Raw genomic sequence first — 224,185 nt, forward strand, 5'->3', positions numbered from 1 at the left:
GTTGCTGCACTTCGCCGAGCTTGCGCCAGTTGAGGTTGGCAATGCTGCGTCGGGCAATGGCCAAGGCGTGTTCGTCACTCTCGGCGTAATGGTCGGCGACGCCGGAAATCTTGCAGTGCACGTCGGCGCCACCCAGATCTTCCGCGCTGACCACTTCGCCGGTCGCGGCTTTCACCAACGGCGGCCCGGCAAGGAAAATCGTCGCCTGCTCGCGAACCATGATCGCTTCGTCGGCCATCGCTGGCACGTAAGCGCCACCGGCGGTGCAGGAGCCCATGACCACGGCGATCTGCGGAATGCCCATGGCACTCATGTTCGCCTGGTTGAAGAAGATCCGCCCGAAATGCTCACGGTCCGGAAACACTTCATCCTGACGCGGCAGATTGGCGCCGCCCGAGTCCACCAGATAGATGCACGGCAGGCGATTTTGCTGGGCGATGGTCTGGGCGCGCAGGTGCTTTTTTACGGTCAGCGGGTAATACGAACCGCCTTTCACGGTGGCATCGTTGGCCACGATCATGCACTCGACGCCTTCGACACGGCCGATCCCGGCAATCACGCCTGCGGCCGGCACGTCTTCGCCATACACTTCGTAAGCCGCCAGTTGGCTGATCTCGAGAAATGGCGAGCCCGGATCGAGCAGGCGATTGATTCGCTCACGGGGCAGCAATTTGCCCCGCGAGGTGTGGCGTTCTTGCGCCTTCGGGCCGCCACCTTGCTGCACTTGCGCGAGCAGGGTGTGCAGGGCGTCGACCTGTTTGAGCATCGCCGCGCTGTTGCTCGCGAATTCCGCCGAACGGGGGTTGAGCTGGGTATGCAGGATAGCCATGGACAGCTCCGTTTAGCGGGTTTCGTTGAACAGTTCGCGACCGATCAGCATGCGACGGATCTCACTGGTGCCAGCGCCGATTTCGTACAGCTTGGCGTCACGCAACAGACGACCGGCCGGGAATTCGTTGATGTAGCCGTTCCCGCCGAGAATCTGGATCGCGTCGAGGGCCATTTGTGTGGCGCGTTCGGCGCTGTAGAGGATCACGCCGGCGGCGTCCTTACGCGTGGTCTCGCCGCGTTCGCAGGCTTGAGCGACGGCATACAGGTAGGCGCGGCTGGCGTTGAGTTGGGTGTACATGTCGGCGACCTTGCCCTGGATCAGCTGGAATTCGCCGATGCTCTGGCCGAACTGCTTGCGGTCGTGAATGTACGGCACGATCAGGTCCATGCACGCTTGCATGATTCCGGTTGGGCCACCGGACAGCACAACGCGTTCGTAGTCGAGGCCGCTCATCAGCACCTTCACGCCGCCGTTGAGCACGCCGAGGATGTTTTCTTCCGGCACTTCGACGTCATCGAAGAACAGCTCGCAGGTGTTGGAACCGCGCATGCCGAGCTTGTCGAACTTGTTGCTGCGACTGAAGCCTTTCCAGTCACGTTCGACGATGAACGCGGTGATGCCGTGCGGACCTTTTTCAAGGTCGGTCTTGGCGTAGATCACGTAGGTGTGGGCGTCGGGGCCGTTGGTGATCCAGGTTTTGCTGCCGTTGAGCACGTAGCGGTCGCCATGCTTATCGGCGCGCAGTTTCATCGACACCACGTCAGAACCGGCATTCGGTTCGCTCATGGCCAGGGCGCCGATATGCTCGCCGCTGATCAGCTTCGGCAGGTATTTGCTTTTTTGTTCGTGATTGCCATTGCGGTTGATCTGGTTGACGCAGAGGTTGGAGTGGGCGCCGTAGGACAACGCGACTGACGCCGAACCACGACTGATTTCTTCCATGGCTACCACGTGGGCCAGGTAACCCAGGCCAGCACCGCCGTATTCTTCTGGCACAGTAATGCCAAGCAACCCCATGTCGCCGAATTTACGCCACAGGTCGGCGGGGAACAGGTTGTCGATGTCGATCTGAGCGGCGCGTGGAGCGATCTCTTTGGCGACGAAGGACTGAACCTGATCGCGCAGCATGTCGATGGTTTCACCGAGGGCAAAATTCAGGGATGGATAGCGCATGGGTCACCTTTTGGCTTTTTTGTAGGGTGGGGAGGGCCGTGTTTTGGTTCTCACCTTTACGTTAACGTAAGCCGGTGACGAATGGCTGTCAATCACCCTTTACGTTAACGTCAGCTTGAGGGACAGTGGGGCCAGTTCAAGATAGAAAAGCGGACCAGCCCCGTGGGAGCGGGCTTGCTCGCGAATGCGTTGTGTCAGTCAATGAAGGTGTCGACTGATCCACCGCGTACGCGAGCAAGCCCCACATTTTGATTGGGGGAAAACCTGAATCGCAGACAGCACAAAGGGGAGCCGAAGCTCCCCTTTAATTTTCGTTGCGCGTGCTCTTTTTTTATTATTGAGGGGCGGCCTGTTTTTGTTTTTGGCAGCCGTGGCCCTTTACCGCTGTTTTTATCGATCCCCATCCGGGATCAAGAGCAAACGTATTTTTTTGAGCGCTGATCTGCTTTTTCGCTGAGCGATCCAACCAGTTCGGGAGCTACCTGAGGGTAGTTTTATTGTTCTCTGCCCGGTTGCGGGTCACTTCGAAAAGCACCCTGAAAAGCACACCTTCTCCAAAAAAATCTGTTAGCTGCGTCTCTGCCGTGTTGTTCTTGTTATGTCAGAGTCGTTTCGTCTTATTTTTATTGGTTTGCTGCTTTTTATTCTTGTTATGCCATAGAGATAGCAGAAGCCGTGCCAACTTTAAAAAATCATTTAAATTCAATAACTTGAGTTTTTATAGGATTTTTCGTTCAGGCTAAATCCGACAATTTGTTTCCGTGTTACTCGCTTGCGCCCCACATTTCAGACCCGGCGGTAACACCCAGACACATCCGCTACTCACTGTGCGCTACGAGCCTTGGCCACGCGCGAACCGGTCGGACGGCCCAACACTGTACAAATCTGCTGGCCGGCCAGAATCAAGGCGTCCAGGTCGATACCCGTGTCGATACCAAGGCCATTCAGCAGGTAAACGACGTCTTCAGTGGCGACGTTACCGCTGGCGCCCTTGGCGTACGGGCAACCGCCGAGGCCGGCGATGGAACTGTCGAACACCGCGATGCCTTCGAGCAGGCTGGCGTAAATGTTGGCCATGGCCTGGCCGTAGGTATCGTGGAAGTGCCCGGCGAGTTTTTCCCGCGGCACATCGGCGGACACCACGTCGAACATCGTGCGCGTCGCGCCCGCCGTACCGGTGCCGATGGTGTCGCCCAGCGAGATTTCGTAGCAGCCCATGGCGTAGAGCTCCCGGGCGACTCGGGCAACTTGCTCGGGTTTGACGTCACCTTCGTAAGGACAGCCCAGCACACAGGACACGTAACCGCGCACGCTGACGCCATGCTGTTTGGCGGCCTCCATGATCGGCGCGAAGCGCTCCAGGCTTTCGCTGATCGAGCAGTTGATGTTGCGCTGGGAGAATGCTTCGGACGCTGCCGCGAACACCGCGACCTCCTTGACCCCGGCGGCGATCGCATCTTCGAACCCTCGCAGGTTGGGCGCGAGGGCGCCGTAGGTCACGCCCGGTTTGCGCTGGATCTGCGCGAAGACGTCGGCTGAACCGGCCATCTGCGGCACCCATTTGGGCGAGACGAAACTGCCGACTTCGATATAGCCGAGGCCGGCAGCAGTCAGTGCGTCGACCAGTTGCACCTTGTCGGCAACGCTGATCGGTTGAGCTTCGTTTTGCAGACCGTCGCGCGGGCCGACTTCGACCAGGCGTACGTGGGAGGGAATGGGCATGGGAATCGGCCTGTGCTGATTGTCTGAATGCTCGGAGAACCCTGTGGGAGCGAGCTTGCTCGCGATGGCGGTGGGTCAGTCACTTCAGTGTTGAATGTAGCGCCCTCATCGCGAGCAAGCTCGCTCCCACAGGGGGATGTGTTGACCTATTGAACCACCGGCTGGCTTTTCATCGTCTGTTCCAGCGCTTGGGTGCAGCGCTCCTGCGCCGTGTCCAGTTCCAGCTTCATCTGTTCGATGTCGAGCATCTGCTGCTCCAGCTGTTCGCGGCGCTCGGCGATTTTGTTGAGCATGGTTTGCAGCTGTTTCTGGTTGCCGCCGGTAGGGTCGTAAAGTTCGATCAGCTCGCGGCACTCGGCCAGGGAAAAACCAATGCGCTTGCCCCTGAGGATCAACTTCAGACTGACCTTGTCCCGGGGCGAATAGATGCGTTCCTGGCCACGGCGCTCGGGGCTGAGCAGGCCTTGCTCTTCATAAAAACGAATGGCCCGCGTGGTGATGTCGAGTTCGCGGGCGAGGTCGGAAATGCTATAGGTCTGGCTGCTCATGGGCGCGCTCGAAAAAGGTCATGGCGCTAAGCTAATGGCAGGTTGACGTTTACGTCAAGCAGCATGCATCTTCAGTGTGCTTGCGGGCCTCATCGCGAGCAAGCTCGCTCCCACAGGGATTTCTGCAATACACAGAATTTGTGTTCACTGAAGATCTACTGTGGGAGCGAGTTTGCTCGCGATGGTGGCGTCGCGGTGCAACGTCCTACACCTTATCGAGCTTCTTCTCATGCGCCGTCACCTGCTGGCACAGTTCGATCATCTGCTCGCGCATCCAGCGGTTGGCCGGGTCCTGGTCAGTGCTTTCGTGCCAATAGAGGTGGGTTTCCACCGGCGGTACATCGTTGACCGGCAGGTTCACCGAGTACAAATCATGACGTCGGGCGAAACGTTCCGGCACGGTCATGACCATGTCGGTCTGCTGCAACACCTGCGACGCCATCAGGTAATGCTGAGAGCGCAGGGCGATCTTGCGCTGGATGCCCATTTTGCCGAGCGCGAGGTCAACATGGCCGAGACCGCTGCGGCGGCTGGAAATATGGATGTGGGTCAGCGACAGGTAATCATCGAGGGTGAATTTCTCTTTGCCCGCCAGCGGATGGCCCTTGCGCATGGCACACACGTAACGATCTTCCATCAACTTGACGTGGCGCACTTGCGGGTCGGTGTTGAGCGGCGCGTCCACCGCGAAGTCGAGACGCCCGGCTGCCAGTTCCTTGGTGGTCTCGCGGCGCTTGGACAGGAAGCTTTCGATGATCACGGTCGGCGCCAGGCGTCGCAGGCGCTGGAACAGCGGCGGCAGGATCACCGCTTCGGTGAGGTCAGTCATGCTGATGCGATAGGTCTTGACCGCCTGCAACGGGTTGAAAATGCGACTTTCCTGCACCGACACCCGTAGCAGGGAGAGGGCATTGCGCACCGGGCCGATGATGTTCTGGGCCATCGGCGTAGGCACCATGCCCTGGGCGGTACGCACGAACAGCGGATCGTTGAAGGTCTCGCGCAGGCGGGCCAGAGCGTTCGAGACCGCAGGCTGAGTAATGCCGACAATCTGCCCGGCGCGGGTCAGATTGGCTTCGGTGTAGATCGCGTCGAAGACGATGAAAAGGTTGAGGTCGACCTTGCTCAGATTCATTGCGCTGCACTCTTATTGTTGGGGCGTTTGGTGAGGCCGGGGGCCTCGGCAATCACCCGATCATATATCGGTGATGAATGTTAATACACGCCGAGAATAGGCTAGGTAAATTTTCGTAGCTGCTCTAGCATCGATTGCATGACCTAAACAACCTCCCCCAAGAAGGTAGCTGCTCATGGATTTCGCTTATTCGCCCAAGGTTCAGGAACTGCGTGAGCGCGTGACCGCGTTCATGGACACCTACGTTTATCCCGCCGAAGCCGTGTTCGAGCGCCAGGTTGCCGAGGGCGACCGCTGGCAGCCGACGGCGATCATGGAAGAACTCAAACTCAAGGCCAAGGCTGAAGGCCTGTGGAATTTGTTTCTGCCTGAGTCCGAACTCGGCGCCGGCCTGACCAACCTCGAATACGCGCCATTGGCAGAAATCATGGGCCGCTCGTTGCTGGGGCCGGAGCCGTTCAACTGCTCGGCGCCCGACACCGGCAACATGGAAGTGCTGGTGCGTTACGCCAACGAAGAACAGAAGCAACGCTGGCTCGAACCGCTGCTGCGCGGCGAAATCCGCTCGGCGTTCGCCATGACCGAGCCGGACGTGGCTTCCTCAGACGCTACCAACATGGCCGCCCGCGCCGTGCGTGACGGCGACGAGTGGGTGATCAACGGCAAGAAATGGTGGACCTCGGGTGCCTGCGATCCGCGTTGCAAGATTCTGATCTTCATGGGCCTGAGCAACCCTGACGCGCCGCGCCACGCCCAGCATTCGATGATTCTGGTGCCGGTGGATGCCCCCGGCGTGAAGATAGTCCGTCCGCTACCGGTGTTCGGTTACGACGACGCGCCACACGGCCACGCCGAAGTGCTGTTCGAAAACGTCCGGGTGCCGTACGAAAATGTTCTGTTGGGTGAAGGACGCGGCTTCGAAATCGCTCAGGGTCGCCTTGGCCCGGGCCGGATTCACCACTGCATGCGTTCGATCGGCATGGCCGAGCGTGCGCTGGAACTGATGTGCAAGCGCGCGGTGAACCGCACTGCGTTCGGCAAACCTTTGGCGCGTCTGGGCGGTAACATCGACAAAATCGCCGACTCGCGGATGGAAATCGACATGGCTCGCCTGCTGACCTTGAAAGCGGCGTACATGATGGACACCGTCGGCAATAAAGTGGCGAAGAGCGAAATCGCGCAGATCAAGGTGGTCGCACCGAACGTGGCATTGCGTGTCATCGACCGGGCGATACAGATCCATGGCGGGGCAGGGGTTTCCAACGATTTCCCGCTGGCCTACATGTATGCGATGCAGCGCACCCTGCGCCTCGCCGATGGTCCTGACGAAGTGCACCGCGCCGCGATCGGCAAGTTCGAAATCGGCAAGTACGTACCAAAAGAAATGATGCGCAGCAGTCACTAAGGCGAATGTGATCCCTCTGTAGGAGCGAGCTTGCTCGCGAAAAACGCCAACACACCGCGTTTATTCATGAACAAAACGCGTAATCGTTAGCGATCTTCGCGAGCAAGCTCGCTCCTACAATGTTTATTCCACTGTTGGCAGCCCGAAAAAGGCCCGTGCACACGCGGTGCTGTGTGCCGCCAGTTCTTCCTCGCTTTCCCCGCGATGCAACGCCACTTCCCGCAACACTTCAGTCAGATAAGCCGGTTCGTTGCGACCATTCTTCGGCTTTGGCCGCAAGCTGCGCGGTAGCAGATACGGCGCATCACTCTCCAGCATCAACCGCCCGCGCTTGATTTCTTTCACCAGCGGATGCAAATGCGTGCCGCGACGCTCGTCGCAGATCCAGCCGGTGATGCCGATGTGCAGGTCCAGGTCGAGGTAGCTGAACAGCGCTTTCTTCTCGCCGGTGAAACAATGCACCACGGCGGCGGGTAATTGATCGCGGTAATCCCGAAGAATTTCCAGCAAGCGCTGACTGGCGTCGCGCTCGTGGAGGAACACCGGCAGTTGCAGTTCGACTGCCATCGCCAGGTGCTCTTCGAGGACTTTTTCCTGTTGCGGACGCGGCGAGAAATCGCGATTGAAATCCAGGCCGCATTCGCCCACGGCCACCACGTTCGGTTCTATAAGCAAACTGCGCAGACGCTGGGCGCTGTCGGCGTTCCAGTCGCTGGCCGAGTGCGGGTGAATACCGGCGGTGGCGAACAGTTGTTGCGCCGTGTCATCCAGGCGCTGGCACAGTTCCAGCGCCTGTTCACTGCCCTCGACACTGGTGCCGGTGAGCACCAATTGGCAGACCCCGGCCGCATACGCGCGGTCGAGTACAGCCTGGTGCTTGTCGGCAAAACCGGGGTTGGTCAGGTTGACGCCGATATCGATGAGTTGCATGGTGCTACCTCGGACCAAAGGCCGGAAAGCATACCAGAGCTCAAGATTTATAAGAAAAGCCAAGAACTACAACGAGTTAACGCTGTCTTTTGATGCCGCGAGGCAAGCCGGGGTGGTCAGCGTGCCATCAGTGTGCCAGTCTTTCGCACTTTGCCAGCGCTCAAGGCGCTCTGTTTCTGTCGTTCGATTTCAAACTTTTGTTGAAATCTGCCCAGTATTCTTTTCGGAGAGTGGATGATACGTCCCTCGATTTTGTTACTGCTGTGTGGTTCGTTGCTGCTGCCGATGCCGGCGGTCGCGCGTCTGGCCGGCCCGCTGCAAGCTATGCCGGCGGCCAAGGTGCGCGATCTGCAGGAAATCCGCAGCAGCCGTGTGCTGAAGGTGCTGGTCAACCAGAGCCGCAACAGCTCCGGCGAAGTCCAGGGCCAGGCCATCGGCGTCGAATACCATCGATTGCGTGCATTCGAGCAATACCTCAACGGCCACGCCCGCGACGGTCAGGAAGTTACTCTCAAGATCATCCCCAAAGCCAAGGATCAACTGCTCGGCGCATTACAGCGCGGGGAGGGTGATCTGGTTGCTCCGGGGGAACTGCTCGATCTGCAGCCGGGTTACGCCGTCAGCACCAGTGAGCCTGTTTCCAGCAGCGTCCCGCTGGTGCTGGTCGGGATCAAAGGCGAGAAACGCTACACCCACCTTGAACAACTTTCCGGTAAAACCCTGGCATTGCCCACCGGCAGCGCCGCCGGGGAAGCGATCAGTCAGATCAATCAAAAACTTGCCCTGCACAAACTGGCGCCGGTGAAAATCGAGTGGGTCGATCCGAGTCTGGCGGTCGAAGACGTGCTGGAGATGGTTCAGGGCGGCATCTTTCACCTGACGATCGTCGAGTTACCGATTGCCGAGCGCTGGGGCAAGATCCTGCCCAGGCTGCGCTTTGATCGGCAGGTGCTGATCAGCGAGCCAGGAGAGGAATTCTGGTTCGTGCGTCGCGATGCGTCGATGCTGCGGGCGAGCATCGATCGTTTCCTGACCGGTTACAAAAAGCCCTCGGACCAGGACGCGGCGTTCCTGAGGATCTATCGGCGCCTGTATCAAGTGCACTATCCGTTGGCCAAGGCCGATCGCCAGCGCCTGGAAAAACTTCGACCGGTGCTGCAGAAGCACGCCGATGCCCAAGGCATGGACTGGCTGAACCTGGCGGCACTGGCGTTCAAGGAATCCGCCCTGCAGCCCAATGCCCGCAGCCGTAGCGGCCCCACCGGCTTGATGCAGATCACCCCGTCCGCCGCCCAGCGTGTGGGGGTCAGTAACATTCAGGACCTCGACGCCAACGTGCAGGCCGGGGCCAAGTACCTGGCGATGATTCGCCGCAAATTTTTTGCCAGTCCCAAACTCAACGAGCGTGAGCGCATGGCGTTCGTGCTGGCGGCCTACAATATCGGGCCGGAGCGGGTTCAGGGCATGCGCGCGGAGGCGCGGCGACGGGGATTGAATCCCAATCAATGGTTCTTCCAGGTCGAGCGCATCGCCATGGAGCAGGTGGGAATGGGGCCTGTCAGCTATGTTAATAGCGTGAACAAGTATTATCTGGCGTTTGACAGGGAGCGGGAGTCGTTGGAGCCGCAGAGTCAGAAAGTTGCCTCGCGGAAATGATCTACTAAGCTGATCGTTATGGCGAAAAAATTGCGCTTTTAACATTGGATTTATTGATTAGTATGACGGCCAACCAACACACAACTCTCAAAATGGATGACACAGCATGAGCACACTGATCAACAAGGTACTGTTTACCCGCGCTGGCTACGGCCTGACTGTTCTGCGGATATTCGTCGGCATCATCTTCGCGGCCCACGGCTCGCAGAAACTCTTCGGGGCGTTCGGTGGTTACGGTCTGGCCGGCACCGCGCAGTATATGGAGAGCATCGGTCTGGCGCCGGGCTACCTGATGGCGACGCTGGCGGGCGGTACTGAGTTCTTCGGCGGTCTTGCCTTGATCATCGGCTTGTTGGTCCGTCCGGCAGCCCTCGGTCTGACCTTCCTCTCGCTGGTGGCGATCTTCTCGGTGCACCTCCCTAACGGTTTGTTCATGGCCAACAACGGTTATGAATTCGCCCTGGCCCTGCTGGGTGGCAGCATCGCCGTGCTGATCGAAGGCGCCGGCAAACTGTCGGCCGACCGCGCCATCGCTGGCTGACCGCTCTGGCTCAACGAAAAGGCCCGCATCGCGCGGGCCTTTTTTGTTGTGCGTCATTCTTGACACTGTCCAGTCAGCTTCTCTAGGATGCTGCTCATGCGCCGATTTAAACAGCTACTTGCGGGGCGCCAGGTGACTCATCGAGTCGCCTGTAGAAGCTTGAAACAGGCTTCGAAATACCGCTAAAGCGCTGGTTCGGTGTTGCCTCTCACCTGCCATGCAGACTTTTGAGGCAGAGACACGACACGATGAATGCACTAAGCCCCGTTGTACGCCCCGCGCCGATCACGGCACACCTCACCCAGCGCAATCCAAAAATCCTGCTTGGCGGCAAACATCAGCCGACGCTCTTGCGTTACCTCGATGGCTGGCCGCGTCGCACTGGTGGGCCCGCCGCGTTCCTGATTCAATTTGTCGAAGACGGTGAGTCTCTGGTTCGATTCTCCAGCGACAGTTTCGACCTGGCAGTGATTCAGTCGCCTAGCGTCGAAGACGCACCCGAAGTGATCAGGCAACTGACCCGCGTTGCCCGACAAGGATTGATCACCCGCCGCTGAGGTTATGGATAGTCGATCGCCACGATGTACACGCACTGCTCGCCGGTCGGAGTCTGGACTCGAACTTCGGCGTCCAGTGCCTTGCCGATCAGGGCGCGTGCCAGCGGTGAGTCGATACTGATAAGGCCCAGTTTCAAGTCCAGTTCATCCGGGCCGACGATGCGGTAGCGCGACTCCTTCCCGTCTTCGTCCTCGATCGTCACCCAGGCGCCGAAGTAAACCTTGTTCGGATCGCTCGGCTTTTCGCTGACAACCTTGAGTGCTTCCAGGCGTTTGGTAAGAAAACGCACGCGACTGTCGATCTCGCGCAGCATCTTTTTGCCGTAGGTGTATTCGGCGTTCTCGGAACGATCACCTTGCGCCGCGGCCTCGCTGACCGATTGTGTGACCTGCGGTCGGCGCACATGCCAGAGATCATGAAACTCCGCCCGCATCCGCGCTTCTCCTTCGGGGGTGATCAGCGCGGTGCCAGCAGTGCGGGGAGGGCGATAACGGCTCATGGCAATTTCTTGTGGTTGAGAAGGTTCGAGTCTATCAACCCTCGCGCAAGACTGTCAGGGGGCTGGCGTTCAAGGCACGGCGGGTGCCGAATACGCCGGCACCGCCGATCAGCGCAGCGCCGATCAATGGCATTACCAATAGCCACGGATGCGGGTGCCAAGGCAGATCGAACGCGTAACGGTACAGCACCAGGCTCACCAGTTCCGAGCCCAGGGCTGCGAGCAACCCGCTGACCGCGCCGAGCAGACCGAACTCGATTCGCCGGGCTTTGACCAGCAGTTGACGCTCGGCCCCCAGCGCTCGCAACAATGCGCCTTGACGAATGCGTTCATCCAGCGTCGCTTGCAGACCCGAGAACAACACCGCCATCCCCGCCGCCAACACGAACAACAACACGTATTCCACCGCCAGGGTGACCTGGGCGAGAATGCTGCGCAGTTGCTCCAGCAAGGCTTCGACTTGCAGGATGGTCACCGCTGGAAAGGCACGGGACAGGTCGACAATCTGCTGATCATGACCGGCCACCAGATAAAAGCTGGTCAGGTAAGTCGCCGGTAAGTCCTTCAATGTTCCCGGTTGGAAAATCATGAAGAAGTTCGGCTGGAAGTTGTCCCAGTTGATCTCCCGCAGGCTGGTGACTTTTGCTTCGCGATTGACGCCGCCGACGGTAAACACCATGTGATCGCCCAGCTTGAGCTTCAGGCTTTCGGCGACTTTGCCTTCTACCGACACGCCGGGAATATCGTCCGCTGGCTGTTCGCTCCACCAATTGCCCGAGGTGAGCTTATTGCCCGCCGGCAGGTCCGCCGCCCAGGTCAGGCTCAGGTCACGCTGGATCGCCCGATCTCCGGCCGAGTCCTTGCTGACGATGTCCTGCACCGGCTCGCCGTTGATGCTTATCAAGCGTCCTGGCACCACTGGGTACAGCGGCGCCGATTGCGCCGACAGTTCGATCAGGCGATCGGTAAAGGCCTGTTTGTCCGCCGGCAAAATGTTCAACGCGAAATAGTTCGGCGCGTTTTTCGGCAACTGATTCTGCCAGGTGTCCAGCAGTTCACCGCGCAACAGGGCGATCAATGCCATGGACAGCAGAATCAAACCGAAGGCCAGCGATTGGCCTGCCGCCGCCAGTGGATGGCGCAGCAATTGACCCAGCCCGAGACGCCACGGCAACGAAGCTCGCGCGAGCATCCGGCGCAGGCTTTTCAGAAGCAGCAACAGTAATCCACCCAGCACCAGCGCCGCAATCACGCCACCGCCGAGCAGGGCGAAAGTCAGCAGCAGATCCAGACTCAGGCGCCACATGATCAAGCCAAGTGCACCCAAGGCTGCGCCGTAGACCATCCAGGTACTGGAAGGAATCGGCAGCATGTCGCGGCGCAATACCCGCAATGGCGGAACCCGGCCTAGCGCCGCGAGGGGCGGCAAGGCAAAACCGGCCAGTGCCACCAGCCCGGTGCCGATCCCGGCGATGGCCGGAAACAGACCGCCCGGTGGAACGTCGGTCGGCAACAAATCATGCAGCAGCGCGAACAGGCCAAGTTGTGCCAGCCAGCCAATCAGCGCGCCGCTGATGCTGGCCAACAGTCCGAGCACCGTCAGCTGCAAACTGAACAGCACCATGGTTTCCCGACGGGACAGTCCCAGGCAGCGCAACAACGCGCTGGCATCGAAGCGGCGGGTGGCGAAACGCGTCGCTGACAGCGCCACCGCCACACCGGACAGCAGAACCGCCACCAGACTCGCCATGTTCAAGTAACGTTCGGCCTTGCCCAGCGCGCCGCCGATCTGCCGGTTGCCATCGCGTGCATCCTGAATGCGCTGGTTGGCGGCAAGGCCAGGTTTGATCAGTTGACGGTAGGTTTCCAGCGCTTCGGCTTTGCCGCGCCAGAGTTCGCGGTAACTGACGCGGCTACCAGGTTGCACCACACCGGTGGCGGCGAGGTCGCTGAGGTTGATCAGCACGCGCGGCGTCAGGCTGTAGAAATTGCCGGCGCGATCCGGTTCGTAGGTCAACACTCGCGCAAGTTTCAGAGTGCGCGTGCCGACGTCGATGCTGTCGCCGATCTTCAGGTCCAGCGCGGTTAGCAGCCGTGCTTCGACCCAGGCCTCACCGGGTTTCGGTCCTCCACCGATCTCTTCCGCAGCAAAGGGGGCGGGCGCGCTTTTGAGTTCGCCGCGCAAGGGATAGACATCGTCGGCGGCTTTGATGCTGGACAGCTGAATGCCGTCGTCGGTGGCGATGACGCTGGAGAACTCCACCACCTGCGCATGTTCAAGGCCCAGCTCCGTACCGCTTTTGATCTGTTCGGGGCGTGCGGGCGAACTGCCTTCAAGCAGCAGATCGGCGCCGAGAAATTCGGTGGCGCGCAGCATCATGGCGCCATTCAGCCGGGCGCCGAAGTAACCGATGGCGGTACTCGCCGCCACCGCCACCAGCAACGCGAAGAACAACACTCGCAGCTCGCCGGCGCGGGCGTCGCGCAGCAGTTGGCGGAGGGCAAGACTGAACAGGCGCAACAGCGGCAGACGTGCCATCAAGGCTCCAGAGGGGCGACCAGCAGGCCGGCTTCAAGTCGGATCAGGCGCCGGCAGCGATGTGCCAGGCGTTCATCGTGGGTCACCAGCACCAGAGTCGTGCCGCGCTCCTTGTTCAGTTCGAACAGCAAGTCGCTAATGCGCTCGCCGGTGTGGCTGTCGAGGTTGCCGGTAGGTTCATCGGCGAACAGCACATCGGGCTCGGCGGCAAACGCACGGGCAATCGCGACGCGCTGCTGTTCGCCACCGGAGAGCTGGCGCGGCGAGTGGGTCAGGCGCTGGCCGAGGCCGACCCTTTGCAGAAATTCAGTGGCGCGCTCGCGGGCGTCTTTGCGGCCATCGAGTTCCAGCGGCAGCATGACGTTCTCCAGGGCGTTGAGACTGTCGAGCAGCTGAAAGGACTGGAACACAAAACCGACGTGTTCGGCACGGATGCGCGCGCGTTGGTCTTCATCGAGATTGCTCAGGCCCTGGCCAGCGAGGGTGACTTCGCCGCTGCTCGGCAGGTCGAGGCCGGCGAGCAGACCGAGGAGGGTGGATTTGCCCGAACCGGAAGCGCCGACGATGGCCAGGCTGTCGCCCTTGTTCAGTTCCAGGCTGAGTTCGTGCAGGATAGTCAGTTCACCTTCCGCGCTGGGAACCACTTTGCTGAGGTTCTTCGCGGTGAGAATGCTTGCGCCCATGGAGAATCCGATGCGTGTGTGGTTTTTGAGTGCTGGCCTGGCCTTGATGTGCATGGCCCAGAACGCAGCGGCGGGTACAGTCCTGATCGTTGGCGATAGTATCAGCGCGGGTTTCGGACTGGATACCCGCGTCGGGTGGGTCTCGTTGCTTGAGCAACGGCTCAAACGCGAAGGTTTCGACGATAAGGTGGTCAATGCGTCCATCAGCGGCGACACCAGTGCCGGAGGCCAGGCGCGCCTGCCTGCGCTGCTTGCAGAGCATAAGCCGGAGCTGGTGATCCTCGAGTTGGGCGGCAACGACGGCCTGCGCGGAATGCTGCCAACGCAATTGCAACAAAACCTTGCAGCAATGATCGACAGCTCCCGCGCCAGTGGGGCGAAGGTGCTGCTGCTCGGCATGCAACTGCCACCCAACTACGGCGCGCGCTACACCAAGGCTTTCGCCGAGGTCTACAGCAACGTCGCCAATGAGAAAAAAATCCCGCTGGTGCCGTTTTTTCTCGACGGCGTGGGCGGTCATCCAGATCTGATGCAGGCCGACGGCTTGCACCCCGCTGCGGGGGCTCAGGACAAGTTGCTGGAAAATGTCTGGCCGACACTGAAACCGCTGCTTTGACGCTTTTCTAGCGGCGGCGTTTCGGCTAAGGTGGCGCCCCCGATTTGGAGCCGCCGATGCCGCGTCCCGCCTGGTCACTTTTTGCCTACCAACTGATCGAGCCTGACGAACAGCTGGATCTGTTCGCCTGTCAGGAAGTGCGGGTACATCTGGTGACCCGTCAACTTGAGCTGGGCGGCTCGGCCGATCGCACCTTGTGCGGCAGCCTGCTTCCGGCGCAGCCGCGCTGGTCGGGCGTCGACCGCCGCGTTTTTCAGGACCAGCGCCTGTGCTCGCTGTGCCGGGCGATTCTGGAATCGCAGAAACGCGGCACTTCGCCGATTTGGCCAGAGCTGCGTTTCGAGCTTTGATAGCCGGGCGTTTTTTTACCCCTGAAAAAGCGCGTCGACCCTCAGGCCTCCATCACGACTAAGCCCGGCAATGCCATACAACCACAAGCCCCGATCAACAAGCCCGCATTCTGATTTCCCGGCCAATGCACGCTCTATCAGTGCGTCTCCCCGAATACCGAAGCGCCAGTGTACAATCGCGTTCTTAAACCCTAGTCGAATATGCGAAGGATTTTCCGGATGTTGCCGCGCTTTCCTGCCGTCACCCGCTGCCTGACGCTTGCCGCCCTTTGTGCGACAGGCCCCGTAGCAGCATTGGAGTTGCCCCTGCCACCGCCCGGTGAAGACATCATCGGTCAGGTTCAGGTCATCAAGGCCAAGTACGAAGACACCTTCGCCGACCTTGGCACCACTTACGATCTGGGTTACACGGAAATGCTCGCGGCCAACCCGGGTGTCGATGCATGGCTGCCGGGCGCCGGCACCGAAGTCGTTCTGCCGACCCGCTTCATCCTGCCGCCAGGACCGCGTGAAGGCATCGTCATCAACCTGGCTGAATACCGCCTCTACTACTTTCCGAAAGGCCGGAATGTGGTTTACACCTTTCCGCTGGGCATAGGCCGTGAGGGTTGGGGTTCACCGATCGCTCACACCACCATCACGGCCAAGACGCCGAACCCGACCTGGACGCCTCCAGCCTCGATCAAGGCCGAGCACCTGGCAGACGGTGACCCGTTGCCAAACGTCGTTCCGGCCGGCCCGGACAACCCGCTGGGGCCGTTCAAATTCAGCCTGGGCACGCCGGGTTATCTGATCCACGGCTCGAACAAGAAGTTCGGCATCGGTATGCGCACGAGCCATGGTTGCTTCCGCATGTTCAACAACAATGTGCTGGAGATGGCTGGCATGGTGCCGGTCGGTACGTCGGTGCGGATCATCAACGACCCGTACAAATTCGGCATAAGCGGCGGCAAGGTCTATCTGGAAGCGCACACACCGCTGGACGACAAAGGCAACCCGTCTGTAGTCGACAAGCACACCGCCGTGATCAACGCGATGCTCAAGCGTGAGGACATCACCAACAACCTGCGCATGAACTGGGATGTAGTCCGTGATGTGGTGGCCGCTGAAGATGGCCTGCCGGTGGAAATCGCCGTGCCGAACACTTCCGCGCCGATGGTCACGAGTGCACCGCTCGACCCGCTGCAGTAAGGCTTGAACGGATCCCGCCGATGCAGGCTGCGTCGGCGGGTTTTTTATGGCCGGTACAAAACGATCGCCCATAAAAAAGCCGACCCAAAAAATGGGTCGGCTTGATAACAATCCCGAAGGATTATTACTTGCGGCTAGCTTTGTCCAGCATGCGCAGAGCACGCTCGTTAGCTTCGTCAGCAGTCTGTTGTGCTTTTTGAGCAGCAGCCAGAGCTTCATCAGCTTTACGGTAAGCTTCGTCTGCACGAGCCTGGGAGCGAGCAGCTGCGTCTTCAGTAGCGGTCAGACGTGCTTCGGTTTCTTTCGATACGCTGCTGCAACCGGTAGCCAGAACTGCGGCCAGAGCCAGAGCAGAGAATTTCAGAACGTTGTTCATCGTGTTCCCCTTCAAGGACTTTCTATTAAGTAGCTGTCTCCTCAGAGTGAGGAAATAGCCGGCGTACATACTACCCATTACTTGTCGTAAGTAAACTGACGTAAAGCAAGAAGCAAAAAAAATTGTAGGCGTTGATTCTTTTTCGAGCAACTTTTACTTGCGATTGATTAAAAAATATCCAGCTGCAAGGCCCGCGCTGAGCGAGTTGGCATGAAAAAGTTCCCGGCGACGCGACTGTTTTCGCGGTCTTGGCTAAACTCTGTCTACATGGATTCGTCTACACTTTTGTTCGGGATTTGCGCGACACCTCTCATATCTTTCTCCTAGTTGAGGTGACTTAAAAGAAGGGCGCTCGTCTTAAGTCTCAACATCCGGCAATGTTCAGGCGATCGACCACCCGAGATCTTCGGTCGAGGCGTCCCTGCGTAACCCCGGAGCAGCACCTGCCCAGCCTGCGTAATGACGAGCGTGCCTTGAGCATTTTCTGCCAATGGCGCCTACTATTTGATACGTGCTCGGTTGCGCGAGATCGGTGCAGCTCTTCTCGGTGTCCATCCAGGCACGGGGTGGCGTAGATGTTCCTTCGCCGGAAAAACATCGGTAAGGTAGGGGTCGGAATCAAAGACCCGCGAGGAGTAGTGATGAGTGAGGCGTTGTCCATCCACCATGACCAGGCTGGTCATCAGTTCGAGACCAATGTGGACGGTCATCGTGCCTACCTGACCTATATGGACCTGGGGAAACAGACCCTGGATATCTATCGCACCTTTGTGCCCAATGCGTTGCGTGGTCGCGGCATTGCGGCAGCCTTGACGGAGAAGGCGCTGGAGTACGCCGAGGAAATGGGCTACACCGTCATTCCTTCGTGTTCCTACGTGGAGCGCTACATGGAGCGTCACCAGCGGCATGCAGCCAAGCTGAGCCAGTAAAACGAACGCATAAAAAAACGCCGGGTTTAGCCCGGCGTTTTTTTGTGCGCTGAAAAGTGATCAGGTGCGATCACGTTTCGGCAGCACGTTCTTGAGCTTGGCATGCATGCTGCGCAAGGTGGTTTCGGTGGCGGACCAATCGATGCAGGCATCGGTGATCGACACGCCGTATTGCAGGTCGGCGAGGTCTTTCGGAATAGCCTGGCAGCCCCAGTTCAGGTGACTTTCGACCATCAGGCCGATGATCGACTGGTTGCCTTCGAGGATCTGGTTGGCGACGTTCTCCATCACCAGCGGTTGCAGTGCCGGGTCCTTGTTGGAATTGGCGTGGCTGCAGTCGACCATGATGTTCGGCTTGATCTTCGCCTTGTTCAGCGCCTGCTCGCACAGTGCAACGCTGACCGAATCGTAGTTCGGTTTGCCGTTGCCGCCGCGCAGCACCACGTGGCCGTAGGCATTGCCCTTGGTGGTCACGATCGACACGCCACCTTCCTGGTTGATTCCCAGGAAACGATGCGGGCTGGAAACCGATTGCAGGGCGTTGATCGCCACCGTCAGGCCGCCGTCGGTGCCGTTCTTGAAGCCAACGGCCGAAGACAGGCCGGACGCCATCTCACGGTGAGTCTGGGATTCAGTGGTGCGAGCGCCAATGGCCGACCAGCTGATCAGGTCTTGCAGGTATTGCGGTGAGATCGGGTCGAGGGCTTCGGTAGCCGTCGGCAGGCCCATCTCGGCCAAGTCCAGCAGCAACTGACGACCGATGTGCAGGCCGTCCTGAATCTTGAAGGAGTCGTCCAGGTACGGGTCGTTGATCAAGCCTTTCCAGCCGACGGTGGTGCGTGGCTTCTCGAAATAAACGCGCATGACCAGATACAGGGTGTCGGACACTTCCGCAGCAAGTACCTTCAGACGCTCGGCGTACTCGTGAGCAGCCTTGATGTCGTGGATCGAGCACGGCCCAATGACGACAAACAGGCGGTGGTCGGTGCCATCAAGAATGTTGCGAATGACTTCGCGACCCTTGGTGACGGTGCGCAGGGCGGCGTCGCTCACAGGGATATCACGCTTGAGCTGATCGGGAGTGATCAGCGTCTCGTTGGAGGCGACGTTTAGGTCGTTGATCGGTAAATCAGCCATCGTTTACTCGTCAGTCACGGGTGCCGGCCGCCAGCGAACCCGCGCGGCGGAGCACAGCAAATTAAGCGCGTCGGGGAGCGGAACCTTAGCGCGTTACACCGTGGCTCGACAATGGGCAGACACCGGTTTAATCCAGCACCGCCTGTGCAAATGCCCTGAGAACCGTGTCGTGAGAAAACTCGTCAGCGTGTTGCTGGACCCATTCGAGGGCCAGCGCCTGGGTTTCCTGCAGATCGTCGTGGGCGTCATGCAAGCGACAGTAACGTTCGATCTGGCACACTTGTTCGCCCATCCGGGCACTGAACATCATCTGCTCGTCAACAAAGGCAATGCCCACCAAATAACCACGCTTGCGTCGCAGGCACCAGGCCACGTAGCCCAGATAACGCAAATCGGGGTTCAACGTCGGCATGCGTACTTCCAGCGCCGTACCGTAGCGCCAGGCGCGGTGGTAATTGCAAGCCATGCCCCCGAGACTGATAGTGTGCAGCTGTTGTCGTGAAATACACTCAGGTCTGAGTAACGTTAATTCGACGGGCACATCGTCAGGATGAGGAATAAAACGTCCCATGAGCACGGACTCCCTGTGTCGGCCATCTGACATTGTTTCCCCCAGTATAGTGGTCGAATTGGAACTGACCGATTTTGACGCCGACCAACGGTTGCTGGCGATGAGCGGCGTATCGCTGGTTATTTTCACCAGCGTGGGCTGCGCCAGCTGCCGTTTTACCCGTGAGCAATTGCCAAGGTTCGATCTGGACGCCGATCGCTTGTGCTGGATCGATGCCGGGGACAATGGCGGGGTGGTCGAGCGATACCAGGTCTTTCATTTGCCGGCGCTGTTTGTGGTGCGCGACGGTGAGTTCTTCGGGGCACTAAAATCACGTCTGACCCGTATCGAGCTCAACAAAGCCGTGGGTCAGGCATTGATCAGAACAGCAGAGGAATTGCCATGACGGGTGCAGTTGCCAAGCCGACCATCGGTATTATCGGAACCGGTGCGATCGGTGGTTTCTACGGATTGATGCTGGCGCGTGCCGGTTTCGATGTGCATTTTCTGTTGCGCAGTGAATTTTCAGCGGTGGCTGAACGTGGGTTGCAACTCGACAGCGCGGTGCACGGTACGCTGACGTTGCATCCGGTTCAGGCCTATTCGTCGGCCGAAGACATGCCGCCCTGCGACTGGTTGCTGGTGGGCGCGAAGACCACCAGCAACGCCGATCTGGCGCCGGCGATCATCCAGGCGGCGGCACCGAACGCCAAGGTGCTGTTGCTGCAAAACGGACTGGATGTCGAAGACAGTCTGCGAGCCTTGCTCCCGAATTCCCTGCACCTGCTCGGCGGGCTCTGCCTGATCTGCGTGCATCGCACCGGTCCGGGCGCGATCACCCATCAAGCCCTTGGCGCGGTGAACGTCGGCTACCACAGCGGCCCCGCTGCCGACGAGCAGGCGCGCATGGCGATCGTCGAGGAGGGCGCCGGGTTGTTCCGCAGTGCCGGCATCGATTCCCAGGCCATGCCGAACCTGCATCAGGCGCGCTGGCAGAAACTGGTCTGGAATATTCCTTACAACGGCCTGTCGGTGTTGTTTGGCGCGGGCACCACGCCGTTGATGGCCGATGCCGACAGCCGGGAACTGATCAAGTCCTTGATGGCCGAAGTGGTGCAGGGCGCCAAGGCCTGCGGTCACGACATGCCGGCCGGTTATGCCGACTATCTGTTCATGATGACCGAAAAAATGCCGGACTACTGGCCGAGCATGTATCACGATTTCCTGCACAGGCGACCGCTGGAACTGGCGGCGATTTACGCCCGGCCACTGGCGGCGGCCAAGGCCGCCGGCTGCGAATTGCCGCGGATCGAAGCGTTGTATCGCAGTTTGAGTTTTATCGATCGACGTAACACCTGAGTCGATCAACCCGAGGGAGCAGGGCATGGCAAAGACGATTGACGACAAATTGGTGCTGGCGATTTCTTCGCGCGCGCTGTTCGATCTGAGCGAAAGCCACAAGGTTTATCTGTCGAGCGGCGTCGAGGCTTACCGGCAATATCAGATCGAACATGAAGACGAAATCCTTGAGCCCGGTGATGCCTTCCCGTTGGTGCAGAAACTCCTCAACCTCAATACCAGCCTCGGCCGTGCCAGGGTCGAGGTGATCCTGGTGTCGCGCAACAGCGCCGACACCGGGCTTCGGGTGTTCAACTCGATTCACCATTACGGGCTGGCGATCTCCCGTGCGGCGTTTGTCGGTGGGCGCAGTCCGTACCCGTATCTCAAAGCCTTTGGTTGCGACCTGTTCCTGTCGACCCACGCCGAAGACGTGCGCAGTGCGCTGGAGGCCGGTTTCGCGGCGGCGACCATTCTGTCGGGCGGTGCCAGCCGGGCGGCGAGCGATGAATTAAGGATTGCCTTCGACGGTGACGCGGTGCTGTTTTCCGACGAGTCGGAGCGTGTTTATCAGGCGGGTGGCCTGGAAGCGTTTCAGGCCAGCGAACGCGAAAGCGCTCGCGAGCCACTGCGCGGTGGGCCGTTCAAAGGCTTTCTCGCGGCGCTCAATCTGTTGCAGCGCGAGTTCCCCGAGGATGCCTGCCCGATCCGTACCGCGCTGGTCACCGCACGTTCGGCGCCGGCTCATGAGCGGGTGATCCGCACGTTGCGCGAGTGGGATATTCGCCTGGATGAATCGTTGTTTCTCGGCGGCCTGACCAAGTCCGCTTTCCTCGAAGCCTTTGCCGCCGACGTGTTTTTCGACGATCAGGCGGGCCATTGCGAATTGGCCCGCGAGGTGGTCGCTACCGGCCATGTGCCTCATGGCATAAGCAACGAGCAAAAGGTTTAAGCCCGTGGTTCAACGCGTTACGCGGGGCGTCGTACTCGCCAAGGCACTGCTAAGCTGAATCAATCTCCGCCATGTTGGCACTCTAGGAGGTCATATGATTCGTTCGATGCTGTATGCCACCGACCTCGGCCTGTACGCACCTTTGGTGATGCAGCATGCCTTGGCACTGGCTCGAACATTCAATGCCGACCTGTATGTGGTGCACGCGGTTGAACCCATGGGCCTGTTTGCCGAATCAGTGCTGCAGAGTTACCTCGACGAGCAAGCGCTGAACGAGTTTCACAGTCAGGGCTTGAACACGGTGATCGCCAATATCGAGCAGCGCGTACTCGACAGCTTTCGTGAAGAACTCGGCGATGAAGGGGAGCAGGACCTGGCACGGATACAAGCGGTGCGGGTGCTTCAGGGCGATCCATCGCAAGTGATTCTTGACCAGGCGCAGAAACTCTCCGTGGATTTGCTGATCGTAGGTAGTCATAGCCATGGTGCTGGCGCGGAAACGCCTTTGGGCAGGACGGCGGCGCGGGTTTTGCAGTTGTCTCGGGTCCCGGTCTACCTGGTGCCGCTGGTTGAACGCCGACGCCAAGGGGATCGCTAAAGCGCGAATAGTGGCAGTTTGATAAAAAGTTCTAGATTTATTCTTCAAACCATTAATATAGTTATATACCGTCGCTGATGCCCGTGGCGTCTACCTGCTTTGAGGGATTCATATGAAGCTTCAACAATTGCGCTACATCTGGGAAGTGGCGCACCACGACCTCAACGTTTCCGCTACAGCCCAAAGCCTTTACACCTCGCAACCCGGCATCAGCAAACAGATCCGTCTGCTGGAAGACGAATTGGGCGTCGAGGTTTTTGCTCGCAGCGGCAAGCACCTGACCCGCGTCACCCCGGCCGGCGAGCGCATCATTACCACCGCCGGCGAGATTCTGCGCAAGGTTGAAAGCATCAAGCAGATCGCCCAGGAATTCTCCAACGAGAAGAAAGGCACCCTGTCGATCGCCACCACGCACACGCAGGCGCGTTACGCGTTGCCGCCGGTGATCAGCAATTTCATCAAGCAATACCCGGACGTTGCGCTGCACATGCATCAGGGTTCGCCGATGCAGATCGCCGAAATGGCCGCAGACGGCACCGTCGATTTCGCCATCGCCACCGAAGCCCTGGAGCTGTTCGGTGACTTGGTGATGATGCCGTGCTATCGCTGGAACCGCTGCGTGGTCGTGCCTCAGGGCCACCCGCTGACCAAGCTGTCGAAGCTGACCCTCGAAGCGCTGGCCGAATACCCGATCGTGACTTATGTGTTCGGTTTCACTGGCCGTTCGAAACTCGACGAAGCGTTCAGCCATCGTGGCCTCACGCCGAAAGTGGTATTCACTGCAGCCGACGCCGACGTGATCAAGACTTACGTCCGCCTGGGTCTGGGTGTGGGCATCGTGGCGAAAATGGCGGTCGATACCAAACTCGATAGTGATCTGGTAGTGCTCGATGCGAGCGAATTGTTCGAATCCAGCATCACCAAAATCGGTTTCCGTCGCGGCACCTTCCTGCGTGGCTTCATGTGCGACTTCATCGAGAAGTTCGCCCCGCACCTGACCCGTGAAGTCATGGCCAAAGCCATTCAGTGCCATAACAAGCAGGAACTGGAAGAGTTGTTCGACGGCGTCGAACTGCCGGTCCACTGATCTCTGGTCTTAAATCACCTCGGTAACGGAAAACTGTTGCCGAGCACCCGCCACCAGAATTTCCACCTCATCCCCTTCAAACTTTCCCAGCAGGCTTTTGCCCATCGGTGAGCGAGGGGTGATGACGGTAATGGTTTGCCCCACCAGATCGATCTTCAGGCCCGCCGCATCAGGTGCCAGAAACAGCCATTGCTCACGACCCTTTTCGTCTTCCAGGCCGAGCAGGGCGCCGATTTCGATGCCGCGTTGATCGTCGTAAGGTCGCAGCGTCAGGTTCTGGCACAGCGCCAACGATTGCCTGATTTCCTCCACGCGTCTGGCTTGCCCGGCCGCCAGATAAGATGCCTCCAGCCCCAGCGTGTCGTACTTGTTCTCGGCGATGTTTTCTTCATGGGTTGCGGTTTCGTACGCGGTTTGCGCGGCACGCTCGGCGATGTCGAGGTCGACACGCAGCCTGTCGAGAATCAGTTGGTGGACGGTATGCTTGTTCATGATCAATCGCAGAATTGCAGGACGTTGGCGCGGCTTTTTTCGCTTGGCGCGGTCTGGTCCTGTTGCAGCCAGAACTGGCATTTCGGATTGGCCAGATTGCGGCGGGTGCTGCGGGCCTGATCCAGTCGTTGCTGCTGCTCGTTCTGGCGCAGGTTCTCTTCGTATTGCTCGAATTGCGGGCTCGGCGGTGGGATGTCCGGTACCGGTTGCGCTACCACGGGCGGTTTTGCCAGTTGCTCTATCGCTTGCGCGACCGGTGCCAATTGCTCGCTGAACAACAGTCGAGAAGCGAGCCAGCACGTCAGCGCGATGGCGAGGAAACCCAGCCACAATCCGAGGGCAATGCTGCCGGTCAGTTGCAGGGCATTGAGCTGAATCGGCAAGGGGCGGCGCGGATTGGGGCGGTAGGGCATGACAGCCTCCTGGCGGGTGATCGCGGGCGAGTGGTGATTGTCGCATGAAGATTAATCGCCGTCGGCTCTTCTGCACGGAGTAATTTATGCGGACAATCGGCGCCTTTGCCAACGGGAGCCTGGAATGCCTGAATTAAAAACCCGCTGGGATATTTTTTGCGCCGTGGTCGACAACTTTGGCGACATCGGCGTGACCTGGCGCCTGGCCAGACAACTGGTCACCGAGCATTCGCTGGATGTACGTTTGTGGGTCGATGACTTGCGAGCCTTCGAGCGACTCTGCCCGGAGATTGACTTTCACGTAGCGCAGCAATGGCAGGAAGGTGTCGAAGTCCGTCAATGGCCAACCGACTGGTTGCCTGCCGACGCCGCAGATGTAGTCATCGCCGCATTCGCCTGCCAACTGCCCAGTGGCTACATGGACGCCATGGCCGCGCGGGAAAAGCCGCCACTGTGGATGAACCTCGATTATCTGAGTGCCGAAGACTGGGTCATCGGCTGCCACGGTTTGCCGTCGGTGAAATACAAAAGCGTGCAGAAGTACTTTTTCTTTCCGGGATTCCAGAAGGGCACCGGTGGCTTGCTGCGTGAAAGTGGATTACTCGAGCAACGCCGGCAATTTCAGCAAAGCCCCGAGGCTCGGCGAAAATTCCTGCAAGGGTTAGGGATCGATCGCGCACAAGGCGCGCAACTGATCTCGCTGTTTGCCTATGAGAACACCGGTCTGGCGAGTTGGCTGGATGTGCTGACCGCCGATTCGACACCCACCCATCTGTTGGTGCCCGAAGGGCGGATCCTGGGTGATGTCGAGCGTTGGCTCGGTGTCGACGGATTGGCGGCGGGCGCCGTGCATGTTCGCGAGGCCTTGACCGTGCAAGTGCTGCCGTTCGTCCGACAGGATCAATATGACCGACTGTTGTGGAGTTGCGATTTTAACGCCGTGCGCGGCGAAGATTCGTTTGTCCGTGCCCAGTGGGCGGGCCGGCCACTGCTCTGGCACATCTATCGCCAGGACGAAGATATCCATCTGGACAAGCTCGAAGCCTTCCTGACGCTGTACACAAAAGGTTTGTCGGCGCCTGCCCGTGAGGCGATCAGCGGTCTTTGGCGTGCGTGGAATGCGGGGCATGATATGTCCGGTCACTGGCTGATGACCCGTAAACACTGGCAGGAACTGCAAAATCACGCCGAAGCGTGGTGTCTGGAACAGGCTTTGCAGGCGGATCTTGCCGCAGCGCTGGTACAGTTTTATGTAAATTGGATATGATACGCGGCCTAGATTTTTGTAAATCCCATCCAAATTCGGATATTCGCAATGAAAACTGGTAAAGAACTGAAACCCGGTACCGTGATCCGTCTCGAAAACGATCCTTGGCTGGTTCAGAAAGCTGAATTCACCAAGTCTGGTCGTAACAGCGCGATCATGAAGACCAAGCTGAAAAACCTGTTGACCGGCTACAAGACCGAGATCGTTTACAGCGCCGACGACAAACTGGACGACGTAATCCTCGACCGCAAAGAAGCGACCCTGTCCTTCATCAGTGGCGACACCTACACGTTCATGGACACCACCGACTACACCATGTACGAGCTGAATGCTGAAGACATCGAAGCCGTTCTGCCTTTCGTTGAAGAAGGCATGACCGATGTTTGCGAAGCGATCTTCTTCGAAGAGCGTCTGGTTTCCGTTGAACTGCCGACCACTATCGTGCGTGTAGTCGACTACACCGAAGGTTCCGCTCGCGGTGACACTTCCGGTAAAGTAATGAAGCCTGCCAAGCTGAGCAACGGTACAGAATTGCAAGTTGCTGACTTCATCGAAATCGGTGACAAAATCGAGATCGATACCCGCGAAGGCGGTTCCTACAAAGGCCGTGCTAAATAAGCACCGCTTCAGGAATGAAAAAGCCCGACCATTGAGTCGGGCTTTTTTGTGTCTGTGCATTACGTTGGAACGATGCAAATCCCCTGTGGGAGCACGCCCGCTCCCACATGTTGTGCTGCGTTATTTCTTCAGGTGTTGTTTCAGTTCCTCAGACGCTTGCAGCATCGCCGAACGCACCGCCGGCACCTGGCTCACCACGTTCAGCAAACCGTAGTCGTGAATCATGCCGTTGTAGCGAACCGCCGTCACCGGCACACCGGCCTCGTCGAGTTTGCGCGCATAAGCTTCACCTTCATCGCGCAGCACATCGGCGCCCGCGGTCTGCACCAGCGCAGGTGGCAAGCCTTTGAGTTGGGCGGTGGTCGCCCGCAGTGGTGACGCATAGATCTCGTTACGTTGCTTGGCGTCGGTGGTGTAGTTGTCCCAGAACCACTTCATCATGTTTTTGGTCAGGAAGTGCCCCTCGGCAAACTGGTTGTAGGACGCCGTTTCAAAGTTTGCATCCGTCACTGGCCACAGCAGCACCTGGAACTTGATTGCCGGGGTGCCTTTGTCTTTGGCGATCAGCGCCACCACAGCCGCCATGTTGCCGCCGACACTGTTACCCGCCACGGCCAAGCGCTTGCCGTCGACGTTAATTTCTTTACCGTGTTCGGCCACCCATTTGGTCGCGGCGTAAGCCTGGTTGATCGCCACCGGGTAATGCGCTTCCGGCGATGGGGTGTAATTGACGAACACCGCCGCAGCACCCGAACCCGTCACCAGATCCCGAACAAGACGTTCGTGGGTCGGAAAATCCCCCAGCACCCAGCCACCACCATGGAAGAACATGAACACCGGCAGCTCGCCTTTTACCCCGGCCGGCCGGACGATGGTCAGGCTGATCGATTGGCCGTCGACTTGAATGGTCTTCTGGCTGACCTCCGCTTTGGGCAGCGTGAGTTTCACCCCGGCTTGCGCGCCGACCAAAATGGCCCGGGCATCTTTCGGTGAAAGCTGTTCCATCGGTTTGCCGGTGCCGGCATTCAGTACATCGAGGAACGCCTGGGTGTTGTGCTCAACCCCGTCGCCCGCTAATGCGCTGTTGATGGACAGGGCAAGAAGGGTGCCGGTCAAGACTTTGCTGAAAGTGTTCATGTTCGTTTCCTGTTCGGTCTTGGAGTCAGCGGTTAGACGGTAACGTGCAGGCGCACATCGACGTTGCCACGGGTGGCGTTGGAGTACGGGCAAACCTGGTGGGCAGCGTCAACCAGGGATTGCGCATCGGCTTGTTCAAGACCCGGCAGGCTGACGTGCAGGTCGATGTCCAGACCGAAACCGCCAGGAATCTGGCCGATGCCGACATGGGCGGTGATCGACGCGTCGGTCGGGATGCTGCGTTTGGTCTGGCTGGCGACGAATTTCAGCGCGCCGATGAAGCAGGCCGAGTAACCGGCGGCAAACAGTTGTTCAGGGTTGGATGCAGCGCCGCCAGCACCACCGAGTTCTTTGGGAGTGGCGAGTTTGACGTCGAGGATGTTGTCGCTGGAAACCGCGCGACCGTCACGGCCGCCAGTGGAGGTTGCGATTGCGGTGTAGAGAGTTTGCATGGTGTGAGCCTCGATCGGAGTTGGTTTGTTTTGCGCTAAATATTTGCGCGCTAAGTAAGTGCGAAATGAATGTATCGCGCTAATAGTTGGCGCGCAAGATAAAATTTCAAGAAAGTTTGAGGAAGACGAAGAATCGCAAGAGCGATTACTGGCAAGACTATTGAGTTAAAGCGGTTTAGGCTGGATTTTCGGACAGTGATTTTTTTTCGGGGAGGGGGGTGAGCCGGACTCGTGAGCACTGCAAAACAAAATGTGGGAGCGGGCTTGCTCGCGAAAGCGATGTGTCAGTCAACACAACTGCTGAATGTCACACCGCATTCGCGAGCAAGCCCGCTCCCATATTGGAGGTGTGGTGTTCTTGGGATCAGAGACTGTCCTGCAAATTGCTACGCAGCACTTGCAACTCCGCCTGCAGTTTCTGCAATCGCTCAAGGGTCATGCCACTGGCACCGAGGATGCACTGGGGAACGCTGCGCGCTTTGTCCCGCAAGGCTCGACCCTGTTCGGTCAGCTCGACGATCACCACCCGCTCATCTTCGCGGCTGCGGGTGCGGCTGAGCAAGCCTTCGACTTCCAGGCGCTTGAGCAGTGGCGTGAGTGAGCCGGGATCGGTCAGCAAGCGTGTGCTGATTTCGCCTACGGTCAAACCATCTCGTTCCCACAAGACCATCATTGCCAGGTACTGCGGATAGGTCAGGCCCAGCGCTTGCAGCAGAGGCTTGTAGACCTTGGTCATCAGCAGCGAGGTGGAATGCAGAGCGAAACAGGCCTGATTGTCCAGCAGCAGGTCGTCGCAGTTGTCCCGGGTGTTGCGTTCGGTGTTCATTTTGAAACCTTGATCTGTGATCGTCATGAATCTAGCGGGCGAATGTTTAATGCGCCAGATAATTCTGACCTAGTGCCGGCCGAGATTGCTTTGCAGCGCCAGGTCCCAGGGCGGAACAGGGCCGAAACGGGTTTTCAGATATTCCAGCAACAAGCGGCTGCGGGAATTGGGTTGCTGCTCCAGGCGCAAGGCATAGATACCGGTGGTTTCCGGTGGTGGCAGGCCGTTTTCGCAGAACAGCGGCAACAGTTCGCCGCGCAATAGATGCTCGCTGGTCAGCCAGGTCGGCAAGTGCGCGATACCCAGCCCGGCCAACGCGCCACAGACCAGCGCCTCGGCATTATTGGCGCTCATGCGGATGCGTGCCGGACGGTGCAAGTGCATTTGCCCGTCGCGTTCAAAGCGCCAGGCGAACGGTGGGGCCAGACCTGCCCAGTCCAGTCCCTCATGTTCACTCATTTGCGCCGGATCGGTCGGTACGCCACGACGTTGCAGGTATTCAGGGCTGGCGCATGCAATGCGAATCATGCTCGCCAGTGGCGTGGCCACCAGGCGTGTGTCGGCCATTTGCCCGGCACGCAGCACCAGATCGACCTTGCCCAGATTCAAACCCTGCATGTCGACAAAACTGTCGATCAGGTGCAACTGCACGTCGAGGCCAGGGTAGAGCATCAGAAAATCAGCGATCACCGGCGCCAGATGCCGCCGGCCGAACGCGGCGGGCGCGTCAATCCGAATCAGGCCTTCCGGCGCACTGCTCAGAGACACCGCTTCGGCTCGGGCCAGTTGCAGTTCCGCCACAATCCGCCGCGCACGTTCGGCGAAGGCCAAACCGGCCGGTGTTGCCCGCACAGCGTGGGTGCTGCGAATGAACAACTGGCTGCCGACTGCGCTTTCCAGGCTGTCGATGCGTCGCGCCACTGCAGACGGTGTCAGTGGATGACGACGGGATACGGCGGAGAAACTGCCGGTTTCCAGTACATCGAGGAATAGGCCCAGTTGTTCTGTCAATTGATTGGGGTTCATGGCGTGATCAGTGCTTGTGCGAAGTTGGCACAGCCATTGTGCGTTGCTGTGCGTTTCCCCGCCAGCGTTGACTGCGTAGGATGAACGGCCTGAGAAAAGGGGAAATCGACCGTGATCGAGTTATTGATGTATCTGGTTTTCGGCGCAGCGCTCGGCACCCTCGGCGGGTTGTTCGGTATTGGCGGCGGTCTGATCGCCATTCCGTTGCTGGGCGTGTTGTTCGGTCTTGATCAACAGATTGCTCAGGGCACGGCGCTGGTGATGGTGGTGCCGAACGTCATGCTGGCGCTTTGGCGTTATCACCAGCGCAATAAAATCGAATTGCGCCACGCGTTGCCGCTGGCTTCGATGGGGTTTTGCTTTGCCTGGATCGGTTCGATCTGGGCCGTAGGCATTGATGCGCAGACCATGCGCATAGGATTTGTCGCATTCCTGATCGCGCTGTCGGCCTACAACCTGCTGCGAATGTTCTCGGCCAATGCGCCTGCTGCTGCGCAGATGAGTTACTCATGGCCATGGCTGGGCGTACTCGGGGCAGCATCCGGCACTATGGGCGGTTTGTTTGGTGTGGGCGGGGCGGTGGTGGCGACACCAGTGCTCACCAGTCTGTTCGGCACCAGCCAAGTGGTTGCGCAGGGATTGTCGCTGGCACTGGCGTTGCCCAGCACGGGCGTCACGCTGGTGACGTATGCCGTGCACCATCAGGTGGACTGGATGATCGGCGTGCCTTTGGCGATGGGTGGTCTCCTGAGCATCAGTTGGGGCGTGAAGATTGCCCACGCATTGCCGGAGCGGCTGTTGCGCGGGCTGTTCTGCGGCTTTCTGGTGCTGTGTGCAGTGATGCTCGCCTTTAAAGTTTGAAGCCTTCGACGATGTGTTCGGCCAGGCATTCGGTGATCGGCGACGGATTGTGCAGGTTGCGCAGCAGCATGATGCTTGCCTCCGGCAACACCGGTAGGTCCTCGGCTTCACCAAGAATGCGCAAGTCAGGGGTGATCAGGCTTTCCAATTGCGCGGTGACGGCCAGGCCGGCGCTGACCACCGCCATGATCGCCGACAGGCTTGAGCTGTTATAGGCAACGCGGTAGTCGCGGCCCATGGCGTCCAGCGCATTGCAGGCCCACAACCGGCAGAAACAATCGCTGTTGAACATTGCCAGCGGCAGCGGCGTCTGCTCGTGCACGCTGAAACATTGCGCCTCGGCCCAGACGAAACGTTCCTTGCGCAGCAACTGGCCAATCTCGTTGCCCGGTTCGCGGGTGACGATGGACAGATCCAGGTCCTGGCGTAGCAGCAATTGTTTTGATGATTCGCAGTGAACCTCGATCTGGATCAGCGGATACGACTGGGCAAAGCGCCGCAAAATCCCCGGCAGGAAGCGCATCACGTAATCGTCCGGCGTGCCGATGCGCACCGTGCCGACCATGTGCGGCTCGCGCAACGTGTTGAACACCTCACTGTGCAGCTTGAGGATTCGCCGGGCGTAACCCAGCAGCACCTGGCCTTCAGCCGTCAGGCGCACCTGCCGGCCGTCGCGCTGGAATAGCTGGCGCTGTAACACATCCTCTTCCAGCCGCTTCATCTGCATGCTCACGGCAGACTGCGTGCGGTTGACCAATTCCCCTGCGCGGGTGAAACCGCCCTGATCGGCGATGGCGACAAAAGTGCGCAGCACTTCCGTGTCGATACTCGGGTAGGCAGACATTCATCAATCTCCGAGATGTGTTGCATCAGAAACATTCGTTGGATTGATCTTAGCCCCGGCGCGACACTTGAGCCATCCCAAACGGAGGGCAACAAGATGAAAGGTCAAAAAAGTTATGTCGAAGTAGAAAAACATTCCATCCACGTGGTGTCCGATTTGCTGCACAAGATCAGTCGCTGGTACGAATTGCACCGTGAGCGCGAGTTGTTGGCGGGCATGAGCGACGAAGCGCTGAAGGACATCGGGCTCAGTCGTGCGGATGTCGAGCATGAAACCGTCCGCCCATTCTGGGATGACCCGATGCACAAATGATTAACCCACAACTACACAAACCGTCTTGCGGTGAGGTAGGTTGCGAGCAGACAAGGAGATGCTCATGCCCGCAACGCTGTCCTTTTCCATCAAACAGGCTCGACGCCTGGCGCTGGCCGCCCAAGGGTTCAACGGGCGCCAGCCGCCGGCGGCGATCAGAGCGGTTCAGCTCAATCGCCTGATCGAGCGGCTGGGCATTCTGCAGATCGACTCGGTCAATGCGTTGGTGCGTTCGCACTACCTTCCCCTGTTTTCCCGCCTCGGCAATTACTCATCCGACTTGCTCGACCAGGCTGCCTGGAGTTCCGGCCGGCGGCGCACGCTGTTCGAGTACTGGGGCCATGAAGCCTCGTTGCTGCCCCTGTCGATGTACCCCTTGATGCGCTGGCGCATGCAGCGGGCGAGCCGTGGCGAAGATATCTATCAACAATTGGCCCGTTTCGGGCGTGAACAACAGGACACCATTCGCCGGGTGCTGGGTTCGGTCCAGGAGCTTGGCGCGCTGGGCGCCGGAAGTCTATCGACCCGCCAGGAGCGGGCAGGGCCGTGGTGGGACTGGAGCGCGGAAAAGCATGCGCTGGAATGGTTGTTCGCCGCCGGTGAGGTGACCGTGGCCGGACGGCGCGGATTCGAGCGACTTTATGATTTGCCGGAGCGGGTGATTCCTTCAGCGATTCTACAACAGCCATTGCTCTCGGAAGGCGAGGCTCAGCGCGGGCTGCTGCTGCATGCCGCGAATGCTTTGGGGGTGGCGACGGAGAAGGACTTGCGCGACTACTTTCGCTTGAGCCCCGGCGATGCGCGTCCGCGCCTGGCGGAACTGGTGGAGACGGGTGAGTTGCAGACCTGCGAAGTCCAGGGTTGGCGGCAAGCGGGATTTTGTCTGCCGGAACCAAAAGTGCCGCGCAAGGTGGGCGCGAGTGCGCTGCTGTCACCTTTCGATTCGCTGATCTGGGAACGCAGTCGGACTGAGCGGTTGTTCGATTTTCGTTATCGGCTAGAGATTTATACGCCGCCGGACAAACGGATTTACGGGTATTACGTGCTGCCGTTCCTACACAACGAACGGATTGCCGCGCGGGTGGATTTACGCGCGGAACGGGCATTCGGGCGGCTGGCGGTGCATGCCGTGCATGAGGAAGAGCCGGGGCTGGACGAGGAGGGGATGCTGGCGTTGGCGGTGAATTTGCGGCGGATGGCGGATTGGTTGGGGTTGGAGCGGGTGCAGTTGAATTGTCCGCGGGCGAGTGCGGCGAGATTGAGGGTGGCGTTGGCGCGGTTCAGTGGTGCCTGAGCTGGCGCCTTCGCGAGCAAGCCGCTCCCACAGTTGGAATGCGTTCCCCTGTGGGAGCGGGCTTGCTCGCGAAGATGGACTGTCAGGCGCTACAAGACTTCCTGACTCAGCGCCGAACCTGCTTCAAAGTTTCAGCAATCAAAAATGCCAATTCCAGCGACTGATCGGCATTCATCCGTGGATCACAATGGGTGTGATACCGATCCGACAACCCATCCTCGGTAATCGGCCGCGCACCCCCGATGCACTCGGTGACATTCTGCCCGGTCATCTCGATATGGATGCCACCGGCATAACTGCCTTCCGCTTGATGAACCTGGAAGAACTGCTTCACCTCGCCCAGGATCTGCGCAAAGTCGCGGGTCTTATAGCCGCTGCTGGCCTTGATGGTGTTGCCGTGCATCGGGTCGGAACTCCAGAGCACTTGCTTGCCTTCACGCTGCACCGCACGGATCAGCGCCGGCAAGTGATCGCCGACCTTGTTCGCGCCCATCCGCGCGATCAGGTTCAAGCGCCCCGGATCGTTGTCCGGGTTGAGCACGTCGATCAGGCGGATCAAATCTTCCGGGTTCATGCTCGGCCCGACCTTGACCCCGATCGGGTTGTTCACCCCGCGCAGGAATTCGACGTGGGCACCGTCCAGCTGACGGGTGCGGTCGCCGATCCACAGCATGTGCGCGGAGCAGTCGTAATAGTCGTTGGTCAGGCTGTCGCGACGCACGAAAGCTTCTTCGTAGTTCAACAGCAGCGCTTCGTGGGCGGTGAAGAAACTGGTTTCGCGCAGTTGCGGCGAGCTGTCCATGCCGCAGGCGCGCATGAACGCCAGGGTTTCATCGATGCGGTCGGCGAGGTGGCTGTATTTTTCCGCCAGCGCCGAGTTGGCGATGAAGTCCAGGTTCCACTTGTGCACTTGATGCAGGTCGGCAAAACCGCCCTGGGCGAAGGCGCGCAAAAGGTTCAGGGTGGCGGTGGACTGGTGGTAGGACTGAAGCAGACGCTCCGGGTCCGGCACACGGCTTTTTTCGTCGAAGCCGATGCCATTGACGATATCGCCCCGATAGGCCGGCAGTGTCACGCCGTCGATGGTCTCATCGTTGGCCGAGCGCGGCTTGGCGAACTGCCCGGCCATGCGCCCGACCTTGACCACCGGGCAACCGGCTGCGAAGGTCATGACGATGGCCATTTGCAGCAGCACCTTGAAGGTGTCGCGGATTTTCGCGGCGGAGAACTCGGCGAAGCTTTCGGCGCAGTCGCCGCCTTGCAACAGAAACGCGCGACCCTGGGTCACTTCGGCAAACTGACGTCGCAACTCCCGGGCTTCACCGGCAAACACCAGCGGCGGGTAGCTGGCCAGCGTTTGTTCGACGTGCAGCAAATGCGCCGCGTCGGGGTATTGGGGTTGTTGCTGGATCGGCAGGGCGCGCCAGCTGTCAGGGCTCCAGGGTTGGCTCATCACGGTCTCTGTTGTTTTACGCTCGGACATTCATGTTACCAGCAAATTAGTGCGTGACCTGTTCCCGTCGCTTCGCGGACAATCGCGCTTTTACCGCTTGATGTTGCGGTGCATTGCGTTGCCGGGCCCGGTAACGATCAGGAGACGAAATGACTGAGGAACGCGTCGAGCATCTGCTCGCCGAGGTGCAGGACGAGTTCGGCATAATTCGTGTGCTGGAAGTGGCCGACTACCGATTTCTCGAGTTCGGTGATGCCATCGAACAGAGCTGCGTGTTCACCGCCGACCCGAGCTGGCTCGAATACGATTACACCCGGGCGATGCTGATCGGCGCCTTGTGCCACGAACAGCCGGACAGCGCGTTGTTCCTCGGTCTCGGTGCGGGCACGCTGACTCAGGCCTGCCTGAAGTTCCTGCCGCTGGAAGATGTCGAGGCCATCGAACTGCGCCCCGACGTGCCGCGGCTGGCCATCGAATACCTTGGGCTGGATGACGATCCTCGGCTGTACATCCGGGTTGGCGATGCGCTGGAACTGCTCGATACCGCAGAGCCGGCGGACCTGATTTTCGTCGACCTCTATACCGATGTCGGGCCGGGTGTCGGGCACCTGGCCTGGAATTTCCTGGAAAACTGTCAGAAGCGCTTGAATCCGGGTGGCTGGCTGGTGATTAACCAGTGGGCCACCGACGACGGCAAACCGTTGGGCGCGGCGTTGTTGCGCGGGCTTTATCATCGGCATTACTGGGAGCTGCCGGTGAAGGAGGGCAATGTGATTCTGATCGTGCCTTCGGAACTGGATCAGAATCTGGACATGAACGGGTTGGTTGCGCGTGCTGAAGCGTTGGCGCCGCAGCTGGGGTATTCGTTGCAGTCGTTGATCAAGGCGATTCGCCCGGCGACTTGATGCAATGAGGGTCATCTGTGGCGAGGGAGCTTGCTCCCGCTTGACCGAGCTGGCGCACCAGTGCGCAGCACTCACAAAATCTCTTGATTGCCAGGATTTTCTAGGGCCGCTTCGCAGCCCAGCGGGAGCAAGCTCCCTCGCCACAGAAGAAGGCTTATCAGCAGCCTTTGAACACGCCCGGCCGTTTCTCGATCATCGACCGCACACCCTCCTTCGCATCCTCACTCGCCAATAATTTCTTCACCAACGGCGGCAATCCCAGCGCCGCCGCTGTTTCCCCCTCATAACGTGCCTGTCGCGCCGACATCAACGTAGCCTGAACCCCCAGTGGTGCCTGCCGGGCAATCCGCTCCGCCAGTTCAATCGCCCGCGGCAGCAAATCCTCGCTGGCCATGACTTCCTGCACCAACCCCAGATGCAGCGCGTCATGGGCATCGAACTCATCGCCGGTCAGCAGCCAGCGCATGGCATTGCCCCAGCCTGCAACCTGATGCAGGCGCAACGTCGCGCCGCCAAACGGGAAGATCCCGCGCTGTACTTCTTTCTGGGCAAATCGGGTGTTGCTCGCGCAAAGGTTAATGTCGGCGGCCAGCATCAGCTCGATGCCAATGGTCAGGCAGTAGCCTTGCGCGGCGACGATCACCGGTTTACTGACTCGGGGACCTGCAAACACACCCCACGGATCGCACCCCCCGGGCGGCGCTTGCCAGCCTTCGGCTAGGGTCGCGCTGGCATTGACCAGGTCGAGCCCGGCGGTGAAATGTTCGCCGTGACCGAACACCACCGCCACCCGCGCCTCGCTGTCGGCCTCGAGTTCGCCGTAGGCCAGGCTGAGGGCGTTGAGCAGGTCGAGATCAAAGGCGTTGCACTTGGCCACCCGATCCAGGCCGATCAACAGGACATGGCCGTGCCGTTCGCAGGTCACACGGCTGGTAACGGGTTGATTCATCGAGCAATTCCTCGGGCGGGAAGGTCTGTGAAGGGGAAGGCGAGGCCGCAGGTCTGCGTCACAGCGGTGAAGCGTTTTAGCGCCATCGCCAGCAGGGCCGGGCCTTTGAAAAATAGACGGCTCCACGATTATCCGCAAAGCCTGTGACATAACGGTGTATGCGTCAGTTTTCCGACAAATAATGCTCCCTTTCCGGGCGAATTCCGGTATAGTGCGCGCCGGCCTTTAACCGGGCCGCGTTTAGGTAGCGCAATTTCCCGAAGTCAGCTTCGGCTGCACGTCCGTACAGCGGACTCTCCCTTGACGAATCTTTTTCATTCATTCGTTTTCGCAAATCCCCGCCGACAAAGCAGCCAGGGCGACTCTTGAGTCTTACACGGCATGCGCAGCTTTGGAGCATGGGTCTTTGCGGATGCACTTAGAGGCAGACCCATGACCCAGGAAACCGGCGGCTTCGCCGCTTTTAATCTTAATCCGAATATTCTTGCAGCCGTCATCGCGACTGGCTACGAAGAGCCTTCGGCAATTCAGCAGCAATCGATCCCGATCATCATGGCCGGTCACGACATGATTGGTCAGGCGCAAACCGGTACGGGTAAAACCGCCGCGTTCGCCCTGCCGATCCTGCACCGCATCGATCCTGCAAAGCGCGAGCCGCAAGCCCTGATCCTGGCGCCAACCCGTGAGTTGGCGCTGCAAGTAGCAACCGCTTTCGAAACCTACGCCAAGCAAATGCCGGGCGTTACCGTTGTGGCCGTTTACGGCGGCGCGCCTATGGGCCCACAACTGAAAGCAATCCGTAATGGCGCACAGATCGTTGTCGCCACGCCGGGCCGTCTGTGCGACCACCTGCGTCGTGACGAAAAAGTACTGGCGACCGTGAACCACCTGGTTCTCGACGAAGCCGACGAAATGCTCAAACTGGGTTTCATGGACGACCTCGAAGTCATCTTCAAGGCCTTGCCTGCAACCCGTCAGACCGTATTGTTCTCGGCCACCCTGCCGCAGTCGATCCGTGCCATTGCCGAGCGCCATCTGCGCGATCCGCAACACGTGAAGATCCAGACCAAGACTCAGACCGTTACCGCGATCGAACAGGCTCACCTGTTGGTTCACGCTGACCAGAAGACCTCGGCTGTGTTGAGCCTGCTGGAAGTGGAAGACTTCGACGCCCTGATCATGTTCGTGCGCACCAAGCAAGCGACCCTGGACCTGGCCAGTGCTCTGGAAGCCAAGGGCTACAAAGCCGCTGCGCTGAACGGTGACATTGCCCAGAATCAGCGTGAGCGCGTGATCGAATCCCTCAAGGATGGCCGTCTGGACATCGTTGTGGCGACCGACGTTGCTGCTCGGGGCCTGGACGTTCCGCGCATCACTCACGTGTTCAACGTTGACATGCCGTACGATCCGGAATCCTACGTTCACCGTATCGGCCGTACCGGCCGTGCCGGTCGCGAAGGTCGTGCACTGCTGCTGGTGACTCCACGTGAGCGCCGCATGCTGCAAGTGATCGAGCGCGTAACCGGTCAGAAGGTTGCCGAAGTTCGGCTGCCGGACGCTCAGGCTGTTCTCGATGCCCGCATCAAGAAGCTGACTAACAGCCTGTCGCCGCTGGTTGGCGATGCCGAATCGACTCACGGTGACCTGCTGGATCGCCTGACTGCCGACATCGGTTGCACGCCGCGTGCACTGGCCGCTGCTCTGCTGCGCAAGGCAACCAACGCTCAGGCGTTGACCCTGGCTGCGATCGAGAAAGAACGTCCGCTGGTGCCGAACAACGCACCGCGTGGCGATCGTCCAGAGCGTACCGGTGATCGTCCGGACCGTGGTGATCGTGAGCGTCGCGCTCCGGTACCATTGGCCGAAGGTCGTGCCCGTTGCCGTACCGCGCTGGGTGCGCGTGATGGTATCGCTGCGAAAAACCTGCTGGGCGCCATCCTCAACGAAGGTGGTCTGGCGCGTGAAGCCATCGGTCGCATCCAGGTGCGTGACAGCTTCAGCCTCGTTGAGCTGCCGGAAGATGGTCTGGAGCGTCTGCTGACCAAGCTGAAGGACACTCGCGTTGCCGGTAAGCAGTTGAAGCTGCGTCGCTATCGCGAAGATTGATCCGCTCTCGGGCTGATTGATCGAACATAGAAAATCCCCGACTGGTACGGGGATTTTTTATGCCTGCGTTTTGGCGCCGCAAGAAAAAAACACGGCAGGGTAAAAAGACGAGCGAGCGCTTTATTCGTTGAGTTTGGCGAGGATCTTGAAGACGACGGTGGCGAGGATAGTCAGCATGCCTATCCACATCGCGAACACGCCGGCATTTTTGTCACGGAAATTGAAGCCAATGGCCAGCAGGATCATCCCGGCAAGAATCGGGATCAGCATGGCGTGAAACGAAGACATCGAGATCATGGGCGACTGCCTTGTCAGGAGGGATGAGTCAAGTCTAGGTGGCTTTCGGGTGGGCGGTGGTGATGTGTATCGGAAATGAGTCAGTGCAAACATGAAGTTTGCGTTGTTCGAGCTGCCGTCTTCGCGAGCAAGCCCGCTCCCACTCTGGAATGCATTCCAATGTGGAAGCGGGCTTGCTCGCGAAGCTTTTCAGGGTTTATGGCAATTCCTGGGAGGCGTAAAACGCGCTCAGCACTTTCACCAGGTGCGCCAGGTCATGGCTGCCGCACAGCTCGCGGATCGAGTGCATGGCGAACGTCGGCAGGCCGATGTCCACGGTGCGCACGCCCAGGTGGCTGGCGGTGATCGGGCCGATGGTCGAACCGCAGCCCATGTCGCTGCGTACCACGAAACTTTGTACCGGCACTTCCTCGGCCATGCACAGATGGCGGAAGAACCCGGCGGTTTCGCTGTTGGTGGCGTAGCGTTGGTTGCTGTTGACCTTGATCACCGGGCCGGCATTGAGTTTCGGGCCGTGGTTGGCGTCGTGCTTGTCGGCGTAGTTGGGATGCACGCCGTGGGCGTTGTCGGCCGAGACCAGCAGGGATTTTTGAATGGTCCGTACGAATTCGTCACCCTCAGGCAACAGGCGACGCAGGGTCTGCTCAAGCATCGGGCCGTCGGCGCCACAGGCCGAGCAGGAGCCGACTTCTTCGTGGTCGTTACAGACCAGCACGCAGGTTTCGTCGGTTTCAGTCGTCAGCAAGGCTTGCAGGCCGGCGTAGCACGACAGCAGATTGTCCAGGCGTGCGCCGGCGATGAAGTCGCCATGCAGGCCAATGACCGCCGCGCTTTGGGTGTCGTAGAAGCTCAACTCGTAATCGAGCACCACATCGGCGTTCAAGCCATGTTCAAGCGCCAGCTGGTTGGTAAGCACGGCACGAAAGTCCACGCGCTCATCACCGGCAAACTGCGCAAGGATCGGCGGCAGTTCGGTCTGGGCGTTGATGGCCCAGCCCATGTTGGCTTCACGATTGAGGTGAATGGCCAGGTTCGGGATGATCGCGATCGGTGCCTTGAAGTCGATCAGCTGGCTCTCGACCTTGCCGTCGCGGCGGAAGGTCACGCGGCCAGCCAAAGACAGATCCCGGTCGAACCAGGGAGCCAGTAGCGCACCGCCGTAGACTTCGACACCCAGCTGCCAGAAACCCTGGCGCTGCAGTTCCGGCTGGGGTTTGACTCGCAGGCACGGGCTGTCGGTGTGGGCGCCGACCAAGCGAATGCCGCCGTGCAGCGGTGAGTGACGGCCCATCTTGAACGCGACGATCGAAGAGTCGTTGCGGGTGACGTAGTAACGGCCGTTGGCTTCGGTGTTCCAGGGCTCGCGTTCGTCGAGCCGCTGATAACCCGCCGCTTCCAGGCGCTGAACAAGGCTGGCGGTGGCATGGAATGGGGTAGGGGAGGCCTTGAGGAAATCGATCAGGCCTTGGTTCAACTCTTCGCGCATAAGTAGCTCCAGACAGCAATGGCGCCAGTTTAACGTATTGGCTTGGGGCTTTGGGCGTGACGTTCGCCGCAGGCGTCAACCCGCTGCGGCGATCCGTTTTTTCAAGTACTTCATGATGATCTGCTCATCTCCAGGCTTCTCGGGCCTGGCCAATTGTTTGGGCCAGCCATTTTGATGAGCGCCCACTAGCGCTTTCTGACGGTCATGGTCCCAGCGAAGAATTTCACGTGAGGCACATTCCCACCATTCGTGTCGGCATGCTGCATAGTACGGATTATCGGGCGCCGCACTCCCGTACAGCAGATCACGACCGACTTTCCTCAGCGCGCCGTTCTGGTTGCGCAACTTCCACTTGATTTTCAGTCGCTTCCAGGCTGATGGATACGGTTTGACCCGCGGTACATCGCGGCACCATTCCACCAGGTCCGGGCTGAACTGTTCGCCGTGCCGGGAGAAGAACAACGCCTGCATCTCGTGGAAGAAGCGTTTTTCCGCGAAGTAGTGGTAGACGTATTTTCTTGCTTCGCGCACGGGCTTGTCCCGCATCGCGAACGACAGGGCGATTTGTTCGATCGTGTGGATATCAAAGCTGCCGCGGGTCCATTCGTCGATGGAGCGGATCGACGCTTCCAGCAGGGGCGCGTCGCCATCGGTTACCCCGCAGAGTCCGCTGTTGTACAGTTTGAAACCGTGATCCGGAGTAACGCCGTGAGTGCGCAGGCATTCGCCGAGCTTCAAATAGTCGTGGCGCTCGCAGACGTCCCGCCAGTGGTATTCGAAGCGATCCATCAGGTAGTGGCCGGGCTTGATCTGTTTGAAGATCTGGTTCGGGTCGCTGGTGAACAGCGTGTCGGTATCGACGAACAGGGTTTTTTCCGCGAGCTTCAGACCGGCGGCGATGGCGCAGGCCTTGCGGCGATGGTGATAGCCGTTTTCGCCCTGCCACAGGGTCAGTGTTTCCTGGGGCAGTGTGACGGTTTCTACCGGCCAGCCAGCGTAGTCCTGCGGACGATCCGTGAGGATTCTGATGCTCGGCAACTTGCCGTTTTTCGCATGGGACAGCGCCGTCAAAATACTGAACTTGGCTTCGCGCCGGTAAACGTCCTGATTGCCGTAAACCAAATAGAGCAGTTGATGGCGGGTTTTCTCGAAGGGCGTTGCCAAGGATTCAGTACAACTCATTCTGTTTGGTCCTGATTTTAAGCGGTCAGCCTTGAGGCAAAAAATTAAAACGGTGCCGGACATTCGAAACGCAGACGTTCGCCGGTCTGGGGATGAGTGAAGCTGAGCATGCTCGCGTGCAGGCACAGCCGTGGCCAGGCGGCCAGGGCCTGCTCATGGGCATAGAGACCGTCGCCCAATAGCGGATGGCCGATGGAGAGCATGTGCACGCGCAACTGATGGGAGCGGCCGGTGATCGGCGTCAGTTCAACGCGGCACCAGTCACCGCAGCGTTCGAGCACGCGCCAGAACGTCAGGGCGTTTTTGCCGAACTCGTGGTCCACCACGTGGCGCGGTTTGGTCGGCGGATCGTAGCGCAAGGGCAGATCGATGCTGCCGCTGTCCAGTTCCGGTTGACCCCAGCAGAGTGCGGTGTAGGCCTTTTCGGTTTCGCGATCGTGAAATTGCCGAGACAATTCGCGATGGGTGTCCGGGTCGCGGGCCAGCAGAATGATGCCGGACGTTTCCCAGTCCAGACGATGGACGATGCGTGCTTCCGGGTAGCCGTTTTCTTGCAGGCGCGTGATCAGGCAGTCCTTGTTGTCGTCGGCCCGGCCAGGGACGGAAAGCAACAGAGTCGGTTTATCCACCACCAGTACGGCGGCGTCCTGATGGATGATGCGGATGTTGGACAGCGGCATTTAAAACAGCCTCGTAACAAACGCCAACGGCGACTCAGGCTATCGCTATCCCCTGTAGGAGCGAGCTTGCTCGCGATGATCTGTCAGTTACATTGATATCGACTGACACACCATCGCGAGCAAGCTCGCTCCTACAGAGGGCACGAAGAGCCTGAGCCGCCGTGGCTCCAGCCGGAGCGACTCAGCGATCCGGCAGGGTGATATTGAGTTCCAGAATCGAGCAGCTACCCTGGTTTTCCAGGGCGACGTGCACGTCATCGGACCCGATATTGACGTACTTGCGGATCACCTCGACCAATTCCTTCTGCAAGGCGGGCAGGTAGTCCGGCGTACTGCGTTGGCCGCGTTCATGCGCCACGATGATCTGTAGACGCTCTTTCGCTACCGAGGCGGTACTTGGCTTCTTGTTAGCACGAAAGAAGTCAAAAATGTTCATTACCGGCCTCCAAACAGACGCTCAAAGAATCCTTTCTTCGTTACATCGAGAAACCGATGCTCCACGGTTTTGCCCAGCAGGCGATCGACGGCATCGCTGTACGCCTGACCGGCGTCGCTCTGGTCGTCGAGAATCACCGGCACGCCGGAGTTGGACGCCTTGAGTACCGCCTGGGACTCTGGAATCACACCCAGCAGGGTCACGGCGAGAATTTCCTTGACGTCTTCGACGCCGAGCATTTCGCCGTCACTGACGCGTTGCGGGTTGTAGCGGGTCAGCAACAAGTGTTCCTTGATCGGGTCTTCGCCGTTTTCAGCGCGACGCGATTTGCTGGCCAGCAGGCCGAGCATGCGGTCCGAGTCACGAACCGAGGACACTTCCGGGTTGGTCACGACAATCGCTTCATCGGCGAAGTACATGGCCAGGTGAGCACCTTTTTCGATGCCGGCCGGGGAGTCGCAGACCACGAACTCGAAGTCTTCCTTCAACGCCATCAGGACTTTTTCCACGCCTTCGACGGTCAGCGCGTCTTTGTCGCGGGTCTGACTGGCGGCCAGCACGTAGAGGTTTTCCAGGCGTTTGTCTTTGATCAGGGCCTGTTGCAGGTTGGCTTCGCCGTTGACTACGTTGACGAAGTCATACACGACACGACGCTCGCAACCCATGATCAAGTCGAGGTTACGCAAACCGACGTCGAAGTCGACGATAACTGTTTTGTGACCGCGCAGTGCGAGGCCGGTACCGATAGCAGCACTGGTGGTGGTCTTACCCACACCACCCTTGCCGGATGTAACCACTAGAATCTTGGCCAAGGTGTTTCACCCCTAAGGAAAAAGGACATTTAGCCCCTGAAAAACATCTCTATAAAAAACGACTGCAGTCGGACAGCCTTGGCTGGAATCCGGCCCTTAACCGCGCTTACCCCCGGTAAACACTGCTTTTGGCCTTTTTCCTACTTCGTTTGAGCCGTTTTCGCTACGTTTTAGAGATGCTTGGAAAATGCGGCAGTATCCGTTAAAGCCGAATGATGTTCAACACATCACCTGACAGGCTGACCTGTACGCCCGCACCCCATAAAGGGTCGCGCCGCAGATCTTCCGAAACCTTGTAGTGGCCAGCGATGGAGACCAGTTCAGCGCTCATTTGCTGACAGAAAATCCTGGCTTTCGTGTCGCCCCTGACCCCAGCCAATACACGACCGCGCATCGGGCCGTATACATGGATGTTGCCGTCGGCGAGAAGTTCCGCCCCCGGGCTGACCGACGAGATCACGATAAGGTCGCAACCCTGCGCGTAAATCTGCTGACCCCCGCGTACGGGTGACGTAATGATTTTCGTCGGTTTGATCGTTGGTTCAGGCGGTTTTTCCGGTTTTTTCGCAATGACGCCCTCAAGCGGGTCCAGCGGCCGCTCGCGAGCGCCGGACGGCGGCAGCACCGGCAGGTCGACAGCGATGGCGGCGGCAATGTCTTCGATGCGGCTGGCGCGGATCGCCAGGGTACGCAGCCCGTGCTGGCGACAGACGCGCATCAGGCCTGGCAGATCGACCGCGCCTTCGCTGGCCGGAAGCTTGTCCAGCGCCAGTACCAGCGGCGCGTTGCTGAAGAAGCCAGGCGCCTGGGCGACTTTGGCGGCCAGTTGCCGATCGAGGCTCTCGAGGTCGTTGCGGGCCAGCTCCAGCACCGTAATGGCGAGCATGCTGCCCTTCAACTGGAACACGGGAACTTGGTCTAGCGGGTCGGTTTGGCTCATGGTCGGCATACAACGGCTTGTCACTAAAAGTGCCGAGACTTATAACGAGAACGCTCGCCAGCCGCAAGCCGGGTCGAACGATGTAGAATGCGCGGCCATCGTCTTTCCGGAAGCTTCAATGGATCGCCCGCGTTTTCGAAAAACATTTCTGATGCCGCGTTTCTGGCCGCTGTGGTGTGGGCTGGGGCTGTTGTGGCTAATTGTTCAATTGCCGTATCCGGTGTTGCTGTTTATCGGTCGCGCCTTGGGCGCACTGATGTATCGCGTGGCCGGCGACCGACGGCGCATTGCCAAACGCAACCTGGAACTGTGCTTCCCTGAAAAATCCGCCGCCGAGCGCAAACGCCTGCTCAAGGAAAACTTTGCTTCCACCGGCATCGCTTTCTTTGAAATGGCCATGAGCTGGTGGTGGTCCCGGGAGCGTCTGGCGAAACTGGCCCATGTCGAAGGGCTGGAGTATCTGAAGAAAGCCCAGCGCGACGGCAAGGGCGTGATTCTCATGGCCGTGCATTTCACCACGCTGGAAATCGGCGCGGCGTTGCTCGGTCAACAACACACCATCGACGGCATGTACCGCGAGCACAAGAACCCGCTGTTCGATTACATCCAGCGCAGTGGCCGCGAGCGACACAACCTCGACTCGCTGGCCGTGGAACGTGAAGACGTGCGCGGCATGCTCAAACTGCTGCGGGCCGGCCGGGCGATCTGGTACGCACCGGATCAGGACTATGGCGCCAAGCAAAGCGTCTTCGTGCCGCTGTTCGGCATTCAGGCTGCGACCGTCACCGCCACCAGCAAGTTTGCGCGGCTGGGCAAGGCGCTGGTGGTGCCGTTCACCCAGGAACGTCTGGCGGACGGCAGCGGTTATCGACTGGTGATCCATGCACCGCTTGAGGGTTTTCCCGGCGAGACCGAAGAGGCCGATTGCCTGCGGATCAATCAATGGGTCGAAGGCGTGCTGCGCGACTGCCCTGAGCAATATCTCTGGGCCCATCGCCGTTTCAAGAGCCGTCCGCCGGGCGAACCCAAACTGTACGCAAAACGCGGTTGAATCACCGATCCCCTGTAGGAGCAGCCGGTCGACACTCGATTGCTCGCGAAAAATATGAGAGCGCCGTGGGGTATCAGGCTGCCCGCGTCATCGTTAACCACCATCGCGAGCAAGCTCGCTCCTACAAGGGTTTGAGCAATGATATCGGATCAAGCACCATGGAGTGTTGCGATGAGTCCTGCTGAACCGGTTACAGGGTTGATTCTTTCCGGCGGCGGGGCTCGGGCGGCCTATCAGGTCGGCGTGCTGGCGGCGATTGCCGAACTGTTGCCCTTGGGGGCAGACAATCCGTTTCCGGTGATCGTCGGCACCTCGGCCGGGGCGATCAACGCGGTCAGCCTCGCCAGTGGCGCAATGGACTTTCGTGGCGCGGTCGAGCGTCTGACCGCTTTCTGGCAGGGTTTGCGCAGTCATCTGGTATTGCGCAGCGACTGGCCAGGGGTGATCCATCAGGCCGGACGGTTTGTCAGCCGCAGCTTGCTCGGGATTGGTGCTCCGGTACCCGTGGCGTTGCTCAACAGCTCACCGTTGCGCGGGCTGCTCGACGCCAAACTGCACATGACCGGCATCGCCGAAGCCATCGCGCACAAGCAGTTGCAGGCCGTCGCAGTCACTGCGTTCGGTTACGAGTCCGGTCAGGCCGTCACGTTCTATCAGGGCGGTGGCACCATCAACGCGTGGTTGCGTCATCGGCGCATCGGCGTGCCCACACAGTTGACTGTCGAGCACCTGCTCGCCAGCTCCGCCATTCCACTGCTGTTTTCGCCTGTCAAAATCGGCGAAGAATATTTCGGCGACGGCGCAGTTCGCCAATCAGCGCCGATCAGCCCGGCCCTGCACCTGGGCGCCAGCCGCGTGCTGGTGGTGGGCGTCAGTGGCAACCCGCGCGGGGTCGACCCGGAGCAACCACTGCAACGCGCCTACACCGGCCAGCAACCGACGCTCGCGCAGATCGGTGGGCACATGCTCAACAGCACGTTCATCGACAGCCTGGAAAGTGACATCGAGTTGCTGCAACGGCTCAATCAATTCGGCCATCTGATGCCCGACGGCACGCCGACCCGTGCGCTCGGCGTCGCGCCGGTGGAGGTGCTGGTGATTTCGCCGAGCCAGCCGATCGATGAAATTGCGGCGCGTCACCGTCAGGAATTGCCGGCGGCGTTGCGTCTGTTTTTAAGGGGGCCGGGGGCCACCAAGACCAGTGGGGCGGGTGTGTTGAGTTACCTGCTGTTCGAGGCGGGGTATTGCAGCGAGTTGATTGATCTGGGGCGACGGGATGCGTTGGCCAAGCGCGGGGAGTTGTGCCGGTTTCTTGGATTGGTGGAGCCGGTCATTCCCGCATGAGATGTGTGGTGTGGCCTTCGCGGGCAAGCCTCGTCCTACAAGTGATGTGTCCTTCACCGAATATGTGAACGACGCAAAACTTGTAGGAGCGAGGCTTGCCCGCGAAGCTTTTTCGATCAGAAGTGGACTTTCACCAGGAAGCTCGTGACGCTCTGATCAGTCTTGAAGACCTGGCTGTCTTCAATCCCGTACTTGTCCGACCAATAGTCATACTCCACACCGACATACAACTGCTTCTCACCAAAATTCAGCGCTTTACCCAAGTCATATTTGACCTGCGGGTTGAAGTGCAGGTTGGCGTGGTAGTCGCCTTTGGAGCCGGAATCGTTGTCGACCACCCAGTCCATGAAACCATCGATCAGGATGTTCGAGTCGCCCACCGGGATGGTGTAGGACCAGGCCGGGGTGATTTGCCAGACGTTGTCGCCCGCGCGGCTGCCTTCGGTGTGACGTTGGTAGAAGTTCAGCTGGAAGTAATCGAAGCCCGGGATGGCCAGGTCGAAACCCGGACCGATCAGGTAGGACTCGGTGTCGTTTTCACCGAACTCGTACGTCATGGCCAACAGTACGTCCTTGATTGGGCCGAGTTCCAGTTTCTGGTCGAAAATCTTGCCGAACGACAGGCGTGGGCTGAACTCGCCGTAGTGGGTGTTCTTGCCTGCGAAGGCGTCTTCCTTGCCGTTGTAGAAGATCTTGTCGATGAAGAAGAAGTTATCCCCGTACTCCCAGCCATCGGCGTGTTCGAACGTCACGGTCTGCTGAATGCGCGGGTTGACCTGAAAGTCCTTGCCATAGAGATAGGTCAGGCTGTTGTTCTGCCATTGCAGCAAGTCACCGGCCATGGCTTGGCCCCCGGCCAGCAAGGATCCCGCCAGCATCAAGCTAGTGCACGTACGTTTCATTCGGTTGCTCCCAAAAAGTAGGTGTTCCACGTTATTTTTTTAAAGTCGGCGCTCTGGTGTGGCGCCTTTCTCTGTAGCGGTAAAAAAAATCATCCAATCGGTCAGCTTCAGTGCTGTTAGCAAGAGCTGCGCCAAGGCTTTCGAAAAGCAAAAAACTCCCATTCGACGGCTCAAGAGCGGTCGATTGAGAGGGGGATGGAATGCCTTGATACCGTCCAGAGCCGGGATAAGTTGGCTTTCTGGTCAGGAACTGAATCCGGGCTTTTTTTTAAAGCGGATTCGGGCGGCCGCGGAGAATACTGACTCCTTGGCCAGGTCTCAAGTGCCCCGCAACGGCGCACCGACGACAGGTGTGGGGCACGGTTGCGGGCCATCTTAAAAATGCACCTTCACCAGCAGGCTGGCGGTGTTTTGGTGGGTGTCGAGGTTCGCGCTGTTTTCGACTCCGTACTTGTTTTTCCAATAGCTGTATTCAGTACCGACGTAGAACTGTTTCTGACTCCAGCCCAGCGCTTTGCCGAGGTCATATTTGATCTGCGGATTGATGTGCAGGTTGGCGTGGTAGGTGCCGCGAGCGTTCTGATCGTTGTCCACCACCCAGTCCAGGTAACCGTCGATCAACAGATCCGAGTTGCCTACGGGAATGCGGTAGGACCAGGCGGGCGTGATCTGCCAGACACCATCGCCGGGGCGCGGACCTTCGGTCTGGCGGCGATAGAAGTTCAACGTGAAATAGTTGAAGCCTGGTACGGCGAGATCGAAACCGGGGCCGATAAGGTAGGCCTCACTTTCGCCTTCGCCATACTCGTAAGTCATGGCGAGCAACACGTCTTTGATCGGGCCGTATTCGAAACGGCGGTCGAAGATCTTGCCGAAGGACAGGCGTGGGCTGAACTCGCCGTAGAACGCGTGCGGACCTTTATTACGGTCTTCCTGGCCGTTATAGAAGATCTTGTCGACGAACAGGAAGTTGTCGCCGTACTTCCATTTATCGGCGTGCTCAAACGTCACTGTCTGCTGGATCGACGGGTTGATCGCGAAGTTCTTGCCGTACAAATAGCTCAGGCTGTTGGTCTGCCACAGCAAAAAATCGCCGGCCATGGCTTGGCTGGCGGCCAGAAAACCACCGCCCAACAGCATGTTTTTCTGCGTCCGAATCATCTGTTGCTCCCTTTTGTTTTTATTGTTGAGGCGCAGGCAGCCACCGACCTGTGGGAGCGGGCTTGCTCGCGAAGAGGCCATCAGCTTCAAAACGACCGTTGACTGATACACCGCTTTCGCGAGCAAGCCCGCTCCCACAGGTTTTGTGTCGTGCCTGTTAGTTCGAGTGAGCTTGGCAGTCGTTGAATTGAATGGCGGGTGCGTCGGGGATGCGCGCTTGGGATAGCTCGGACATGCAACACCTCGGATTTTTTTTATTGTTGTGATTTTTTGCGTCAGGGTGATCTGTGGCGAGGGAGCTTGCTCCCGCTGGGTCGCGAAGCGGCCCCACAATGGGACTGCTGCGCAGTCCAGCGGGAGCAAGCTCCCTCGCCACAAAAGCCCGCTTGTCACAGGGCTTGGTGTTGCTTAGTTGGTCGGGGCTCCCTGAACAATCCACGCGCCGATCAGGTCACGTTCCTGCTGGGTCATCTGGGTGATGTTTCCCAGTGGCATGATCTGACTCGTGACCGCTTGAGCCTGGATGCGCGCCGCGTTCTGGCGGATCTGCTCGGGGGTGTCGAACATCACGCCGGCCGGTGCGGCGCTGAACAGCGGGCTGGTCGGTTTGGCCGAATGGCACACGGTGCAACGTTCCTGGATCACGTTATGCACCTGGTCGAAACCCGGTGCGGCGTTGGCGGCTTGAGCCGGCGCTTCAGCCGGTTTCGCAACGGCAGCTTTGCCTCCGCCGCCGAGGGCGGTTTCCGGCAGTGGCTGGTACTCGATGGTGCCCGCTGCCTTGGCCACTTCAGGTGCGCTCGGCATTTGCGCCGGGCCGGTCACGTAGGCCAGGCAAATCATGCCCACCGCTGCGGCGGGCAGGGTCCAGGCAAACTTGTGGCTGTCGTGACGGGTGTTGAAGTAATGACGCACCAGCACCGCCAGCACCGCGATCCCGGCCAGGATCAGCCAGTTGTACTGACTGCCGTAGGTGCTCGGGAAGTGGTTGCTGATCATGATGAACAGCACCGGCAAGGTGAAGTAGTTGTTGTGACGTGAACGCAGCAAGCCTTTGGCCGGCAACGCCGGATCCGGCGTGCGGTTCTCGGCAATCGCCGCCACCAGTGCGCGCTGCGCCGGCATGATGATACGGAACACGTTGCCGACCATGACGGTGCCAATGATCGCGCCGACGTGCAGGTACGCACCGCGGCCGCTGAACACTTTGCTGAAGCCGTACGCAGCGCCGATGATCAGCACGAACAGGATGAAGCCGAGCAGCGCAGGGCGTTTGCCCAGGGCCGAGTCGCAGAGGAAGGAGTAGACGAACCAGCCGATGAACAACGAGGCAATGCCCAGGGCAACACCTTCAGGGCCGGTCAGGCTGCTTCCCGGTGCCAGCAGGTACAACGTCGGGTTGGAGTAGAACACCACGCACAGCAGCGCGACCCCCGACAGCCAAGTGAAGTAGGCTTCCCATTTGAACCAGTGCAGGTTGTCCGGCATGGTCGGTGGGGCCAGTTTGTATTTTTCCAGGTGGTAGATGCCGCCGCCGTGGATCGCCCACAAATCACCGGCCAGACCACTTTTCGGGTTGACCCGATTGAGGTTGTTTTCCAGCCAGACGAAATAGAACGACGCACCGATCCAGGCCACGCCAGTAATCATGTGAACCCAGCGCACGCTCAGGTTCAGCCATTCCAACAGATGTGCTTCCACAGTCTTTACCTCTCGCCTGTCACTCTGTTGTCGAGTGATCAGACCTTCTCTTATTGGTGGGGGGCGAGGATCAAACGCTCATCCTCTTTGAAAAAATGCTCATCGCAGTTATTACCTGTGCCACTGCGATCAACCACCAGGAAGTCATCCCGCTTTTCGATCGTCAGCACCGGGTGGTGCCAGACGCCGCGATGGTAATTGATGCCCTGCCTGCCGTTGGTGACGAAGGCGCGGACCAAGCCTGATACAGGTTCATCGCCAAGTGGCGCAACCACGATCAGAAAGGGGTTGCCGAGCAGCGGAATGAAAGCCTGGCTGCCCAGCGGGTGACGCTCCAGCATGCAGACGGTCAGCGGCATGTCCTGCGCGTCGGCGCGGAAAATGCTGATGATCGCGTTGTCCTCTGGCGTGGCGGTTTGCACCGTCGCCAGTTTGTGAAAGCGCATGGTCGAACCGTTGTTGATCATGAAGTGCTCGCTGCCGTCGGTTTCGATCACGTCACCGAAAGGGGCGAAGGCTTCTTTGGTCAGCGGTTCAATGGTCAGTGTGCGCATGCTGGTCTTCTTTTCCGAATTCTGTGTTGTTAGTTTTGACGTCTTCGCGAGCAAGCCCGCTCCCACATTTGGAATGCATTCCCCTGTGGGAGCGGGCTTGCTCGCGAATGGCCTCACCGCTTACTTCGCGACCTTGCCGAGAACGCGCAGGCGGCTCACACCACCGTCCGGGAACACGTTCAGACGGATGTGGGTGATTGGCCCCAGCGCCTTGATCTGCTCGGCAAAGGTGTGTTCGGCGTGCATTTCCAGCTTCTGCGCAGGCAGCAGTTCGCGCCAGAACAGCGATTGGGTTTCGATCTGGCTGTCGGTACCGCCCTTGACGAACGCACCCTGAATCGAGCACGTGTCCGGGTAGTTGCCCTTGAAATGCAGGGTGTCGACGATGACTTTCTCGATCTCGCCGGCATGACCCAGTGCGACGATCACCCAGTCATTGCCCGGCGTGCGACGACGCGCGGTTTCCCAGCCGTCGCCCATGTTGATGCCACGGCCCGGGTTGAGGATGTTGCTCATGCGGCCGAAGTGTTCGTCGGAGCAGGCGAGGGCGCGGCCACCGTTGAGGGCTGCGGCCAGGTCGACCTGCTCGTTGTCACCCACAGCAGACCAGTCGCGGAACGGAACACCGTAAACACGCAGACGGGCCACGCCACCATCCGGGTAGATGTTGAAGCGCAGGTGGCTGAAAGCCTGATCATTGCTGATTTCGTGGTAGTGGTGGCTGTTGCCTTGCAGCTCGACGGCGGACAGCACTTCCGTCCACTGGGTGTTGTCGTCCGGTTCGCCCGAGGCCAGGAAGCAGGCTTCCAGCGAAGCCGACGGCGGAAAGTTGCCGGTGAAGAATGAAGTGTCGATGTCCACGCCTTTGATCGAACCCGGAACGCCCAGACGGATCACCGCGCTGTCGTAGCCTTCGAAGCGCTTGCGGCGCGACTCCCAGCCGTCCATCCACTTGCCGTTGTCATCGAACACGCCTTCTTTCCATACGGCCGGGGTCGGCTGGAAAAGACGGTTGGCGTCTGCAAACCAGTCATCGGTGACCGAGATGATTTTGGTGCCCAGACGGGCGTCGGCCAGGTTGACGAACTTCTCGAAAGGTACGGCGTAAGCTTTCATTCTTCTTGTCTGCCTTTAATAAGTTGGCTTGGGATGCTTGCAGTGCCCTTGGGTTACATCGCGTTTTTAACACCCGGGTTTTTCACAAGAGCTGCTCGCTATAGGGTCAGTAATCGGAACAGGGCGATCTTGTTGATCTCCGCCAACGCACATTTGAATTCGGTGTCGGCCGAGTTGTGAATGCGTGTTTCGAACGCCGCGAGGATCTGATGCCGGTTGCTGCCTTTTACCGCCATGATGAAGGGAAACTTGAACTTGGCTTTGTAGGCGTCGTTCAGCTCGGTGAAGCGTTGAAACTCTTCGGCCGTGCATTGGTGAATACCGGCGCCAGCCTGTTCATTCGTGCTGGCTTCGGTCAGCTGGCCCTGGACGGCGGCTTTGCCGGCCAGGTCCGGGTGAGCGTTGATCAGGGCCAGCTGGCTTTCGTGATCGGTGCTCAACAGGATGTCGCTCATGCGCTGGTGCAGGGTTTCGATCTCGTCGATCGAAGCGTCCTGGCCCAGATCGAAGGCTTTTTCGGCGACCCATGGCGAATGTTCGTAGATGTCGGCGAAAGCGGCGACAAACGCGTCGCGGCTCAGGGTCGAGGGTTTCAGCGTTTGAAAGGTGCTCATTGGACAGCCCCTTGGTACGGGTGGGTTTGCTGCCAGTGGCGAGCGATGTCGACGCGGCGGCTGAACCACACCTGTTCATGACTTTTAGCGTATTCGATAAAGCGCTTGAGCGAGGCCAGACGCGCCGGACGGCCGATCAGGCGACAGTGCAGACCGATCGAGAGCATTTTCGGCGCTTCGGTGCCTTCCGCGTACAATACGTCGAAGGCATCTTTGAGGTATTCAAAGAAATCGTCGCCCTTGTTGAAACCCTGGACCTGGGTGAAGCGCATGTCGTTGGTGTCCAGGGTGTACGGAATCACCAGATGTGGCTTGCCGGTTGGGTTGTTCGGTTCCCAGTAGGGCAGGTCGTCGTCGTAGGTGTCGCTGTCGTAGAGGAAACCGCCTTCTTCCATCACCAGGCGACGGGTGTTCGGACCGGTGCGACCGGTGTACCAGCCCAGCGGACGTTCACCAGTGATGTCGGTGAGGATGCGGATCGCTTCGAGCATGTGCTCGCGTTCCTGCGCTTCGTCCATGTACTGATAGTCGATCCAGCGGTAGCCGTGGCTGCAGATCTCGTGCCCGGCAGCGACCATGGCGCGGATCACATCCGGATGGCGTTGGGCGGCCATGGCCACGGCGAAGATAGTTAGCGGTATGTCGAATTCCGTGAACAGTTTCAAAATCCGCCAGACGCCGGCGCGGCTGCCATACTCGTAAAGGGATTCCATGCTCATGTTGCGCGCGCCTTGCAGCGGCTGCGCCGAGACCATTTCCGAGAGGAAGGCTTCGGATTCTTCATCGCCGTGCAGGATATTGCGCTCGCCGCCTTCTTCGTAATTGAGCACGAAGGACAGGGCGATTCGGGCGTTGCCCGGCCAGTGGGGGTGAGGAGGGTTACTGCCGTAACCGATCAGGTCGCGTGGATAGTCAGCGCTCACTGCAGTCTTCCTTCTTGTTTGTGCTTATACAAAGTCAGGGGTTGCGTGTCGGCCTGGTGATCAGAAGACAGGCTGGCGTCACAGCGATGGGCTGATTGTATACAACTTTATATCCACTTTGTAAGCCTAAATTTTCGCATTTTTCATCAGCCGTCATCTTCAGGTGTTAGTGCAAGAAACCTGCCTGATTGGTCAGCTAAAGGATGGAAGGTCCATTGATCCCGTGGTTCAACGGCAGATTCACTGAAAATCCCCGGCTGGCGGGGAAGCGGCTAAAAACGTCGTTTTTATTGTGTACAATCTCTTTAAAAAGTGTCTTAATCAGTCGCTCGCCGCAGCTTTTCGTGCTCCGAATCGGTGCGGTCTCCTTTTTAACTGACTTCGGGAGGCGCGAGGTCTGACTGCTTCTGGCAGTCAGGCGCGCAGAATCAATGGGACGTTTGACTACACACGTTTTGGACGCTGCACACGGTTGCCCGGGCAGCTCGATCAAGGTCGAGCTGTACCGCGTTGAAGGCTCGCAACTGGAACTCGTCGCCAGTGCGGTCACCAACAGCGATGGCCGCGTCGATGCACCGTTGCTGCAAGGCGACGGCTACCGCACCGGGGTCTATCAGGTCCAGTTTCATGCGGGGGATTACTACCGCGCCCGTGGCGTTCAGTTGCCGGAACCTGCGTTCCTCGATGTCGTGGTGCTGCGTTTCGGCATTTCTGCGGAACAGGATCACTACCACGTCCCCCTGCTGATTTCGCCGTACAGCTATTCCACGTACCGAGGAAGCTGATCCCCCAAGCAGCTTCCTCCACATTGAAGCGACTGCGCATATAGCTTCTTTGGTCTTTCGCCCGCTCACACTGCGGGCTTTTTTTGCGCGGCGTTTTATCTCCTTGGATCTTCGGATCGCACGATAAACACAGAGTCCGGGCGGTCCGTTGAAATGTGACTTCCACCCTTCAACCAGATCAGTTTGTTGGCGGCTTCCGCGCTTGCAACCGCTCGCATCGCCGGCACTCCAATCAGCTCCAGCAGCCGGTGAGGGGCGAAACCCTGATCGCTGGTCGATGGAATATGAATTTTTTTGCCGTGAACGCGATGCAGGCTCATGTAGAACACAAAATCATGCTCTGTCCGCTGGAATATCAGCGTTGGGTAGGACTGCGCGGTGGTGGGCTCAAATACGGTGTAACCGTTGCGAGTCAACAGGCTGGCCATGAATCGCTTGATATCTCCGCCATATTGCGTCGAGTTGGCGAAGTAGTCCCAATCTGCGTAGAACTTGCGCGGATCAAAGGTCAATCGCTGCAAAGGCGCTTGATCGGAAAGGACAGGCAGCTCTAAAACCCGGGCTGTTCCTTTGCCCGGCGACATCGGCACGACTGGGAGCATGAGCAGCGGATCAATCAGCTCCGGCCGTGGTGTGTTGCCGCGCGTCTTCCAGTCATTGAACACTTGCCTGAGGGTCGTCAATCCGGCGCCCGTTGCAATATCGGAACCGTTGGCGAGCGAAAACTGTTTTCTGGCGACGTTCAACAGAGAGTCTGCGGTCAACTCTGGAAAATACGTGGCGACATAGTCGGTGAACGGTCCTCCAAACGGCAGATTCGGATCGATTTCCCAATGGTGGGTCGGCGGGATTTGTATAGCGCCTCGGGGCTGTTGGTTGATGTCTCGCTTGAGCGTTACCTGCATCAAATCGAAGTCGTAAACCAAGTGTGCAGGGTTCTTGATGTAAACAACGGGATGGTTTGGCGTGTCACTGCGCGGCAGCGTCTTGTAGCGAACGCCATCGATGGTGACATCGTCGGGTGAAGCATGTTGAGGACTGAGGCCCCAGTCTTTCCAGGGCTCGGAGGATGAGTCCATCGGGCGAGGGCGCTTGGACGGTCCCGCTTCCTCTTGTCCGTCCCCTTGCCTTACGCGTGAAACGATCAGTTCCGAGTCCGCCATGCTTACGCTGTTCCGGTCAACCCTGCGCCATGTTGGCGTCCCTGCCACGCGTTCAAGTCGTGGGCCGGCAGGCTCCAGTTCGGTCATCTGTTTCGCCCGGTAATGTCCTTCTGAATCATTGCCCAGTGGCACCGTGCCTCCGTCCACCAGATCGACGTATTGGCGTCCGGAACTAATCGATCGAATGCCGGTTTCCGGGTCCGGGGCGGGCAACCTGTCTACCAGTTTCGGCGCCAGATAATAATCGCTTATTGAACGCTCGGTGGAGGCCCGACGGATCTGTATCCCTATCGGGAGGTTAATGACCTCGATCCCCGATGGCGGGGCATCCGGCAGTGGAGCACGCTCCGGAAACTGATGTGCCTGTGCATGGCCGGGTTCAGGGCTCTGTGTGTTGACGGGGCGCCTGGGTAAATAGTCCGGCGCCTTGTCGCGTATGCCAGTGGGACCTTCATTGGAAGTCCCGGGGGCATGGGTTCGAATAGGGTGTTTTGGGCTCACGTGAAAACCTGCTGTTAAAGATTTCGGTTGTGTCGAACGAATGCGGGCGTGTGCCCGGCGGTTCTCGCCGGCACCACCGGCGAGACGAAAAATGAGTGTCAGCCTTCTCTGATCATGAATACCGACTGCCAACCCGAGGCGGTTATTTGGGTGCCTCCAAGCAACCACACCACTTTGTTCTGATCGTAAGCAGTGCGTAGCGCTGATCGTGCGGATTCGCCGATCCGGCTTGCCAGGAGTGGGTCGGAAAGCTCATTGCCCGGTGGGGTGATATCCCTGACGGCGTCGCCCTGGATACGGCCGAGTTTCAAGAAGAAAACGGCATCGTGGTTGACTCGTGTGAAAACCAGCGTTGGCCAGCGGTGTTCGCTCGTCAAAGGAAAAACGTCGTACCCGTTACGCACCAGTACGCTGCCGACCAACCGTTTGAGGTTGTAATCCGAAGGGGCGGCGGCGAAGTTTCGCCATTCCCCAGGGAAATGCTCGGGGGCAAAGTCCAGCCGTCGCAATGCACCAGAAGCGTCGGGAGGGGTCAGTGCTATCCAGCCATTGTTGATCGTTCTGGGTATGACAGGCAGCATTAGCAACGGGTCGGCCAATTCGCGTCGAGGGATGTGGGCATTGTTCGCGTCAGCCCAATTACGAAAGGTCTGTTTCAAGACCATAAGGCCGCTTTTGTTGATCACTTCGGAATGATCGGCCCTATTGAACAAAGTTCTTGCGACGGTCGTCAGTGAAGCCTCCGAGAAATCCCTGAAGGTGTCGGCTACATATCCTGTAAGGCTCTTGTCAAAGGGAAGGTGGTTTTCCAGCACCTCCCACTTGCCGTTTGAATTTTTTACCGCCCATCTGGGTTGCAACGACGAATCGTCTTGTAGCATCCGTTCGAAAGCTTCGTAGCGAGCGGGCGAAAACCTTGGGTGTTCCAGCAAAGCGAGGCCGGTTTGTTCCGGCCATCCGCGAGGCACTACCCGATAGTGCAGTCCGTCGATCTCCAGGGTTTCCACTGCATGGGGTTTTGTCGAAGTCCCCCAGTTTCGCCACAACGCCGAAGACAGGTCCAGAGGCCCGGCGTTCTGCGCAGAAAGCTGCGCGATAAGGGAGTCCGTTTCAGATGCAGTGTCAGTATCCTCATCCACACGTGGACGCTTGCGCGTGCTCGGTCCGGGTTGTTCGTCTGCGGAGGAGTCAACGGCAAGGTGGTTGCCGTCTGCCGGATCTTTTCTCCGCCAGAATGGCGTCCCGCTGACTCTTTCAAGCACCGGACCTGTAGCGATCAGCTCATTGGCCGATGTCGCCTGGTATTCGTCGCTGTTTCGGCGCCGCACGAGAGTGATGCCTTCGTTTTCGATTTCTGCATAGACCGTCTGGCGTTTGCCATAACGCAATCCGTTGGCGAGCGGGGCGGGCAGGCTCGCGGCAAGCAGGGTTGGCAGAAAGCTGATTTCGGATCTCGCGACGACGGAGCTGGTGGCGGATTGTCCTGATGAGGACACATCCGCCACCATGACCTGCGGTTGTCGCGCAACATTGTCCGGTTCGCTATCAGGCCTTCGATTACTTGATGAGCTGGTGCCGGGAGCGGCAATGCCGGGGCCGGCCACATCAACTCGGGACAGTGTGCTGTCCTCGTCAGAGATGGGCCTGAAAGGTGGATCGGTGTCCGGTGTATCAGTTTTCACAATTTTCTTCGGTGGCTTCATGCCCATGGTGTAGCTCCATTTATGAAATACAGTTGCGTGGATGTTGCGTTACTACTTTTGATTCGTTGAGTAGAGATAAACCTGCTCGAATATCAGGTCGACGGCATACATGACGCCTGATGAAGTGATGACGAAAATTTCCTCGACGGGTGTATCGACGTCTTTGTATTCAGGGAGATGGACGATAGTCCGTCCAATCACTAATTTGTTTGCCACTAACTTTATAAGGCCCGGGTCCAGATACCTGGAATAGAAATGCCAGGTCGATGCATTAGAAGTGTTGTTGAATGCACCCGGTGTGGTGATTCGCAGGACGGTGTCTGCGTGAAAATGGACGTGATAGGTCGAACCCGTTCCTTCGAGCAGCGTTATCGTATTTTGCGCGTGGGCAGGGATTTCGACGCGCTGCGGGTGGGGTTCAAGCGCAATGGCTCTGCTGTCTTGCGGTGTGAGTAACAAATAGCGACCTGCGCGCCGCTTCAGCATCTGCTGCCCGTCCAACTGCTTGACGCCGGGGGTTTTTACATCATCAACATAGTTGGGTGGAGGTGGGGTTATCCGATAGGAGACACCGTCGCGCAGGGTAATGTTTATGGCTTGATTGAGTCTTAGCCCTTTCACCATGTATGACGTGCCTCTGATATTCGTATAAGAATCCGACATCGTCGTTACAAGATTCTCAAATTGTACTTTTTTATTTTTAAAGTGAAGTTGCAGCGTGAAGTCGCTATAGGTCAAGTAGTCATTGCTGTGTTGTCTGACGACGTTCACCGTGTAGCTGGCCAGCGCATTAACCAGCTCATCGCTGTTGCAATCGATATGAATGCAATTAAGGGAATCTACCCCTCTCTCAGTTATTTTGAAGACGGTTTCGGTGATGTCGCGATCAATGAAACAGTGTGGAAATTTCCCGGAGGACAAATCATGTTCCGGACTGCTGATGATCCTGGGTGCTGGCTGTCGTCCCTTCGCCAACATCAAGACTTCAATGCTTTGATCGCTGTAGCCCTCCAATTCGTCGGGAAAGTCCGGGGTGAGCTGAAAGCCGTCTTGGGTCAGGAAACGCAATTTCTGCTGCTGGAACTGGCGGTTGCCTTCCACATTCTTATAGACGTCTTTGATGATCAGCTTTCTTTCTGGCCACTCGCCGTTTTCTCCACACAGCGATGAAACCACCAGCGAGGTGTCTTCAACGTTCCATTCTTGAATGCTCTCAAACGGCCAATCAATGATGATCAGGCTTTCTTCCAGCGCAGACTCGCTGATCGAAACGGTGCCGCTTTTGTGGGCAATGTAATAGTGATCGTTGCCTGCACCGCCCGCGGCTTGACCGTAGCCGCCCATCAGATAGATGGTGTCATCACCGTCGCCGGCGTCGATTCGATCGTAGCCTCTGGCGACGATGCGGTTGGCGCTGGCTGAGCCCTTTACGACGTTGCTTGCACCCGCCAGGGTTTCGACGTTTTCGATGCTGTCTATCTTTGTGTGAGCTCTGGAGGGCGTCGCATCGCTATCGCTCAGGAGACTGATCCGGCCGTTTTCCAGATCAATTTCAAAACCGGTGTAGGTCGTCACGTCGCGGCTTTCCAGATTGCCCTGAAATATCAATGTGTCGTTGCCCTGCAGTCCCAGAAGATGGTTCTCTCCCTGAACCGGCGAACGCGCCTTGAGTGCCTGTGCGGCCCCTTCAAACAGGAAATGGTCATCTTTTTCACCCCCTGTCAGGTGCTTGATGCCCGCCCCGAAACTGAAATGATTGGGTTTCTTTTCGACACCGATGACGTTGTCTTTTCCACCACCCAGCAGCCAAAGCGTGGCTTTCGATTCGCCGTCAGTCCCTTTCACCACGCCAGAAAGATCCGAAGGAATGCCGTTGCGGGCGTCGATGGTGTCGTCGCCGTCCTCAACCTGCGGCTCCTTGATTTCCTTTGAAGGCGTCGATTCGCGCCCTTGAGCATCCCGCTCGAACCAGAACACTTGAGCGGCTTTCAGCCCCGCCTCAAACTTGCCGTTCACGATGGCTTCGACGCTGTCCTTCATCTGTCCGTCGAGCCACTTTCGAGCTCGGTTCGTCAGTATTTTCGAGTGCCGATCGGTGGTTACTGCGAGGGTGTATCGGTCCTGAATGCGCTGCGGAGGGCTTTGGTTGAGGAACGCAAGAAAACCGGTGACCAGACGTTCATCGACGCTCAGTTCAATGTAGTCGTCGATGTCGTCCACCTGGCGAACCGCGCTGTAGATCTGCGATCCGGTGATCAGAATGGCCGCCGCCGCGATGCCCAGCGGGCCTGCGTGGGCGAAACCGGCCATGGCCGCCGTACCGAGAATCAGGGTCAGTACGGCGCCGGCCAGATTCATGCCCGCCGCGACATAATGGTCCAGAGCCTGCTTGCCGGTAGTCTGGGAGGCGTCGTTCAACGCTTTGATTGCGAAATAGAGGTCGAAGGGCAGGGTAAGTGCGCCTGCTATCAATCCTGCTGCGCGCGACAGGTACAACCCGAACTGGGTCTTGGAAAAACCCTGGTAGATGCGCGCGCCATTTTCGATCAGCTCCTGGGCAGTTTTTACCAGACCGCGCTCGATGATCAGCGATCCCAGCTCCGTCACCACCGCGCCAGCACTGATCGCCGCTTCGGTACGATCGCCTCGTTTGATAGCGTCGGAGATACCCATCAAACCGCTGTAGATGCCGAAAGCCTGAAGCCCGACCCCCATGCTGTTAACGGCTTTGCTTTTTTGTTTGTTGACCCAGCCAGGGACATTCTCGGGCAGCCGGGTATCGCGAATATCCAATTTCTGCGCGGCTTGTAGAAGCCTGTCTATTTTTTGCGTGTGAATACCTTCCGCCTCGTTAAACAGGGGTGGCGCGGTGACCGAGCGATGAGTGGCAATCTCGAACAGCAGCGTGGGTATTGTGTAGTCGCCCGCGTTGCCGCTCGCCCAGATACGGGTTTCGACATCGGCCGGATTCAGTCGTAAACCATCGATAAATGCCTGGGGTGTGCGGCGAAAGTTGGTATTGCCAATATCCAGCGGTTCACCGTGAACCGTGGCATTCATGAGGTGCAGCTCTACGCGGCTGACCGTAAATTGGCCGACAGTGAGCGGCCCGTAATAATGATCCAGGGCCCATAGCACTCGTTCCCGTATTTTGGCGGATCGAGGGGACTTGCCTTTCGGAGCTGTCGCGCCGTTGCTGCGGATAAAGTCGGCAATCTCCTGATCGGCTTTCGCCAAAGAACGCGGATCAATATCCGAGACTATAATTGCGTCATAGTCTGTTGCATCGGGAGACGTGAAGAGTTTCGCCATACGTACATCCTTGTAGGGGCTGTTATGAAAAACGTTGGCCCGTACTTTATGGAAGCGTGATGTTCGTACAGCGGTAACTATGTATGGCGTGTGTATCAGCCGATGACGCCGTCACCGTTACCTTGGTCGAAGCCCATCCGCGGCTTCAATCTGCCGGGATGGGAACCCTCCAAGAGGGAGGTTTCAGTGCCCGCTCAACAGAGAAGCGGCGCCTGCTCCACTGAATAAGCCGGCACTGATCCGGTTGAACCAGCTCTGGCCTTTACCCGTGCGCAAGTACTTTGCCGCACCGTGGGCACCGAGTCCGTAGGCGATCTTGCATAGCAGATCCAAAACCGTCCAGGTTGCAATCATCACCAGCAACTGCGGCAGGAACGGTTGCTCGGCGCTCAAGAATTGCGGCAGGAAAGCGGCGAAAAACAGGATGTCTTTCGGATTGCTCGCACCCAGTGCGAAGGCGCGTCCGAACAGGGCACGAAAGCGTGGCACCGGTGCCGCCAGAGGCACCTGGGCGCCGACCGATGGCTGGCGCGATTGCTGCCAGCTCTGCCAGGCGAGGTAGAAGAGGTACAACGCACCAACGATTTTCAGCGCGCTAAACAGTTGTTCCGATGCCAGCAGCAAAGCACCCAGACCCAGTGCGGAAGCACTAAGTAAGCAAATCGATGCGATCACGCCTCCCAAAAACGCGGGGTAAGATCGACGCAAACCAAAATTCAGACTGTTGCTGATCATCAGCAATGACAGTGGCCCCGGGATCAGGATCACCACCAGCGCGGCGCCGCTGAACAGCAGCCAGGTTTCCAGACTCATCACTTTTCTCCCTTTGCACAAAAGCCTCACCCGGCGGGGTGAGGCTGTTTTTGAATCCTGTACGGCCTACAAGAAAATGAACTTGGCGATGAAGATTGCGCAGAGTACCCACAGACTGACGGAAATTTCCTTGTACTTGCCGGTGCCGGCCTTCAGCGCCACATAGGTGATGAAGCCCAGCGCGATGCCGTCGGCGACCGAAAAGGTCAGCGGCATCATGATCGCGGTGACGATTGCCGGAATGCTGTCGGTCGCGTCGTCCCATTCGATGTGCGCCATGCCGCCCATCATCAGCATCGCCACATAAATCAGCGCTCCAGCGGTCGCATACGCGGGGATCATGCCGGCGAGTGGCGCGAAAAACATGGCCGCAATGAATAGCACACCTACTGTCACTGCGGTGAGACCCGTCCGACCACCCGCGGCAACACCCGCGGCACTTTCAACGTAACTGGTGACCGGTGGAACCCCGACCACCGCCCCGAATACGCTGGAGGCGCTGTCCGCTTTCATGGCCCGGGAAAGGTTTTCGATCCGGCCGTCTGCGTTCACCAGGTTGGCGCGCTGGGCGACGCCCATCAATGTGCCGGCGGTGTCGAACATGTGCACGAAGAGGAAAGCGAGTACCACGCTGATCATGCTGACGTTGAACACGCCGGCGACATTCATGGCCATCCAGGTCGGTGCCAGGCTTGGCGGCGCGGACATGATGCCCTCGTAGTGCACCAGACCAAGGCCCCAACCGGCGAGGGTTACAGTGATGATACTGATGAGGATCGCGCCAAACACTATGTGATAGCTGAGCACGGCGATCATCAGGAAGCAGATGGCCGCCAGTAGCGGGCCAGGTTCACGCAAGGAGCCGAGTTTGATCAGCGTGGCCGGACTGTCGACGACGATGCCGGCGGTTTTCAAGCCGATCAGTCCGAGAAACAACCCCACGCCGGCGCCCATGGCGTAGCGCAGGCTGACCGGAATGCTGTTGAGCAGCCATTCACGGATCCTGGAAAAGGTCAGGATCATGAACAACACGCCGGACACAAACACCGCACCCAGGGCGGTTTCCCAGTTGTAGCCCATGGTACCGACCACGGTGTAAGTGAAGAAAGCGTTGAGCCCCATGCCTGGCGCCAGGCCGACCGGCCAGTTGGCGTACAGTCCCATCAACAGGCAGCCCAGTGCGGCTGCAATACAAGTGGCGACGAATGCAGCGCCGTGGTCGATCCCGGCGTCGGCCATGATGTTGGGGTTGACGAAGATGATGTAAGCCATGGTGATGAAGGTTGTCAGACCGGCAATCAGCTCGGTCTTCACCGTGGTGCCATGCAAGCTGAGTTTGAAGATGCGCTCAAGCCAGCCAGTGCGTAACGGCGGCGAGAGTTCCAGCGTCGGGGCTTCGGATTTTCGGCTTTCCACAGCGAGTACTCCTCAAGAGTTTTATTGTTATTTCCAGGACCGGCCGTGAGTGTGGTTACGGTCCTTTGAGGCATTTCGCGAATTTATTGACTGCTTGGTCAGGAACTCGCACGCAGTGGATTATGCTTTTGTATACAAAAAATGCAAATAATGTTTTAGGTATTGTTAACTATAAGTTTGGCGATTGGGATATATCGCCAGGAGAGTTCGCTTTCATGTGCAGGCGGTTAAAGGTTTGACATCATTCAGGGTGAGGCGCGTCGGGGGCTGAAAACGAATAAACCGGCTCAAGGGCCGGTTTATTGTTGGTGGGATGTGAGCTGTCCGGGTTGGCCTCTTCGCGAGCAAGCCCGCTCCCACATTCGACCGCATTCCAAAGGTGGGAGCGGGCTGGTTCCGGGCGGCGATCCGACGAAGGCGCCAGTCAATTGACCGCAAAACCCTCAAGCGGCAGCAAATCGCTTATCCAGATAATCAATGATCACCTTGGACTCGTACATCCAGGTCGTCTGCCCATTCGCTTCAATCCGCAGACACGGCACTTTGATCTTGCCACCCTGTTCCAGCAGCGTCTGGCGATCCTGCTCGTTGTTCTTCGCATCACGCAGCGCCACCGGCACATTCAAGCGGCGCAAGGTGCGGCGGGTTTTCACGCAGAACGGACAGGCGTGGAACTGATACAGGGTCAGGCCTTTGGCGGCCGTTTCGACCTGAGCCTGAGCAGCGGCGGGGCGCTGCTTCTTGCCGGGGCGGGTGATGAAGTCGATGAAAATGATCAGTTGGCCAAGGCCGACACGAAGCGCTTTAACGAACACGGTACAAGCCTCACGGGGCGAAAGAAGGCGCGCAGCTTACCTGATTTTCACAGGCTAAAAAAAACCGGCGATGAGTGCCGGTTTTCCTTGTGTTGCGAATTACTTGATCAGGCTGAGAAATTCGCTGCGAGTGGCCGCGTTTTCGCGGAACTCACCGAGCATCACCGAGGTGATCATCGACGAATTCTGCTTCTCCACACCGCGCATCATCATGCACATGTGTTTGGCCTCGATCACCACCGCAACGCCCAGGGCGCCGGTGACTTGCTGGACCGCATCGGCGATCTGGCGGCTGAGGTTTTCCTGGATCTGCAGGCGGCGGGCATACATATCGACGATCCGCGCGACTTTCGACAGGCCCAGTACTTTGCCGCTCGGGATGTAAGCGACGTGGGCCTTGCCGATGAACGGCAGCAGGTGGTGTTCGCACAACGAGTAGAGCTCGATGTCTTTCACCAGCACCATTTCGCTATTGTCGGAGCTGAACAAGGCACCGTTGGTGACTTCTTCCAGTGTCTGTTCATAACCGCGGCAGAGGTACTGCATGGCTTTGGCGGCACGCTTGGGCGTATCGAGCAGGCCCTCGCGGGAAACGTCCTCGCCCAATTGGCCGAGAATCGCGGTGTAATTCTGTTCCAATGTCACAGAGCTTTATTCCGTATGGGTTCTAGAGGGGTACGGTTTCGGTCTGTACCAATTTTGTACCAATCAGGCTTTGTTCTAGCTTCCCGACTTCGCTCCAGTCTTCACTGGAGTTGATCCACCGGGCGTATGTCGTCAGCAGCATTTGCACGCTGTGGCCGAGCTGATTCGCAATGAACCCGAGGTTCATGCCTGCCATTAGGCACATGGTAGCGTAAGTGTGCCGGCAGTTGTATTGCCGTCTGGCTCTGATCTTCAAAGCGACCAGCGCTGCCTTGAAGTGTTTGTCGGTCACGCTGGCTTGCTGAATGAACTCAAAGTTCTTAGTTGGCGGGAACACATACGGCGATTGTTTGTGCTGGCGCCGGCTCTGTTTTGCCCTAAATTCGGCCACTCCCTTGGCCACCCCAACCGCATTCAATGCCCTGCTGTTCAGCATGACTCGCCGCGTCTCGCGGGTTTTCGTGCGCTCCTCGATCTTGTAGTCAGCCACGATTCTGCACACGTTGGCGACACGGCCCTCGGTATCCACTTCATCCCAGCGCAACGCCGCTATCTCACTCGGCCGCATGCCGGTATAAAACGCAAACTCGAAGTAGGCCGCGTACACCTGCATCGAACCGGTCAGCACCTTATATAGGTGCGCGATGATCACATCCGCCTCTGACACCGTGAAAGGATCCACCGGTTTCTTCGCTTTCGCTGGCAACTCGATTGAGCCGGCCGGGTTCCGCGTGATCAGCTCATCATTTACTGCGCATTCGAACATGGTATGCAGGCGCTGAATCGCCGACCGTTTTACCGTCGACGATTTCCACTTCGTCTCGGCGGCGATTTTCCGGATCATCGCAGAGTTGATCTGATCGATCGGGAGCAGCGCCAGATGCGGCATCCAATAAAGGTTTAGGGATATCCGGTAATTTTTCCGGGTTCCCCCGACGACTTCTCGGCTGTCCAGCCAGGTCTGCGCGTAGCCGCCGAACAACGGCGTCGCGGAATAGGTGGAGTAGGTAGAGTTTGGGAACAGCTCGGCGTAACGCTGGTCGTCCATCACGCCGTGCTTGATGAGGCTGATTACTGTAGAGCGAAGATCTGCGGCTGCCTTGATGCCTTTTGGCGTTTGGGAATAGGCGAGGGTCTCGCAGCGCCGGAACTTCCATGTGAAGCGAATGCGGACTGATTGACCTGCGAATTCAACTCCGGCGGGCAATCCCAAAGGCTTTCTAGCCATGCCTCATATCTCCTGATGCTGTAATAGATCTGCCCATCGATTTCGTTCCACACCCCTCTCGGGATGATGTTGCGTTGGCGCTTGCCCTGAAGCGCGCGCCGGGTGGTCCCGACCATCTCCGCGAAGTTTTTCTCAGCGACCTTGTCGGACAGGTACTCAACCGGTATCTGTTCTGCTGCTGCCATGATGATGCTCCATGCCGCGCGTGGCGGCAGAAGGTGGGGATGGGTTATGCAGTCAGCAAGCCTTTGGCTTTCGCTTCAGTCCGGCACTGCTCACGGAACTGTCGAGCCGATTCGATTGCCTGCTGTCTCGTCGCGGCCTTCCAGCTGGGGCCGACCTGCACAAACTTCCCGCGCAGCTTTCCGCACCAGTAATTTACGAAGTCGCCGTTTTCGATCTGGCTGATGATCCCCGCTGAAGCTCTTGAGGCTGTGGCGTAGTGGATCAGCTTCTCGTCGTACGTTAATTCAGGCATGCGGTATTCCTCGCCCGCCGTACACCGGCAGGCTGGTAGGTGGAAGAGGGTTTAGGCTGCTGGCGGATCAGCGCTTCATGAAGGTGATCCAGTGCGTTTTTTCACGTTTGCCGGACTTGTGTCCGAACAGGGGCTTTTCATCGGTGAGGGCAAGCAGCTCGCTGACAAGCACCTGAGCTTCAGCCCATTTGAAGATTAAGATTCCGTCGGTGGCCAGCACGCGAAAGCACTCGGCAAAACCCTTGGTGATATCGTCGCGCCAGTCTGCCGTAAGGACGCCGTACTTGGCGCGCATCCAACTATCGACGCCGGCCCGGGTAAGGTGCGGCGGGTCGAAGACGACCAGCTTGAAGGTGCCGTCTTCGAAGGGGAGTGAGCGAAAGTCCATGATGACGTTCGGCTCGACCTTCAACACCCGACCATCACAAAGGACGTGTTCCTCATCGCGGATATCGCCGAACAGTGCGCGCTGGTCCTGCTTGTCGAACCACATCATCCGGCTGGCGCTACATGGGTCGAGGACTTTTGCTGCTGCGCTCATCACCGCGGCCCCTTGTAGCAGTACACGTAGGCGAACCAGGCGAGGGCGATCATGGCGTCACCTCGGGCAACAATTCGCCGGCGAGCTCCGCAGCCAATCCAACCGGCCACCAGTACCGTGCTCGCTGGTAGTCCGGATAGGACTCCTCACGAATCACCAGCCCCTTACGCCGGAGCGCCTTGAAGATGCTCAGCACGGACGAAGCGGCGATCCCGAGGCGGTACCCTACCTGATAGGTCAGGCCGCCAAGGCCGAACACGCACGCCTGGTCACCCCTGGCCAGCTTCTCGCAGTCGGTCTGGTACAGGTGCGGTTGAGTGTCGCGATATCGGTATGCGTTGTCCCGGCCGACCTTGCGCAGCTCATCGAGGACGCTCTGCTGTTTTGCTGTCAGCTTCATGGCGTCACCCGCTTGAACTCGACGACCCAGACCCACGGGTTGGCGTTCCATGATTCGGCGCCGTTCACCGACACCCACAGTTCGCGCCAGGCGTCGAAGGGGTCATTCCAGTTGCCCGGTCCCGCTTCAGCCTTGAAGGCGTGGTAGTGGTACTCGCCATCGCCATGGTGAATCCGGTTAATGCCCTCGGCGATATAGCGACTTTCAAAATCAGTCTCCCCATCACCATCCTGCAGGCGCTCGACGCGCACGGCGGTGATCTCCAGCAGGATGCGGCTTACCCAGCGCGGTGTGTGGATGCTGGGCTTCCACTTTGGCTGATCCTGCTCATACGGCGTCAGGCCATCAGCTGCGTACACCAGATCACCGTTTTCCCGGGCTTCGTCCAGATCCGTCATGTCCGCCGGTTGCAGGTATGGACCCTGCTGGACTTCGGAGTGATCGCAGTACCAGGTCTCGCGCACCCACAGTCGATCGCCGGGCTTGCCGTAGGGGCAGAGATTGTTATCTGGATCGGCGACGTACTCGGGGTTGAAATTGTCCAGCCAGACCAGCCCGACGCCTTTCACCGGCCGCCGCGTGACCGTCTTCCGGCCTTCCAGGATGGCGCGCACCATCGGGGCCGAGAACAAGATCGGCCGTTCCTTTATCTCAGACATGGGGATCCTTTGCCGCTATAGCGGCTGACTTTGAAGGGGGAGGGAGTTACTGCTGGATTTTGCGAACAGCGGCGTCGTATTCGAGCGGATCGCCGTTCGGGTATCGCTCGATGATTGCTGTCAGACGTTGGCGCTCGGCGGCGGATGGCATGGCGGTCAGGTCATCAATCCGCTGATCCGCTGCGTTCAGGCGCTGCTGCAGGGCGTCACGCTCAGCGGCGACTCGGTCAAACTCTGAAGCCATAACAACCGCCGGGCCGTGAGGGTCGTAACCGATTGTGTTGCCTCCCTCAGAAAGCATTGTCACGACGTTGTAGCGATGAATTTCGCTCATGCGGATTCCTATGCCGGGTCATGCCCGGGCGGTAGAGCGGTTGATGGGGGTAGGTGATCAGCTACAGTTGATAGGTCATTCAAAAGGAGGTGCGCATGAGCATTACTGTCTGTGTCGTATGTGGCGAGAGCGCCGAGAAAGCTTATCCGGTAGGCAGTTTTGATGAGTTTAAATGTCCGAACTGTGGCTACTACGCAGTCAATCGCCAGTTGATTGATGAGATGGAGGCAGCAAGGCAGGTTTTTGACACCGAGCGCACCCAGCAATACTTGATGATCGAGTCTCACTCGGGCCAGGTGCCTGCGATTACGCGTATCGAGACTTCGAAGCATCAACTGATTATGGGGAGCACGCGAAAAAGGTGAGGGTGGGTCAGGCCGCGAGGCGCAGGTAGAGCTCAATGATGTCGGCGGCGTTGGCGCTGACCAGCGCTTCGGCTTCATCCGGACAAACGCTGTTTCCGATCAGCCGAACCTGATCCGTTTTGTTTATGTCGCGCCATTCTTCGGCGCCGGTGACCGGGTCAACGAACAGCCCACGGTCGATGATGTAGTCCTTGTCGAAGCCCTGTGCTGCCTTCAGCTCAGGCGGTTGCAGCATGCGCAGGGTGATGTCCACCAGCACGTACCCACCGACCATCACCATTTCGGCGGGGTCCTTGAAGTGTCCCGGCAGGTATTCGTGCATGAAGGCGGCACAGCGTCGGGCGCCTTCCATTTGCTCGGGTGTCAGTGTGTCCGGCACTTGCACAACTTCCACCAGCGCTACCCGGTCTTTTGTCGGCAGTGTGTGCATCGGTTCGGTCAGCGATATCCCGTCCTTCTCGTTGCCGTAGTACTTCACCAGGTAGGCGTTGACCAATCGCTGGTTGGCGCCTGACTGGCAGATGGTCGAGAGCGGCGAGTCGGCGGCGCGACCATCACCATCGTAGAAACCACCGTTCGCCTGCTCGAAGAACGCTGCAACGACGCCATGCCGTGCAGCACCGGCCAGCACAGTCTGTGTAGGCTCAGCGGGTGAGCTGCCGACAGCGTTCTGCCCGAAAGCGGTCATGTGTGCAGCGACCATCGCTTGCTCCCCGCGATTGGCGCCAGTGACCGTGCGGAAAGGATCATTAGGGTGGTAACCACTGCGTTCTCCGTGGTGAGTGAGGTGGGTCAGATGGCAGGCTGCCATGGCGAAGTGACCACCTTTCACTTGAGCCACCTGCGTGCGCAGAGGCTCTTGCACATCGAAGTTGCGCTGCGCTGAACCGTTGGCGCATTCGGTTAGGAAATGCGCCGCCACTGGCTGAACCAGCGCGTGATGCGTTCCGCCGGCGCTGATGGTCGACAGCGCTTCATCTGTGCTGTGGGTGCTGGTGTGCGCTGCTGAGGTGCCGCGCATAGGGACAATGAACGGCTTCGCGCTGGTCAGCACATGGCGCCAGCAGCCCTTGGCCACGCGGCGCATGGTGTTCTCTGCCATTGGTTTGTCACGGAAGATCGTGCGACCCAAGTTGCTCCAGTCGATGCACTCAGCAGCGGTTCGCCATGGCTGCTGTTTCGCGGTCGGCTTTTTGTGTCGCTTCGGCTCTGGCCAGACGATCGCCTTGCCATCGCTTCGAGCGACCAGGTACAGACGTTTACGAATGGTCGGGGTGCCAGCGTTGGCCGCGATCCGTTCGCGCCATTCGACGTTATAGCCGAGGCCGCGCACCAGTGCTTCCATCGGTACGAACTCGCCGATGGCATGCATGATTTCCGGCATGTCCGGGTGATCGGCGGGAAGCCCCGTGCTGATCGCTGCAATGAATGCCTTGAAGGTGCGGCCACGCTCGGCCTTGATCGGCTGGCCATCCTCGTCAATCGGCCCCCAGTCGCAGAACTCTTCGACGTTTTCCAAGAAGAGCAGGCGCGATTTAGTGACGAACAACCAACGAATCACCACCCATGCCAATCCACGAACGCCTCGGTCACGTGGTGCACCGCCCTTCGCCTTGCTGTGATGACGGCAATCAGGGGATGCCCAGATAATCGCTACTGGCTGTCCCCCGGTTGCTTTCCGAGGGCACACCTCATACACGTCGGCAACGTAGTGCGCTGTCTGTGGGTGGTTGGCGCGGTGCACGGCCAGGGCGATTGGGTTGTGGTTTACCGCCACGTCTGGCTCCCGGTACGCCCGGGCAATACCGGTGCTGGCGCCACCGCCGCCGGCGAACAGGTCCACCACCAGTTCTTTTTCGAACGGCAGGCCCATAGTTGGCTGACCATGAATAAACTGGGGAAACAGCTGTTGTGCGGACATAGAAGATCCTCGCCGTCTGGCGTGATTCGAAAGTGAGTGATTGAGAGGTGGAGAGAATCAGGCGGCGTGAAACTTTGCGGGCGCCCAATCAGCGAGCCCGACTTTTGGCGCGCCGGTTTTGGCATTCAAGATCGGCTTGCTCTTGGCATCGACCAGCACCGCCTTCGTGCGGATCTTCAGGTCGCGACAAACAATGCTTGTCCTGGCCATCTCCATGAATTGCTGGGCGTACTGGGGGGCATCAAACATTGGAGACAGGCGGACGCATTTCTTGCCGGCCATGATTCTTGCTACCTCAGCCTCAACTGCCAGCTCCCACTCCGGGATGGTCCGCTCAACCATCTTTCCGTTTTCCATCTTGTAGGTGTTGGTGTGCTCTTTGGCTTCTTCGCGAGCCCAGTTCTCACTCATTCCGAATACGGCAAAAGTGCTCATGACATCACTCCAGGCAATCGAGCGCTTTTTGCAGCAGCGCATTCAGTGAAAGCTCCCGGTCGTCCGGGTCCATTGCTCGCTTGATCCACTCGCAGGCCTCGCCGGCACTATCGCGAAGATTTTCGAGTTCGTCCTCGTCATCGCTCGCCTGGCTTTCGAGGCGGCGAATGTCTTCCCGCAACTCTTCGCGCTCGGCGCTCGGGTCGATGCTCTGCGAGGTTAATCGGCGGGTCAGTTCGGCGGCGGCCGCCGGATCAAGCGCGGCATAGTGCAGGCACTCTTCGTCGCTTAACGCATTTGCGGGAATGCTCATTGGAAATCTCCAGGCAGACGCCTGCCTCGCCGGCTGGCGTGATTCGTTGAAGTGGGGTATGAAGCAAGGCTGAAATAAATTGGAGTAGGACGGCCGTGGAAAGCTTTGAATTGAGCGTCAACGACATCAAGTATGCAGGTAGGTCGTCGACGGACCTCGGGGCAGCAATACTCGTTAATAGCGATCCTGATAGACCACTGAAAATCCATGTTGATTCGGACACTGATTGGGCAACTGTTGCTCCTAGTGCCGCCGGTGTTGTTGTCGCTCTGATCGTCGCCTGGCTAACCGTCCGAGTTCAACGGAATCAGATATCGGCAAATATAAGTACTTTTCGTCATCAGTGGATGGTTGAGCTCAGGGCGTGCGCCTCTGAATATTTGCAGGCGATAGTCACGCAAAGCGTAAAAAATCAGGGGGATAAAGATTTTCTTGGGAGCTCGGAAAACTTTGAGATCTATCGTCGAACAACAATCTTAACTCTTCAGTTTGAGATGCTGCTGAGTCGAGATGATGCAGCTACCCAAAAAATATTTGAGCTTGATAATCGAATCACTAAAAAACTCTCCGAAATGCGCCCAGGAGATGACGCACAACCGGTAATTGATCTTGTTAACGAAATGAAAGATTTACTTAGACTGGAGCTTGAGGGGGCATGGATCGATGTCCAGCGGGACGTTGGAAGACGGAAAAAGGTTTAATGAATAAGCAGCGGCCGATTTCTGGAGACACCTGATAGTGCTGGTGAGCGTAAGCGCCTTTGTAGCTCATGGTGTTCTCAAGTCATTCGCCGCCCTCCGTGGCCGGATGCGACAGTAGGATGGTGGTTATGCTTCGATGCCGGTCTTGGCGAACCGCTCAAGCTGTCGCGACTGCTTTTCAGTGATGACTATTTCAGGTCGCAACATCTTGGCAAATCGCCCGGACTCGTAGGCCGTTGCTTGGGAGAGGTTGATCAGTAGAGTGGAAACCGTCTCCTGCCATTCCTCGAAGTCGTGACGTTCGCCCGGCACCTGAAGGGCATCAGCGAGCGCTTTCGACACAATCAGCGTGCGTTTCTCGGCGCCGATCCGGTCGAGCAAGGCCTTCTCCTTGGCGCGCTTGTCCTTCTGCAATTCCGCGTTGCTCTTGGCCATGGCCTGCCTCTTCAATTCCGTGGGCCGGTATATCCAGCCATGTCTGTCGTCGGCGCTGGCGCACCTGGTTGTTGATTCTTCTCACGCCGCGACCTTTACCTGATGCCAGGCACCGGCCGCACAGAACAGCTTCGCGGCCTGCGCCTCATCAAGCGATACCTCGGCGGGAACTGCGATCCAGCCAGACGCAACCAGGTGGTGTGGGTTGCAGCTGTTTCGCAGCTCCAGGTAGTAATGCTCGATGGCATCCGTCAGGCGCTCGACCCTGTAGATGCCCTCCGGCGATATCTCCACCGACTTGACGTACTCAACGCCGCGCTCGTCTCTACACATAGCGCTGATGTAGACCGTCCAGTGGTAGGAGAAATCGAACAGAGCGTTGGCAATCGCCAAACTCCGGATCTGCCGACAGTTCTTCCAGTTCGCCATGATTTGTGCGCCGCTGGGGTCGATGTTCACGACCGCGACATGATTGGTCCGGAGCAACGACCGGCAGCTTCGCTCGGCGCGGGCGAAGCCGTTGTTTGCCTTGCGCTTGCTCATAGCTCCTCCGTGATTCGCCGCAGCGCAATGCGTTCTGCACGGGTGGGCGAAGGCCGGCGACGCTTGAGTACGGTGTCCGGGTCGATCTTGTCGGAGCGGGGCGGGCGCGGCTCAGGCTTGAAAGCGGCGGCTGGCTCTGCCTTGCCACCGGCGCCGAAGAAGTCAGCGATCCGCCGTTCGATGTCTGCCAGTGCCGCATCGCGCGGGTTTGGGAGCGGGTTGCCGATCATTGCTGCGCTCCGAAGTAGGCGAAGACAACCAGCATTACAGCGGCGCCGATGGACCAGCGCAGAAGGCTACGGCCGAAGCGGCTGGTGGTGGCGCGAACCTCTTCGAAGAAGTCGGCGTTCTTCTCGAGCTGCTTCGCGTAATCGCAGGCCACGGCGTGACCGTCACGGGCGCCGCGGGAAAGGCCAGTGTCATGCTCGACAACGTCGAACTTGTTACCGCCCAAGGGAATGACGTTGAAGCGTGGTGCACGCACTGGCTCTTCGCGACCGATCATCTGGTACATCTCCGAGGTGGACATTGAGATGCGATCCCGCAACACCTGCAGGACCGCTTGTTTTTGGCGAATGGTCTGATTCATGACGATTCCTTATGGTGGGTTGCGGTCATTCGTCAGCACTCGGGCCGCCTGCTGGTTGCCGTTGGGCGCAGGGGAGAGTGCTGACGGATAAAGGCTGTGGGAGCGAGAAGGGCTGTTTCGGGTGTGCTTTCGATTGCCAGCCCCGGAATAGAGCGGTCAACCTGTAGGAGCGGAGTGGTAAAAAAGCCCGAGATCACCCGGGCTTTTGTTGTTGTCACGAAGACCTCCCTACGCGACAACCTCCCAGGCTCGCTACTGGCGACAGCCTGGGTTTGAATCATCAGCGGTGACCTTGAACTTGGGGTGGCCTACCGATTGCTCGGCCGGTGCGCGGTGACACCGTCGGCCCAGATGTCCGCTGCCTGTCAGGGTGTTGGGCGCAGCCTTCAGGCTTACTGCACCACGCAGGTGAATCGGTCGGTTACTTCATGCCCGTGACTCCTATCGCTCGCTCACTGGGAAGGCAGTGGCCACCTATCGAAGCTGCATTGGAATGTCGGTCCACACCATTTTCTGCAATCGACGTCCGGGTATTCGTCACAATCCGATTGCTCTGGAGATGCTTTTTTCATGACCCGCCGACATTCCGATGCAGCCTCTTTCGAGGTGATAGGGCAGTTATCGTCAGGCTGACGTGGCGCTGGTTGTTCAGTCGTAAATGCCGTAGCTGAACTCGTCTTCGTCGCAATCGACGAGGATCTTTGAAGATCCGAAGTAGAGTGCGGCGACCATCTTTTCGAACTCCGAACGGAATTTCAGGGTTTGGCTGATCTTCTCGTTGTCGATTTTGGCGGCGTACACCGAACCGACTTCGCGACCCTTTTCGTCTCGATCCTTCCCGTGGCGGTCGAAGCTGATGTGGATCGCGTTGTCGAGCAGGTATTCGCTGCGCTCAGAGCTTCTGGAGTAGCTCGCGATCCCGTGATCCTTGGGCTTCTTGTCGAAGTAGATGTGCAGTCCGCCGTAGTCGGATGGTTGGAAGCGGATGTCTGGAGCCCCCCAGTGCTCTTCGGCAGCGGACTCTTTGTGGTCCTCGACAAACGCCTCCAGTAGAGCCTGCAAGCTGATCACTTCAGGCAACGCATCTTTGTTCAGCACCTCATCGATTTGCTTCTGCGCCAGGCGCACCATGTCGGCCTCGACGCCGCTGTTTTCCCACTTTTCCTTCAGTGCCGCGGCGATCATGGCGTTGTAGCGGGTGAGCTCGAAGATTTCGGTCAGATTGGCTGGCAGCGCGGCCTTGATAGCTTCCTCGACCTGCTTACCCATGTCGCCGTAACGGCCGAAGCAGCTGTCGATTACGCTGGTAAACATTTTCTTGACGTGGTCGTCGATGATTTCGACCGGCTTATCGCTCGCTGCGAAAGCGGTGACGCGTTCAGCGAGAAGCTGTTGAAGTGTTTGTTCGTTCATTTGGTGCTCCGTGCATGTCTGGTTGTCATCCCGCTGCACCCTGTCGCCAAGGTGCAGATGTGATGCTGTCCGTCCTAAGGCCGCCGGAGAGGGCGGGGCGCATTGTTTTCAGCACGCACATTGCTACTATCAACATCTCCCAGCGGAAGTGCCTGAAGATGGACAACGAATGGCTGATTCAAGAGTTAAGGAAGGCTTTTTCCCAGATCGACGTCACTGCCGCCCAGGAGGCAGACAAGGAAGCAAGGCGTCTCAAAAAGGCAGAACGCGCTGCCCGACGATCCGCTAAACGGAAGAGGCTGCCTAAAGTAACTGCCCCCGCCCCAGCGAAAGCGCGAGCGGTTATGTGTCGTGACTGCGGTAAGCCCACGAAGCCAGACGAGGAGCTGTACTTCGTACCCGTACAATGTGAGCACTGCAAAGAACTCTCCGAGGCCATCGACTTGGGTATCCATCCAAGAAAATTGGTTGATTTTTCCTCTGTGCACATACTGCAGGGCGGTGCTCCGGGATTGGGTAAGCGCAAATAGCCGCCCTCCCAGCAGAAGGTGCCGTCAGCGCCGAGGTGGCATATCGCGTTGAGGTCCACCAGGTGCAGGGCCAGCCACGTCGGCGGCAGTGACACCTGGGCCAAGGATTTTGATACGCCCCTCGTCGAACCATTCCGATTTCTGGACCTCATTAAGGCCCTGGCGAATCGGCGGTGCGAGGCAATACTGATCGCAACCGGTGATGTACTGAGCGCGCCCAGTGATGGTTCCGTAGAAACCGGTGATCTTGTCTTCTGCTTTCTGTCCAAGCTCGATCATGATTTTTCCTTTCTGGTTGAGTTACGCGGCTTCCAGCGTTTCGGCGCGCCGAGTGATTCGGATCTGGGCAATCCGTACCGACGGCGGCCGGCGATCGCGGCGAGCGGGTTCGACTGACTGGACGTTGACCACTGCGTTCATGGCCATCAGCGTGGCCAGAACGAAGCACATGGGGGAGATGATCTGGCGGCGCATTGCCTCGGCTACCAGAGCTGCTCGGCGAGTGACGCCGAGCTTGAACATTGCGTTGGTAAGTCGTTTCGCGACCGTGGCGGGGGAGATGCCTGCCTCTCGTGCGATTTCCTTCGCGGTAAGCCCCAGGGCCACCCACAAAAGGAACTGAAGTTCTCGCGGAGCCAGGCCACGACCGAGGTGACCCTTCCATGTGCCATTTACGATTTCTGATTCCATCGCCGTGACTCCCGGTTGATTTCCATGTTCAGCATGTCTAAAGGCTTAATCGACCGAGGGGCTGAACTCGCCGATCTGAGACTCTTCGCTCCGGACGTATCGACTGGTCATCGATCATCGTGTGGACTGCAATTACGGCCGCAAGCACGACATAAGCCGGACAAATTATTTGGCGCTTCATGGCCTCTGCGACCATTGCCGATTGCCTATGCACGCCGAGCTTGAACATCACACTTGAAAGACGTTTGCTCACGCTGCTAGGCGCTAGCCCGAAGCCCTTTGCGATCTCTTTAGCTGTAAGTCCCTGGGCAACCAGAAGTAGGAATTGAATCTCTCGGGGTGCTAGGCCGCGTCCGAGATAACCTCGCCAATCACCGCTGATGATTTCCTCTTCCATCGTCGTGACTCCCGGTTGTTTTCCCAATGCACCCGGCCAACCAGGTGCATCAGCGAAACTTTCCGTGTCCCTTCGGCGCTGCTGGCGCGGTACGGGCTCGTTCAGATTGTTTGTCCGACCGCGACTCAGTCCGCCGGATAACTGTTTGCGGTGCTTTACGCTGCACACCCGGGTCAGTTGCCAACCCTCTGAACCGTTGAGGCCGGTTCATCGCTGCCTTCCATCTGGCCGGTTGTTATCCGGCGATGAGCAAAATATAGGGCAGCCTTTATTTGTAGTCAACAGGCATACCTTTATTATTATAAAAAAACCTTGGTCGCCTTCAAAACCGGGGTGTTTTTTTTGGGGGGCGCAAGAAAAAGCCCGGTAAGGACCGGGCTTCGGAGACTGCGGGGTGCGTTATTTGGTAGTCGAGTCGCCGACTTTTTCGACCTTGGTGAATTTGAACAGGAAATCTGGATCGGTCATCTTTCCTTTTTCGCTGACGTTCTTGACCTTGCCCAACGCCCCAGAGAACATCACGACATTGCCCTCTGCCATCTCAGAGATCGCTTCGTACAAGGGCGTACCATTCTTAATGAGGGTGTTCGAGCCTGCATCTGAGAAACTATTATTCCAGGTACTGATGGTGATGTTGTCGACGAGGAGCCGAATTGTGATGTATGCGTCCCCGTCGCCATTGGTTCCGAGCTTTTCTATAGTCCCATACCATCCAGCGATCTTCCTGGGATCCCCATTCAGCTTCGCGAATGCGTCCATCCTTTTTTTCGCGACCGAAGACTTCTTCAGTTCATTCGGCGCCGCCTCATACTGGGATGAGTAATCCTGAACAGTTTCAATAAATCCTTTTTGAAAATCGCTCACAGTCACCGTCTTGATTGCGGCAGAAGAGATGCCGCTAGACGCAAGTAGGAGTAGAAGGGCTGCGATCTTTTTCATTGCTATCTTCCGTGACTTCCAGCGGATGCCGGGTAGGGGGGATGGGGTGATTTTTTGTCGACCGGTTACCAGAGGACAGATGACCAAAAGACCCGACCTAAGACTGCGATCTCTTTCTGAAGCATGTCCTGGACTGTGTACTCTTCGTCCGGGTGCTCATCGCGATTAAAACTCCGCATGCGGATTCCACCGCCAGGCAGCCGGTAAAGAGTCTTTACTCGCAACTGCCCGCCATGGTCGATGGCGTACATTTTACCGTCAGTGATTGAAGTCGTTCCGCGATCCACACCGACGGTACTGCCATCCGGCAGAACTGGTTCCATGCTGTTGCCGGAAACCGTAACGCACACTGCTTCCGAGGGCTGCACGCCTTGTCGACGAAGCGTTATCTTTCCAAAGCGAAGTTTCTGTTTTGGCGACTGTTGGACGGAGGTAATTCCCGTGCCTGCGGACAGTTCGACTTCCTTGAGAAATGGCACGTAGACCTCATCATCATCCAGCGGTGTGTCATCGTCCCATACATCAATAGGGCCGAGAAGTACCGCGTTTGACTCGATGGTCGGGGTTGGTTTTTCGGATTGCGGTGAATATTTGCCTTCGGGGGTGCCTGTACCTTGTGAAAGCCAAACCGGGTCGACACCGCACACCTGGGCAAGCTTTATCAGATGCCCAGACGTACGTGTAAGGCCGCGCTCAATCTCGGAAACGGAGGCCTGTTTAATGCCTGCGCGCTCCGCAAGCTCGACCTGTGTGAGGCCTGCATTCTTTCGGGCGCGTTTCAATCTGTCTTTGAGTTCCATACCAGACAATTTATAGGCCAACCTTTAGAGTTGCAAAAAGGTATTCCTTTCCATACCATAAAGGCATCCCTTTATATGGGCGGAGATTTGATGAATACCACTTTCAAAAAGCTCGTAGAGCATTTTGGTTCGCAGTCTGCGACCGCTGCCGCCCTGAACGTTAAACAGGGTTCGGTCAGCGGCTGGATCCGCGGGCTTCATGGCTGTTCAGCTGAAGTCGCGCTGAGAGCCGAAATCGTAACTGGCGGGAAGATTCTTGCTCGTGACTTGAGACCAAGTCTTCCAGACCAGGCGGCCTGACTGTTGAGCCAATTATCCGCTGATGAGCAGGGAAAGAGCAGAACACCGGATTAGCTGTTGATTCATCCAGTACCCAAATGACAGGCACAAAAAAGCCGGTGGCTAGACCGGCTTCTTTAACAGCAACAACTTGTGGAGCCGATTATGCACAACCAGTTCACCACCGGCAATACCCACCATGTCGCGACACTTTTGACGCAATCGCAAAACGTGTCGTGTCACACCATGTCGTCACGCGAGATCGCCGAACTGACTGGCAGCACGCACGACAACGTTCTGAAAACCGTCCGAGCTTTGGTTACCAAGGGTATCGTTTCTTCAAACGACACCCCCTATGTCCACCCGCAGAACGGCCAGGTCTATCGCGAGTTCCTTCTTTCTCAGCGCGACACCCTGGTGGTTGTCTCTGGGTACAGCGTCGAGTTGCGCGCGCGGATCATTGATCGTTGGCAGGAACTGGAAGCTCAGGTTGGTCAGTTCCAGATTCCAGCGACTTACGCCGAAGCGTTGCAGGCTGCTGCCGACCAGGCCAAGGACAATCAGTCGCTACGTCTGGTCATCCTCGATCAGGCGCCGAAGGTTGCAGCCATCAAGCGGCTAGCAGCGGCTGGCGGTGCGATATGCATCACAGACGCGGCCAAGCACCTGCAGATCCAGCCATCAAAGCTCTTCGCCTGGATGGAAAAGAACCGCTGGATTTTTCGGCGCCAGGGTTCGGGTCGCTGGACCGCCTATCAGCCGAGCATCACGTCCGGCTACATGATCCACAAAGTAACTTCCTTGAAGGCAAATCCTGAAACCGGCGTTGAACGCGCGGCCTTCGATCCATTGGTCACGCCGAAAGGCCTTGCCCGTTTGGCTGAACTCAATATCGGAGCCTCGCTGTGAGTGTTCAAGCAATGTCCTGGGCGCTCTCTCTGCCCACCCAATCCCTGAAAGACTCGAGCGCGCGTCACGTGCTGCTGTGCTTGGCCAACTATGCCGGCTCGAACGGTGCTGGCGCCTTTCCGTCCGCTTCGACCTTGGCTCAAGACACCGGCCTGTCCGAGCGCACCGTCCGTTACAAGCTGGACGATTTAGAGAAATCCGGATTGATCCAGAAGGGCAACCAAGCAATCGCCGCCGTGCACATTGACCGTCATGACCGCCGGCCGGTTGTTTATGACCTTCAACTATCGCGGGGTGCAAATCCTGCACCCCGTACAAAGCGGGGTGCAGATGACGCAACGGGGTGCAACTCACAACAGAACGGGGTGCAGCCTGGAACAGAACGGGGTGCAGCGGCTGCACCCAATACATCAATTAACCATCAAGGAACCGAAAAGCAGCAGCAGCGCGAGATTGCTGACGTGATTGCTGAGCAGGATCAGGTCGCCATCGAGGCGCTAGATCACCGCCAACGTTTCGCCATGTTCGCCGAGTGGGAGTTTCCGGAAAGCTACATGACCACCCAGCTCAAGATCGCCGGCCTGCCTACTGACTCGATCACCGACGAATTGCTTGCTGGTTTCAAGGGCTTCTTCGTTGCCAAAACTTCGACCGTCGACACCGCTGCCGGATGGTGCTTTCGACTGGCCAACTGGATCAAACGTGACCGCGTCAAAGCGGCCGGGGCCGCGACCACCGCTGGCTCAGACGAGTTCGATGACGAATGCACCGAGTGGATGATGGAGGGCAGGAAATGAAAACAGTTTCCACGGTAGCGGCTCAGGCCATGACCAAGGTTCGCCAAGGCGAATTCATCGAAGCGGACACCGACATCGCGGTCCAGGCCCAGCAGGATCAGGAGCGCGAAACCGGCAAGGTGATCAACCAGCTGTTTCGTCAGTTGCGATCGATCCGCACGGCATGGCGTCAGGCTTGGCCGGACAAGAAGTCCTACATGGAGTCGAAAGCGACTTGGCTGCAGGCATTCATCGAGAACGGGATTTGCACGCAGGAGCAGATTGATATTGGCCTGATGCGCTGCCGCGGCGAGCCTTCCGACTTCATCCCGAGCGTGGGCAAGTTCATTCAGGGCTGCGTGCCGACGCCTGAGATGTTGAAGCCGCCGTTGCCGAGTGTTGAAGCCGCCTACAAGCAGGCATTGCGCAACTGTCACCCAACCATGCACGGCGTTGCGAAGTGGTTCCACCCAGCCGTTTACCACGCTACCGCCGCTGCTGGGTTCAACAGTCTGCCGCTGCTCAGTCGTGAGCTGGGGCTGATCAGTTTCGAAAAACGCTACCTGGAACAGGTTCGCAAGGTCTGGATGGGTGAGCAGTTGGCGCCTGTCCCGGTTGCTGAGCTCGCGGCGCCGTCTGAGCGCACGCCAGAAGTGGGTAATCAGGCGCTGGCCTCATTGCGAGCCATGCGTGCGCGAGGTGGTGCCCGTGCCTAATCCTCATCTGGCCCCGACTGTTCCCGCCGAATACCGCTTCGCCGTGCACTGCTGCGGCTACAAGTGGGAGCTGACAGACAAGCCCGACCGCGCAGTCGCGCTGTTCGAGCACTCATCGGCGGCGTTGAAATTTGGCCAGGCGATGTGGCCGACCACCTACGAAGTTGTCGACGTAATCACGGGGGAGCGGGTATGCGCGTGACCTCGAAGAAACTCCGCGCCTCAGCCAACGGCCAAGACTGCACTGTCCGCGTGCCGGGCGCCTGCAATTTCGACCCGGCCACCACGGTGCTCGCGCACCTGCCATGCGGCCAAAAGGGCATAGGCATGAAGGGCTTCGATACCGTCGCCGTTTACGCGTGCAGCGCCTGCCATGACGTCATCGATGGCCGTGCCGTCGGCGACATCGATTGGCAGGACATGCCCCGCGCCATCGCCGAAACACACGAGGCCTTGATCCGGGCCGGAATCCTCACCGTGAAGGGGGCTGCATGATCGACCGAAGAACCTTACTTGTCCTGATGATCCTCGCCAGCTGGGCGTTCTATGAAGTTTGCCGCCGCCTCAACGACCTGTACCGCAAGGCGCGGGGTGAGCGCAAGTGAAGCCAGCCAGCATGAAGTTGTTCCAGACGAAGCCGCCGCGCGCCAAATCAGTCGGCAGGGAAGGGCAGGAGCAGGCCGCCCTCATCGCCGAGCTGCGTATCCGGATGCCTGACGTCGCTGACTTGATCTATCACGTCCCCAACGGCGGGCATCGGCTCAAGTCGGTCGCGGTAAAGCTGAAGCAGCAGGGCGTGGTCGCCGGTATCCCTGACCTGGTCCTGACCATGGCCCGTGGCGGCTTCTTCGGGCTGTACATCGAGTTCAAGGCCACGCCGCCGAACGACGCCGCGATCTCGGCCAGCCAGCACGAGCGCATTCGCAAACTCAACGAGCAGGGTTACCTCGCCGTGGTCTGCCGTGGGCACTTCGACGCGATGGAGCGAATCCGCGCCTACCTGCGGCTCGCTCCCACAGTGGTGGCCGCGTGAGCCAGACACTGCTCACCTCATTCACGGATGCCGAGATCCGGCGCCAGGCTGGCAACGCCAATGTGCGTGACATGCGCGATGCGCGGTACCCGGGCGTGTACTTCCGGTTTCATCAGAACCGGGACCGCGGGACGTGGCACCTAGTGGTGGGCAAGAAGTGGGAAAAGATCGCCGGCTTCCCGGAGCTGCCGGTGAAAGGCCTGATCAATGCCTTGCCAAAGATCCGTGAGCGGTTAGCCGCCGACCCAAAAGCTTCGGCCGCCGCCGGCACGTTGCAGACAGTCGGCCAGCTGCTGGACTGGTTCATGGTCCGTCAATCGACGGAGCGAAGCCTGTCGTCGAAACGTCGCGCCACCAACACCTCAATCATCACCTGCCACCTCAAACCACGCCTCAGTGATCTGCTGGTGGACGAAGTCGACCGGTCTGCCCTGGATAAGATGGTGATGTGGCCGATGCAGGCCGAAATGTCGCTGTCCTACGTCCGGTTGATGTGGGGTGTGTTGGTGGTCGCCTTCCGCCAGGCCGAGAAGTTGCGCCTGATCGCCAAGAACCCCATCGCCGGCTTCAAGTTCACCGACTTCACCAAGGCCCGCATCCTGCCAAAACCATCGCGACTGCGTGCCGTGCAGCTGGAGGAGGTGATCGGCCAACTGGCCAACGCCTTCGACGAGCACCCGCAGGACTGCATGCTGGCCCTGATGATGCTCTGCCATGGCACCCGGGCCGGCGAAAGCCGGATGGCTCGATGGGCTCACCTGACACTGGGCGAGCAGGGCGAGTGGTTCATTCCCGCTGAGAACACCAAGACCCGTTGCGAGCATCGTCTGCCACTCACCCACCAAGTCTGCGCGCTGCTGGAGCGGTACCGGAGCTGGCAATCGGCCAAGGGCTACAAAGGCGCCTACCTGTTCCCGGCACGCAACCGTGGACCGATCAGCGACAGCCAGGCATGTGCCGTGTTCGCGCGGTTGGGCAAGGGCGAGTGGACCAGCCACGACCTACGCAAGGTGGCCCGGACCGGGTGGACTGACCTCGGTGTCGACTTCCTGATTGGCGAGATGCTCGTGAACCACACCCTGACCCGCAACGTGCAGACCTACATCCACACCTCGGCTGAATTGCTCAAGCGTGAGGCCCTGAACAAGTGGCACGAATGGTTAGACGGGAAAGGCTTCAACCTGATTCACCGCTCGACCATGACTAGAAACGAAAATTCGCAGAATGCCGCCGAGGCCTTGAATGGCGCGGCCTCTAGCCAAATCACGAATCCATAAAAGGCGAGGTTTAAAAATGATGAAAAAGCAGCATGGACCCGCCTTCAATGCATCGCCGATGCCGTTGAAATGTTGCGCAGCATGCAAGGGCAAAGCGGTCATCAAAGGCATATTTCATGAGCTGCCTTGCACTGAATGCCACGCCTCGGGTTGGGTTTTGGCGGAGACAGGGGAGGCGCTACCGGTCGAGGTGCTGGTTACCCAACTCGGGCTCATGCTGAACATCTATCAGCAACGCATCATTACCTTTGGCAGCCGAGTAAATCAGCCGTCAGGCGCTCAGCAGCAATACGAACAGAACAACCGCCGCGGCGCCGGCGCTTCAAACTTCACAGGGGATTGAACGATGATTTATCAAAGCGTACTCGGCGGTGTCGTATCGGCCCTCGCAGCTGAAGCGATCGACAACACTAGCAAGCAGGCCTGGCAGAAGCTTTACAGTCCGCACGAAGAGGAGCAGCGCGACCTGCGCTCGCTCTTCAGCTGCGCACCAGGTGAATCTATCGACCGCGCCCAAGCCGATTGCTGGGTGGCTGCCCGTCTGCATCACGGCCTTGAAAAGAAGCACATGAGCGCTTTGACCGCGAAGTTCAGCACCGACAAGGCGAAGAAGGTCCAGGCCATCGCCGACATCAAGCTTCTCATCAGCTCGCCAGCTCCCCAGCTGTTTATCTTCAAAGCCGTTACTGCTTGGGCGGTTCCCAAGCTCAAAGGGGCGGACCCGAAAACCCCTCAGACCGTCACTGTAACGGTTCCTATCGATGCTCCTGATTGGCGCCGGGAGTCGTTGATTGCATCTGCCGTAGCTGCAGAGCGATCTGCCAAGAAGCGCGTTGAGTCACGGACTGCATCAATGATTGTCTTGCCCAAAAGCTTCTATGACATGAACACCTGGGATACCGAAGGCCGCCCAGAGTCAACCCGGCGAGAATGGCGCCGCAACATCTACGGAACCTTGGACGACATGGTTAATGAGGCTCTGTGTGTCGCTGGGGAAATCTTCGATATCGAAGGTTTGATTATTTCTGAAGCAGCAGCGTGAAGGCCTATTGACACTGACTCATCGTTCCATCAGTATTTATCCCATCCTGTCATTCCTGCGCGTGTAGGAGTGAGCCGAAAGCCTCGCCAGAGTAGTCTGCCGGGGCTTCGTCGTCTTCGGCTTAGGAGAACGCTATGTCTAGAGCTCAACGACGACACGATACACGCCGCATCAAAGCTCGCTTTTATGCGAAGCAGCGGGCGAATGAATGCTGGTCTACCAGCGAGAAGAACGCCGGCCTTTTTGCGAACCATGGCAAGGTGTGCTCGTGCTGGATGTGTGGAAATCCTAGAAAGCTGGGTTTGCTCACCACGCAGGAACTCCGAGCTGGTATTCCCAATCTAGAGTGACAACAGAGCCCGGCCATTGAGCCGGGCTCTTTCGTTTTCGGCTCCACCACACCCATTGCTCCGAGCTGGGAGTGCTGCTGGAGCCGGATCTATCAGGCGCCCCGAGAGGGCATATGAGAATGGACAACATGCCCGATAAAGACCCTTCCTTCTGGGCTCTGGTCCTGACCGCGCTCAGGGACAACGGTCTGGCCATGGTTCTCACGTTTGCGCTGACCTGGCTCCGTATCCAATACGACGCCAAGGAGACCAAACCGTGGCGACAGTTCATCGAAGCCACCCTCGGCGCACTGATCGTCATGGTTGTAGGCCTGACAGTTAAAGAGTTTGGCTTCAGCATCGCTTGGTCATTCGCGACCGCTGGATTTGTCGGCGTGCTGGGTGTTGAGCAGGCTCGTCAGTTGGGTAAGCGCTGGGCCGAACGGAAGGTCGACGAGGTGTAGCATGATCAAGATCGATGCCCGAACCAATGTAGAGGAGCTTTCCAAGGCTCTGCGCACCGTTGGTAGCAAGCAGATCCCCTTTGCGTTTGCCTTGATGGCCACGCGCTTAGCGATGCTGGTTAAGCAGGGTGAGCTCTCAGTGTTGAGGGCTCGCCTCGACAGGCCAACCGCGACCACGATGAACAGCCTCTATGTGAAGGCTGCCAAGAAGGGCAACCCAGAGGCACGCACCTTCTTCAAAGATGCATGGACCTCAGGCGTACCAGCAGACACCTACCTGCAACAAGCGGTGAAGGGCGGTCGCCGGCCGCATAAGCGTTTCGAGAAAGCGCTGATTGCCCGCGGCATCATGAAGTCAGGGCAGTACGCGATGCCCGCATCATCAGCACTCAATCAATTCGGCAACGTACCGCGCGGCACAATCATGAAGATCCTGTCAGGTCTGGGTGCGGCCGAGACTGTCAGTGGTGTGCAGGCCAATGCCACAGGCAGCAAGCGCAGTAAGCGCAAGGGCAATGCACAGAAGTATTTCGCGGGTGATGTTGATGGTACCCAAGGTATCTGGGAGAGGAAGAAGACAGCGTTCGGTGATGCCGTTCGACCTGTCTTCATCTTTAGTGAGGGTGAGCCTGGGTATCGAGTGATCGTTCCGTTCTACAAGATCGCAGACAACATCGTGAAGGCGAACCGAGCAAAGGAGTTTGCCAGCGCGATGGATCAGGCGCTGTCCACAGCACGGGGCTGACAGATAGGGCAGGGGGCACCCCCCTTTGGGTCCTTCCCGGGCCCCCGACCCCTTGCGGGTAATTCGGGCCCCGCGCGCCAAATATGTATGACCTTTTTCCCACGGTTGGTTGTTGTTTAGTCATGGCCAAAAACGAAACAACCAAACAGCGCGGCTGGTTGAACAAATCCGAGATGGCTTCGAGCCTGGGGATTTCGCCGCAAGCCTTTGACAAATGGGGAGTTGCGCCTATCGCACGCATCGGTCGCGAGGCGTTTTACACCGTGCAAAACGTGGTCGATAACCGCGTTGAACACTCGCAACGGAAACAACAACCAATGGGTGAGGGAACCGAAGGGATCGATCCGCTGATTGAGTACAAGCTGCTCGAAGAGCGTCGCGGTCTCACCGCTGCCCAGCGGATTGCCGCGGAGAAGAAGAACCTGGTCGATGACCGGCAGTTGGTTCCGGTCCCGTTTGCCACATTTGCCCTCGCCAAAATCGCCGCGCAGATCGGCTCGAAACTGGACACCGTCGGAAAGACCGTCACTCGGCGTCACCCCGAGGTGGACCCTCGAATCATCGAATCGGTGGAGCGGGAGATCGCGCTTGCTCGAAATATTGCCGCCGGCTTTGGTGAGCAACTGCCGGAATTATTAGATGAGTACGTTGAGTCCATGGCTGAATGATCTTCGCAAGTCGATCAAGCTAGGACTCCAGGCGCTCTACAAAGAACCACCGCAAACCGCTGTCGAATGGGCGGATGCAAATTTCTACATGTCCGCTGAGTCCTCCTATAACGAGGGCAAGTGGACGACCGAGCCGTTTCAGGTTGCCATCCTGAACAGCATGGGCAACGACCTGATCAACGTCGTCAACTTCATCAAGTCGGCGCGGATCGGTTACACCAAGCTGTTGATGGCGAACATCGGCTACAAGATTCAACACAAGCGCCGCAACGTCATGATGTGGAGTCCGACTGACCCGGACGCCGAGGACATCAGCAAAAGCCATATCAACGGCATGATCCGTGATGTGCCAGCGCTGGGCGACCTCGCTCCGTGGTTCGGTCGCAAACACAGCGACAACACACTCGATCAAAAGATATTCGCCAACCGGCGGACGCTCTGGATCCGGGGCGGCAAAGCTTCGCGCAACTACCGTGAGAAATCCGCCGACGAGGTGATCTACGACGAGCTTTCGAACTTTGACGAAAGCGTCGAGGGCGAGGGCTCGCCGATCACCTTGGGTGACAAACGCCTGAATGGCGCGATCTATCCGAAGTCGATTCGCGGCTCAACGCCGAAACGTGTTGGCTCCTGCCAGATCACCAAGGCCGTTGAAGAGTCGCCCTACCTGCTCAAGTTTCACATCGACTGTCCGCACTGCCGACAGGAACAGACGCTCAAATGGGGCGGCAAGGATTGTGAGTTCGGGTTGAAGTGGGAAAAAAACCCACTCGGCGAGGCCGAGAAAGCCTGGTACGTGTGCGAGCACACTGCTTGTGTCATCTGGCACAACGAAATGGTTGAAGCGTCAAAGACCGGACGGTGGATCTGTGAGCATACCGGCATCTGGACCCGTGATGGCATGGACTGGTACGGGGCTGATGACGAAATCATGCGCACCCCGCGCTCGGTCAGCTTCAGTATTTGGGCGATCTACAGCACCTGGAGTACCTGGCTAAGCCTGGCCGAAGAATGGCTCAAGGTGAAAGGCGACGTATCGAAGCTGATCACTTTCATCAACACCACTCGCGGCGAAACGTGGGACGACGACCAGGGCGAGAAGCTGGACTCGGAAGTCCTGTATGGGCGCCGCGAAGTTTATCCGCAGGTCCCGGCCCTTGGCCTTGTTCTCGTGGGTGGCATCGACACCCAGGACGACCGTTTCGAGGGGCGTGTCTGGGCGTTCGGTCCCGGTGAGGAAGCTTGGCTGGTACATCGCTTTATTCTGATGGGCGACCCTGCCAGCGAAGAGCTTCGCCGCAAGGTGGGGCTCGAACTGCACCGGCAGTTCACCCGCGTGGACGGCACCATCATGAAGGTGGAGCGCTGGACGTGGGACGCCGGCGGTCACTATGCGGATGAGGTTTACGCGGAGAGCCGCAAGCACGGGGTGCAATGGGTAGTCCCTATCCGTGGTGCGACCATTTACGGCAAGCCGATCGCAAACTTTCCGCGCACCAAGAACAAGGTGCACAAGGTCTTCCTCACCGAGGTTGGTACCGACAACGCCAAAGAGTTGCTCTACAGCCGGATGGGGCTACCCGTCGATACGGCTGCCTCCCAGGCTGGCGTCTCCCAGCCAGGGGTTGTTCACCTTCCGGCAAACGACGCGATCTGCGACGAGTCGGAGGTCAAGCAGCTCACCTCTGAAAAGAAAAAAGCAGCCATCTCTAAAGGCAAGCGCGTGATGCGCTGGGACAGCGGCGGCCGGCGAAACGAGGCCCTCGATTGTTTCGTGTACGCGCTCGCCGCGCTGCGAATCTGCCAGCAGCGGTTCGGACTTGATCTCGATCTACTGGTTGCCGCCGTAACTGGTGGCAATGAACCGGATGCTGAAGAACGGCCGCGGAAGAAATCCTCTCACTGGAAATAAAGCAGATGGCCTACACGATCGAGCAATACAGCGCCCTGCAGGCGGCCATCGCCGAAGGGGCGTTGTCGGTCCGCTATGCCGACAAGAGCGTCACCTACCGGTCACTCGACGAGATGATGCGGATACTCAAGCTGATGGCTACCGAGCTTGGACTGAATGCCTGCAACGACGGCGGACGCCGTTACACATCGTTCTCCAAGGGGTACTGACATGGGGATGATTGATAATCTGTTCCCCGGGTTGGCAGCAAAGCGTTCGGAAATGCAGTTGAAGAAACTGCGCACCGACTTGGCGATAGACGTGATCAAGCGTCGATTTGAGGGAGCCGCTGGTGGCCGTCGGAACGATGGCTGGCGTAGTGCCGGTACTGACGCAAACGCCGAGAACGCTCCCGCGCTAGCCGTGCTCCGGAATCGAGCTCGTGACATGCGACGGAACAACCCGTACGCAGAGCGTGCCGTGACAGGCATCGCCGACAACGTAGTAGGCGCAGGCATCGTCCCTCGTCCGATGGGCAAGGAGCGCGACAACAAGGCACTTGTTGCTCTCTGGAAAGCTTGGGCCGAATCCACGCTGTGCGATGCCGACGGCTTAGAGAATTTCTACGGCCTGCAACACAAGATCATGGAAACGGTCGCCGAGTCAGGCGAGTGTTTGCTTCGGCGCCGCCGGCGCTTCAGTTCCGACGGCCTGCCCGTGCCGGTACAACTGCAGTTACTGGAGCCCGATTTCCTCGACGAGAACAAGGGCAATATCGTCGGGTTAAACAGAATCATCCAGGGCATTGAGTTTGATGCGCTGGGTCGTCGAGTTGCTTACTGGCTCTTCGAGGAGCACCCCGGGGCCAACCGTGTTTGGGGCTCGATGCAATCCAAGCGAGTCCCCGCCGAGGACGTGATTCACATCTTCCTGCCGAAACGTCCAGGGCAAGCCCGAGGCTACACCTGGTTTGCGCCCGTCATGCAGCGCATGCGCAGCTTCGACGAAATGGAAGATGCGGTGATGGAGCAGGCAAAGATTGCTTCCTGCTTCGCGGCGTTCATCACTCAGGATCCTAACGGTTCTCCCTCTGGCAAGAAGCCGCCACTGCTGGACCGCATCGAGCCGGGAATCATTCAAGAGCTTGGTTTCGGTGAGGATGTCAGCTTTGGCACTCCGCCAACATTTAACGGATATACCACCTACGCCTGGCAGCAGTTACACGCTATGGCCGTGGGCTTGGGCATCCCATACGAGTTGCTTACGGCCGACTTGAAGGGCGTGAACTTCTCCAGCGGTCGTCTCGGTTGGCTGCACTTCGCCAGGCGCATCGATGTTTGGCAATGGCGAATGCTCATCCCTCAACTTTGCGATCCGGTGTGGCGCTGGTTTATGGAGGGGCAGGTACTACTGCCAGCTGGCGTCCGTGATGACGTCAAAGCGCAGTGGGTTCCTCCTCGGCGCGACATGGTCGACCCGAAGGCCGAGACCGACAACGTCAAGGATCGCGTCCGCAATGGATTGACCACTTGGCCAGATGCCTTGCGCGAGCTCGGTGTCACCGATCCGAAGCAGCACGCCAAGGACATCGCTGATTCCAACAAGTTGATCGACAGCCTGGGCCTTGTCCTCGACTGCGACCCACGCATGGTTGCGGCTGCCGGCGCGGCCAGTCAGCCGCCACCTACTGAAGAGAAAACCGACGATGGCAACTCAGAACCAGTCGACGACGAACAAGACACATGAGACGCCGATGCTTAGCCTGCGCGCGGCCGTACGGTCCGGGTCGGTAGACGTTGACGCTCGGACTGTTGAGCTGACCTGGACCACTGGCGCAAAAGGTCGCCGCTGGTCTTGGGATGTTGGCAGTTACATGGAAGAACTTGAGGTCAGCGAAGACGCTGTCCGGCTGGATCGCCTCAACAACGGCGCTCCATTCCTGAATGCCCACAACTCCTATGACTTGGACGACGTGATTGGCGTTGTCGAGAAGGCCTGGATTGATGGGGCCGAGGGCCGCGCTCTGGTCCGCTTCAGCAAACGCGACGACGTCGAGCAGATCTTTAAGGACGTCCAGGACGGAATCCTTCGCAACATAAGCGTCGGCTACGCGGTGCACCGATACGAGGTGACCGAAAGCGCAGACGACAAGCTGCCGACCTATCGCGCTGTCGATTGGGAGCCCATGGAGCTGTCACTGGTTCCGATCGGCTTTGACGACGGTGGCAAGTTCCGCAGCGCCAAGACTGCCGACGAATACAAAGGGCAGCGCTTCAACACCATTTTTGAAGTTCGGGCGGCAAACCAGCCAACCGGAACAACGGCCGCCGTGCCTACGACCCAAGAGGAAGATGCAATGACCGAAGAAGAGAAGCGCGCGGCGGAAGAAGCGAAACGCGCGGCTGACGAAACACTGCGCCGCGAGTCGGTTGAAGCGGAGCGCAAACGTAGTCTCAACATCCGCACGATGGCTCGCAAGGTCCAGTTGGATGACGAAGCCTTTGTCGAGGACCTGGTTGAGCGCGGCGTTTCCGTCTCCGATGCCAGCATCGCGCTGATCGACAAGGTCGCCGAAAAGCAGGCCAAAGATCAGCCGAACACCCGCAACAGCCAACAGACCATCGTGACCGGTGGCCAAGACGTAGCCGTGTTGACCGCCAAGCGATCTGCCATGCAGAACGCTTTGCTGCACCGCTGCGACATCAGCGTAAAACTGGAAGACGGCGCTCGCGAGTTCCGCGGTATGCGCCTGGTGGACATGGCTCGTGAATTCGTCGAGATGGCCGGCGGCAATTCCCGCGGCATGACTCCGCAAGAACTCGCCCGTGCTGCACTGGGTTGCGACCGCCAGGCTGTTCGCGCTGCCGGCATGCACTCCACCAGCGATTTCCCGCTGTTGCTGGGTAGCACCGTCAATCGCACCCTGCGTGATGCCTACACCAACGCCCCGCAGACCTGGCGCCCGCTGGGTCGTCAGACCACTGTCCCTGACTTCCGCGCCGTCACCCGCGCTGCGCTGGGTGATATCTCTGCGCTGGAAGCGGTCAAAGAACACGGCGAATACAAGTACGGCACGCTGTCCGAGGACGGTGCGCCTATCAAGGTCGCCAAGTTCGGCAAGATCATCGCACTCACCTGGGAAACCATCGTGAACGATGACCTGGGTGCGCTGACTCGCATCCCTGCCGCGCTGGGTAATGCTGCTGCCGCCACGGAGTCCAACGTGGTTTGGGCCCTGTTGCTGGGTAACCCGAACTTCACCGACGGCACTCCGTTCTTCGATGCTGCCCACGGCAACGTTGCAGGTAGCGGCGGCGCCATCAACACCACCACGCTGGCCGCCGCGCGCGCCGCGATGCGTAAGCAAAAAAGCAAGGCGGGCGAGTTCCTCAACCTGTCGCCGGAGTACCTGGTCGTCGGCCCCGACAAGGAGCTGGAAGCCTTCCAATTCACCAGCTCGGTCTACGTGCCAGCGAAAAACGCAGACATCAACGATGTTCGCAACGCCTCGCTGACCGTGATCGTCGATGCTCGCATCACCGGTAACCAGTGGTACCTGTACGCTGCTCCGGGTGCGGTCGACACCTTTGAATACGCGTACCTCGAAGGTGAGCAGGGTGTGTTCACTGAAACCCGCGAAGGCTTCGAGGTCGACGGCATGGAGATCAAAGCCCGTCTCGTGTTCGGTGCCGGCTGGATCGATTACCGCGGCGCGTACAAAAACCCAGGCGCGTAACTCGCCGGTTCGATCTGCACCCAAAAGGGCGCCGCGTGGCGCCCTTTTTGTTATCCAGTTTCTGTCTCTAAAGGAGACCTTGCATGAAGACTTTCATCCAGCACGGCGACTGCCTGACCGTTGTCGCACCTGCCGGCGGCACTAACTCCGGCGAGCTTTACAAAGTCGGCGCGATCATCGGCGTCGCGGCCACCACCGAAGTGGCTGGTGCCCAAGTGGTGCTCAAGCTCGACGGCGTGTTCGGCCTCACCAAAGTCAGCGCCCAGGCTTGGGCCATCGGTGACCCGATCTACATGAACACTACCAGTCGCTCTCTGACCAACGTGTCGGCCACCGGCCTGGTGCTCGTCGGTGTCGCTACTGACGTGGCAGCCAACCCATCCGCGACCGGCGCCTGCCGACTCAATGGCGTCTCCGCACCCGTAGCGGTGCCATAAGTGGGCTGGGCCTCCATGGCCCAGCGCATGCTCGGTGTTTCGATCCGTACGTTCAGCGAACCCACCGCCGCCCTCGATCCAGAGGGCGCTGTGTACTGGCTGACCGATGGAGTCGCGCCCGGCGTGGCTCTGGCCCAGACGGTGTTCGATACCGCTCATGTTTCCGTTGATCCAGAGACCGGCGCGCCGGTTTCGACCAACAAACCGGTTCTCGGTGTTCGGTTGATTGATTTGCCGAACGAACCCACAAACCGCGATCGCGTCCAGGCTCGTGGCGTCTTGTACAAAATCAGCGACGTGCAGCCCGACGGTGTAGCCGGCGTAACCATTATCCTTCAGAAGGCTTGAGCATGGCGCACCCCAGAGAACTGATCCGCAAACAGGCCGTTGCGGTCTTGATGGGTGCCACCAATGCAGGGGCAAGCGTTTATGCCAGTCGCGTGGCGCCGCTCATTTCCAACGGATGGCAGAGCGAGCTCCCCGCAATCATCGTTTACACGATGGACGAATCCGGCGAGATCTTTAACCAAGCACCTCGTGAGTACCGGCGCCGGGTCGAACTGGTGGTAGAGATCCACGCTGAAGGAAACGAGGCCCTGGACGACACGCTGGATACGTTGGCCCGGCAAGTCGAAAGGCTACTGCTCATGGACGACACGCTCGGCGACACAGCGAACGACCTGCAATACGTGCGATCTCGCATGGTGCTGCTCGATCAGTCAGAGCATTTGACCGGCGCCTGTCGCCTCATCTTTGAGGCGGAGTACTTCGATCGTCACCCCGACGACCTCTTCAACGAAACCCTGCCAGATATGAACTCGATCAAAACCGAGTTCAGCCTTGGCAATGCCCAACCCAATCCGGCGGATCGTGCCAAAACGATCATAGAGGACCTGAACCCATGACCACCCGAGTGCTGGTTAAAACCGTCGAGGGGCGCCTGGTGCGGATCCCCGGCACCTATGAGGAACTGCCTGCAGAAGGCAAGCCGCAGGAGAAGAACAGTTACTGGATTCGCAAGGAAGCGGCCGGTGACGTCACGTTTGAACCTGAACAGCCTGAAGCCCAGGCCCCAACCGTTAAAGGTGAGAAACAATGAGCATCGGATACGACACCATCCCTGGGCCTGGGTCGCTGCGCAAACCGGGCGTTGTCAGCGAGATCGACAACAGCAAGGCCGTACGCGGTCCGCAGTCTGTCACCTATCGCCGTCTGTTGATCGGCCAGAAGTTGACTGCCGGGCTAGCCGCAGCCAATACCCTGATCCGTGTGACCAGCCCTGCGCAAGCGGATACCCAGTTCGGCGCCGGCTCCATGCTCGCCGGTATGGTGCGTGCCGCCATGGCAATCGACACCTACACCGAGTTGCTGGTGATGCCGCTGAACGACAATGCTGCAGGCGTTGCCGCAACTGGAACCGTGGTCTTCACCGGCCCGGCTACCGCGTCCGGCACAATCGAATTGATGATCGCTGGTCGCCGCGTTTCGGTGGGTGTTGTGAGTGGTGATGCTGCGACGACCATTGCTACAGCGGCGTCTGCGGCGATCAACGCTGCTTCCGATATGCCGGTCACTGCCGCTGCGGCTACCGCCACCGTGACGCTGACCAGTCGCCACAAAGGCGAAGCCGGCAACAGCTTGAACGCCCGAGTTAACTATTATGCTGGCCAGGTCCTGCCTGCCGGCGTAGGCGTGACCGTCACTGCGTTTGCCAGCGGTGCCGGCAACCCTGTGCTCGATACCGCTCTGGCGAATCTGGGCGATGAGTGGCTGCACACCTGGGCTATTCCGTATACCGACGGCGCCAGCCTGGCCAGCATCAAGACCGAATTGAACAGCCGCTTCGCCTGGAATCGCGAGATCGAGGCGCACGCCTTCGCGGCCGCGCGCGGTACTCAAGGTTCGCTGGGTGCGCTCGGTGACAGCCACAACAGCCAGCACCTCAGCATCATCATGGCCAACGATGAGCCGATGCCGGCTTACGAAAAGGCTGCTGAAACGATGGCGCTCGCAGCCTATTACGCGGCCATTGATCCGGCCCGCCCGATTCAGAACTTGGCTTATGCCTGGTGCCTGCCGCCAGCGGCTGCCGATCGTTTCACCAACGAAGAGCGCAACCTGCTGCTGTTCGATGGCATCGCGACCAGCAAGGTGTCCACCGACGGCACCATGCTCGTCGAGCGTTTAATCACCACGTACAAAACCAATGCCGCCGGCGCGTCCGACATCAGCTACCTGGACAGTGAAACCCTGTTCACACTGATGTTCATTCGCCACGACTGGCGCGACTACATCCTGCGCAAGTACCCGCGCCACAAGCTGGCCAATAACGGCACGCGCTACGGAATTGGCCAGGCAGTGGTCACGCCGAACGTGATGAAGGCTGAAGCCATCGCCAAGTTCCGCGAATGGGAAGACATCGGGCTCGTCGAGAACATCGACGACTTCAAGGCAAACCTCATCGCCGAGCGCAACGTCAGCGACCCGAACCGGCTCGACATGCTGTTGCCGCCGGACCTGGTCAACCAACTGCGCATCGTCGCCAACAAAATTCAGTTCCGCCTGTAAGGCGGACTCCAGGAGAACCACAACATGGCTGGCAATAAGCGCGTTGGCGGCATCATCAGTTTCAAGGTGGACGGCGATATGTACTTCGCCAAGGGCGATTTCACTTACAACCTCGGCAAGCCGAAACGGGAAGGCGTGGTCGGCTCTGACCGCGTCCACGGTTACAAGGAAACCCCGCAGATCCCGTTCATCGAAGGCGAGATTACCGATCGCAATGAGATGAGCCTTGAAACTCTGCTGGGCATCAAGGATGCAACGATCACGCTGGAACTCGCGAACGACAAGGTGATCGTTTTGCGCGAAGGCTGGTACGCCAGCGAAGGCACCGTAAACACAGGCGAGGGCAACGTTCCGGCTCGCTTCGAAGGCATGTCTGCTGAGGAAGTCAGCTAATGGCGAAAGAAAAAAAGATTGAGCTGATCGAACCTGTCGAGTTCGGTAGCGAAACGGTCACGGAGCTTACCCTGACCCGAAAACTGAAATACCTGCGCGGCTACACGTTGCGCGTCACCTCTGACGGTAAAGGGAAGGGCGCCATTGATCTCGACTTCTCGACGCTGATCGACCTCGGCGCGAAGCTGTCCGGACGCCCCCCTGCGTTCATTGAGGATTTGGGTGAGGAGGATCAAGGCGTACTGCTTCAGGAGGCGCGTGATTTTTTGCTTCAACACCTCGGGGGTGGGAAGGAGGAATAACTGCCGTCGTCAAAGTAATGGGTGTTCAGCCGTCCGAGGTCATGGAAATGGATCTCGAAGAGTTGAATTGGTGGCTTGAGCGGGCAGAGGAGTGGACGGGGTGGCAGACAAAGGCTACGGACTGAACGTAATCATCAAGGCCGTCGATCAACTGACCGCCCCGTTGCGCGGGATGATGGGAAAGGTTCAGGCGATCAGCGCGGGGATCAGCAACTCACTGGATCGCGCTGGTCTACCGGTATTCACTCAGAGTCTGAAGAACGTCGGAGGCGCTCTGGGTGGAGTTGGTAGTGCTGTCGGTGAAAGTTCGGCAAGGCTACTGGGGCTCGGGGCAACACTGGGGATCACTGGTGCAGCCCTTGGCGTTTTCGTGAACGGCTATGCGGATGCCACCGGCGCGATCAGTGATACCGCCGAGCGAACAGGTATCAGCCGGGAGCGGTTCCAGGAGTTGGGTTTTGCGGCCAAGCTCACCGGTTCGTCGTCCGAGGTACTGGCCGGCGCACTGCAGAAGATGAACATCAATGTAGGCGCCGCGACCAAGGGCTCGAAAGAGCTCACGGAGATGTTCGCTGGCCTTGGCATTAAATTGAAGAACACTGACGGCAGCCTGAAAAGCACCGACGAACAGTTCGCGATGTTCGTGGACCGCATCTCAAAGATCAAAAACCCATCGCTTCAAGCCCAGGCCGCAGTGAAAATCTTTGGGAAAAGTGCCACCGAGCTCTTGCCACTGATCCGAGGCGGTAGCGCTGGTCTGCAGCAGATGTCCGACGAAGCACGGCGTCTAGGGATCGTTCTATCCGACGATGCAGTTCGGGATGGAGAGGCTTTCGGCGACATCCTGGACACACTCAAGGCAGCTGTCGGCGGCGTCGGTAACATCATCGGCACTGCGCTTGTTCCAGAACTCAGCAAGATGTCCACCTGGCTGACGGAAACGATCGTCAAGTACCGGCCTCAAATCGAAGCGTTCGCCACCAGTTTTGCCAAAAACCTTCCAGGCAACATCCAGAAGATCACCGGTTTCCTTGGTGACCTTTACGATGGGATTCAGCCGGTAATCAATGCTATCGGCTGGCTGTCCGATACCTTCGGCGGCGCCAATGTGATCTTCGCTGCCCTTGGGGCATACATTGGCGGCGGGCTCGTGATGAGCATCCTCAACCTTGCGGTGGCCTTTAAAGGGCTGGGCTTTGCCATTGCTGCAACGCCAGTTGGCTGGTTCCTGGCCGCTGTTTTTGCGATCGGTTTCGCCGCGACGGTGATCTACAAAAGTTGGGACAACATTGTCGCGTTCTTTGAAGAGAAGTGGGCAGGCGTCAAAGCTGCCTTCAGCGACGGGATCATCAACGGCATCGTGAAGGTGTGGGAGGAGTACAACCCCGCCACCCTAATAATGGAGGCTCTCAACGGTTTGGTGAAATACATGACCGGCTGGGACCTTGGCGCGATTCTCGGCGCGAAGGTCAAGGACGCCATCAGTGCGATGAAAAGCGCGATTCCAGACTGGGCGGCGAAGATGCTCGGGATCGAGATTACTGGTGATCCCGCGGCGGCAGATGGATCTGGCCAGCCATCAGCACAAGCACAGGCGCCAGAGTCGGGGGCTGCTGCTCCGGGATCTGAGAGGGATTTGGCTGACATCGGCCGCCGAGCGGCTCAAGTTGGAAACGAGTCGGCGAAGATCGCCGCTGCGCCGCAGGATCCAGCGAAGGTTCACGTCAAGCTCGAACTAGCAAACCTGCCACCGGGCACAAAGGTGAAAACTGAGGGCAGCCAGGGCGCCCAATTCGACACCGACATTGGCTACTCCATGGCCTCGCCTGGCTGAGGAAGTCTAACTGGAGAGCTAGATTCGTCTTTGTGTGCTGGTTATGATCATGAATCAAGCCAGCCACAAGGAGTGTCGATGATGAGTGTAGAGTCCAAGCACGTTGTTAAATTCAGGATGGCACATCTGCAACAAGGCGAAATCATTGTCGGTTGGGGTGATGGATATATCGGCGACATGATGGGGAAAGGGAAAAAAACTCAACACAACGGATCGCTTATTGTGACCGGCTCGCGAGTTGCGTTTTACCGGAAAGGGTTATTCGGTGAGGTATTAGAAACAATCCCTTTGAAGTCCATTACCTCGATCGAGCGAAAGTCATTTATGGGGCATCGCTCGATATGCATTCATACATCGCACGACTCTCTCGAATTTAAAGGCTTCAAGAAAGATAAAGAGCAATCGTTGGTTGACGGGATTGAGGCGGGCCGGCGCACCGATAGCAATTCTCCCGCCGCCGTTGTTTCAACGGAGTCCGGCGATGCGATGTCCGCGCTCGGAAAATTGGCGGATCTCAAGAACGCCGGTGTTCTTACTGAAGAAGAGTTTGCAACGAAGAAGGCTGAGCTGCTCGCCAAAATCTGACCAGTTTTCAAAACTAAGTTTTTAAATCAAGCCCGGTTTGTCCGGGCTTTTTTGTGGGCGCGAAGAAACTATGACCTGGCGAGATAACTACCGCCCCGCGAGTTTTCGCGGCGCGGCGTTTTACGTGGAGTCTGCCGACAGCACCCATGGCCGCCGCCAGGCAGTGCATGAGCATGCTCAACGAGATGTTCCGTATACCGAAGATCTCGGCCGAAAGGCTCGTGAATTTTCTGTATCCGGGTATCTGATTGGCGCTGAATACCAGACCCAGCGGGACGAACTGATCAAGGCTTGCGAAACCGCAGGCCCTGGCGTTCTGGTTCATCCGTATCGCGGCGAGATGACGGTCACCTGTCGAGGGCTTGGCGTAAGCGAGAGCTCCAACGAAGGCGGCATGTGCCTGGTTAAGCTGACCTTCCTGGAGTCAGGCGAGGCCTCTTACCCTTCGGCAAAGGTCGACACCGTCAATGCGATCGACGCGAAGGCAAACACGGTCACCGCCGCTGCTGAACAAAGCTTTGTTTCGGGCTTTCTTACAAATGGTTTTCCGGCTCACGTCGCGGACTCGGCTGCAACTGGCCTTGCTGATCTGGGCGAGTTTATGGCGGCTCCCGGAAAGACTTTCGGCGGCGACCTTCAGGCCGCTTCTGATTTCTATATGCAAGCCCAAGGGTTGGCATCTGATGCGTTCAGCTTGGTGCAGCAGCCTTTGAATATGGTGAACCGGATTGCGAGTTTAATCGGTTCGGTCCGGTCGGCCTTTGGTGGCAACGCATTCAGTATGCTGACCAGTCTTTTTGATCGATCGACCGGCAGTTATTCGGGCAGCACGGCGACGCCGAGTCGTCAGCAGCAGGCTACGAACTACTCGGCCATGAATTCCTTGGTGCGCCAGGTCGCTGTAGCCGAGGCTGCCAAAGCCGCGGTTGTCACGCAGACCGCGACGGTTACACCGAGTGGCGTGACTCAAGTATCTGTCAGCCCTGTCGTGTACGACAGCTACCAAGCGGCGATCAAAGTCCGCGAGGACCTGGTTGGCCGCATCGACACCGAAGCAGAGACAACTCCAAACGACGAGGTTTACGTTGCGCTCTCGGATTTGCGCACCAGCGTAGTTCAGGCTGTTCCAAATCCAGAGCAAGACCTTGCTCGCATTGTTCAGTACGTACCTCGGGAAACATTGCCGTCTCTGTTGGTGGCTTACCAGATTTATGGCGATGCCGGCCGGGCCGACGAAATCGCCGCCCGAAACAATCCGCCTCACCCTGGCTTCCTGATGGGTGGTAACCAGCTCGAGGTTCTTGCTGATGGATGACCTCGAACTGCTGGTCAATGGTATGAACTACTCCGGCTGGACGTCACTCGGCGTGACCCGGGCAATTGACGCGGCGACCACTGCTTTCACTGCCACGCTCACCGAAAGATGGGAGGGGAGTGAGAGTTCCGCCGCCCAAGTGGAGCCGTGGCCGATCATCCCTGGTGACAAGTGCGAGGTTCGGCTGGCCAGCTTCCGAATGGTGGTTGGCTACGTCGACATCTTCAAACCCTCGTACAGCTCCAATGACCACACCATCAATATCCAAGGCCGGGACAAAGTCGCCGACCTCGTCGATTGCAGCGCCGTGCACGCCCCGGACGAGTGGAAAAACATCGATTTGCTCAGGTTCGCGCAGATTCTCGCAGCGCCATTCGACGTGAAGGTGATTTCCGATATTGATGTGGGCGAGCCGTTTCCAGTCTGCAAGCTGCAACAGGGAGAGACAGCATTCAAAGCTATCGAGCGATACGCCCGCCAGCGCAAAGCGTTGTTGATGCCGGACGGCGCCGGCGGTTTGTTGATCACCCGCGCAGGTGTACGTCGCGCATCCGCTTCGCTGGTCCAGGGTGAAAACATCCTGAGCGCGAGCGGAACGATCGATCACAGCCAGCGCTTCAGCAGCTACTTGGTGAAAGGTCAGTCCAGTTACAGCCCGGACAGCACCGGGGAGACCGAGGCGCATATCGAGGGCGCGGTCACCGACAGTGGCATCAAGCGATATCGGCCGATGTTGCTGGTCGCCGAGACGGGGGGAACATCATCGAGCCTCAAGGATCGCGCCACCTGGGAAGCGAACAGCCGGATCGGCAAGGGAGCCGCCGCGAGTGTTTCTGTGCAGGGCTGGCGCCAGAGCCCAGACGGCCCGCTTTGGGAGCCTGGGTTGTTGGTCTATGTGCGGTCGTCCTGGCTTCGTATGGATGGCTGGATGCTCATCCGTCAGGTGACCTACGAGCGAGGCGAGGGTGGTACCACTGCGAAGCTCGAAATCGTCAGCCCGCAGGCATTCGATCCTGAGCCACCAGATGGTAAGCAATCCAAAAAAAGTAAGAAGGGCTCGCGAAACATTTGGCGTGAGGCAATCCCGGAAGAGGATCGAAATAAATGAATGACGCTCTCCGAGAATTAGGTAGCCGGGTAAGGATGATGTTCGGTCGCGGCGTATTGCGCAGCGTTACCGACACCGGCCCTCGGCAACAGGTGCAGGTCGAACTGCTCAAGGACGAGCTACGCGACGGCTTGGAGCACATGCAGAACTACGGCTTCACCAGCCACCCAACCGGCGGCGACTGCGCCGTCGCATTTAATGGCGGAAACCGTGAGCAGGGCATTGTTCTTGTGATCGATGATCGTCGGTACCGCATCCCGCTACAAGCCGGCGAGGTCGCCATGTATGACGACCAGGGCAACAAAATCGAGCTACTGCGCGACATGGTGAAGGTCACCGCTGTGCAGCACGTCGAGGTGATGGCGCCGACGATCAAGCTGATCGGCGATCTTGAGGTGGTTGGAAATATCACAACTACCGGCACCGTCCTCAACAACGGCAAAAACATCGGAAGCACACACCAACACAACGGCGTCCTTGTTGGCGGCGCAAATACCGGAGCGCCTATCTGATGGCCGATGCCTCCATGGTAATGACCGAGAACGGCGGAGCGCTGGTTTTGTCCGGCTTCGATCTGGCTCGCGACGACGGACTCGAAACCGCTGTGATCATCAGCCTCTTCACCGATCGCCGCGCCAGTCCTGAACAGATCCCGGTAGAGCTTCCGCAAGACGACCTGCGTGGCTACTGGGGCGATATCAGTAATGCCACACCGTCTGACCAGACCGGTTCGCTGCTCTGGCTTCTGGCCCGGGAAAAGCAACTGCCTCAGGTGCTCGGCCGAGCCCAGCAGTATTGCCGAGAGGCGCTGGCTTGGATGATAGAGGACCTGGTTGCGACCCGTGTCGAAGTCACCGCCGAGTTTATCGCCCAGGGGTGGATGCTGATTCTGGTCGACATTTTCAGGCCAACCGGTTCACCGGTTCGCTATCGATTCAACTACGAATGGGCGGCACAAGCCGCGAAGAGGTCTGCCTGATGCCATTTGCAAGACCTACATTGACCGAACTGATCAACCGAGTAATCACGGACATCAGCAGCCGGGTGACTGGCGTCGACAGCGCCGTCCTGCGTCGATCCCTGCTCGGGGTTGTCGGGCAGTCTGAGGCCGGCGCCGTCCACCTGCTGTACGGCTACCTCGACTGGATCGCCAAGCAAACGATCATCGACACATCCACGGGCGAATACCTTCGGCGCTGGGCCTCTATCTGGAAGGTCATCCCGAAGACCGCCGGCTTTGCTGGTGGCCAGGTGGCTTTCCCGGGAGCGGCTACTTCAACCGTTCTCGCCGGCACGATTGTGCAGCGACAGGACAGAGTGCAGTACAAGGCACTCGCGGATTCGACATTCAGCGGTGGCTCGCTGAGCTTTCCGGTCTTGGCGCTGGAGGCTGGCGAGCAGGGCAATTTCGGCACAGGCCTTCCCATCTTCTTGCTGTCGCCAGTCGAAGGCGTTCAATCGACTGGGGCGACCACCACCAAGCTTGAAGGCGGTGTCGACGTTGAGTCTGACGAAAGACTGCTGGCCCGCTTGTTGGCGAGGATTCAACAACCTCCCCACGGCGGGGCGAGGTCCGACTACGAGCAGTGGGCGCTGGAAGTGGCGGGCGTTACGCGTGTTTGGGTTTACCCGTTGCAGATGGGCGCCGGCACAGTGACGGTGATGTTTGTCTGCGACGAGGACGAGAACATCATCCCGTCACCGGCAAAGGTCGCGGAGGTCCAGGCATACATCAATGAGCGCGCGCCAGTTACGGCAGAGGTGTTCGTTGTGGCGCCAATTCCCGACCCGTTGAACATGGACATCAAGCTTTCGCCGAACACCACCGCTGTTCAGAACGCAGTGCGCGCGGAAGTAGCTGACCTGATCGATCGCGACGCGGGACCGGGTGGCTTGATTCTGATCAGTCGGCTGCACGAGGCCGTGTCGTTGGCCGCTGGTGAGGACAACAACCAGATTGTCGCGCCAACAGCTGACGTTGCGCACGCTGCTGGCCACATGGCGATTCCCGGGACCTTTACCTTTTCCAGCCTGTAGGAGGCGCAATGCCAACAGCTGCTGAATACAGGGAGCAGCTGAAAGCGCTGCTTCCACCTGGTCAGGCCTTCCCTCGCGATGCGGGCACCACTTTGCATGATCTTCTCGACGGCATGTCGATCGAGCTTGCACGTGTTGACGGGCGGGCCAGCGTCTTACCGCAGGAGGCGAACCCAACCACGTCCGCAGAGTTGCTGTCGGATTGGGAGCGAGTGGCAGGGCTTCCCGATAAGTGCTCGGGCGTCCTCGAGGAGACGCTGCAGGGGCGCCGCAACGCATTGCTGACCAAGCTCACTAGCACCGGCGGGCAATCCGCTGCGTACTTCATTGAGCTGGCCGCATCGCTTGGGTACACGGTGACTATCGAGCAGTTCAGACCCTTCAGGGTGGGCATGTCGCGAGCAGGTGACTCTCTTACAAACGGAGCTTGGGTTTTCACCTGGCTCATCCGTGCGCCCGAAGTAACAGTAACTAGCTTCCGAGTTGGTCAGTCGGCCGTGGGTGAAAGGTTGCGCACCTGGGGCAACGACACCCTTGAATGCAAAATAAATCAATTGAAGCCAGCGCACACGATCGCGCTCTTCGCCTACGGAGATTGACGCATGCACAGAATTGACGGGCCTGGAGCCACGGTCGACAACAGGTTCACTGATGGCGATCCGATCGGTGGTGTACAAGCAACGGTGGTCACCGATGACTGGGCGAACGACGTTCAGGAAAACATCTGCAAAGTCATCGAAGATGCAGGAGTCACTCTCTCCAAAGGCAACTTTTCGCAGCTTAAAACCGCAATCGCAGCCATGATCGCGGCAGGTTCACTTGACCTGCTCAACACCGTGCGGACCGGTGTCGCATCGGCAGCTACGGTGAACCTGACAACCGCGGCTCCCAATTCTCGGCACATCAACATCACTGGATCGAACAGCATTTCCGGCTTCACTATTGCCGCAGGCAAATGCTACTTCGTGCGTTTTGATGCGGTGCTCACGCTGACGAACAGTGCATCACTCGTCACGCAAAGCGGCGCGGATATCGTCACTGCGGCTGGCGACACCTGCATCATTCGCGCAACAGCGGCAAACGTTGTTGAGATTCTTTGCTACACGCCTGGCATTCCCCAAGCGATCGGATATCGCCAGACGCAGCAAAACGTCTTGGCGTCCCGGGCGATCAACACCACCTACACCAACAACACCGGGCGCACGATTTGGGTACTGGCCAGTATCAACGTGGCCTCCGGGGCCGCTCCGCTTTTGGTGCTTGATGGTGTAAGCAGCGCCTCCATCGGCAACAACGGTTCCGGCGCCAACATCATCCTATTTAGTTTCCCGGTGAAAGACGGCCAAACCTACAGGATCAATGGCGGCACCTCAGCAGGTTATTGGAGTGAAATGCGATGAACAGAAACTTTTACCAAGACCCAGAAAACGGCGAAGTTTTCGAATACTCGGACGAAGATGTCGCCAATGGATTTGTTCGTGACGGCCTCGTTGCATTGACTGACGAGGAAGTTGAAGCGCATCTCGCTCCGCCAGTTCTGTCGCTCGAGCAACTGGCCGTGGTTGCGCTGAATGAGCGCGACCGGCGCCTCGATGTTGCAGCGCTACGCATCGCGCCGCTTCAGGATGCGGTCGACCTCGGCGAAGCCAGTGAAAATGAAGAGCAGTCTCTCCTCGCATGGAAGCGCTACCGCGTCGCAGTAAACCGCATCAGTCAGCAGGCTGGCTTCCCCACCAATATCGATTGGCCCGCGCCGCCGGGCTGATCCAATCACGAATTCACGACCGCCCACAGGCGGTATTTTTTTGTCTGGAGAAAAGTGATGCCTGTAACAGAAAAGGATCGTGACATCCTCGCTCGCACATTATGGGGGGAAGCCCGTGGCGAAAGCTTGTCTGGCCAAGTTGCCGTGGCCTGGGTTGTTCGCAACCGTGTGAACGACGGAAAGGACAGATCTTGGTGGGGGGAGGGCTACGCCGGCGTGTGCCAGAAGCCGTATCAGTTCAGTTGCTGGAACAAGAGCGATCCGAACTACTCGTTCTTGATCGGTATCAAGCAGATCCCGTTCCGTGAGCTTGCGCAGGCACGGATCGCCTCAGATCAGGTGATTGACGGAAAGGTGTCAGATCCCACCGGTGGCGCCACGCACTACTACGCCACGGCGATGCCGAAGGCGCCGATCTGGGCAAAGGACGCCAAGCAGACGCTGAAGATCGGCGGGCACGTCTTCTTCAAGGATGTGCCATGAATCCGCTCTGGCTGCGTATCCTTCCTTGTATAGCTGTGGTCGCACTTGTGTCCGGCGCACTGTTCGGCGCCTATCACCACGGGCTGTCGGTCAAGGACGCTGAGTGGCAATCGGCTTGGAATGCTCGCGACACCCGGGACGCGAGAGCCAGAGACGACAACGAAGCCGCCGAGCGATCCAAAGAGCAAGCCCGTCAACTCTCCATCAACAAGGCGATCCAAGATGGCCAACAGATTATCGACCAAGTCACTGCTGATGCTGTCGCTTCTCGCGCTACTGCTCACAGCATGCGCGAGGCAGCCGACAACCTTGCCGGTCGCCTCGCAGCCCGTGAAGCCAGCGGCAATTCCTGCACTGCCGCTGCAAGCAAGGCAGCTGCCCGCGCAGCAGTGGTGCTTGCCGACGTGCTCAAGCGCGCTGACCAGCGAGCGGGTGACCTGGCTGAAGTTGCTGACCAAGCCAGAGCCCGGGGAGTGACTTGCGAGCAAGCTTATGACGGGTTGAGTAAAGGCGATATCAGTTCAGGCCCCTGATTGCGCACATTGCCTATGGTCCGGTCAACCTTGAACCACTCGAACGCTTCGGTCGGCTCGCCCTGCAGGAGCACCATTTGTTCGGCGCGCTCTTTGGGTGTGTCCGGGTCCAGCCATTCCCGGGCGAGTTCCGGCGACAGAGTCACTGGCCGCCGGTCGTGAATGTCCACCATGCCGCCGGCGCTGTCGGCGGTGATGATCACAAAGCCATCATGCTCACCAGGTTCATGCTCGGCGTTCGGGTACTGGCCGATCGCGGCGCACAGGATCGGCGACCGGTCCCGCCGGCGAATGAGGTAGGGCTGCTTCTTCAGGCCACCCTCGTCGACCCATTCAAACCAGTTGTTGATCGCGATGATTGCCCGGTGTGGCCAGATCGCACGGAAGAATGGGCCGTGGGCGACTTTCTCTACCCGGGCGTTGATTGGTGCGGCCCGGTCCTTTGCCCAGTGCGGGCGCCATCCCCAACGAACCATGTCGGCATGCAGGTAAGCGCCTTCCTGGTGGAAGATTGCAAGTTGAGTCGTGGGTGCGGCGTTGTATCGCTCGAACCGATGATCGCCGACATTGTTTACGAGCGGGTTCGCCATGCTCAGCGCCGCTACGAAGTCATGAATGCCGTCGTATTGGGAAAGACGTCCGCACATGGTTATCTCCTGTGATTCAGCTTGAGCGCCTGCAAATCGCGAATCATCATTTCTTTTTGATCGAGGACGCGCGTCAAACTCTGGATCTCGGACAGCTGATCCGTGGTCTCTGCTTCGAGGTTCGCCATCCAGGTCCGTTTCTTTTCGAGTTCGACTGATAGCTGGTCGTTCATTCGGACAAGACCTGCGATGTTTTCCCTCGCTGCGCGCAGCTCCAACTTCAGCGCCTGGATGTCCTCCTCGAGCATGCTTGCGTAATGTTTGACGGTTTCGAGCCGGGTTGGGCAGCCCTCCCAATCGCCGGTGTCTTCGATTTCATACGGGTCCATGGTGATGCCTAATATGTACTGTTTGGATATACAGTAATGAGCGCGCGATGATTGGGCGAGGGTATAGCGACGAGCAGTAGGATTTTAGATTTGTGTTCGTTTGGCAGGACGCCGGAGAGGGGGGGAAGCTGCTGGTAATTCTTCCCCAAAACGCAACCGTTTGAACCAATGTTTATTGGTTTCAGAAGAGTCGGAAAAGTGGGTGGTTTTATAGGGCGATTTCGTGTTCAAGGCCTTGATTTCAAAGGCCTTGACCTATTTTTATGCGGCATCCCAAGCTTTGATGCCGCAAATGGTGCGCGCCGGTATCAGTTTATGACCGCTCGCCGAGCCGTATCGCTCAACTCTTCTTTGCTTCTGAAAATCCCGCGATCACCCAGACAATCATCCAGGCGATTCCATGCACCGCAACAAAGGCAGCCACACCCCCCGCCAAGCACAGCAGGCCCATTGCGAACATGTCATTACTGTTGCTGTAGCGTTCCGTCAGCATCGTTAGCCCTGCTCCAAGGCAGACCAAACCGAATACTGCCAGCGGCAAGAAGGCCAGCATTCGTAATATTTGCAGGATTCGCCAGTAACCCTCATTGGGAAGCCATTGTGGTTTTTTCTTCGCCAATGCGATCAGTCGTTTCATAAACCAAGCGTTCCTGTTTCCGTGAATGGCGACGGCCATGTGAGCTCATTTAAGGTTAAGCAATGTCATAGCAAAAAGCCATTCGGTCTGTGCCTGTGCATCATCGCAACAATGCCGCAAATCGCAATGTCTCTTGGCGTCACTCCGGCGCCATCATCACTGCGAGCGTCATTTTGATGAATTCCTCGTTGCGGTCGATGGCGACCAGGGCGCCGCGGATGTTATCGGCAACCTCGGCTGCGCCTCGCTGCTCGACCCAGTTCGAGAGCTCCATGATTGCGGCTTCCAGGGCGAGCTGGTTTTCGTTGATTTTGAAGAGCAGGGAAGGGAGCAGGTCTGAGTTGGGCATAGCGAATCCTCCGTGAAGAGGTCAGCTTAGCAGTAGTAATAAAAAGTGACGAACGGTAGGCGGGACGCCTGGGGAGGAATGAATCTCGTACCAATTTTTGTACCACTGACCGTGTAAAGCAGGTCAAAACCGGGTACGTCTAAGTAAGCAAGTGCCCGGATTCATTGACTATTGTTACTTTGCCTTACCCCTTTAGAATCGCGGTGTAATTCTGTTCCAGGGACATGAAACTACCTGTGGGATTTTACGCAAAGGGCAAGGGTACGGTGGCAAACACGGCGCTGCAAGCTTGTCGCAACAGCTTTACTCGTCGCGACCTTCCATCATGGTGCGTTTGAGCATCACGTAAACCGCCCCGGCGCCGCCATGTTTTGCCTGGCATGAGGTGAAGCCGAGCACCTGTGAATGCTGGCGCAGCCAGGTGTTGACGTGGCTTTTGATCATTGGGCGCTTGCCGTCCAGGCGAACGGCTTTGCCGTGGGTGACGCGCACGCAGCGGATTTCGAATTTGGTTGCTTCGGCGAGGAATGCCCAAAGGGTTTCCCGGGCCTTTTCCACGTTCATGCCGTGCAGGTCGAGACTGCCTTCGAACGGAATCTGCCCGATCTTGAGCTTGCGCATCTGGCTTTCCTGCACGCCGTCGCGCGCCCACATCAGCTCGTCTTCCGGGCCGACGTCGATCACGAACTGATCAGACAGGCCGTCAACAGGGGTGGCATCGGTGCGAACGGTGGCAGCCTGGCGCAGCTTGGCGATTTGCGCGCGGTCAGCCTTGGGTTTGCCGGTGTCGGCGCGGTCGTGCTTGATCGGCTTCACGCCTTGGATCGCGCTTTTGAACAGGGAAAAATCGTCGTCTTGCATGTCAGCCTCCGCGAAGGGCGGCCAGTTTACCCAAGTCGAGACACGATCGATAACAATTGGGCCTGGCGAAACGTCAGGCCTCGATTCAGTCGTGTTTTTTCATCAAGTGCGGGGACATGTTCAGCGCTCGCGACTGGCGCGCGCGGCGACGGCAACGCCGCCACAGCCACACGCCCAGGTAGAGCAGGAACAGGCCGACCGCCAGAATGATTGCCGAGCCCAGCGGGCTGGCGTTCAGCTCGCCGAGTGCCGGCGGGCGGCCGAGCAGACTGGCGGCGCCGGCCATGGCCAGCAACACACCGCAGGTCGCCAGCAGCGCAGCGAACGCTGCGCCGAAGCGAAAACGCCAGTTGCTTTGGCCTTTGGGCCGCAAGCGGCGTGCGTCAAAACCATCGGATAACTTCATTCCGACCTTCCTCAATGGGTATCGGCCCTTCGACCGGGAGTTGACCGGGATGTTCCTGAGGCTATGACATTTACGGCTAATGAGAGGCTTTTGCGGATGAGCGGCGCCATGAACCGCTCATCAGGCGTCGATCAGATCAGGTCATGGGTCAGGGCGAGGGTGGCGAAGTTGTCCGCCATGATCGCCATTTCGGTCTGTTGAACGTGGTCTGCGCTCAACACGCCACCCTTGTAGGGCAAATCGCGCGTTGCGCAGGCGTCTTCAACCAGGGTGCAACGAAAGCCCAGGTTTTTCGCGGCGCGAACGGTGGTGCTGACGCTGGAATGGCTCATGAAACCGCACACGATCAGGTCCAGCGAACCGAGATTCTGCAGGCGCTCCAGCAGTTCGGTGCCGTGAAACGCACTCGGCAGCAGTTTGCCGATGACGGTTTCGTGGGCTTGCGGTTCCAGGCCCGGGATGAATTCACCGCGTTCGCCTTGCGGGTCGAACAAGCCGCCGACGGTGCCGAGGTGGTGCACATGCACGATTGGCCGGCCGGCGGCGCGGGCGGCGCTCACCAGTTGCTTGATGTTCGCGACAGCAGCATCCATACCGCTCAGGGCCAGGGGACCGCTGAGGTATTCTTTCTGGGCATCGATGATGACAAGGGTCGCATGACCCAGGTTGGCCGCTGCATAACCGCGGCCGCTGAGTTGAAACATCGTTTTTGGAACGGACATTCTGGGGCTCCTTCGAGTGGGGCTTTTGCGACATTGTCCTCTGGCTGAGCGCTTCTGTGAATCGCTACCATCGCAGGGGCCGTCGTTGCTGGCCCGTAGCCTTGTCAAGATACTCGCTTTGTTCAATAGACAGCGCAAAAAATGGATGCGTCCTACATTCGGGCCGATGCTTTTCCTGCGTCGTCGTGGCGCGTTTTGGCTGTTAGAATCGTCAGTCGTTTTTTTTGGAGTTTGCCCCCGTGATCACTTCCCGACTTCGTACCCTGCGTGACCATATCCGTTGGGCCGTCAGCCGCTTCCATGGGGAGGATCTGTTTTTCGGCCACGGGACCGACAATGCCTGGGACGAAGCCCGTCAACTGGTGTTGGGCGCGTTGCATCTGCCATGGGAAATTGCTGACAGCTACCTCGACTGCAATCTGGAGGACGACGAGTTGGTCAGGCTGCAGCGCATGCTCAAGCGCCGTATTGAAGAACGTATTCCGACCGCTTACCTGTTGGGCGAGGCCTGGTTCTGCGGCATGTCGTTCATTGTCGACGAGCGCGTGTTGATCCCGCGTTCACCGATCGGCGAGCTGATCGAAAAGGGTTTTGCACCGTGGCTGGGCGCCGAACCTGCTCGGATTCTCGACCTGTGCACCGGTTCCGGTTGCATCGGTATTGCTTGCGCCTATGAGTTCCAGAACGCCGAAGTGGTGCTGGCCGACCTGTCGTTCGAAGCGCTGGAAGTGGCCAACAAGAACATCGAGCGTCATGGCGTCGATGAGCGTGTGTACACCGTTCAGGGCGATGGTTTCGACGGTTTGCCGGGGCAACGTTTCGACCTGATCGTGTCGAACCCGCCTTACGTCGATGCGGAAGATTTCGCCGACATGCCCCAGGAGTATCAGCACGAACCGGAGCTGGGCCTGGCCTGTGGCGACGACGGTTTGAACCTGGTGCGCCGCATGCTCGCTGAAGCGGCGGATCACCTGACGGAGAAGGGCTTGCTGATTGTCGAAGTGGGTAACAGCCAGGTTCACGTTGAAGCGTTGTACCCGGAAGTCGACTTCGCGTGGCTCGATTTCGAGCGCGGTGGGCATGGCGTGTTCATGTTGAGCGCCGAACAGTGCCGTCAGCATCAGGCACTATTTGCGTCCCGAGTCTGACTGAACTGACTTTTGTGGTGAAGGGGATTTGTGGTGAGGGGATTTATCCCCGTTGGGTCGCGAAGCGGCCCCAAAAAAGAGGGACTGCTACGCAGTCCAACGGGGATAAATCCTCTCGCCACAAGCTGCCATCAGCGGTGCGTCGCAATCCAGATTAATAACCCCGCCTGAAACACCGCAAACGCCACCAGGCACGTAATGGTGAAACGCAGCCCGGCATCCTCACGTTTGTATTTGCTGACTTTTTCCTCGTGCTTCTTCAGCTTCACTTCCTGCTCGGCAAGATTCTGCTCAGCCTGCTGGAGCATTTGCGCCGCCTCGAGAATTTCCACCTGCTGAAGCTTCTCGGTGTTCCAGTCTGCCAACAGGTCGCCGACCTGCACCTCTTTGACGCTACCCTTCAAATGCTGGGCGTCGGCATACACCACCTCAAAACCGTGCGCCTTAAGAAAATGATCGCGGCGCAGGCGCGTGTCTTCGTTCAGCGCGTCCTTGTTGTTCAGGTCAGTGCCGTCGACGGTGTAGCCGGGCCAGCGCTTTTTCGCCCAGGTAATGCCCTGAGCGGCCATATAACGCCCGATACCACGGTTCATCGGTTCGATCTGCAAACCGCTGTCAGGCCCGAAATGCACGCGTTTGCTGGCGTGATCAACCCACACGTCGAGGTGATTCTGTTCCTTGCGCACCCGCTGGCCGGGCAGCGAAATGGTCATGCGCAACAAGCTGTGTTGCTTGTCGTTGCGTTCGGCGTAGCTGAATTCAACAAAGCGCAATGGCCGCCCGCCGGTGTTGCGATCGGTCTGCAACGGCGCCAGACGGAGCATCTTGTGGTGCTCGACGTGGACGTCCGCCCACGGCAGCTCAACCGCTGGCGGTGCGTCTTTTTCAGCGGTGGTGTCAGGTGAAGTCGGGGTATCAGTCATAACGGCGAGGTCCTGTCCAAGCTCGGCTTGCCGCCAGGTATAAACGCTGGCGACAAAGGCTTATCGGCCGTTTTTTTCAGGACTGGAGTGAAAACCGCGCTTAAATGGCGCGAAGTCCGTCAATAAACCCGAGGATTCGCGTGCCGAGTTCGGCCGCCAGAGGCAATTGCGGGTCCTTGTAGGAGGCCAATTGCCGTTTGACGTCGTTGGGCACGATGCGCATGACGTGGTTCATTCCGTCGATCAGCGCCAGTTCGGCGTCGGGTTTGGCGGCCTTGAGCATCCTGGCGTCATCGACTCCGACCTGAATGTCGTTGCTGCCCTGAATGATCAACGCCGGCATTTTCAGCTTGGCAAATGCCGCCGCCGGGTCCTGGCGGAACAACGAAATCAGGTACGGCTGCACACTCGGGCGGAAAATCACCTGCAACTGCGGCGGCACATTGTCGTCGGTACGGCCGGCCTTGAGGCTGTCCAGCAATTGGTTGCTGCGCAGCATCAGCGGCGGCGGCAGACGATTACCCAATTGCTGGCGCAGCACCTGATCGATCGGACGGGCGCTGCCGGACATGGAAATGACTGCCGCGGCATCGACGGCCGGTGCCGCGAGGCTGGCGATCAACGCGCCTTCGCTGTGGCCCAACAGAATCAATTGGCCAAAACGCGGGTCGGTTTTGAGCTTCTGGCCCCAGGCTTCGGCGTCGGCTACGTAGGCCTCCACCGACAGATTGCGTTCGTCCGGGGTCGCCGCCAGGCTCGCCGCCACACCGCGCTTGTCGTAGCGAACGCTGGCGATGTTGTGTTTGGCCAGCACCCAGGCGAGGCGCTTGAGGCTGTCATTGCGCCCGCCGTCGGGGTTATTGCCATCACGATCTGTAGGACCTGAGCCGGAAATGATCAGGACAACCGGCACGGGCTTGTCGGATTTTGGCAGCAACAAGGAGCCGAAAAGCTCCCCGGTGCCGGTGTCCAGACTGATCGGGCGTTGCAGGACTGTCGCCTGGACAAAGCCGGTAAAGAGGGTAAGGCTCAAGGCAAGAACTCGCAGCATCATCACGCCATCATTTACAAAGGTGCCGGTTGGACTCGCGGGCACCCATAAGGTTCGAGGATGAACTACTTGGGTAGCCTGCGTATACTGGCGCGCATTACGTATTCAGGTCCATTTCACGGAGCGTCCTGCATGTCCGGCAATACCTACGGCAAGCTGTTCACTGTCACCACCGCAGGCGAAAGCCATGGTCCGGCGTTGGTCGCCATTGTCGACGGCTGCCCGCCGGGTCTGGAAATTTCCCTGGAGGATTTGCAGCGCGACCTCGACCGCCGCAAACCCGGCACCAGCCGCCACACGACGCAGCGCCAGGAAGCCGACGAGGTCGAAATCCTTTCCGGCATCTTCGAAGGCCGCACCACCGGTTGCTCTATCGGTTTGTTGATCCGCAACACCGACCAGAAGTCCAAGGACTACTCGGCGATCAAGGACCTGTTCCGCCCGGCGCACGCTGACTACACCTATCACCACAAATACGGCGAACGCGATTACCGCGGCGGCGGTCGCAGCTCGGCGCGGGAAACCGCCATGCGCGTGGCGGCCGGCGCGATTGCCAAGAAATACCTGGCCACCCAGGGCATCGTCATTCGGGGTTACATGAGCCAGCTCGGCCCGATCGAAATTCCGTTCAAGACCTGGGATTCGGTGGAAGAGAACGCGTTTTTCAGCCCTGATCCGGACAAGGTTCCAGAACTGGAAGCCTATATGGACCAGCTGCGCCGCGACCAGGATTCGGTCGGCGCGAAAATCACCGTGGTCGCCGAAGGCGTGATGCCGGGCCTCGGCGAGCCGATCTTCGACCGTCTCGATGCCGAACTGGCCCATGCGCTGATGAGCATCAACGCGGTCAAAGGCGTGGAAATCGGCGCCGGTTTCGCCAGCGTCGCGCAACGGGGCACCGAGCATCGCGATGAGATGACTCCGGAAGGTTTCCTCAGCAACAACGCCGGCGGCATCCTCGGTGGCATTTCTTCCGGTCAGCCGATCGTGGCGCACCTGGCGTTGAAGCCGACATCCAGTATCACCACGCCGGGCCGGTCCATCGACGTCCACGGCAATCCGGTGGAGGTCATCACCAAGGGTCGCCACGACCCGTGCGTCGGCATTCGCGCCACGCCGATTGCCGAAGCGATGATGGCCATCGTGCTGATGGATCACTTGCTGCGTCACCGCGGGCAGAATGCCGATGTGCGCGTGAGCACGCCGGTGCTGGGTCAGCTTTAATGGCTGATATCAAAGCCGCTGCGGTCTGACGGGCGTGGCGGCGCTTCCGTACTGGCGGCTCTCCAGTTTTTATCTGTTCTATTTCGCCTTGCTCGGTTCGACAGCGCCGTTTCTGGCGCTGTACTTCGATCACCTTGGATTTTCCGCGGCACGCATCGGCGAGCTGGTGGCGATCCCGCTGCTGATGCGCTGCGTCGCGCCGAACATCTGGGGCTGGCTCGGCGACTACACCGGTCGGCGTCTGGCTATCGTGCGTTTCGGCGCGGTGTGTACGTTGCTGACCTTTTCGCTGGTCTTTGTCAGCAAAACCTACGCCTGGCTGGCGATGGTCATGGCCTTGCATGCGTTTTTCTGGCACGCGGTGTTGCCGCAATTTGAAGTCATTACCCTGGCGCACCTGAACGGCCAGACCCAGCGCTACAGCCAGATTCGCTTGTGGGGCTCCATCGGTTTCATCATCACCGTGGTTGCGCTGGGGCGATTGTTCGAATGGCTCAGCCTGGACATTTACCCGGTGGCGCTGGTGCTGATCATGGCGGGGATCGTGGTCAGCAGTGTGTGGGTGCCGAACGCGCAACCGGTTCAGGGCGAACGGATTGCCGGCGACGGCTTTCTCAAGCAATTGCGCAATCCCGGTGTGCTGGCGTTTTACGGTTGCGTGGCGCTGATGCAGGTGAGTCACGGTCCGTATTACACCTTTCTGACCTTGCACCTTGAGCGATTGGGTTACAGCCGTGGATTGATCGGCATGCTCTGGGCGCTCGGCGTGGTGGCCGAAGTCTTGATGTTTTTGGTCATGAGCAAGATTCTCGCGCGCTTCTCGGTGCGCCGGGTGCTGCTGGCGAGTTTTCTGCTGGCGGCGCTGCGTTGGTTGTTGCTGGGCTCGTTCGCCGAATTCGTCTGGGTGCTGCTGTTTGCCCAAGTGCTGCACGCGGCGACGTTCGGCAGCTTTCACGCGGCTGCCATCCAGTTCGTGCAACGTAGCTTCGGTGCGCGCCAGCAAGGGCAGGGCCAGGCGTTGTATGCCGCGCTGGCCGGCACCGGTGGCGCATTGGGTGCGTTGTACTCCGGCTACAGCTGGAATGCCCTCGGGGCCACGTTCACGTTTAGTATTGCCAGTCTCGCAGCCTTCGCCGCTGCCGTTATCATTGCTACACGTATGCAAGAGGACAGGCCATGAGCCTTACCCGTGAACACCTCGCCCAGGAAATCATCGACGCCGGGCGTTTTCTGTATGGCCGCGGCTGGTCGCCGGCTACCAGCAGCAATTATTCGGCCCGTCTGTCGCCGACTGAAGCCTTGCTCACCGTGTCCGGCAAGCACAAAGGCCTGTTGGGCATCGATGATGTGCTGGCCACGGATCTGTCAGGCAACAGCCTGGAACCTGGCAAGAGACCGTCGGCCGAAACCTTGTTGCACACCCAACTCTACAGTTGGCGCCCGGAAATCGGCGCGGTGCTGCATACCCATTCGGTGAACGCCACAGTGCTGTCGCGCCTGACGCCGGAAGCTTTCATCGAGTTCGAAGACTACGAACTGCAAAAAGCCTTCAGCGGCGTGTCGACCCACGAGTCCCAAGTGCGAGTGCCGATTTTCGACAACGATCAGGACATTGCGCGCCTGGCCGCCAAGGTGCAGCCTTGGCTGGAAGCCCATCCCGATTGCGTCGGCTATCTGATCCGCGGCCATGGCCTCTACACCTGGGGCGCGCGCATGAGCGATGCGCTGCGGCAGATCGAGGCCTTCGAATTTTTGTTCGAGTGCGAGTTGAAGACGCGTTCGATCCTAAACCGTTAAGGAGTTGCCCTGATGAGCAGCCTGTCCGTCTACCACGTCTCAAGCCCTGACATTCCGAACAAGGTGCTTACCCATTTCGAAGACATCGCCTCGACCCTGGCCGAGCAGGGCGTGCGCTTCGATCGCTGGCAAGCGGCGGCGAAAATCCAGCCGGGCGCCAGCCAGGAAGAGGTGATCGCCGCGTATCAGGAGCAAATCGACAAACTGATGACCGAGCGCGGTTACATCACCGTCGATGTGATCAGCCTGAACAGCGACCACCCGCAAAAAGCCGAGTTGCGCGCCAAGTTCCTCGACGAACACCGCCACGGCGAGGACGAAGTACGATTTTTCGTCGCTGGCCGTGGCTTGTTCACTCTGCACATCGACGATTACGTCTACGCCGTGCTGTGCGAGAAGAACGACCTGATCTCGGTGCCGGCCGGCACACCGCACTGGTTCGACATGGGCGAGCATCCGCATTTCGTCGCGATCCGCCTGTTCAACAATCCCGAAGGCTGGGTGGCCAATTTCACCGGCGAAGACATCGCCAGCCGTTTCCCGCGTCTTGAGGACTGAGCCGATGCCGATCAAAGCGATCCTCACCGATATCGAAGGCACCACCAGCGCGGTGAGCTTTGTGTTCGACGTGTTGTTTCCGTACGCCGCCAAACACCTGCCGGACTTCGTTCGCCAGCACGCCGCGCGCGCCGACGTGGCTGAGCAACTGGACGCCGTGCGCCGGGACAGCGATGAGCCGGACGCGGACGTCGAGCGCGTTATCGAGATCCTCCTGGGCTGGATCGCCGAAGACCGCAAAGCCACGCCGCTCAAGGCCTTGCAAGGTATGGTCTGGGCGCAGGGCTATCAAGCCGGGCAGTTGAAAGGACATGTTTATCCGGACGCCGTCGAAGCGCTGAAACGCTGGCATCAGGAAGGTTACAAACTGTTTGTTTATTCTTCGGGTTCGATTCAGGCGCAAAAACTGATTTTCGGCTGCTCGGAAGCGGGGGATTTGTCGCCGTTGTTCAGCGATTATTTCGACACCACGTCGGGGCCCAAGCGTGAGGCGCAGTCTTACCAGCGCATCACCCAAGCTATTGGCCTTGAAGCGGCGCAGATTCTGTTTCTGTCGGACATTGTCGAGGAACTGGACGCGGCGCGCACGGCCGGCATGGCGACGTATGGGCTGGCCCGTGAAGGCGGGGAGTTGGCAGGGCATGTGACCGTGGACAGCTTTGCGCGGATCGATCCTTCCACGTTTTAGCGACGTTGCACATAACCTGTGGGAGCGAGCTTGCTCGCGATGACGGTGTGTCAGTCAGCATCAATGTCGTCTGACCGACCGCTATCGCGAGCAAGCTCGCTCCCACAGAGGGAATTGCATATCGTCAGAAACAACTCAGGCCATGGAGCGAAAGCTCTCACGGCCTGTTTGTTTACAGCGCGAGAATGTTTACACCGAGTGATAAGTCGGCAACGCAAACCGCTGCTGGCTCTGCAACATGGAGATCTGCGGCAGTTCACTGGCCTGTTCCGCCAGATCACGGCGAATGGCGCTGATCACCCATGACAGCTGATCACCGGCATGCAATTGCTGGTAGGAAATCGAGCGTTTGAATACCCGACCTTCGCAGCTACGCAAGGTCAGCAGAATGCCACCGTCTGGACGAGGCTGGGTGGTCACTTCGAAGTTGGAGAACAGGGACGAAAATTTTTCTTGGATCAGGCTCATGTCGTTTGGCTCCGTAAGCTCTTGAAAGGCAAGCATGCAGAGGTAGTTGCAGTGATTGTGCCAGCAACCGTATTTTTAAAAACATTTATAAATCAATAAGTTAATTTTTCACCAAATTTTTACTTTCGTGCAATCTGCATGAATGGCCATCGTGCATCCTGCATTTTGCGAGGTCGATGACGATTCGACTGAACCAATTCGCACCGCCGTTGTTTGCGATGTAAGGACCTCGTCCGCGGATACAAAACATTTCAAAAACCGCGTGTACAGCTCAAGAACCGTTGACGTATTTTCGGGCTCAATCACCGTCGCCCGACAATAAAAAAATCGCACGGGAGCAAGCATGAGCCGCACGACGAACGACACGATTACCTGGGGCATGATGCTCCGCAAGCTGCCTTCGATTGCCAAGGCCATCCCTCGGGTGGTGAAGGGCATGAAAGCCGCCAACGTCAAGGACCCGACCCAACCGTGCGGCCTGGGCTGGAGCTTCGAGCAAGCGACCTTGCGCAATCCCCATGGCCCTGCATTGCTGCAGGGCGCCGTAGTGCTCAGCTATTCACAGGTCAATCAGTGGGCCAATCGCATTGCCCATCACTTGATTGCCCAAGGCATCCGCAAGGGCGACGTGGTGGCGGTCTTCATCGAGAATCGTCCGGAGCTGCTGGTGACGATTCTGGCGGTGGCCAAGGTCGGCGCGATCAGCGCCTTGCTCAATACTTCGCAGACGCGCGATACCTTGGCCCATAGCCTGAATCTGGTGGCGCCCACAGCGATTATCGTGGGTGAAGAGTTGGTGCCGGCGTTTTCCGTGGTGCGCGAGCAGGTCTCTATCGACGCTGCGCGCACCTGGTATGTCGCCGATCAAGACACTTGCAACCAGCCGGGCATTGCGCCCGACGGCTTCATCAACCTGATGACGGCGACGTCCGACCGCCCCGACGACAACCCCGCCAGCAGCCAGCAGGTTTATCTCGACGATCCGTGTTTCTACATCTACACCTCGGGCACCACCGGGCTGCCCAAGGCCGGCGTGTTCAAGCACGGCCGCTGGATGCGCAGCTCCGCGAGCTTCGGCTTGATCGCGCTGGACATGCGCCCCGAGGACATCGTCTATTGCACCCTGCCGTTGTATCACGCCACCGGGCTGTGCGTGTGCTGGGGCTCGGCCATCAGCGGCGCCTCGGGGTTTGCCATCCGCCGCAAGTTCAGCGCCAGCCAGTTCTGGAGCGATGTGCGCAACTACCGCGCAACCACCCTCGGTTACGTCGGCGAACTGTGCCGCTACCTCGTCGATCAACCGCCGCGCGCCGACGACAGCCGGCACCGCGTGACAAAAATGATCGGCAACGGCCTGCGCCCTGGTGCATGGCGGGAATTCAAGACGCGCTTTGGCGTGAACCACATTTGCGAGTTGTACGCCGCCAGCGACGGCAATATCGGTTTCACCAACATTCTCAACTTCGACAACACCGTTGGTTTTTCCCTGATGTCATGGGAACTGGCGGCCTACGACCACGACAGCGGCGCGCCGACCCGGGACGCCACGGGCTTCATGCGCAAGGTGGCCAAGGGCGAGCAGGGGCTGTTGTTGGCAAAGATCGACGACAAGGCGCCACTGGACGGTTACACCGATCCTCAGAAGACCGAAAAGGTCGTGCTCCACGATGTGTTCGAGAAAGGCGACCGGTATTTCAACACCGGTGACCTGTTGCGCAACATCGGTTTTGGTCACGCGCAGTTCGTCGATCGTCTGGGTGACACTTTCCGCTGGAAGGGCGAAAACGTCTCGACCACCGAGGTCGAGAACATCCTGCTGCAACACCCGAACATTTCCGAAGCCGTGGCCTATGGTGTGGAAGTGCACAACACCAACGGGCGCGCGGGGATGGCGGCAATCACGCCTGCCGAGTCCTTGGCAACGCTGGATTTCAGCGAACTGCTGACCTTCGCCCGCGAGCATATGCCGGTTTATGCGGTGCCGTTGTTCCTGCGCGTAAAAGTGAAAATGGAGACCACCGGCACCTTCAAGTACCAGAAGACCCGGCTCAAGGACGAAGCCTTCGACCCAGGCAAAACCGGTGATGATCCGATCTACGCCTGGTTGCCCGGGACCGAGACTTACGTGCAGGTCACCGAACAATTGCTGGCGGACATTCATGGCGGCAAGTACCGCTATTGAATGTGGCTATGGGGCGCCTTGAGAAAAAACAAGTGACAGTGTCGGGGCCGCTCGGGAAACTGTCGCCTTTGCGAATAACTGTAAGTGGAGTCTCCAATGTCCGATCAAAGCCGCCAGATGACCCCCGAAGAAGCCGCCGAGTTTGCCGAACAGGTCTTCAACAAAGCGCGCGAGGGCGATGCGGCCATGATGGCTGCGCTGCTGACCAAAGGCCTGCCGCCGAACCTGCGCAACCATAAGGGTGACACCTTGCTGATGCTGGCCGCTTACCACGGTCATGTGGAAACCGTGAAAGTCCTGCTCGAGCACAAGGCTGACCCGGAGATTCGCAACGACAACGGCCAGAGCCCGATTGCCGGCGCGGCGTTCAAGGGCGACCTGGCGGTGGTCAAGGCGTTGGTCGAAGGTGGCGCGCAAGTGGAAGGCTCGTCGTTCGACGGTCGCACGGCGCTAATGATGGCGGCAATGTTCAACCGCGTTGAAATCGTCGATTACCTGATCAGTAAAGGCGCTGATCCGAAAGCCAAGGATGCCAATGGTGTCTCGGCGCTGGACGCCGCCAAGACAATGGGTGCGGTGGATACTGCGGCGCAGCTGGAGAAGTTGGTCGGCTGATTGGCTAATACCGTGAGGTGTCTTGCGGATAGCCCCGGAACCATTGCGAGCCTGCTCGCGAAGGCGGCCTGATAGCCGACCGGTTTTTTGGTATGAGTACAAATCCATTCCTGCGGTAACGGCTGCTATTGGTTCCGCCCTTACGGCGGGTTACTTGGAAAAACGGAATGCCGCCCAGCGCCAAGTAACCAAGCGCTCGCGCCCCTGACGTACGGTGGCTCGCTTAGGCTCGCCATGCCCTCGCTCCGGTCCTGCTCCGTGGGCCCGCCGCCATCGGCATCCATGGCCGGGGGCGGCTACCGCGGCATCCTTGCCGCGGTGCCCACTGCGCAGAACCTCCACTCGGCCTTCCGACGGGGCAGATCAAGATCAACAGCCAAAGCAAGATCTACAGCCAGAGCCAGAGCAGCCTTGTACCTGTGGGAGCGAGCTTGCTCGCGAAAAACGTCCGGAGAACGCGATCATCCAGACAGCCCGCGTTATCGTTGACGTCCATCGCGAGCAAGCTCGCTCCCACAGGGGATCGGCGTACAGCTTTGGCTTTTCACCACTTATCAGGTCACCACTTATCAGGCCGAGCGTTAGCTCGCCGCAGCTGTTGATCTTGACGCACCGCCCCCTCGAGAGGCCGCGCACGGCCATGGATGACCGATCGCGGCGGGCCCACGGAGCAGGACCGGAGCGAGGGCATGCCGAGCATTAGCGAGGCACCGAACGAAAGGGGCAAGAGCGCTTTGGTTACTTTCGCCTGGGCCGGCATTCCGGCTTTTCGAAAGTGACCCGCCGTAAGGGCGGAACCATTGGCGGCCGTTACCGCAGCAACGGATATGTACACAAACTTTGCCAGTCAATACACCCAAACCTCAACCCGACGATTCTTGATCCGCCCTTCATCCGCGCTGTTGGCCGCCACTGGCATCTCGGCGCCAAAGCCGCGAATCTCGCGAAACACCACGCCGCTTTTCACCAATTCCCGTCGCACCGCCATGGCCCGCAGTTTCGACAGCAGATCGGCCCGCGCCGGATCACTCTTGGCATCGCCAAACCCCACCAGCGTCACCTGCCGGTTGGTTTTCTCGTTCTGCCTGATGTAATCAAGCACCCGTGTCAGGTCCTGCCGCGCCTTGTTATCCAGCGTCGCGCTGCCTTCTTCGAAACGAAAATTCACGCTCAAGCGCTGGGCGTGGCGGCTGAGTGCCTGATAGCCCTCGGGCATCAGCGCGTTCGGTGTGACGGCCATGGCCTGGACGGTCTGGGCAATAAACCCGTTGGCCGCGACGATGGCCTGTCCTTTGCTGCTTTGGGCGAACGCCACCAAGGCTTCGGCCCATGGATTTTTGCCGTTGGGCGGCAGGTATAAGAACAGCCGGCGCGACAGTGGATAGTCTTCGGTGGCGATCAGGTTGTTGAGTGGCAACATGGCCTGGGACTGGCCATCGGCAATCGCCACGGCTTTGGCCTGGCGCACGTAGGGCAGGCCGATAAATCCGATGCCTTGCGGATCGAGGCTGACCGCGTCGGACAACTGCTCGCTGGATTCGAAACGTTTCGCCGCGCTGTTCAGCGTTTTCCCACGACGGCTGAGCACCACTTCCTTGAAGGTGTCGTAGGTGCCTGACTGGTCATCGCGCGCGTACAGATGAATCGGCCCGCCGCTGCCGCCGAGCTCTTCCCAGGTCTTGGCTTCGCCGCTGAAGATGAGCGCCAGTTGCTCGGTGTTGAGTTGATTCAGCCGGTTTTGCGGATGAAGAATGATGGCCAGGCCATCGATGGCGATGACCTGTTCGGCGCCGGGGCTTTTCAGATCGCCGAGGGAGTTGAGGGCCTTCAGTTCGCTGTCCTTGATCGGGCGCGAAGCGGCGGCAAGGTCCGCGGTGGCATTTTTCAGAGCGATGAAACCGGTGCTGGAGCCGTGGGCCGCGACGTCCACCTGGACCCGTCGACCCTGTGCCGTTTCGCCGACCACCCGCAGTTCGTTGGCGGTGTCCGGGGCTTCGCTGTGGACTTTGAGCAAGCCTTGCTCGCGCATCAATCCCTCGACCAGCGCCGGACCCAATGCCGCGCCGATGGTGTTGGAACCCTGAATGCGTAGCACCGGGCCGTGTTTCGGCGTTGGCAAGTCCCCGGCCGATGCAGAGAGTGGCAGCCCGGCGCAGAGCATCAACAGGAAAAAAACGCGCAGCGTCATGCCGGCACCTTATAAAGCCAAAGAAAGTGCGGGGAGATTAAGTCAGTAAGGTTTCCGAAAGATGACAATTGCCAGCATTGTGGGAGCGAGCTTGCTCGCGATGAGGGACTGACATTCAACTTTGATGTTGGCTGACCGTGCGCTATCGCGAGCAAGCTCGCTCCCACAGTTGATTTTTGTAGATATAGAGGGGTATCAGCTCAACTCAAGCCAGATCGGCGCATGATCCGATGGCTTTTCCATCCCGCGCAGTTCGTAGTCCACGCCGGCATCCTTCAACCGCGGCAACAAGCCGTGGGACGCCATGATCACGTCAATCCGCAATCCGCGCTTGGGTTCATCCTCAAACCCGCGGCTGCGGTAGTCGAACCAGCTGAAACGGTCGGCCACGTCCGGATTCAGGTGACGGAAGCTGTCCACCAGGCCCCAGTTCTTCAGGCGGGCCATCCACTCGCGTTCTTCCGGCAGGAAGCTGCATTTGCCGGTCTTCAGCCAGCGTTTCATATTGTCCGGGCCGATACCGATGTCGCAGTCTTGCGGGGAAATGTTCACGTCGCCCATCACCACCACCGGCTGCTCGTTGCTGAACTGACTTTCCAGCAAGTGCTGCAGATCCTTGTAGAAACGTTCCTTGGCCGGGAATTTGGTCGGATGGTCGCGGCTTTCGCCCTGTGGGAAATAGCCATTCATGATAGTCACCGGCACGCCAGTGGCGTCGGCGAAGGTGCCCCAAATGAAGCGGCGCTGAGCGTCTTCTTCATCGGTGACAAATCCTTTGTGCAGCGCCAGCGGTTCCTGGCGCGAAAGCAGCGCGACACCGTAGTGACCCTTTTGCCCATGGAAATACACGTGATAGCCCAGCGCCTGAACCTCGGCGAGTGGGAACTGGTCGTCGTGGACCTTGGTTTCCTGCAGCCCGATCACGTCGGGTTGATGCTTTTCGATCAGCGCCGCCAGCTGATGGGGACGAGCGCGCAGCCCGTTGATGTTGAAGGAGACGATCTTCATGGTCAGCAGGTCCTGGCAAAAGGGCGATGCTAGCTGACCTGTGGGAATCGGGCCAGTGTCAGGCGAGGGGATTCACTGTGTTCTGTCAGATCTCTATCGGCAGTGCTGGCCTCTTCGCGGGCAAGCCCGCTCCCACAGTGTCCGTGTCGTACACAAAGTCTGCGAACACTATTGGACCTGTGGGAGCGGGCTTGCCCGCGAAGAGGCCAGCACAGTCGATGTAGATCCTGACTTGGTCTATACCTGTCTGGGGAACTGTGAGTCCACCCACAGGCTCGTACCAATAAGAGCGCAGCCACCCGAGCTGCGCCGGGGAGATCTACCGCTATGCCCGAAACCTCGACCGCCATCGCCGACATCCACATGCTCGACAGCGGCTATTCCCGTGAAGCCCGCTTCCTGTTGTACCAGGCTTACCGCCACGAGCCGACCTTCGGTTACCTCTTCGAGGCCGAACGTCCTGGTTATGAACAGCGGGTCCGCGCCACCGTGCGCGAGCTGGTCAAACAACACTTTCTTCAGGACCTGCCGGCCATCGGCCTGCTGGTCAACGACCGCTTGATCGGCATCGCGTTGATCGCGCCGCCGCAACGTCGCTTGGGCATCACTGAAAGCTGGGCCTGGCGCCTGCGGATGGTACTGAGCACCGGGTTTCGTTGTACCCGACGCTACCTCGAATACCACGACGCGGTGATGGCGTGCGTGCCGTCCGACTCGGTCCATTTATTGCCGTTGCTGGGGGTTCATCCGCAATTCCAGGGCAAGCACTTCGGCGAGCAGCTGTTGCAAGCGGTGCACAACTGGTGCGCGGTGGATGAGCACTCTGAAGGGGTGGTGCTCGACACCGGGAATCCGCGTTATCTGGAGTTCTACAAGCGTCAGGGTTATGAGGAAATCGGCGAGGTCGCCGTAGGACCGATCCGCGAACACGTGTTTTTTCATCCCAATCCGCAAGTGCTGCAAACCGCATCGGCATAAACAGTAGAACTTTCGCGGGACACGAGGCTCTATCACGCTCCCAAGCTCGTGATAGCATCCGCGCCTATGAAGTTTCCAGGAAGAATGACCAGCGGCGTGCTGATGCTGATTACCAGCTGCGCGGCGCTGGCGCAAAGTGAATTGGATGTGCGGATCAAACCGTCAAACGACGAACTGAAGGCCAATATAGAGGGCTATATCGGCAGCCTCGGCGATCGTGACGAAGAAGCCTTGTTGCGCTTCAGTCGTGGCGCCGAAGAACAGGCGCGCAAGGCGGCCCAGGCCCTGGGATATTACCAGCCGCAAATCGACAGCGACGTGAAGGGCGGCAAGACGCCACGCCTGGTGCTCAACATCGACCCGGGCGAGCCGATTCATTTACGCACGGTCACGATCCGCATCGACGGCCCGGCGGCCTCTTTCAAATCTTTTCGTGTACCGAAAAGCGACGCGCTGAAAACCGGCGCGGTGCTCAATCATGGCCGCTACGAAGACGCCAAGCGCCTGATCCAGAACCAGGCTTCGCGTTTCGGTTTTTTCAGTGGCTATTTCACTCGGCAGAAGCTATCGGTCGACCCGAGAGCGGGCGTCGCCGACATCGAACTGATCTATGAAAGCGGTCCGCGTTATGCCCTCGGCAAGGTCAGTTTCGAAGGCGATACGCCGTTCGACGAAGAACTCCTGCAACGCATGGTGCCGTTCAAGACGGGTGCGCCTTATGACTCCGAACTGATCGCCGAACTGAATCAGAATCTGCAGGCCAGCGGCTACTTCGAAGGTGTGCGCGTAGACGCCGCGCCAACAGCGTCAAAAAATGATGTGATTCCGGTGGACGTCAAACTGGAAACCCGCAAGCCACGGACGATGGGCCTGGGTATGGGCTATTCCACCGACGTCGGCCCACGGGTCAAGGCCAACTGGACCCGGCACTGGGTCAACCCTCAAGGCCACAGCTATGGCTGGGAAACCGAAGTCTCGGCGCCACGGCAGAACGTCGGGCTGTTCTACGACATTCCGCTGGACCCGCCGCTGACCGACAAATTGCGCTTCGCCGGTGGCTATCAGAGCGAAGAAATTGCCGACAAGGACAGCCTGAGCAAACTGCTGACCCTCGGTCCCGAGTGGCACAGCAAGTTGCCCAGCGGCTGGCAGCGGGTGGTGTCGCTGAAATGGCAACGAGAAGAATATCGACTCGGCGACGATTCGGGCCTGAGCACTTTGCTGATGCCCGGCGTCAGCTATTCCTACCTCAAAAGCGACAACCGCATCGACCCGCACAACGGCTATCGCCTGCAGTTCGAAAGCAAAGTCGCCAAGGAAGGGCTGGGGTCCGACACCAACCTGCTGTATGGCACGGCGTTGGTGAAAGGTTTGACCACTGTGTTCGATAAACACCGTTTCCTCGGTCGGGTGCAGGTGGGCGGCAGCGCCACCAACGGCTACAAATCGGTGCCGCCGTCGCTGCGTTTCTTCGCCGGTGGCGATCAGAGCGTGCGCGGGTACGACTACCAGAGCCTGTCCCCGGAAAACTCCGAGGGCGATCGCATCGGTGGCCGCTACATGATTGCCGGCAGCGTCGAGTATCAATATTCCATCGCCGAAAAATGGCGGGTTGCGACCTTTGTCGACCAAGGCAACTCCTTCAACACACTTGAACTGCCGAACCTCAAAACCGGCGTGGGTATCGGCGTGCGCTGGGTGTCTCCCGTGGGGCCGATCCGCCTCGACCTGGCCCACGCGATGGACGACGACGGCGGCATTCGGCTGCACTTTTCCATGGGGCCTGAGCTGTGAAGCGTGGTTTAAAAGTAACGCTGCTGGCGATTCTGGCGCTGCTGATGCTGGTGCTGCTGACCGTGACCACGGTGCTGGGTACGGCGACTGGCAGCCGCTGGGCGCTCGGATTTGTGCCGGGTTTGACCATCGAGAATTTCCAGGGCCGTCTGGGCGGGCAATGGAGCGCCGGGCATCTGGTCTGGCAGCAGGACACCCGCCGGGTTGAGCTGGATAAAGTGATTTTCGCCTGGTCGCCGTTGTGCCTGACGCGCATGACCCTGTGCATCGAGCAGTTGAAGGCCGATCAGGTCAGCCTGCAATTTCCGCCGGGTAGCGAAGAAGAAAGCAGCGGTCCGATCAGTCTGCCGGACTTGAAGTTGCCGCTGGCGATCGAGCTGGGCGACGTGCAGATCGGCAGTCTGTTGTTCAACGGCAGCGAAGAACTCAAAGGCCTGCAACTGGCGGCGCACTGGACCGAACAGGGGTTGCAGATCGATTCCGTGCAGCTGCAACGTGATGATCTGAGCCTGAATCTGTCCGGCCTGCTGCAACCCACCGGCAACTGGCCGCTCAAGGCCGAGGGCAAATTGACCCTGCCAGCCCCCGAACCCTGGGCGCTGGCCCTGAATATTAACGGCGACCTGCTGAAAACCCTGAACCTGAAAGCCGACAGCAGCGGTTACCTGAACGGCCAACTGACCGGCGAGTTGCAGCCGCTGGTGGAAAACCTGCCAGCCAAGGTGCGGATCACCGCTGACGGCTTCAAGCCCAGTGCCGATTTGCCGGATACGCTGCAACTCAATCAGGTGGAACTCACCGGCGACGGTGACCTGAAAAACGGTTACCAGCTGCGCGGCAACGCCACGCTACCTGCCGAGCAAGGCCCGGTCGCGTTGTTGCTGCAAGGCAAGGTCGACGCCAACGGCGCGCAGATCGCCGGGCTGGACCTGACCGCCAACGACAAGCAAAGCCTCAAGCTCGCGGGCGTGCTGGACTGGAGCAAAGGCCTGAACGCCACGGCGAAAATCGACTGGCTGGATTTCCCCTGGCACCGGCTCTATCCGTTGATCGACGAGCCGCAAGTGGCCCTGCGCAGTTTCAACGGTGAAGTCTCCTACACCGACGGCAACTACCTCGGCCATTTCAAGGCCGCACTGGATGGTCCGGCCGGAGCGTTCACCCTGAGCAGCCCGTTCGCCGGCGACCTGACGAAAATCTACCTGCAACAAATCCAGCTCGAAGCCGGGCAAGGCAAGGCTGAAGGGCACCTGAACCTGCAATTTGCCGATGGCATTGCCTGGGACACCGCGCTCGACCTCTCGGCGATCAACCCGGCGTATTGGTTCGCGGAGTTGCCGGGCACCCTGGCCGGACCGCTGCGCAGCAAAGGCGAGATGAAGAATGAAAAGCTCAGCCTCAACGCGGACCTGGATCTGAAGGGCAAACTGCGCGGACAACCGGCCGTTCTGCAAGCGAAAGCCGATGGCGGCGGCGAGCAATGGAACCTCAGCGCGCTGCACATCCGTCTGGGTGATAACAGCATCACCGGCAAAGGCAGCCTTCAACAGAAACTCGCCGGCCAGATCGACATTAAGCTGCCGCGCCTGGCTCAGCTTTGGCCGCAACTGCGTGGTCAGCTCAACGGCCGCGTCGATGTCGCCGGCACGCTCAAGGCACCGCAAGGCAAACTCGGGTTGCAGGGCACGCAGCTGGCCTTCGAAGACAATCGCCTGCAAAGCCTGAACCTCGACGCCACCCTCGACAGCGCGCAGCGAGCGAAAATCGACTTCAAGGGCAGCGGCATTCAGACCGGCGACACCTCACTGGGGACGTTGACCGCCAGCGGTCAGGGCGATATCAAAAACCAGAAACTGGTGCTCGATCTGCAAGGCCCGCAGCTGAAACTGGCCCTCGGCTTCGACGGCAATCTGGACAAAGGCAACTGGCGCGGGCGCCTGGCCAGTGGCGATATTCAGGCCGGTGGTCAGGACTGGAAACTGCAAGGTCCGGCGAAACTCGAACGGCTGGTGGACGGCAAAATCAACTTCGGCGCCCATTGCTGGATCTCCGGTCCGGCCAGTCTGTGCGGTGAAGATCAGCGCCTGATGCCGGAGCCGAAGCTGCGTTACCACCTCAAGCAATTCCCGATCGACAGCCTGGCGCAGTGGTTGCCCAAGGATTTCGCCTGGAAGGGCCGGCTCAACGCCGACCTGCAACTGGACCTGCCGGCCGGTGGCCCGAACGGCCAGATCAGCCTCGATGCCAGCGGCGGTACGCTGCGCATGAGGGAGAAAGAACAGTGGCTGGATTTCCCGTACCAGACCCTGAAACTCACCAGCAAACTCACGCCAAAACGAATCGACACCGACCTCAACTTCGTCGGCGGCAAGCTTGGCGAATTGAGTGTGCAGGCGCAGATCAATCCGCTGCCGAAGAACAAACCGCTGACCGGGTCGTTCCGTCTCAACGGGCTCGATTTGTCCGTGGCGCGACCGTTTCTGCCGATGGTCGAGAAACTGACCGGTCGCTTGAATGGTAGCGGCACGATCGCAGGCACCTTGATGGCGCCTTTGGTGAACGGCAATCTGCTGCTCAGCGACGGTGAAATCTCCGGGCCTGAGCTGCCGATGGACCTTGAAGCCTTGCAGCTTCAAGCGGTGATCTCCGGCGAAACCGTGCAGTTGAGCGGTGGCTGGAAAAGCGGCAAGAGCGGGCAGGGCAGCCTGAACGGCGCTGTCACCTGGGGGCAGGCGCTGGTAGTGGATCTGGCGCTCAAGGGTACGCAACTGCCGGTCACGGTCGAGCCGTACGCCAAGCTTGAAGTGGCGCCGGACCTGAAGATTTCGATGAAGGGCGACGAGCTGGCCATCGCCGGCAAAGTGCTGGTGCCCCGAGGTGAAATTACCGTGCGCGAGTTGCCGCCATCGACGGTCAAAGTGTCCGATGACACGGTGATCATTGGTCAGCAAACCGAAGAGGGCAAACCACCGCTGGCGATGAAAATGGACATCGACGTGGTGGTTGGCGAGGACAAACTCAGCTTCGTCGGGTTTGGCCTGACCGCCAACCTGCAGGGGCATGTGCACATTGGCGACAACATGGACACGCGCGGCGAGCTGTGGCTCAACGATGGACGCTATCGGGCCTACGGCCAGCGGTTGACGGTGCGCCGGGCGCGCTTGCTGTTTGCCGGCCCGATCGATCAGCCCTATCTGGACATCGAGGCGATTCGCCAGACTGACGACGTCATCGCCGGTATCCGTTTGAGCGGCAGCGCCGAGCAGCCGACCACGCAGATTTTCTCCGAACCGGCGATGAGTCAGGAACAGGCCTTGTCCTACCTGGTGCTCGGGCGTCCGCTGAGTACCACCGGTGAAGACAACAACATGTTGGCTCAAGCCGCGCTCGGCCTGGGTTTGATGGGCAGTTCCGGAATGACCGGCAAACTGGCCAGCGATCTGGGGATTCAGGATTTCCAGCTCGATACCCAAGGCAGCGGCAACACCACGAGCGTGGTTGCCAGCGGTAATATTTCCGAGAAGCTCAGCCTGCGTTATGGGGTTGGCGTATTTGAGCCGGCCAACACCATTGCCCTGCGTTACAAGCTGAGCAAGAAGGTTTATCTCGAAGCGGCGGGCGGCGTGGCCAGTTCGCTGGATATTTTCTACAAGCGGGATTTCTAGGTCCCGCGTTCTCCTCCGAAACCGAGTCGCTCCCTTCGCGAGCAAGCCCGCTCCCACATTGAATTTGTGCACGCCGCAACTCCAATGTGGGAGCGGGCTTGCTCGCGAAGGCGGCTGTCCGGTCACCGCAAATCCCCGCTATTTAACAGTCAAATACCAAGCAACCTAACTATTACGTTGACATTCGCTGCCTAGGCAGTAACATCTAGTCATACATTCACTGCCTAGGCAGCTAATTGGTGATCAGATGAAGCATTTCACCCCAGACGAATTCCACACCTGCCATCTCGGCCTCTTGCTCGGACGCGCGGCGTTGCTCAAGGACCGGATCATCGACACGCACATGGAACCCCACGGCATCACCGCCGCGCAGTTCAAAGTGCTAATCATCATGGCCCAATTCGGCGTCGACACCCCGGCCGAGCTGTGCCGCCACCTGTCGCTCGACAGTGGTTCGATGACCCGCATGCTCGATCGTCTGGAACAGAAAGGTTTCCTCGCCCGCCAACGTTCCGACGCCGACCGCCGTCAGGTGCAGCTTGTGTTAACTGAGCAAGGCCAGCAGTTGACTGACCGCCTTCCGGACATCGGCGCCGACGCCATGAACGAACTGGCTGGCGCCCTCACCCCGGACGAGCTGCAAACCCTGGAACGGATCCTGAAGAAAATGTTGGTGGCAGCCGGTGACTCGATCACGCTGCTGCGGGTAGGTGGCAAATGAGCAGCAAAACCTTGCGTGCTGGCCTGAGTCTTGTGCTCGCGGCCATGACCCTGGCCGGTTGCGCCAGCTACAGCGGCCTGACCACCGAAGGCAAAAGCCTAGATGCGAACACCCTCAAGGCCGGGCAATCCCTCAGCGGTGTAACCCTGTCGCCAGCGGCGTGGCCGAAAAGCGATTGGTGGAAGAGCCTCGGTGACCCACAACTCGACGGTTTGATCCGCGAAGCCCTGCACGACAGCCCCGACATGCAGATCGCCGACGCCCGCGCCCATCAGGCCAGCGCCGCTGCGTATGCCGCGGACGCTGCGCGTATGCCGACCCTCGATGCCAGCGCCGGCATCAGCCGTTCGCGCCTGGCCCGCGATCAGGACCCGAGGGGCGAGGGTGGTGCGTACTCCACCGTGCGTAACATCGGCGCCAGTTTCAATTACAACTTCGACCTCTGGGGCGGTCAGCGTGACGCCTGGGAAGCCGCGCTGGGCCAGGCCCGCGCTGCCGAAGTCGATCAGCAGGCGGCGCAACTGACCCTGGCCGCCGACGTTGCCCGGGCCTATAGCGATCTGGGCCAGGCGCACATCATTCATGACCTGGCCAGCGAAGACCTCAAGCGCACCAGACAAATGCTCGACCTTAGCCAGCGTCGCCTGAGTTCGGGGATCGACAGCGAATACCAGTTCCAGCAAACCGAAAGCCTGGAAGCCACCTCCGAAGCCGGCCTGATCGACGCCGAAAAACGCCTGCAAAGCGCGAAAATCGCCATGGCGGTATTGCTTGGTAAAGGCCCGGATCGGGGCAACGACATTGCCCGGCCGAAGATTCTCCAGGCCAGTGCCGTCGCGTTGCCGTCGGTCCTGCCCGCCGAGTTGCTCGGCCGTCGTCCGGACCTGGTCGCTGCGCGCTGGCGCGTCGAGGCGGCGAGCAAGGACATCGACGCCAGCAAGACCCGGTTCTACCCCAACCTCAATCTGAGCGCCGCGGCCGGTGCCGAGTCGTTGCTGGGCGACGCGATGTTCGGTTCGGCCAGTCGTTTCTTCAACATTGCACCGACGATCTCGGTACCGATTTTCGACGGCGGCCGCCTGCGCGCCGACCTCGATGCCCGCGACGCCGATTACGACCTCGCAGTGGCGCAATACAACAAAAGCCTGGTGAGAGCGCTGGGCGATGTCAGCGACACCCTCAACCAGCTGCGCGATATCGGCCGGCAGATTGGCGCTCAAAAACACGCTACCGACATTGCTCAGGATTCCTACAACACCGTGGTCCAGCGTTACGGTTCCGGCATCGGAAACTACCTGGACGTGCTCAGCATCGAGCAGCAATTGCTCCAGGCACAACGTCAGTTGGCCAACCTGAATGCCGAGCAGATCGACCTGTCGATCCAACTGATGCAGGCGCTGGGCGGCGGTTTTCAGGGCGACACCCTGACCGCGGCCAACGCAACCCCAGCCACGCTGCATAATTAATTCAAGGTAATGGTCATGGCCACTGCAGAAAATACACAAGCCCCAGACAACACTCCCGACATTGGCAATCCGCGCAAACGCAAAGTCATGCTGGCGGGGCTCGCGATCCTGGTCGTCCTCGCCGGTGTCGGCGTCTGGGGTTATCACGAATTCTACGGGCGCTGGGGCGAAAGCACCGACGACGCCTACGTGAACGGCAACGTGGTGGAAATAACGCCGCTGGTCACGGGCACCGTGGTCAGCATTGGCGCCGACGATGGCGACCTGGTTCATGAAGGCCAGGTGCTGATCAACTTCGACCCGAACGACGCGCAGATCGGTCTGCAAAGTGCAGAGGCCAACCTGGCCCGCACCGTGCGTCAGGTGCGCGGTTTGTACAGCAACGTCGACGGCATGAAAGCCCAGGTCAACGCCCAACAGGCGGAAGTGCAAAAGGCGCAGGACAACTTCAGTCGGCGTAAAAGCCTCGCCGCCGGCGGGGCGATTTCCCAGGAAGAACTGTCCCACGCCCGCGACGACCTGACCTCGGCGCAAAACGCTTTGGCCAATGCAAAGCAGCAACTGAAAACCACCAGTGCACTGGTCGATGACACGGTGGTGTCCTCGCACCCGGACGTGATGTCGGCCGCCGCGCAACTGCGTCAGGCTTACTTGAACAATTCGCGCAGCACCCTGATTGCACCGGTCACCGGTTATGTCGCAAAACGCTCTGTGCAACTGGGTCAACGGGTCCAGCCAGGCACGGCGTTGATGGCGGTGATTCCACTGGATCAGCTGTGGATCGACGCCAACTTCAAGGAAACCCAGCTGCGTGACATGCGCATCGGCCAGCCGGTGGACATCGAGGCCGACCTTTACGGCAGCGACGTGAAGTTCAGCGGCACCATCGACAGCCTCGGCGCCGGCACCGGAAGTGCGTTTGCATTGCTGCCGGCGCAAAACGCCACCGGTAACTGGATCAAGATCGTGCAGCGGGTGCCAGTGCGGATTCACATCAACGCTGAAGAACTGGCCAAGCACCCGTTGCGCGTTGGCCTGTCCACTCAGGTCGATGTGAACCTGCGCGATCAGAGCGGCCCGGTGCTGGCGCAACAGCCGCCGCAAAAGGCCTCTTTCAGTACCAACGTCTACGACCGCCAGTTGGCCGAGGCCGACGCATTGATCACACAGTTGATCCACGACAACAGCGCTGCGGTCAGCAAAACCGTTCAACGCTGACACCGACCCTGTGGAAGCGAGCTATGTGGCGAGGGGATTTATCCCCGTTGGGTTGCGTAGCAGCCCCAAAATCTCGACAGCTATGAAGATTTTTGGGAGCGCTTCGCACTCCAGCGGGGATAAATCCCCTCGCCACAAAGGCCCGCTCCCACAAGGTCAGCTGCGTCTGTAACAGGCGCAGCGCCAATCAGGTTTCAAAGGATTCGCGATGAGCAATAAAGCGTCTTTCACGCCGCCCAGCCTGCTGCTCAGCACCATCGGTCTGTCGCTGGCGACCTTCATGCAAGTGCTCGACACCACCATCGCCAACGTGGCGTTGCCGACGATTTCCGGCAACCTCGGCGTGAGTTCGGAGCAGGGCACTTGGGTGATCACCTCGTTTGCGGTGAGCAATGCCATTGCGCTGCCGCTGACCGGTTGGCTCAGCCGGCGCTTCGGCGAAGTGAAGCTGTTTCTCTGGGCGACCATTCTGTTTGTGATCGCTTCGTTTCTCTGCGGTATTTCCACGTCGATGCCGGAGCTCATCGGCTTTCGCGTGCTGCAAGGCCTGGTGGCCGGGCCGTTGTACCCGATGACCCAGACACTGTTGATCGCGGTCTATCCGCCTGCCAGGCGCGGCATGGCCTTGGCCTTGCTGGCGATGGTCACGGTGGTGGCGCCGATTGCCGGGCCGATTCTTGGCGGCTGGATTACTGACAGTTATAGCTGGCCGTGGATCTTCTTTATCAACGTGCCGATCGGGATTTTCGCGGTGATGGTCGTGCGTTCGCAGCTCAAGGCGCGTCCGGTGGTGACCAGTTATCAGCCGATGGACTACGTCGGTTTGATCACGTTGATTATCGGCGTCGGGGCGTTGCAGGTGATCCTCGATAAGGGCAACGATCTCGACTGGTTCGAATCGAACTTCATCGTCATCGGTGCGGCCATTTCGGTGATAGCGCTGGCGGTGTTCGTGATCTGGGAAATGACTGACCAACATCCGGTGGTCAACCTGCGGCTGTTCGCTTACCGCAACTTCCGGATCGGTACGATTGTGTTGGTGTTGGGATATGCCGGGTTCTTCGGCATCAATTTGATCCTGCCGCAATGGCTGCAAACTCAAATGGGTTACACGGCGACGTGGGCTGGGCTGGCGGTGGCGCCCATCGGGATTCTGCCGGTGTTGATGTCGCCATTTGTCGGTAAATACGCGCACAAGTTCGACCTGCGGTTACTGGCCGGCCTGGCGTTTCTGGCGATTGGCCTGAGCTGCTTCATGCGCGCCGGGTTTACCAACGAAGTGGACTTCCAGCACATCGCCCTAGTGCAGCTGTTTATGGGGATTGGCGTGGCGCTGTTTTTCATGCCGACCTTGAGCATTTTGATGTCGGACCTGCCACCAAACCAGATCGCCGATGGCGCGGGCCTCGCTACATTCCTGCGGACCCTGGGCGGCAGTTTTGCGGCGTCGTTGACGACCTGGATCTGGATTCGCCGGGCAGATCAGCATCATGCCTACATGAGCGAAAGCATCAGCACCTATGAACCCGCGACCCGCGAGGCGCTGAATGCGCTGGGCGGTGCGAGCAATCCGGCGTATGCGCAGCTCGATCATGTGCTGACCAGTCAGGCATACATGCTGTCCACCGTGGATTACTTCACGCTGCTGGGGTGGGCGTTCATGGGGTTGATCGTGATTGTTTGGCTGGCGAAACCGCCGTTCGCAGCAAAGGCCGGGCCTGCGGCCTCCGGTCATTAAGCCAAACACAGTTCCTGTGGGAGCGAGCTTGCTCGCGATAGCGGTGGATCAGTCAACAACGATGTTGAATATGAATCCGCTATCGCGAGCAAGCTCGCTCCCACAGGGTTTCGTGTTCGGCAGTCAGATTGCGGGGGATGCCAAGTGTGGCGGCGGGGCGAAGTCGAACGGCGCCAACGCGAACCCGCTCTCATCCACCTGCAGCGCCCAGCCCTGACGGTCCCAATCCCCCAGCACAATACGTTTTGCCGCGTGCTCGCCAATCTGCAACTTGTGGATAGCCGGGCGATGGGTGTGTCCGTGGATCAGGGTTTTCACGCCAAACACCTGCATCACCCGCGGCACTTCGTCCGGGGTGACATCGACGATGTCGTTGGCCTTCATCCGCGTCTGCGCACGGCTTTCGTTGCGTAGTTTGCGCGCCAGTTTATGGCGAGTGCGCAAGGGCAAATGCCGCAGGATGAACAGGGTGAGAGGATTTCGCAGGTAACGACGCAGTTTCATGTACGCCTCATCGCGGGTGCAGAGGCTGTCGCCGTGCATCAACAGCACCGGCTCGCCGTAAAACTGCACGACACTCGGGTCTTTCAGCAAGGTGCAGCCGGCCTGTTTACAGAAGGCCTGGCCCAGCATGAAGTCGCGATTGCCGTGCATTAGAAAAATGGCCGTGCCGCTGTCGCTGAGTTCGCGCAGGGCCTGGCAGATGGAACGCTGAAAGGGCGTCATGGCATCGTCGCCAATCCACGCCTCGAAAAAGTCGCCGAGGATGTACAACGCACTCGCCGAACGGGCGCGTCCGGCGAGCAAATCCAGAAACGCCCGGGTAATGTCCGGGCGCTCCTCTTCCAGATGCAAGTCTGAAATCAGCAGTATCACTCAATGATCTCGGCTTTCTCGATGATCACGTCTTCTGCGGGTACGTCCTGGTGACCGGATTTCATGGTGGTGGAAACACCTTTGATCTTGTCGACAACGTCGGTGCCTGCAACGACCTTGGCGAACACGGCGTAGCCCCAGCCCTGAGTGGTCTTGGCACTGTGGTTCAGGAAGCTGTTGTCAGCGACGTTGATGAAGAACTGGGCGGAAGCCGAATGCGGCTCCATGGTGCGCGCCATGGCCACGGTGTACTTCTCGTTCGGCAGGCCGTTGTCGGCTTCGTTCTGGATGCTTGGGCGCTTGTCTTTCTTTTCTTTCATGCCTGGCTCGAAACCGCCGCCCTGGATCATGAAGTTACCGATGACGCGGTGGAAAACAGTGTTTTCGTAGTGACCGGCTTTGACGTACTCGATGAAGTTGGCAACGGTCAGCGGTGCCTTTTCAGCGTTCAGTTCCAGGACGATGTCGCCATGGTTGGTGGTCAGTTTGACTTGGGTCATGATCGGTACTCTTTCTGGGATTTCGTGGGTTTCGGGGCTTGCAGCCCTCAACCGGTCCGGCCAATTTTGGCCAAGGTGCGCAGTTTAGCGTGCCGTGCGCGAATTTCGAGGCTGTTTTTCATGTGCATCCGATTAAATGCAGCCGTTTTCGGGCCTGCTCTGTCAGCGACTTGACGGCATCGGCTATGATAAGCCCCTTTGTTTTAACCGCCGCTTTGATTTGGCCAACTGGCCGCGCACTTGTACGTTCAAGGATCCTATGAGCAAGCCCACTGTCGACCCTACCTCGAATTCCAAGACCGGCCCTGCCGTGCCGGTCAATTTCCTGCGCCCGATCATCCAGGCGGACCTGGACTCGGGTAAGCACACGCAGATCGTCACTCGTTTCCCGCCTGAGCCCAACGGCTACCTGCACATCGGTCACGCCAAGTCGATCTGTGTGAACTTCGGTCTGGCCCAGGAATTCGGCGGCGTCACCCACCTGCGTTTCGACGACACCAACCCGGCCAAGGAAGACCAGGAATACATCGACGCGATCGAAAGCGACGTCAAATGGCTGGGCTTCGAGTGGTCCGGCGAAGTGCGCTACGCCTCGCAGTATTTCGACCAGTTGCACGATTGGGCCGTTGAACTGATCAAGGCCGGCAAGGCCTACGTCGACGACCTGAGCCCTGAACAGGCCAAGGAGTATCGCGGCAGCCTGACCGAGCCCGGCAAGAACAGCCCGTTCCGTGAACGCAGCGTCGAAGAAAACCTCGACTGGTTCGCCCGTATGCGCGCCGGTGAATTCCCGGACGGCGCACGTGTGCTGCGGGCCAAGATCGACATGGCCTCGCCGAACATGAACCTGCGCGACCCGATCATGTATCGCATCCGTCACGCGCATCACCACCAGACCGGTGACAAGTGGTGCATCTACCCGAACTATGACTTCACCCACGGTCAGTCGGACGCCATCGAAGGCATCACCCACTCGATCTGCACCCTGGAATTCGAAAGCCACCGCCCGCTGTACGAGTGGTTCCTCGAGCACCTGCCGGTGCCGGCGAACCCGCGTCAGTACGAGTTCAGCCGCCTGAACCTGAACTACACCATCACCAGCAAGCGCAAGCTCAAGCAACTGGTCGATGAAAAGCACGTTCACGGCTGGGACGATCCACGCATGTCGACGCTGTCCGGCTTCCGCCGCCGTGGCTACACGCCGAAGTCGATCCGCAACTTCTGCGAAATGGTCGGCACCAACCGTTCCGACGGCGTCGTCGACTTCGGCATGCTCGAATTCAGCATCCGCGACGACCTCGACCACAGCGCCCCGCGTGCCATGTGCGTGTTGCGTCCGCTGAAAGTCGTGATCACCAACTACCCGGAAGGTCAGGTCGAGAACCTCGAACTGCCCTGCCACCCGAAAGAAGACATGGGCGTGCGCGTCTTGCCGTTTGCCCGTGAGCTCTACATCGACCGTGAAGACTTCATGGAAGAGCCGCCAAAAGGCTACAAACGTCTGGAGCCGAACGGCGAAGTGCGTCTGCGCGGCAGCTACGTGATCCGCGCCGACGAAGCGGTCAAGGACGCCGAGGGCAACATCGTCGAACTGCGTTGCTCCTACGATCCGGAAACCCTGGGCAAGAACCCTGAAGGCCGCAAGGTCAAAGGTGTGGTTCATTGGGTGCCGGCTGCCGCCAGCGTCGAGTGCGAAGTGCGTCTGTATGATCGCCTGTTCCGCTCGCCAAACCCTGAGAAGGCTGAAGACAGCGCCAGTTTCCTGGACAACATCAACCCTGATTCGCTGCAAGTGCTCACCGGTTGTCGTGCCGAGCCTTCGCTGGGCAATGCACAGCCGGAAGACCGTTTCCAGTTCGAGCGCGAAGGTTACTTCTGCGCGGATATCAAGGACTCGAAACCAGGTCGTCCGGTGTTCAACCGTACCGTGACCTTGCGTGATTCGTGGGGCCAGTGATTCAAGGAACCTCTAACGTGCTTTCGATCTACAACACGCTCACCAAGAGCAAAGAAGTCTTCAAGCCGCTGGATGGCAACAATGTGCGCATGTATGTCTGCGGGATGACCGTGTATGACTACTGCCACATTGGCCACGGCCGCAGCATGGTCGCGTTCGACCTCGTGACCCGCTGGTTGCGGTTCAGCGGGTACAACCTGACCTACGTGCGCAACATCACCGACATCGAAGACAAGATCATCAATCGGGCCAAGGAGAATGGCGAGCCGTTCGACGTGCTGACCGAGCGCATGATCACCGCGATGCATGAGGACGAGGCGCGCCTCAATATCCTCAAGCCGGATATGGAACCGCGGGCCACCGATCACATCGCTGGCATGCAGACCATGATTCAGACGCTGATCGACAAGGGGTACGCCTACGCCCCGGGCAATGGCGACGTGTACTACCGCGTCGCCAAATTCATGGGTTACGGCAAGCTGTCGCGCAAGAAAATCGAAGACCTGCGCATCGGTGCGCGGATCGAAGTCGACGAGTCGAAACAGGACCCGCTGGACTTCGTGCTGTGGAAAGGCGCCAAGCCGGGCGAGCCGAGCTGGCCTTCGCCGTGGGGCGACGGTCGTCCTGGCTGGCACATTGAGTGCTCGGTGATGTCGACCTGCTGCCTCGGCGAGACCTTCGACATTCATGGTGGCGGCAGCGACCTCGAGTTCCCGCACCACGAAAACGAAATCGCCCAGAGCGAAGCGGCCACCGGCAAGACCTACGCCAACGCGTGGATGCATTGCGGGATGATTCGCATCAATGGCGAAAAGATGTCCAAGTCCTTGAACAACTTCTTCACCATTCGCGACGTGCTGGAAAAGTACCATCCGGAAGTCGTGCGTTACCTGCTGGTGTCGAGTCACTACCGCAGCGCGATCAACTATTCGGAAGACAACCTCAAGGACGCCAAAGGCGCACTCGAGCGTTTCTACCATGCGTTGAAAGGCCTGCCGAGCGTGGCACCGGCTGGCGGCGAAGCCTTTGTCGAGCGCTTCACCCAGGTGATGAACGACGACTTCGGCACGCCGGAAGCCTGCGCGGTGCTGTTCGAGATGGTGCGCGAGATCAACCGTCTGCGTGAGAGCGATCTCGATGCGGCGGCGGGTTTGGCGGCGCGCTTGAAGGAACTGGCCAGTGTACTGGGCGTGTTGCAGCTTGAGGCTGATGATTTCCTTCAGGCCGGCGCGGAAGGGCGGGTTGATGCGGCAGAAGTCGATACGCTGATTGCGGCGCGTCTGGCTGCTCGTGCAGGTAAAGACTGGGCTGAGTCCGACCGCATCCGTGACCAGCTCACCGCGATGGGCGTGGTGCTGGAAGACGGGAAGGGCGGCACGACCTGGCGTCTGGCTGACTGATTGCTGCCTTCGTTGCAAACAAAAACCCGCCTTGTGCGGGTTTTCGTTTTTTGGGCATGGCAGGAGTTCAGTGTTGCCTGAGCGGACGCCATCGCGAGCAAGCTCGCTCCCACATAGGTTGGAGGTGGAATCCGGTTTTGTTTACAACACAAATCCCTGTGGGAGCGAGCTTGCTCGCGATTGACTGCGCAGCAGTCAGCCTTCTGACTGGCGCAATCGTTTATAGAGGGTATTGCGGCTAACCCCAAGCCTGCGGGCTAAATGGGAGATATTCCCCCCAACCGCTTTCAACCGCCGATTCAAATCCTCGGCATCATTCAAATCCACCGCCAAAGTTTCCGACGAATCCACCGGCTCCATCTCCAGATCGACAAAAAAATCATCCGGCAAATGCTCTGGCCGTACGGGTTGCTCTTCGGCCATGACCAGCGCCACCTGCATCACGCTGCTGACCTGCCGCAAATTCCCTGGCCACGGATGCCGGCCGAATAACTCCATCACTTCCCGGCTCAACCCGGCCCACTGCGATGGCTCGCGATGCTGCTCCCACAGACGCTTGAACAACGCCTGCTTGTCGCTGCGTTCGCGTAGCGGTGGCAATTCGAGGGTCAAGCCGCCGATCCGGTAATAAAGATCTTCGCGAAACCGTCCCAATTGAACCTGTTCACGCAACGAGCGGTTGGTCGCCGAAATAATCCGTATATCGACCGGAAACAACTCGCTGCTGCCCACCGGTTGCACGCAACGTTCCTGCAAAACCCTTAACAGCCGCGCCTGCGTTGGAAGCGGCATGTCACCAATCTCATCAAGGAACAGCGTGCCTTTGTCGGCCTTGCGGATCAGCCCGATGCTGCCTTTCTGATTCGCCCCGGTGAACGCACCTTTTTCGTAACCAAACAGCTCAGACTCCACCAGTTCGGCGGGGATCGCTGCGCAGTTGACGGCAATGAATGGTTGTTGGCTGCGAGAACTGGCTTGATGCAGTGCTTTGACGAACACTTCCTTGCCAACCCCTGTTTCGCCATGGATCAACAGCGGAATGTCTTTCTCCAGCAAACGCTCGGCCTGCCGCACGGCTTTTTCCACGCGACTGTCGCCGAAATGCAAGGTGTTGAGGCTGATCGATGCGGGCTCGGCCACGCTTGGCTGTGCAAACACCCGCGCCTGAATCGGCACCTGTTTCGGCCGCTTCAACAGGCACTGAAAGCGGTTGCGTCCGGAGGCTTGCAGGGCAAACGGCAGGCCATCCGGCTGGTTCAACAGTTCCAGCAGCGAGACCTTGAACAGGCTTTCGACGCTGACCCGGGACAGGCTGATGCCCAGCAGGTTGTCGGCGCGGCGGTTGGCGGACAGTACCTGACCGGTCTCGTCGAAAATCAACAGCCCGGCCCATTGGCTGTCGAGGTTGTTCAACCCGGTGTTGAACGTCAATTGAAAATGCTGGCCATGGAACAGGTTGAGGATCAGCCGGTTTTCTACGGTCTGGCTCATCATCTTGACCATGCCGAGGGTGTGGGATGGCGGCAGGTAGCTGTCGCTGGACACGTCCAGCACCGCGATGACCTTGCGTTCGGCATCGAAAATCGGCGCCGCGGAACCGGTCATGAAACGGTTGGCCTTGAGGAAGTGTTCGTCGTGCTCGATGTGCACCGCCTGCTCACAGGCCAGCGCGGTGCCGATCGCATTAGTGCCGCTGCAACGCTCCATCCAGCTCGCGCCCGCGCTAAAACCACGGGTCAGGCTCGGCTCGATGAAGCGTTGAGTGCCCCAGGAAGTCAGGACCTGGCCCTGATTGTCAGCGAGCATGATCAGGCAATTAGAGTTGCTCAGGATGTTTTCGTAGTACGGCAGGACTTCCTGATGGGTGGTCTGCACCAGTGAGTGCTGGCTTTCCAGCAACTGCGCAATGTCCGCGGCGGGGAGCTGATCAAATGCCGGAGCGCTTTGGTGATCGAGACCGAACGCGCGGCAGCGGGCCCAGGAGTCCTGGATGATGGCTTCGTGGGAGAGCGGCGAGGCGGGTGCGGCCATGGCAGTCGATCTCTGAGCAAGCTTTTATTGTTTTTATGGAATCTTCAATTGCGCACGGCACCTGTAGGAGCGAGCTTGCTCGCGATGGACGTTAACGATGACGAGGACCGTCTGAATGAACGAGGCGCCCTCACGTCCATCGCGAGCAAGCTCGCTCCTACAGGGACCGTGAACAGTCCGTAGAGTGTTGTTCACTATTGTTCATTGTCAATCTTTGAACTGTTCAATTGTTCAGTCGCGGTTGTTCATTTCTGTTCAGCAACGAACGCGGTTTTCCCTCTTGTTGAAGGATTTTCAAACCACATCAAAGACTTGCAATTTCTGGCACGAAAGTCGCTCTGTAGCTCCGGTCGCTTGACTCCAAAAATAAAAAAGGCCGAGCCATGTCATTAACCCTGGAACACGTCAGCCGCACCGTCGAGGGCCAGACCTGGATCGATGATGCGAGCCTTAGTTTCGAACCCGGATCCTTCAACGTTTTGCTCGGCCGCACGCTGTCCGGCAAAACCAGCCTGATGCGCCTGATGGCCGGTCTGGACAAGCCCGACAGCGGCCGCATCCTGATGAACGGCGTCGACGTCACCCAACGCCCCGTGCGTTTGCGCAACGTGTCGATGGTCTATCAGCAGTTCATCAATTACCCGACCATGACGGTGTTCGAGAACATCGCATCGCCGTTGCGCCAGGGCGGCGTTTCCAATGAGCTGATCCAGAGCAAAGTGCTGGAAACCGCGAAGATGCTGCGCATCGAGAAGTTTCTCCAGCGCTATCCGCTGGAGCTCTCCGGCGGCCAGCAACAACGTACGGCCATGGCCCGCGCATTGGTCAAGGACGCCGAGCTGATCCTGTTCGACGAGCCGCTGGTGAACCTCGACTACAAGTTGCGCGAAGAACTGCGTCAGGAAATGCGCGAGCTGTTCATGGCGCGGCACACCATCGCCATTTACGCCACCACCGAACCCAACGAAGCGCTGGCGCTGGGCGGCACCACCACCATTCTTCACGAAGGGCGGGTGATCCAGAGCGGCAAGTCCTCCGAGGTTTATCACCAGCCGCAATCGGTGCTGGCGGCGGAGCTGTTCTCCGAGCCACCGATCAACCTGATGCCGGGCCGCATCGCCGGCAATGAAGTCAGCTTCGCCAATTTCGTGCACTTCCCGTTGAACGTGGATTTGCGCCCGGTAGGCGAGGGCGAGTTCCGCTTCGGCGTGCGCCCCAGCCATATCTCGCTGGTGCCGAGCAATGACGATGATCTCGAACTGGCGGTGACCGTCGAGGTCGCCGAGATCAGCGGTTCGGAAACCTTCCTGCACGTGCGCAACGAGCATTTCCTGTTGGTGCTGCATTTGCCCGGGGTCCACGAATACGACGTCGATGCGCCGATTCGCATCTATATCCCGACCCATAAACTGTTTGTGTTCGATGCGCAGGGACGACTGGTCCAGGCGCCCGGTCGCCGTATCGCGAGGGTTGCCTGATGGCCGAAATCCGTTTGCAGAACCTCGCCCATAGTTACACCCGCACGCCAACCGGCCCCGAGGATTATGCGATCCGCGAGATGGACCACATCTGGGAGCAGGGCGGTGCGTATGCGTTGCTCGGGCCTTCGGGTTGCGGCAAGTCGACCTTGCTCAACATCATTTCCGGGTTGCTCAGTCCGTCCCAGGGCCATGTCCTGTTCGATGGCAAGGCGGTCAATGACCTGACCCCGGAAAAACGCAACATCGCCCAGGTTTTCCAGTTTCCGGTGGTCTACGACACCATGACGGTGTTCGATAACCTGGCGTTTCCGCTGCGCAATCAGGGTATGGCCGAAGCAAAAATTCACACCAAGGTGCAGGAAATTGCCGAGGTCCTCGACCTTCAGGCATTGCTGAGCAAGAAGGCGCGCAACCTCACCGCCGATGAAAAGCAGAAAGTCTCGATGGGTCGTGGCCTGGTGCGCGATGACGTGTCGGCGATCCTCTTCGATGAGCCGCTGACGGTGATCGACCCGCACCTGAAGTGGAAGCTGCGGCGCAAGCTCAAGCAGATCCACGAGCAGTTCAACATCACCATGGTCTACGTCACCCACGATCAGTTGGAGGCCTCGACGTTCGCCGACAAGATCGCGGTGATGTACGGCGGGCAGATCGTGCAATTTGGCACGCCACGGGAATTGTTCGAGCGGCCGAGCCACACCTTTGTTGGCTATTTCATCGGCAGCCCGGGGATGAACCTGATCGAGGTGCAACCGCAACCGGGTGGCGTCGGGTTTGCATCGACGCATCTGCCGTTGTCCGAGGCGCAACAGACACGTATCGCCGAGTCCGAGTGGAAAACCCTGAAGGTCGGTATCCGTCCGGAATTCGTGCATGTCTGGGACGAACCGTTTGATGACGCGATGCAGGCACAGGTCGTACACGTCGAAGACCTCGGCACCTACAAGATCATGACCCTGAACCTCGACGGCGTGCCGTTGAAAGTGCGTCTGGCCGAAGACAAACCGGTGCCGGAAGGCACGGCGTATATCAGCTTTCCGGCGCAATGGTTGATGGTCTACGCCGATGATTACCTCATGGAGGTGCTGCCATGAACAAGGTGCAGAACAACAAGGCGTGGTGGCTGGTGCTGCCGGTGTTTTTGCTGGTGGCGTTCAGTGCGGTGATCCCGATGATGACCGTGGTCAACTATTCGGTGCAGGACATTTTCGACCAGTCCAGCCGCTACTTCGTTGGCGCTGATTGGTACAGACAGGTGCTGCTTGACCCACGGCTGCACGATTCGCTACTGCGGCAGTTCATCTATTCCGGATGCGTATTGCTGATCGAAATCCCGCTGGGTATCGCCATCGCGCTGACTATGCCAACCAAGGGCCGTTGGTCTTCATTGGTGTTGATCATTCTGGCGATTCCACTGCTGATTCCGTGGAACGTAGTCGGGACGATCTGGCAGATTTTCGGCCGGGCCGATATTGGCTTGCTCGGTTCGAGCCTCAATGCCATGGGGATCAGCTACAACTATGCGTCCAACACCATGGATGCCTGGGTCACCGTGCTGGTGATGGACGTCTGGCACTGGACCTCATTGGTGGCGCTGTTGTGTTTCTCCGGGTTGCGGGCGATCCCGGACGTGTACTACCAGGCGGCGCGGATTGATCGGGCCTCGGCCTGGGCGGTTTTCCGACATATCCAGTTGCCCAAACTCAAGAGCGTGCTGTTGATCGCGGTGATGCTGCGGTTCATGGACAGTTTCATGATCTACACCGAGCCGTTCGTGCTCACCGGCGGCGGACCGGGGAATGCCACGACCTTCCTCAGTCAGACCCTGACGCAAATGGCCATCGGGCAATTCGACCTCGGCCCGGCGGCCGCTTTCTCGCTGGTGTACTTCCTGATCATCCTGTTGGTGTCCTGGCTGTTCTACACCGCCATGACTCACTCTGACGCCAACCGCTGAGGTCTGCCATGAGTAAAAGAAAGCTGATTCCACTGCTGATCTACATCCTGTTCCTGCTGGTGCCGATCTACTGGCTGCTGAACATGTCCTTTAAGAGCAACACCGAAATCCTCAGCGGCCTGACCCTGTTTCCGCAGGATTTCACCTTCGCCAATTACAAAGTGATCTTCACCGATCCGGCCTGGTACACCGGCTACCTCAACTCGCTGTATTACGTGAGCCTGAACACGGTGATCTCTCTGAGCGTGGCGTTGCCGGCGGCCTACGCGTTTTCGCGCTATCGCTTCCTGGGCGACAAGCACCTGTTCTTCTGGCTGCTGACCAACCGCATGGCGCCGCCTGCGGTGTTTCTGTTGCCGTTCTTCCAGCTCTATTCCTCGATCGGTCTGTTCGACACTCATATCGCGGTGGCACTGGCGCATTGCCTGTTCAACGTGCCGCTGGCGGTTTGGATTCTTGAGGGCTTCATGTCCGGCGTTCCGAAAGAAATCGACGAAACCGCCTACATTGATGGCTACAGTTTTCCCAAGTTCTTCGTGAAGATTTTCGTGCCGCTGATTGGCTCGGGGATAGGCGTGACAGCGTTTTTCTGCTTCATGTTTTCCTGGGTCGAACTGCTGCTCGCGCGGACACTGACGTCGGTGAATGCCAAACCGATTGCGGCAGTGATGACCCGGACCGTCTCGGCGTCGGGTATCGACTGGGGCGTGCTGGCGGCGGCGGGGGTGCTGACGATCCTGCCGGGCATGCTGGTGATCTGGTTTGTGCGCAACCATGTGGCCAAGGGCTTTGCCCTGGGCCGGGTATGAGGAACTGATGATGGAATGGATGAGCTGGACCGCCCCGACGGCAACGTTTTTCTGCATCATTGCCTTGATCCTGGTCGGCATGACGACCTGGGAATTGCGTTCGCCGAGCATTCTTCGGCGTGGTTTCTTGCCGATTGCCACCACCCGTGGCGATCGGCTGTTTATCGGTCTTCTCGGCAGCGCCTACCTGCATTTGCTGGTAATTGGCGTCACCGACTGGAGCATCTGGGTAGCGTCCGCGTTGTCCCTGGTGTGGCTGTTGGCTGTGATGCGTTGGGGCTAGTCGAATCGCTCGGCAATCTTGCTCCGAAACCTAATAAGGAGGTCTCTATGTTCGACAAAAACAATAAGCTGCGACATAGCATTTCATTGGCAGCCACGCTGGCACTCAGCGGTCTGAGCGCTTCGGCCTGGGCCGATGCCTATGAAGACGCCGCGAAGAAATGGATCGGCAGCGAATTCAAGCCGTCCACGCTGACGGCCGATCAACAACTGGAAGAGCTGAAGTGGTTCATCAAGGCGGCCGAGCCGTTTCGCGGGATGAGCATCAAAGTGGTCTCGGAAACCATCGCCACCCACGAGTATGAGTCCAAAACGCTGGCCAAGGCCTTTACCGAGATCACCGGAATCAAGCTGACCCACGACCTGTTGCAGGAAGGCGACGTGGTGGAAAAGCTGCAGACCCAGATGCAATCGGACAAAAACATCTATGACGGCTGGGTCAACGACTCGGACTTGATCGGTACGCACCTGCGTTACGGCAAGACCGAGTCGATCACCGACTTGATGGCCAACGAGGGCAAGGCTTACACCTCGCCAACCCTGGATATCAAAGACTTTATCGGCATCTCTTTCACCACGGCACCGGACGGCAAGATCTATCAGTTGCCCGACCAGCAGTTCGCCAACCTTTACTGGTTCCGCGCCGACTGGTTCGAACGTGCGGACCTGAAAGCCAAGTTCAAGGAAAAGTACGGTTACGAGTTGGGCGTACCGGTGAACTGGTCGGCCTATGAAGACATCGCCAAGTTCTTCAGCGAAGACGTCAAGGAAATCGACGGCAAGCGCGTTTACGGGCACATGGACTACGGCAAGAAAGACCCCTCGCTGGGTTGGCGTTTCACCGACGCCTGGTTTTCCATGGCGGGCGCCGGCGATAAAGGCATCCCCAACGGTTTGCCGGTGGACGAGTGGGGCATCCGCGTCGAGGACTGCCATCCGGTCGGCTCCAGCGTAACCCGTGGCGGCGACACCAATGGCCCGGCGGCGGTGTTTGCCACCACCAAATATGTCGAATGGCTGAAGAAGTACGCGCCACCGGAAGCGGCGGGCATGACCTTCTCCGAATCCGGTCCGGTACCGTCCCAGGGCAACATCGCCCAGCAGATCTTCTGGTACACCGCATTCACCGCCGACATGACCAAGCCGGGTCTGGCGGTGATGAACGCCGACGGCACGCCGAAGTGGCGCATGGCGCCATCGCCGCGCGGACCGTATTGGGAGGAGGGCATGAAGCTGGGGTATCAGGATGTGGGTTCCTGGACCTTCATGAAGTCCACGCCTGAGAAACAAAAACTCGCAGCCTGGCTCTATGCGCAGTTCGTGACATCGAAAACCGTTTCGCTGAAGAAAACCATCGTCGGTCTGACCCCGATCCGCGAGTCGGACATCAACTCACAAGCGATGACCGATCTGGCACCGAAACTCGGTGGCCTGGTGGAGTTCTACCGCAGCCCGGCCCGCGTGCAATGGACACCTACCGGGACCAACGTGCCGGATTATCCGCGTCTGGCGCAACTGTGGTGGAGCCACATTGCCGAAGCCGCGAGCGGCGAGAAAACGCCGCAGCAGGCACTTGATGGCCTGGCCAAGGATCAGGACGCGATCATGACCCGTCTGGAACGCTCGAAGGCGCAAGCCACTTGCGCACCGAAGATGAACCCGGAGCGCGATGCGCAATACTGGTTGGATCAACCCGGTGCACCGAAGCCAAAACTGGCGAACGAGAAGCCCAAGGGTGAAACCGTGAACTACAACGAACTGCTGAAATCATGGGCGGATGCGCGCAAATAACAGCTGAAACCTGAAACGCGAACGGCACCGGAAGGTGCCGTTTTTGTTTGTGTCTGATCTGCCGTCTTCGCGAGCAAGCTCGCTCCCACAGTTAATCCCAAGTGTTCACAGGAGATCTACTGTGGGAGCGGGCTTGTTCCGGGCGGCGTTCCGACGAAGAGGCCATTCCGTGCACCCAATTACTCAAGCCGAACAAATACCTCACAGAAACAATGGTCACCTGTGGTTGGCCGGTCAGACTAAAACAGCCAAATCCGTGTACCGGGCAACCAATGGATCGGCGGTAAGGAGTTTCATGGGTTCTGTCATGGCTGTTGCAATAATGAGGCGGTCAAACGGATCACGATGGTGATGTTCGAGGTCTTTCACGGCAATGGCATGCTCGGAAGTTATCGGCAATTCGATGAACCCGCTTTCGAGACAGTACTGCCGGATTTCTTCCAGATCAACGTTCAGCTTTCCCCATCCGACCTTGATCGCCATCTCCCAGAATGTCGCTGCGCTGACGTAAATGTCGGCCGCATTCTCAACGAGCTTTCTGGCTTTGCCGGATAGTCTGGGATCATCGCTGAGTGTCCAAAGCAGAATGTGCGTGTCGAGCAGAAGCCTCATTATTGAGTGCCCTCAAACGCATCGAGCATATCGGCCGGCAGTGAGGCGTCAAAGTCTTCAGGAAACACCAGTTTGCCCTTCATCGCTCCGATGCGCTGTCCACATGGTTTTCCAACCGGAACCAGGCGTGCAAGGGCGCGGCCATGTTTGGCAATCGTGATGATCTGTCCGGCGGCTGCGTCATCGACGAGTTTGGACAGATTGTTTTTTGCTTCGGCCAAAGGAACGACGATCATGATTTCTCTCCCATATTCTGGACAAATATAGCCAGAATATTTGGGGGCGGCAAAGTTACGTGGCGCCTCAGTGCAGACGAATGGCAGGGTCGGAGGCTGCGATTTGTAGTGGAGCCGCATAACTTTACTCTGGCACTCTGCAGCCAGGGCATCAAAGCCCTCTACCAGTTCGGAAAAGATGTCACGGTTCATTGTTCGTTCTCGCGTTGATTTATCTATCCAGCAGTCATTCAAGATAGAGCCAGCGCTCAATACTAGATGTAGGACGAGGCGGGTATTACGGCGAGAGCTTTCAGGGATTTTGGATGGAGGGTAGAGCGCTGGTAACAAATCCTACAAAAACAAAAACGGCACCCGAAGGTGCCGTTTCTGTTTTCTACCGAGTTTCGCTTCAGGCGATCAACCCGACAACCCGGCCTGTTGAACCAGGACCAGCAACGGCTGCGGATACAATCCAAGGAAGAACGCCAGTGCGGCAATGGCCAGCAGCATCACGCCGCCCGCACGTTGTTCCCAGTGCAGTTGCGCATCGTGGCGACGCAGGTTTGGCTCGATCAGGTACAAGGTGACCATGACGCGCAAGTAGTAGAAAACGCCGATGGCGCTGCCCAGTACCAGAGAACCGACCAGCCACCATTGGTGCGACTCGACGCCGGTGGCGATTATGTAGAACTTGCCGATGAAGCCCGCGGTCAGCGGGATGCCGGCCAGGGACAGCATCATAACGGTCAGGACGGCGGTCAGGTACGGGCGGCGCCAGAACAGGCCACGGTACTCGTACAGCGCATCGGCGTCACGGCCGTTGTACGGCGAGGACATCAGCGTGATCACACCGAAGGCGCCGAGGCTGGTGATGACGTAGGTGACCAGGTACACGCCGATGGCTTCCACGGCCAGACCTTTGCTCGCCACCAGGGCGATCAGCAGGTAGCCGAAGTGAGCGATGGACGAGTAACCCAGCAGACGCTTGAGGTTGCTCTGGGTCAGGGCCAGCAGGTTACCGAACAGGATCGACGCGATGGCGATGATGGTCAGCACGTCGCTCAGTACACCGCTGCTCGCCGCTGGCGAGATCTGGAACAGACGCACCATCACCGCGAACACAGCAACTTTCGAAGCGGTCGCCAGGAACGCCGCCACCGGTGCCGGAGCCCCTTCGTAAACGTCCGGCGTCCAGAGGTGGAACGGTACCAGCGACAGCTTGAACGCCAGACCGATCAGCATCATGCCCAGACCCAATTGCGCCAGCGAGCTTGGCAGGCCAGTGGCCGCGAGGGCCTGACCGATACCGACGAAGCTCAGGCTGCCGGAATCGGCGTAGAGCAGGGCCATACCGAACAACAGGAACGCGGAACCGGCGGCCGAGAGCACCATGTACTTGATACCGGCTTCCAGCGAGCGCTTGTTGAAGAAGGCATACGCCACCAGACCGTAGACAGGCACCGAGAGCAGTTCCAGACCGATGAACAACCCGGCCAGGTGCTGCGCGCTGACCAGAACCAGGCCACCGGCGGCGGCCATCAGGATCAGCAGGTACAGTTCTTCGCGGTTGCCCGGGTAGCCCGAACCGCCATCGCCGAGGTAGGCGTGGGCGAGGGTCACACAAGCGAGGGTGGCGACCAGGATCAGCGCCATGTACAAGCAAGCGAAGCTATCGATCTGCAGCAGTGGAGTCACAGCCAACGGTGCGACTTTCAGAGCCGGCAGGATCGACAGCAACGCCAGGTTCAGACCCGCCACGGAAATCAGGAAGGTCTGCGAGTGGTTGCGGCGCCAGGCGATCGCCAGCATCACCACGATGATCGTGGCGCTGGTGATCAACAACGGCGCTAGCGCGATAAAGTGTTGAGTCGTGAATTCCATAGCGCTCTTACCGGGCCGAAGCGAGTTGAGTGAAGGCGGTGCCGAGCCATTGCTGCACGCCATGCATCGTCGCAGCAGAGGTATCGAGGAACGGTTGCGGGTACACGCCGATGTAGATCAGCAACGCCGCAAGCCCGACCACCATGATCAGTTCGCGACCGTCCATGCCGTGCAGTACCGCGTCCGATTTGGCCGGACCGAAGTACGCACGGTGGATCATGATCAGCGAGTAGACCGAACCGAACACCAGGCCCGACGTCGCGATGATGGTGACCCAAGGCGCGGCAGGGAAGGTGCCGATCAGGATCAGGAACTCACCGACGAAGTTACCGGTACCCGGCAAGCCCAGGGACGCCGCAGCAAAGAACAGGCTGAGGGCCGGCAGGTAAGCGATCTTCGACCACAGGCCACCCATTTCACGCATGTCGCGGGTGTGGGTGCGCTCGTACAACTGACCGCTGAGGATAAAGAGTGCCGCGGCCGACAGACCGTGCGCCAGCATCTGCATCACCGCGCCCTGCAGCGCCAGTTGGCTGCCGGAGTAGATGCCGATCAGTACGAAGCCCATGTGGGAAACGGACGAGAAGGCGATCAGACGTTTGATGTCGGTTTGTGCGAAGGCCAGGAACGCGCCGTAGAAGATCCCGATCAGACCGAGGGTCATGGCGAACGGCGCGAACTCGGCCGAGGCATTCGGGAACAGTGGCAGGGCGAAACGCAGCAGACCGTAAGCAGCGGTTTTCAACAAGATACCGGCCAGGTCGACCGAACCCGCGGTTGGCGCCTGGGCGTGAGCGTCAGGCAACCAGGAGTGGAACGGCACGACTGGCAGCTTCACCGCGAAGGCGATGAAGAAGCCGAGCATCAGGATGTACTCGGTGGTCAGCGACATCTTGGTTTTCAACAGATCGGCGTAATTGAAAGTAATCACGCCGGTATCGTTGAAGTTGACCAGAACCAGGCCGAGGATCGCCACCAGCATGATCAGGCCGGAGGCCTGAGTGAAGATGAAGAACTTGGTCGCCGCGTAGATCCGGGTTTTCTTGCCGTCCGAAGAACTGTGACCCCAGAGCGCGATGAGGAAGTACATCGGCACCAGCATCATTTCCCAGAAGAAGAAGAACATGAACAGGTCGAGGGCAAGGAACACGCCGACGACACCGCCCAGGATCCACATCAGGTTCAGGTGGAAGAAGCCAACGTGACGCTGGATTTCTTTCCACGAGCAGAGGACCGAAAGCACCCCCAGCAGACCGGTCAGCAGGATCATCAGCAGCGACAGGCCGTCGAGGGCCAGGTGCACGCTGATGCCGAAGCGCTCGATCCAGATGTGCTTGAACTCAAGCACCCAGGTCGGATCGGCGCCAGGCGCCGGGGCAAATGAATAGTCACCGTTGGCCCACAGCCAGAGGCCGAGGGAGAGCAACAGGGACATGGTGATCAGCGCAACCCAGCGGGGGAGGGTGGCGCCGAAGCGCTCACCCATCCAGCACAGCAGGCCGCCGATGAAGGGGATCAGGATTAGCCAAGGCAGAATCATGACGGGCTCAATTCCTTTCGCAAGTTCGCAAGGTTCATATTCACACCGCTACCAGCACGATGGCGCCGATGACCAGCACGGAGCCGGCTGCCATCGAGGCCGCGTACCAACGCAGTTGACCGGTTTCGGTACGGCTCAGGGCGGTGTGGCCGCCTTTGGCCATACGCGGGATCAGACCGATGGTCTGGTCGAGCGGGTCTTTGCGCAGTCCGTGGCTGATCGCCAGGTATGGCTTGACGAACAGTTTGTCGTAGATCCAGTCGAAGCCCCAGGCAGCGAACCACCAGGCCGAAAGGAAGCGGCCGATGCCGCTGCTGGCGATTGCAGTGACGAAACGACGCTTGCCGAGGAACAGCAACGCGGCCAGCAGGATACCGGCCAGGGCGATGGCGCCCGAAGCGATTTCCAGACTGTGCTTGGCGTCGCCGCCGGCATGGCCGACGCTTTCCGGCAGCACACCGTGCAGCGGCGGAACGATCATCGCGCCGATGGCGGTGGACAATACGATCAGCACCGACAGTGGCAGCCAGTGAGCAATGCCGTGACCGGCGTGCGCTTCGGTCTTCGCTTCACCATGGAACGCGATGAAGATCAGGCGGAAGGTGTACAGCGACGTCATGAACGCACCGACCAGACCTGCATAGAGCAGACCCTGGTTGCCGCTGGCGAACGCTTCCCAGAGGATTTCGTCCTTGGAGTAGAAGCCGGCGGTCACCAGTGGCAGGGCCGCCAGGGCCGCGCCGCCGACGATGAAGCTGGCGTAGGCCAGCGGCAGTTTCTTCCACAGGCCGCCCATCTTGAAGATGTTCTGCTCGTGGTGGCAGGCAACGATCACCGCACCGGAGGCAAGGAACAACAGCGCCTTGAAGAACGCGTGGGTCATCAGGTGGAAGATCGCGCCATCCCAGGCTCCCACGCCCAGCGCCAGGAACATGTAGCCGATCTGGCTCATGGTCGAGTAGGCGAGGATACGTTTGATGTCGGTCTGAACCAGTGCGGCAAAGCCGGCGAGTACCAGGGTCACGCCGCCGACGATGCCGACGAGGTGCAGGATCTCCGGCGCCAGGGTGAACAGACCGTGGGTACGGGCGATCAGGTAGACACCGGCGGTCACCATGGTCGCGGCGTGGATCAGTGCCGAAACCGGGGTAGGGCCGGCCATCGCATCCGCCAGCCAGGTTTGCAGCGGCAGTTGCGCGGATTTACCGACAGCGCCGCCCAGCAGCATCAGGGTGGCCATGACCATCCAGAAGTCGCCGGTCTGGAATTTCTGCGGTGCCAGCACCAGCAGTTCCTGAACGTTCAGCGTGCCCAGTTGCGCGAACAGGATGAACAGGCCGATGGCCATGAACACGTCGCCGATCCGGGTCACGATAAAGGCTTTGAGTGCCGCGTTACCGTTGTTGCGGTTGCTGTAATAGAAACCGATCAACAGGTACGAGCACAGGCCCACGCCTTCCCAGCCGAAGTACAGGAACAACAGGTTATCGCCCAGCACCAGGAACAGCATGCTGGCGATAAACAGGTTGGTGTAGGCGAAAAAGCGCGAGTAACCGGCTTCACCGCGCATGTACCAAGACGCGAACAGGTGGATCAGGAAGCCGACACCGACGACCACGCCGAGCATGGTCAGGGACAGACCATCCAGGTACAGCGCGAAGTTCGGCGTAAAGCCTTCCACCGCCATCCACTGCCACAACACCTGGGTGTAGTGACCGCCCTCAGGTGGCGCGACGTTGAATTGCCAGATCACGTAGGCCGTGACGATGGCAGACAAGCCGATGGAACCGACGCCGATCAGCGCCGACAGGTTTTCCGAGAGGCGTCCACGGGAGAACGACAGCAGCAGGAAACCTATGAGAGGGAATACGAAAGTCAGATAGAGAAGATTCATCCGCGCATCTCGCTGGCAGCGTCGATATCGAGAGTGTGGAAGCGGCGATACAGCTGCAACAGAATCGCCAGGCCAATACTGGCCTCGGCGGCTGCCAGGCTGATCACCAGGATGAACATGATCTGTCCATCCGGCTGCGCCCAGCGGCTACCGGCAACGATGAACGCCAGTGCGGAGGCGTTCATCATGACCTCCAGGCTCATCAGCACGAAGAGAATGTTGCGGCGGACCATCAGGCCAACCAGACCGAGGCAGAACAGGATGCCGGCGACCGCCAGACCATGCTCCAGAGGGATAGCAGGCATCGTCATTGCTCCTTGGCTTCGTTGCGGCCCAAGTGGAACGCCGTGACGGCCGCTGCAAGCAGCAGCATCGAGGCGAGTTCGACCACCAGCAGATAAGGACCGAACAGGCTGATGCCCACGGCCTTGGCATCTACGGTGGTGTGGCCGATGGCCTGACCGCTCTGATCGGCGAACAGCACGTACAGCAGTTCAACCAGCAGCAGCGCGCCGAGAATGACCGGGCCGAGCCAGATGCCGGGCTTGAGCCAGACGCGCTCTTGCTGAACCGAGGCCGGGCCCAGGTTCAGCATCATCACCACGAACACGAACAGCACCATGATGGCGCCAGCGTAGGCGATCACTTCCAGAACACCGGCAAACGGTGCGCCGAGGGCGAAGAACGTCATTGCCACGGCGATCAGCGAAATGATCAGGTAGAGCAGGGCGTGCACGGGGTTGGTGTGGGTGATCACGCGAAGCGTAGACACCACTGCGATACCCGATGCGAAATAGAAAGCGAATTCCATCTTTCTTCCTTAAGGCAGCAAGCTCTTCACGTTGATCGGTTCGGCTTCGTTCTGCGCGGAGCCTTTCGGCTTCCCGGCAATCGCCATACCTGCAACACGATAGAAGTTGTAATCAGGGTTTTTGCCGGGGCCGGAGATCAGCAGATCTTCTTTCTCGTAAACCAGGTCCTGACGTTTGAACTCGGCCATTTCGAAATCCGGTGTCAGCTGGATCGCGGTGGTCGGGCAGGCTTCCTCGCAGAGGCCGCAGAAAATGCAGCGCGAGAAGTTGATGCGGAAGAAGTCCGGGTACCAGCGACCGTCTTCGGTTTCAGCTTTCTGCAGCGAGATGCAGCCAACCGGGCACGCCACGGCGCACAGGTTGCAGGCTACACAACGCTCTTCACCATCAGGGTCGCGGGTCAGGACGATACGGCCACGGTAGCGCGGCGGCAGGTACACGGCTTCTTCCGGGTACTGCAGCGTGTCGCGCTTGCGGAAGGCATGGCCGAAGATCATCACCAGGCTGCGAAGCTGGGTGAAGAAGCCATGCACGATGTCAAAAATGTACTTCATGATTCTCTATCCTCACTGAGCCGCGACGGCGGGCGTGTTGAGCAACACGATCGCAGCGGTCACCAGCATGTTGACGAGGGTCAGCGGCAGGCAGAACTTCCAGCTGAAGTCCATCACTTGGTCATACCGTGGGCGCGGAATCGAGGCGCGCAGCAGGATGAAGATCATGATGAAGAACGCGGTTTTCAGCGCGAACCAGATGAACGGGATCTGCGGCAGAATGCCGAACGGACCGTGCCAGCCACCGAAGAACAAGGTCACCAGCAGCGCCGAAATCAGCACGATGCCGATGTACTCACCGACGAAGAACATGCCCCATTTCATGCCGGCGTATTCAATGTGGTAACCGTCGGCCAGTTCCTGCTCCGCTTCCGGCTGGTCGAACGGGTGACGGTGAGTCACGGCGACGCCGGCGATGAAGAAGGTCAGGAAACCGAAGATCTGCGGGATGATGAACCACAGGTTCTGTGCTTGATAATCAACGATGTCGCGCATGTTGAACGAGCCGACCTGGATCACGATGCCCATCAGCGACAGGCCCATGAACACTTCGTACGACACGGTTTGTGCCGAGGCCCGCAAGCTGCCCAAGAGGGCGAACTTGTTGTTACTCGACCAGCCTGCGAACAGCACCGCGTAGACCGACAGACCCGCCATGGCGAAGAAGAACAGAATGCCGATGTTCAGGTCCGCCACGCCCCAGGTCGGGGTGATCGGGATGATCGCGAAGGCAATCAGCAGGGCGCTCATGGCCACGACCGGTGCCAGGGTGAAGATCATCTTGTCGGCGAACGGTGGCGTCCAGTCTTCCTTGAAGAACATCTTGATCATGTCGGCCGCGATCTGGAACGCGCCGAACGGGCCGACGCGGTTCGGACCGTAACGGTCCTGCCAGAGGGCGAGCAAACGACGCTCGACCCAGCTCAGCAACGCGCCGCAGACCACAACGGCAAGCAGAATCACGATGGCCTGGATGACCGCGATGATCACATCGATCACTTCAGGAGTGAACCAAGTCATAGCGCTGCCTCCTGCAGACCGTCAACGGATTTGCCAAAGATCGCTGGCGGAATGCCGGCGATGCCCGCAGGCAATGCAACCAGACCGGCACCCAGCTCTTCGTTGATCCGCAGCGGCAGACGCAAGGTCTGACCCGCGACGTTCAAGCTCAGCAGGGCACCGTCGTTGACGCCCAGGCGGTCGGCTTCGGATTTGGCCAACGCGACGTAAGCGGCCGGGATGCGTTCCTGAACCGGTGCGGCTTTCGAAGAGTTCTCTTCGCTGCCGAGCAGGTGGAAGAACGGCACAACCTGCCAGGTGCCCGGCGCCGGGTTGAACGCACGCGGAACAGCCGCGAACCAGTTCAACGAGTCACCGGCGCTTTCGATCAGGCGGGTGCCCGGGTCGCCAGCGCGGATGTGACCACCGACTTCGTCCTGGAACTTGTTCCAGGCCTGCGGCGAGTTCCAGCCCGGAGACCAGGCGAATGGCACTTGCTGGCGCGGTTCCACCGAGCCCGAGTAACCTTCCATCGAGAAGTTGAACGCGGTGTCGTTGTCTTGCGGAGTACGCGGTTCGTGCACGTTGATGTCGGCGCGCATGGCGGTGCGACCCGAGTAGCGCAGCGGTTCGCGGGCCAGTTTCATACCCTTGATGCGGAACGCGGCGGACGGTGCGGCATCGACGATACGCGCCAGTTGTGGCGTGCTCGACGCCACAGCGGCGGTGACGTGGTCCAGTTGGGTCCAGTCGATCGGCTGGTTCAACAGGGTGGCACGCAGGGCATGCAGCCAGCGCCAGCCTTCGTGAACCAGAATGCTCGCGTCCATGTATTTCGGGTCGAAGACCTGGAAGAAACGCTGGGCGCGACCTTCTTGGCTGACCAGCGTACCGTCGCCTTCAGCGAAGCTGGCGGCCGGCAGAACCAGGTGCGCGCGATCGCTGGTGGCGGTCTTCTGATGGTCAGCCACGATCACCACTTTCGCGGCGGTCAGGGCTGCATCGACCTTGGCTTTGTCGGTACGGGTGTACAGATCGTTTTCCAGCACGACAATGGCGTCTGCCTTGCCGTCGATCACCGCTTGCAGTGCTGCATCGACCGATTCGCCACCGAGCATGGCCAGGCCGAGGCTGTTGGCCTCCGGCACGATCAGGCTGATGGAGCCGTTCTTCTCGCGCAGCTTCAAGGCTTTGGCGATGTTGGCGGCAGCTTCGATCAACGCCTTGGAACCCAACGAGGTGCCGGCAATGATTAATGGGCGCTTGGCGGCGAGCAGGGCGTCGGCGATGCGCTTGGCCAGGTCGAGGGCTTCAGTGTCCAGTCCATCAACCGCTGGAGCGCTGGCATCGAGGGCGTGAGCCACGGCGAAACCGATGCGCGCCAGGTCGTCCGGAGCGGCGTGAACGCATTCTTCGGCGATGTCATCGAGCTTGGTTTCAGCCAGGCTGGCGATGAACAGCGGGTTCAGTTCATGCTGACCGATGTTCTTCACCGCAGCGTCGAGCCAAGGCTGAACGCGCATGGCGTCGGCCATGTCTTCGGCCTTGCCCTTGACCGACTGACGCAGGGACAGTGCCATACGGGCGGCCGTCTGGGTCAGGTCTTCGCCGAGGACGAAAATCGCGTCGTGGTCTTCGATATCGCGCATGTTCGGGATCGGCAGCGGGCTGTCTTTCAGCACCTGCATGACCAGACGAATACGCTCCAGTTCGGCCGCTTCGATGCCGGAGTAGAAGTGGTCGGCGCCGACCAGTTCGCGCAACGCGTAGTTGCTTTCGAGGCTGGCACGCGGCGAACCGATACCGACGATGTTGCGACCACGCAGCAGGTCGGCGGCTTTATCCAGCGCTTCGTCGAGGCTCAGCTTGGCGCCGCTGGCCAGCAGCGGCTGACGCGGGCGGTCTTCGCGGTTGACGTAGCCGTAGCCGAAACGGCCACGGTCGCACAGGAAGTACTGGTTGACCGAACCGTTGAAGCGGTTTTCGATCCGGCGCAGTTCACCGTAGCGTTCGCCCGGGGAAATGTTGCAACCGCTGGAGCAGCCATGGCAGATGCTCGGCGAGAACTGCATGTCCCACTTGCGGTTGTAGCGCTCGGAGTGAGTCTTGTCGGTGAACACACCGGTCGGGCAGACCTCGGTGAGGTTGCCGGAGAACTCGCTTTCCAGCACGCCGTCTTCAACGCGACCGAAGTACACGTTGTCGTGGGCGCCGAACACACCGAGGTCTGTGCCGCCAGCGTAATCCTTATAGAAGCGCACGCAGCGGTAGCAAGCGATGCAGCGGTTCATTTCGTGGGAAATGAACGGGCCCAGTTGCTGGTTCTGGTGAGTACGTTTGGTGAAGCGATAACGGCGTTCGTTGTGGCCGGTCATCACGGTCATGTCTTGCAGGTGGCAGTGACCGCCTTCCTCACAGACCGGGCAGTCGTGAGGATGGTTGGTCATCAGCCATTCAACGACGCTGGCGCGGAATACTTTCGCTTCTTCGTCGTCGATGGAGATCCAGCTGCCGTCGGTGGCGGGCGTCATGCACGACATGACGATCCGACCACGCTTGTCGTTCTCGTCGGTGTACTGCTTGACCGCACACTGGCGGCAAGCGCCAACGCTGCCTAGGGCTGGGTGCCAGCAGAAATACGGGATATCGAGGCCTAGCGACAGACATGCCTGTAACAGGTTGTCTGCCCCATCGACTTCGAGCTCTTTGCCGTCTACGTGGATAGTGGCCATGGTTCAAAGTTCTTCGTTGGCCCGGTGTCAGCGGGCGTGGCTAATGGAATCTTGTTATTCGTCCGAATCCAAACAGCCTGTAAAAGGCGTCATCGAACGAAAGGCGAAGGGCACGGACCCTTCGCCTTTTTAAGCGTTTACGCGCCGACTACGATCGGCCTTGCCAGAGGCGGGACGGCGGCGCTGGTGGGCGCGATGCCGGCTTCGAACTCTGGACGGAAGTATTTGATTGCGCTGCCCAACGGCTCCACGGCGCCCGGTGCGTGAGCACAGAAGGTCTTGCCTGGGCCGAGGAAGCCGACCAGACCCAGCAGGGTCTCGATATCGCCGGCTTGCCCTTCACCGTTCTCGATGGCGCGCAGCAGCTTGACGCTCCACGGCAAACCGTCACGGCACGGGGTGCAGAAACCGCACGACTCACGGGCGAAGAACTCTTCCATGTTGCGCAGCAGGGACACCATGTTGACGCTGTCGTCCACCGCCATGGCCAGGCCGGTACCCATACGGGTGCCCACTTTGGCGATGCCGCCGGCGTACATTTGTGCGTCGAGGTGTTCCGGCAACAGGAAACCAGTACCGGCGCCGCCAGGCTGCCAGCATTTGAGTTTGTAACCGTCGCGCATGCCGCCGGCATAATCTTCGAACAACTCGCGACCGGTGACGCCGAATGGCAACTCCCACAGGCCCGGGTTCTTGACCTTGCCGGAGAAGCCCATGAGTTTGGTGCCCATGTCTTCGCTGCCTTCGCGCGCCAACGATTTGTACCAGTCCACGCCGTCGGCAATGATCGCCGGGACGTTGCACAGGGTTTCAACGTTGTTCACGCAGGTCGGCTTGCCCCACACGCCGACGGCGGCAGGGAAAGGCGGCTTGGAGCGCGGATTGGCGCGGCGGCCTTCGAGGGAGTTGATCAGTGCGGTTTCTTCACCGCAGATGTAACGCCCTGCGCCAGTGTGAACGAACAGCTCGAAATCGAAGCCGCTGCCCAGGATGTTCTTGCCCAGCAGGCCCGCAGCCTTGGCTTCTTCCACTGCACGGTTCAGGTGCTTGGCGGCGGTGGTGTACTCGCCACGCAGGAAGATGTAGCCACGGTAGGTTTTCAGCGCGCGGGCACTGATCAGCATGCCTTCGATCAGCAGATGGGGCAGTTGCTCCATCAGCATGCGGTCTTTCCAGGTGTTCGGCTCCATTTCATCCGCGTTGCACAGCAGGTAGCGGATGTTGATGGATTCGTCCTTTGGCATCAGGCCCCACTTCACGCCCGTGGGGAAGCCTGCACCGCCGCGACCCTTGAGGCCGGCGTCTTTCACGGTCTGGACGATGTCGTCCTGAGCCATGTCGGCGAAAGCCTTGCGCGCGGCGGCGTAGCCGTTCTTAGACTGGTACTCGTCGAGCCACACAGCTTCGCCGTCGTCACGCAGACGCCAGGTCAGCGGGTGAGTCTCGGCCGAACGCTTGATGCGGTTGGCAGGACCGAAGGAAGTCAGGGTCATACGTAGCCCTCGAGCAATTTGGCAACGCCGGCAGGCTGCACATCACCGAAAGTGTCGTCGTCGATCATCAACGCCGGCGCCTTGTCGCAGTTGCCGAGGCAGCAGACCGGCAGCAGGGTGAAACGACCGTCGGTGGTGGTTTGACCCAGGCCGATGCCGAGTTTGCTCTGGATTTCGCTGACCACCGATTCATGGCCGCCGATGTAGCAGACCATGCTGTCGCAGACGCGAATGATGTGACGACCGACGGGCTGACGGAAGATCTGGCTATAAAACGTCGCCACACCTTCAACGTCGCTAGCCGGAATGCCGAGGATCTCGCCGATGGCGTAGAGCGCGCCGTCAGGCACCCAGCCACGTTCCTTCTGGACGATCTTCAGGGCTTCGATCGACGCCGCGCGCGGGTCTTCGTAGTGATGCAGCTCGTGCTCGATGGCCGAGCGCTCGGTTTCACTGAGGGTGAAACGGTCTGTCTGGATAAGCGTGCTGTTCATGCTTAGCGGTCCACGTCGGCCATAACGAAATCGATACTACCCAGGTACGCGATCAAGTCCGCGACCATGCTGCCTTTGATCACCGAAGGGATCTGCTGCAGGTGCGGGAAGCTTGGGGTGCGAATCCGGGTGCGGTAGCTCATGGTGCCGCCATCGCTCGTCAGGTAATAACTGTTGATGCCCTTGGTCGCTTCGATCATCTGGAAGGATTCGTTGGCCGGCATGACCGGGCCCCACGAAACTTGCAGGAAGTGCGTGATCAGGGTCTCGATGTGTTGCAGCGTGCGCTCTTTCGGCGGCGGCGTGGTCAGCGGGTGATCCGCCTTGTACGGGCCTTCCGGCATATTGCGCATGCACTGGTCGATGATCTTGATGCTCTGGCGCATTTCTTCGACGCGCACGATGCAACGGTCGTAGGCATCGCCATTGACGGCCAGCGGCACTTCAAATTCGAAGTTTTCGTAGCCCGAGTATGGGCGGGCTTTACGCAGGTCGAAATCGCAACCGGTCGAACGCAGGCCGGCACCGGTGACGCCCCATTCCAGGGCTTGCTTGGTGTTGTAGTCGGCGACGCCGATGGTCCGGCCACGCAGGATGCTGTTGTCCAGAGCGGCTTTCTGGTATTCGTCCAGACGCTTTGGCATCCACTCGACGAAGTCTTTCACCAGTTTTTCCCAGCCGCGCGGCAGGTCGTGAGCGACGCCCCCGATGCGATACCAGGCCGGGTGCAGGCGGAAACCGGTAATGGCTTCGATCACCGTGTACGCCTTCTGACGGTCGGTGAACGTGAAGAACACCGGGGTCATGGCGCCGACGTCCTGGATGTACGTCCCCAGGAACAGCAGGTGGCTGGTGATCCGGAAGAACTCGGCCATCATGATGCGGATGACGTCGACCTTCTCGGGCACCTTGATGCCGGCCAGTTTCTCGACCGAGAGCACGTACGGCAGGTTGTTCATCACGCCGCCGAGGTAGTCGATACGGTCGGTGTACGGAATGAAGCTGTGCCAGGACTGACGCTCGGCCATCTTCTCGGCACCACGGTGGTGGTAACCGACGTCCGGTACACAGTCGACGATCTCTTCACCATCCAGCTGCAGGATGATGCGGAACGCACCGTGCGCGGAAGGGTGGTTGGGGCCGAGGTTGAGGAACATGTAGTCCTCGTTCGCCCCGGAACGCTTCATGCCCCAGTCTTCAGGCTTGAAGCGCGCGGCTTCTTCCTCAAGCTGTTGCTTGGCCAGGTTCAGGGTGAACGGGTCAAATTCAGTGGCACGGGCCGGGAAGTCCTTGCGCAGCGGGTGACCTTCCCAGGTCGGCGGCATCATGATGCGGGTCAGGTGCGGATGGCCGGCGAAGTCGATGCCGTACATGTCCCACACTTCGCGTTCGTACCAGTTGGCGTTCGGCCAGATCCCGGTAACGGTTGGCACGCTGAGGTCGCTCTCGGACAAGGCGACCTTGATCATCACGTCACTGTTACGTTCGATCGACATCAGGTGATAGAACACGGTGAAGTCGGCGCCGCTTGGCAGCCCCTGACGCTTGGTGCGCAGACGCTCGTCCACGCCGTGCAGGTCATAGAGCATGACGTACGGCTTGGGCAGGTTACGCAGGAAGGTCATTACTTCGACGAGTTTGGCACGGGCAACCCAAAGCACCGGCATGCCGGTGCGCGTAGGCTGGGCGGTGAATGCCTCGGGGCCAAAACGGTTGTTCAGTTCGACGACCACATCCTGGTCGTCTGCCTTGTAAGGCGGGATGTACAGAGCACTGCCTGTAGTCATGGTTATTTATCGCTTTCGGTCAACGTAAAGAATGAAGCCAGTTTTTCGTTTCATTGAAACAGCTGAACTGGATCAGACTTCGTCGGGGCTGCGCAGGTTGGTGACTGCGATACGCTGTTCGCGGCGCTTTTCCTTTTCGGAAGGCATCTCGGCGCGATAAACGCCTTGATCGCCAACGACCCAGGAAAGTGGACGACGCTCCTGGCCAATCGACTCCTGCAAAAGCATCAAGCCTTGCAGAAAAGCTTCAGGGCGGGGCGGGCAGCCAGGCACGTAGACGTCCACGGGCAGGAACTTGTCCACCCCTTGAACGACAGAGTAGATGTCGTACATGCCACCGGAGTTGGCGCACGAACCCATGGAGATTACCCATTTAGGTTCGAGCATTTGCTCGTAGAGACGCTGAATGATCGGCGCCATCTTGATGAAGCAGGTACCGGCGATAACCATGAAATCCGCCTGGCGCGGCGATGCCCGGATAACTTCGGCGCCAAAGCGCGCGATGTCGTGGGGCGCCGTGAAGGCGGTGGTCATTTCCACGTAGCAGCACGAAAGACCGAAGTTATACGGCCACAGGGAGTTCTTGCGCCCCCAGTTGATCGTGCCGTTAAGCACGTCTTCGAGCTTGCCCATGAAGATGTTTTTGTGGACTTGATCTTCTAACGGATCGGAAACGGTTTCCCGTTCGCCAATCGGATACTGCTCGTTAGGAGCATCGGGGTCGATCCTGGTGAGATTGTATTGCATTGCCAAAGCCTCATTGTTTCAGCTTCGCCTGCCGCTTGCGACGAGCTTCCGGAGCCCAGTCAAGGGCGCCCACTCGGAACAGGTAGACAAGACCTGCCAACAGAATTGCTATGAAAACGAGAGCTTCGACGAATCCGGTCCAGCCGCTTTCGCGGACGGACACAGACCAGGCAAAGAGAAAAAGGGCTTCGATATCGAAGATCACGAACAGCATCGCGACCAGATAGAATTTGGCTGAGAGCCGCAAGCGGGCGCCACCTGTGGGTAGCATGCCGGACTCGAACGGTTCGTTTTTGCTGCGGCCCCAGGCTTTTGACCCAAGGAGGCTGGAGACGCCAAGCATAAAGGCACACAGGCCGATAACGCCCAGAAGGAAAATGGCAAAGCCCCAGTTGTGGGCCATGAGTCCTGTCGCTTCGGGCATGCTGGTAATCCTTGACAGAGAGCAAAGGTCTCTGAGCTTGAAAAAGAAACAACGCAGTGACGATATGTCGCAGCAATCAATCCCGCTGATTTTATGGCACAACACCCTGCAAGTAAAATTCCTATAGCGAAATTATTTATAGGAATAAGGACATTGGATATCTCTAAGGCCGCGCAGCCCATGCGTTGCGGGCGTTAGCCGGCGTTTCATGAATTGTATTTTGTGCAGAATGTAACAAGCAAAGTTGGCCCCAAATGATAATCAATATTGTTTGAGTCGGTTTTCGAACTGTTTAACGGGTGAAGGGGTGAGAAGTTGGCTTATATGCACGTTACTGCAAGTAGCGGGTGGGGTCGTTTTACCGTGTTTTGCTGATCGCAGAAATGCGTTGGATCAATGATTCTGCCAAGGTCGCTTCGGTCAATGTGGGAGCGGGCTTGCTCGCGAATGCGGTGGCTCAATCGATTCAATGCTGACTGACCTTCCGCTTTCGCGAGCAAGTCGGATCGCCGCACCCTCCCACAGGATTTTTGCGCTGTTTGGAAACCGAACGCAAAAAAAACGCCCTGAACCAGTCGGGGCGTCAGATATGCGGCGTTGCGGTTAGCTTTTTATTCGATCCGCACCGGCCGTTTGTTCAGGCGAAGCAGATTAGTGGAACTGTTCTTCTTCAGTCGAACCGGTCAGTGCGGTCACCGAAGACGAGCCACCTTGAATCACGGTGGTCATGTCGTCGAAGTAGCCGGTGCCGACTTCCTGCTGGTGAGCCACGAAGGTGTAACCCTTGGAAGCGTCAGCGAACTCTTGCTCTTGCAGTTTCACGTAGGCAGTCATGTCGTTGCGGGCGTAGTCGTGCGCCAGGTTGAACATGCTGTGCCACATGTTGTGAATGCCAGCCAGGGTGATGAACTGGTGCTTGTAGCCCATGGCGGACAATTCGCGCTGGAACTTGGCGATGGTCGCGTCGTCCAGGTTTTTCTTCCAGTTGAAGGAAGGCGAGCAGTTGTACGACAGCAGTTGGTCCGGGTATTCCTTTTTGATCGCTTCAGCGAAGCGACGGGCCTCGTCCAGATCCGGCTTGGCGGTTTCGCACCAGATCAGGTCGGCGTACGGCGCGTAAGCCAGGCCGCGAGCGATCGCCTGGTCAAGACCGGCGCGCACTTTGTAGAAGCCTTCCTGGGTGCGTTCGCCAGTCACGAACGGCTGGTCGTACGGGTCGCAGTCGGACGTCAGCAGGTCAGCCGCGTTGGCATCGGTACGCGCCAGAATGATGGTCGGCGTGCCGGCAACGTCAGCCGCCAGACGAGCGGCGGTCAGCTTCTGCACAGCTTCCTGGGTGGGAACCAGTACCTTGCCACCCATATGGCCGCATTTTTTAACGGAAGCCAGTTGGTCTTCGAAGTGAACGCCGGCGGCGCCTGCTTCGATCATGCTTTTCATCAGCTCGTAGGCGTTCAGAACGCCGCCGAAACCGGCTTCAGCGTCAGCCACGATCGGTGCGAAGTAGTCGATGTAGCCTTCGTCGCCCGGGTTTTTGCCGGCCTTCCACTGGATCTGGTCAGCACGACGGAACGAGTTGTTGATGCGCTTGACCACGGTCGGAACCGAGTCCACCGGGTACAGCGACTGATCCGGGTACATCGATTCGGCGGAGTTGTTGTCCGCAGCCACTTGCCAGCCCGACAGGTAGATTGCCTGGATACCGGCTTTGACTTGTTGTACAGCCTGGCCGCCAGTCAGGGCGCCCATGCAGTTGACGAAATCTTTCTCAGGACGGAAGGACGGCTTGGCTCCCTGGGTCACCAGGTTCCAGAGCTTCTCGGCGCCCATTTTTGCAAAGGTGTGCTCAGGTTGAACCGAGCCACGCAGGCGGACGACGTCAGCAGCGGAGTAAGCGCGTGTCACGCCTTTCCAGCGTGGGTTTTCAGCCCAGTCTTTTTCGAGGGCTGCAATTTGCTGTTCGCGTGTCAGTGCCATGGAGATAAACCTCGTCGCGTCTTTTACGGAAAGTTGTTCTGCGTTGAAAAATTCATGCGCTCGCTGACCAGAAGCTTAGGCGGTCAAGTCGGATTTGGCGGGATTGGCGACAGGATGAACGATGGGCTCGAGGGGAAGTGAGCAGGTAAGGGCGGACTGGCGAGCGAATTCGGGCGTCGTGGGCCTTTATACGAACTTCAGTGTGATGCCGTGTTTACCTAAATACGCTTCCGTCCCTCGGGACAACTTCGTTCCAGTCGGCAACCTCGTCAAACACACCTTGTGGGCGGTACAGACACGAAACGGCTCGCGGGGTAGAGGCGAGCATCGCTTCGAAGGCCCTTGCCAGGGCCCCTGATTAGCGGGAGCGAGGCCATCATGCCCTTGCTTTTTTGGCTCGTCAAACGTTTTGTAGTGCTTTTTTTCAAGCACTACATCTTTGGTCTAATACGACTAATCAGTCAGTTTTCGGTGGTTTAGTCCAGAGTATCGACTTTCACCCGCAGGGTCATGTCATCCCGGCCCTGAGTCGAGTAGCTGCGGGTAAGGCCCTGTTTGTCAGCCTGAGTCTGGTGATTCGCGCCGGCCAGGGTGATCCATTCGCCGAGGCGTCCGGTGACGGTTGTGTCGGTGCTTTGCACGTTCACTACATCGGGACGTTCCTGGCTCACGCGGTCACGGTTGGTACTGATCGACAGGTGAACGATGTCGCCGGTGACGCTGGCGGTGACGTAGAAACCCTGGGTGACGTTGCGGTATTCGGTCTGGCTGCGCGGATCGCCGTAGGAATCGGTTTGCGTGCTGGTCAGCGGCACGCTCTGGCCAACCTGGATCAACGCAGGTGTGCCTTCGCTGGTCTGGACTTGCTGGATGCCGCCGTCACGGCTTTCGGTGCCGCGATTGATGATTCGGGTCTGGCTCGGTTTGGCGCCATTTACCGAGTAGCCCTGGTCGCCCTGGAAGTTGTTTTCGTTGGTGTCGACGGTGATGAGCAGGCGTTTTGGCTGGGTGTCGAGTTGTGCGACAAGGGCTTTAAGTTCGTCGATCTTGCGCTGATCGGCATTCACGATCAGCTGGTTGCCGTAAGCGCTGACCTGTCCATCCTTGCCGATGAAATCCTGGGCCATTGGCAGCATGTCGGCACTGGTGTGGTAATTCAGTGGCACGATCTCGGTGGCAGCCATGACCGAAAAACTGCAGGTCAGCAGCAGCGTGATGAGCAGGGTGCTTAGTGACATTTGCGTTATCTCCGACTTCTTGATGTCTTGATATGTAGGAGCGAGCTTGCTCGCGATGGGCGTAAGAGCACCGCGGGGTGTCAGGCTTAGGCAATCATCGTTGACGTCCATCGCGAGCAAGCTCGCTCCTACAGGTTTTGAGTTTGCCAGTTTGTCGGCCCGACGTGGGGCAAGTTGAATCGTAGACAGCAAAACGCCCCGGCATCCGAGGATGGCGGGGCGTTCTGTGGTGTTTCTGGCATGCATTTGTGGCGAGGGAGCTTGCTCCCGCTGGGCTGCGCAGCAGCCCTAATAATTTTGGGGCCGCTTCGCAACCCAGCGGGAGCAAGCTCCCTCGCCACAGGTCTCAAGCCGAATGCCGCACCATGTCCACATGTGGAATCCCGGCTTCCAGGAACTCCTCGCTGACCAGGCTGAAGCCCAAGCGCTCATAAAACGCCGTCGCCTGCACCTGCGCGCTTAACATCTGCTGCTTCAGTCCGCGCTTCTCGGCTTCGCCGATCACCGCTTGCATCAGCGCATCGCCCACCTTCAAGCCGCGCCAGTCCTTCAGTACCGACACCCGGCCGATATCCCCGTCGGGCAACAGGCGGGCGGTACCAATCGGAAAGTCGCCTTCAAAGGCCAGAAAATGCACCGCTGTCGCATCATCGGCATCCCATTCCAGTTCAGGCGGAACGGATTGCTCGGCGATGAACACCGTCTCACGAATGCGCCGGATCTCGGCGTTGTCCTTTTGCCAGTCTGCGACACGTACGTGAATTTTATTCATCGGCAAATCCCAGGCTTCCTTGCTTGATCAGTTCGCACAGCAGGCCTCGACCGTCTTCGTCGTTCAGCCATTCGCCGAGGTTGTCGACGTGCAGCGCATCAGCGGCGCAAATCATCTTCAGCAGGTCGCGCAGTTTGCCCGGCAGGTAGCGGCTCTGGCCGCTGGCGAATAGCAGCAGGTCGTCATCGACTTCGGACCAGGCCAGGCGCGCGCTCGGGTTGCGAATCAGCACGGCGCCTTGCTCAAGACTGGCGAGCAGGTCGTCTTCTTCGATTTCTTCCGGGCCGACCACCAGCTCCGGGTAGCGCGGTTCAGTCATGTACTGGCCGAACCAGGTCAACAGCAAACGCTCGTCGCTCATGTGCTCGGCCAGCAGGCTTTTCAAGCGATCAAGGGCGTCGTGCTGGATCTGATGCGGATCGACCGCCGGCAGGGCATCGGCGTCGGTGTAACGCTCTTCGTCCGGCAGGAACTGGCTGAGGAAGTCGGTGAAGTGGGTCAGCACTTCAGCGGCGCTCGGTGCGCGGAAACCAACCGAATAGGTCAGGCAGTCATCGACGGCCACGCCCCAATGCGCCAGGCGCGGTGGCAAATAGAGCATGTCGCCGGGCTCCAGAACCCACTCTTCTGTAGCGTCGAAATCAGCGAGGATGCGCAGGTCCGCGTGTTGCAGCAGCGGGCTCTCGGCGTTGCACATCTGGCCGATTTTCCAGTTGCGCTTGCCGTGACCCTGCAACAGGAACACATCGTAGTTATCGAAGTGCGGACCGACGCTGCCACCCGGAGCGGCGAAGCTGATCATTACGTCGTCGACGCGCCAGCTCGGCAGAAAACGGAAGTGTTCCAGCAGTTCGCTGACTTCCGGCACGAACTGGTCAACGGCTTGAACCAGCAAAGTCCACTCGGTTTCTGGCAGCTTGCTGAACTCGTCTTCGGCAAACGGGCCGCGGCGCAATTCCCAAGGGCGCTCTCCGTGCTCGACCAGCAGGCGCGATTCGACTTCTTCTTCCAGCGCCAGGCCGGCCAGTTCGTCGGCGTCGATCGGGCTTTCGAAATCAGGAATCGCCTGACGGATCAGCAGCGGTTTTTTCTGCCAGTAGTCACGCAGGAATTCGCGCGCTGTAATGCCGCCGAGAAGTTGAAGAGGAATGTCAGGATTCATGTGTAACCTATTGAAAAAAAGTACTTTTCAGACGGGAATAAAAACGCCCGGCGCTGCCGGGCGTCTCAAACGGGTAAAACGGTCGATCAGATGCGCTTGGCTTGCTCTACAGCGTTGCCGATGTAGTTCGCCGGGGTGAGCAACTTCAGCTCGGCCTTGGCGGCGGCAGGCATGTCCAGGCCGTCGATGAAAGTTTGCAGCGCTTCAGGGCTGATGCCCTTGCCACGGGTCAGCTCTTTCAGCTTCTCGTACGGGTTTTCGATGTTGTAGCGACGCATCACGGTCTGGATCGGTTCGGCCAATACTTCCCAGCAGGCGTCGAGGTCAGCAGCGATCTTCTGAGCATTGAGCTCCAGTTTGCTGATGCCTTTGAGGCTGGCTTCGTACGCGATCACGCTGTGGGCGAAGCCGACACCGAGGTTGCGCAGGACGGTGGAGTCCGTCAGGTCGCGCTGCCAGCGGGAGATAGGCAGTTTGCTCGCCAGGTGCTGGAACAGTGCGTTGGCGATGCCCAGGTTGCCTTCGGAGTTTTCGAAGTCGATCGGGTTGACCTTGTGTGGCATTGTCGACGAACCGATTTCGCCAGCGATGGTGCGCTGTTTGAAATAACCCAGGGAAATGTAGCCCCAGATGTCGCGGTCGAAGTCGATCAGGATCGTGTTGAAGCGGGCGATCGCGTCGAACAGTTCGGCAATGTAGTCGTGCGGTTCGATCTGCGTGGTGTACGGGTTGAAGCCCAGGCCCAGCTCGTCTTCGATGAAGGCGCGGGCGTTGGCTTCCCAGTCGATCTCAGGGTAGGCCGAGAGGTGAGCGTTGTAGTTGCCGACAGCGCCGTTGATCTTGCCCAGCAGCGGAACGGCGGCGACCTGAGCGATTTGACGCTCCAGACGGTAAACCACGTTCGCCAGCTCTTTGCCCAGGGTGGTCGGTGAAGCCGGTTGACCGTGGGTGCGCGACAGCATCGGTACGTCAGCGAAACGGATCGCCAGCTCGCGGATGGCTTCGGCGGTCTGGCGCATCAGCGGCAACATCACATCATCGCGGCCTTCGCGCAGCATCAGGGCGTGGGACAGGTTGTTGATGTCCTCGCTGGTGCAGGCAAAGTGGATGAATTCGCTGACGGCGGCCAGTTCCGGCAGCTTGGCCGCTTGCTCTTTAAGCAGGTATTCGATGGCTTTGACGTCATGGTTGGTGGTGCGCTCGATCTCTTTGACGCGCTCGGCGTGCTCCAGAGAGAAGTTTTCCGCCAGGGTGTTCAGAACCGCGTTGGCTTCGGCGGAGAACGCCGGCACTTCGCTGATGGCAGGGTGAGCGGCCAGGCGCTGGAGCCAGCGCACTTCAACCAGAACGCGAGCACGGATCAGACCGTATTCGCTGAAAATTGGGCGCAGGGCCTGGGTTTTGCCGGCGTAGCGGCCGTCAACAGGGGAAACCGCAGTGAGCGAAGAAAGCTGCATGGGGTGTTCTCGGACAGTCGGGCAACGAAATGGGGCGCGTATCATACATGAAAAAATCCGCCGGTCTGTTGCCAACTGACCAGCGTATTACGCGTTACTGACTACAAAGCGGTGTTGCGGGCGCGGTTCAGCTGCTGCGCATCAGCGGGTAAAGCTCTTTGAGCAACTTGCGACGGCTGACCACCAACTGCCAGCGATGACCGCCCAACTGCCGCCACAGGCGCGCCGAACGAATCCCCGCCAGCAATAGCGCGCGGATCTTCGAGGCGTTGCTGGGTTGCTGCAGATTGCGCATGTCGCCGTGGACCTGAATCCGTTGGCGCAAGGTACTCAGCGTGTCCTGATACAACGCACCGCACGCTGCGATTACGTTTTCGTGCGCGGGGCCGAAATGTTCCACCTGGGATTGAATCTGCGGCAGGCGCTTGCCGATCACGTCGAGCATATCGCCGCGTTTGGCCAGTTGACGCTCCAGCCCTAGCATCGCCAAGGCGTAACGCAGGGGTTCGCGCTGAAGGGTGCTTGGGTCGCGTTCAAGGGCGCCGATCAGTGCGCGATAACCTTCGCGCAGATTGATATCGTCGCCGCCGTAAACTTCCAGCGTGTCCTTGGGGTCGCGAATCAGCAGGCTGCCGAGCATGCAGGTCAGGCCGGCTTCGGTGGTCTGGCCGGTCTTGGCAATCTTGTCGACCAGCACGGCAGCGAGAAACACGCCGCCCAGCGCCGTCAGTTGTTCCTGAGTCGGGCTCATGGCTGCTCGCCTTGAAGAGTGCCTTTGCTGGTCCACGGTTCCGCGACTTCGATCACGCCGCCGCCGAGGCAGATTTCCCCGTCATAGAACACCACGGATTGACCCGGAGTGACCGCGCGTTGCGGGTCATCGAAGGTCGCGCGGTAGCCGGTGGCGGTTTTCTCCAGCGTGCACGGCTGGTCGCTTTGGCGGTAACGCACCTTGGCGGTCAGCTGGCGCGGTTCGCTCAGGTCGATCGGGTTGACCCAATAGATGTCCGAGGCGAGCAGGGCGCGGGAGAACAGGTAAGGGTGGTCGTTGCCCTGGCCAACGATCAGCTCGTTGTGTTCCAGGTCTTTGATCAGCACATACCACGGCTCGTCGCCGGCGTCTTTCAAGCCGCCGATGCCCAGGCCCTGACGCTGGCCGATGGTGTGGTACATCAAGCCGTGGTGGCGGCCGATCACTTCACCTTCGGTGGTCTTGATCTCGCCGGGCTGGGCCGGCAGGTATTGCTTGAGGAAATCGCTGAAGCGCCGCTCGCCGATAAAACAGATGCCGGTGGAATCCTTTTTCTTCGCGGTAGCCAGTTCGTATTTTTCGGCAATCGCGCGCACTTCGGGTTTTTCCAGCTCGCCGACCGGGAACAGCGTCTTGGCGATCTGCTCGCCGCCGACGGCGTGCAGGAAGTAGCTCTGGTCCTTGTTCGCGTCCAGGCCCTTGAGCAGCTCGGTGCGGCCATCGACGTCGCGGCGGCGCACGTAGTGACCGGTGGCAATCAGGTCGGCGCCAAGCACCATGGCGTAATCGAGGAACGCCTTGAACTTGATCTCGCGGTTGCACAGGATGTCCGGGTTTGGCGTGCGACCAGCCTTGTACTCGGCCAGGAAGTGCTCGAACACGTTGTCCCAATACTCGGCGGCGAAGTTGGCGGTATGCAGCTTGATGCCGATCCTGTCGCACACGGCTTGGGCGTCCGCCAGGTCATCCATGGCGGTGCAGTATTCCGTTCCATCGTCTTCTTCCCAGTTCTTCATGAACAGGCCTTCCACCTCATAACCCTGCTCGATCAGCAGGAGAGCGGAAACGGAAGAGTCCACGCCGCCGGACATACCGACAATGACGCGCTTCTTTTGTGTGTCAGAAGGGGCTGGATCACGCATAGGGATTCAATGAGTGTCTTGAAAAAGGACGCGATTCTAGCAGGCCGCAGCCCACAAGGCTAAAGAGAAGGGCGGATCAGTTCGAGACCGAAGTGGTTGCCGTCCAGATAATCATCGATACAGCGGATGATCAACTCACTGCGCCAGTTTGCGCGTTGTGCCAGCAGTTCGTCACGCGTCAGCCATTTTGCGCCGACGATGCCGTCGTCCAGTTGATAGTCCGGGTGGTGCTTGAGCGGTTTTGCGCTGAAGCAGACTCGCTGATACGTCACGCCGTTGCTCGGGGCGGTGTAGAGGTAAATGCCCACCACGCCGGTCGGTTTGACGTCCCAACCGGTTTCTTCAAGTGTTTCGCGCACGGCGGCGTCGATCAGGGTTTCATTCGGGTCGAGATGGCCGGCGGGCTGATTGAGTACCGTTCGTCCGTGTTTGGTTTCTTCGACCATCAGGAAGCGACCGTTGTCTTCGACAATGGTGGCGACGGTGATGTGGGGTAGCCAATCCATGAAGCGTCCTCGGTTCTGAATGTTGAAACACAATTCCTGTGGGAGCGAGCTTGCTCGCGAAAGCGGTGGGTCAGTCAATATCAGTGTTGAATGATAAACCGCTATCGCGAGCAAGCTCGCTCCCACATTTGTCAGGTGTTCACATTGAAATGTGCGCCACAAACAAAAACCCCGGCACTGGGCCGGGGCTTCTTTGCATCCTTACAACCTTAAACCAGCGCAGCGATCGCAGCGTTGAAAGTATTGCTCGGGCGCATGGCTTTGCTGATCAGCTCGGCATTGGCGTGGTAGTAACCGCCGATGTCCACGGGCTTGCCCTGAACAGCGTTGAGCTCGGCAACGATGGTTGCTTCGTTCTCGGTCAGGGTTTTGGCCAGTTCACCGAACTGCGCTTGCAGTGCAGCGTCTTCGGTCTGGGCGGCCAGGGCTTGAGCCCAGTACAGCGCCAGGTAGAAGTGGCTGCCGCGGTTGTCGATGTTGCCGACTTTGCGCGATGGCGACTTGTTGTTGTCCAGGAACTGGCCGGTGGCCCGATCCAGGGTCTTGGCCAGCACCAGCGCCTTGGGGTTGTCGTACGTCACACCCAAGTGCTCGAGGGAGGCGGCCAGAGCCAGGAACTCGCCCAGGGAATCCCAGCGCAGGAAGTTTTCTTCCAGCAGTTGCTGAACGTGCTTCGGTGCCGAACCGCCAGCGCCGGTTTCGAACAGACCGCCGCCATTCATCAGCGGAACGATCGACAGCATCTTGGCGCTGGTGCCCAGCTCCATGATCGGGAACAGGTCAGTCAGGTAATCGCGCAGTACGTTGCCGGTCACCGAGATGGTGTCCTTGCCTTCGCGAGTGCGGCCCAGGGTGAACGCCATGGCGTCAACCGGCGACATGATGCGGATATCCAGACCGGAAGTGTCGTGATCCTTCAGGTACGCCTGAACTTTCTCGATCACTACGCCGTCGTGGGCGCGCATCGGGTCCAGCCAGAAAATCGCTGGAGTGTTGCTTGCGCGAGCGCGGTTGACGGCCAGTTTGACCCAATCCTGGATCGGCGCGTCTTTGGTCTGGCACATGCGGAAGATGTCGCCGGCTTCAACCGACTGTTCCAGCAACACAGCGCCTTTGCTGTCAGTCACGCGGACAACGCCGTTGGCCTTGATCTGGAAAGTCTTGTCGTGCGAGCCGTACTCTTCGGCTTTTTTCGCCATCAGGCCAACGTTTGGCACGCTGCCCATGGTGGTTGGATCGAAGGCGCCGTGCTGCTTGCAGTCTTCGATCACCGCCTGGTAAATGGTGGCGTAGCAACGATCCGGGATCACAGCCTTGGTGTCGTGCAACTGACCGTCAGTGCCCCACATTTTGCCGGAGTCACGGATCATCGCCGGCATCGAGGCGTCGACGATGACGTCGCTCGGCACGTGCAGGTTGGTGATGCCTTTGTCGGAGTTGACCATGGCCAACGACGGACGGACGGCGTACACCGCCTGGATGTCCGCTTCGATCTGCGCTTGTTGCTCGGCAGGCAAAGCCTTGATGCGAGCGTACAGGTCGCCGATGCCGTTGTTCAGGTTGAAGCCGATCTGGGCCAGCACGTCAGCGTGCTTGGCCAGTGCGTCTTTATAGAACTCGGCAACGATCTGGCCGAACATGATCGGGTCGGAGACCTTCATCATGGTGGCTTTCAGGTGAACCGACAGCAGAACGCCCTTGGCTTTGGCGTCTTCGATCTCGGCAGCGATGAAGCTGCGCAGAGCGTTTTTGCTCATAACCGCGCAATCGAGGATCTCACCGGCTTGCACGGTGGTCTTTTCTTTCAGGACGGTGGTGGTGCCGTCTTGAGCGATCAGTTCGATTTTGACGGCGTCAGCGGCGTCGATCAGGGCGGCTTTTTCGCTGCCGTAGAAATCGCCGGTGCTCATGTGCGCGACGTGGGACTTGGAGTCCGCAGCCCAGGCGCCCATTTTGTGCGGATGCTTGCGGGCGTAGTTCTTGACCGACAACGGCGCGCGACGATCGGAGTTGCCTTCGCGCAAAACCGGGTTCACGGCGCTGCCCTTGATCTTGTCGTAACGCGCCTTGGCTTCTTTGTCGGCGTCGCTGGTCACGGTTTCCGGGTAGTCCGGCAGTGCGAAGCCCTGGGCTTGCAGCTCTTTGATCGCGGCCTGCAGTTGCGGAACCGAAGCGCTGATGTTCGGCAGCTTGATGATGTTGGCTTCAGGCGTAACGGCCAGGTCACCCAGTTCGGCGAGGTGGTCGGCTACGGCTTTGTCACCCAATTGCTCGGGGAAGCTGGCCAGAATGCGCCCTGCAAGAGAGATATCGCGGGTTTCAACGGCGATATCAGCCGAGGCAGTGAACGCCTCTACGATAGGCAGCAGTGAATAGGTGGCGAGGGCGGGAGCTTCGTCGGTGAAGGTATAGATGATCTTCGAGCGGGTGGGCATATTCGGATTAACTCTCTCTTCTTTGCTAAAGCGTGCGCAGAAACTCGAGGGGCGCCGGGTAAGCGCGTTCGTTCAAAGTCATCCATGAGCCGAATGTCGAGATTTCGTTGCGGTGATGTTGGGTGCATCAGTCGAGCGTCAAGCGGGTGGACTGCGGTAACAGTCCTGCTTTCAGGCCCGAAGTCTCGGCTACTTATTCAGTTGCAGGAGAGGTCGGCCGTGGTGACTCTGTGGTCAGCGGGCGGCATTATACATAGGTAGCTGGCAATCTGCCGATGGTTCATATGCAACGAATCTCGTCCATTGGTCTAAAGGTCGCAGGGGAGCGTGGGGCGTAGAGTCTTGCACCGTGCTTGAGTTTGGCGCTTTTCCCTTTGCTTTCAGGCTTGTACGTCGCGAACTGAGCAGCTTTGCGGCAGATGGATGGAACATAGGGTTTGCGTGCCGATTTAACTGGGGTACGCTCGAACGAAGCCAGATGTTCAATCCAAACAATGGAGTTCAGCATGGGATACAAGAAGATTCAGGTTCCAGCCGTCGGCGACAAAATCACCGTCAACGCGGACCATTCTCTCAATGTTCCTGACAACCCGATCATCCCCTTCATCGAAGGTGATGGTATTGGCGTTGATATCAGCCCGGTCATGATCAAGGTTGTCGATGCTGCTGTTAAGAAGGCTTACGGCGGCGAGCGCAAAATTTCCTGGATGGAAGTCTACGCCGGGGAGAAAGCGACTCAGGTTTACGATCAGGACACCTGGCTGCCTCAGGAAACCCTGGACGCAGTGAAGGATTACGTGGTTTCCATCAAGGGCCCTCTGACCACGCCGGTCGGCGGCGGCATTCGTTCCCTGAACGTGGCCCTGCGTCAGCAACTCGACCTGTACGTCTGTCTGCGCCCGGTGCGTTGGTTCGAAGGCGTGCCGAGCCCGGTCAAGAAACCAGGCGACGTCGACATGACGATCTTCCGCGAAAACTCGGAAGATATTTATGCCGGTATCGAATGGAAGGCCGGTTCGCCGGAAGCCACCAAGGTCATCAAGTTTCTTAAAGAAGAAATGGGCGTCACCAAGATCCGTTTCGACGAAAACTGCGGTATCGGCGTCAAGCCGGTTTCGCTGGAAGGCACCAAGCGTCTGGCGCGCAAGGCTCTGCAGTATGTGGTCGACAACGACCGCGATTCGCTGACCATCGTGCACAAAGGCAACATCATGAAGTTCACCGAAGGTGCCTTCAAGGAATGGGCCTACGAAGTGGCGGCTGAGGAATTCGGCGCGACCCTGCTCGACGGCGGTCCGTGGATGCAGTTCAAAAACCCGAAAACCGGCAAGAACGTCATCGTCAAGGACGCCATCGCCGACGCCATGCTCCAGCAAATCCTGCTGCGCCCGGCCGAATACGATGTCATCGCGACCCTGAACCTGAACGGCGACTACCTCTCTGACGCCTTGGCGGCGGAAGTGGGCGGTATCGGTATCGCACCGGGCGCCAACCTGTCCGACACCGTGGCGATGTTCGAAGCTACCCACGGTACTGCACCGAAGTACGCCGGCAAGGACCAGGTCAACCCGGGCTCGTTGATCCTGTCCGCCGAAATGATGCTGCGTCACATGGGCTGGACCGAAGCGGCCGACCTGATCATCAAGGGCACCAACGGCGCGATCTCCGCGAAGACCGTGACCTATGACTTCGAACGTCTGATGGAGGGCGCGAAACTGCTGTCTTCTTCTGCGTTTGGTGATGCGCTGATTTCGCACATGTAAGCGGATTGGCACAAAAAACCGCCTTCGGGCGGTTTTTTAATGACTGAATGACGGCCGCGTCAGCTCGATACGGTGTCCTGCTGGATAGCGGGCGATGCAGGTGCGTTTTCGGCCGGGGCAGACATGATCTTCACCGCATGCAGACCTTTGGGGCCCTGGACGATATCGAAGCTTACGATTTGGCCAGCCTTGAGGGTCTTGTACCCGTCCATCTCAATGGCCGAATAATGGGCAAAGAAGTCGATAGCTTTACCATCCTCGTCGGTACCTTCTCTGGCATCGGTGTTAATGAAACCGAATCCCTTGGCATTGTTGAACCATTTCACCTTACCGACTGCCATGCTCATATCCCTCTGCATCTGACTCCATCACTGGAGTATCATCCAGTACATCCGCAGTCGAATCCTGTAAATAAGATTGACTCCGCGGACCTTTTTTACCCACTGTGGGCTCTATTGGTTGTAACACCGTTTTGCCGATAGTCAAGGTGACCAGGCAGTCGGTGTTGAAATCGTTCATAACCGTCCCCACTACTGTATTTGCACAACTGACGAACCTTTCTTTCCATGCATGCAATCAGCCAGATTCGACTAACATTCAATCAGGATCGCCCGACTCTCCAAAAAGACCACCCGGAGGAACACGACGACGATTCCGCAGGCATTGCTGTTCAGGAGGCCAAGCCTGCTTTACAGGCGCCGCCGATGTACAAGGTGGTTTTGTTCAATGATGACTACACACCGATGGATTTCGTCGTCGAAGTGCTCGAGGTGTTTTTTAACCTGAATCGCGAGCTGGCGACCAAGGTCATGCTGGCCGTCCACACAGAAGGGCGGGCAGTATGTGGAGTGTTTACCCGCGACATCGCCGAGACGAAGGCCATGCAGGTCAACCAGTACGCCAGGGAAAGCCAGCATCCGCTACTCTGTGAAATCGAGAAGGACGGTTAATCGCCGACCACTTGGGTATGAGGTGAAGCTATGTTAAACCGCGAGCTCGAAGTCACCCTCAATCTTGCCTTCAAGGAGGCCCGTTCGAAGCGTCATGAGTTCATGACCGTCGAGCACCTTCTGCTGGCCCTATTGGATAATGAGGCTGCCGCTACCGTTTTGCGTGCCTGCGGCGCAAACCTCGACAAACTCAAGCATGATCTGCAGGAGTTCATCGACTCCACTACGCCGTTGATTCCCGTCCATGACGAGGATCGCGAGACCCAGCCAACCCTGGGCTTCCAGCGTGTCCTGCAGCGTGCTGTTTTCCACGTACAGAGCTCGGGCAAACGCGAAGTGACTGGCGCCAACGTGCTGGTTGCGATCTTTAGTGAGCAAGAGAGTCAGGCAGTGTTCCTGCTGAAACAGCAGAGCGTTGCGCGCATCGATGTCGTCAACTACATCGCCCACGGCATTTCCAAAGTGCCAGGGCATGGCGATCACTCTGAAGGTGAGCAAGATATGCAGGACGACGAGGGCGGTGAGTCTTCTTCTTCAGGCAATCCTCTGGATGCTTATGCCAGTAACCTCAACGAACTCGCGCGCCAGGGTCGTATCGATCCGCTGGTCGGCCGTGAGCTCGAAGTCGAGCGTGTCGCGCAGATCCTGGCGCGTCGGCGCAAAAACAATCCGCTGCTGGTGGGCGAGGCGGGCGTGGGTAAAACCGCGATTGCCGAAGGCCTGGCCAAGCGCATTGTCGACAACCAGGTGCCGGACCTTCTGGCCAACAGCGTGGTGTATTCCCTCGATCTGGGTGCCTTGCTGGCCGGGACCAAATACCGCGGCGATTTCGAGAAGCGCTTCAAGGCGTTGCTCAATGAACTGAAAAAACGTCCGCAGGCGATCCTGTTCATCGACGAAATCCACACCATCATCGGTGCGGGTGCCGCATCCGGTGGCGTCATGGATGCCTCGAACCTGCTCAAGCCGCTGCTGTCGTCCGGTGATATCCGTTGCATCGGTTCGACCACTTTCCAGGAATTCCGCGGGATCTTCGAGAAGGACCGTGCCCTGGCACGACGCTTCCAGAAGGTCGATGTGTCGGAGCCTTCGGTGGAAGACACCATCGGTATCCTGCGCGGCCTGAAAGGACGCTTCGAGCTTCATCACAATATCGAATACAGCGATGAAGCCCTGCGCGCCGCTGCCGAACTGGCCTCGCGCTATATCAATGACCGGCACATGCCGGACAAGGCGATCGACGTCATCGACGAGGCGGGCGCCTACCAGCGTCTGCAACCGATCGAGAAACGCGTGAAGCGCATCGAGGTGCCTCAGGTCGAGGACATCGTTGCGAAAATCGCGCGGATTCCGCCTAAGCACGTCACCAGCTCCGATAAAGAGTTGCTGCGTAACCTTGAGCGTGACCTGAAGCTGACGGTGTTTGGTCAGGATGCCGCCATCGACTCGCTGTCGACCGCGATCAAACTGTCCCGTGCCGGCCTCAAGTCGCCTGACAAACCTGTCGGTTCGTTCCTGTTCGCAGGCCCGACCGGTGTCGGTAAAACCGAAGCGGCGCGTCAGTTGGCGAAGGCCTTGGGCATCGAGCTGGTTCGCTTCGACATGTCCGAGTACATGGAGCGCCACACCGTATCGCGTCTGATTGGTGCGCCTCCTGGCTATGTCGGGTTTGATCAGGGCGGTCTGCTGACCGAAGCCATCACCAAGCAGCCACATTGCGTGCTGTTGCTCGATGAAATCGAGAAGGCGCATCCGGAAGTCTTCAACTTGCTGCTGCAAGTCATGGATCACGGTACGCTGACCGATAACAACGGGCGCAAGGCGGACTTCCGTAACGTGATCGTCATCATGACGACCAACGCCGGCGCCGAAACCGCAGCGCGTGCTTCGATCGGTTTCACCCATCAGGACCACTCGTCCGATGCGATGGAAGTGATCAAGAAGAGCTTCACGCCGGAGTTCCGCAACCGTCTGGACACCATTATCCAGTTTGGTCGCCTCAGTCACGAGGTCATCAAAAGCGTGGTGGACAAGTTCCTTACCGAGCTTCAGGCGCAGCTGGAAGACAAGCGTGTGCAGCTAGAGGTGACGGATGCGGCTCGCAGCTGGTTGGCGGCGGGTGGCTATGATTCGGCAATGGGCGCTCGGCCGATGGCGCGTTTGATACAGGACAAGATCAAGCGTCCGCTGGCGGAAGAGATTCTCTTTGGCGAACTGGCTGATCATGGTGGTGTGGTCCATATCGATCTCAAGGATAGTGAATTGACCTTTGAGTTTGAGACCACGGCTGAAATGGCCTGACGTTAACCGCAACAAAGCAAAAGGCGCCGAAAGGCGCCTTTTTGCTGTCTGGAGAACACCGTGGACCAAGTGTGGGTGCAGTGGAAATCCCAGACAAACAAAAACGCCCGGCAAAAGCCGGGCGTTTTGTATTGACCTGATTAGCGAGCGCGGTAGGTGATGCGCCCTTTGCTCAAGTCATAGGGCGTCAGCTCGACGCGCACTTTGTCACCGGTAAGAATACGAATGTAGTTCTTGCGCATCTTGCCGGAGATATGCGCGGTTACGACGTGCCCATTTTCCAACTCCACACGAAACATGGTGTTGGGCAGGGTGTCGACGACAGTGCCTTCCATTTCGAAGCTGTCTTCTTTCGACATGCAGTAAAGCCCTCGGTGTCCAATGAATGGCCCGGTGCAACTGCGCCAGGCAAAAGCGGCGTGCATTGTGCCCGAAAAATGGGGTTTAAGCCAAGGGGTTCTAGTTCAGGATGACCCAGCGCTGATTAATCAGCAGTTCGATGGGGCGATATTGGGTCTTGTAACTCATCTTTTTGCAGTTTTTGATCCAGTAGCCCAGATAGACCGCCTCCAGCCGCAGCCGTTTGGCCTCGGCGATTTGCCAGAGGATCGCGTAGCGCCCCAGGCTGCGTCGTTCTTCAGAGGGTTCGTAGAAGGTGTAGACCGCCGACAGACCGTTCGGCAGCAAGTCGGTAACGGCCACCGCCAACAGTTGGCCACCCAGGCGAAACTCGTAAAAACGGGAAAACGGCAAGTCACGCACCAGGAAGGTCGAGAACTGGTCACGACTGGGCGGATACATGTCGCCATCGGCATGCCGCTGTTCGATGTAGCGCTGATACAGGTCGAAGTATTCTTCGCTGAATTTGGGTTTGGCGGGGCGTATCTGCAAGTCGGCGTTGCGCTTGAAAATGCGTTTCTGCTGACGGTTGGGCGAAAATTGCGCCACGGGAATGCGCGCCGGTACACACGCATTGCAATTCTGACAATGAGGCCGGTAAAGATGATCGCCGCTGCGACGAAAACCCATTTCAGACAGGTCTGCGTAGACATGCACATCCATGGGCTGACTAGGGTCGAGAAACAGCGTCGTGGCCTGCTCCTCGGGCAGATAGCTGCAAGAGTGGGGCTGAGTGGCATAAAACTTCAAGCGCGCCAACTCGGTCATGATCAACCCTCGGTATAAGCTTTTGATTAAGTGTAAGCCACGCGAGTCAAAGTCGCTCAGCTAACCCAGGTGGCACGGCTGGGTTGATCCAGATACTGCGCAAGGTAGCGCGCAAACTCGCGGCGAGGAATGGCCCGCGCGCCCAGGCTGTGCAGATGGTCGGTGGGCATCTGGCAATCGATCAGTACGAAACCCGAGTCTTTCAGATGTTTGACCAGGGTGGCAAAGCCAAATTTGGAGGCATTGTCGGCGCGGCTGAACATGGATTCGCCGAAAAACAGCTGACCCATCGCTAATCCATAAAGCCCCCCGACCAGTTCACCCTGGTCCCACACTTCAACCGAATGCGCGTAGCCACGCTGGTGCAGCGCGAGGTAGGCGTTCTGCATCGCTTCGGTGATCCAGGTCCCGTCGGCGTAATCCCGGGGTGCAGCGCACGCGCGAATGACCGCGGGAAAATCCTGATCAAAGGTCACTTGATAGCGTTGCTGGCGCAGAAGCTTGTTCAGGCTGCGCGAGACATGCAGTTCGTCGGGAAACAGCACGGTGCGCGGATCCGGCGACCACCAGAGAATCGGCTGGCCTTCCGAGAACCACGGAAAGCAGCCGTGGCGATAAGCCTGAATCAGACGATCGGCGGACAGATCGCCGCCCGCAGCCAGCAATCCATTGGGATCGCGCATGGCTTTTTCCAGTGGCGGGAACGTTAGCGTGTTGCGTTGTAACCAAGTCAGCATGGCATCCGGGCTTACAGAAGGGGAGGGCAGTGGTGGGCGGTAAGCCCACCGTGAAGTTTGCCGTCAAACGGTCGGAATGTCGTCGAGGTATTTCTCGGCGTCCAGTGCTGCCATGCAACCGGCCCCGGCGGAGGTGACGGCCTGGCGATAAACGTGATCGGCCACATCGCCGGCGGCGAACACGCCGGGGATCTCGGTGGCTGTGGCATCGCCTTCGCTGCCGCCTCTGACCTTCAGATAGCCATCGCGCATGCTCAATTGGCCGATAAACAGGTCAGTGTTGGGTTTGTGACCGATGGCGATGAACACGCCGGCCAGCGGCAGCTCACTGGTTTCACCGGTATGGCTGTCGCGCAGGCGGGCTCCGGTCACGCCGCTGGCGTCGCCCAGGACTTCATCAAGTTGCTGGTTCCAGCGCAGGCGGATATTGCCGTTGGCCGCCTTGTCGAAGAGTTTGTCCTGAAGGATTTTTTCCGAGCGCAACTTATCGCGACGATGGATCAGGTGAACTTCCTTGGCAATGTTGGACAAATACAACGCTTCTTCAACCGCCGTATTGCCGCCACCGACCACCGCGACTACCTGATTGCGATAGAAGAACCCGTCACATGTCGCGCACGCCGAAACCCCTCTGCCGGCAAAGGCCTCTTCCGAGGGCAGGCCCAAATACTGCGCCGAAGCACCGGTGGCGATAATCAATGCATCGCACGTGTAAGTGCCGCTGTCGCCGGTAAGTTCAAACGGGCGCTGTTGCAACTTGGCAGTATGGATGTGGTCGTAAACGATCTCAGTGTCAAAGCGCTCGGCGTGTTTTTGCATGCGTTCCATCAGCACCGGACCGGTCAGGCCTTCGACGTCTCCCGGCCAGTTATCGACTTCGACGGTGGTGGTGAGCTGGCCACCTGCCTGTATGCCGGTAACGAGCACGGGTTTGAGGTTGGCGCGAGCGGCATAAACCGCTGCGCTGTAACCGGCAGGGCCGGAACCCAGAATGATCAGGCGACAATGCTTGGATTCACTCATAAAAACACCTCATAAGCCTTTGTCACAAAAGAGAATGCGTGCTCAAATTGAATCGTATGAAACGGGCTGTTGGCTATGCTGCATCCAAGGGTTTCAAGCATGGCATCGGGCGAACAAACCCGTACAATGCCCGCTTGTAACAAAATAAGCAGTGCGCACCGTGTTTATAAAAACCGGGGTCCAGTGTTAAAAGTAGTCCCAGTTGCGCCTGTTAACTTTTTTACCTGCCTGGATTGGGCAGTTTTTTATAGTCATTCAACAGATGGACGCGCCATAGGCGCAGGAAAAGAAGCGTTTTGAAGAAATCCACCGCAGCACCTAAACCAGCCGTCGTTCCACTCTGGCGCCAGCATCTGCACTACCGGCTCAAGGAAGGTGCATTGATCGCCATCGGCGGCTTGTGCCTGTTCCTGATGATGGCCTTGTTGACCTACGGCAAGGATGATCCGGGCTGGAGCCATAACAGCAAGATCGACGATGTTCAAAACTTCGGCGGACCGGTCGGCTCCTACAGCGCCGACATCCTGTTCATGGTGCTGGGTTACTTCGCCTACATCTTCCCGCTGTTGCTGGCGATCAAGGCCTGGCAGATCTTCCGTCAACGCCACGAACCGTGGCAGTGGAGCGGCTGGCTGTTCTCCTGGCGCCTGATCGGTCTGGTGTTTCTGGTGCTGTCGGGCGCGGCGCTCGCGCATATTCATTTCCACGCGGCGACCGGTCTGCCGGCCGGTGCAGGCGGTGCGTTGGGCGAAAGCCTTGGCGACCTGGCCCGGAATGCGCTGAACATCCAGGGCAGCACCTTGCTGTTCATCGCACTGTTCCTGTTCGGCCTGACGGTGTTCACCGACCTGTCATGGTTTAAGGTGATGGACGTCACCGGCAAGATCACCCTTGACCTGTTCGAACTGTTCCAGGGCGCGGCCAATCGCTGGTGGGTCGCCCGTGTCGAGCGCAAGCAACTGGTTGCGCAGTTGCGTGAAGTCGACGATCGCGTGCATGACGTGGTGGCGCCGACCGTCACCGACAAACGCGAGCAGGCAAAGGTCAAGGAACGCCTGATCGAGCGCGAGCAGGCGCTGAGCAAGCATATGTCGGACCGCGAGAAGCAGGTGCCGCCGGTGATTGCCCCCGCGCCACCGAAACCCGCCGCGCCGAGCCAACGCGTGGAAAAAGAGAAACAGGCGCCGCTGTTCGTCGACAGCGCCGTCGAAGGCACCTTGCCACCGATCTCGATTCTCGATCCCGCAGAAAAGAAACAACTCAATTACTCGCCTGAATCCCTGGCCGCCGTCGGCCATCTGCTGGAAATCAAGCTCAAGGAGTTTGGCGTCGAAGTTTCGGTGGATTCGATTCATCCGGGGCCGGTGATTACCCGCTACGAAATCCAGCCTGCCGCCGGGGTCAAAGTCAGCCGCATCTCCAACCTGGCGAAGGACCTGGCGCGTTCCCTCGCCGTGACCAGTGTGCGGGTGGTGGAAGTGATTCCGGGCAAGACCACCGTCGGTATCGAGATTCCTAACGAAGACCGCCAGATCGTGCGCTTTTCCGAAGTGCTGTCGACCCCTGAGTATGACAACTTCAAATCCCCGGTCACTTTGGCCTTGGGCCACGACATCGGCGGCAAGCCGGTCATCACCGACCTCGCCAAAATGCCGCACTTGCTGGTGGCCGGTACGACCGGTTCCGGTAAGTCGGTAGGTGTGAACGCGATGATCCTGTCGATCCTGTTCAAGTCCGGCCCGGAAGACGCCAAGCTGATCATGATCGACCCGAAAATGCTTGAGCTGTCGATCTACGAAGGCATTCCGCACTTGCTCTGCCCGGTCGTGACCGACATGAAGGATGCGGCCAACGCGCTGCGCTGGAGCGTGGCGGAGATGGAGCGTCGCTACAAACTGATGGCGAAGATGGGTGTACGCAACCTGTCCGGCTTCAACGCCAAGGTCAAGGAAGCCCAGGATGCCGGCACGCCGCTGACCGATCCGCTGTACAAGCGCGAAAGCATTCACGACGAAGCGCCGCTGCTGACCAAGCTGCCGACCATCGTCGTGGTCGTCGACGAATTTGCCGACATGATGATGATCGTCGGCAAGAAGGTTGAGGAACTGATCGCCCGTATCGCCCAGAAGGCCCGTGCCGCCGGTATCCACTTGATCCTCGCGACCCAGCGTCCGTCGGTTGACGTGATTACTGGTCTGATCAAGGCAAACATCCCGACGCGCATGGCGTTCCAGGTGTCGAGCAAGATTGACTCCCGGACCATCATCGACCAGGGCGGTGCCGAGCAACTGCTGGGCCACGGTGACATGCTGTACATGCCGCCGGGCACCAGTCTGCCGATCCGCGTTCACGGTGCGTTCGTGTCCGATGACGAGGTTCACCGGGTGGTTGAAGCCTGGAAACTGCGCGGTGCGCCGGAATACAACGACGACATCCTGGCCGGTGTCGAAGAGGCCGGCAGCGGCTTTGAGAATGGCGGCGGTGGCGGGGACGACGATGCCGAAACCGATGCGCTTTACGACGAAGCGGTGCAGTTCGTACTGGAAAGCCGTCGTGCATCCATCTCCGCGGTTCAGCGCAAGCTGAAAATCGGCTACAACCGCGCCGCACGCATGATCGAAGCCATGGAAATGGCCGGGGTCGTGACGTCCATGAATACTAACGGTTCGCGTGAAGTCCTGGCACCTGGCCCGGTACGCGACTGATTTGCTTGAAAGGGTGGCGAGAACGCTGCCCCAACTCCCACGAATGTTATGAGGACTCCCATGCGTCTTATCCGCATGCTGTTGCTGCCGGTACTGGCTTTGACCACGCTCTCGGCCCACGCCGATGACAAGGACGTGGCGCGTCTGACCCAACTGCTGGAAAAATCCCAGACCCTGACCGCACGCTTCTCGCAGCTGACCCTCGACGGCAGCGGCACTCAGTTGCAGGAAACCGCCGGTCAAATGTCTTTACAGCGTCCTGGCCTGTTCTACTGGCACACCGATGCGCCGGCCGAGCAAGTCGTGGTCTCCGACGGCAAGAAAGTGACACTGTGGGACCCTGACCTGGAACAGGCCACCATCAAGACGCTCGACCTGCGTCTGAGCCAGACCCCGGCGTTACTGCTGTCCGGTGACGTGTCCAAGATCAGCCAGAGCTTCGATATCAGCGCCAAGGAAGCCGGTGGCGTGATCGACTTCACCTTGAAGCCGAAATCCAAAGACACCTTGTTCGACAGCCTGCGTCTGTCGTTCCGCAATGGCCTGGTCAATGACATGCAACTGATCGACAGCGTCGGTCAGCGCACCAACATCCTGTTTACCGGCGTGAAGGCCAACGAACCGATTCCGGCGTCCAAATTCAAGTTCGACATCCCGAAGGGCGCCGATGTGATCCAGGAGTAAACAGCAGAACCCTTGTAGGAGCGAGCTTGCTCGCGAAAAACCTGAGCACGCCGCGGGGTATCAGGTTTGCCGCGTTATCGTTGACGACCATCGCGAGCAAGCTCGCTCCTACAGGGGCCGTGATGGTCACAGTGAGGTTTCATAAGTAGTGATGGACCTGTTTCGCAGTGCCCCGATTGCTCAGCCTTTGGCCGCCCGTTTGCGCGCGGCCAATCTGGACGAGTACGTCGGTCAGGAACACCTGCTCGCTCGCGGCAAGCCTTTGCGCGAAGCGCTCGAGCAGGGTGCCCTGCACTCGATGATTTTCTGGGGCCCGCCGGGCGTGGGCAAAACCACCCTGGCGCGGTTGCTGGCGGAAGTCTCGGATGCGCACTTTGAAACGGTCTCTGCAGTGTTGGCGGGCGTGAAGGAAATCCGTCAGGCGGTGGAAATCGCCAAGCAACAGGCCGGTCAGTACGGCAAGCGCACCATCCTGTTCGTCGATGAAGTTCATCGTTTCAACAAGTCGCAGCAGGATGCATTTCTGCCGTACGTTGAAGACGGCACGCTGATTTTCATCGGCGCGACCACCGAAAACCCCTCGTTCGAACTCAATAACGCCTTGCTCTCCCGAGCCCGCGTCTATGTACTCAAAAGCCTCGACGAAGCGGCACTGCGCAAATTGGTGCACCGGGCCCTGACCGAAGAACGTGGCCTGGGCAAACGGCAACTGACCCTCAGCGATGAAGGTTTCCAAATGCTGTTGTCAGCCGCTGACGGCGATGGCCGGCGCTTGCTCAACCTGCTGGAAAACGCCTCGGACCTCGCCGAAGACAACAGCGAGATCGGCATCGACCTTTTGCAAAGTCTGCTCGGCGACACCCGCCGGCGTTTCGACAAAGGCGGCGAAGCGTTCTATGACCAGATTTCCGCGCTGCATAAATCGGTGCGCGGCTCCAATCCCGATGGCGCGTTGTACTGGTTCGCGCGGATGATCGATGGCGGCTGCGATCCGCTGTACCTGGCCCGCCGCGTGGTGCGCATGGCCAGCGAGGACATTGGCAACGCCGATCCGCGCGCGCTGAGCCTGTGCCTGGCAGCGTGGGAAGTGCAGGAGCGTCTCGGCAGCCCGGAAGGCGAGTTGGCGGTGGCCCAGGCCATCACTTATTTGGCTTGCGCGCCGAAAAGCAACGCGGTGTACATGGGTTTCAAAGCGGCGATGCGCAGCGCCACCGAACACGGTTCGCTGGAAGTGCCGCTGCACTTGCGCAATGCGCCGACCAAACTGATGAAGCAACTCGGTTATGGCGACGAATACCGTTATGCCCACGATGAACCGGACGCCTACGCTGCCGGCGAAGACTACTTTCCCGAAGAGCTTGAACCGCAGCCGTTCTATCAGCCGGTGCCTCGCGGCCTGGAATTGAAGATCGGCGAGAAGCTCAATCACCTCGCACAACTGGATCGCCTCAGTCCTCGGCAGCGGAGAAAATAGTGCTTCCATTGATCGTTGCGGTTTCCGTCGGCGGGATTGCCGGCACCTTGTTGCGCTTCGCCACCGGAAATTGGATCAACGCTAATTGGCCGCGGCACTTCTATACCGCGACGCTCGCCGTTAATATCGTGGGCTGTTTGCTGATCGGCGTTCTGTACGGTCTGTTTTTGATACGCCCGGAAGTACCGATCGAGGTGCGTGCCGGGTTGATGGTTGGCTTCCTCGGGGGGCTGACGACTTTTTCATCCTTTTCACTGGATACCTTGCGCCTGCTCGAAAGCGGGCAGGTGCCGCTGGCCTTGGGCTATGCTGCGCTCAGCGTATTCGGCGGGCTGCTCGCCACCTGGGCTGGCCTGTCCTTGACCAAACTTTGATAACGAGAGACCGACATGCTCGATTCCAAACTGTTACGTAGCAACCTTCAGGACGTAGCGGACCGCCTGGCATCCCGTGGCTACACGCTGGATGTTGCGCGCATCGAAGCGCTGGAAGAACAGCGCAAGACCGTCCAGACCCGCACCGAAGCACTGCAGGCTGAACGTAATGCTCGCTCCAAATCCATCGGTCAGGCCAAGCAGCGCGGCGAAGACATCGCGCCGTTGATGGCCGACGTCGAGCGCATGGCCAACGAATTGAGCGAGGGTAAAGTCGAGCTGGACGGGATCCAGACCGATCTGGATTCGATCCTGCTCGGCATTCCGAACCTGCCGCACGAATCCGTGCCAATCGGTGATGACGAAGACGGCAACGTCGAAGTGCGCCGTTGGGGTAACCCGACTGCTTTTGATTTCCCGGTTCAGGACCACGTTGCCCTGGGCGAGAAGTTCGGCTGGCTGGATTTCGAAACCGCCGCCAAGCTGTCCGGCGCCCGTTTCGCCCTGTTGCGCGGCCCGATCGCCCGTCTGCACCGCGCCCTCGCGCAGTTCATGATCAACCTGCACGTCACCGAGCACGGTTACGAAGAGGCTTACACGCCTTATCTGGTCCAGGCACCGGCGCTGCAAGGCACCGGTCAGTTGCCGAAATTCGAAGAAGACCTGTTCAAGATCGCTCGCGAAGGCGAGGCCGATCTGTACCTGATCCCGACTGCTGAAGTGTCGCTGACCAACATCGTTGCCGGCGAGATCGTCGATTCGAAACTGCTGCCGATCAAGTTCGTCGCTCACACGCCGTGCTTCCGCAGTGAAGCGGGCGCGTCGGGTCGTGATACCCGTGGCATGATCCGTCAGCACCAGTTCGACAAGGTTGAAATGGTCCAGATTGTTGAGCCGTCGACCTCGATGGAAGCGTTGGAAGGCCTGACGGCCAACGCCGAGAAAGTCCTGCAATTGCTTGAGCTGCCTTATCGCACTATTGCGCTGTGCACCGGCGACATGGGCTTCAGCGCGGTCAAGACTTACGACCTGGAAGTGTGGATTCCGAGCCAGGACAAGTACCGCGAGATTTCGTCGTGCTCCAACTGCGGCGACTTCCAGGCCCGTCGCATGCAGGCGCGTTTCCGCAACCCGGAAACCGGCAAGCCTGAACTGGTTCACACCCTCAACGGCTCCGGTCTGGCGGTCGGTCGCACCTTGGTCGCCGTGCTGGAAAACTACCAGCAGGCCGACGGTTCGATCCGTGTGCCTGAAGTGTTGAAACCGTACATGGGTGGCCTTGAGGTCATCGGCTAAATGGACTATCTGCCGCTGTTTCACAACCTGCGCGGCAGTCGTGTGTTGGTCGTCGGTGGAGGGGAAATTGCCTTGCGCAAATCCCGCCTGCTGGCCGAAGCCGGTGCGCTGCTGCGGGTGGTCGCGCCTGAAATCGAACCGCAACTGCGTGAACTGGTGGCCGGCAGCACTGGCGAGTGTCTATTGCGTGGTTATGTTGAAACGGATCTGGACGGTTGCGGGCTGGTCATTGCCGCCACCGACGACGAACCGCTGAACGCGCAGGTGTCCGCCGACGCCCATCGGCTTTGCGTGCCGGTCAACGTGGTGGATGCGCCTGCGCTGTGCAGCGTGATTTTCCCGGCCATCGTCGACCGATCGCCGCTGATCATCGCCGTGTCCAGCGGCGGCGATGCTCCGGTGCTGGCGCGTCTGATTCGCGCGAAAATCGAAACCTGGATTCCTTCCACCTACGGTCAACTGGCCGGGCTGGCGGCGCGTTTTCGCAACCAGGTCAAAGGTCTGTTTCCGGATGTACAGCAACGTCGGGCGTTCTGGGAAGAGGTTTTTCAGGGCCCGATTGCCGACCGGCAACTGGCCGGGCAGGGCGGTGAAGCCGAGCGTCTGCTGCTGGCGAAAATCGCTGGCGAGGCGCCGAAGGCCACTGGCGAGGTGTATCTGGTGGGCGCGGGACCGGGTGATCCGGATTTGCTGACCTTCCGCGCCTTGCGCCTGATGCAGCAAGCCGATGTGGTGTTGTACGACCGTCTGGTGGCACCGGCGATTCTGGATTTGTGCCGTCGCGATGCCGAACGAGTGTACGTCGGCAAGCGTCGCGCCGATCACGCCGTGCCGCAGGATCAGATCAACCAGCAATTGGTGGATCTGGCCAAACAGGGCAAACGCGTGGTGCGGTTGAAGGGCGGTGATCCGTTTATTTTCGGCCGTGGCGGTGAAGAGATCGAAGAGCTGGCGGCCCATGGCATTCCGTTCCAGGTCGTGCCGGGGATCACGGCGGCCAGCGGTTGCGCGGCGTATGCCGGGATTCCGCTGACGCACCGCGATTACGCGCAGTCGGTGCGATTTGTCACTGGCCACTTGAAGGACGGTTCTACCGATTTGCCTTGGGCCGATCTGGTCGCACCCGCGCAAACCCTGGTGTTTTACATGGGGCTGGTGGGCTTGCCGATCATTTGCGAGCAGTTGATCAAGCATGGTCGCGGGGCGGATACCCCAGCGGCGTTGATCCAGCAGGGCACCACGGTCAATCAGCGGGTGTTTACCGGCACCTTGGCCGATCTTCCACGGTTGGTGGCGGAGCATGAAGTGCATGCGCCGACGCTGGTGATTGTTGGGGAAGTGGTGCAACTGCGCGAAAAACTGGCGTGGTTTGAAGGGGCGCAGGGGCAAGTCTGACCTGTGGCGAGGGAGCTTGCTCCCGCTGGGTCGCGAAGCGACCCCAATTCTGATTTTGTGGTCTATCAGAAAGAGCCTGGTGGGGAGTTTAGGGCTGCTGCGCAGCCCCGCGGGAGCAAGCTCCCTCGCCACAATGGATGGCGAGTGTGGTTTCAGGCTTTACGCCAAACCCCTTTCCCACTCAACCGCGCCCGATCATGGGTTGCCGTGAAGTCCTGCGCCGGCCCTTTCGGCACCATCCCGGTCGGGTTAATGGTCTTGTGGCTGCCATAGTAGTGCTTCTTGATGTGCTCAAAATCCACCGTCTCGGCAATGCCCGGCCACTGATAAATCTCCCGCAGCCAGTTCGACAGATTCGGATAATCGGCGATCCGCCGCAGGTTGCACTTGAAGTGGCCGTGATAAACCGCATCAAAGCGAATCAGCGTAGTGAACAGCCGAATGTCCGCTTCCGTGAGGTATTCGCCGGTCAGGTAGCGGTTGGCGCCGAGTAATAACTCCAGCCGATCCAGTTCGGCAAAAACATCGTCGAACGCCTCTTCATAAGCCTTTTGCGAAGTCGCAAACCCGGCACGATACACACCGTTGTTCACCGCCGGATAAATCCGTTCGTTCAGCGCATCGATCTCGCTTCGCAGTGGCGCCGGATAGAAGTCCAGGTCATTGCCGGTCAAGTCATCGAACGCGCCATTGAACATGCGGATGATCTCCGCCGATTCATTGTTGACGATGCGATTCTGTTGCTTGTCCCAGAGCACCGGCACGGTGACGCGGCCAGTGTAGTCGGCGGCATCGGCGGTGTAACGCTGGTGCATGAAGTCGAAGTGACCGAGCTTGTCGCCCGTCGAGCCGAGCGACTGGTCGAAGGTCCAGCCGTTTTCCAGCATCAGCCAACTGACCACCGACACGTCGATCAGGCTTTCGAGGCCTTTGAGTTTGCGCAGGATCAGCGTGCGGTGCGCCCATGGACAGGCGAGTGAAACGTAGAGGTGATAGCGACCTGGTTCCGCCGCAAAGCCACCAACACCGGTTGGACCCGGCTTGCCGTCTGAGGTCAGCCAGTTGCGACGTTGTGCCTGCTCACGCTGGAACGCGCCGTCCTTGCTGCTTTCGTACCACTGGTCATGCCAGCGCCCTTCCACTAACAAACCCATGTTCAAGACTCCTCAACCGATAAGCGTTGGAGAGAAGTCTATTCGGATAGGTTCGATTAAATAGCGCAAAGGTTGGGCGCTTATGATCGGTTAAATCGATCTGTCTCGAGCGTCCCAATAGTGCTGGGCGGTTTCAAAGGCTTGCTCGCGCGTTTTGCCAAGGCCGCGCAAGGCCAAGGCCATGGTTGAAATCAACGCCATTTGCGGATAACTGTCGTCCACGTCGCCACGCCAAACGGCTTTCAAATGTTCGGGATCGAGCGAGGCGGGTTTGACGTGGCGCTGCGCTGACAATTGCGGCCATTCTTCATCCCAGCTTTCGCCGCCGGTGGTGCCGTACAAGTGACTGTCGGCGTCCGGGTTGATCTCGATCTCGCCGCCATCGCCCTTGACCACAATCGCCGTGTCGCCGAGCAAGCCGCTGGCATCACGGTGCACGGCCTGGTAGCCAGGGTGGAAAATACTCTGCAGCCCGCAGCGTGCGTTCAAGGGATTGAGAATTCGTGCCAGGGAATGGATCGGCGAGCGCAGGCCGAGGGTGTTGCGCAGGTCGATCATGCGTTGAAGTTGCGGCGCCCAATCCACCAGCGGCATGAATGCCAGGCCGCCGTTATCAAGGGCCGATCCGACCTGCTGCCAGTTGCGGCACAACGGGATGTTCAATTCATCCAGCAGTTGCTCGCTGTACAGCCGCCCGGCGGTGTGCGCGCCGCCGCCGTGCATGAAAATTCGCAGGCCATTCTGCGCCAGGCATTTGGCCGCCAGCAGATACCACGGCAGATGACGCTTCTTGCCGGCATAGGTCGGCCAATCAAGATCGACATTCAACGCCGGTGCCTGCAAGCGTTCACGTAAAGCTTCAGTGAACCCGGCCATCTCTTCGGCGCTTTCTTCCTTGTGCCGCAACAGCATCAGGAACGCACCGAGCTGGGTCTCCTCGACCTTGTCGTCAAGCACCATGCCCATGGCTTCGCGAGCTTCTTCCCGGGTCAGGTCCCGGGCGCCGCGCTTGCCTTTGCCGAGAATGCGCACGAACGGGGCGAACGGGTGTTCGGCGGGCGTTTCGAGGTTCAGCGCGGGGTAGTCGGTCATAAGCAATTCGTCGGTTTGGGCAGGCCCGCCAGTTTTGCGGCGAGTTTGGCAGGGGTGCCTTTGAACAGTCGGTTCAGGTGCAGGCTGTTGCCTTTTGTCGGGCCGAGCTTCAGCGCGGTGTACTTGATCAGCGGTCGCGTGGCCGGGGATAGCTCGAATTCGGCATAGAAACTGCGCAGCAATTCGAGGATTTCCCAGTGCTCAGGGCTCAGTTCGATGCTTTCGGCGGCGGCGAGGGCGCTGGCGACTTCGGCGGACCAGTCGCTCAGTTCAACCAGGAATCCATCCTTGTCCAGCTCGATGGCGCGGGTGCCGACGGTCAGGGAATTCATAGCCAACTGTTGACCTTGTCATAGTGAATCGATAGCTCGACGAAGGCGGGATAATCGATGGCCCTGGCGGCGTCAGGAATCTCCAGAGCACGAGCCTGGGCGTCTTCGGCCAGCACGAATAGTGTCGGGTTGCGGGCGTCCAGCGCGTCGGAAGGCGCGGTGCCCGGCTGCAACGCGTACACCGCGTCGCCGGTCAGCAGCAGCGCATCGTTCGCGCCGATCACGCGCAGGCAACTGCTCAGGCGATCGTCGCCGAACGGGGAATGAGACAACACATGCAAAGTCGACATCAGAGGGTGATCACCTGGTCGTAACGGTCAATGAGGGCGGTGATTTCATGGGCGGCCAGCACCTGGGTTTCTTCGAGCGCTAAACCGGTCGGGTCCAGACCGCGTTCAGCGGCGCTGTCGCCACAGACGAACAGGTCTTCGACGCCGAACATCGGTAACGCTTGCAGGTTGGCGCTGAGGTCTTTCTGTTGCAGGGCCTTGGCGTTCTGTTTCGCGGCGAGCTGGAACACCCCGTCATCGAGAAACAGCAGGCCGATGGGCAGGTCGAACGCGCCGCCGGCCAGCACGATGTCCAGCGCTTCTCGCGCATTCGGCCCGGACCACGGCGCCTGACGGCTGATAATCAGCAGGGATTTCGGCATTTTATGCGCCTCCGAAACAGATCAGGCGGTCGGCATCCTGCACCGCATCATGCAGTTGCCCGAGGCCGGACAATTCCCACGGCGCGCCAACGGCGACCGCTTCGCGCTGATAACGCTGGGCCTCTTCTTCGTTCAACACACCACGGCGCAGGGCGGCGGCGATGCAGACCACGCCGTCCAGTTGGTGCTGGGTGACAAAGGCCCGCCATTGCTTGGGCAAGTCCTGTTCATCCTGGGGCGTGACCACGCTGCCGGAAGCGTTGTAAACGCCATCCTGATAGAAAAACAGCCGGACAATTTCATGCCCGCCGGCCAGCGCGGCCTGGGCGAAGAGCAAGGCGCGGCGCGAGGAGGGCGCATGAGCGGCGGAAAACAGCGCGATGGCGAACTTCATGACGGACTCGATCAGCGAAACTGTGGGCATGATAAAGCTTTATTGGTGGTGCGGCGAAGGGGGTTTTCCTTGAAACCGAGTCGCTGCCTTCGCGAGCAAGCCCGCTCCCACATTTAACGGTATTCTTCAGATAGTACTCGGTCGAATGTGGGAGCGGGCTTGCTCGCGAAGAGGCCCGAACAGCCGATGCAAAATTCAGCGCGGCATATACCCCAACTGCCAGCGCCGCGGAATCTTCAGCGACAGCACCCCCAGCGCCCCCGCCAGCAACCCGCTGACAAACAGCGCCTTGAGCCCAAGATGCTGTTCCAGCACGGCACCCAGCACCGCGCCGGCAAACATCCCGGTCCAGGGAATCAACTGAACCCGCCAGCCATTGCGCCGCTCGCCGAGTATCCAGCGTCCCAATCCGCGGCCGAAGCGCGACAAGGCGCCCGTGACATAGGTCAGGCCCACCGGCAGGCCATTCACTTCTTCGACGGCGGCATTGAGCATGCCCATGGCAATGATGGCGGCCAGCAGCGCCGGCAATTGTTCGTCATAAGGCCACGCCGCGGCCGCACACAACAGCATGGCGATGCACAACAGCAAGGGCAGCGCGCGACGCCCGCCGACGCGGCTGACGACAATGCCCAGGGCGTTACCGATGATGAACGTCGCCACGAGCAGCAGCAGACGCAGGGTCAGGCCCATGTCGCCGTCGCTGATCGCCACGGCCAGGCGGGTGGTGTTGCCGCTCATGAATGAGACGAAGTCGCCGCTGGCCATGAAGCCGATGGCGTCGGTCATGCCGGCGAGCACCGAGAGGGCGGCCACCAGCAACATACCGATGCGCCCGCGCCATTTCCGGGTATGCAAATGGCCCGGACTCGCGCGGGCAGTGGAGGACGAAGGCAGCATCGGTGACGGGATCCTTGAGCGGCGACGGTTACGGATTCAACCCATATAACTCGCAATATTCCAGCCAGTCCATCCCCGCCATTTCGGCCACCTCTCTGTGCACTTCCAGGCGTTGCGCCTCGTAGTCCTCAGGCGTTGCGGCGGTCAGTTGCAGGGTCAGCTCCCAGGCGAACAACTCCAGGCGCTCGGCCTCGGCTTCGAACGCTTCATGCAAGCGTTCGTCGCGAAACTGTGCTGCGGTTTCACCCTTGGCCTGGGCCAGCAGCGGGTTGAGGTTGTCGAGTTCGTGACGCAGTTCGGGGCGCTCATCGAGAAACTTCTGCAGCGCCTGCTCGTGTTGCTGTTCGGTTGCCGCCATGGTCGCTCCTTGAGAATGGTTACGAAGATTGTTTCTTGGCCTTGGCTGCGGCGGCCAGGCATTCGAGGGCAAACTGCTCGGGGTAGGTCATCTGGATGGGCGTGGTTTCGCCCTTGACGGTGCGTTCGCCGTCGAGGATGTAGCGAATCCGCTTGTCGGTGACGCCGATTCGCTTGGCAATCCAGGACGGTGTCTGACCGATCTGGCTGATCAGCTTGTCGGCATATTCAGCAGTCGGTTTGTAAAACTCGGCATTAGGTGTCATGAACGTTCCAGAAAAAATGGGCCCGGAAATAGAGGCGGATGCAGCGTTTCGCGCGACAGGGTGCGCGAATCGTTGCGCGGTGTCGCGGTATAAATGAAGTAAAGCAGAACGATACGCCGGCCTACGATGATACAGTCCGCTTTTTTCTTGATGAGCACATGCAATGCGAATTCTGATGGTGGCGCTGGCCGCAACGTTGCTGGCGGGATGTGCGGGTTCGGTAATGAACGATGCCCGTACCGGAACCCCGTACAAAACCCTGACGTCGGACAAACCGGAAAAAGTCGTCGCCCAGTGCGTGCAGTTTGCCTGGCAGGACGAGGCGGTGTTCGGCGTTGATGCGGGCGCATATCTGCAACCGGGCAAGAAGGGCGGTTCGACGGTCTACACGCGCTCGGCGGAATCCTTCGTGGACGTCACCGCGGATGCGTCGGGTACGGCATTGAGTTATTACGCGCAGCAAGACGACTTTGCCGCCAAACGCCGGTTGGCGGCGCTGGCTACCTGCCTGTGATCGTATAGGCGACGCAATACCTTTGTAGGAGCGAGCTTGCTCGCGAAGATCGTGAATGATGGTGAGCGATGACTGGAAGACTGCGCCGCCTGCGATTTCTTCGCGAGCAAGCTCGCTCCTACAGGGGGTCATGCGTTGTTGATCAGGCGCTTCTGGAAGAAGAAACGCTTGTGCCCCGGCGGGTAGTCAACGATCTGACCCAACTCGCTATAGCCCAGCTTCTTGTAAAACTCCGGCGCCTGAAAGTCGAAGGTGTCCAGCCAGATCCCCACGCATTCCTTCTCCCGTGCCAGGTCTTCGGCCATCTGCATCAGCTTCGTTCCCATGCCCTGTCCCCGGGCCTCTTCAGGCACGGACAGCAATTCGATGTACAGCCATTGATAAAAAAACCGGCCATACAGTCCGCCGAGGATTTTGTCATTGTCATCGCGTACCAACAAAGCAAGCGGTTCCGACACCGAGACACCGGCCTTTGAGGCGTTGTAGGCGCGTAACGGCAGAAGGATTGCCTGCTCTTCTGCATCCGTGGGGTTTTGCGAGCGTTCGATTCGCAATGTCATCAGCTAAATCCTTATGGCTATGAGGAAGCAAGATCGCCAAGCCTATCGCGGCGAGTGGTCGTTGTTCCAGTTCTCAAGTGGAACCGTCGTTCAGGCGCAGATGTCTAGCCTTTACAGCGTCATCCCAGAACGCGGCCAATGAGGACACTCCGTGAACATTTTTGAAGCCCTGCGCGAAAGCCACGACCGCCAACGCACCTACGCCGATGCCTTGATCAAGACCAGCGGCGACACCCCGGAGCGCGTCGAGGCGTACAAACAGCTCAAGTCCGAACTCCAGGCGCACGAAACCGCTGAAGAGCGGCATTTCTATATCCCGTTGATGGAATTCGACAACGGCGTTGACCTCAGCCGTCATGCGATTGCCGAACACCACGAGATGGACGAAATGATGGAGGAGCTCGACGAGACCGAGATGTCCAGCCCGGCCTGGCTGGCGACCGCGAAGAAACTTTCCGAGAAGGTCCATCATCACTTGAAAGAGGAAGAGCAGAAGTTCTTCCAGATGGCCGGCAAGTTACTCGACGACAAGCAGAAAGAAACGCTCGCCGCGCAATATGAGAAGGAATACAAGGCTCAACTCCCGTGAAAGGTCTTTTCGTCTAAGATGGGCGTCTTCTGACGATTAAGGACGCCTTGTCATGCCCAACACAGCCGAGCGGGTCAACATCATCGAGTCTCAGGTGTTGTCCCACGACTGGTACCTGCTGAAGAAAATCTCCTTTGATTACCAGCGCAACAACGGCGAATGGCAACGCCAGACCCGCGAGGTCTATGACCGTGGCAATGGCGCGGCGATTCTGCTCTTCAACCGAGAAAAGAAAACCGTCGTATTGACCCGGCAATTCCGATTGCCGGTGTTCGTCAACGGGCACGACGGTTTGCTGATCGAAGTGGCGGCGGGATTGCTCGAAGGTGCCGCCCCGGAAGAGCGCATACGCGATGAAGCAGAAGAGGAAACCGGTTATCGCGTGCACCATGTGCAGAAGGTATTCGAGGCCTACATGAGCCCCGGCTCGGTGACTGAAAAACTGCACTTCTTCATCGCTGAATACGATGCGACCTCGAAAGTGGGCGAGGGTGGCGGTCTGGAGGCAGAGACCGAGGAACTGGAAGTGCTGGAGTGGTCGTTCGATCAGGCGCTCGAGGCGTTTTATCGCGGCGAAATCTGCGATGCGAAGACCATCATGCTGTTGCAGTACGCGGCGATGAAAAACATATTCGCCTGATCACGCGATCCTCTGTAGGAGCGAGCACGCTCGCGAAGAACGTCTGAACAACGCGGTCAGCCGGACAGCCCGCGTTATCGTTGAGCACCATCGCGAGCAAGCTCGCTCCTACACAAAAAGCAAGGTCAAAAGCCTTCGAGACGTCCGGTTTTACCTCGTCCACCTTCGAGCGCGAGCAACAATTCCTTCGCTTCAAGCCCGCCGGCAAAGCCGGTGAGCTTTCCTGAAGCGCCAATCACCCGATGACACGGCGCAACGATCGAGATCGGGTTCTTGCCATTCGCCGCGCCCACCGCGCGAACCGCGCTAGGGTTGCCGATCTGCTCGGCGATCTGGCTGTAGCTGCGCGTCTCGCCGAACGGAATGGTCAAGAGTGCCTGCCACACCTTCTTCTGAAAATCCGTCCCGACGAAATCCAGCTCCAGGTCGAATCGATTTCGCGTGCCGGCAAAGTATTCCGTCAGTTGCTGTCGGGCGTGAACAAGGATCGGGTTGTCCGGGGCTTCGCTCATTGGACCAAGGCGCACACGGTTCGGTTTGTCGTTTTCCCAGAGGATGGCCGCCAGTCTTGAGCCGTTCGCGACCAGCTTCAATTCGCCGACCGGGGAGGCCATGGTGGTGAAGGTGAAAATCATGCCGGCGAACTCCGAAAACAGGTGAGCAGGGGGCAAGCATACTGCCTCATCGGGGAGGCGCAATACGCAATCCCAGCCATACTGCGTACTGCTCTTGAAACGTTTTCTCTGTTTTTTACCGACCCTAAAAACAAAAAGAGACCGACTCATGAAGTTCGAACCTTTTGCCCAATCGCTCATCGCGACCTCCTTGGCGTTCAGCTGCCTCATGGCTCATGCAGCCTCCCTCGCGCCTGTCGCCGCCGAAAACGGCATGGTGGTCACCGCCCAGCATCTGGCCAGCCATGTGGGCGTGGATGTACTCAAGAACGGTGGCAACGCCGTCGATGCCGCCGTTGCGGTCGGGTATGCGCTGGCGGTGGTGTATCCCGCGGCGGGTAATCTGGGCGGCGGCGGTTTCATGACCATTCAACTGGCGGACGGACGCAAGACCTTCCTCGACTTCCGCGAAAAAGCCCCCCTGGCCGCAACAGCCGACATGTACCTCGACAAGGAGGGCAACGTCGTCCCGGACCTCAGCACCCGTGGCCACCTCGCGGTCGGCGTGCCGGGCACGGTGTCTGGCATGGAACTGGCGCTGAGCAAGTACGGCACCAAGCCGCGCAAGGAAGTGATCGCCCCGGCGATCAAACTTGCCGAAGACGGTTTTACCCTGGAGCAGGGCGATGTCGAATTGCTTGAATACGCCACCGATGTCTTCAAAAAAGACATAAAGGATTCCGGCTCGATCTTCCTGAGCAACGGCGAGCCGATGCAGGTCGGGCAGAGACTCGTTCAAAAAGACCTGGGTAAGACCCTGCGGGAAATTTCCGAGAAGGGTGCCGACGGTTTCTATAAAGGCTGGGTGGCCGACGCGATCGTCACCTCCAGCCAGGCCAACAAGGGCATCATCACCCAGGCCGACCTCGACAAATACAAGACCCGCGAACTGGCGCCAATCGAGTGTGACTATCGCGGTTACCACGTGGTCTCGGCGCCACCGCCAAGCTCCGGCGGTGTGGTGATCTGCGAGATCATGAACATCCTCGACGGCTACCCGATGAAGGACCTGGGCTACCACTCGGCGCAGGGCATGCACTACCAGATCGAAGCCATGCGCCACGCGTATGTGGACCGCAACAGCTACCTCGGCGACCCGGACTTCGTGAAGAACCCGATCGCCCATCTGCTGGATAAAAACTACGCGACGAAAATCCGCGAAGCCATCAACCCGCAAAAGGCTGCGGTGTCGAGCGAGCTTAAACCCGGTGTAGCTCCTCACGAAGGCAGCAACACCACCCACTACTCCATCGTCGATAAATGGGGCAACGCGGTCTCGGTGACCTACACCTTGAACGACTGGTTTGGCGCCGGCGTCATGGCCAGCAAAACCGGGGTCATTCTCAACGACGAAATGGACGACTTCACCTCGAAAATCGGTGTGCCGAACATGTACGGCCTGGTACAGGGGGAAGCCAACGCCATCGCACCGGGCAAGGCGCCGCTGTCGTCCATGAGCCCGACCATCGTCACCAAGGACGGCAAAGTGGTGATGGTGGTCGGCACGCCGGGTGGGAGTCGCATCATCACCGCGACCTTGCTGACCATCCTCAACGTGATCGACTACGGGATGAACATCCAGGAAGCGGTGGATGCGCCGCGTTTCCACCAGCAGTGGTTGCCGGAAGAGACCAACCTGGAAACCTTCACCACCAGTCCGGACACGGTAAAACTGCTCGAAAGCTGGGGGCATAAGTTCGCCGGGCCGCAGGATGCCAACCATATCGCCGCGATTCTGGTCGGCGCGCCGTCGCTGGAAGGGAAGCCGGTGGGCAAGAACCGCTTCTACGGCGCGAACGATCCGCGTCGCAACACCGGGTTGTCGCTTGGTTATTGAGCGTTGTTTTTGGACGGGGACGGACGTACTTTCTGCCCCCTGACTCACCGACATATCAAGGAAGGAACCATGACCACCGCACTGTTAATCATCGACGTTCAGCGCGCTCTGTGCACTGGCGAGTACGAGTGCTTCGAGATTGCACGAGTCATTGAACGCATCAACGGGCTTAGCGCCCGGGCCCGAAAGGCCGGGGTTCCGGTGGTGCTGATCCAGCACGAAGAATCGGGCGGTCCCTTTGCCCATGACACCAAAGGCTGGCAACTGGCCGAAGGGCTGGAAACCTCACCCCAGGATTGGCGTGTACGCAAAACCACACCGGATTCGTTCTACCAGACCAACCTGCAAAAACTGTTGCCGGTGCAGGATTTCGAACGCCTGATCATCTGCGGGCTGCAAACCGACTATTGCGTCAATGCCACCGTGCGTCAGGCGCTGCAACTGGGGTACGACGTGGTGCTTGCGGCTGACGCTCACTCCACCGTCGACAACGGAAACCTCGCTGCCGAAGACATCATCGCCGAGCACAATAAGGACCTGGCGCATTTGACCGGTTCGGTGGCGCGAATTGACGTGATGTCCACGGCGGACATCACCTTTTAACGCTGAAGTGAAAGGGGCTTATGCCCAGAGGCCGGAGCTGGAGCTACAGTTAAGAACCGTTCTCGGTTAAAGTGGGATTTTTAATGATCTTGCTTTGATGGAGGCGAGCTTGACGTGGATGCTCTTGCGCTGCTCTATAACGGTCTGACCGATTGGGTGATCGAGCCCGTTACCCAGCAGTTTCTAGGCCTTTTCGATCTGAATGGGCGCATGGGATTACTGTTTCTGTGCACGTCGTACAGCATCGCCTACGCCCTGTTCCGGTTCAGGAAACACCGAGGTCTCACCGACGCGCGGTCGTTTGGAGCGTTCATCGGCGGGCGTCGCGTGTATTTCCATCGTTCGGCGTTGCTCGATTATCGCTACTACTTTGTGCGGGCGGTCCTCAAAGTCGCGCTGGTGTTGCCCATTGTCGGACTGGTGGACCCGCTCGTCCTGCGTTCCGGAGACTACATCGCCTTTTTCACCAACCTGTGGGGCGCGCGGGTGCAAGTGGAGCAGAACCTGTCATTGTCCTTGCTCTACGGCCTCGGCGTTTTTCTGGTGAGAGACTTTATGAGCTACTGGGCGCACCGCGCCTTCCATTCCCGATGGCTTTGGGCATTTCACAAAGTCCATCATTCGGCACCTGTGCTGGTGCCGGCGACCGCCAGCCGGGTTCATTTCGTGGAGAAGATTGTCGACAAGCTGTCGACGATTATCGGCATCGGCGCCTATGCCGGCGTCTTCTGGTATGCCTGTGGCGGCGAGATTAGCCGTTATACCCTGTTTGGCGTGACCTATCTGGTGTTCATCCTCAATGCGCTGGCAGCCAACCTGCGTCACAGCCATGTCTGGTTTTCGTTCGGGCCTGTGTTCGAACACGTGCTGAACAGCCCGGCCCAGCACCAGATTCATCACAGCGATGCACCGCAACATTTCAACCGCAACTTTGGCATCAACCTGTCGCTGTGGGACTGGATGTTCGGTACGCTTTACGTCACCACGTCGAAGCCCGAAGTCCTTCGGTTCGGCACCGGCGAAAACGATCATGAGCGTTACCTGACGGTCTGCAGCCTGATCGTCACGCCGTTTATCGACATTGCCCGACATACCACTGCTGCCTCACGGAGACCCCTCTCATGGATGTCCAGGTCCATCGCGCCGACGCCACCCATCTCGACAACATTGCCAGCCTGTTCGACGCCTATCGAGGTTTCTATGGCCAGCCCTCAAACCTGACGCAATCACGCGACTTCATCGCCGAACGCCTCGCTCGGGATGAATCCGTGATCTTCTTTGCCCAGGACGCCACGGGCGCAGCGCTGGGTTTTGTCCAGTTGTTTCCAACTTTTTCCTCAATTGATGCGCACCGCACCTGGCTGCTTGGCGACCTTTTCACCGCACCTGCTGCCCGGGGCCACGGAGTCGGCACACATCTGATGAACACCGCGCGATCCTTCGCGTTGCTGACCGGCGCCAAAGGCATGGTGCTGGAAACGGCCACGGACAATCACGGCGCACAACGCTTGTATGAATCCTTGGGCTATGTGCGTGACACGGGTTACTACACCTACTGCCTGGATTTGAAGCAGGGTTGATGGATTACCGTTGCGGCAGGTGCCAGCGTTCACGTAATTGCTCGTACTGCGCCTCGGGCATCTGCACCAGCAGCGGCGACTGGCGTGGATCGAGCCAGTCGAACAAACGGGAAATGTCCGCCTGATCCATGGCCGTGCAGCCCGCTGTCGGTGAGGTTGGGCTACGCCAGATGTGGAAAAAAATGCAAGAGCCCAAGGCGGGGGACGCCGGGGTGTTGTGCTCGATGACGATGCCTTTGCGATAGCCTTCCTCGCTGCGCATGCGTTCGGCGCTGTTCCAGTCCTTTGAAATCTTCGAGTTGTCGACCAGTTCGTTGTAGCGAGCGGAGTGGCTGTCGTCGACGCATTCGATGGTCGGTGTCAGGGCGAGGTAAGGCAGTTTTGTCTCAGACGTATTGTCGTAGCCGAATGCCGTTCCGAGTTTGAAAACCCCGGCCGGCGCTTTTCCATCACCTTCACGTTTCACCGGACCGTCGCCTGGCTCAACGCTACTTAAACCCTTGCCCCAGGCCATGCCGTTTTTGCCGACCACTACCGCAAACGCACTACCCAGTTTTCGGAAGGTTTTCCCGTCCCGTTCATAGCGTTGGGCGGTGCCCTGAATGTCATCCCAATGTTTGCTGATGACTACAATCAGCTGATGGCTACTCCCGAGGGCTTCGCTGGCGCCGAGCGGCGTGATCGGAAAATCCATGACCTCGTTCGGCGCCCCGGCGCCAGTGTAAGTGAAGTGCCACCATTCCTTCGAATAACCGGAAAATCCTTCTTTTTCCATCGCATTGCTTAGCCGCTGACGATTGTCTTTCGCGGTCGCATTGATGGTCGGGTTGGCGGTATGCGCCCGCTCATCAAAACAATCGAACCCGGTGCCCATGTCGAGCGCGCCGTCATGCCAGCGCTGAGCATAGGGCGCCGTGCAATCGACCTGCGCGGCCGAAGGCCCCCAAGTGGCGGCGGGCAGCGCTTGCGGGCCAGTCAGTGTCAGGTCCACGGTCGAGCCCCTGGAGTGATTCGACACCCGCGCCACATACCCCAGGCGCCAGAAATCCTGCTTGTCCACGCGCGGGTAGAACTCGGACTTGCGGGGGTCGCCGTGCTCGGTGGCGAAACGGCCCATATCGGCCACCGCGCGACTCGGCCGGTAACAGTCAAACACCTTCAAGCCGTAGCCTTGCGTGCGCAATGACGCTTGCACTCGGGCGAGGGCTTTGGCGGCATCCAGCGACAACAGGCACTCGGCGGCGGCATAACCGTCGAGTGGGTGGCCGGTGAAATTATGGGCGTTGGCGTAGCGAATCTCTTGTTCGATGGTCGGATCGATCGTGCGCAGATAGACCATGTGCTCGGGCCGGGGCTCGGCATCGGCCGCGACACTCATGAACACGCTCATGAAAAACGCCAGGCACTTGTAGGAGCGAGCTCGCTCGCGATGGACGTTAACGATAACGCGGGCATCCCGAATCAACGCGTCGTCCTTGCGTTCATCGCGAGCAAGCTCGCTCCTACAGAGGCGGGGGATGGTGTTGAGAAAGGGCACGCCGTGTCTCCTGTCCTGATGACCGCTACGCCTTGGCTCCGAACACCGGCCTGAAAAAAGACCGCTCATAGCTGATGATGCATTTGGTTTCTTCGGCGTATTTGAAGGCCGCGATGCACTCCGGGTCGTTCATGGAGTCCTGTCGATAGCGCTCGTAGTCGGCAAGGCTTGGAAAGCTGAACATCGCCATGGCGATATTGTTCGCGCCCTCGGAGGGCAGGAAATAGCCGTGATGCTGGCCGCCGAATTTCTCCACGAGGGGGATCCACAGTTTTCCATAGTGTTCGAACGCTTCGAGCTGGTAGGGGTCGAGCACATACTTCAAATAACAAGTGATCATCGGTCCGCTCTCCTTTTCGCAGAGCCGCCAGTCTCTCAGGATTGGCCTGGAAAATCAGCAGCCGACTGTGGGAGCGGCGGTGCGGCGATCCGACTTGCTCGCGAAGGCGGACTGGCATTCAGCATTGATGTCGACTGACACGACGCCTTCGCGAGCAAGCCCGCTCCCACAAGTACTCGTTGGTACACCTCCGCTCAAGCGGCCAAAACGCATCACTCATCATTCCAGTGGAACTCCCCGTCACGCCCCTTCGTCATCTGAACTAAGGGAATGCTACGGGTCATTCGTGGCGCACCCGATCACGTTTTTTTTTCATCCAGAAGGCGAGGGACGACATGAATACTTCAGACAACATGACCGGGAGTCAGCCGAATTCCGGAAAACCGGAGCACGATTTTCAACACTTGAAGGAGGACGTGACAGAAGCGCTCGGTGGCGCGCGACAGCAAGCGGATGCGCAGTTCGGGCAATATCGCGACACCGCGGCCGATCAGATCGAAGCACTGGCCAGGGGTGCGAAATCCGTCGTCTCCGAGCTGGAAAGCAAGGACACCCTCGGCATGTCCGACTACCTTGCCGACATGGCGGATTCCATGAGCGGTCTGGCCGGTAACCTGCGCGGGAAAAGCGCCGAACAGCTGCTGCACGATGGCGCGGAACTGGCGCGCAACAATCCGGCCCTGTTCATTGCCGGCAGCATCGCCCTGGGCTTTGGCCTTTCGCGGTTTCTGAAAGCCGGCAGCGGCCCGGCGGCATCGACGGTCTCTGGCTCCCGTGACCCGGCCGAAGGGCATTCCATGCCGCCGTCGGGCGGGTTTGGTGCTCACTCACCTTACGAAACTTCAGTGCCGCCTCGCACCGATCAAGGACCGGATCTGGCCAGCGGCATCACGCCAGCGTCGCCGAGTGAACCTGACCATTCATCAGACTTCGTTACCACCTCGACACCGGGTTCGAGCACCTTCAAAGGAGCACTGTGATGAACAGAGAAGATAGGGATTTACCGGGCGCAAGACCGATCCCCGCGCCTGAACATGACGCTTCGCTCGTCAGCCTGTTACGTCAACTGTCGCGCGAAGTGCCTGAGTTGCTCAGCAAGGAGCTGGCGTTGGCCAAAGCCGAGCTGCAGACCAGCCTCACGACACTCAAGGCCGGCATCGCCGGGGTCGCGGGGGGGGCGATTGTGTTGTTGGCGGGGTTCATCATTCTGTTGATGTCCGCGGTCTACGGCTTGAGCATGGTGATGGAGCCCTGGCTGGCAGCGCTGATTGTCGGCGTGCTGGTGATGATCGTCGGGTTCGCCATGCTGCAGTCCGGAAAAAAACAGTTCGAGCCATCCCACTTCAAGCCTGAACGCACGTTGGACGCCTTGAATAAAGACCAGGAAGCGCTGCGGAGGAAAGTCTCATGAACAATGAATTTGTCACCGAAACGGGAAAAAGCCCCGAAACCATCGAGCGTGAAATCGATGCGCAGCGGGCGAGTATCGGCAACATTGTCGATGCCCTGGAAAGCAAGTTCACTCCCGGTCAGATGTTCGATCAGGCGTTGGGTCTGATGCAAAGCAACGGCACTACTTTTCTGACCAACCTGGGCACCAGCGTACGTAACAATCCGGTTCCGGCAGTGCTGACATCGGTCGGATTGCTGTGGTTGATGATGAGCCAGAATCGCCCGCCAGTGGCCCGTCCAGGCTACCGGACCGGTCCGGATCAAGACACGGTCGGAGAGTGGGTCGACGGGCTGGCCGATAGCGTCGGTGGCGCGCGTGAGCATTTGCACCAGACCGCGGATACCCTCAAGGAGGGCTACCAGAGCGTCAAGGGCAAGGCTGCGCACCTGGGCGATAACCTCGGGGCGGCGACTGAAAACATCAGCCATGCCGTGCATGACGCCGGCGACCGTTTGCTGCGCAGTACGCAAGTGATGAGCAACCAGTTCAATCATTTGCTCAAGGAGCAACCGCTGATGGTCGCCGCTGCGGGGATCGCGTTAGGTGCCATGATCGGCGCTGCGTTTCCTTCGACGGCAACCGAGCAACGCTACCTAGGCAAAACCAGTGCGGACTTGACTGGCAAGGTAAAGCAACAGGCTCGGGAGGGGTTTGAGGCGGTGCGCGATACCGTGACGAAAACCACGGATCATTCGGATTTGCCCGGCACGCCGGGTGGGGAGCAGCGGACCGGATCGGCGACGTCAGCCGATCTGTCACAAGGTCTGGGGACTTCATAAAGGGGTGTGAAAAAGCGGGAGGTCTGACACTGACCTCCCGCTTCTCATCCGCTGAAAATCACTTCACGCCGGTGGCTAATGACCGTCGGCGACCTTACGTTCTATCTCGTCGATTTTCCGGTCGAGCTCGTCGGCATCCTGCTCTTTGGTTCGGGTGGAAGAGGGTGTGATGGATTGATCGACACCTTCGGCCTCATCGTCTTTGTCCTGTAAATCCCGCTCGACCACATTCACCGGTTTGCCCGACGAATCTTCAGGTGGAGCGTTTGACGTTGCCCGGGATTCGAGTGCGTTGTCACGGTCATCATTGTTCATGTCGAGTACCTCCGTTGGCCTACACATTGGATGCGACGGGCATCCGCGAGTTCGAGATTTTTTGCCCGGGGTATTCGATGACAGATCAGCAAGATTCCGGAGCATTTCGCGACGGCGTTTGAGATCGATGGGCTGATAAAAGTTTGAATCGTTTTGAGGGATGGCCGACGACTGGTGGTCAATCCAACTGACCGACCCGAGAAAACGCCGCCCGTCGCCAGCCTTCAATTTTTATAAAATTTTAGCGAGCGCCTCAGCTTCAGATATTTGTGGGCGGCGCATTCGGTCAATCGTCGAATGAGTTACACCGTCTTTAAAAGGCCTGAGGAGAATCGTCATGTTCCTGCATAACAAGCGACTTCAATACACCGTACGCGTTGCTCAACCCAACCCGGGGCTGGCCAACCTTTTACTCGAACAATTCGGCGGCGCACAGGGCGAGTTGGCGGCGGCGTCCCGCTACTTCACCCAGGCACTGGCCGAAGATGATCCGGGAAGAAAGGATCTGCTGATGGACATTGCCACCGAAGAGCTCAGTCACCTTGAGATCGTCGGTTCAATCATTGTGATGCTCAACAAGGGCGCCAAGGGCCGCATGGCCGAAGGCGTTGAAGAAGAGGGCGAACTGTATCGCGCCATCAACGGCGCCGGTAACGACTCGCACATCACCTGCCTGTTGTACGGCGCCGGTGCGCCACTGACCAACTCGGCCGGCGTGCCGTGGTCGGCCGCTTACGTCGACACCATCGGCGAGCCCACAGCCGACTTCCGCTCCAATATCGCCGCAGAGGCACGAGCCAAAATCGTTTACGAGCGGTTAATGAATGTCACCGACGATCCGGGTGTGAAAGAGGCCCTGGGGTTTCTCATGACCCGCGAGATTGCGCATCAGCTCTCTTTTGAAAAAGCCTTGCACGCGATCCAGCCCAATTTTCCACAGGGCAAGCTTCCTGGCATGGCGGAGTTCACCAACGTGTACTTCAATCTGTCGCAGGGTGAAGAAAGCATGCGCGGTCCGTGGAATCAGGGCGAGGATTGGGAGTACGTGGAAGATCCGATGCCGGCCGTTGATGGCGGTGACGGCACTGCCAGTGTCGAGTTGAGTGCCGAAGATGAGGCGCTTTTGATGGACATGAAAGTCCGCACGATGTCTGACCCCGAAAGCAATCCCATCACGGGGGCGGATCTGGGGGCGGGTGTTCAAGGCAAACCCGAGGCCTGATGAGAATCACCGCACGCCAATCAGCGTGCGGTTTCTTTCATCTCTAGCGTCGGCGTGAATCAACTGATGTCGAATTCAAGGGGTTCTTCTCATGTCAGAACCGACGCCTTCAACAAGAACAATTCGGCACACCTGGTTCGATCAGGGAAAGAGCGCCAGTTGGCTGGGCATCTTTTTCTGGTCGACGCTGGTGGGCGTCTTGGTGCTGTTGCTGATCAGTGGCTACAGCGCCTTCACCGGCGCGAACAGGGAGAACCTGCATTTTGCGTTACTGGGAGGTCTTGGCGGATTTGCCGCGACGGCGTTGGGCGCGGTTGTCGCGATAGCCCTGCGCGACATTGCCGCGCGCACCCAGGACGTCATGCTGGGGTTCGCCGCCGGCATGATGCTGGCGGCCAGTTCGTTTTCGCTCATCCTCCCCGGCATCGCCGCCGCACAGTCCATTTGCGAAAACAAGCTGTTGGCTGCCAGCGTCGTGGTGCTGGGATTGGGATTGGGCGTGGCGCTGATGATCGGGCTGGATCGCTTCGTCCCGCATGAGCATCAACTGAGTGGACGCAAGGGGATTGAGGCTCAGCGGATCAATCGGGTCTGGCTGTTCGTGCTGGCGATCACCCTGCATAACTTGCCCGAAGGCATGGCCATCGGCGTCAGCTTTGCCAACGGCGACATGAAGGTGGGATTGCCGTTGACCACGGCCATTGCCATTCAGGATATACCCGAAGGTCTGGCGGTGGCGCTGGCGTTACGCGTCACGGGTATCTCCGCATTGCGGGCCGCGTTGATCGCCGTGGGGTCAGGGCTGATGGAACCGTTGGGGGCCGTATTCGGTCTCGGTATTTCCACGAGTTTTGCTTTGGGCTATCCGGTGGCACTGGGCCTTGCCGCAGGTGCGATGATCTTTGTCGTCTCCCATGAAGTCATTCCCGAGACCCATCGCAACGGCCACGAAACGCCTGCGACGCTGGGGCTGATGCTGGGTTTCGGGGTGATGATGTTTCTCGATACAGCGCTCGGCTGATTTCAACAGCGTGCGCAGGGCGTCACCTCTCGTCGGCCTTGATGAACCTGTGTCATGACCGACGGCTCCATTCAGAAACGACTGTGGAAGCCGCCGCCATGCATTCATTCAGAAATCTGCTGACGAGGACCCAGGAGCAAAAACTTCGGGCACTGGATTCCTGGCACCGTGCGCTCGAAAACTGCTCGCTGCGCATGGACTGCCCGGATGCCTACCACGAGGATCTGCTTCGCCAGGCCGATGAAATGGATCGCCAGGGCATCATCGATTGGGAGGAGTGGCGAGACTTGCGAGCGAAGGGGGATGACGCTTATTTGCGAGCGGTCGCGGGCGAGGATTACCACGGACAGTGACACCTGTATCTGATGAAAAAACGGGATTGGAGCCACTGCCCCAATCCCGTTTTTTCATTATTTACTCGTCGACAACGGCGGGGTTCGAGGCGGGATTTCGCGCTTCGAGCCGGTCGATTCAAACGCCGACGCAAAACGCAGCAACGCCGAATCGTCATAGGCACGACCGGCAAATGTCAGCCCGACCGGCATGCCGATGTCCGGCATGATGCCCATCGGCACAGTGACCGTCGGAACACCAAGGTGACGGATGGCGAGGTTACCGTTGGCGACCCAGACACCATTGCTCCAGGCAATATCGGCGGAGGCCGGATCGACATCGGCGTTCGCCGGCGCAACGTCGGCTACCGTCGGGAACAGCACCGCGTCGAGGCCCAGCCGATCCATCCAGTCCTCAAGGTCGATCCGCCGCGTCTTTTCAAGTCCGCGCAGGCCGTCGGGAACCGTGGTGATCTGGTCCCAAGGTGTAATGCCGCGCTCGGCCATCCGCACGTATTCGTCCATGCCCGCGACAAGGTCGCCCTCGCGGTTGGGCAGGGTGCCCGGGTCGTGAGGGAAAATCAGCGGTCCGTCGACGTCGACCAGTCGATTCAGTTTCGGATCGCCGTTGGCCTGCAGGAAATCATCGAACGCCCAGGCCGTCAGGTCCCACAACTCGTGATGCAAAAACTCTTTGGACACCAGACCCCGGGTGAACACCGTTGGCGCGCCGGGACGATCGCCCTCGCAATTGGAGACCAGCGGGAAATCAACGTCGACCACTTCGGCGCCCGCGGCTTCGAGTGCCTTGCGTGCCTCTTCCCACAGAGCAATCACCGAAGGCCGGGTGTGAATTCGCTGCCCCGTCGGCCCGCCGATCCCCGGCGACTCACTGGTCCCCGCTTCGGAATCAGCGTTGATGAACATGCGCGGAACACCGAGGCGCTTGCCGGCGAGCGCATCGGGCTTCGCCGCCAGTTGGGCATAGGAAGCAGGGCGCACCGAGGTCACGCTCGGAATCGGCACCCAGGGTTGCATCCGCCACAGATCGCCGCGGGTGTCGGGGTCTTCCGCCACCACCACGTCAAGCACATCGAGCAGGTCAGCCATGGTTCTGGCGAACGGCACGACCACGTCCATCGTCGGCGTCAGCGGCCAGTTGCCGCGCACCGAAATCACACCGCGCGAAGGCGTATAGGCACACAGTCCATTGTTCGAGGCAGGGCCGCGACCGCTCGACCAGGTTTCTTCAGCGAGACCGAATGCCGCGAAACTGGCGGCCGTTGCGGTGCCAGCACCGTTGGACGAACCCGAGGCGAAAGGCGCGGTGAGATAGCCGGCGTTGTAGGGGCTTTCCGCACGGCCATAAACGCCGCGCTGCATACCGCCGTTCGCCATGGGCGGCATGTTGGTCTTGCCCAGGCAGATCGCACCCGCGGCACGAAGCCGTTCGATGGTGAACGCATCGCGCCAGGCAATCAGGTTGGCGAAGGCGGGACTGCCAGAGGCGGCGGTCAGCCCTTTGACCAGATAACTGTCCTTGGCCGTATAGGGAATGCCATCGAGTGGCCCCAGCGTTTGGCCGTTGGCTCGCCGGGCATCGGAGGCCTGCGCTTCGTTGAGCGCTTCGGGGTTGCGCACGACCACCGCGTTGAGGGCGGTGGGCGTGTCGGCGCCGTCGTAGGCGTCGATTCGGGCGAGATAGGCCTGGACCAGTTCAACCGCTGTGGTCTGGCCGGATTCGAGCGCCGCGCGCAGTTCGGCAATGGAAACCTCGGTGACCTCGATCATGCTGTTACCGCCGTTTGCTGATGATGGATGGGGCATGGTTTGTCTCAAAACAGGTGTTCATTTTGGCTCCCGTGGCACGGTCGACAGACTCAGGCCACCCGATTCCTGCCCGAGGCTTTCGCTCGATAGAGCTGCTGATCGGCGCGCTTGATCAGCGCAGTGGGATGGCTGTCCGTCGATTCGGCGAGGCCCACGCCAATACTCACCGTGACCTGGCCTGCCGTGGCAAAGTGAGCCTCGGCAACGGCAACGCGGATCTTTTCCGCAACGACATCGGGGCTTTCAGGCGCCTCGATGTCGGGTAATAGTACGGCGAATTCCTCACCACCGTAGCGGGCCACAAAATCGGTGGCGCGGGTGTTGTCCTTGATCAGTCCGGCCAGTTGACGCAGCACCTCGTCGCCGACCGCGTGGCCGTGGGTATCGTTGATCCGCTTGAAGTGATCGGCGTCGATAAACAGCAACGCGAAGGTCCGCCCGGTCCGTTGAAACAACAGGCTGTACTCGTCCAGTTTTTCATCGAATCGTCGCCGATTGAACACACCCGTCAGTGCGTCGTGGGTCGCCAGCTGCAACAGGTCGGCATTGGCCTGGGTGAGGGCAGCGGTGCGTTGCGCGACCGTGGCTTCGAGCGAAGCGTTGGCCTCTTGCAGTTCGCGCTCCTTGCCAAGCAACGACTGGGTCATGCTCTGGATTGACTGACCGAGCTGGGCGATTTCCCGCACGGGGTGGTCCAGAGGAAAGGTTGCGCCGGGTTGTTTGTTTTGTACCCGTTTGGCCGACTTGGCCAGCTGTTCGATCGGGCTGCTGAGCGACAGCGCCAGGTAGTAGCCCACGAGGGCGAAGGCAATCGCAGCGAGCACCCCGAGTATCAGCAACTTGTACAACAGAACCCGCGCAGGCTGCAGCGCGATGTCCAGCGGTTGCCGCACTGCGATGTACCAGGCCAGTCCGGTCCCGGGCGGCGTCGGCACGGCGACCACACTGGTCAGGTAGCCATTGCCCACAGACCAACCCGGTATTGTGGCGTCGCTCTTCTGCGATGCCGGCAGGTTGGGCAACTGTTCACCCATGAGCTGTTCCGGGTAGAGCACTTTACCGTCGTGATCAATAATCAGCGCCTCGACTTCCGACATCAGGTCCTTGCGTACCACGGCCGAGTCGACAATGCGTGTCACCCAACTCCAATGCGCGTGTGCGCCAAGCACACCCACCACCTGGCCGCTGTTATTGAGGATGGGCGCGGCGAAATCGATGAAGCGTAAAGGTTCGCCTGTCGCATTCCCTGGCAGCAGCTTGGCGAGGAGGACGGCTTCGTGAGGGTCGCCAGTGTATGCGCCACGCATCCCGGCCTGAAACCAGGGGCGCGCCTGCACCGACTGATTGACCAGCAGGTCATTCACGGCTTGGCGCACACGTCCGTCGGCATCCGCCACACCCATCCAGGCGTACTCGGCGCGCGACTGCGAGCGCAATTCCATCGAGGTCAGAATATCCGGATCGTCCAGGTTGCCCCGCTTGAACAGCGGAGCCCGGCTCAGCAGCGATACTTCGAGCTGACGCTCATGCAGTTGGGCGCCCAACAACTCAGCGGCCGACCGGGCGGTGCTCAGCAACGCATTGCCGCTGGCCTGCTTCATCTGGCCGGTGGCGATGTGGCCCACATAGAAGCCCACGCACACCAGCGTGAGCAACGACAAACCGGCAAACCATAGGGTTAGGTGGGTACGCAAACTGGCTTTGATCATGAGCGAAATCTGAAGTCCGGGGTGGCGGCATGGTATGTCCAATGGAGGGTCCGTTGCCAGTGCAAGACGTTTCAGGCTGGCGCGGGGTGTGTCGGCAAAAACTGTTCTGGTTCGAGCGGGAAGAAAATGCCCGGTTTGCCGAGGTGTCACCGACGTTCATCTTCAACCACGGGCCAGGGCAGTTCCACTATGGCTTTGCGCCCTTGCCCGGCGAGGGCAGCCTGAAAGTCGCTACGGAACAGTACAGCGAAGAGTCTTCCCCGGACTCCCTGGACCGCACCGTCAGCGCCGCCGAAGAAAGCGATATGTTCGAGAGCCAGGTGCGCGGCAGGATCGCCGGCGTGACCTCGCGGGTGGTCAAGTCAGCGGTGTGCGCCTATACCGTCACGCCGGATTCGCACTTCATCATCGACGAGCATCCGTCATTGAAAAACACCCTGGTGGTGTCGGCCTGTTCAGGGCATGGCTTCAAACATTCCGCGGCGTTGGGCGAGGCGGTGGCGCAGTGGTGCGTGCGTGGCAGCAGCGATCTGGACCTGTCGGCGTTTTCGTTGAAGCGGTTTGAAGGGCAGCCGTGACTTACTGTACGAAGCAGAACACCCGAAAACTCATCACGGCCTGCAGGGAATGCTTGATGTCGAGTACTCGTCCGGACTGATACCAATTGGCCATTACCTCCGGTAAAGTGTGCGCCGCTCGAGAGATGGATCCCGGGCGTTTTCCCATGGAGTTACTCAGTGAATTACCTCAGCAAAGTGGTTGCCGTTTCCCTGTTCGGCCTGGTTCTGGCCGGCTGCACCGGCGCGCCGATGAAGACCCAGCAATACGACGCCAGTCAATACACCGTCGTTGGCCACAGCGAAGCCAGCGCTACCGGCCTGATGCTGTTCGGCGTCATTCCGATCCGCCAGAACAGCCGTTTCGTTCGCGCGCAAGATGCGGCGATCAAGGCCAAGGGCGGTGATGCACTGATCAACACCCAGGTGCAGGAAAAATGGTTCTGGGCCTGGGTCCTGACCGGTTACACCACCAAGGTGTCTGGTGATGTGGTGAAGCTGAAAAACGTTCAGTAAGCGGCTGCGAGCATAGCCTGTCGCATTGGCAGGCCACGCTTCCCAAAATGGGCGCCGTTACAGGCGCCCGTTTTCGTTTTTCACTTCGCCGCCTGCGCCGCCGTTTCGATGAGGTCGGCAACAGTTTTCGGATGCGACACCATCACTACGTGAGAGGCGCCTTTGACCACCACTGTCTGTTTGGCTTTTGCCCGCTCGGCCATGAACTTCATCGCCTGTGGCGGGATGTTCTTGTCCTTGTCGCCATAGACCCACCACGAGGGAATGGTCTTCCATGCCGGGTCAGTGGCGGCCTCATTGAGTGCGGCGTCGGTGACCGGACGCTGCGTCACCGCCATTAGACGGGCCTCTGCCTTGGGGACGTCAGCGGCGAACTGATCGGGGAATTTGTCTTGCTGGATGTACAAGTCCTTGCCGCCGTCAGCCAGTACGACGGGCTTGGCCAGGGTAGGGCCAAGTGTGCCACCCGGAAATTTGCCGGTCAGTGCGACCGCGCTTTCGCCTTTTTCCGGCGCGAAGGCGGCGACGTACACCAGTGCTTTCACGTTGGGTTGGCCATAGGCCGCTTCGCTGATGACCGGCCCGCCATAGGAATGGCCAACCAACACAACCGGGCTCTTGATCCCTTTGAGCACATCGGTGACCGATTGAGCATCACCTTTAAGGCTGCGCAACGGGTTCGCTGCGGCGATTACCGGGTAGCCGTCTTTTTCCAGTATTTTGATCACACCGTTCCAACTGGTGGAATCGGCGAAAGCACCGTGAACCAGCACGATGGTGGGTTTGGCAGCGTCGGCCATGGCTGAAGTCGTTGCAGCCAGCGCCACGGAAAAGGCCAGGCGAGTCAGTAATTTGTTCATGTGCATGCAGGGTTCCTTCCAAGGGTAAACAGCAGGTTTTGGAAACCACCGAGCATGAAGTGGAAGAACAGGCTTTCACCCGACTGCAGACCTCTGCGACACGCTAAGCGAGCGTCACGGTAGTGGGGGCGACGGGAAAGGGATTGTATTTCTGTGCTATTACTTTTTTGGTCTGCGCTCTGTGGCGATCACTTTTGTAGGAGCAAGCTTGTTCGCGATGGACGTAAACGATTTCGCGTTTTTTCTGGATAAACGCGTCGTTCATGAGTCCATCGCGAGCAAGCTCGCTCCTACAAGTAAAGCCTTCACGCCGGCTTGTTCAACGCCGCTTCTGCCGCCGCAATCTCCGCCTGACGCTTGACGATCAGATCCCCCATCGGCGGACCCTGAAAACGCCGCGCTTCAAACCCGAACCAGATGATGGCCGTCAGCACCAGGAAGCCGATGGTGATGTACAGCGCCCAGTCGTTCGGTGGCTGGATGCCGATGATGAAAATCACCACCATCGACAGGACCGAGAGAATGGCAAATAACGAATACAACCCGCGCCCCATGTTCCAGGGCCCCATGGTCGGCCACTTTGAGGTCCCGTAGGTGAACAGGCCAAGCACGATGGGGATGATGAAAGAGAAGAACAGGAAGATCACCGTGCACGAGACCACGATGGTGTAGACCGGCGTTGCCCCGACCGAGATCACCGATGATCCCCAGACGAACAACACTGCCAGGGTGGCGCCGGTCCAGATGGCTGCCACCGGGCTGCGGTAGGTCGGAGAGACCGAGGCCAGTGCTTTCGAACAGGGCAGGCCGCCGTCCCGGGAGAAGGCGAAGATCATGCGTGACACCGAGGTCACGGTCGCCAGCCCGCAGAGAAATTGCGAGATGAATATCGCCACGTAAAGCGCGAGTTTGATGTTTGGGTTCACCTGGGTGTTCATGGCCCAGAAGAACACGTTCCACCCCTGTTTCGCCGCTTCGTCCATGCTCGGCAGCATCAGGACGAACGAGCTCAGCATCACCCAGCCGAACAGCAACGACCAGACCACCGACATGACCATCCCGCGCGGCACCGACCTGGCCGCATTGCGGGTCTCTTCGGAGGTGTGCGCCGAAGCGTCATAACCGGTGATGGTATAGATCGGCAGCAGCAGTCCGAGCATGAACACCCAGCCGTTCGAAACCTGTGGCCAGACGCTGCCGCCGGCTTCGCCGGAATAGTTGCCCAAGGTCCACAAACGGGCGAATTCATAACTGGGTGCCGAGATCAGGCAGACAATGCTCAGGGCGAGCGCCGTGGCGAAGATCAGATAGCCCGAGAAGTCGGTGAGCTTCGCGGTGAGGCCGATCCCAAAATGGTTGCACAGCGCCTGGACGCCGGTCAGGATCGCCAGAAAAATCACCCTGACCGTGATGGTGTCTTCCATGCCCAGGGCCGGTCCGAACGCACCGAAAAAGAAGTAGTAAGTACCGACGTTGATTGCGCCCAGCACCGTGACCAACCCCAACAAATTGAACCACGCCGTCAACCAGCCGGTGAAGCGGTTACCGAGAATCGAGCCCCAGTGATAGAGACCGCCAGCGGTCGGGTAGGCCGAGGAAATCTGCGCCATGGCCATGGCGAACACCCCGGAGATCAGGCAGCCGATCGGCCAGCCGATGCCAATCGCCGCACCTCCAGCACCCGAGGTGCCCTGGGCCAGTGAATTGATGCCGCCGGAGAGGATGCAGATGATCGAAAAGGAAATCGCGAAGTTGGAGAAAACGCCCATTCGTCGCGAGAGTTGCTGGGCATAGCCCATGCTGTGCAGCACCTTGACGTCTTCGTCGTGCGCGTCGGTGCCGGGCTGGCTTGCTGGGTTCATGCTGGGTACCCCTTCAGGTTTGATTCAATCCATTGGCGTCTGCGCAATGGGCTGGCTTTCAACACCTTGTCGTACTGCTCCGTTTTCCAACCGATACATACTGACTGCTCCGGATCTAGAGACGGCCGTGATAAGCCGCATCGAAAATTTGGGATACGCCGTCCTTGGTCAAGGGCACTGGGTTACCGCCGGCCGAGGGGTCGACAATCGCCATGTCCGCGATCAGGTCCGCCTGCCGGTCATCCACACCCAATTCCACCAGCGTGTGCGGCACGCCGATGTCTTTGCGCAGCTTGAGGACAAAGACCAAAAAGCTGTCGAAGCCCGGCGACGGCAGACGCAGATAGGCGGCCAGACGCGTGATACGTTCCTCGATGGCCGAGCGATTGAACTTCAGGACATAAGGCATGAACGTGGCATTGGTCATGCCGTGATGGGTGTCGTACAGCGCACCCACCGGATGCGAGAGCGCGTGCATGCCGCCCAGGCCTTTTTGAAACGCAGTGGCCCCCATCGCTGCAGCGGCGAGCATTTGCGCGCGCGCCTCAAGGTCCGAGGGTGTGTGCACGGCGCGCACCAGGGCATTGGCGACCAGGCGCATGCCTTCCACCGCGATGCCGTCGGCCAACGGATGAAACCCGGGGGCGCAATACGCTTCCAGGCAATGGGCAAGCGCGTCCATGCCGGTGCCGGCGGTGACTTTGGCCGGCATGCCGACGGTGAGCGCCGGGTCGCTGATGACCACGCGCGGCATCATTTTCGGGTGAAAGATGATGCGTTTGGTGTGCGTGCGTTCGTCGATGATCACCGCCGCGCGGCCAACTTCAGAACCGGTTCCCGCCGTGGTCGGCACCGCAATGACCGGGGCGATACGGCTCTCGTCGGCGCGGGTCCAGTAGTCGCCGATGTCCTCGAAATCCCACACTGGCCGGGTCTGCCCACTCATGAAGGCGATGAGCTTGCCCATGTCCAGGCCGCTGCCACCGCCGAACGCAACTACGCCATCGTGCTGGCCGGCGCGCCAGGCCTCAAGTCCTCCGGCAAGGTTGGCTTCGACCGGATTGGGCTTGAGGTCGCAAAACAGCGCCGCACCCAAGCCCGCGTCGCGTAAAGAGTCCAACGCCGCGGTGGTGATCGACGCTCGCGCCAGGCCACTGTCGGTCACCAGCAACGGTCGCTGAATGCCCTCGTTGCGACACACCTCTGCCAGCTCGGCGATGCGCCCGACTCCGAAGCGAATGCGGGTGGGGTAGTTCCAGTTTCCAGTCAGGCTCATGGCCTACACCTCGTGGCGCAGATGAAAGGATTTGGCGCGGGTCAGGTGCTCGTAGCCCAGGCGCGAGAGGGTGACGCCGCGCCCGCTGTTCTTGACCCCGGTCCAGGCCAGCGCCGGGTCGAGGTAATCGCAACGGTTCATGAACACGGTGCCGGTGGTGATCTCGTCGCCGAGGCGTTCGGCGGCGTCGAGATCCCGGGTCCAAATCGAAGCGCTGAGTCCAAAGTCACTGTCGTTCATCAAGGCAATGGCTTCGTCGTCGCTGGCCACCGGCATGATGCCGACCACCGGGCCAAAGCTTTCTTCGCGCATCACCGACATATCATGAGTGACGTCCACGAGTACCTGCGGCGCCAGATAAGCGCTGCCGGGTGCGTCGGCGGGAAATGCCTTCGGATCGATCAACGCTTTGGCGCCCAAGGCCAGCGCGTCGGCAATCTGTCCGCGAACAAAGTCAGCAGCGGCAGGGGAGACCATCGGGCCAAGGGTGGTGGCTTCGTCCAGCGGGTTACCCAGCACGTATTGGCGGGTCAGGGCGACGAAGCGCTCAACAAACGCTGGGTAGATGTTCTGATCGACATAAATGCGTTCCACGGCGCAGCAGCTTTGCCCGGAATTAAAGAAGCTGCCGTCCACCAGATTTTCCACCGCATTATCGAGGTTGGCGTCTGCACGAACGTAGGCCGGGTCTTTGCCGCCGAGCTCCAGGCCCATGCCGAGAAAACCGGTGAAGGCTGCTTGCTGTACTTGCTTGCCTGCATCCACCGAGCCAGTGAAATTCACCTGTTGCACCTCCCCGGCGACGATGGCCGTAGCGGTGAGGCCATGACTGAGCAGCAGGTTCTGGAACAGCCCTTCAGGCAGATTCGCTCGGTGAAAGGCCTCGGCAAAACGCTCCCCGACCAGCAGTGTTTGTGAAGCGTGTTTGAGGATGACGCTGTTGCCAGCCATCAGCGCCGGAATAATCGTGTTGACGGCGGTCAGGTACGGGTAATTCCACGGGGCAATCACCAGCACCGTGCCCAGCGGTTCGCGTTTGATATAGCGTCGAAAACCGGCGACAGGCGCGGGCTCAACAGGGGCCAGCGCTTCAGGCGCAATGGCGATCATATGCCGGGCACGTTCTTCGAAACCGCGCAGTTCGCCTGCGCCATAACGCACCGGCCGACCCATTTGCCACGCCAGTTCCGGGACGATTTCATCTTTCATGGCCAGCAACGCGTCCACCGCAGCACTGCAAAAAGCGGCGCGTTCGCTCAGTGGCAAGCGTTTCCACTGCGCCTGTGCAACGTTGGCCGCCTCCAGCGCCTGGAAGAGCTGGGCTGCATCGGTTTGTTGGCGTTCGACGTACACCCGGCCATCGACCGGGGAGATAAGCTGAACCTTGGCCGTCATGATGTTCTCAATAGCGCTCGAAACCGCGCTGCAATTCCCAGTCAGTGATCCGCCGGTCGTATTCTTTCTGCTCCCACTCGGCGGTGTGCACGTAGTGCTCGACCACTTCATCGCCGAACGCCTCGCGCAACATGTTTGACCCCTTGAGCGCGGCGCAGGCCTCGCGCAGGGTTTTCGACACTTCCGGCAAATGCTCATCGACATAGGCATCGCCTTCGAACGGCGCCGTGAGTGTGAGCTTCTCGTCGATCCCGGCCAGGCCGGCAGCAATCAACGCCGCGAAGGCCAGATAAGGGTTGAGGTCAGCGCCGCCAATGCGGCATTCGATCCGAATGGCCTTGCTGCCTTCGGCACACAAACGAAAGCCGGCGGTGCGGTTGTCCCGGCTCCACACCGCCCGCGTCGGTGCGAACGTGCCGGCCTGGAAGCGTTTGTACGAATTGATATAAGGCGCGAGAAAACAGGTGATGTCGTTGGCGTACTTGAGCTGCCCGGCCACCCACGAACGCATCAGTTCCGACATGCCGAACTCGGCCTTGGCGTCGAAGAACAGCGGCTTTTTAGCGTTCTTGTCCCACAGCGAATTATGGATATGGCTGCTGGAACCGGCGGCGTCATAACGCCACTTGGCCATGAACGTGATCGCCTTGCCTTGCAGTTCCGCGATCTCTTTGCAGGCGTGTTTGATGATGACGTGGTGGTCGGCCATGGTCATGGCGTCGGCATAGCGGATATTGATTTCTTCCTGGCCGGGGCCCCATTCACCCTTGGAGTTTTCCACGGGAATGCCCGAGGCCTGCAGATGCTTGCGAATCGCCCGCAGCACCGGCTCCTCGCGGGTCGTCTGCAGGATGTTGTAATCCTCGATGTAATGCCCGGCGGTTTTTGGTTGGTGATAGTTGCGCTGGTGGATCGCCTCGTAGCTCTCATCGAACAGATAGAACTCCAGTTCCGAGGCGAACATGCCGGTGTAGCCGCGTTCGCGCAGGCGCTCGACCTGCCTTTTCAGAATGGCGCGCGGGCTGTGGGGCAAGTCTTTTCTATGGTGATGATCAAGCACGTCGCACAGCACCAGCGCCGTGCATTCCAGCCAGGGCACGCGCCGCAGCGTGGACATGTCGGGCTTGAGGACGAAGTCGCCATAGCCCTTGCTCCAACTCGCCGCGGCGTAACCCGGCACGGGCTCCATGTCGATATCATCGGCCAGCAGGTAATTGCAGCAGTGGGTTTCTTCGTGGCCACTGTCGATGAAAAATTCGACCTGGAATCGTTTGCCGACCAGTCGTCCCTGCATGTCGACCATGCAGACCAATACGGTATCGATTTCACCAGCGGCAGCTGCGCGCTTGAGCGCATCAAAACTGAGGAGGGGCTCGGTCATCACGTCATTCCTGCGTGAAAAGTTTTAGCCAGTCTGAGGTAGCTGTTGCAGACGCTCTCCAGAAAAACCAAAAACCTGCAGAACCGAGCATCGTAAGCAATGAGCTGCTCCAAGCTTAGCCTACTGTTGCATTACGCAAGTCCTGGCGGTCAAAACCCGCCGTTGATTTACGCCGCCGTCCCCTGACGCCGGGAGGGCTGACTTTCCTCTTCCCGAAGTTGAATACTCATGTCGTCGCAGCTTCGCGACCAGTCCGTCAGCCACTCGGGCATCTCCATGGACTGCTCTGACAAGCCCAGTTCGCGGGCGAATTCGCCGGGAGCCACCGTGGCTTTGCCCGCGCGGAACAGGCCGCGCATCACCACGACGCCCACCACGCGTCCGTTGCTGACGAAGCGGTGCTCCATGAAGCTCCACTTGCTGTCCCAGCCGAGCATCCGCGTGTGGATGTCGAAGGCTTCGAACAGTTTCAGCTCTCGGCGGAACTTGCCCCAGGTGTCGCCCACGATCGGCACGGCCTTGTGGCGCAGCGCCACGCGAAAAGCGCCACTGCGCAACACGTAGTCCATACGCCCGAGGTCGGCCAGGGTGAAATAGCGACCGTTGGTGACATGGCGGTTGAGATCAAGGTCCGTCGGCCACACACGCAGGCGAATGACTGTGGTAGCCAGGGGATCGACCGGCTTGCGCCACGGACGACGAAACAGCATGAGGAACAGTCGGAACCAGAGATTCATAAGGACGCCACCGAGTGATTTGTTACTGCACTTTAGGCGGGAGAAATCGGGTAAGGTAGGTGCGCAAATGACTTTTTTCATGCGAAAAGCGCAACCGGGGTCTTTCATGCACGTCACCTTGCTCCTGGCCGATCACTGTTCTGCCGCCAGCGCCACCTTGGCATTGGAGGTGCTCAGTGCCGCCAACCTGTTCGCCGACACCCCGAACGCGCCCTTTGAGGTGGTCACCGCTTCGCGCGATGGTAAAGATGTCGCCGCGTGGGGAGGGCAGTTGCTGCACGTCGACCGGGCAATTGCGGACATCCCGATAACCGATCTAGTGGTGGTCCCAGGCTTTCTCTTCACCCTGAAAGACGCCTTGCCGGCTTTCGCCAGTTACGGTCCTTGGCTGCGTCGCCAGCATTCCCGGGGGGCCGTAGTCGCATCGATGTGCACGGCGGCGTTCATGCTGGCTGAAACGGGCCTGCTCAACGGCGCTCGCGCCACCACGCACTGGGCCTTTGCAGAGCTGTTTCGTCGCCGGTACGCCGAGGTCAATCTGGACCCGTCGCAGATTGTCTGCGAGGACAACGGCGTCGTCACCAGTGGCGGCGCCAGTGCAGCCATGGATTTGTTGCTGCACCTGGTGCGCCGATTTGCCTCACTTGAGCTGGCGCAGACGTGTGGCAAATACTTGCTGGTCGACACTGTGCGCAGTGAGCAATCGGTGTATGTCATGTGGTCGCTGCCCAAGAGCCATGGTGATGGCGAGATCCTGCGGGTGCAGAGCTGGCTGGAGGAACACTTCGACCAGCCCCTGTTGATCGATGACATCGCTCAGCAATTCGGTTTCGGCGTCCGCAACTTCAAACGACGTTTCAAGGAGGCAACCGGCTACACGCCGATCACCTACCTGCAAACCCTGCGACTGGAGAAGGCCAAGCAACTGCTCGAATCTACCCGCATGACCCTGGACAGCATCACCTACAAAGTCGGCTACGAAGACGGCAACTCCTTCCGACGACTGTTCCGGCAGCGAGTGGGCTTGCTTCCGGCGGCCTACAGGAAGAAATTCCAACCGGGCGCGAACGGATGAAAGCCGTCCGACACCATCTGATCTGGAACCGAACATGATGAAAAACGCCACACTCACCCTGGCCCTGGTGCTCAACACCGGGTTAATCGCCAGACCCGCCGTCGCGGCGGGGGATGCTGAAGCCGGGGCGAAACTGTTCACACGGATCTGCGGCGGCTGCCATCAAGTCGGTGAATCGGCGCGGGGCGGTTTCGGCCCGCAACTCAACGGCATTTTCGGCCGTCCTTCGGGAAGCGTGGCGGACTACCAGTACTCCGACGCGATGAAATCCGCCGGCATAGTCTGGACGCGCGAG

The 224,185-nt window shown here is 59.1% G+C and carries 235 protein-coding genes and 2 pseudogenes (2 of these 237 only partly in view); 110 read left to right on the forward strand and 127 right to left on the reverse strand.

Features of this window, described 5'->3' with window-relative positions:
- The 5 genes from ACYZT9_RS09995 to ACYZT9_RS10015 form a co-directional block, all read right to left on the reverse strand.
- Nucleotides 1-829, reverse strand: partial view of a carboxyl transferase domain-containing protein gene (locus tag ACYZT9_RS09995; protein ID WP_462009638.1) — the 5' portion only. The gene continues 779 nt to the left of window position 1, outside the view; only the first 829 of its 1,608 coding nucleotides appear in the window; the start codon lies at nt 827-829; its stop codon lies off the left edge, out of view.
- 12 nt (nt 830-841) lie between these two features.
- Nucleotides 842-2,005 (reverse strand): isovaleryl-CoA dehydrogenase, encoded by a 1,164-nt coding sequence (locus ACYZT9_RS10000; protein WP_462009639.1) that lies wholly within the window; start codon nt 2,003-2,005, stop codon nt 842-844.
- Between the two features lie 822 nt (nt 2,006-2,827).
- On the reverse strand, nt 2,828-3,727 hold the full coding sequence (locus ACYZT9_RS10005) for a hydroxymethylglutaryl-CoA lyase (protein WP_462009640.1): 900 nt from the start codon (nt 3,725-3,727) through the stop codon (nt 2,828-2,830).
- 146 nt (nt 3,728-3,873) lie between these two features.
- Entirely contained in the window at nt 3,874-4,275 is a 402-nt protein-coding gene (locus ACYZT9_RS10010) for a MerR family transcriptional regulator (RefSeq protein ID WP_461954017.1), read from the reverse strand.
- A gap of 205 nt (nt 4,276-4,480) precedes the next feature.
- Nucleotides 4,481-5,410, reverse strand: coding sequence for a LysR family transcriptional regulator (locus tag ACYZT9_RS10015; RefSeq protein WP_008148497.1), 930 nt, complete (start codon nt 5,408-5,410; stop codon nt 4,481-4,483).
- A gap of 175 nt (nt 5,411-5,585) precedes the next feature.
- Between ACYZT9_RS10015 and ACYZT9_RS10020 the strand changes: the two genes are divergently transcribed.
- Nucleotides 5,586-6,815: an acyl-CoA dehydrogenase gene (locus tag ACYZT9_RS10020; protein ID WP_017339821.1), complete on the forward strand. Its 1,230-nt coding sequence runs from the start codon at nt 5,586-5,588 to the stop codon at nt 6,813-6,815.
- 123 nt (nt 6,816-6,938) lie between these two features.
- Here the strand turns inward: ACYZT9_RS10020 and ACYZT9_RS10025 are convergent, their stop codons facing one another.
- On the reverse strand, nt 6,939-7,745 hold the full coding sequence (locus ACYZT9_RS10025) for a TatD family hydrolase (protein ID WP_462009641.1): 807 nt from the start codon (nt 7,743-7,745) through the stop codon (nt 6,939-6,941).
- Nucleotides 7,746-7,979: 234 nt separating this feature from the next.
- Here ACYZT9_RS10025 and ACYZT9_RS10030 point away from each other — a divergent pair, with 234 nt between their 5' ends.
- The 3 genes from ACYZT9_RS10030 (at nt 7,980) to ACYZT9_RS10040 (ending at nt 10,499) form a co-directional block, all read left to right on the forward strand.
- Entirely contained in the window at nt 7,980-9,401 is a 1,422-nt protein-coding gene (locus tag ACYZT9_RS10030; protein ID WP_462009642.1) for an MltF family protein, read from the forward strand.
- A 106-nt stretch (nt 9,402-9,507) separates the two neighbouring features.
- Nucleotides 9,508-9,942, forward strand: a complete 435-nt coding sequence (locus ACYZT9_RS10035) for a DoxX family protein (RefSeq protein WP_462009643.1) — start codon at nt 9,508-9,510, stop codon at nt 9,940-9,942.
- Between the two features lie 248 nt (nt 9,943-10,190).
- Nucleotides 10,191-10,499, forward strand: coding sequence for a class I SAM-dependent methyltransferase (locus ACYZT9_RS10040; protein WP_462009644.1), 309 nt, complete (start codon nt 10,191-10,193; stop codon nt 10,497-10,499).
- Between the two features lie 2 nt (nt 10,500-10,501).
- Here ACYZT9_RS10040 and greB read toward each other — a convergent pair whose 3' ends face one another.
- Genes greB through ACYZT9_RS10055 form a run of 3 tightly spaced genes read right to left on the reverse strand, consistent with a single transcriptional unit; the run spans nt 10,502 to nt 14,221 of the window.
- Nucleotides 10,502-10,999: a transcription elongation factor GreB gene (gene greB, locus ACYZT9_RS10045; protein ID WP_462009645.1), complete on the reverse strand. Its 498-nt coding sequence runs from the start codon at nt 10,997-10,999 to the stop codon at nt 10,502-10,504.
- 34 nt (nt 11,000-11,033) lie between these two features.
- The gene (locus ACYZT9_RS10050) at nt 11,034-13,538 is read right to left on the reverse strand and encodes an ABC transporter permease (RefSeq protein WP_462009646.1); all 2,505 of its coding nucleotides are present in this window, start codon (nt 13,536-13,538) and stop codon (nt 11,034-11,036) included.
- Nucleotides 13,538-14,221, reverse strand: a complete 684-nt coding sequence (locus ACYZT9_RS10055; protein WP_462009647.1) for an ABC transporter ATP-binding protein — start codon at nt 14,219-14,221, stop codon at nt 13,538-13,540. The genes ACYZT9_RS10050 and ACYZT9_RS10055 overlap by 1 nt, the downstream gene beginning before the upstream one ends.
- A gap of 10 nt (nt 14,222-14,231) precedes the next feature.
- Between ACYZT9_RS10055 and ACYZT9_RS10060 the strand changes: the two genes are divergently transcribed.
- The 3 genes from ACYZT9_RS10060 to ACYZT9_RS10070 all read left to right on the forward strand — a co-directional run bounded on the left by ACYZT9_RS10060 (nt 14,232) and on the right by ACYZT9_RS10070 (nt 16,378).
- Complete coding sequence (locus ACYZT9_RS10060) at nt 14,232-14,837, forward strand: arylesterase (RefSeq protein ID WP_462009648.1); 606 nt, start codon at nt 14,232-14,234, stop codon at nt 14,835-14,837.
- 56 nt (nt 14,838-14,893) lie between these two features.
- Nucleotides 14,894-15,187 (forward strand): hypothetical protein, encoded by a 294-nt coding sequence (locus tag ACYZT9_RS10065; protein WP_008017853.1) that lies wholly within the window; start codon nt 14,894-14,896, stop codon nt 15,185-15,187.
- 219 nt (nt 15,188-15,406) lie between these two features.
- The gene (locus ACYZT9_RS10070) at nt 15,407-16,378 is read left to right on the forward strand and encodes a L,D-transpeptidase family protein (protein ID WP_462009649.1); all 972 of its coding nucleotides are present in this window, start codon (nt 15,407-15,409) and stop codon (nt 16,376-16,378) included.
- A 124-nt stretch (nt 16,379-16,502) separates the two neighbouring features.
- On the opposite strand, the gene oprI is transcribed toward ACYZT9_RS10070, so the two are convergent.
- Nucleotides 16,503-16,754, reverse strand: coding sequence for an outer membrane lipoprotei OprI (gene oprI, locus ACYZT9_RS10075; RefSeq protein ID WP_002553018.1), 252 nt, complete (start codon nt 16,752-16,754; stop codon nt 16,503-16,505).
- Nucleotides 16,755-17,395: 641 nt separating this feature from the next.
- Here oprI and ACYZT9_RS10080 point away from each other — a divergent pair.
- Entirely contained in the window at nt 17,396-17,683 is a 288-nt protein-coding gene (locus ACYZT9_RS10080; protein ID WP_008057026.1) for a GNAT family N-acetyltransferase, read from the forward strand.
- 60 nt (nt 17,684-17,743) lie between these two features.
- Here the strand turns inward: ACYZT9_RS10080 and ACYZT9_RS10085 are convergent, their stop codons facing one another.
- Complete coding sequence (locus tag ACYZT9_RS10085) at nt 17,744-18,820, reverse strand: 3-deoxy-7-phosphoheptulonate synthase (protein ID WP_462009650.1); 1,077 nt, start codon at nt 18,818-18,820, stop codon at nt 17,744-17,746.
- 127 nt (nt 18,821-18,947) lie between these two features.
- Nucleotides 18,948-19,391, reverse strand: coding sequence for a PilZ domain-containing protein (locus ACYZT9_RS10090; protein WP_462009651.1), 444 nt, complete (start codon nt 19,389-19,391; stop codon nt 18,948-18,950).
- On the opposite strand from ACYZT9_RS10090, the gene ACYZT9_RS10095 reads away from it, so the two are divergent.
- The 5 genes from ACYZT9_RS10095 (at nt 19,390) to cysB (ending at nt 23,345) form a co-directional block, all read left to right on the forward strand.
- Nucleotides 19,390-19,776, forward strand: coding sequence for a YbbN family protein (locus tag ACYZT9_RS10095; protein ID WP_462009652.1), 387 nt, complete (start codon nt 19,390-19,392; stop codon nt 19,774-19,776). The two genes, ACYZT9_RS10090 and ACYZT9_RS10095, sit on opposite strands and share 2 nt — an antisense overlap.
- Nucleotides 19,773-20,729, forward strand: a complete 957-nt coding sequence (locus ACYZT9_RS10100; RefSeq protein ID WP_462009653.1) for a putative 2-dehydropantoate 2-reductase — start codon at nt 19,773-19,775, stop codon at nt 20,727-20,729. The genes ACYZT9_RS10095 and ACYZT9_RS10100 overlap by 4 nt, the downstream gene beginning before the upstream one ends.
- A gap of 25 nt (nt 20,730-20,754) precedes the next feature.
- On the forward strand, nt 20,755-21,660 hold the full coding sequence (locus ACYZT9_RS10105) for a 5'-nucleotidase (protein ID WP_462009654.1): 906 nt from the start codon (nt 20,755-20,757) through the stop codon (nt 21,658-21,660).
- A gap of 94 nt (nt 21,661-21,754) precedes the next feature.
- A complete protein-coding gene (locus ACYZT9_RS10110) occupies nt 21,755-22,258 on the forward strand; it encodes a universal stress protein (RefSeq protein ID WP_462009655.1) in 504 nt (167 codons plus the stop codon).
- 112 nt (nt 22,259-22,370) lie between these two features.
- A complete protein-coding gene (gene cysB / locus ACYZT9_RS10115; protein WP_007899921.1) occupies nt 22,371-23,345 on the forward strand; it encodes an HTH-type transcriptional regulator CysB in 975 nt (324 codons plus the stop codon).
- Between the two features lie 9 nt (nt 23,346-23,354).
- Here the strand turns inward: cysB and ACYZT9_RS10120 are convergent, their stop codons facing one another.
- Entirely contained in the window at nt 23,355-23,837 is a 483-nt protein-coding gene (locus ACYZT9_RS10120) for a GreA/GreB family elongation factor (RefSeq protein WP_462009656.1), read from the reverse strand.
- Nucleotides 23,838-23,839: 2 nt separating this feature from the next.
- A complete protein-coding gene (locus ACYZT9_RS10125) occupies nt 23,840-24,250 on the reverse strand; it encodes a hypothetical protein (protein ID WP_462009657.1) in 411 nt (136 codons plus the stop codon).
- 124 nt (nt 24,251-24,374) lie between these two features.
- Here ACYZT9_RS10125 and earP point away from each other — a divergent pair, with 124 nt between their 5' ends.
- Nucleotides 24,375-25,517 (forward strand): elongation factor P maturation arginine rhamnosyltransferase EarP, encoded by a 1,143-nt coding sequence (earP, locus tag ACYZT9_RS10130; protein ID WP_462009658.1) that lies wholly within the window; start codon nt 24,375-24,377, stop codon nt 25,515-25,517.
- A 48-nt stretch (nt 25,518-25,565) separates the two neighbouring features.
- Nucleotides 25,566-26,135: an elongation factor P gene (locus ACYZT9_RS10135; RefSeq protein ID WP_028619992.1), complete on the forward strand. Its 570-nt coding sequence runs from the start codon at nt 25,566-25,568 to the stop codon at nt 26,133-26,135.
- 120 nt (nt 26,136-26,255) lie between these two features.
- Here ACYZT9_RS10135 and ACYZT9_RS10140 read toward each other — a convergent pair whose 3' ends face one another.
- The 4 genes from ACYZT9_RS10140 to ACYZT9_RS10155 all read right to left on the reverse strand — a co-directional run bounded on the left by ACYZT9_RS10140 (nt 26,256) and on the right by ACYZT9_RS10155 (nt 29,576).
- Nucleotides 26,256-27,272 carry an alpha/beta hydrolase gene (locus ACYZT9_RS10140; protein WP_462009659.1) on the reverse strand — a complete coding sequence of 339 codons (1,017 nt, stop codon included), beginning with the start codon at nt 27,270-27,272 and terminating at the stop codon, nt 26,256-26,258.
- A gap of 32 nt (nt 27,273-27,304) precedes the next feature.
- Nucleotides 27,305-27,724, reverse strand: a complete 420-nt coding sequence (locus ACYZT9_RS10145) for an organic hydroperoxide resistance protein (protein WP_462009660.1) — start codon at nt 27,722-27,724, stop codon at nt 27,305-27,307.
- A gap of 364 nt (nt 27,725-28,088) precedes the next feature.
- Complete coding sequence (locus ACYZT9_RS10150) at nt 28,089-28,550, reverse strand: MarR family winged helix-turn-helix transcriptional regulator (RefSeq protein ID WP_462009661.1); 462 nt, start codon at nt 28,548-28,550, stop codon at nt 28,089-28,091.
- Between the two features lie 69 nt (nt 28,551-28,619).
- Entirely contained in the window at nt 28,620-29,576 is a 957-nt protein-coding gene (locus ACYZT9_RS10155) for a LysR family transcriptional regulator (protein ID WP_462009662.1), read from the reverse strand.
- Between the two features lie 111 nt (nt 29,577-29,687).
- Here ACYZT9_RS10155 and ACYZT9_RS10160 point away from each other — a divergent pair, with 111 nt between their 5' ends.
- The gene (locus ACYZT9_RS10160; protein WP_462009663.1) at nt 29,688-30,437 is read left to right on the forward strand and encodes a sulfite exporter TauE/SafE family protein; all 750 of its coding nucleotides are present in this window, start codon (nt 29,688-29,690) and stop codon (nt 30,435-30,437) included.
- On the opposite strand, the gene ACYZT9_RS10165 is transcribed toward ACYZT9_RS10160, so the two are convergent.
- A complete protein-coding gene (locus ACYZT9_RS10165; protein WP_462009664.1) occupies nt 30,427-31,281 on the reverse strand; it encodes a LysR substrate-binding domain-containing protein in 855 nt (284 codons plus the stop codon). The genes ACYZT9_RS10160 and ACYZT9_RS10165 overlap by 11 nt on opposite strands.
- Nucleotides 31,282-31,377: 96 nt before the next feature.
- Here ACYZT9_RS10165 and ACYZT9_RS10170 point away from each other — a divergent pair, with 96 nt between their 5' ends.
- Both ACYZT9_RS10170 and ACYZT9_RS10175 read left to right on the forward strand, forming a co-directional pair.
- Entirely contained in the window at nt 31,378-31,593 is a 216-nt protein-coding gene (locus ACYZT9_RS10170) for a DUF1127 domain-containing protein (protein ID WP_462009665.1), read from the forward strand.
- A gap of 64 nt (nt 31,594-31,657) precedes the next feature.
- A complete protein-coding gene (locus ACYZT9_RS10175; RefSeq protein WP_462009666.1) occupies nt 31,658-32,887 on the forward strand; it encodes a winged helix-turn-helix domain-containing protein in 1,230 nt (409 codons plus the stop codon).
- A 106-nt stretch (nt 32,888-32,993) separates the two neighbouring features.
- Here the strand turns inward: ACYZT9_RS10175 and ACYZT9_RS10180 are convergent, their stop codons facing one another.
- Nucleotides 32,994-34,340, reverse strand: a complete 1,347-nt coding sequence (locus tag ACYZT9_RS10180) for a class II 3-deoxy-7-phosphoheptulonate synthase (protein ID WP_462009667.1) — start codon at nt 34,338-34,340, stop codon at nt 32,994-32,996.
- Between the two features lie 149 nt (nt 34,341-34,489).
- On the opposite strand from ACYZT9_RS10180, the gene ACYZT9_RS10185 reads away from it, so the two are divergent.
- Nucleotides 34,490-35,245: a spermidine synthase gene (locus ACYZT9_RS10185; protein ID WP_462009668.1), complete on the forward strand. Its 756-nt coding sequence runs from the start codon at nt 34,490-34,492 to the stop codon at nt 35,243-35,245.
- 157 nt (nt 35,246-35,402) lie between these two features.
- Here ACYZT9_RS10185 and ACYZT9_RS10190 read toward each other — a convergent pair whose 3' ends face one another.
- Nucleotides 35,403-36,194: a crotonase/enoyl-CoA hydratase family protein gene (locus ACYZT9_RS10190; protein ID WP_462009669.1), complete on the reverse strand. Its 792-nt coding sequence runs from the start codon at nt 36,192-36,194 to the stop codon at nt 35,403-35,405.
- Nucleotides 36,195-36,626: 432 nt separating this feature from the next.
- Between ACYZT9_RS10190 and ACYZT9_RS10195 the strand changes: the two genes are divergently transcribed.
- The gene (locus ACYZT9_RS10195; RefSeq protein ID WP_462009670.1) at nt 36,627-38,300 is read left to right on the forward strand and encodes a DEAD/DEAH box helicase; all 1,674 of its coding nucleotides are present in this window, start codon (nt 36,627-36,629) and stop codon (nt 38,298-38,300) included.
- A gap of 120 nt (nt 38,301-38,420) precedes the next feature.
- Here the strand turns inward: ACYZT9_RS10195 and ACYZT9_RS10200 are convergent, their stop codons facing one another.
- From ACYZT9_RS10200 to minC, 7 genes are all read right to left on the reverse strand, one after another.
- Nucleotides 38,421-38,597 (reverse strand): hypothetical protein, encoded by a 177-nt coding sequence (locus ACYZT9_RS10200; protein WP_008031437.1) that lies wholly within the window; start codon nt 38,595-38,597, stop codon nt 38,421-38,423.
- A gap of 196 nt (nt 38,598-38,793) precedes the next feature.
- Nucleotides 38,794-40,083, reverse strand: coding sequence for a M18 family aminopeptidase (locus ACYZT9_RS10205; RefSeq protein WP_462009671.1), 1,290 nt, complete (start codon nt 40,081-40,083; stop codon nt 38,794-38,796).
- A 75-nt stretch (nt 40,084-40,158) separates the two neighbouring features.
- A complete protein-coding gene (locus tag ACYZT9_RS10210) occupies nt 40,159-41,265 on the reverse strand; it encodes a hypothetical protein (protein WP_462009672.1) in 1,107 nt (368 codons plus the stop codon).
- A gap of 44 nt (nt 41,266-41,309) precedes the next feature.
- Nucleotides 41,310-41,945, reverse strand: a complete 636-nt coding sequence (locus ACYZT9_RS10215) for an RluA family pseudouridine synthase (RefSeq protein WP_084319932.1) — start codon at nt 41,943-41,945, stop codon at nt 41,310-41,312.
- Nucleotides 41,946-42,126: 181 nt separating this feature from the next.
- Complete coding sequence (minE, locus tag ACYZT9_RS10220) at nt 42,127-42,381, reverse strand: cell division topological specificity factor MinE (RefSeq protein ID WP_007944431.1); 255 nt, start codon at nt 42,379-42,381, stop codon at nt 42,127-42,129.
- Nucleotides 42,381-43,193: a septum site-determining protein MinD gene (gene minD / locus ACYZT9_RS10225; RefSeq protein WP_028624193.1), complete on the reverse strand. Its 813-nt coding sequence runs from the start codon at nt 43,191-43,193 to the stop codon at nt 42,381-42,383. Before minD ends, minE begins: the two co-directional genes overlap by 1 nt.
- 202 nt (nt 43,194-43,395) lie before the next feature.
- Nucleotides 43,396-44,133 carry a septum site-determining protein MinC gene (gene minC / locus ACYZT9_RS10230; protein WP_462009673.1) on the reverse strand — a complete coding sequence of 246 codons (738 nt, stop codon included), beginning with the start codon at nt 44,131-44,133 and terminating at the stop codon, nt 43,396-43,398.
- A gap of 118 nt (nt 44,134-44,251) precedes the next feature.
- On the opposite strand from minC, the gene ACYZT9_RS10235 reads away from it, so the two are divergent.
- Complete coding sequence (locus ACYZT9_RS10235; RefSeq protein WP_462009674.1) at nt 44,252-45,184, forward strand: lipid A biosynthesis lauroyl acyltransferase; 933 nt, start codon at nt 44,252-44,254, stop codon at nt 45,182-45,184.
- A 171-nt stretch (nt 45,185-45,355) separates the two neighbouring features.
- The gene (locus tag ACYZT9_RS10240) at nt 45,356-46,528 is read left to right on the forward strand and encodes a patatin-like phospholipase family protein (RefSeq protein ID WP_462009675.1); all 1,173 of its coding nucleotides are present in this window, start codon (nt 45,356-45,358) and stop codon (nt 46,526-46,528) included.
- Between the two features lie 116 nt (nt 46,529-46,644).
- Here the strand turns inward: ACYZT9_RS10240 and ACYZT9_RS10245 are convergent, their stop codons facing one another.
- From ACYZT9_RS10245 to puuE, 7 genes are all read right to left on the reverse strand, one after another.
- A complete protein-coding gene (locus ACYZT9_RS10245; RefSeq protein ID WP_462009676.1) occupies nt 46,645-47,430 on the reverse strand; it encodes an outer membrane protein OmpK in 786 nt (261 codons plus the stop codon).
- Nucleotides 47,431-47,805: 375 nt separating this feature from the next.
- Nucleotides 47,806-48,591: an outer membrane protein OmpK gene (locus ACYZT9_RS10250; protein ID WP_462009677.1), complete on the reverse strand. Its 786-nt coding sequence runs from the start codon at nt 48,589-48,591 to the stop codon at nt 47,806-47,808.
- Between the two features lie 408 nt (nt 48,592-48,999).
- Nucleotides 49,000-50,292: a urate hydroxylase PuuD gene (locus tag ACYZT9_RS10255; RefSeq protein ID WP_462009678.1), complete on the reverse strand. Its 1,293-nt coding sequence runs from the start codon at nt 50,290-50,292 to the stop codon at nt 49,000-49,002.
- Between the two features lie 50 nt (nt 50,293-50,342).
- The gene (locus ACYZT9_RS10260; protein ID WP_462009679.1) at nt 50,343-50,846 is read right to left on the reverse strand and encodes an ureidoglycolate lyase; all 504 of its coding nucleotides are present in this window, start codon (nt 50,844-50,846) and stop codon (nt 50,343-50,345) included.
- A gap of 120 nt (nt 50,847-50,966) precedes the next feature.
- On the reverse strand, nt 50,967-51,962 hold the full coding sequence (gene alc, locus ACYZT9_RS10265) for an allantoicase (protein WP_348123679.1): 996 nt from the start codon (nt 51,960-51,962) through the stop codon (nt 50,967-50,969).
- Nucleotides 51,963-52,060: 98 nt separating this feature from the next.
- Nucleotides 52,061-52,576, reverse strand: coding sequence for a 2-oxo-4-hydroxy-4-carboxy-5-ureidoimidazoline decarboxylase (gene uraD / locus ACYZT9_RS10270; RefSeq protein ID WP_462009680.1), 516 nt, complete (start codon nt 52,574-52,576; stop codon nt 52,061-52,063).
- A complete protein-coding gene (gene puuE / locus ACYZT9_RS10275; protein ID WP_462009681.1) occupies nt 52,573-53,499 on the reverse strand; it encodes an allantoinase PuuE in 927 nt (308 codons plus the stop codon). The genes uraD and puuE overlap by 4 nt, the downstream gene beginning before the upstream one ends.
- A 431-nt stretch (nt 53,500-53,930) precedes the next feature.
- On the opposite strand from puuE, the gene uraH reads away from it, so the two are divergent.
- On the forward strand, nt 53,931-54,284 hold the full coding sequence (uraH, locus tag ACYZT9_RS10280; protein WP_462009682.1) for a hydroxyisourate hydrolase: 354 nt from the start codon (nt 53,931-53,933) through the stop codon (nt 54,282-54,284).
- Between the two features lie 95 nt (nt 54,285-54,379).
- On the opposite strand, the gene ACYZT9_RS10285 is transcribed toward uraH, so the two are convergent.
- The 13 genes from ACYZT9_RS10285 to ACYZT9_RS10345 form a co-directional block, all read right to left on the reverse strand.
- On the reverse strand, nt 54,380-55,948 hold the full coding sequence (locus tag ACYZT9_RS10285; protein ID WP_462009683.1) for a hypothetical protein: 1,569 nt from the start codon (nt 55,946-55,948) through the stop codon (nt 54,380-54,382).
- A gap of 98 nt (nt 55,949-56,046) precedes the next feature.
- Complete coding sequence (locus tag ACYZT9_RS10290; RefSeq protein WP_462009684.1) at nt 56,047-57,657, reverse strand: hypothetical protein; 1,611 nt, start codon at nt 57,655-57,657, stop codon at nt 56,047-56,049.
- A 45-nt stretch (nt 57,658-57,702) separates the two neighbouring features.
- Complete coding sequence (locus ACYZT9_RS10295; RefSeq protein WP_462009685.1) at nt 57,703-60,963, reverse strand: calcium-binding protein; 3,261 nt, start codon at nt 60,961-60,963, stop codon at nt 57,703-57,705.
- A gap of 183 nt (nt 60,964-61,146) precedes the next feature.
- On the reverse strand, nt 61,147-61,776 hold the full coding sequence (locus ACYZT9_RS10300; protein ID WP_462009686.1) for a LysE family translocator: 630 nt from the start codon (nt 61,774-61,776) through the stop codon (nt 61,147-61,149).
- Nucleotides 61,777-61,842: 66 nt separating this feature from the next.
- A complete protein-coding gene (locus tag ACYZT9_RS10305) occupies nt 61,843-63,192 on the reverse strand; it encodes an NCS2 family permease (protein ID WP_462009687.1) in 1,350 nt (449 codons plus the stop codon).
- A 443-nt stretch (nt 63,193-63,635) separates the two neighbouring features.
- Nucleotides 63,636-64,007, reverse strand: a complete 372-nt coding sequence (locus ACYZT9_RS10310) for a glutathione S-transferase N-terminal domain-containing protein (protein WP_462009688.1) — start codon at nt 64,005-64,007, stop codon at nt 63,636-63,638.
- A gap of 99 nt (nt 64,008-64,106) precedes the next feature.
- On the reverse strand, nt 64,107-64,652 hold the full coding sequence (folE, locus tag ACYZT9_RS10315) for a GTP cyclohydrolase I FolE (protein ID WP_010456659.1): 546 nt from the start codon (nt 64,650-64,652) through the stop codon (nt 64,107-64,109).
- 22 nt (nt 64,653-64,674) lie between these two features.
- Nucleotides 64,675-65,880, reverse strand: coding sequence for a tyrosine-type recombinase/integrase (locus ACYZT9_RS10320; RefSeq protein ID WP_462009689.1), 1,206 nt, complete (start codon nt 65,878-65,880; stop codon nt 64,675-64,677).
- Nucleotides 65,881-66,109: 229 nt separating this feature from the next.
- Nucleotides 66,110-66,358: a hypothetical protein gene (locus tag ACYZT9_RS10325; protein ID WP_462009690.1), complete on the reverse strand. Its 249-nt coding sequence runs from the start codon at nt 66,356-66,358 to the stop codon at nt 66,110-66,112.
- Nucleotides 66,359-66,425: 67 nt separating this feature from the next.
- Entirely contained in the window at nt 66,426-66,899 is a 474-nt protein-coding gene (locus tag ACYZT9_RS10330) for an SAM-dependent methyltransferase (RefSeq protein WP_462009691.1), read from the reverse strand.
- Nucleotides 66,900-66,948: 49 nt separating this feature from the next.
- Nucleotides 66,949-67,299 carry a hypothetical protein gene (locus ACYZT9_RS10335; RefSeq protein WP_462009692.1) on the reverse strand — a complete coding sequence of 117 codons (351 nt, stop codon included), beginning with the start codon at nt 67,297-67,299 and terminating at the stop codon, nt 66,949-66,951.
- Entirely contained in the window at nt 67,296-67,958 is a 663-nt protein-coding gene (locus tag ACYZT9_RS10340; protein ID WP_462009693.1) for a hypothetical protein, read from the reverse strand. Before ACYZT9_RS10340 ends, ACYZT9_RS10335 begins: the two co-directional genes overlap by 4 nt.
- A 46-nt stretch (nt 67,959-68,004) precedes the next feature.
- On the reverse strand, nt 68,005-68,292 hold the full coding sequence (locus ACYZT9_RS10345; protein ID WP_462009694.1) for a hypothetical protein: 288 nt from the start codon (nt 68,290-68,292) through the stop codon (nt 68,005-68,007).
- Nucleotides 68,293-68,387: 95 nt separating this feature from the next.
- Between ACYZT9_RS10345 and ACYZT9_RS10350 the strand changes: the two genes are divergently transcribed.
- Nucleotides 68,388-68,657, forward strand: a complete 270-nt coding sequence (locus ACYZT9_RS10350) for a hypothetical protein (protein WP_462009695.1) — start codon at nt 68,388-68,390, stop codon at nt 68,655-68,657.
- Between the two features lie 7 nt (nt 68,658-68,664).
- Here ACYZT9_RS10350 and ACYZT9_RS10355 read toward each other — a convergent pair whose 3' ends face one another.
- Genes ACYZT9_RS10355 through ACYZT9_RS10365 form a run of 3 tightly spaced genes read right to left on the reverse strand, consistent with a single transcriptional unit; the run spans nt 68,665 to nt 71,326 of the window.
- A complete protein-coding gene (locus ACYZT9_RS10355) occupies nt 68,665-70,578 on the reverse strand; it encodes a DNA cytosine methyltransferase (RefSeq protein ID WP_462009696.1) in 1,914 nt (637 codons plus the stop codon).
- A gap of 57 nt (nt 70,579-70,635) precedes the next feature.
- On the reverse strand, nt 70,636-71,013 hold the full coding sequence (locus ACYZT9_RS10360; RefSeq protein ID WP_462009697.1) for a hypothetical protein: 378 nt from the start codon (nt 71,011-71,013) through the stop codon (nt 70,636-70,638).
- Nucleotides 71,014-71,017: 4 nt separating this feature from the next.
- Nucleotides 71,018-71,326 (reverse strand): hypothetical protein, encoded by a 309-nt coding sequence (locus ACYZT9_RS10365; RefSeq protein ID WP_462009698.1) that lies wholly within the window; start codon nt 71,324-71,326, stop codon nt 71,018-71,020.
- Between the two features lie 95 nt (nt 71,327-71,421).
- Here ACYZT9_RS10365 and ACYZT9_RS10370 point away from each other — a divergent pair, with 95 nt between their 5' ends.
- Entirely contained in the window at nt 71,422-72,027 is a 606-nt protein-coding gene (locus tag ACYZT9_RS10370; RefSeq protein ID WP_462009699.1) for a hypothetical protein, read from the forward strand.
- Nucleotides 72,028-72,153: 126 nt separating this feature from the next.
- On the opposite strand, the gene ACYZT9_RS10375 is transcribed toward ACYZT9_RS10370, so the two are convergent.
- The 10 genes from ACYZT9_RS10375 to ACYZT9_RS10420 form a co-directional block, all read right to left on the reverse strand.
- Entirely contained in the window at nt 72,154-72,462 is a 309-nt protein-coding gene (locus ACYZT9_RS10375; RefSeq protein WP_462009700.1) for a hypothetical protein, read from the reverse strand.
- An 81-nt stretch (nt 72,463-72,543) separates the two neighbouring features.
- Entirely contained in the window at nt 72,544-73,005 is a 462-nt protein-coding gene (locus ACYZT9_RS10380) for a hypothetical protein (RefSeq protein ID WP_462009701.1), read from the reverse strand.
- The gene (locus ACYZT9_RS10385; protein ID WP_462009702.1) at nt 73,002-73,235 is read right to left on the reverse strand and encodes a hypothetical protein; all 234 of its coding nucleotides are present in this window, start codon (nt 73,233-73,235) and stop codon (nt 73,002-73,004) included. Before ACYZT9_RS10385 ends, ACYZT9_RS10380 begins: the two co-directional genes overlap by 4 nt.
- Nucleotides 73,232-73,594 carry a hypothetical protein gene (locus tag ACYZT9_RS10390; protein WP_462009703.1) on the reverse strand — a complete coding sequence of 121 codons (363 nt, stop codon included), beginning with the start codon at nt 73,592-73,594 and terminating at the stop codon, nt 73,232-73,234. Before ACYZT9_RS10390 ends, ACYZT9_RS10385 begins: the two co-directional genes overlap by 4 nt.
- A 648-nt stretch (nt 73,595-74,242) precedes the next feature.
- The gene (locus ACYZT9_RS10395) at nt 74,243-75,007 is read right to left on the reverse strand and encodes a hypothetical protein (protein WP_462009704.1); all 765 of its coding nucleotides are present in this window, start codon (nt 75,005-75,007) and stop codon (nt 74,243-74,245) included.
- A gap of 554 nt (nt 75,008-75,561) precedes the next feature.
- Entirely contained in the window at nt 75,562-75,816 is a 255-nt protein-coding gene (locus ACYZT9_RS10400; RefSeq protein WP_462009705.1) for a hypothetical protein, read from the reverse strand.
- 21 nt (nt 75,817-75,837) lie between these two features.
- Nucleotides 75,838-76,227, reverse strand: coding sequence for a response regulator transcription factor (locus ACYZT9_RS10405; RefSeq protein ID WP_462009706.1), 390 nt, complete (start codon nt 76,225-76,227; stop codon nt 75,838-75,840).
- Nucleotides 76,228-76,264: 37 nt separating this feature from the next.
- Nucleotides 76,265-76,624, reverse strand: a complete 360-nt coding sequence (locus ACYZT9_RS10410) for a response regulator transcription factor (protein WP_462009707.1) — start codon at nt 76,622-76,624, stop codon at nt 76,265-76,267.
- Between the two features lie 399 nt (nt 76,625-77,023).
- The gene (locus ACYZT9_RS10415; RefSeq protein WP_462009708.1) at nt 77,024-77,563 is read right to left on the reverse strand and encodes a hypothetical protein; all 540 of its coding nucleotides are present in this window, start codon (nt 77,561-77,563) and stop codon (nt 77,024-77,026) included.
- A 65-nt stretch (nt 77,564-77,628) separates the two neighbouring features.
- Entirely contained in the window at nt 77,629-78,363 is a 735-nt protein-coding gene (locus ACYZT9_RS10420; RefSeq protein ID WP_462009709.1) for an XRE family transcriptional regulator, read from the reverse strand.
- A 90-nt stretch (nt 78,364-78,453) separates the two neighbouring features.
- On the opposite strand from ACYZT9_RS10420, the gene ACYZT9_RS10425 reads away from it, so the two are divergent.
- The 36 genes from ACYZT9_RS10425 to ACYZT9_RS10600 all read left to right on the forward strand — a co-directional run bounded on the left by ACYZT9_RS10425 (nt 78,454) and on the right by ACYZT9_RS10600 (nt 105,588).
- Nucleotides 78,454-78,663, forward strand: coding sequence for a Cro/CI family transcriptional regulator (locus ACYZT9_RS10425; RefSeq protein WP_462009710.1), 210 nt, complete (start codon nt 78,454-78,456; stop codon nt 78,661-78,663).
- Nucleotides 78,664-78,888: 225 nt separating this feature from the next.
- Complete coding sequence (locus tag ACYZT9_RS10430; protein WP_462010190.1) at nt 78,889-79,551, forward strand: phage antirepressor KilAC domain-containing protein; 663 nt, start codon at nt 78,889-78,891, stop codon at nt 79,549-79,551.
- A gap of 11 nt (nt 79,552-79,562) precedes the next feature.
- On the forward strand, nt 79,563-80,348 hold the full coding sequence (locus ACYZT9_RS10435; protein ID WP_462010191.1) for a helix-turn-helix domain-containing protein: 786 nt from the start codon (nt 79,563-79,565) through the stop codon (nt 80,346-80,348).
- Nucleotides 80,345-81,043, forward strand: a complete 699-nt coding sequence (locus ACYZT9_RS10440; protein ID WP_462009711.1) for a replication protein P — start codon at nt 80,345-80,347, stop codon at nt 81,041-81,043. Before ACYZT9_RS10435 ends, ACYZT9_RS10440 begins: the two co-directional genes overlap by 4 nt.
- Entirely contained in the window at nt 81,036-81,245 is a 210-nt protein-coding gene (locus ACYZT9_RS10445) for a hypothetical protein (protein ID WP_462009712.1), read from the forward strand. Before ACYZT9_RS10440 ends, ACYZT9_RS10445 begins: the two co-directional genes overlap by 8 nt.
- On the forward strand, nt 81,236-81,538 hold the full coding sequence (locus tag ACYZT9_RS10450) for a nuclease domain-containing protein (protein ID WP_462009713.1): 303 nt from the start codon (nt 81,236-81,238) through the stop codon (nt 81,536-81,538). Before ACYZT9_RS10445 ends, ACYZT9_RS10450 begins: the two co-directional genes overlap by 10 nt.
- A gap of 106 nt (nt 81,539-81,644) precedes the next feature.
- The gene (locus ACYZT9_RS10455) at nt 81,645-82,076 is read left to right on the forward strand and encodes a VRR-NUC domain-containing protein (protein WP_462009714.1); all 432 of its coding nucleotides are present in this window, start codon (nt 81,645-81,647) and stop codon (nt 82,074-82,076) included.
- The gene (locus ACYZT9_RS10460) at nt 82,073-83,353 is read left to right on the forward strand and encodes a tyrosine-type recombinase/integrase (protein ID WP_462009715.1); all 1,281 of its coding nucleotides are present in this window, start codon (nt 82,073-82,075) and stop codon (nt 83,351-83,353) included. The genes ACYZT9_RS10455 and ACYZT9_RS10460 overlap by 4 nt, the downstream gene beginning before the upstream one ends.
- 16 nt (nt 83,354-83,369) lie before the next feature.
- On the forward strand, nt 83,370-83,696 hold the full coding sequence (locus ACYZT9_RS10465; RefSeq protein WP_462009716.1) for a hypothetical protein: 327 nt from the start codon (nt 83,370-83,372) through the stop codon (nt 83,694-83,696).
- Between the two features lie 3 nt (nt 83,697-83,699).
- Nucleotides 83,700-84,395: a hypothetical protein gene (locus ACYZT9_RS10470; RefSeq protein WP_462009717.1), complete on the forward strand. Its 696-nt coding sequence runs from the start codon at nt 83,700-83,702 to the stop codon at nt 84,393-84,395.
- A 478-nt stretch (nt 84,396-84,873) separates the two neighbouring features.
- Entirely contained in the window at nt 84,874-85,188 is a 315-nt protein-coding gene (locus ACYZT9_RS10475) for a phage holin, lambda family (RefSeq protein WP_462009718.1), read from the forward strand.
- A 1-nt stretch (nt 85,189) separates the two neighbouring features.
- A complete protein-coding gene (locus ACYZT9_RS10480) occupies nt 85,190-85,933 on the forward strand; it encodes a hypothetical protein (RefSeq protein WP_462009719.1) in 744 nt (247 codons plus the stop codon).
- Between the two features lie 122 nt (nt 85,934-86,055).
- The gene (locus ACYZT9_RS10485; protein ID WP_462009720.1) at nt 86,056-86,601 is read left to right on the forward strand and encodes a terminase small subunit; all 546 of its coding nucleotides are present in this window, start codon (nt 86,056-86,058) and stop codon (nt 86,599-86,601) included.
- Nucleotides 86,573-88,513 (forward strand): phage terminase large subunit family protein, encoded by a 1,941-nt coding sequence (locus tag ACYZT9_RS10490; RefSeq protein ID WP_462009721.1) that lies wholly within the window; start codon nt 86,573-86,575, stop codon nt 88,511-88,513. Before ACYZT9_RS10485 ends, ACYZT9_RS10490 begins: the two co-directional genes overlap by 29 nt.
- Before the next feature lie 5 nt (nt 88,514-88,518).
- The gene (locus tag ACYZT9_RS10495) at nt 88,519-88,722 is read left to right on the forward strand and encodes a phage head-tail joining protein (protein WP_025858891.1); all 204 of its coding nucleotides are present in this window, start codon (nt 88,519-88,521) and stop codon (nt 88,720-88,722) included.
- A 1-nt stretch (nt 88,723) separates the two neighbouring features.
- Nucleotides 88,724-90,238, forward strand: a complete 1,515-nt coding sequence (locus ACYZT9_RS10500; protein WP_462009722.1) for a phage portal protein — start codon at nt 88,724-88,726, stop codon at nt 90,236-90,238.
- 7 nt (nt 90,239-90,245) lie between these two features.
- Complete coding sequence (locus tag ACYZT9_RS10505; protein WP_462009723.1) at nt 90,246-92,228, forward strand: prohead protease/major capsid protein fusion protein; 1,983 nt, start codon at nt 90,246-90,248, stop codon at nt 92,226-92,228.
- 83 nt (nt 92,229-92,311) lie between these two features.
- A complete protein-coding gene (locus ACYZT9_RS10510; protein WP_462009724.1) occupies nt 92,312-92,665 on the forward strand; it encodes a DUF2190 family protein in 354 nt (117 codons plus the stop codon).
- 15 nt (nt 92,666-92,680) lie between these two features.
- Nucleotides 92,681-93,013, forward strand: coding sequence for a head-tail joining protein (locus ACYZT9_RS10515; RefSeq protein ID WP_462009725.1), 333 nt, complete (start codon nt 92,681-92,683; stop codon nt 93,011-93,013).
- Nucleotides 93,014-93,015: 2 nt separating this feature from the next.
- Nucleotides 93,016-93,570: a hypothetical protein gene (locus ACYZT9_RS10520; protein WP_462009726.1), complete on the forward strand. Its 555-nt coding sequence runs from the start codon at nt 93,016-93,018 to the stop codon at nt 93,568-93,570.
- The gene (locus ACYZT9_RS10525; protein ID WP_462009727.1) at nt 93,567-93,764 is read left to right on the forward strand and encodes a DUF2635 domain-containing protein; all 198 of its coding nucleotides are present in this window, start codon (nt 93,567-93,569) and stop codon (nt 93,762-93,764) included. Before ACYZT9_RS10520 ends, ACYZT9_RS10525 begins: the two co-directional genes overlap by 4 nt.
- Nucleotides 93,761-95,233 carry a phage tail sheath subtilisin-like domain-containing protein gene (locus ACYZT9_RS10530; RefSeq protein WP_462009728.1) on the forward strand — a complete coding sequence of 491 codons (1,473 nt, stop codon included), beginning with the start codon at nt 93,761-93,763 and terminating at the stop codon, nt 95,231-95,233. Before ACYZT9_RS10525 ends, ACYZT9_RS10530 begins: the two co-directional genes overlap by 4 nt.
- Before the next feature lie 24 nt (nt 95,234-95,257).
- Nucleotides 95,258-95,626, forward strand: a complete 369-nt coding sequence (locus ACYZT9_RS10535) for a phage tail tube protein (RefSeq protein WP_462009729.1) — start codon at nt 95,258-95,260, stop codon at nt 95,624-95,626.
- Nucleotides 95,626-95,928: a phage tail assembly protein gene (locus tag ACYZT9_RS10540; RefSeq protein WP_462009730.1), complete on the forward strand. Its 303-nt coding sequence runs from the start codon at nt 95,626-95,628 to the stop codon at nt 95,926-95,928. Before ACYZT9_RS10535 ends, ACYZT9_RS10540 begins: the two co-directional genes overlap by 1 nt.
- Nucleotides 95,929-96,028: 100 nt before the next feature.
- Nucleotides 96,029-97,762: a phage tail tape measure protein gene (locus tag ACYZT9_RS10545; RefSeq protein ID WP_462009731.1), complete on the forward strand. Its 1,734-nt coding sequence runs from the start codon at nt 96,029-96,031 to the stop codon at nt 97,760-97,762.
- Between the two features lie 81 nt (nt 97,763-97,843).
- Nucleotides 97,844-98,347, forward strand: coding sequence for an SHOCT domain-containing protein (locus ACYZT9_RS10550; RefSeq protein ID WP_462009732.1), 504 nt, complete (start codon nt 97,844-97,846; stop codon nt 98,345-98,347).
- Nucleotides 98,348-98,417: 70 nt separating this feature from the next.
- The gene (locus tag ACYZT9_RS10555; RefSeq protein WP_462009733.1) at nt 98,418-99,662 is read left to right on the forward strand and encodes a DNA circularization protein; all 1,245 of its coding nucleotides are present in this window, start codon (nt 98,418-98,420) and stop codon (nt 99,660-99,662) included.
- Nucleotides 99,655-100,770 (forward strand): phage baseplate assembly protein, encoded by a 1,116-nt coding sequence (locus tag ACYZT9_RS10560; RefSeq protein ID WP_462009734.1) that lies wholly within the window; start codon nt 99,655-99,657, stop codon nt 100,768-100,770. The genes ACYZT9_RS10555 and ACYZT9_RS10560 overlap by 8 nt, the downstream gene beginning before the upstream one ends.
- Nucleotides 100,767-101,282 carry a phage baseplate assembly protein V gene (locus ACYZT9_RS10565; protein WP_462009735.1) on the forward strand — a complete coding sequence of 172 codons (516 nt, stop codon included), beginning with the start codon at nt 100,767-100,769 and terminating at the stop codon, nt 101,280-101,282. The genes ACYZT9_RS10560 and ACYZT9_RS10565 overlap by 4 nt, the downstream gene beginning before the upstream one ends.
- Entirely contained in the window at nt 101,282-101,749 is a 468-nt protein-coding gene (locus ACYZT9_RS10570; protein ID WP_462009736.1) for a phage GP46 family protein, read from the forward strand. Before ACYZT9_RS10565 ends, ACYZT9_RS10570 begins: the two co-directional genes overlap by 1 nt.
- Nucleotides 101,750-101,769: 20 nt before the next feature.
- Complete coding sequence (locus ACYZT9_RS10575) at nt 101,770-102,807, forward strand: baseplate J/gp47 family protein (protein WP_462009737.1); 1,038 nt, start codon at nt 101,770-101,772, stop codon at nt 102,805-102,807.
- Between the two features lie 8 nt (nt 102,808-102,815).
- Nucleotides 102,816-103,406, forward strand: a complete 591-nt coding sequence (locus ACYZT9_RS10580; protein WP_462009738.1) for a YmfQ family protein — start codon at nt 102,816-102,818, stop codon at nt 103,404-103,406.
- 3 nt (nt 103,407-103,409) lie between these two features.
- On the forward strand, nt 103,410-104,207 hold the full coding sequence (locus tag ACYZT9_RS10585; RefSeq protein WP_462009739.1) for a hypothetical protein: 798 nt from the start codon (nt 103,410-103,412) through the stop codon (nt 104,205-104,207).
- Entirely contained in the window at nt 104,204-104,572 is a 369-nt protein-coding gene (locus tag ACYZT9_RS10590) for a tail fiber assembly protein (protein WP_462009740.1), read from the forward strand. Before ACYZT9_RS10585 ends, ACYZT9_RS10590 begins: the two co-directional genes overlap by 4 nt.
- Before the next feature lie 57 nt (nt 104,573-104,629).
- A complete protein-coding gene (locus tag ACYZT9_RS10595; RefSeq protein ID WP_462009741.1) occupies nt 104,630-105,055 on the forward strand; it encodes a cell wall hydrolase in 426 nt (141 codons plus the stop codon).
- Nucleotides 105,052-105,588 (forward strand): DUF2514 family protein, encoded by a 537-nt coding sequence (locus tag ACYZT9_RS10600; RefSeq protein WP_462009742.1) that lies wholly within the window; start codon nt 105,052-105,054, stop codon nt 105,586-105,588. Before ACYZT9_RS10595 ends, ACYZT9_RS10600 begins: the two co-directional genes overlap by 4 nt.
- Here ACYZT9_RS10600 and ACYZT9_RS10605 read toward each other — a convergent pair.
- The 7 genes from ACYZT9_RS10605 to ACYZT9_RS10635 form a co-directional block, all read right to left on the reverse strand.
- Nucleotides 105,546-106,235: an SOS response-associated peptidase gene (locus ACYZT9_RS10605; protein ID WP_462009743.1), complete on the reverse strand. Its 690-nt coding sequence runs from the start codon at nt 106,233-106,235 to the stop codon at nt 105,546-105,548. The two genes, ACYZT9_RS10600 and ACYZT9_RS10605, sit on opposite strands and share 43 nt — an antisense overlap.
- 2 nt (nt 106,236-106,237) lie before the next feature.
- Complete coding sequence (locus ACYZT9_RS10610; RefSeq protein ID WP_462009744.1) at nt 106,238-106,564, reverse strand: hypothetical protein; 327 nt, start codon at nt 106,562-106,564, stop codon at nt 106,238-106,240.
- Between the two features lie 340 nt (nt 106,565-106,904).
- Nucleotides 106,905-107,240: a hypothetical protein gene (locus ACYZT9_RS10615; RefSeq protein ID WP_462009745.1), complete on the reverse strand. Its 336-nt coding sequence runs from the start codon at nt 107,238-107,240 to the stop codon at nt 106,905-106,907.
- A 100-nt stretch (nt 107,241-107,340) separates the two neighbouring features.
- Nucleotides 107,341-107,550 carry a hypothetical protein gene (locus ACYZT9_RS10620; protein ID WP_462009746.1) on the reverse strand — a complete coding sequence of 70 codons (210 nt, stop codon included), beginning with the start codon at nt 107,548-107,550 and terminating at the stop codon, nt 107,341-107,343.
- Nucleotides 107,551-107,853: 303 nt separating this feature from the next.
- A complete protein-coding gene (locus tag ACYZT9_RS10625) occupies nt 107,854-108,411 on the reverse strand; it encodes a Smr/MutS family protein (RefSeq protein WP_462009747.1) in 558 nt (185 codons plus the stop codon).
- A gap of 85 nt (nt 108,412-108,496) precedes the next feature.
- Complete coding sequence (locus tag ACYZT9_RS10630; protein ID WP_262165040.1) at nt 108,497-108,817, reverse strand: hypothetical protein; 321 nt, start codon at nt 108,815-108,817, stop codon at nt 108,497-108,499.
- A 131-nt stretch (nt 108,818-108,948) separates the two neighbouring features.
- Nucleotides 108,949-109,539, reverse strand: coding sequence for a cysteine hydrolase family protein (locus tag ACYZT9_RS10635; RefSeq protein ID WP_462009748.1), 591 nt, complete (start codon nt 109,537-109,539; stop codon nt 108,949-108,951).
- 239 nt (nt 109,540-109,778) lie between these two features.
- Between ACYZT9_RS10635 and prmB the strand changes: the two genes are divergently transcribed.
- Complete coding sequence (gene prmB / locus ACYZT9_RS10640; protein ID WP_462009749.1) at nt 109,779-110,687, forward strand: 50S ribosomal protein L3 N(5)-glutamine methyltransferase; 909 nt, start codon at nt 109,779-109,781, stop codon at nt 110,685-110,687.
- Nucleotides 110,688-110,818: 131 nt separating this feature from the next.
- Here the strand turns inward: prmB and ACYZT9_RS10645 are convergent, their stop codons facing one another.
- On the reverse strand, nt 110,819-111,610 hold the full coding sequence (locus ACYZT9_RS10645; protein WP_462009750.1) for a hypothetical protein: 792 nt from the start codon (nt 111,608-111,610) through the stop codon (nt 110,819-110,821).
- A 100-nt stretch (nt 111,611-111,710) separates the two neighbouring features.
- Nucleotides 111,711-112,710 (reverse strand): annotated as a pseudogene (locus ACYZT9_RS10650) (alpha/beta hydrolase).
- Between the two features lie 83 nt (nt 112,711-112,793).
- Here ACYZT9_RS10650 and aroC point away from each other — a divergent pair.
- Genes aroC through mtnC form a run of 5 tightly spaced genes read left to right on the forward strand, consistent with a single transcriptional unit; the run spans nt 112,794 to nt 116,928 of the window.
- Entirely contained in the window at nt 112,794-113,885 is a 1,092-nt protein-coding gene (gene aroC / locus ACYZT9_RS10655) for a chorismate synthase (RefSeq protein ID WP_462009751.1), read from the forward strand.
- Between the two features lie 34 nt (nt 113,886-113,919).
- Nucleotides 113,920-115,065: an MFS transporter gene (locus ACYZT9_RS10660; RefSeq protein WP_462009752.1), complete on the forward strand. Its 1,146-nt coding sequence runs from the start codon at nt 113,920-113,922 to the stop codon at nt 115,063-115,065.
- Entirely contained in the window at nt 115,062-115,682 is a 621-nt protein-coding gene (locus tag ACYZT9_RS10665) for a methylthioribulose 1-phosphate dehydratase (RefSeq protein WP_462009753.1), read from the forward strand. The genes ACYZT9_RS10660 and ACYZT9_RS10665 overlap by 4 nt, the downstream gene beginning before the upstream one ends.
- A gap of 12 nt (nt 115,683-115,694) precedes the next feature.
- A complete protein-coding gene (locus ACYZT9_RS10670; protein WP_034151296.1) occupies nt 115,695-116,240 on the forward strand; it encodes a 1,2-dihydroxy-3-keto-5-methylthiopentene dioxygenase in 546 nt (181 codons plus the stop codon).
- Between the two features lie 4 nt (nt 116,241-116,244).
- A complete protein-coding gene (mtnC, locus tag ACYZT9_RS10675) occupies nt 116,245-116,928 on the forward strand; it encodes an acireductone synthase (RefSeq protein WP_462009754.1) in 684 nt (227 codons plus the stop codon).
- Nucleotides 116,929-117,117: 189 nt separating this feature from the next.
- Here the strand turns inward: mtnC and ACYZT9_RS10680 are convergent, their stop codons facing one another.
- A complete protein-coding gene (locus ACYZT9_RS10680; RefSeq protein ID WP_462009755.1) occupies nt 117,118-117,396 on the reverse strand; it encodes a DUF3509 domain-containing protein in 279 nt (92 codons plus the stop codon).
- Between the two features lie 343 nt (nt 117,397-117,739).
- Between ACYZT9_RS10680 and ACYZT9_RS10685 the strand changes: the two genes are divergently transcribed.
- Entirely contained in the window at nt 117,740-119,578 is a 1,839-nt protein-coding gene (locus ACYZT9_RS10685) for a long-chain-acyl-CoA synthetase (protein ID WP_462009756.1), read from the forward strand.
- Nucleotides 119,579-119,674: 96 nt separating this feature from the next.
- Nucleotides 119,675-120,193, forward strand: a complete 519-nt coding sequence (locus tag ACYZT9_RS10690) for an ankyrin repeat domain-containing protein (RefSeq protein WP_462009757.1) — start codon at nt 119,675-119,677, stop codon at nt 120,191-120,193.
- 847 nt (nt 120,194-121,040) lie between these two features.
- Here ACYZT9_RS10690 and ACYZT9_RS10695 read toward each other — a convergent pair.
- On the reverse strand, nt 121,041-122,381 hold the full coding sequence (locus ACYZT9_RS10695) for a substrate-binding domain-containing protein (RefSeq protein ID WP_462009758.1): 1,341 nt from the start codon (nt 122,379-122,381) through the stop codon (nt 121,041-121,043).
- Between the two features lie 195 nt (nt 122,382-122,576).
- A complete protein-coding gene (xthA, locus tag ACYZT9_RS10700; protein WP_462009759.1) occupies nt 122,577-123,389 on the reverse strand; it encodes an exodeoxyribonuclease III in 813 nt (270 codons plus the stop codon).
- 327 nt (nt 123,390-123,716) lie between these two features.
- On the opposite strand from xthA, the gene ACYZT9_RS10705 reads away from it, so the two are divergent.
- From ACYZT9_RS10705 to ACYZT9_RS10735, 7 genes are all read left to right on the forward strand, one after another.
- Nucleotides 123,717-124,367 (forward strand): GNAT family N-acetyltransferase, encoded by a 651-nt coding sequence (locus ACYZT9_RS10705; RefSeq protein ID WP_462009760.1) that lies wholly within the window; start codon nt 123,717-123,719, stop codon nt 124,365-124,367.
- A 66-nt stretch (nt 124,368-124,433) separates the two neighbouring features.
- On the forward strand, nt 124,434-126,161 hold the full coding sequence (locus ACYZT9_RS10710; protein WP_462009761.1) for an autotransporter assembly complex protein TamA: 1,728 nt from the start codon (nt 124,434-124,436) through the stop codon (nt 126,159-126,161).
- Nucleotides 126,158-129,826: a translocation/assembly module TamB domain-containing protein gene (locus ACYZT9_RS10715; protein ID WP_462009762.1), complete on the forward strand. Its 3,669-nt coding sequence runs from the start codon at nt 126,158-126,160 to the stop codon at nt 129,824-129,826. The genes ACYZT9_RS10710 and ACYZT9_RS10715 overlap by 4 nt, the downstream gene beginning before the upstream one ends.
- Before the next feature lie 247 nt (nt 129,827-130,073).
- Nucleotides 130,074-130,547, forward strand: coding sequence for a MarR family winged helix-turn-helix transcriptional regulator (locus ACYZT9_RS10720; RefSeq protein WP_462009763.1), 474 nt, complete (start codon nt 130,074-130,076; stop codon nt 130,545-130,547).
- Nucleotides 130,544-132,013 (forward strand): efflux transporter outer membrane subunit, encoded by a 1,470-nt coding sequence (locus tag ACYZT9_RS10725; protein WP_462009764.1) that lies wholly within the window; start codon nt 130,544-130,546, stop codon nt 132,011-132,013. The genes ACYZT9_RS10720 and ACYZT9_RS10725 overlap by 4 nt, the downstream gene beginning before the upstream one ends.
- Before the next feature lie 15 nt (nt 132,014-132,028).
- On the forward strand, nt 132,029-133,231 hold the full coding sequence (locus ACYZT9_RS10730) for an HlyD family secretion protein (RefSeq protein WP_462009765.1): 1,203 nt from the start codon (nt 132,029-132,031) through the stop codon (nt 133,229-133,231).
- Nucleotides 133,232-133,439: 208 nt separating this feature from the next.
- The gene (locus ACYZT9_RS10735) at nt 133,440-134,969 is read left to right on the forward strand and encodes a DHA2 family efflux MFS transporter permease subunit (protein ID WP_462009766.1); all 1,530 of its coding nucleotides are present in this window, start codon (nt 133,440-133,442) and stop codon (nt 134,967-134,969) included.
- Between the two features lie 123 nt (nt 134,970-135,092).
- Here ACYZT9_RS10735 and lpxH read toward each other — a convergent pair whose 3' ends face one another.
- On the reverse strand, nt 135,093-135,845 hold the full coding sequence (gene lpxH, locus ACYZT9_RS10740; RefSeq protein WP_462009767.1) for a UDP-2,3-diacylglucosamine diphosphatase: 753 nt from the start codon (nt 135,843-135,845) through the stop codon (nt 135,093-135,095).
- Nucleotides 135,842-136,345 carry a peptidylprolyl isomerase gene (locus ACYZT9_RS10745; RefSeq protein ID WP_128869400.1) on the reverse strand — a complete coding sequence of 168 codons (504 nt, stop codon included), beginning with the start codon at nt 136,343-136,345 and terminating at the stop codon, nt 135,842-135,844. Before ACYZT9_RS10745 ends, lpxH begins: the two co-directional genes overlap by 4 nt.
- Before the next feature lie 259 nt (nt 136,346-136,604).
- Here ACYZT9_RS10745 and ACYZT9_RS10750 point away from each other — a divergent pair, with 259 nt between their 5' ends.
- Both ACYZT9_RS10750 and cysS read left to right on the forward strand, forming a co-directional pair.
- On the forward strand, nt 136,605-138,302 hold the full coding sequence (locus ACYZT9_RS10750; RefSeq protein ID WP_462009768.1) for a glutamine--tRNA ligase/YqeY domain fusion protein: 1,698 nt from the start codon (nt 136,605-136,607) through the stop codon (nt 138,300-138,302).
- Between the two features lie 17 nt (nt 138,303-138,319).
- A complete protein-coding gene (gene cysS / locus ACYZT9_RS10755) occupies nt 138,320-139,702 on the forward strand; it encodes a cysteine--tRNA ligase (protein ID WP_462009769.1) in 1,383 nt (460 codons plus the stop codon).
- 195 nt (nt 139,703-139,897) lie between these two features.
- Here the strand turns inward: cysS and ACYZT9_RS10760 are convergent, their stop codons facing one another.
- The gene (locus ACYZT9_RS10760; RefSeq protein ID WP_462009770.1) at nt 139,898-141,733 is read right to left on the reverse strand and encodes a sigma-54-dependent Fis family transcriptional regulator; all 1,836 of its coding nucleotides are present in this window, start codon (nt 141,731-141,733) and stop codon (nt 139,898-139,900) included.
- Between the two features lie 383 nt (nt 141,734-142,116).
- Between ACYZT9_RS10760 and ACYZT9_RS10765 the strand changes: the two genes are divergently transcribed.
- The 6 genes from ACYZT9_RS10765 to ACYZT9_RS10790 are packed head-to-tail and all read left to right on the forward strand — an operon-like array spanning nt 142,117 to nt 148,053.
- Complete coding sequence (locus ACYZT9_RS10765) at nt 142,117-143,211, forward strand: ABC transporter ATP-binding protein (protein WP_462009771.1); 1,095 nt, start codon at nt 142,117-142,119, stop codon at nt 143,209-143,211.
- Entirely contained in the window at nt 143,211-144,308 is a 1,098-nt protein-coding gene (locus tag ACYZT9_RS10770) for an ABC transporter ATP-binding protein (protein ID WP_462009772.1), read from the forward strand. Before ACYZT9_RS10765 ends, ACYZT9_RS10770 begins: the two co-directional genes overlap by 1 nt.
- A complete protein-coding gene (locus tag ACYZT9_RS10775) occupies nt 144,305-145,171 on the forward strand; it encodes a carbohydrate ABC transporter permease (RefSeq protein ID WP_462009773.1) in 867 nt (288 codons plus the stop codon). The genes ACYZT9_RS10770 and ACYZT9_RS10775 overlap by 4 nt, the downstream gene beginning before the upstream one ends.
- 8 nt (nt 145,172-145,179) lie before the next feature.
- Nucleotides 145,180-145,980, forward strand: coding sequence for a carbohydrate ABC transporter permease (locus tag ACYZT9_RS10780; RefSeq protein ID WP_017339615.1), 801 nt, complete (start codon nt 145,180-145,182; stop codon nt 145,978-145,980).
- Nucleotides 145,981-145,990: 10 nt separating this feature from the next.
- Nucleotides 145,991-146,263 (forward strand): DUF2160 domain-containing protein, encoded by a 273-nt coding sequence (locus ACYZT9_RS10785; RefSeq protein WP_462010192.1) that lies wholly within the window; start codon nt 145,991-145,993, stop codon nt 146,261-146,263.
- A gap of 47 nt (nt 146,264-146,310) precedes the next feature.
- Nucleotides 146,311-148,053, forward strand: a complete 1,743-nt coding sequence (locus ACYZT9_RS10790) for an ABC transporter substrate-binding protein (protein WP_462009774.1) — start codon at nt 146,311-146,313, stop codon at nt 148,051-148,053.
- A 234-nt stretch (nt 148,054-148,287) separates the two neighbouring features.
- On the opposite strand, the gene ACYZT9_RS10795 is transcribed toward ACYZT9_RS10790, so the two are convergent.
- The 24 genes from ACYZT9_RS10795 to ACYZT9_RS10910 all read right to left on the reverse strand — a co-directional run bounded on the left by ACYZT9_RS10795 (nt 148,288) and on the right by ACYZT9_RS10910 (nt 175,680).
- The gene (locus ACYZT9_RS10795; protein ID WP_462009775.1) at nt 148,288-148,665 is read right to left on the reverse strand and encodes a type II toxin-antitoxin system VapC family toxin; all 378 of its coding nucleotides are present in this window, start codon (nt 148,663-148,665) and stop codon (nt 148,288-148,290) included.
- Nucleotides 148,665-149,021 (reverse strand): type II toxin-antitoxin system Phd/YefM family antitoxin, encoded by a 357-nt coding sequence (locus ACYZT9_RS10800; protein WP_462010193.1) that lies wholly within the window; start codon nt 149,019-149,021, stop codon nt 148,665-148,667. The genes ACYZT9_RS10795 and ACYZT9_RS10800 overlap by 1 nt, the downstream gene beginning before the upstream one ends.
- Nucleotides 149,022-149,300: 279 nt before the next feature.
- Nucleotides 149,301-150,764 carry an NADH-quinone oxidoreductase subunit NuoN gene (gene nuoN / locus ACYZT9_RS10805; protein ID WP_462009776.1) on the reverse strand — a complete coding sequence of 488 codons (1,464 nt, stop codon included), beginning with the start codon at nt 150,762-150,764 and terminating at the stop codon, nt 149,301-149,303.
- Between the two features lie 7 nt (nt 150,765-150,771).
- Nucleotides 150,772-152,304, reverse strand: coding sequence for an NADH-quinone oxidoreductase subunit M (gene nuoM, locus ACYZT9_RS10810; RefSeq protein ID WP_462009777.1), 1,533 nt, complete (start codon nt 152,302-152,304; stop codon nt 150,772-150,774).
- Between the two features lie 40 nt (nt 152,305-152,344).
- Nucleotides 152,345-154,198, reverse strand: a complete 1,854-nt coding sequence (nuoL, locus tag ACYZT9_RS10815; RefSeq protein ID WP_462009778.1) for an NADH-quinone oxidoreductase subunit L — start codon at nt 154,196-154,198, stop codon at nt 152,345-152,347.
- On the reverse strand, nt 154,195-154,503 hold the full coding sequence (gene nuoK / locus ACYZT9_RS10820) for an NADH-quinone oxidoreductase subunit NuoK (RefSeq protein WP_007940879.1): 309 nt from the start codon (nt 154,501-154,503) through the stop codon (nt 154,195-154,197). Before nuoK ends, nuoL begins: the two co-directional genes overlap by 4 nt.
- Nucleotides 154,504-154,505: 2 nt before the next feature.
- Nucleotides 154,506-155,009, reverse strand: coding sequence for an NADH-quinone oxidoreductase subunit J (gene nuoJ / locus ACYZT9_RS10825; protein WP_462009779.1), 504 nt, complete (start codon nt 155,007-155,009; stop codon nt 154,506-154,508).
- A 9-nt stretch (nt 155,010-155,018) separates the two neighbouring features.
- A complete protein-coding gene (gene nuoI, locus ACYZT9_RS10830; protein ID WP_157712570.1) occupies nt 155,019-155,564 on the reverse strand; it encodes an NADH-quinone oxidoreductase subunit NuoI in 546 nt (181 codons plus the stop codon).
- Nucleotides 155,565-155,576: 12 nt separating this feature from the next.
- Nucleotides 155,577-156,584, reverse strand: coding sequence for an NADH-quinone oxidoreductase subunit NuoH (gene nuoH / locus ACYZT9_RS10835; RefSeq protein ID WP_059406599.1), 1,008 nt, complete (start codon nt 156,582-156,584; stop codon nt 155,577-155,579).
- Nucleotides 156,581-159,295, reverse strand: coding sequence for an NADH-quinone oxidoreductase subunit NuoG (gene nuoG / locus ACYZT9_RS10840; protein ID WP_462009780.1), 2,715 nt, complete (start codon nt 159,293-159,295; stop codon nt 156,581-156,583). The genes nuoH and nuoG overlap by 4 nt, the downstream gene beginning before the upstream one ends.
- A 137-nt stretch (nt 159,296-159,432) precedes the next feature.
- The gene (gene nuoF, locus ACYZT9_RS10845; protein WP_462009781.1) at nt 159,433-160,788 is read right to left on the reverse strand and encodes an NADH-quinone oxidoreductase subunit NuoF; all 1,356 of its coding nucleotides are present in this window, start codon (nt 160,786-160,788) and stop codon (nt 159,433-159,435) included.
- A complete protein-coding gene (nuoE, locus tag ACYZT9_RS10850) occupies nt 160,785-161,282 on the reverse strand; it encodes an NADH-quinone oxidoreductase subunit NuoE (protein WP_008053447.1) in 498 nt (165 codons plus the stop codon). The genes nuoF and nuoE overlap by 4 nt, the downstream gene beginning before the upstream one ends.
- A 2-nt stretch (nt 161,283-161,284) precedes the next feature.
- Entirely contained in the window at nt 161,285-163,069 is a 1,785-nt protein-coding gene (gene nuoC, locus ACYZT9_RS10855; RefSeq protein ID WP_462009782.1) for an NADH-quinone oxidoreductase subunit C/D, read from the reverse strand.
- A gap of 72 nt (nt 163,070-163,141) precedes the next feature.
- Nucleotides 163,142-163,816: a NuoB/complex I 20 kDa subunit family protein gene (locus ACYZT9_RS10860; protein ID WP_007946424.1), complete on the reverse strand. Its 675-nt coding sequence runs from the start codon at nt 163,814-163,816 to the stop codon at nt 163,142-163,144.
- Nucleotides 163,817-163,826: 10 nt separating this feature from the next.
- Nucleotides 163,827-164,240 carry an NADH-quinone oxidoreductase subunit A gene (locus tag ACYZT9_RS10865; protein WP_077045930.1) on the reverse strand — a complete coding sequence of 138 codons (414 nt, stop codon included), beginning with the start codon at nt 164,238-164,240 and terminating at the stop codon, nt 163,827-163,829.
- A 651-nt stretch (nt 164,241-164,891) separates the two neighbouring features.
- Nucleotides 164,892-166,217 carry an isocitrate lyase gene (gene aceA, locus ACYZT9_RS10870; RefSeq protein ID WP_462009783.1) on the reverse strand — a complete coding sequence of 442 codons (1,326 nt, stop codon included), beginning with the start codon at nt 166,215-166,217 and terminating at the stop codon, nt 164,892-164,894.
- Between the two features lie 476 nt (nt 166,218-166,693).
- The gene (locus ACYZT9_RS10875) at nt 166,694-167,455 is read right to left on the reverse strand and encodes a secretin N-terminal domain-containing protein (protein WP_462009784.1); all 762 of its coding nucleotides are present in this window, start codon (nt 167,453-167,455) and stop codon (nt 166,694-166,696) included.
- Nucleotides 167,456-167,801: 346 nt separating this feature from the next.
- Nucleotides 167,802-168,227, reverse strand: coding sequence for a GNAT family N-acetyltransferase (locus ACYZT9_RS10880; protein ID WP_462009785.1), 426 nt, complete (start codon nt 168,225-168,227; stop codon nt 167,802-167,804).
- Entirely contained in the window at nt 168,220-169,389 is a 1,170-nt protein-coding gene (locus ACYZT9_RS10885) for a ribosomal protein uL16 3-hydroxylase (protein WP_462009786.1), read from the reverse strand. The genes ACYZT9_RS10880 and ACYZT9_RS10885 overlap by 8 nt, the downstream gene beginning before the upstream one ends.
- Nucleotides 169,390-169,475: 86 nt before the next feature.
- Nucleotides 169,476-170,846: an adenylosuccinate lyase gene (gene purB, locus ACYZT9_RS10890; protein ID WP_008032719.1), complete on the reverse strand. Its 1,371-nt coding sequence runs from the start codon at nt 170,844-170,846 to the stop codon at nt 169,476-169,478.
- A 127-nt stretch (nt 170,847-170,973) separates the two neighbouring features.
- Complete coding sequence (gene hflD, locus ACYZT9_RS10895) at nt 170,974-171,597, reverse strand: high frequency lysogenization protein HflD (protein ID WP_017339598.1); 624 nt, start codon at nt 171,595-171,597, stop codon at nt 170,974-170,976.
- Nucleotides 171,594-172,739 carry a tRNA 2-thiouridine(34) synthase MnmA gene (mnmA, locus tag ACYZT9_RS10900; protein WP_462009787.1) on the reverse strand — a complete coding sequence of 382 codons (1,146 nt, stop codon included), beginning with the start codon at nt 172,737-172,739 and terminating at the stop codon, nt 171,594-171,596. The genes hflD and mnmA overlap by 4 nt, the downstream gene beginning before the upstream one ends.
- 59 nt (nt 172,740-172,798) lie before the next feature.
- On the reverse strand, nt 172,799-173,245 hold the full coding sequence (locus tag ACYZT9_RS10905) for an NUDIX hydrolase (RefSeq protein WP_462009788.1): 447 nt from the start codon (nt 173,243-173,245) through the stop codon (nt 172,799-172,801).
- A gap of 209 nt (nt 173,246-173,454) precedes the next feature.
- Nucleotides 173,455-175,680 (reverse strand): NADP-dependent isocitrate dehydrogenase, encoded by a 2,226-nt coding sequence (locus tag ACYZT9_RS10910; protein ID WP_462009789.1) that lies wholly within the window; start codon nt 175,678-175,680, stop codon nt 173,455-173,457.
- Nucleotides 175,681-176,186: 506 nt separating this feature from the next.
- On the opposite strand from ACYZT9_RS10910, the gene icd reads away from it, so the two are divergent.
- A complete protein-coding gene (gene icd / locus ACYZT9_RS10915) occupies nt 176,187-177,443 on the forward strand; it encodes an NADP-dependent isocitrate dehydrogenase (RefSeq protein WP_462009790.1) in 1,257 nt (418 codons plus the stop codon).
- 59 nt (nt 177,444-177,502) lie between these two features.
- Here the strand turns inward: icd and ACYZT9_RS10920 are convergent, their stop codons facing one another.
- On the reverse strand, nt 177,503-177,784 hold the full coding sequence (locus ACYZT9_RS10920; RefSeq protein ID WP_462009791.1) for a cold shock domain-containing protein: 282 nt from the start codon (nt 177,782-177,784) through the stop codon (nt 177,503-177,505).
- A gap of 225 nt (nt 177,785-178,009) precedes the next feature.
- Here ACYZT9_RS10920 and clpS point away from each other — a divergent pair, with 225 nt between their 5' ends.
- Together clpS and clpA are read left to right on the forward strand one after the other, a co-directional pair.
- Entirely contained in the window at nt 178,010-178,393 is a 384-nt protein-coding gene (gene clpS, locus ACYZT9_RS10925) for an ATP-dependent Clp protease adapter ClpS (RefSeq protein ID WP_034146919.1), read from the forward strand.
- Nucleotides 178,394-178,423: 30 nt separating this feature from the next.
- Entirely contained in the window at nt 178,424-180,694 is a 2,271-nt protein-coding gene (gene clpA / locus ACYZT9_RS10930; protein ID WP_462009792.1) for an ATP-dependent Clp protease ATP-binding subunit ClpA, read from the forward strand.
- Between the two features lie 140 nt (nt 180,695-180,834).
- Here the strand turns inward: clpA and infA are convergent, their stop codons facing one another.
- From infA to trxB, 4 genes are all read right to left on the reverse strand, one after another.
- Complete coding sequence (infA, locus tag ACYZT9_RS10935) at nt 180,835-181,053, reverse strand: translation initiation factor IF-1 (protein WP_002553999.1); 219 nt, start codon at nt 181,051-181,053, stop codon at nt 180,835-180,837.
- 100 nt (nt 181,054-181,153) lie between these two features.
- On the reverse strand, nt 181,154-181,861 hold the full coding sequence (locus ACYZT9_RS10940) for an arginyltransferase (RefSeq protein WP_462009793.1): 708 nt from the start codon (nt 181,859-181,861) through the stop codon (nt 181,154-181,156).
- Nucleotides 181,862-181,917: 56 nt separating this feature from the next.
- Nucleotides 181,918-182,598: a leucyl/phenylalanyl-tRNA--protein transferase gene (aat, locus tag ACYZT9_RS10945; RefSeq protein WP_462009794.1), complete on the reverse strand. Its 681-nt coding sequence runs from the start codon at nt 182,596-182,598 to the stop codon at nt 181,918-181,920.
- Nucleotides 182,599-182,661: 63 nt separating this feature from the next.
- A complete protein-coding gene (trxB, locus tag ACYZT9_RS10950) occupies nt 182,662-183,621 on the reverse strand; it encodes a thioredoxin-disulfide reductase (RefSeq protein ID WP_462009795.1) in 960 nt (319 codons plus the stop codon).
- A 296-nt stretch (nt 183,622-183,917) separates the two neighbouring features.
- Between trxB and ACYZT9_RS10955 the strand changes: the two genes are divergently transcribed.
- The 6 genes from ACYZT9_RS10955 to cysG all read left to right on the forward strand — a co-directional run bounded on the left by ACYZT9_RS10955 (nt 183,918) and on the right by cysG (nt 191,549).
- A complete protein-coding gene (locus ACYZT9_RS10955; protein ID WP_462009796.1) occupies nt 183,918-186,326 on the forward strand; it encodes a DNA translocase FtsK in 2,409 nt (802 codons plus the stop codon).
- 60 nt (nt 186,327-186,386) lie between these two features.
- On the forward strand, nt 186,387-187,010 hold the full coding sequence (gene lolA / locus ACYZT9_RS10960) for an outer membrane lipoprotein chaperone LolA (protein WP_462009797.1): 624 nt from the start codon (nt 186,387-186,389) through the stop codon (nt 187,008-187,010).
- A gap of 151 nt (nt 187,011-187,161) precedes the next feature.
- Nucleotides 187,162-188,484, forward strand: coding sequence for a replication-associated recombination protein A (locus ACYZT9_RS10965; RefSeq protein WP_010458909.1), 1,323 nt, complete (start codon nt 187,162-187,164; stop codon nt 188,482-188,484).
- Nucleotides 188,484-188,858, forward strand: a complete 375-nt coding sequence (gene crcB, locus ACYZT9_RS10970) for a fluoride efflux transporter CrcB (RefSeq protein WP_462009798.1) — start codon at nt 188,484-188,486, stop codon at nt 188,856-188,858. The genes ACYZT9_RS10965 and crcB overlap by 1 nt, the downstream gene beginning before the upstream one ends.
- 15 nt (nt 188,859-188,873) lie before the next feature.
- Complete coding sequence (gene serS, locus ACYZT9_RS10975) at nt 188,874-190,154, forward strand: serine--tRNA ligase (RefSeq protein WP_462009799.1); 1,281 nt, start codon at nt 188,874-188,876, stop codon at nt 190,152-190,154.
- Nucleotides 190,155-191,549 (forward strand): siroheme synthase CysG, encoded by a 1,395-nt coding sequence (cysG, locus tag ACYZT9_RS10980; protein ID WP_462009800.1) that lies wholly within the window; start codon nt 190,155-190,157, stop codon nt 191,547-191,549.
- 152 nt (nt 191,550-191,701) lie between these two features.
- On the opposite strand, the gene ACYZT9_RS10985 is transcribed toward cysG, so the two are convergent.
- The 9 genes from ACYZT9_RS10985 to ACYZT9_RS11025 form a co-directional block, all read right to left on the reverse strand.
- A complete protein-coding gene (locus tag ACYZT9_RS10985) occupies nt 191,702-192,703 on the reverse strand; it encodes a glutathione S-transferase family protein (RefSeq protein ID WP_462009801.1) in 1,002 nt (333 codons plus the stop codon).
- Between the two features lie 90 nt (nt 192,704-192,793).
- Nucleotides 192,794-193,795 (reverse strand): glycosyl transferase family protein, encoded by a 1,002-nt coding sequence (locus ACYZT9_RS10990; RefSeq protein ID WP_462009802.1) that lies wholly within the window; start codon nt 193,793-193,795, stop codon nt 192,794-192,796.
- The gene (locus ACYZT9_RS10995) at nt 193,792-194,127 is read right to left on the reverse strand and encodes a TusE/DsrC/DsvC family sulfur relay protein (RefSeq protein WP_462009803.1); all 336 of its coding nucleotides are present in this window, start codon (nt 194,125-194,127) and stop codon (nt 193,792-193,794) included. Before ACYZT9_RS10995 ends, ACYZT9_RS10990 begins: the two co-directional genes overlap by 4 nt.
- Nucleotides 194,124-194,417, reverse strand: a complete 294-nt coding sequence (tusB, locus tag ACYZT9_RS11000) for a sulfurtransferase complex subunit TusB (RefSeq protein ID WP_462009804.1) — start codon at nt 194,415-194,417, stop codon at nt 194,124-194,126. Before tusB ends, ACYZT9_RS10995 begins: the two co-directional genes overlap by 4 nt.
- Nucleotides 194,417-194,779 (reverse strand): sulfurtransferase complex subunit TusC, encoded by a 363-nt coding sequence (gene tusC / locus ACYZT9_RS11005; RefSeq protein ID WP_462009805.1) that lies wholly within the window; start codon nt 194,777-194,779, stop codon nt 194,417-194,419. Before tusC ends, tusB begins: the two co-directional genes overlap by 1 nt.
- A 1-nt stretch (nt 194,780) precedes the next feature.
- Nucleotides 194,781-195,173, reverse strand: coding sequence for a sulfurtransferase complex subunit TusD (gene tusD, locus ACYZT9_RS11010; protein ID WP_462009806.1), 393 nt, complete (start codon nt 195,171-195,173; stop codon nt 194,781-194,783).
- 195 nt (nt 195,174-195,368) lie between these two features.
- Entirely contained in the window at nt 195,369-196,073 is a 705-nt protein-coding gene (locus ACYZT9_RS11015) for a YoaK family protein (RefSeq protein ID WP_462009807.1), read from the reverse strand.
- Between the two features lie 28 nt (nt 196,074-196,101).
- Nucleotides 196,102-196,431 (reverse strand): DUF6388 family protein, encoded by a 330-nt coding sequence (locus tag ACYZT9_RS11020; RefSeq protein WP_462009808.1) that lies wholly within the window; start codon nt 196,429-196,431, stop codon nt 196,102-196,104.
- A 19-nt stretch (nt 196,432-196,450) separates the two neighbouring features.
- On the reverse strand, nt 196,451-196,696 hold the full coding sequence (locus tag ACYZT9_RS11025) for a hypothetical protein (RefSeq protein WP_054053620.1): 246 nt from the start codon (nt 196,694-196,696) through the stop codon (nt 196,451-196,453).
- Nucleotides 196,697-196,859: 163 nt separating this feature from the next.
- Between ACYZT9_RS11025 and ACYZT9_RS11030 the strand changes: the two genes are divergently transcribed.
- Nucleotides 196,860-197,210, forward strand: coding sequence for a hypothetical protein (locus tag ACYZT9_RS11030; RefSeq protein ID WP_462009809.1), 351 nt, complete (start codon nt 196,860-196,862; stop codon nt 197,208-197,210).
- A gap of 128 nt (nt 197,211-197,338) precedes the next feature.
- Here ACYZT9_RS11030 and ACYZT9_RS11035 read toward each other — a convergent pair whose 3' ends face one another.
- Nucleotides 197,339-197,770 carry a GNAT family N-acetyltransferase gene (locus ACYZT9_RS11035; protein ID WP_462009810.1) on the reverse strand — a complete coding sequence of 144 codons (432 nt, stop codon included), beginning with the start codon at nt 197,768-197,770 and terminating at the stop codon, nt 197,339-197,341.
- A gap of 151 nt (nt 197,771-197,921) precedes the next feature.
- Between ACYZT9_RS11035 and ACYZT9_RS11040 the strand changes: the two genes are divergently transcribed.
- Together ACYZT9_RS11040 and ACYZT9_RS11045 are read left to right on the forward strand one after the other, a co-directional pair.
- Nucleotides 197,922-198,359: a hemerythrin domain-containing protein gene (locus ACYZT9_RS11040; protein ID WP_462009811.1), complete on the forward strand. Its 438-nt coding sequence runs from the start codon at nt 197,922-197,924 to the stop codon at nt 198,357-198,359.
- Between the two features lie 52 nt (nt 198,360-198,411).
- On the forward strand, nt 198,412-198,999 hold the full coding sequence (locus ACYZT9_RS11045; protein WP_462009812.1) for an NUDIX domain-containing protein: 588 nt from the start codon (nt 198,412-198,414) through the stop codon (nt 198,997-198,999).
- A gap of 125 nt (nt 199,000-199,124) precedes the next feature.
- On the opposite strand, the gene ACYZT9_RS11050 is transcribed toward ACYZT9_RS11045, so the two are convergent.
- Nucleotides 199,125-199,634 carry a methylated-DNA--[protein]-cysteine S-methyltransferase gene (locus ACYZT9_RS11050; protein WP_462010194.1) on the reverse strand — a complete coding sequence of 170 codons (510 nt, stop codon included), beginning with the start codon at nt 199,632-199,634 and terminating at the stop codon, nt 199,125-199,127.
- Nucleotides 199,635-199,782: 148 nt separating this feature from the next.
- On the opposite strand from ACYZT9_RS11050, the gene ggt reads away from it, so the two are divergent.
- From ggt to ACYZT9_RS11070, 4 genes are all read left to right on the forward strand, one after another.
- Entirely contained in the window at nt 199,783-201,510 is a 1,728-nt protein-coding gene (gene ggt / locus ACYZT9_RS11055) for a gamma-glutamyltransferase (protein ID WP_462009813.1), read from the forward strand.
- A gap of 69 nt (nt 201,511-201,579) precedes the next feature.
- Nucleotides 201,580-202,113, forward strand: a complete 534-nt coding sequence (locus ACYZT9_RS11060) for a cysteine hydrolase family protein (protein WP_462009814.1) — start codon at nt 201,580-201,582, stop codon at nt 202,111-202,113.
- Between the two features lie 114 nt (nt 202,114-202,227).
- Nucleotides 202,228-203,334, forward strand: a complete 1,107-nt coding sequence (locus tag ACYZT9_RS11065) for a sterol desaturase family protein (protein WP_462009815.1) — start codon at nt 202,228-202,230, stop codon at nt 203,332-203,334.
- The gene (locus ACYZT9_RS11070; protein WP_462009816.1) at nt 203,235-203,693 is read left to right on the forward strand and encodes a GNAT family N-acetyltransferase; all 459 of its coding nucleotides are present in this window, start codon (nt 203,235-203,237) and stop codon (nt 203,691-203,693) included. Before ACYZT9_RS11065 ends, ACYZT9_RS11070 begins: the two co-directional genes overlap by 100 nt.
- Nucleotides 203,694-203,697: 4 nt before the next feature.
- Here ACYZT9_RS11070 and ACYZT9_RS11075 read toward each other — a convergent pair whose 3' ends face one another.
- Complete coding sequence (locus tag ACYZT9_RS11075; protein WP_462010195.1) at nt 203,698-205,083, reverse strand: M15 family metallopeptidase; 1,386 nt, start codon at nt 205,081-205,083, stop codon at nt 203,698-203,700.
- 172 nt (nt 205,084-205,255) lie between these two features.
- On the reverse strand, nt 205,256-205,570 hold the full coding sequence (locus ACYZT9_RS11080; protein WP_462009817.1) for an NIPSNAP family protein: 315 nt from the start codon (nt 205,568-205,570) through the stop codon (nt 205,256-205,258).
- Between the two features lie 335 nt (nt 205,571-205,905).
- On the opposite strand from ACYZT9_RS11080, the gene ACYZT9_RS11085 reads away from it, so the two are divergent.
- Genes ACYZT9_RS11085 through ACYZT9_RS11095 form a run of 3 tightly spaced genes read left to right on the forward strand, consistent with a single transcriptional unit; the run spans nt 205,906 to nt 207,802 of the window.
- The gene (locus tag ACYZT9_RS11085) at nt 205,906-206,550 is read left to right on the forward strand and encodes a hypothetical protein (RefSeq protein ID WP_462009818.1); all 645 of its coding nucleotides are present in this window, start codon (nt 205,906-205,908) and stop codon (nt 206,548-206,550) included.
- Nucleotides 206,550-206,981, forward strand: a complete 432-nt coding sequence (locus tag ACYZT9_RS11090; RefSeq protein ID WP_462009819.1) for a phage holin family protein — start codon at nt 206,550-206,552, stop codon at nt 206,979-206,981. Before ACYZT9_RS11085 ends, ACYZT9_RS11090 begins: the two co-directional genes overlap by 1 nt.
- On the forward strand, nt 206,978-207,802 hold the full coding sequence (locus tag ACYZT9_RS11095) for a DUF3618 domain-containing protein (protein WP_462009820.1): 825 nt from the start codon (nt 206,978-206,980) through the stop codon (nt 207,800-207,802). Before ACYZT9_RS11090 ends, ACYZT9_RS11095 begins: the two co-directional genes overlap by 4 nt.
- Nucleotides 207,803-207,877: 75 nt before the next feature.
- On the opposite strand, the gene ACYZT9_RS11100 is transcribed toward ACYZT9_RS11095, so the two are convergent.
- Complete coding sequence (locus ACYZT9_RS11100; RefSeq protein WP_462009821.1) at nt 207,878-208,117, reverse strand: hypothetical protein; 240 nt, start codon at nt 208,115-208,117, stop codon at nt 207,878-207,880.
- Nucleotides 208,118-208,454: 337 nt separating this feature from the next.
- Here ACYZT9_RS11100 and ACYZT9_RS11105 point away from each other — a divergent pair, with 337 nt between their 5' ends.
- The 3 genes from ACYZT9_RS11105 (at nt 208,455) to ACYZT9_RS11115 (ending at nt 210,713) form a co-directional block, all read left to right on the forward strand.
- Nucleotides 208,455-209,339, forward strand: coding sequence for a manganese catalase family protein (locus ACYZT9_RS11105; RefSeq protein ID WP_462009822.1), 885 nt, complete (start codon nt 208,455-208,457; stop codon nt 209,337-209,339).
- 91 nt (nt 209,340-209,430) lie between these two features.
- Entirely contained in the window at nt 209,431-210,360 is a 930-nt protein-coding gene (locus ACYZT9_RS11110; protein WP_462009823.1) for a ZIP family metal transporter, read from the forward strand.
- Between the two features lie 98 nt (nt 210,361-210,458).
- Nucleotides 210,459-210,713, forward strand: a complete 255-nt coding sequence (locus ACYZT9_RS11115; protein ID WP_462010196.1) for a hypothetical protein — start codon at nt 210,459-210,461, stop codon at nt 210,711-210,713.
- A 57-nt stretch (nt 210,714-210,770) separates the two neighbouring features.
- Here ACYZT9_RS11115 and ACYZT9_RS11120 read toward each other — a convergent pair whose 3' ends face one another.
- Both ACYZT9_RS11120 and ACYZT9_RS11125 read right to left on the reverse strand, forming a co-directional pair.
- Nucleotides 210,771-212,483 (reverse strand): amidase, encoded by a 1,713-nt coding sequence (locus tag ACYZT9_RS11120; RefSeq protein WP_462010197.1) that lies wholly within the window; start codon nt 212,481-212,483, stop codon nt 210,771-210,773.
- Between the two features lie 89 nt (nt 212,484-212,572).
- Nucleotides 212,573-214,231, reverse strand: coding sequence for a sensor domain-containing diguanylate cyclase (locus ACYZT9_RS11125; RefSeq protein WP_462009824.1), 1,659 nt, complete (start codon nt 214,229-214,231; stop codon nt 212,573-212,575).
- A gap of 86 nt (nt 214,232-214,317) precedes the next feature.
- On the opposite strand from ACYZT9_RS11125, the pseudogene ACYZT9_RS11130 reads away from it, so the two are divergent.
- Both ACYZT9_RS11130 and ACYZT9_RS11135 read left to right on the forward strand, forming a co-directional pair.
- Nucleotides 214,318-214,809: pseudogene (locus ACYZT9_RS11130) on the forward strand (FAD-dependent oxidoreductase); the annotation flags it as partial.
- Between the two features lie 159 nt (nt 214,810-214,968).
- Entirely contained in the window at nt 214,969-215,304 is a 336-nt protein-coding gene (locus ACYZT9_RS11135) for a hypothetical protein (protein ID WP_462009825.1), read from the forward strand.
- Between the two features lie 80 nt (nt 215,305-215,384).
- Here ACYZT9_RS11135 and ACYZT9_RS11140 read toward each other — a convergent pair whose 3' ends face one another.
- The 6 genes from ACYZT9_RS11140 to ACYZT9_RS11165 form a co-directional block, all read right to left on the reverse strand.
- The gene (locus ACYZT9_RS11140) at nt 215,385-216,164 is read right to left on the reverse strand and encodes an alpha/beta fold hydrolase (RefSeq protein WP_462010198.1); all 780 of its coding nucleotides are present in this window, start codon (nt 216,162-216,164) and stop codon (nt 215,385-215,387) included.
- A 305-nt stretch (nt 216,165-216,469) separates the two neighbouring features.
- Nucleotides 216,470-218,026 carry an APC family permease gene (locus ACYZT9_RS11145; RefSeq protein WP_462009826.1) on the reverse strand — a complete coding sequence of 519 codons (1,557 nt, stop codon included), beginning with the start codon at nt 218,024-218,026 and terminating at the stop codon, nt 216,470-216,472.
- A gap of 115 nt (nt 218,027-218,141) precedes the next feature.
- On the reverse strand, nt 218,142-219,302 hold the full coding sequence (locus tag ACYZT9_RS11150; RefSeq protein WP_462009827.1) for an iron-containing alcohol dehydrogenase: 1,161 nt from the start codon (nt 219,300-219,302) through the stop codon (nt 218,142-218,144).
- 3 nt (nt 219,303-219,305) lie between these two features.
- The gene (locus ACYZT9_RS11155) at nt 219,306-220,697 is read right to left on the reverse strand and encodes an aldehyde dehydrogenase family protein (RefSeq protein ID WP_462009828.1); all 1,392 of its coding nucleotides are present in this window, start codon (nt 220,695-220,697) and stop codon (nt 219,306-219,308) included.
- Nucleotides 220,698-220,704: 7 nt separating this feature from the next.
- The gene (locus ACYZT9_RS11160; RefSeq protein ID WP_462009829.1) at nt 220,705-222,078 is read right to left on the reverse strand and encodes a glutamine synthetase family protein; all 1,374 of its coding nucleotides are present in this window, start codon (nt 222,076-222,078) and stop codon (nt 220,705-220,707) included.
- A gap of 167 nt (nt 222,079-222,245) precedes the next feature.
- Nucleotides 222,246-222,815 carry a thioesterase family protein gene (locus tag ACYZT9_RS11165; protein WP_462009830.1) on the reverse strand — a complete coding sequence of 190 codons (570 nt, stop codon included), beginning with the start codon at nt 222,813-222,815 and terminating at the stop codon, nt 222,246-222,248.
- A 106-nt stretch (nt 222,816-222,921) separates the two neighbouring features.
- Here ACYZT9_RS11165 and ACYZT9_RS11170 point away from each other — a divergent pair, with 106 nt between their 5' ends.
- Both ACYZT9_RS11170 and ACYZT9_RS11175 read left to right on the forward strand, forming a co-directional pair.
- Nucleotides 222,922-223,890: a GlxA family transcriptional regulator gene (locus ACYZT9_RS11170; RefSeq protein ID WP_462009831.1), complete on the forward strand. Its 969-nt coding sequence runs from the start codon at nt 222,922-222,924 to the stop codon at nt 223,888-223,890.
- A 37-nt stretch (nt 223,891-223,927) separates the two neighbouring features.
- Nucleotides 223,928-224,185 carry the 5' portion of a c-type cytochrome gene (locus ACYZT9_RS11175; RefSeq protein WP_462010199.1) on the forward strand. It continues 129 nt past the right edge of the window, so the window shows 258 of its 387 coding nt (coding positions 1-258); its start codon is at nt 223,928-223,930; its stop codon lies beyond the right edge, outside the window.

The sequence above is a fragment of the Pseudomonas sp. ZT5P21 genome (genome assembly GCF_054897785.1).

Coding starts and splice junctions, on each gene's coding strand:
- ACYZT9_RS10410 (WP_462009707.1), bottom strand. CDS start 76,624: ATGGAAGAGGAAATCATCAGCGGTGATTGGCGAGGTTATCTCGGACGC.
- uraH (WP_462009682.1), top strand. CDS start 53,931: ATGGGACGTTTGACTACACACGTTTTGGACGCTGCACACGGTTGCCCG.
- ACYZT9_RS10105 (WP_462009654.1), top strand. CDS start 20,755: ATGGCAAAGACGATTGACGACAAATTGGTGCTGGCGATTTCTTCGCGC.
- ACYZT9_RS10335 (WP_462009692.1), bottom strand. CDS start 67,299: ATGAAGCTGACAGCAAAACAGCAGAGCGTCCTCGATGAGCTGCGCAAG.
- ACYZT9_RS10600 (WP_462009742.1), top strand. CDS start 105,052: ATGAATCCGCTCTGGCTGCGTATCCTTCCTTGTATAGCTGTGGTCGCA.
- ACYZT9_RS10705 (WP_462009760.1), top strand. CDS start 123,717: ATGCCCGAAACCTCGACCGCCATCGCCGACATCCACATGCTCGACAGC.
- ACYZT9_RS10595 (WP_462009741.1), top strand. CDS start 104,630: ATGCCTGTAACAGAAAAGGATCGTGACATCCTCGCTCGCACATTATGG.
- ACYZT9_RS10405 (WP_462009706.1), bottom strand. CDS start 76,227: ATGGAATCAGAAATCGTAAATGGCACATGGAAGGGTCACCTCGGTCGT.
- ACYZT9_RS11095 (WP_462009820.1), top strand. CDS start 206,978: ATGAACAATGAATTTGTCACCGAAACGGGAAAAAGCCCCGAAACCATC.
- nuoE (WP_008053447.1), bottom strand. CDS start 161,282: ATGAACAGCACGCTTATCCAGACAGACCGTTTCACCCTCAGTGAAACC.
- ACYZT9_RS10685 (WP_462009756.1), top strand. CDS start 117,740: ATGAGCCGCACGACGAACGACACGATTACCTGGGGCATGATGCTCCGC.
- ACYZT9_RS10195 (WP_462009670.1), top strand. CDS start 36,627: ATGACCCAGGAAACCGGCGGCTTCGCCGCTTTTAATCTTAATCCGAAT.
- ACYZT9_RS10885 (WP_462009786.1), bottom strand. CDS start 169,389: ATGAATCCTGACATTCCTCTTCAACTTCTCGGCGGCATTACAGCGCGC.
- ACYZT9_RS10355 (WP_462009696.1), bottom strand. CDS start 70,578: ATGTCCGCACAACAGCTGTTTCCCCAGTTTATTCATGGTCAGCCAACT.
- ACYZT9_RS10035 (WP_462009643.1), top strand. CDS start 9,508: ATGAGCACACTGATCAACAAGGTACTGTTTACCCGCGCTGGCTACGGC.
- ACYZT9_RS11070 (WP_462009816.1), top strand. CDS start 203,235: ATGGATGTCCAGGTCCATCGCGCCGACGCCACCCATCTCGACAACATT.
- ACYZT9_RS10000 (WP_462009639.1), bottom strand. CDS start 2,005: ATGCGCTATCCATCCCTGAATTTTGCCCTCGGTGAAACCATCGACATG.
- ACYZT9_RS10505 (WP_462009723.1), top strand. CDS start 90,246: ATGCTTAGCCTGCGCGCGGCCGTACGGTCCGGGTCGGTAGACGTTGAC.
- ACYZT9_RS11020 (WP_462009808.1), bottom strand. CDS start 196,431: ATGGCGGCAACCGAACAGCAACACGAGCAGGCGCTGCAGAAGTTTCTC.
- ACYZT9_RS10050 (WP_462009646.1), bottom strand. CDS start 13,538: ATGGCACGTCTGCCGCTGTTGCGCCTGTTCAGTCTTGCCCTCCGCCAA.
- purB (WP_008032719.1), bottom strand. CDS start 170,846: ATGCAGCTTTCTTCGCTCACTGCGGTTTCCCCTGTTGACGGCCGCTAC.
- ACYZT9_RS10570 (WP_462009736.1), top strand. CDS start 101,282: ATGGCCGATGCCTCCATGGTAATGACCGAGAACGGCGGAGCGCTGGTT.
- ACYZT9_RS10695 (WP_462009758.1), bottom strand. CDS start 122,381: ATGACGCTGCGCGTTTTTTTCCTGTTGATGCTCTGCGCCGGGCTGCCA.
- ACYZT9_RS11015 (WP_462009807.1), bottom strand. CDS start 196,073: ATGCTGCCTTCGTCCTCCACTGCCCGCGCGAGTCCGGGCCATTTGCAT.
- nuoK (WP_007940879.1), bottom strand. CDS start 154,503: ATGCCTGCTATCCCTCTGGAGCATGGTCTGGCGGTCGCCGGCATCCTG.
- ACYZT9_RS11090 (WP_462009819.1), top strand. CDS start 206,550: ATGAACAGAGAAGATAGGGATTTACCGGGCGCAAGACCGATCCCCGCG.
- ACYZT9_RS10005 (WP_462009640.1), bottom strand. CDS start 3,727: ATGCCCATTCCCTCCCACGTACGCCTGGTCGAAGTCGGCCCGCGCGAC.
- ACYZT9_RS10525 (WP_462009727.1), top strand. CDS start 93,567: ATGACCACCCGAGTGCTGGTTAAAACCGTCGAGGGGCGCCTGGTGCGG.
- ACYZT9_RS10560 (WP_462009734.1), top strand. CDS start 99,655: ATGGATGACCTCGAACTGCTGGTCAATGGTATGAACTACTCCGGCTGG.
- ACYZT9_RS10090 (WP_462009651.1), bottom strand. CDS start 19,391: ATGGGACGTTTTATTCCTCATCCTGACGATGTGCCCGTCGAATTAACG.
- ACYZT9_RS11030 (WP_462009809.1), top strand. CDS start 196,860: ATGCGAATTCTGATGGTGGCGCTGGCCGCAACGTTGCTGGCGGGATGT.
- alc (WP_348123679.1), bottom strand. CDS start 51,962: ATGAAAGCTTACGCCGTACCTTTCGAGAAGTTCGTCAACCTGGCCGAC.
- ACYZT9_RS10245 (WP_462009676.1), bottom strand. CDS start 47,430: ATGAAACGTACGTGCACTAGCTTGATGCTGGCGGGATCCTTGCTGGCC.
- ACYZT9_RS10040 (WP_462009644.1), top strand. CDS start 10,191: ATGAATGCACTAAGCCCCGTTGTACGCCCCGCGCCGATCACGGCACAC.
- ACYZT9_RS10760 (WP_462009770.1), bottom strand. CDS start 141,733: ATGGCCGCACCCGCCTCGCCGCTCTCCCACGAAGCCATCATCCAGGAC.
- ACYZT9_RS10125 (WP_462009657.1), bottom strand. CDS start 24,250: ATGCCCTACCGCCCCAATCCGCGCCGCCCCTTGCCGATTCAGCTCAAT.
- mtnC (WP_462009754.1), top strand. CDS start 116,245: ATGCCGATCAAAGCGATCCTCACCGATATCGAAGGCACCACCAGCGCG.
- ACYZT9_RS10365 (WP_462009698.1), bottom strand. CDS start 71,326: ATGAGCATTCCCGCAAATGCGTTAAGCGACGAAGAGTGCCTGCACTAT.
- ACYZT9_RS10320 (WP_462009689.1), bottom strand. CDS start 65,880: ATGGCTAGAAAGCCTTTGGGATTGCCCGCCGGAGTTGAATTCGCAGGT.
- nuoL (WP_462009778.1), bottom strand. CDS start 154,198: ATGAATCTTCTCTATCTGACTTTCGTATTCCCTCTCATAGGTTTCCTG.
- ACYZT9_RS10765 (WP_462009771.1), top strand. CDS start 142,117: ATGTCATTAACCCTGGAACACGTCAGCCGCACCGTCGAGGGCCAGACC.
- ACYZT9_RS10780 (WP_017339615.1), top strand. CDS start 145,180: ATGAGTAAAAGAAAGCTGATTCCACTGCTGATCTACATCCTGTTCCTG.
- minC (WP_462009673.1), bottom strand. CDS start 44,133: ATGAGCCAAACCGACCCGCTAGACCAAGTTCCCGTGTTCCAGTTGAAG.
- ggt (WP_462009813.1), top strand. CDS start 199,783: ATGAAGTTCGAACCTTTTGCCCAATCGCTCATCGCGACCTCCTTGGCG.
- ACYZT9_RS10775 (WP_462009773.1), top strand. CDS start 144,305: ATGAACAAGGTGCAGAACAACAAGGCGTGGTGGCTGGTGCTGCCGGTG.
- nuoI (WP_157712570.1), bottom strand. CDS start 155,564: ATGAAGTACATTTTTGACATCGTGCATGGCTTCTTCACCCAGCTTCGC.
- ACYZT9_RS10555 (WP_462009733.1), top strand. CDS start 98,418: ATGACCTGGCGAGATAACTACCGCCCCGCGAGTTTTCGCGGCGCGGCG.
- ACYZT9_RS10485 (WP_462009720.1), top strand. CDS start 86,056: ATGGCCAAAAACGAAACAACCAAACAGCGCGGCTGGTTGAACAAATCC.
- greB (WP_462009645.1), bottom strand. CDS start 10,999: ATGAGCCGTTATCGCCCTCCCCGCACTGCTGGCACCGCGCTGATCACC.
- aroC (WP_462009751.1), top strand. CDS start 112,794: ATGTCCGGCAATACCTACGGCAAGCTGTTCACTGTCACCACCGCAGGC.
- ACYZT9_RS10030 (WP_462009642.1), top strand. CDS start 7,980: ATGATACGTCCCTCGATTTTGTTACTGCTGTGTGGTTCGTTGCTGCTG.
- ACYZT9_RS10065 (WP_008017853.1), top strand. CDS start 14,894: ATGCCGCGTCCCGCCTGGTCACTTTTTGCCTACCAACTGATCGAGCCT.
- ACYZT9_RS10175 (WP_462009666.1), top strand. CDS start 31,658: ATGCCCGCAACGCTGTCCTTTTCCATCAAACAGGCTCGACGCCTGGCG.
- xthA (WP_462009759.1), bottom strand. CDS start 123,389: ATGAAGATCGTCTCCTTCAACATCAACGGGCTGCGCGCTCGTCCCCAT.
- ACYZT9_RS10100 (WP_462009653.1), top strand. CDS start 19,773: ATGACGGGTGCAGTTGCCAAGCCGACCATCGGTATTATCGGAACCGGT.
- ACYZT9_RS10530 (WP_462009728.1), top strand. CDS start 93,761: ATGAGCATCGGATACGACACCATCCCTGGGCCTGGGTCGCTGCGCAAA.
- minE (WP_007944431.1), bottom strand. CDS start 42,381: ATGAACATTTTTGACTTCTTTCGTGCTAACAAGAAGCCAAGTACCGCC.
- aat (WP_462009794.1), bottom strand. CDS start 182,598: ATGCTGACTTGGTTACAACGCAACACGCTAACGTTCCCGCCACTGGAA.
- ACYZT9_RS10725 (WP_462009764.1), top strand. CDS start 130,544: ATGAGCAGCAAAACCTTGCGTGCTGGCCTGAGTCTTGTGCTCGCGGCC.
- ACYZT9_RS10795 (WP_462009775.1), bottom strand. CDS start 148,665: ATGAGGCTTCTGCTCGACACGCACATTCTGCTTTGGACACTCAGCGAT.
- ACYZT9_RS11105 (WP_462009822.1), top strand. CDS start 208,455: ATGTTCCTGCATAACAAGCGACTTCAATACACCGTACGCGTTGCTCAA.
- nuoC (WP_462009782.1), bottom strand. CDS start 163,069: ATGACTACAGGCAGTGCTCTGTACATCCCGCCTTACAAGGCAGACGAC.
- ACYZT9_RS10990 (WP_462009802.1), bottom strand. CDS start 193,795: ATGACCGACTACCCCGCGCTGAACCTCGAAACGCCCGCCGAACACCCG.
- ACYZT9_RS10380 (WP_462009701.1), bottom strand. CDS start 73,005: ATGAGCAAGCGCAAGGCAAACAACGGCTTCGCCCGCGCCGAGCGAAGC.
- ACYZT9_RS11170 (WP_462009831.1), top strand. CDS start 222,922: ATGCACGTCACCTTGCTCCTGGCCGATCACTGTTCTGCCGCCAGCGCC.
- ACYZT9_RS11165 (WP_462009830.1), bottom strand. CDS start 222,815: ATGAATCTCTGGTTCCGACTGTTCCTCATGCTGTTTCGTCGTCCGTGG.
- ACYZT9_RS10055 (WP_462009647.1), bottom strand. CDS start 14,221: ATGGGCGCAAGCATTCTCACCGCGAAGAACCTCAGCAAAGTGGTTCCC.
- ACYZT9_RS10720 (WP_462009763.1), top strand. CDS start 130,074: ATGAAGCATTTCACCCCAGACGAATTCCACACCTGCCATCTCGGCCTC.
- ACYZT9_RS10330 (WP_462009691.1), bottom strand. CDS start 66,899: ATGAGCGCAGCAGCAAAAGTCCTCGACCCATGTAGCGCCAGCCGGATG.
- ACYZT9_RS10235 (WP_462009674.1), top strand. CDS start 44,252: ATGGATCGCCCGCGTTTTCGAAAAACATTTCTGATGCCGCGTTTCTGG.
- ACYZT9_RS11085 (WP_462009818.1), top strand. CDS start 205,906: ATGAATACTTCAGACAACATGACCGGGAGTCAGCCGAATTCCGGAAAA.
- ACYZT9_RS10785 (WP_462010192.1), top strand. CDS start 145,991: ATGGAATGGATGAGCTGGACCGCCCCGACGGCAACGTTTTTCTGCATC.
- clpA (WP_462009792.1), top strand. CDS start 178,424: ATGTTAAACCGCGAGCTCGAAGTCACCCTCAATCTTGCCTTCAAGGAG.
- ACYZT9_RS10185 (WP_462009668.1), top strand. CDS start 34,490: ATGACTGAGGAACGCGTCGAGCATCTGCTCGCCGAGGTGCAGGACGAG.
- ACYZT9_RS10025 (WP_462009641.1), bottom strand. CDS start 7,745: ATGCAACTCATCGATATCGGCGTCAACCTGACCAACCCCGGTTTTGCC.
- mnmA (WP_462009787.1), bottom strand. CDS start 172,739: ATGCGTGATCCAGCCCCTTCTGACACACAAAAGAAGCGCGTCATTGTC.
- ACYZT9_RS11050 (WP_462010194.1), bottom strand. CDS start 199,634: ATGATTTTCACCTTCACCACCATGGCCTCCCCGGTCGGCGAATTGAAG.
- ACYZT9_RS10520 (WP_462009726.1), top strand. CDS start 93,016: ATGGCGCACCCCAGAGAACTGATCCGCAAACAGGCCGTTGCGGTCTTG.
- ACYZT9_RS10665 (WP_462009753.1), top strand. CDS start 115,062: ATGAGCCTTACCCGTGAACACCTCGCCCAGGAAATCATCGACGCCGGG.
- serS (WP_462009799.1), top strand. CDS start 188,874: ATGCTCGATTCCAAACTGTTACGTAGCAACCTTCAGGACGTAGCGGAC.
- ACYZT9_RS10020 (WP_017339821.1), top strand. CDS start 5,586: ATGGATTTCGCTTATTCGCCCAAGGTTCAGGAACTGCGTGAGCGCGTG.
- ACYZT9_RS11160 (WP_462009829.1), bottom strand. CDS start 222,078: ATGACCGAGCCCCTCCTCAGTTTTGATGCGCTCAAGCGCGCAGCTGCC.
- ACYZT9_RS10420 (WP_462009709.1), bottom strand. CDS start 78,363: ATGGAACTCAAAGACAGATTGAAACGCGCCCGAAAGAATGCAGGCCTC.
- ACYZT9_RS10210 (WP_462009672.1), bottom strand. CDS start 41,265: ATGAGTTGTACTGAATCCTTGGCAACGCCCTTCGAGAAAACCCGCCAT.
- ACYZT9_RS10550 (WP_462009732.1), top strand. CDS start 97,844: ATGAGTGTAGAGTCCAAGCACGTTGTTAAATTCAGGATGGCACATCTG.
- ACYZT9_RS10425 (WP_462009710.1), top strand. CDS start 78,454: ATGAATACCACTTTCAAAAAGCTCGTAGAGCATTTTGGTTCGCAGTCT.
- nuoH (WP_059406599.1), bottom strand. CDS start 156,584: ATGACTTGGTTCACTCCTGAAGTGATCGATGTGATCATCGCGGTCATC.
- ACYZT9_RS10340 (WP_462009693.1), bottom strand. CDS start 67,958: ATGTCTGAGATAAAGGAACGGCCGATCTTGTTCTCGGCCCCGATGGTG.
- ACYZT9_RS10495 (WP_025858891.1), top strand. CDS start 88,519: ATGGCCTACACGATCGAGCAATACAGCGCCCTGCAGGCGGCCATCGCC.
- ACYZT9_RS11025 (WP_054053620.1), bottom strand. CDS start 196,696: ATGACACCTAATGCCGAGTTTTACAAACCGACTGCTGAATATGCCGAC.
- ACYZT9_RS10165 (WP_462009664.1), bottom strand. CDS start 31,281: ATGTCTGCCTACCCGAGTATCGACACGGAAGTGCTGCGCACTTTTGTC.
- ACYZT9_RS10300 (WP_462009686.1), bottom strand. CDS start 61,776: ATGAGTCTGGAAACCTGGCTGCTGTTCAGCGGCGCCGCGCTGGTGGTG.
- ACYZT9_RS10135 (WP_028619992.1), top strand. CDS start 25,566: ATGAAAACTGGTAAAGAACTGAAACCCGGTACCGTGATCCGTCTCGAA.
- ACYZT9_RS10190 (WP_462009669.1), bottom strand. CDS start 36,194: ATGAATCAACCCGTTACCAGCCGTGTGACCTGCGAACGGCACGGCCAT.
- ACYZT9_RS10400 (WP_462009705.1), bottom strand. CDS start 75,816: ATGATCGAGCTTGGACAGAAAGCAGAAGACAAGATCACCGGTTTCTAC.
- ACYZT9_RS11125 (WP_462009824.1), bottom strand. CDS start 214,231: ATGATCAAAGCCAGTTTGCGTACCCACCTAACCCTATGGTTTGCCGGT.
- ACYZT9_RS10415 (WP_462009708.1), bottom strand. CDS start 77,563: ATGAAAAAGATCGCAGCCCTTCTACTCCTACTTGCGTCTAGCGGCATC.
- ACYZT9_RS10060 (WP_462009648.1), top strand. CDS start 14,232: ATGCGTGTGTGGTTTTTGAGTGCTGGCCTGGCCTTGATGTGCATGGCC.
- ACYZT9_RS10180 (WP_462009667.1), bottom strand. CDS start 34,340: ATGAGCCAACCCTGGAGCCCTGACAGCTGGCGCGCCCTGCCGATCCAG.
- ACYZT9_RS11045 (WP_462009812.1), top strand. CDS start 198,412: ATGCCCAACACAGCCGAGCGGGTCAACATCATCGAGTCTCAGGTGTTG.
- ACYZT9_RS11060 (WP_462009814.1), top strand. CDS start 201,580: ATGACCACCGCACTGTTAATCATCGACGTTCAGCGCGCTCTGTGCACT.
- ACYZT9_RS11100 (WP_462009821.1), bottom strand. CDS start 208,117: ATGAACAATGATGACCGTGACAACGCACTCGAATCCCGGGCAACGTCA.
- ACYZT9_RS10155 (WP_462009662.1), bottom strand. CDS start 29,576: ATGAACCCCAATCAATTGACAGAACAACTGGGCCTATTCCTCGATGTA.
- ACYZT9_RS10535 (WP_462009729.1), top strand. CDS start 95,258: ATGGCTGGCAATAAGCGCGTTGGCGGCATCATCAGTTTCAAGGTGGAC.
- ACYZT9_RS10625 (WP_462009747.1), bottom strand. CDS start 108,411: ATGCAAGACGACGATTTTTCCCTGTTCAAAAGCGCGATCCAAGGCGTG.
- ACYZT9_RS11035 (WP_462009810.1), bottom strand. CDS start 197,770: ATGACATTGCGAATCGAACGCTCGCAAAACCCCACGGATGCAGAAGAG.
- ACYZT9_RS10965 (WP_010458909.1), top strand. CDS start 187,162: ATGGACCTGTTTCGCAGTGCCCCGATTGCTCAGCCTTTGGCCGCCCGT.
- ACYZT9_RS10875 (WP_462009784.1), bottom strand. CDS start 167,455: ATGTCACTAAGCACCCTGCTCATCACGCTGCTGCTGACCTGCAGTTTT.
- ACYZT9_RS10540 (WP_462009730.1), top strand. CDS start 95,626: ATGGCGAAAGAAAAAAAGATTGAGCTGATCGAACCTGTCGAGTTCGGT.
- ACYZT9_RS10910 (WP_462009789.1), bottom strand. CDS start 175,680: ATGCCCACCCGCTCGAAGATCATCTATACCTTCACCGACGAAGCTCCC.
- ACYZT9_RS10645 (WP_462009750.1), bottom strand. CDS start 111,610: ATGACTGATACCCCGACTTCACCTGACACCACCGCTGAAAAAGACGCA.
- ACYZT9_RS10290 (WP_462009684.1), bottom strand. CDS start 57,657: ATGGGCATGAAGCCACCGAAGAAAATTGTGAAAACTGATACACCGGAC.
- ACYZT9_RS10200 (WP_008031437.1), bottom strand. CDS start 38,597: ATGATCTCGATGTCTTCGTTTCACGCCATGCTGATCCCGATTCTTGCC.
- ACYZT9_RS10790 (WP_462009774.1), top strand. CDS start 146,311: ATGTTCGACAAAAACAATAAGCTGCGACATAGCATTTCATTGGCAGCC.
- ACYZT9_RS10500 (WP_462009722.1), top strand. CDS start 88,724: ATGGGGATGATTGATAATCTGTTCCCCGGGTTGGCAGCAAAGCGTTCG.
- ACYZT9_RS10240 (WP_462009675.1), top strand. CDS start 45,356: ATGAGTCCTGCTGAACCGGTTACAGGGTTGATTCTTTCCGGCGGCGGG.
- ACYZT9_RS10435 (WP_462010191.1), top strand. CDS start 79,563: ATGTCCTGGGCGCTCTCTCTGCCCACCCAATCCCTGAAAGACTCGAGC.
- ACYZT9_RS10215 (WP_084319932.1), bottom strand. CDS start 41,945: ATGCCGCTGTCCAACATCCGCATCATCCATCAGGACGCCGCCGTACTG.
- ACYZT9_RS10610 (WP_462009744.1), bottom strand. CDS start 106,564: ATGGACCCGTATGAAATCGAAGACACCGGCGATTGGGAGGGCTGCCCA.
- nuoM (WP_462009777.1), bottom strand. CDS start 152,304: ATGATTCTGCCTTGGCTAATCCTGATCCCCTTCATCGGCGGCCTGCTG.
- ACYZT9_RS10630 (WP_262165040.1), bottom strand. CDS start 108,817: ATGAAGTTATCCGATGGTTTTGACGCACGCCGCTTGCGGCCCAAAGGC.
- ACYZT9_RS10995 (WP_462009803.1), bottom strand. CDS start 194,127: ATGAATTCCCTGACCGTCGGCACCCGCGCCATCGAGCTGGACAAGGAT.
- ACYZT9_RS11145 (WP_462009826.1), bottom strand. CDS start 218,026: ATGAACCCAGCAAGCCAGCCCGGCACCGACGCGCACGACGAAGACGTC.
- ACYZT9_RS10860 (WP_007946424.1), bottom strand. CDS start 163,816: ATGCAATACAATCTCACCAGGATCGACCCCGATGCTCCTAACGAGCAG.
- trxB (WP_462009795.1), bottom strand. CDS start 183,621: ATGAGTGAATCCAAGCATTGTCGCCTGATCATTCTGGGTTCCGGCCCT.
- aceA (WP_462009783.1), bottom strand. CDS start 166,217: ATGGCACTGACACGCGAACAGCAAATTGCAGCCCTCGAAAAAGACTGG.
- earP (WP_462009658.1), top strand. CDS start 24,375: ATGCCTGAATTAAAAACCCGCTGGGATATTTTTTGCGCCGTGGTCGAC.
- ACYZT9_RS10450 (WP_462009713.1), top strand. CDS start 81,236: ATGCGCGTGACCTCGAAGAAACTCCGCGCCTCAGCCAACGGCCAAGAC.
- ACYZT9_RS10920 (WP_462009791.1), bottom strand. CDS start 177,784: ATGGCAGTCGGTAAGGTGAAATGGTTCAACAATGCCAAGGGATTCGGT.
- ACYZT9_RS10730 (WP_462009765.1), top strand. CDS start 132,029: ATGGCCACTGCAGAAAATACACAAGCCCCAGACAACACTCCCGACATT.
- ACYZT9_RS10490 (WP_462009721.1), top strand. CDS start 86,573: ATGAGTACGTTGAGTCCATGGCTGAATGATCTTCGCAAGTCGATCAAG.
- ACYZT9_RS11150 (WP_462009827.1), bottom strand. CDS start 219,302: ATGAGCCTGACTGGAAACTGGAACTACCCCACCCGCATTCGCTTCGGA.
- ACYZT9_RS10565 (WP_462009735.1), top strand. CDS start 100,767: ATGAATGACGCTCTCCGAGAATTAGGTAGCCGGGTAAGGATGATGTTC.
- clpS (WP_034146919.1), top strand. CDS start 178,010: ATGCATGCAATCAGCCAGATTCGACTAACATTCAATCAGGATCGCCCG.
- ACYZT9_RS10080 (WP_008057026.1), top strand. CDS start 17,396: ATGAGTGAGGCGTTGTCCATCCACCATGACCAGGCTGGTCATCAGTTC.
- ACYZT9_RS10670 (WP_034151296.1), top strand. CDS start 115,695: ATGAGCAGCCTGTCCGTCTACCACGTCTCAAGCCCTGACATTCCGAAC.
- ACYZT9_RS10250 (WP_462009677.1), bottom strand. CDS start 48,591: ATGATTCGGACGCAGAAAAACATGCTGTTGGGCGGTGGTTTTCTGGCC.
- ACYZT9_RS10605 (WP_462009743.1), bottom strand. CDS start 106,235: ATGTGCGGACGTCTTTCCCAATACGACGGCATTCATGACTTCGTAGCG.
- ACYZT9_RS10750 (WP_462009768.1), top strand. CDS start 136,605: ATGAGCAAGCCCACTGTCGACCCTACCTCGAATTCCAAGACCGGCCCT.
- ACYZT9_RS10010 (WP_461954017.1), bottom strand. CDS start 4,275: ATGAGCAGCCAGACCTATAGCATTTCCGACCTCGCCCGCGAACTCGAC.
- cysG (WP_462009800.1), top strand. CDS start 190,155: ATGGACTATCTGCCGCTGTTTCACAACCTGCGCGGCAGTCGTGTGTTG.
- ACYZT9_RS10710 (WP_462009761.1), top strand. CDS start 124,434: ATGAAGTTTCCAGGAAGAATGACCAGCGGCGTGCTGATGCTGATTACC.
- ACYZT9_RS10260 (WP_462009679.1), bottom strand. CDS start 50,846: ATGCGCACACTGACCATTGAACCGCTGACCAAAGAAGCCTTCGCCCCT.
- ACYZT9_RS10620 (WP_462009746.1), bottom strand. CDS start 107,550: ATGCCCAACTCAGACCTGCTCCCTTCCCTGCTCTTCAAAATCAACGAA.
- nuoG (WP_462009780.1), bottom strand. CDS start 159,295: ATGGCCACTATCCACGTAGACGGCAAAGAGCTCGAAGTCGATGGGGCA.
- ACYZT9_RS10745 (WP_128869400.1), bottom strand. CDS start 136,345: ATGACCCAAGTCAAACTGACCACCAACCATGGCGACATCGTCCTGGAA.
- ACYZT9_RS10120 (WP_462009656.1), bottom strand. CDS start 23,837: ATGAACAAGCATACCGTCCACCAACTGATTCTCGACAGGCTGCGTGTC.
- ACYZT9_RS10735 (WP_462009766.1), top strand. CDS start 133,440: ATGAGCAATAAAGCGTCTTTCACGCCGCCCAGCCTGCTGCTCAGCACC.
- ACYZT9_RS10110 (WP_462009655.1), top strand. CDS start 21,755: ATGATTCGTTCGATGCTGTATGCCACCGACCTCGGCCTGTACGCACCT.
- uraD (WP_462009680.1), bottom strand. CDS start 52,576: ATGAGCACCTTTCAAACGCTGAAACCCTCGACCCTGAGCCGCGACGCG.
- ACYZT9_RS10350 (WP_462009695.1), top strand. CDS start 68,388: ATGAGCATTACTGTCTGTGTCGTATGTGGCGAGAGCGCCGAGAAAGCT.
- ACYZT9_RS10205 (WP_462009671.1), bottom strand. CDS start 40,083: ATGCGCGAAGAGTTGAACCAAGGCCTGATCGATTTCCTCAAGGCCTCC.
- ACYZT9_RS10690 (WP_462009757.1), top strand. CDS start 119,675: ATGTCCGATCAAAGCCGCCAGATGACCCCCGAAGAAGCCGCCGAGTTT.
- ACYZT9_RS10770 (WP_462009772.1), top strand. CDS start 143,211: ATGGCCGAAATCCGTTTGCAGAACCTCGCCCATAGTTACACCCGCACG.
- ACYZT9_RS10865 (WP_077045930.1), bottom strand. CDS start 164,240: ATGCCCGAAGCGACAGGACTCATGGCCCACAACTGGGGCTTTGCCATT.
- ACYZT9_RS10150 (WP_462009661.1), bottom strand. CDS start 28,550: ATGAACACCGAACGCAACACCCGGGACAACTGCGACGACCTGCTGCTG.
- ACYZT9_RS11140 (WP_462010198.1), bottom strand. CDS start 216,164: ATGAACAAATTACTGACTCGCCTGGCCTTTTCCGTGGCGCTGGCTGCA.
- infA (WP_002553999.1), bottom strand. CDS start 181,053: ATGTCGAAAGAAGACAGCTTCGAAATGGAAGGCACTGTCGTCGACACC.
- ACYZT9_RS10325 (WP_462009690.1), bottom strand. CDS start 66,358: ATGCCTGAATTAACGTACGACGAGAAGCTGATCCACTACGCCACAGCC.
- ACYZT9_RS10465 (WP_462009716.1), top strand. CDS start 83,370: ATGATGAAAAAGCAGCATGGACCCGCCTTCAATGCATCGCCGATGCCG.
- lolA (WP_462009797.1), top strand. CDS start 186,387: ATGCGTCTTATCCGCATGCTGTTGCTGCCGGTACTGGCTTTGACCACG.
- nuoF (WP_462009781.1), bottom strand. CDS start 160,788: ATGACCCTGACTTCCTTCGGTCCTGCCAACCGCATCAAGCGTTCGGCC.
- ACYZT9_RS10385 (WP_462009702.1), bottom strand. CDS start 73,235: ATGATCGGCAACCCGCTCCCAAACCCGCGCGATGCGGCACTGGCAGAC.
- ACYZT9_RS11120 (WP_462010197.1), bottom strand. CDS start 212,483: ATGATCGAGGTCACCGAGGTTTCCATTGCCGAACTGCGCGCGGCGCTC.
- ACYZT9_RS10430 (WP_462010190.1), top strand. CDS start 78,889: ATGTCGTCACGCGAGATCGCCGAACTGACTGGCAGCACGCACGACAAC.
- ACYZT9_RS10580 (WP_462009738.1), top strand. CDS start 102,816: ATGCCAACAGCTGCTGAATACAGGGAGCAGCTGAAAGCGCTGCTTCCA.
- ACYZT9_RS10375 (WP_462009700.1), bottom strand. CDS start 72,462: ATGGCCAAGAGCAACGCGGAATTGCAGAAGGACAAGCGCGCCAAGGAG.
- ACYZT9_RS10480 (WP_462009719.1), top strand. CDS start 85,190: ATGATCAAGATCGATGCCCGAACCAATGTAGAGGAGCTTTCCAAGGCT.
- ACYZT9_RS10170 (WP_462009665.1), top strand. CDS start 31,378: ATGAAAGGTCAAAAAAGTTATGTCGAAGTAGAAAAACATTCCATCCAC.
- ACYZT9_RS10470 (WP_462009717.1), top strand. CDS start 83,700: ATGATTTATCAAAGCGTACTCGGCGGTGTCGTATCGGCCCTCGCAGCT.
- ACYZT9_RS10585 (WP_462009739.1), top strand. CDS start 103,410: ATGCACAGAATTGACGGGCCTGGAGCCACGGTCGACAACAGGTTCACT.
- ACYZT9_RS10940 (WP_462009793.1), bottom strand. CDS start 181,861: ATGACCGAGTTGGCGCGCTTGAAGTTTTATGCCACTCAGCCCCACTCT.
- ACYZT9_RS10015 (WP_008148497.1), bottom strand. CDS start 5,410: ATGAATCTGAGCAAGGTCGACCTCAACCTTTTCATCGTCTTCGACGCG.
- ACYZT9_RS10635 (WP_462009748.1), bottom strand. CDS start 109,539: ATGTCCGTTCCAAAAACGATGTTTCAACTCAGCGGCCGCGGTTATGCA.
- ACYZT9_RS10515 (WP_462009725.1), top strand. CDS start 92,681: ATGGCCCAGCGCATGCTCGGTGTTTCGATCCGTACGTTCAGCGAACCC.
- ACYZT9_RS10880 (WP_462009785.1), bottom strand. CDS start 168,227: ATGAATAAAATTCACGTACGTGTCGCAGACTGGCAAAAGGACAACGCC.
- ACYZT9_RS11115 (WP_462010196.1), top strand. CDS start 210,459: ATGCATTCATTCAGAAATCTGCTGACGAGGACCCAGGAGCAAAAACTT.
- ACYZT9_RS10070 (WP_462009649.1), top strand. CDS start 15,407: ATGTTGCCGCGCTTTCCTGCCGTCACCCGCTGCCTGACGCTTGCCGCC.
- ACYZT9_RS10905 (WP_462009788.1), bottom strand. CDS start 173,245: ATGGATTGGCTACCCCACATCACCGTCGCCACCATTGTCGAAGACAAC.
- ACYZT9_RS10140 (WP_462009659.1), bottom strand. CDS start 27,272: ATGAACACTTTCAGCAAAGTCTTGACCGGCACCCTTCTTGCCCTGTCC.
- ACYZT9_RS10085 (WP_462009650.1), bottom strand. CDS start 18,820: ATGGCTGATTTACCGATCAACGACCTAAACGTCGCCTCCAACGAGACG.
- ACYZT9_RS10145 (WP_462009660.1), bottom strand. CDS start 27,724: ATGCAAACTCTCTACACCGCAATCGCAACCTCCACTGGCGGCCGTGAC.
- ACYZT9_RS10475 (WP_462009718.1), top strand. CDS start 84,874: ATGCCCGATAAAGACCCTTCCTTCTGGGCTCTGGTCCTGACCGCGCTC.
- icd (WP_462009790.1), top strand. CDS start 176,187: ATGGGATACAAGAAGATTCAGGTTCCAGCCGTCGGCGACAAAATCACC.
- tusC (WP_462009805.1), bottom strand. CDS start 194,779: ATGCCGAAATCCCTGCTGATTATCAGCCGTCAGGCGCCGTGGTCCGGG.
- ACYZT9_RS11075 (WP_462010195.1), bottom strand. CDS start 205,083: ATGAGCGTGTTCATGAGTGTCGCGGCCGATGCCGAGCCCCGGCCCGAG.
- tusB (WP_462009804.1), bottom strand. CDS start 194,417: ATGTCGACTTTGCATGTGTTGTCTCATTCCCCGTTCGGCGACGATCGC.
- ACYZT9_RS11110 (WP_462009823.1), top strand. CDS start 209,431: ATGTCAGAACCGACGCCTTCAACAAGAACAATTCGGCACACCTGGTTC.
- ACYZT9_RS11080 (WP_462009817.1), bottom strand. CDS start 205,570: ATGATCACTTGTTATTTGAAGTATGTGCTCGACCCCTACCAGCTCGAA.
- tusD (WP_462009806.1), bottom strand. CDS start 195,173: ATGAAGTTCGCCATCGCGCTGTTTTCCGCCGCTCATGCGCCCTCCTCG.
- nuoJ (WP_462009779.1), bottom strand. CDS start 155,009: ATGGAATTCGCTTTCTATTTCGCATCGGGTATCGCAGTGGTGTCTACG.
- ACYZT9_RS10295 (WP_462009685.1), bottom strand. CDS start 60,963: ATGGCGAAACTCTTCACGTCTCCCGATGCAACAGACTATGACGCAATT.
- oprI (WP_002553018.1), bottom strand. CDS start 16,754: ATGAACAACGTTCTGAAATTCTCTGCTCTGGCTCTGGCCGCAGTTCTG.
- ACYZT9_RS10345 (WP_462009694.1), bottom strand. CDS start 68,292: ATGAGCGAAATTCATCGCTACAACGTCGTGACAATGCTTTCTGAGGGA.
- ACYZT9_RS10510 (WP_462009724.1), top strand. CDS start 92,312: ATGAAGACTTTCATCCAGCACGGCGACTGCCTGACCGTTGTCGCACCT.
- cysB (WP_007899921.1), top strand. CDS start 22,371: ATGAAGCTTCAACAATTGCGCTACATCTGGGAAGTGGCGCACCACGAC.
- ACYZT9_RS10440 (WP_462009711.1), top strand. CDS start 80,345: ATGAAAACAGTTTCCACGGTAGCGGCTCAGGCCATGACCAAGGTTCGC.
- ACYZT9_RS10395 (WP_462009704.1), bottom strand. CDS start 75,007: ATGAACGAACAAACACTTCAACAGCTTCTCGCTGAACGCGTCACCGCT.
- ACYZT9_RS11155 (WP_462009828.1), bottom strand. CDS start 220,697: ATGACGGCCAAGGTTCAGCTTATCTCCCCGGTCGATGGCCGGGTGTAC.
- hflD (WP_017339598.1), bottom strand. CDS start 171,597: ATGAGCCCGACTCAGGAACAACTGACGGCGCTGGGCGGCGTGTTTCTC.
- ACYZT9_RS10095 (WP_462009652.1), top strand. CDS start 19,390: ATGAGCACGGACTCCCTGTGTCGGCCATCTGACATTGTTTCCCCCAGT.
- ACYZT9_RS10680 (WP_462009755.1), bottom strand. CDS start 117,396: ATGAGCCTGATCCAAGAAAAATTTTCGTCCCTGTTCTCCAACTTCGAA.
- nuoN (WP_462009776.1), bottom strand. CDS start 150,764: ATGGAATTCACGACTCAACACTTTATCGCGCTAGCGCCGTTGTTGATC.
- ACYZT9_RS10615 (WP_462009745.1), bottom strand. CDS start 107,240: ATGGCCGTCGCCATTCACGGAAACAGGAACGCTTGGTTTATGAAACGA.
- ACYZT9_RS10800 (WP_462010193.1), bottom strand. CDS start 149,021: ATGCGGCTCCACTACAAATCGCAGCCTCCGACCCTGCCATTCGTCTGC.
- ACYZT9_RS10590 (WP_462009740.1), top strand. CDS start 104,204: ATGAACAGAAACTTTTACCAAGACCCAGAAAACGGCGAAGTTTTCGAA.
- ACYZT9_RS10985 (WP_462009801.1), bottom strand. CDS start 192,703: ATGGGTTTGTTAGTGGAAGGGCGCTGGCATGACCAGTGGTACGAAAGC.
- ACYZT9_RS10360 (WP_462009697.1), bottom strand. CDS start 71,013: ATGAGCACTTTTGCCGTATTCGGAATGAGTGAGAACTGGGCTCGCGAA.
- ACYZT9_RS10390 (WP_462009703.1), bottom strand. CDS start 73,594: ATGAATCAGACCATTCGCCAAAAACAAGCGGTCCTGCAGGTGTTGCGG.